Origin of the sequence: Actinoalloteichus caeruleus DSM 43889, from assembly GCF_000429185.2 — a bacterium.
Classification (GTDB): Bacteria; Actinomycetota; Actinomycetes; order Mycobacteriales; family Pseudonocardiaceae; genus Actinoalloteichus_B; species Actinoalloteichus_B caeruleus.
Genome location: NZ_AUBJ02000001.1, coordinates 3,856,773 through 4,087,458, shown reverse-complemented (window position 1 = coordinate 4,087,458; position 230,686 = coordinate 3,856,773). Strand labels below are relative to the sequence as shown.

The window sequence follows — 230,686 nt, the reverse complement described above, 5'->3', positions numbered from 1 at the left end:
TCCTCAGCTGCTTCTGTGCCTTCGCCCGCTGCTTCACCAGCTTCTTCTTCCTCCTGTCCAGGCCCTTCCGAGCGTTCTTCGCGTTCTCGTCGATCAGTTCGGCGAGTTGGCCGGGAGCCAGCCCCCGCCTGGCGAGCCCGTCCTCGGCCCGCCGGGCGGCGTCCCGGGAGGCTCGCGCCCCGAGCGACCCGCTCGCTGAGCGCCCTCCCGCACCGTCCTGATCCCGGTACCGACCGCCCGGCCCATTGACTCGCCGGCCGTCGCCATCGCCTTCACCTCGTCCAACGTTCCCTCCCCAACGTCCGTGACCGATGCCGTGGAATCCGGCTGGCCCCCGTCTGTGGAGATCAGCGCGGTACGGACAGCACTGTCGTCCGGGGGTTGCCCCGATCCTGCCGCTTCTATGCCTGGTTCGCTCGGATGGCACGATGGACCAGTGGTAGACAGCAAGGAATCACTCGTCGGGAAGGTGGTGACGGCCGTCCTGCACACCTCGCAGGGCGACATCCGTCTCGCCCTTTACCCGGACAAGGCCCCGAAAACCGTGCGGAACTTCGTGGGGCTCGCCACGGGTACGGCCGAGTACTCGGAGCCGAACGCGCGGGGAGAGCGGTCCGGCCCGTTCTACGACGGCGTCATCTTCCACCGGGTCATCAACGGATTCATGATCCAGACGGGTGACCCGACCGGGACCGGCCGCGGCGGCCCCGGATACCGGTTCCAGGACGAGTTCCACCCGGAGCTCCAGTTCAACCGGCCCTACCTGCTCGCGATGGCGAACTCCGGCCCCGGCACCAACGGCTCGCAGTTCTTCATCACCGTGGTGCCCACCACGCACCTGAACTTCAAGCACACCATCTTCGGCCAGGTCGCCGACCAGGAGTCGCGCAACGTCGTCGACGCCATCGCGGGTACCGCGACGGCGGCACACGACCGCCCGGTCACCGACGTGGTCATCGACCAGGTGACGGTCGAGGTCTCCGACCCCGAGTAGGGCGCCCTTCGCCGGGCGGCCCAGCGCCGCCGGTCGTGTCCGATCAGCCGAGCCGTCAGAAGCGGGGGCCACGCCATGACCGTGCCATCGGAACCGTCGCACGAGACCGGGGACACCACCCCACGCCCACCGGGCTGCTTCCGGCACCCGGACCGGGAGACGTGGCTGCGCTGCACCCGCTGCGAGCGCCCGGCCTGCCCGGACTGCCTGCGGGAGGCGGCCGTCGGCTCGCAGTGCGTGGAGTGCGTGAGCGCGGGGCAACGCGACGTGCGGCGCCCGGTGACGGTGGCCGGAGCCAGGGTGGCCACCAAACCAGTGGTCGTCCCGGTCCTGCTGGCCATCAACGTGCTCGTCTTCGTGGCGACCGCGATCCTGGCTCGGGACCCGATGAACAACGCCAACTCGGAGCTCTTCGCCCAGTGGTCGCTCTGGCCGCCCCAGGTGGCCGCCGGCGAGTGGTGGCGCCTGCTCACCGCGGGGTTCCTGCACATCGGTCCGTTCCACCTGCTCGTCAACATGTACGCGCTGTGGATCCTGGGGCGTGACCTGGAGTCGCTGCTCGGCCGTCTCCGGTTCGTCGCCGTCTACCTGGTCTCGCTGTTCGGCGGCAGCATCGCCGTGTTCCTGCTCGGCAGCATGCAGACCAGCGTCGCCGGCGCCTCCGGCGCGGTCTTCGGACTGATGGGCGGCGTCGCCGTCGCGGCGCTGCGGCTCAAGGTCAACCCCAGGCAGGCCCTGCTGCTCATCGGCATCAACCTCGTGATCAGCGTGCTGATCCCGGGTATCTCCCTGCTCGGGCACCTCGGCGGACTGCTCGTCGGCTCGCTGGCCACGGCGGGCATGGTCTTCGCTCCCCGGGAGAGGCGAACGGCCGTCCAGGTCGGCACCATCGTCGGGATCCTCGTGCTGCTCGCGGTGGCGTTCCTGTTGCGGGACGCCCAGCTCGGCCCCTGGGGATGCGCGGCCGACGGCACCTGGTGCGTGCCGTTGACGCTCTGAGCGGACCGTCCCTCCCGGCCGGTCGATGACCCGTCGTGACGTCGACCCGCGCCACCGGGGTGGCGCGGCCGATCGGATCGGGGAGCGACCGGTCGGGGCTGTGGACAACTGACCCGCTCCGACCGGCCGCTTGTGCCTCGGGGCGCAAAGTTATCCACAGGAGTTGTCCCCAGTGGGGATTACTTACATCCGTGTACTTCGGTGACCCGGGGTGAGTGATTCGGGGCCGAACAGCGAACGACCCGAACGCGATGACACGTCCGGGTCGGGGGAAGGAACTCGTTCAGGGGCGGTCAACGCCACCGCATCGTCATCAGCAGGCCGGTGATCATCAACGCGAAGCCGACGAGGAAGTTCCAGGAACCCAACTCCGCCATCAGCGGAATCCGGTCACCGGCGATGTAGTTCACGATCAGCCACAGCAGCCCGAGCACCATCACCCCGAGCATCACCGCGACGTACAGCGGGTGCGAGGGGCCGATCGCCTTCGCCTTCACTGGAGTACGTTTGTCCGGCGGCGGGGTGTAGACATCCTTCTTGCGGACCTTGGACTTCGGCATGGTGTCCTCGCCTGCGTTGGCCGGTGTTCGACGACGTCTGATCGTTGACGACGGGACGACCGCGTTTCGCGGGGTGGCCGACCCGACACAACGACCACGTTAACGTAGTGGAAGACCGCCGCGAAGGACAGGTGTGAGCCCCACAGCACGTCGCCCACGGCCGAAGGGAGCCAGGTGATCCCGCCCGCTCCCCGGCCGCCCTGGGCGCGGCGCGCCGGGCTCGTGCGGTCGTCCCGTGCCTCCTCACGGATCCGGGTGGCGCGCCCGCGCACCGGGTCGATCCCCACTCGGGCGCGCACCGGGGGCCGGGAAGTCACCGCGCCCGGTGAGGTGACCACTACCCTGTCAGAGCGCGCACGCCGCGGCCGCCCGTCCCCACCGACGTACCGACGCCGTGGCGCGCGCCGTCGGGGACGCACGAGCTGCGAGGTTCGTCCCGGAACGAGCCAGCCGCCCTCGGCGCCGTTCCGGCGTCAGAGGCATGCCCGCCGACCCCCGGGTCGGCGGACCCGAGCCAGGAGGTTGCGTGGTGAATGAGTTCCCGCCGACGGGGGACCAGTTCGGTGCTCGTCCCGGATCTCGTCATCAACCGCCGCCCCATCCCCGTCGGCACGCACGGTCGGAGGAACCCCGAGCGGAGGGGTTCCCCGAGGACGAGGAGCACTGGCCCGTCGCGGACCGGCAACCGGCCGAACCCCCCCACCCACCACGGCAGGCCCCGCACGAGGGACCGTCCCGTCCCGAGCGGCACCGCTACCGCGAACCGGACGAAGGGGCGGGCGGCCGAGCCGCCCCGCGCACCGGCCCCCTGACCCGCCGGCCTCCGGCAGGGCAGGAGGGCGCCCCGCAACGCACCCGCGCCCAACGGCGCCGGGACGGCGACCTCGATCCGCCCAGCTGGCCCGGCGCGGGCCAGAACCACCCGGTCGAGAACCCCCCACCGGGCTACCCCCCTCCGGGGCACACCGGCGAGGGCAGGCGCAGGCGACGGGCACCCGAACCCCCCGCCCCGACCGCGCACGAGACCCCACCGCCCGGTGAGGGCCGTCCCCCGCGTCGCCGCGCCGCCCCACCACCACCCCACCCCGCCGGAGCGGTGCCCGGTGGGACCCCGCGGCCGAGGGAACAGGACCCGCACCTCGCCTCCGAGACCTCGTGGCCCGGCGGCGAGACCCCGCCGACCGTGCGCGGTCGACTGCCAGGTGCCGAACCCACGACGGCCACCCCGTTCCCCGAAGGGGAGCCCCACCCGGTCCGTCCCCAGGCGGGGAGCCTGAACGCCCGACTCGACCCGGGACCCCACACCCCACCGCCCCCTGGCGCCCCGGCCGAACCCGGCGCCACCCAGCAGCTGCCCCCCGTCGGCGGTCGTCGTCGGCGGGTCGGCCCCCCGTCCCCCCGTCCCCCCAGCGGGGCGAGGCCCGCCCACGCCCCGGCAGCGGTGCCACCCGAGGAGCTCGACCAACCCACCGAGCTCATCCCCCCGGTCCCCGACCGCCCGGGCCGCCACGACACCGACGCCGAGCAGCGCGGGACGACGGTCGACGAGCACCCGGACCACGACGAGGAGCCGGACGACGAGCCGAACGCCGGGCGCGCCGAGGGGGCGGCGGACGTCGGGAAGCCACCGCGCCGGCGGGAGGGCGCCGGGCGGGTGGTCGCCCGATCCGTCGGTGAGCTGATGCTCACCGCCGGCATGGTCGTCCTGCTGTTCGTCGTCTACGAGGTCTTCGTCACCGACTGGTTCGCCGCGCGGAACCGCGCGCAGGCGGAGGTGGAGTTGCAGGAGCGTTGGGCCGCGGGGGAGAACGAACGCGGGGAGGCGGTGTCCGTCCTCGAGGGCGACACCTTCGCGCAACTGTTCATCCCGTCGTTCGGCCCCGACTACCACATGCCGATCGTCGAGGGCACCTCCGACAGCCACCTCCAGATCGGGGTCGGGCACTACGTCAACACCGCCATGCCCGGCGAGGTCGGGAACTTCTCGATCGCCGGTCACCGCGACGGCTGGGGTTCCCCCTTCAACAACCTCGACCGGCTGCGCAGCTGCGACTCCCTCGTCATCGAGGACCGGGACAACTGGTACGTCTACCGGGTGCTCCCGATGGAGGACGAACTCGCCGACTGGGAAGCCACCCGCGCCGAGCGCCCGGAGTGCGTCGACGTGCCCTCCCTCCTCCAACCGGACGTGGAGGGCGGTGGCATCTACGGCGGCGTGGTGGGGCGGCACATCGTCGACCCCAGCCAGGGGGAGGTCATCCTCCCGGTGCCCAGCAACCGGGAAGCGGACATCACCGTCCCCGAGGCACGGCCGCTCATCACCCTGACCACCTGTCACCCGAGGTACTCCGACCGCCAGCGGATGATCATCCACGGGCTGTTGACCGCGCAGTACCCCAAGGAAGGCGAGGGCGCCGGCCCTCCGCCCGAGCTGTCCCAGTCCTAGGAGGCATCGGTGTACGGCTGGATCTGGCGGCACCTGCCCGGGCCCTTCGCGGTCCGGTTGGTGTTGGCGCTCGTCCTCGTGGCTGGCGTCTCCGCGTTGCTGCTCTTCGTCGTGTTCCCGTGGGTGGAGCCCCAGCTCCCGTGGAACAACGTCGACGTCCCCTCGGACGGCAACACGGTGGGTTGAGCCGCGTGGGTGGACGACTGGGCTAGCCTGTCCACGTGCGCGTTCTCGTCGTCGACAACTACGACAGCTTCGTCTACAACCTGGTCCAGTACCTGGCGCAGCTCGACGTCGACTGCGTCGTGCGCCGGAACGACGAGGTCGAGTGGTCGGACCTCACCCGCGTGGACGGCGTGCTGCTCAGCCCGGGCCCCGGGACCCCGGAGCGGGCCGGGGTCAGCATGGAGGTCGTCCGCCGCGCGGCGGACGCCCGGCTCCCCCTGCTCGGCGTGTGCCTCGGCCACCAGGCGATCGGCGCGGTGTGGGGTGCCGTCATCGAACGCGCTCCGGAACTGCTGCACGGGAAGACGAGCGAGGTCCACCACGAGGGCCTCGGTGTGCTCGCCGGCCTCCCCCGGCCCTTCACCGCCACCCGCTACCACTCCCTGACGGTCCGTCCGAGCACGGTGCCAGCCGAGTTCGAGGTCACCGGACGCACCGGGAGCGGGGTCGTCATGGCCATGCGCCACCGCGAGCTGCCCGTGGAAGGTGTCCAGTTCCACCCCGAGTCGGTGCTCACCGACGGTGGCCACCGGATGCTCGCGAACTGGCTCCGCCACTGCGGCCACCAGGTGCCGGAGGGCACCGTGCTCGAACTCGAACGGGGCATGCGCGCGGTCGCTCTCGCGGCCAGGACGTGAGGCGCGCCGCGCACCCCTCCGCTTCCGGTGTGGCCGGTCCGCCTCGTCGAGTGGGAGCGACCAGCGTGGCACCGGTGCCACGCTGACGGCCGGGGCGGGCCTCGAACCGCGTACCAGTCGATCCCCGGCACGGGTCCCGCACGACGCCCGCTCAACCCGGAGGGGTGTCCGGGGCGGGAGCGCCCTCCGGGCGCGGCCGGGGGAACGCCGCCGCCCTACGCTGCCGGATGGTGGTGGCGATGGAGAACCTGATCGCGTCGGCCAGCTCGCGGGCCGCGTTCGGGGTCAGACCCACCCGGCTCCCCGCGGGCGAGGTGAGCCGCACCTGCACCGCGTCCGCCTCCACGGTGAACAACTCCTCCGCGCCCCAGGCATCCCAGCAGGTCACGTCGGCGTGAAAGCGACCGTCGTACTTGACCATCCCAGACACCTCCACCTCCTCGGCACCCACGGCACCTCGTGCCGGGGATCCAGCGTCACCGCCTACGCCGATGAACGCAACGTGGAGTCAGTCAGCCGAGGGGGACCCGCCCGGCCGGGGGAGGGAGCGGGCCGGGCAGCGACGCGATCGGGGCACCGATATCGCGGACGGTGACGAATCGTCAACGGACCGTCGAGCACGTCGGGGGGCCACCCCACCCGGCCCGGACCACCACCTCCGGAACCCCGGCCAGTGGCGACGCCACCGGGAGCACCCCGGCCCCGAGGCGGGGCCGAGCGGTCAGCGGCCGCCCACACCACCCGGTGACGTGCCGGCCGGCGCCCGAAGGGCAGTCGCCTCAGCGCGTCCCGCGCAGGCTCGCCCGCCAGGCGGCGCGCAGCGGGTGGGTGTCGTAGACGATCCGCAGCTCGGCGATCGACCAGTCCTCGGTGAACGTCAACACATCCACGCAGTCGAAGGAGGTCGGCTGGCCGTCCGGGAGCCGCCAGTCGTACCGGAACCGCACCGCCGCCCGCCGCGTGTCGGCGACCGAGACGAACACGTCCAAGGGAGTCACCGCCGACCGCTGCGTCGCGGCCGCGAGTTCGGGGTAGAACTCCCGGGCGGGGATGCGGCCGGTCATCGGGGAGCTGACCACGCCGTCGTCCGAGAACAGCGCAAGCACGCCGGTCACGTCTCCGGCCGCCAACCGGCTCAGGTAACGGTCCGTCGTGCCCCGCACGTGGTCCTGGGCGGAGCTGTCCATGACCATCAGCGTACGGGACCGACCGGCCCAGCACGGAGCCGCGAGGCCCGCCCAGCGACCTCAGCCGGAGGGGAGGACGCTGAACGAACCCACCTGGACCTGGACGCTCTGGTTGCGACCGAGCGTCGCCCCCGGCGAGGGGGACTGGCTGAGGATCTGCCCGTCCTGCTCCAGGTTGTCCACCGGGACCTCGGTCTCCTCGAGGGAACCCGTCCAGCCGTCCTGTCCCAGCGCGTCCCGGGCCTCATCCACCGTCATGCCCGCCAGGTCCGTCATCGTGAGCTGGTCACCCTCGGACACGTCGAGCGTGATCGTCGCTCCCGGGTCGACCTTGGACCCCGACTCGGGCGACTGGGCCACCACCTCACCGGCCGGTTGGCTACCGCTGACGTTCCGCCGCGACACCTCGAAGCCGAGACTGCTCAACAGGCTCTCCGCCGAGTCGAACTGCTGGCCCACGACCGAGGGCACGGTGGACTGCTCCCGCTCGCGGCCCAGCGTGATGGACACCGACGTCCCCACCGGGACGGGGCCGGAACCCGCGGCGGGCGTCTGCGCGACCACCCGGTCCACCAGGCTCGAGTCCGAGGTCTGCTCGTAGCTGTAGGCCGGGTCGAGGTCCAGACCGAGCTCCTCCAACCGCCGCTTCGCGTCGTCCGAGGTCATCCTGCTGAGGTCGGGTACCTCGACGCTGTCCGGGCCGGTGCTCACCCAGTAGGCGACCGTGTCCCCCTCCTGGACCTCCGAGCCGAGACCCGGTTCGGAGCGGATCACCATCCCCTCCTCGACCTCGTCGGACGCCTCCTCGTTCTCCTCGCCGACGAGCCCGAGCTCCTCCAGCTCCGCGGCGGCCTCCTCGGCGGGAAGACCCACCAGGTCGGGGACGTTCACGAGCACCGGTTCGTCGACACCGGGTCCTGGGTCGGGTTCCTGCTGGTTGCCGAGCAGACCACTGGCCCACCACGCGCCGAGGCCCAGCACCACCACGCACAGCACCGTGACGAGCGCGGCCGTCCAACCCTTGCGACGCCGGCGGCGGCGCTCCTCCTCCTCGGCGAGCTCGTCGTAGTCGTCGTCCTCGTCCGACCGGTGGCGCCCACCGTCCGCGCCCTCGTCGGCCCCCATCATCGAGGTCCGTTCCTCGTCCGTCATCACCATCGGAGCGGAGGGACGCTGGCCCGAGAGCACCCGGACCAGGTCGGTGCGCATCTCGGCTGCGGACTGGTAGCGGTTCGCCGGGTTCTTGCTCATCGCCTTGAGGACGATCGCGTCCAGGGCGGCGGACACCCGTGAGTTGACCTCGGAGGGACGCCTCGGGTCCTCCCGCACGTGCTGGTAGGCGACCGCGACCGGCGAGTCGCCGGTGAACGGGGGCTCCCCGGTGAGCAGCTCGAAGAGGACGCAGCCCGCCGCGTACACGTCACTGCGGGCGTCCACCGCCTCGCCCCGCGCCTGCTCCGGCGACAGGTACTGCGCGGTGCCGATCACCGCGGCCGTCTGCGTGACCGCGGCCTGACCGTCGTGCAGGGCCCTGGCGATCCCGAAGTCCATCACCTTGACCGCGCCGGACTTCGTGATCATGATGTTCGCCGGCTTGACGTCCCGGTGGATGATGCCGTGCCGGTGGCTGAAGTCGAGCGCGGCGCAGGCGTCGGCCATGACCTCCATGGCCCGGCGGTTGGACAGCGGCCCGTCGCCCTTGACCATGTCCCGCAGGGTTCGGCCGTCGACGTACTCCATGACGATGTAGGGGAGGGGACCGTACTCGGTCTCGGTCTCCCCGGTGTCGTACACGGCGACGATCGCCGGATGGTTGAGCGCGGCCGCGTTCTGCGCCTCCCGGCGGAAACGGAGCTGGAACGTCGGGTCCCTCGCCAGGTCGGCACGCAGCACCTTCACGGCCACGTCCCTGCTGAGGCGGACGTCCCGGCCCTGGTGGACCTCGGACATGCCTCCGTAACCGAGCGTTCCGCCCAGTTCGTAGCGGTTGGAGAGCAGGCGCTGCGTGCTCATTACTACGTCGTCCCGATCCTCGTCAACGGTCGTCTCATGATGCCTGCCCGACGGCCGGCACCAAACCCCCGCCACTCCTCGGGAGTGGCGGACCGGCTGGTGCGGCCGCGGCCGCGCCGGGCGTGCCCCGCCCCTACTCCTGCGTGCACCACACCTCGACCTCGGTTCCGACCGGCACCTCGCCCTGGGCCGGGACAACCAGGTCGACCCAACAGTGTGCCGGGTCCTTCGGCGTACCCTCGTCCTCCTCCGTGCGCAGGCGAGGTTCGAGCCCCTGCTCGCGGAGCGCGTCGGCCACCACGTCGGCTGACCTCCCGAGCAACTCGCGGGGGTCGACCATCACCCCCGGCGTCCGGTCCGGCGGACCACCGCCGGCGGGATCGTCGGTGGGGCGGGTGTCCCCCGGGTACCGCTGCTGACCGGGAACCTCACTGAACTCCTCTCCCGTGTCCGTCCTCTCCACCGGCGTGTCGTGGGATGTCGGTTCCTGATTGTGCCCGAGGATGCGGGTGACGCCCCACACCGATACGGCCACCGCCGCGACGAGCAGGAGCACCACCGTCACCCACAGCGCGGTTCGCCCCCCGTTCGGAGGGGGAGGGCCGTGACCCGGCCCCGGGTAGGGGGCCTGATGACCGGCGCCGACCGGGTGAGGCGGGCCCCCACCCACGACACCGGCTGGTTGCGGCGGCATCCCGGCCGGGACGCTCGGCACCGGGCCGGTCGTGGCCGCGAGCGGAACCCCGAGCTGAGGAGCCAGTCCGGACGGCGGCGGCAGCGGTCGGCCAGCCCGCACTGCGGCCACGGCCGCGGCGAACTCGCCTCCGCTACGGTAGCGACGACGCGGGTCCTTGACCAGGGTCGCGTCGATCAGCGCCCGCACCGCGGGTGGTACATCCACCGGAAGTGGCGGCGGCAACTCACGGATGTGCATCATCGCGACCGTGACCGCGTTGTCCGACACGAACGGGCGGTGCCCCATCAGGCACTCGTAACCCACCACCGCCAGCGAGTACACGTCACTCGTCGGTTCGGCCTCCCCGCCCAGCGCCTGTTCGGGGGCGATGTAGTGCGCCGTTCCCATCACCATTCCGGACCTGGTCACCGGGGCGGCGTCCGCCGCCTTGGCGATGCCGAAGTCCGTCAGCTTCACCCGACCGTCCGGGGACACCAGGATGTTGCCGGGTTTCACGTCCCGGTGCACCAGTCCGCGTTCGTGGGCGGCCTGCAACGCGTGGCCGGCCTGCTCCAGGACGTCCAGCGTCCGTTCCGCGGTCAGCCGGCCCTGCGTGGCGATGATCGCGGCGAGCGGGTCACCGACCACTCGCTCCATCACCAGGTAGGCGGTGTCCTCGGGGCCACCCGCGACCGCCGCCGTCTCGCCGTAGTCGTGCACCGAGGCGATGTTCTGGTGGTTCAGCGAGGCCGTCATCCTCGCCTCGGTCCGGAAGCGGTGCAGGAACTCGGCGTTGCCGCACAGCTCCGGTTTCAGCACCTTCACGGCGACCGTCCGGTCCAGGCGGGTGTCCGAGGCCTCCCACACCTCGCCCATGCCACCGACCGCGATCCGGTTACCCAGGCGGTAGCGGTCCGCGAGCAGCTGGCCGGAGGTCAGCACTGGTCAGCCACCTCCGAGGGCGGCCCGCATCACCTCACGCCCGAGGGGCGCGGCGACCTTGCCACCGGTGGCACCCAGACTGCGGTCCCCGCCGCTCTCCACCAGCACGGCCACCGCGACCTGCGGGTCCTCGGCGGGCGCGAAGGCCACGTACCAGGCGTGCGGCGGGTTCGCCCCCGGGTCGGTCCCCCACTGCGCGGTCCCCGTCTTCGACGCCACCGTGACGTTCGGCAGGACGTCACCTCCGCCACCGGTGTACTCCTCGGAGGCGATCATCATGTCGGTGAGCGTGGCCGCCGTCTCCGGGGAGATGGCCTGGTTCAGCTCGTCGGGCGATGTGCTGTCCAGCGTCGACAGGTCCGGGCCCAGGATGCTGTCCACCAGGTAGGGGGACATCCGCGTTCCACCGTTGGCGATGGTCGCCGCCATCATCGCGTTCTGCATCGGGGTCACCCGGACGTCCCGCTGCCCGATCCCCGCCTGGTACAGCTGCGCCACGTCGCCCAGCTCACCCATGCCCGAGGCCGCCACCCGGATCGGGATGAAGATCTCCTCGTCGAACCCGAACGACCGCGCCGTCTCCCGCATGGTGTCCGCGCCCAGCTCCCCGGAGATCTCCGCGAACGGCACGTTGCAGGACTCGGCCACGGCATCCTTCAGCGTCGCCGACTGCCCGTCGCCGCAGGGGTTGCGGTTGAAGTTCGGCAGGTCGGTGCTGGTGTTCGGCAGGGTGACCACCGGATCCGGGCTGACGCCGGTGTCCGACCGCCAGCCGTTCTCCAAGGCGGCGGCGGCGGTGATCAGCTTGAACGTCGACCCCGGGGGCTGGATCTCCTGGATGGCCCGGTTCCGCATCGGGCCGTCCTCCCGTTCCGTGTACTCCGCCCACGCCTCGGCCTGCACGTTGTTGTCGTGGTCGGCCAGCGGGCTCGGGTCGTAGGACGGCGTGTTCGCCATGGCGAGGATCGCCCCGGTCTTCGGGTCCAGCGCCACGATCGACCCGGTGAACCCCCGGTCCGCCAGCTGGTCGTAGGCGACCTGCTGCACGTGGGGGTCGACCGTCAGCCGGATCTTCCCGCCCTCCGGGTCCCGCCCGGTGATCAGGTCGGACAACCGCCGCACGAACAGCCGGTCGTCCGAACCGTTGAGGACGTCGTTCTCCACCGCCTCGATGCCCCGGCTGCCGTACCGGTCCGAGAAGAACCCGGTGATCGGCGCGTACACCGGACCGGCCGAGTACGTGCGCTGGAACCGAAGCCGCCCCCCGGTCTCCACGGCGCTCGCGATCACCTGGTCGCCGGCGAGGATGTCCCCCCGCTTCCGGGAGTACTCCTCCAGGGACTTCCGGACGCTGTTCCGGGGATCGGTGCGGTACTCGTCCGCCTTGATCACCTGGATGTAGGTGAGGTTGGCCATCAGCGCGACGACCAACAGCATCACGAACAGTGAGACTCGCCTCAGCGGTGTGTTCATGTCGGGCGCGCCACCATCTCCGTGTGTGCCTCCGCGATCGGCGCCTGCTTCGGCTTCGGCTTCGGCGGCGCCGCCGGGCGCCGCGCCGCGTCCGAGATCCGCAGCAGCAGCGCGATCAGGATGTAGTTGGCCAGCAGCGAGGACCCGCCGTAGGAGAGGAACGGCGCGGTGATGCCGGTGGAGGGGATGAGCTTGGTCACGCCGCCGACGACGATGAACACCTGGAGGCCGAGGGTGAACGCGAGACCGCCCGCCAGCAGCTTGCCGAAGCTGTCCCGCACCGCCAGCGCCGACCGCAGGCCGCGCATGACCAGCAGCAGGTAGAGGATGAGCACGGCGCTCAGGCCGACGAAGCCCATCTCCTCACCCATCCCGACGGTGATGAAGTCCGTGTGCGGCTCCGGCACGATGTCCGGCCGCCCCGACCCCAGGCCGCTGCCGAAGATCCCCCCGGAACCGAGGCTGAACAGCGACTGCACGATCTGGTAGCCGCCGCCGGCCTCGTCGTAGGTGGCGAAGGGGTCCATCCAGTTCGCGATCCGCTGCCGGACGTGCCCGAAGAGCTGGTACGCGACGAGGCACCCACCGACGAACAGCGTCAACCCCAGCACGACCCAGGCCGCGCGTTCGGTGGCGATGTAGAGCATCACCAGGACCATGCCGAAGAACAGCAGCGAGGTGCCGAGGTCCCGTTCGAAGACCAGGACCCCCACCGAGGCGCCCCAGGCGACGAAGAGCGGCGCCATGTCCCGGGCCCGGGGCCAGTTCATCCTCAGGAACGTGCGACCGGCGGCGGTGAACAGCTCCCGCTTCGAGACCAGGAAGGACGCGAAGAAGATCATCAACAGGATCTTCGCGAACTCACCCGGCTGGATGGAGAAGCCGCCAGGGAATCGCAACCAGATCTTCGCGCCGTTGACCGTCGGCGCGATCGAGGAGAACGGGATGATCCCGGGCAGAGCCAGCGCGACCAACCCGACCAGGCCGCAGGTGTAGCCGTACTTCGCCAGCGGGCGGTGGTCCTTGATCCGCCACAGCGTGAGGATGAAGAAGGCGACCCCGATGACCATCCACATGATCTGCCGGCCGACCAGCGGGCCGCCGTAGAACGCGGCCTGCGCGTCCTCGGGGTTGATCTCCAGCCGGGAGGCCATCGCGAGGTCGATCCGGTGGATCATCACCAGGCCCAGCCCGTTCAGCAGGGCCGCGAAGGGCAGGATCAGCGGGTCGGCGTAGGGCGCCCACTTGCGCACCGCGAAGTGCGCGGCGGCGAACAACGCGAGGAACGCGGCCCCGTTGTACAGGATCTGCGAGGTCAGCGCGGCTTCCTGGTTGGCGTCCACCAGGATGTTGGCGATGCTCAGCAGCGCGGCCGAGAAGGCGAGCAGCCACAGCTCAGTGGTCCGCCGCGTCGGCGGCGGCGGAGGCCCGGCCGGCGCCGTGGCGACGGTCGGTGACTCGTCGCCCGGCGGTGAGGGCTGGTTCATCGGCTGCGACATCACCCGACCACCCGGCAGTCCACCCCGGGCTGCTCGCTGGGCTCGGGCTGCTCCTCGACCGCCGTCTCGGCGGGCCGGGAGAGGGCGGACTTGTCCGCCGCCTCGTCGGTGTCCGCTTCCCCGACGTCGGAGATCGCGTTCGGCGAGACCGAGCCGGGGGCGTCGCCGCCGGCGTCCTCGTCCTGGGGCCTGGTCCCCTCGCCGTCACCCCTGGTGCCCTGGCCGACCTCGTCGTCCTCGGAGGAGCACGGCGGGAGCAGCTGCTCGGTGCGCAGCCGGGCGATGGTGTTCCTGGCTTCCTGGAGGCTCTCGTTGATGATCCCGCCGCGCACGGTGTCCTGCGCGGCCGGCTTCAGGTCGGTGACGCTGATCTCGGCGCAGTCGGTCGCGTCCGGTTCGCAGGAGCCCTCGACCTCCCGCTGGAAGGGAACGCCGAGTAACGAGCCCTGGACACCCTGGAAGATGGCGACCCGGTCGTCGGCGGCGGTGCCGACGAAGTACTGGCCCATCACCCAGCTGTAGCCGAAGAACCCGCCGACGCCGAGGAGCACGAGCACCAGGAGCATGACGAGCGCCAGTCGGAGCCGCCCCTTCCTGGGCTGCTCGGGTTCGGCGGCGCGGGTCGGTTCCGGTCGTGCCGGTCTTGGCAACGTCGTGGCCGAGGCGCGGGCGGCGGCCGAGTCGGGTGGCGGGGGATCCTCGCTGCCGTCACCAGCGGCACCACCGACGATGGGGGCGTTCTCCCCGAACTCCACGTCGACGACGTCCGCGACGATCACGGTGACGTTGTCCGGGCCGCCGCTCTTGAGCGCCAGCTCGATGAGGCGGTCGGCACAGGCCTGCGGATCGGTGATGCGCAGGGCCTCGTCCAGCGTCTCGTGGGTGACGACGCCGGAGAGCCCGTCCGAGCAGAGCAGGTAGCGGTCGCCCGCTCTCGCCTCCCGGACGGTGAGGGTCAGTTCGACGTCGTTGCCGGTCAACGCGCGCAACAACAGCGAACGCTGGGGATGGTTGGCGGCATCCTGTTCGGTGATGCGGCCCTCGTCGATCAGCGACTGCACGAAGGTGTCGTCGTGGGTGATCTGGCCGAGGGTGCTGTCCCGCAGCAGGTAGGCCCGGGAGTCGCCGACGTGGACCAGCCCGAGCCGGCTCCCGGCGAAGAGCACCGCGGTCAGCGTGGTGCCCATCCCCTCCAGTTCGGGATCACCGGCGACCAGCTCGTTGAGCATGCCGTTGCCGTTGCTGACGGCGTCCTCGAGCTGGCCGAGGAGGTCGTCGCCCGGCTCGTCGTCGTCGAGGGGCGCGAGGGCCGCGATGACGACCTTGCTCGCGACCTCGCCCGCGGCGTGGCCGCCCATGCCGTCGGCGAGGGCCAGGAGTCGGGGGCCGGCGTAGACGGAGTCCTGGTTGTTGGAACGAACCAGTCCACGGTCACTGCGGGCCGCGTAGCGGAGGACGAGGGTCATGAGTGCAGCTCGATCACCGTCTTGCCAATACGGATCGGGGCCCTGAGCGGGACTCGGGTCGGACCCGTGACCTTCGCCCGGTCGAGGTAGGTGCCGTTGGTGGAGCCGAGGTCCTCCACGTACCAGTCACTGCCGCGCAGCACCAGCCGCGCGTGCCGTGTCGAGGCGTAGTCGTCGTCGAGCACCAGCGTGGAATCGTCCGCCCTGCCGATCGAGATGGGCCGGCCGTCCAGGGCGATTCGCGTCCCCGCCAGCGCGCCCTGGGTGACCAGGAGCTGCCGGGGAGACTTCGCGCCCTTGGGCTGCCGAGGCTGCGCCCGCCGGGTGTTCGGCACCGACGCCCGCAACCCGGAGGCAGCGTAGAGATCGGAGCGAACCACCCGGAGCGCGGCCAGCACGAACAACCAGAGCAGAGCGAGGAATCCCGCTCTGGTCAGCTGAATCACCAGCTCTGGCACGTTTCACCCCCACCCGCGTGGGGATACCCGTCTTCCACTGTCTCCGACCGCTCCCGCCTGGAGGACACCCAAAAGGTACGGCCGGCTCAGCCCTGGCTCCGGAACACCAGGGACGAGTGGCCGATGCGGACGACGTCACCGTCGGCAAGCTGCCAAGTCTGCACCGAGTTGCCGTTGACCGTGGTCCCGTTGGTGGAACCGAGGTCGGCCAGCGTCGCACTCTGCCCATCCCAGGTGATCTCCAGGTGGCGCCGGGAGACACCGGTGTCGGGCAGCCGGAAGTGCGCGTCCTGGCCTCGCCCGACGACATTGCTGCCCTGGGTCAGCGTGTAGGTGCGGTTCGAGCCGTCGTCCAGCTGAAGGATAGCCGTCACCTGTCGGGGCCCGGTGCGCACGGCAGGCGGGGCGTATCCGGGCGCGCCCTGCTGGTCGTAGCCGGGCTGGCCGCCGTAGCCCTGTTGCGGCTGCTGGCCGTAGCCCTGGTCGTAGCCCTGGGGGGCGCCGCTGTAGCCCTGGTCGTACCCCTGCGGGGCGCCGCCGTAGCCCTGCTGCTGCTGCTGGCCGTAGCCGGGCTGGCCCTGGCCGTAGCCCTGGTCGTACCCCTGGGGGGCGCCGCCGTAGCCCTGGTCGTAGCCGGGCTGGCCCTGGCCGTAGCCCTGTTGCTGCTGGCCGTAGCCCTGGTCGTAGCCCTGGGGGGCGCCGCCGTAGCCCTGTTGCTGCTGCTGGCCGTAGCCCTGGTCGTAGCCGGGCTGGCCCTGGCCGTAGCCCTGGTCGTAACCGTACTGGCCCTGGCCGTAGCCCTGGTCATACCCGTACTGACCGGGCTGGCCGTACGGGTCGCTCTCGGGGTACTGCTGGCCGGGTGGCTGGCTCATGGGTCGTTCTCCTGTGTTGCGAGGTGGTGCCGGCCGCTGACCCGCATCCGGGTCGACGGACGAGCTGGTTCGGAACTGTCCCGTGTGCAGCGTTTCAGAGCGCTCCAGGGAGACTACGACGTCACCATATGTATCCCACCCTTGTTCGGCGAGGTGCTCCTTGACGCAGTCAGCGAGCAGCTGGGTGACCTGTTGCTCGTTGCCTGATAGTCGATCGTGGTCACCGGGACCCAGCGTTACCACGAAGTGGTTGGGGGCCAGGAGACGGCCGCCAGCCAGTTCCCGGACGTTGCCGTCAGCGTCGCGTTGCAGGCTCTGGGCGAGTTCCTGCGGGACGACGCTGCCGCCGAACACCCGGGCGAAGGTGTTACCAATGACGCCTTCGAGACGGCGCTCGAAGCGCTGCACGAGGCCCACCACATACCTCCACCTGATGCGACTACCTCCCCGATCGTATCCGTGCCGGAGGGGTGGGACATGCCCCCGTTCCAACTAGGTTCTGGGGCGTGCTAGGCTTTCGTCGTCGGTCAGCGAGACCAACTCCACTCGGGCGAGTGGCGGAATGGCAGACGCGCACGGTTCAGGTCCGTGTGTCCGTAAGGACGTGAGGGTTCAACTCCCTCCTCGCCCACCACCCTACGGGCGGCTCCGGTTCACGCACAGCGTGGCGGAGCCGCCCGTAGTCGTTCGTGGGGTGCTCCCCCTCCGCCCAGCCCGGCGCACCGTCACCCCCGGCGTCCCCTGCCCGCCGCGCGCGGGCGGTCCTGGTCCTCGCCCGGCGGCCGGGACATCTCGCCCCGGCGCGGTGCGGTGTTCCGGGGCCGGGGCCGGGGCCGCTCGGAGGGTGCCGTGGGGGGTTGTCGGGGTCGCGGGCCCGGTGATCACGCGAACGGTTGACCAGCCACCGGCCTGGCCTCCCGCCCTCCCCGGTTGGCGAATCGCGCTGACCCCGTTTCGGTCGTGGTGGAACCCGGATGTCCATTCGTCGGGTGTGGATGCGCATTCGGCGATCCGCGTGGTGGTTCTCGGATCGTGCGGATGGTGATGTTCGGTTCAGTGCTGACAAAAGTCACCCCAAAAGTGGCGGGCGGGTGACAGGAAGTGTCGAGGTGCTACGTGAAACGCCCTTGAACCACCACCTCGGGATGCCACTCGCCCACACTTCCCATGTCGGCCGGAAGAACTCCTCGAATAGCCCGTTCGGCCGCATGCTGTGGTGTGGCGGTTCCGGGGCCGATCGTCCCCTCCGCCACCGCTAAGGGTCTCAGGGGAGATCATTATTCGCAAGGGATAGTACTACTCGCTGGTTCTTTCGTCCGCTGGTTTTCGCTGGTCACTCGAACGGCGGCATCGCTCGGCCGAAACCCGGGAACCGGTCGTCGACCGGTCATCGACCGCTCAACGCCGTCGGTCGCAGTGGTCGCATCGCTCTGGAGGAGTTTCTCAACGGAGCTGGTAACTCTGCTTAACGAACATTCGTCGCGACGGAATAGCGTCGCTGTTCACCCCGAGGAGGCGATGCCGGTGAGCCGCACACCTGGGCACGCGACCGGACCCCATTCCGACGTGTTGCCCACCCGGCCGAGGCCGGAGGTCGACCTGGCGGATCCACCCGAGAGCCTGAGCGAGGCAGTGGTCTCCGTTCTCGGGTGGCGCGGCGTGGCGTTGCCCGCCATGACGTTGCTCGGGCGACGGGTCGTTCCCGTCGCCGAACTGGTTCCCGAGGCCCACGCCGAGAGGTTGTGCCTCGGGTTCGGACCCAACACCGACCGCACCTCGGTCGCCACCTGGACGTGGCCCGAGATGGCCGGTCGCGTGCCGCCACCCGCGGTGCGCCTGTCCGGGGTCATCTCCTTCGCCCGCCACTGGCGGACCGCGCTGGGGTCGGCCGCTCCCTTCGCCCGGCACTGCGGCGCGGCGATGGTGCTGCCCGCCGCCGTCCACGGCATCGACGACTACCTCGACAACGCGCCGGGCCGTGCCCGCCGGCACGGTGTCTCCGTCCTCACCGCCGACGAGCACACGCTGCGCATCGACCAGACGGCGTGGGCCGACACGGTGAGCCCCGGGGGGTCGGTGACCGGGAGGTGGTTGCGGGAGTTGGTCTACGAGCGGTTGATCGCGCACATGGTCCGGGACGTGGCCGACCGGAGGGGCTGCCTCGCCGACTGACCCGGCCGGCGGGTACGTCGTGGACGGCGTCGCGGGCGCCGAGCGGTTAACGTTCTCGGATGCATGTAGTCATCGCCGGAGGACACGGGAAGATCGCACTCATCCTGCAGCGGTCGCTGGCCGCGCGGGGCGACAGCGTCACCGGGCTGATCCGCGATCCCGGTCACCTCGACGACGTCGCGAGCACGGGAGCGAGCGGAGTCGTGCTCGACCTGGAGTCAGCGGACCGGGGTGAGGTCGTGCGGCAGCTGGAGGGAGCGGACGCCGTGGTCTTCGCCGCCGGTGCGGGGCCGGGCAGTGGCGTGGCGAGGAAGGACACCGTGGACCGTGCCGCGGCCGTGCTCCTCGCGGATGCGGCCGAGGCGGCGCGGGTGCCCCGGTTCGTCCAGATCAGCGCGATGGGTCTCGACCGGGCCGAGGACGAGGGGATGGACGAGGTCTTCGCGGCCTATCTCCGGGCGAAAGCGGCGGCCGAACGGGATTTGCGTTCGAGGAATCTGGACTGGACCATTCTGCGACCTGGGCGCCTGACCGACGACCCGGGCGCCGGCCGGGTCCACCTGGCCGAACGGGTGGAACCGGGTGAGGTTTCCCGAACGGACGTGGCCTCGGTACTTCTGGAGCTGTTGGGCAGCGGTGCCGGTACGAGGAAAACACTGGAACTCGTCGGTGGTGGCACTCCGGTCGACGAGGCGGTCGCCGGTATTTGACCCGGACTTCACCTTCGGTGGCCCGCTGCCGGTGGTATCGCGACGCCCAGGACGCGCGGAAGGGCCGCTCCCCGGAAACGGGGGCGGCCCTTCGTCGTGGGTGATGAACCCTGGCTATCACGCTCAGTAATATTTACCTTCCGCTAACTTGCTCCATTTCTTGTCTTTCGCCGCGCATTGGGTGATTCTCCGCTTACCCAGGTGATTCGACGGCGGCCGCTCGCCTTGCCACAATGCATAGTCGTGTGATCTGGAGTCCGCAGGTGGGGGATGTCGGTCTCCGACTTTCCGACCGGGCAATTCGGTGACAGCCAGCCGGGATGACGCGCGCCCGTCGGGTCGGGTCGACGACAGCGGGCGCCGTGCCCTGGCTGTGGTGAGGTGAGGGAGGCGCTGGCACAGTTGATGACTCAGGGCGGAACGCGGGTGGTGACGCCGGAACCCGCGACGCGGGCCCCCGAGACCGGGACCCCACCGACACCCGCCGACCCCGACCTCGCCTTCATCGAGGGGCTGCTGCGGGAGGGCGGGTACGGGCTCGCCGTCGAACGCAGGAACGGGAACGTGGTGCTCACCGGCGTCGGTACGGGGACCGGTGTCCGGCTGCCCGATCCGGCGGACCGGGCAGCCGTCCTCCGCCAGCTGACCAGGCTCCGCCGGACCCGCCGGCGGCGAACCAGGAACTGGGTCGAACGGGCGACGGTCGAGCTGGAGACGGGAGGACGCCCCGAGCTGTGGCACGTTCCCGACCTCCCCGGAGGTGGCGGGGGCGACGGCGCGCGCACCCTGCGCCTCGACGGCACCGGGTGGAGCCGGCTGGACCGGTTACCGGTCGACCACGACCTGCCCAGGAACCTCGCGGACCTCGCCGCCGAGAAGATCGACTTCTTCCGGGGGGACGACGGAGGTCTCGTCCTCCCCCCGCGCGGCCTCGTCGTTCCGCTGCCCACCCGACCCGGCACCGTCGTCGTCGCCCGACCTCCCGCCCCCGGTGCCCGCCGCGACGGGGACCGGGGCCCGAACTGGGAGGTCGAGCTCGAGGCCGACCCGGGTGCGCTCGTCTCCGACGGCGGCCCGGTTATCGCCCCACCTCGTACGCGACCGGACTCGGGCGCGGACGTCCCCGCTCCCCGCGCCGCCGGCTCCACGTCGGGTTTCGGGGGGCGGGCGGCGCTCGGCCGCCTCAACGGCTGGCGATCACTGAACGCCGTGGTGGAGTCGGACCCCTTCCTTCGGCTGCACTGCGCCACCCAGCCGGCGCTCGCCGCGCTGGCCGAGGGGGACACCGGTCGCGCGCTGCTGATCCGCTCCCCGGAACCCGTTCCCGCGCATCCCAGGTACCCCGTGGGCACCGTCGCGGTCACCCTCGACGCGCTCACGCGTCCGTCCCCGCCCTCGGGCCGCCCGCTCCTGCGCACGGTGATCGAGGCGAGGGAGGAACACTGGGAGGGGGAGCTGGACAACTTCACCGAGTACCTCGTCCGGCCGCTGACCTCGATCGTCACCGTCCTCCTCGACCACCACCGCCTCCTGGTGGCCGGCCCCCACGAACGCACCGTCGCCGCCGAGTTGTCCCCCGAACTGAGGCTGACCGGTCGGGTGGTGCTCCGCGACCCCGTCACCCCCCTCCCTGCCGGCGAGGGCCCGGTCCGGGTGGCGAGCGCCATGCGGGCCCTGCACCGGACACTCGGGCAGTTGGCCACCGCATTCCTGCGGGTCGGGGGCTGGCCGGAACGCGGGGTCGACGAGGTCAGGGAGGCGGTCGCCGAGACGGTGGCGGAGGAGTTCCGCCGGCTCGACCCGACCACCGCGGACCTGCTGAACTGCGAGCACCCGTTGCTCCGCTTCGTGCGGGTGGACCGTCGTACCGACGTCGACGGGCGGCGCGCCGCCCCCGAACGGGGGGGCACGCGCCCCGGCCGGCGGTCCCGGTGCTGTCGCACGCCCGGTCACTGGCCGGGCTGGACATCGGGTCGATGCGCGGAGGTCGGCTGCTCACCGACCACGCCGTCTCCCTGGACGAGGAGCAGAGCCGGGTCCTGGTCGACCAGCTCGTCGCGCACGCCGACTGGGCGGCCAAACGCGCGGTGGACAACGCCCACCAGCACCTCGGTCACCGGCTGCGCGGGGTCGGGGAGGAGGAGCGGACGGTGGCGTTGGTCCACCACCTCCTCACGAGGAAGCAGTTCCTGAAGGGCTCCCGCTCGCACTACCCGCTGGACACCGCCCGCCAGGACCTGGTGCCCTTCGTTCGGGCCGGCGCACCCGTGCGCCTCGTCCTCACCGGCTTCCCCGTGAAGCACAACCAGAACGGCCTGAAAGCGACCGGCCCGCTGCCCGACCTCGCCGAACTCGGTGCGCTGGTCCGCCTCCGGGAGGTCGCGCAGACGGTCGGGGCGGTGCACCAGCCCGGCGTCCGGATCACGGTGCTGACCGACCAGCACCACTTCCGGCGCCGACCGGCGCCGCTGGCGGCGGCCTACCAGGCGAAGATGGGTGACTACCTGCGGATGGTCGCCGGGACCGCCGACATCGAGCTCCGCGATGTCGACGACGTCGCCGAGGAGAAGCTCGGTCCCGGGCTGCGCGCGGACCGGGAACGGCGGATCGGGTGGTACGAGCGGGCGCTGCACGACCACTTCGCCGACTTCGACCCGGTGGAGGGGCCAGCCGCCCTCGACGAGCGGATCGCCACGACCCCCGCCGGACCACTGGCCGATCTGGTGGCCAAACTGCCGGACTTCTTCGGCTCGCTGCTGTTCTCCACGCCGTTGCCGACCCCGCCGGGAGTGCACCGGTTGCGGTGGGCCCGCCGGGTGTTCGCCGACATCCGGTCCGCGGGGCCGGCCGCCCCACCGGTGATCGCGGCGGCGCGCCGACGGGTGCTCCGCTCGGCGTGGGAGAGCGCCGTCCGCTATGTCGCCGTGCTCCGCGTCGACCGGGACCTCGGCTACGACCGGCTCTACCCGACCCGGGTGAGGTTGACCAACGTGCCCAAACCGGGGCACTGCGGGTTCTCCTGCCTCGGGGGGTCCGGTCTGCTGCCGTGGCACGGGACCGGGGCGGTCGACACGAGGGGGCACGTGTCCGCCGACTTCGCGGTATCACTCCAGAACCACTCGTTCGTGCCCGTCTACTCGCCGCTGTTGGGGCCCGGCCAGCCGTGGATGATGGTCCCGCCGACCGTGACGAGGGTGCTCTCCGGGAGAGCGGAACCGGTGATCGACGGCGAGTTCCTCGCGGGGATCCGGTTGCGTCGCAGGTGAGGGAGGGGCGGCCGTCGGGGGCCGGCCGGCTCCGGTCAGCCCCCAGCCGGGCTGGGGGCCGCGTCCCTGGCGTCGACCACGCCGAAGAAGGCTCCCTGCGGATCGCGGAGGGTGGCGACTCGACCGTAGGGGGTGTCGTTCGGACCGTCGGCGGTCGTCGCGCCGAGCCGCCGCGCGTGCGCGATGGTGTCCTCGGTGGACTCCACGCCGAAGTAGACGGCCCAGTGCGGGCCGAGCGCCGCCACCGGCTCCTCGACGGCGCTCATCGGCAGGACCCCGCCCACGGGCCGCTCGTCCAGTTCGAGCACCGAGTAGTCGGAGTCGGGAGAGGTCCGCGCTCCGTGGCCGAAGACGCGGTGGTAGAAGTCGAGGGCGCGGTCGGCATCCGTCACCACCAGTTCGTTCCACACGAGGGAGCCGGGCTCGTCGACCAGCTGGGCTCCCGGGAAGTCGCCGGCCTGCCACACCCCGAACACCGCGCCGGCGGAGTCCGAGGCGGTCAACAGGGTGGCGTGGCCGGCCAACTCCAACGGCTCGGTCGCCACCCCGCCCGCCGCCCTGATCCGGGTGGCGGCGCCGGCGGCGTCGTCGACGGCGAGGTAGGTCGTCCAGACCGCCTCGGTCGCCCCGTCCGCCGCCCGGCGCGCGATGCCGGCGACCGACTGCCCGTCGACCTGGCAGAACGTGTAGAGCCCCGCCGCCGGGTCACCCACGGCGAAGTCCCACCCGAAGAGCGTCCCGTAGAACTCCGCCGCCGCGTCCCGATCGTCGGTCAGCAGGTCGACCCAGCACGGCATGCCCTCGCGGTACCGCGGGCCCTGGCTCATGGGTGCGCTCCTCTGGCCGGTGGACGGTCGTCCGCCCCGACCATAGGGCCGGTCCGGCGGGCCGGCCACGTGGAGCCGCCGGGATCAGGTGTCCAGCCGCGTCGCCAGGTAACCGCGCACCATCGCCCTGGCCTCGGCGAGGATCTCCGGTTCACCGTCGGGATCCTCGCGGAACGCGAGGTTCAGCACGGCGTCGGCCGCCTCGATCGCCACGGCCAACGGGAGTTTCAGCCGGTCCGGGGGCAGGTCGAACCGGTTGGCGAAGAGCACCGTCAGGCGTTCGGCCAGGACCATGTTGTTGTCCTTGCGGCCGTCGAGCAGCCGCAGGTCGACGACATCGCCGAAGTGCAGCGACGAGAACCCCGGGACCGTGCGGTGCATCGAGATGTAGAGGTCGAACACCGCGTCCGCCGCCTGCGACCAGTGTTCCATCGCGGGATCGGCGAAGCGTTTCGAGAGTTCCGCGAGGAAGCTGTCGAGGTTCCGCAACGTCAGTTCCTGGACCACGGCGCGCTTGTCGGGGAAGAACTGGTAGAGCGATCCGACCGCGACTCCGGCGCGCTCGGCGATGAGCGTCGTGGTGACCCCGTCGTATCCCAGCTCCGACACGAGTTCGGCGCACGCGGTGAGCATCCGCTCCACCCGCTGTGCGCTGCGCTGCTGGACTGGCCGTCTGCGCAGCGAGGTGATGCCGGTCGTCAATTCCGCTCTCCCTCTCGGTACCCGCGGCCTGCGGGGGGAACGGCTCCTCCGTCCGGAGGACGAATCGTGTCCGGACGGGGAACGCTTCCTATTATGTGAATAGGATTCGTGTTTGTTGCCTGTCGGGGACTCGCCAAGAGCCTCCAACACTCGATCAACGAGCGGAACGGCCCGAGGCCACGCGAACTGACCAGATTGAGCGAAGGCGCGGCCGACTCCACGGCGCCGGGACGCCCGGTCCCGGCGCCGACAGCACGCCTTCGGCTTGACGAGGAGGTCGAGATGACTGGCGGTGCCTCACCCACTCCCTCCCCATCCGCGCGGCGGTGGGGCGAGCACGATCTCGGGCGCACCGAGATCCGGGACACCTACCGAGCGGACCTGCGACCCACCACCCGTGACGTCTTCGCCGCGTCCCGCCCCGTCGACTTCGCCACCCTCGACTGGCGGGACATCGGGCGCCCCCACCGCGTCGAGAACTGGGCGGCCGCCCGGCTGAGCTGGGAAGCCGGTAACGGTCGGACCCTGCCCGTGCCAGACGCGTGGAAGATGTTCAACCGCTCGTTCCAGCACCTCTTCGACACCGACCCGGTAGCGGCCAGGGCCGAGGCGTTCCGCGCGGCCGGGATCCGGCTGCGCCGCGCGGAGCTCGACGCCGCCCGCCGCGCGATCGGCGAGGTCGCCCGCTGGACGGTGTGGAACCAGGCCCACCGGGTAGGGGACACCGTGTGGGACCCCCGGGCCAAACGGTCCCTCTTCGACGGGCTCGACCTGCGGCGACCGCGTGTCCTCTTCCTCGGAGCGGCCGACGGCTACGAGGCGATGCTGCTCTCCGCCATGTACCCGGGAGGCGAATCGGTACTCGTCGACTACGACGACTACTGCCGCGACCACCGCTTCGGCTCGTTCCCCACGGACTACCCCTTCCTCGGCGTCGACCCCGCCACCGGTTCCCCCCGCGTCTGGCACCGCGACCAGATGGACCTCAGCTACCTCGTCTCCGACATCCGCGACCTCGACTTCGGACCGGAGTTCGACGTGGTCGTCTCCATCGGGCTCGTCGAACACTTCCCGGACGAGCACAAACCCGAGGCCTTCGACTGGCACCGCCGTTTCCTGCGCCCCGGGGGGTACGCGATCCTCACCACGCCCAGGGTGGCGCTGCGCACCCGCATGTTCTACCGGCTCTTCGGGGACCTGATGAACTTCTCCTACCGCGAGCTCCAGACCGTCGAACAGCTCGGCCTCTACGCGCACGAGAACGGGTTCGAGGTGCTCCGCCACGGTGAGATCAAGACGCACAACGGGGTCGTCTGCCGGCCTCGGTGACCCAGCGGTGGCACGCCCCACCGCCGCCGTCGCCGCGAGCCGCGAGCGGTGCCGACAGGGGAAACGGGCCCGGGTCCGCGTCGGTGTGGGCGGCGACGGAACCCGGGCCCGTTCCTGGTGGCCCTCCGGGGCCCGCGTCCGACGGGTGCGGGTCGGGCGGCCCAGGCGGGAGGGCGGGCGCTCCGCCGGGCACGTCCAGCGGGACGGCGTGGGCGGAGCTGGTTGGAATCCGCGGACCGGTGCCGTTCGGGGGAGGGGAGTGCCAGCACCGGCCCGCGGAGGTCTTCGTCGATCTTCTCTCGGGGAGTGACCGGTGGCCCGCGATGCGGTGTCGGGGGGCCTGCCGTGTGCGCGGGCCACCGGTCACGAGGCGGCTGTTCGCACTCGTTCCAGTCGGGGGGTGGTACGAGGGCGAGGCCGCCGGTTCGGGTCCGTCAGGAGACACCAGCCGGCACGGCCGGCCTCCTCCGGACGGAGGTGTGCGCCGGGCCGCGGCGGGCGGCCTCGACCGGGGCCGGCTGGAGGTGGCGCGAGGGGTGCGGCGCGAGGCCACCGGCGACCAGGTGCTCGTAGGCCGCCCGCCACACCTCGCACGGAGCCTTCCGCTGCCGCCACCTCGTCGAGCACTCCGGGCAGTTGCCCTTCTGGTCCGGCTGGTGGGCGTTGAGGAGGGAACGCCAGCCCTCCGTGAGACGAGGCAGCTCTGACCGAGCCACCGAGAGCAGGGAGGGCGTGTCGGCCCGGTTGGCCAACTCGGTCAGCATGTCCAGCCGCTCCCACACGGCGTTGCGCAGTACCCGACCCAGGATCTCGTCCACCGAAACGTCACCGTTGCCTTCCCGCCACCAGGGCGGTGTCGTGTCGCGCGGCGGCCGAGGCCGCCTCACGCAACGCGTTGCGGAGCGTCTCCACTTCCGAGGAGGAGAACACTGCTGTCTCTCCGGGTGGTCCCACGATCACCACTCGGTCTCCATCGACGAGCACCGTCACCACGCAGGGGCGGTTCGCGATGTCCCGGCACTCGACCAGCCACATCGGTCGGTCGTCCGCCAGACGGACGGACCCGTCACCGACCACCGGGAAATCCCCGGTCGGGGTGTCCTCACGCGTCGTCCAGTCCACGGTGTCCGGTCGCTCCCTGCTCGCTGCCCGTCGTTCCCTTGCCGTCACCAACAGTGCTGCACGTGGTTGGCTGGGGGGAGACGGGATGCGCCGATCGGCCGGGGTTCCACGACGAGCGGTACCACCCCTTCACAGGGGCCGATCACCTCCGCCGATCGGCGCTTCACCGCCGGGCCGGCATGGCCTTACTCTGCGGTTGGCGCCCGTTGCGGCGGGAGGGGGTTCAAATGAACACAATCGGTTCCCAGAGCTCGCCCGTTACACCAGAGGTCTGGGAGAAGCAGGAGATGCGCGACGCGCTCCTGCGACGTGACATCAGCACCGTGTACCGGATCCTCCGGCGGTTCGGCGTGTCCCAGCGACAGATCGCCGCGTCGACGGGCCAGTCCCAGTCCGAGGTGTCGGAGATCCTCAAGGGACGTCAGGTCATGGCCTACGACGTGCTGGCCAGGATCGCCACCGGACTCGGCGTACCCCGGGGCTACATGGGACTCGCCTACGACGAGGCCACGGCGGCACGTGTCGTCGGGGTCATCGACGACGCGCAGGCTGAAGAGGAGGAATCGGTGAAGCGTCGCAAGTTCCTGGCGCACGCCGCCGCCGTGACGGTCGGCGCGGCCGTGTTCGGCTCCGAGCCCGGCTGGGCCGCGACCGCCGCCCGTACCCCCGTGCCCAACCGCATCGGCCTCACCGACGTCCGCCAGATCGAGGCGGCCACCGGAGCGCTGCGGTCCCTGGACTCCCGGCATGGCGGCGGCTTCTGCCGCGACGCCGTGATCGCCCAGCTCAACTGGGCGCAGCAGCTCCTGGGCGCCCAGCGGACCGAGGAGGTGGAGCAGCGGCTGTTCGTCGCGATCGGCGACCTCTACGGCCTCGCGGGCTGGACCTCGTTCGACATCGGGTTGATCGACTCCGCGCGTAGCCACTTCGGGCGGGCCCTCGAATTCGCCAAGCGCGGCGGGAACGACACGCTGGTCGCGAACATCCTCTACCGCACCGGCCGCCTCTACCTGCACCACAAGGAGCCCAACGAGGCGCTGAAGATGTTCCAGCTCGGCCAGGTCGCCGCCCAGAACACCGGCTCCGCCCTCACCGGCGCGGTCCTCTGCGCCAACGAGGCCTGGGCCTACGCGGAGGCCGGGCTCGCCCGCCAGGCGATCCTGCAACTCGGCATGTCCAAGGACGCCTTCGCGCGGTCCAACCCCGACGAGGTGCCCCCCTGGGTCCGGTTCTTCGACGAGACCGACCTGCACTCCATGATCGGCGCCGTCTACACCACGCTCGCGGCGGCCGAGGGAGCCGACCCGAACCACTCCCGGATCGCCGTCAACGCCCTGGAACAGGCGAGCGCCAACCTCCGCGAGGACATGAACCGCAACCGGGGCTTCCAGCAGATCATGATGGCGTCCAACCACCTCCGCACCGGGGACATCGACCACGGCGTCCGCTGCGGCCACCTGGCCATCGAGGCCAGCGAGGACGTGCGGTCCAGCCGGATGCGCGACCGTCTGCGACCGCTGCTCGCCGAGACCCGCAAACGGTCCGCGAACCCGGCGGCCAAGGAGCTCAACGAACGACTCACGCTCCACCTGTCCGCGTGAACACGCTGGTCGCCGCCGCACCAGACGGCCGGTTCACCCAGGACAAGCTCATCGCGGTGTTGCGGGAGGTGTGCCGCACGCAGGGGCTCGACGCCACCGGTGCCACCCTGCTCCGCTGCACCAACAACGCCGTCTTCCGGCTGGCGGCGGACCGGGCGGTGGTGCGCATCGTCGTCTCCACCAAACTGCTGCACCGCGTGGAGAAGGTGGTGCGCACCGCCCGCTGGCTCGCCGAACACGACGTGCCCGCGGTCCGGCTGCTGCCCGGGGTCCGCCAGCCCGTCCGGGTCGGTGGCCACGTGGCCACCCTCTGGGAGGACGTGCCCGAGGCCGGGCCGCCGGCTTCGGTCAACGACCTCGCGGACGTCCTCCGGGCCTTGCACGCGCTCCCGATGCCCGACCACCCGCTGCCCTACTGGGCGCCCCTGGACGACGTGCGTCGGCGGCTGACCGACGCCGAGGAACTCGCCGACGACGACCGGGCCTTCCTGGAGGAACGCTGCTCCGAGCTGGAACGGCGGCTGCACGACCTGACGTTCCCGCTCCAGGAGGGCTTCGTGCACGGGGACGCGCACCTGGGAAACCTGATCTCCGGTCCCGCCGGTCCCGTCGTCTGCGACTTCGACTCGTCCTGCGTCGGCCCCCGCGAGTGGGATCTCACCCCGATGGCGGTGGGCGTCCTGCGGTTCGGGGCGTCCCGTCGGCGCTACCGGCAGCTCGCCGCGCGGTACGGGTTCGACCTCCTGCGCTGGAGCGGTTTCCCGGTGCTGCGCGACGTGCGGGAGCTCAAACTGACGACCAGCGTGCTGCCCATCCTGCGCAGCAAACCCGAGTTCCGGCCCCAGCTCGAGCTGCGGCTCCGGTCGCTGCGTGAGGGAGACGCGAGCGCGAGGTGGACCCGCTACCGGTGACCACCACGCGGAGACCGTCGCCCTCGGTGCCCGAACGGTAACGTCTCGCGACCGCCCGTCGATGTCACGGGCGTCACAGTCGACCAGAGTCCCCCTCCGCGTTCCGACGGCGCGCACCGCGGCGCCTCGGCGTTCCGGCGGACGAACTCTCGGCAGCGCGCGAGGTGATCAGCCCTGGTGATCGTGCCCGAAGCCGTCGTCAACGGACAGTCGCGGCTGCCCTGGAGCGCCTGGAACGTGTGGAGCGCCTGGCGGGCCAGGCGGACCGCCAGGGCACTGGACCGGATCGTCCGAGGTCAACTACCCCTGGTGCGGAGGCTGGACCAGCCCGGTGCCCACCGGACGGCCGACTACCTCGCGGAGATCGTGTTGCTCGCCCAGGCGTACCGGAACTTCGCCGACGGGTGGATCGACCGGACCGAACTCGACCGGCGAGGACGACGCTGCCTGGCCAGGATCGAGGCACTCCGGGAGGAGGTGGGGCCGCCCCCGCTCACCAGCTGGACACGTCTCGGCCCCCTGGTCTGACCCGCCCGCTCCCACACCACGGGATGCCCGGGGCCCCCGGTCGCCGCCTGGCGCCGCCCAGCGACCGTTCGACGCCCCTGCCCGCCCGGGCCGAGGCCGGGCCGTGTCCCGACGCTCAGCGTCGCCGGGACCGGTTCGTCGAGGGGCCGGCGACGCGGAACGCCACCAGCAGGCCGACCACCAACAGCGCTCCCGCCCCCGCCAACCACCACCACACGGCTGCGACGCCGGACGCGGCCGGTTCCTCCCCGTCCTCCGAGGCCCCCCGGTCCCGGTCCGCCGGTCCGCCCGGCGGTTGGGGCGGGACCGTCCCGGGGCCGTCGTCGGCCAGGATGAAGGTGAGGGTGTCCGACACCGGGTGCCCGTCGGCGGACAGGACCCGGTACGCGATGGTGTACTCGCCGGCCGGTCCCAGCGGGTGCAGGCGCTGGCGCACGGCGGTCCCCTCCACGGCGACCTCCTCGTCCAGTTCCCACCGGTTCCCGTCGGGGCCGGTGACGGTCACGGTGTTGACACCACCGAGGACCCGCTGGTCGAAGACCAGCTCCACCGCGTCGGGACCGGTGGGGAGCGTGGCCCCGTCCACGGGGTCGCTCCCCACCAACACGTTGTGCGCCGACGCGGGCCAGGCGAGGACGACGAGCAGCGAGACCACCGCACCGAACACGGCCGCCACGGTCACCCCACGGGGCATGACCGACGCCGCCGGCACCGACCGGCTCCCGTTCCCCCGCGACACCAGCACCGCCATCACCCCCGCCGCGTCCTGACCAGCACGCCCAACGCGAGCCCCAGGTCCAGTGCCCCGACCACGAGGCCCATCCCACCGAGGGCACGCGCGGTCCCGCCCTCGGCGCCGCCCACCGGTGAGGCGGCGTCCTCCGAGGGCTCCGCGTGGTCGTGGTGGCCGGCACCGCCCTCGACGAGCCTGAGCGTGGGAGCGGGCAGGTCGGCCCCGTCCCGCAGCGGGGGATCGGCCCACGACACCACCTCACCCGGGTCGTGGGTCCGCTCCGCCGGCATCACGACGACGTCGGCACCCTCCGGGAACCCGCCCAGGTCGACCTCGAACTCCTGGAACTCCCCGGCTCGACGCGCACCCCGTCCTCGGCGGTCCAGGTGACCGAGCTGACGGCCTCCGTGATCCCGACGCCGTGCGCCTCCACCGGTTCGTCCAACTCGACCGTCGCGACCTCCGAGGCCCGGCCCGGCGGGGGGCGGGCCGACACCGACGTCAACGGGTGCTCCTCGGGGAAGGTCACCGTGAGGGCCACCGTGCCCGCATGGGGCCGCTCGTCGGGGACGCGGAACGTGACCCTGCCCGACCCGCCGGCCGGCACCTCCTCGGGCCACGCCGGCACGTGCGCCGAGGCGGTACCCGCCCAGACCAGGCCGAGGACCACCACGACGGCCGTGCCCACCGCGACCTGGCTGGCCCGCCGGGCCGCCACGCCGTGTTCGAACGACACCATCCCCCCCCTGACCCCGCGGAGGACCGCGACCGGGACCCGCGCCGCGCCCGACCCCCTACCCGGGCGCCGGGCCGCCGACCGACACCCACCACGGTAACCAGCCGACCCGCCGCCCAGCGACGACGACGGCGGCGCAGCCGTCCAGGGCCGGCGCCGGCGGGGCCTCGTCCCGCGCGGACCGCCGGGTGGCGGGTGGACGCACCCGGCCCGCGGCCGCTCTCCCCCGGAGTGGCGCCTTGCCAAACGTCCCGACAGCGCAGATAACGAGGTTGTGGTTCCCGGGGCGAGGACCACCCGCCGGTCCCTCACCCCGCCGGGGAACCACGGCGGGAGCAAGCACCACCAGCGACGACGCCGGTCAGGAGGGGTGTGAGGTGAAGCACGCGCCGATGTGGTGCCGCTCCGGGAGGACGGCCCGGTCCGTGGCGGCCAGATCAACCGGGGATGTCGTTTCCACTACGTCCGCACCGCTCGATGTTGTCTTGGGAGGCGGACTGGGTAACGGTATGAGGGCTTCCGACGATGTAGCCCCATTTGGCCGTGTCGTCGGCGAGCCAGGTGGACCGCCCGTCCACCCGCATCCGGCGCAACGAGGGGAGGAGTCGCCCACGAGGGCGTACTCGACTGTGATGAGCGACAGGACCAGGACCAGTTCGCGCACGACCCAACGGGTTCCGGCCTCCAGGGACGATCCTCCGGTCCTCGCGGTGGGCCGTCGACCTCGCCCACCGGAGGTCCACTCGTGAACTGGCTCTCCGATTTCGGCTCCTTCGTCGCCGGGAGGTGGGAGCAGCTCCTCTTCGACTCCTACCTCCACGTCAGCGCCGTGGTCCAGTGCGTGGTCATCGCGACCGTGGTCGGCATGCTCCTCGGGGTCGCCGTCTACCGCAGCCCGTTCGGCTCGGCGGTGGCGACCGCCGTGACCAGCGCCATCCTCACCATCCCGTCGTTCGCGCTGTTCGGGTTGCTGATCCCCGTGCTCGGCCTCGGCGTACCCCCCACGGTGACCGTGCTGGTGCTCTACGCCCTGCTGCCCATCGTCCGCAACACCATCGTCGGTCTCGCCTCCGTCGACAGCTCGGTCACCGACGCGGCACGCGGCATCGGCATGAGCAGGTTCGGTGTCCTCACCAGGGTGGAACTCCGGCTCGCCTGGCCCGCGGTGCTCACCGGCATCAGGGTCAGCACGCAGATGCTGATGGGCATCCTGGCCATCGCCGCCTACGCGAAGGGGCCCGGCCTGGGGAACCAGATCATCACCGGGCTGTCCCGGGTCGGCAGCGCCAACGCGACCAACGCCGCCGTGGCGGGGACCGTCGCCATCGTCATCCTCGCCCTGGTCCTGGACGCCGTGTACGTCCTGATCGGCCGGCTCACTACGTCAAGGGGAATCCGTGTCTGAGACGAACACCGCGCCGAAGCCCGGCGGCGAGTCGGACCGCGCCACCAGCGGCGTGGAGATCCGGCTGGAGAACGTCACCAAGCAGTACGGAGGCCAGCGGCACCCGGCCGTCGACTCGGTCACGATGACGATCCCCGCCGGTGAGACCGTGGTCTTCGTCGGACCCTCCGGGTGCGGCAAGACGACCACCATGAAGATGATCAACCGGTTGATCGAGCCGACGTCCGGTCGGATCACCGTCGGCGGACAGGACGTGCTGCGGCTCAACCCCGACGAACTCCGCCGGGGGATCGGCTACGCGATCCAGCAGGTGGGGTTGCTCCCGCACCTCACCGTCAGCCAGAACGTCGGTCTGGTGCCCGGGCTCATCGGCTGGGACAAGAGCCGCATCGCCGAGCGCACCGAGGAGATGCTCGACCTGGTCGGCCTCGACCCGGCCGAGTACCGCGACCGCTTCCCCAAACAGCTCTCCGGAGGACAACAGCAGCGGGTCGGGGTCGCCAGGGCCCTCGCAGCCGACCCGCCCGTGCTGCTCATGGACGAGCCGTTCGGCGCGGTGGACCCGATCACCCGGGGCAACCTCCAGGACGAGCTGATGCGCCTCCAGGAGGAGATGGGCAAGACGATCGTCTTCGTCACCCACGACTTCGACGAGGCCGTCAAGCTCGGGGACCGCATCGCCGTTCTCGGGTACCAGTCCAAGATCCTCCAGTACGACACCCCGGAGGCGATCCTGGCGAACCCGGCGGACGAGACCGTCGCCGGGTTCGTCGGAGCCGGGGCGGCGCTGAAACAGCTCACCCTCCGCCGGGTCCGCGACATCGAACTGGAGCAACTCCCCACGGCCACCGCGGGCGAGGAACCAGCCGCCTTCGCCGCCCGCCTTGGCGGTCGGAGGGGAGCCGTCGGGCTCGTCCTCGACGAGCGAGGCCGGCCACTGCGCTGGGTCACCCGCCGGGACCTCGACCGGAGCGGCTCCCTGGCCACCGCGGGCCGGCCGGTGGAGGACTCCGTCGACCGGGCCTCCACCCTCCAGGACGCGCTCGAAGCCCTGCTCACCGCGGACGCCGGCTACGCCGTCGTCACCCGCTCCCGAGGCCAGTACGCCGGCGTCGTGGGCCTGGACAGCCTGATGGGGACGATCCGCGCGCTGCGGGAGCAGTACGAGGACGAGGACGGCACACCGGACGGGCGACCGGGCGACGGGCCCGGCGGGAGCGACGGTGGTTCGGGGGCGGCCCATGCCTGACACCACCACGGCGGAACGCGCCGGGTTCTCCGCGGACTCGGGGTCCCGGCGTTCCGAACGACTCCGGCTGTTCACCGAACCCGTCGTCGTCCTCGCCATCCTCGGTGCGGTCCTGGTGTGGGCGTTCACCGGGGACCTGGACGACATCGAGGCGCGGGAGATCAACGCCGCGAACATCCTCACCCTCACCTGGCAGCACGTCCAGATCACCCTGGCGGTCACCGCCATCGTGCTCCTGGTCGCCATCCCGCTCGGGATCCTGGTCACCAGGCCCTGGGCCAAGGGCGTGGCCCCGATCGTGCTGGGCATCGCCAACATGGGGCAGGCGGCCCCCGCACTGGGCCTGCTGGTGTTGTTCTTCCTGCTCACCCAGCAGACCGGGTTCTGGGTCGCGGTGATCCCCATCGCCTTCTACGCGCTGCTGCCCGTGCTGCGCAACACGATGGTCGGCCTCCAACAGGTCGACCAGTCGCTGTTGGAGGCCGGCCGGGGGATCGGGATGTCCCGGTTCACCGTGCTGCGCCGCATCGAGTTCCCGTTGGCGGTCCCGCTGATGCTCGCCGGGCTGCGCACCTCCCTGGTGCTGGCCGTCGGCTCCGCCACCCTCGCCTTCTTCATCGGCGGCGGCGGGCTCGGCGAACTGATCGACGTGGGGTACAAGCTGCGACGCACCTCGGTGCTGGTCGTCGGCGCGGTGCTCTCCGCCGCGCTCGCGCTGCTCGTCGACTGGCTGGGCGGCCTGGCCGAGCAGTTGCTGGGACCGAAGGGACTGCGATGAGTGGGAAACGAACCAGATGCGCCGTGCTGGCGGCGGTGGCCGCGACCGCGTTGTCGGGCTGCGGCCTCAGCTCCGGGTCGGCCCTGCCGCTCGACGTGGGACCCGGGACGATCCAACCCCTGCCCGGGCTGGAGGACGTCACCCTCACCGTGGGGTCCAAGGACTTCACCGAGAACTGGATCCTGGGCTACATCGCGGAGTTCGCCCTGGCCGCGGCCGGGGCGGAGATCCGGGACCTCACCAACATCCAGGGATCCAACAGCGCCAGGGAGGCGCTGGAGGCCGGTCAGATCGACCTCCAGTGGGAGTACACCGGGACGTCCTGGATCAGCTACAACGGGTTCACCGACCCGATCCCCGACGCGATGGAGCAGTTCGAGGCGGTGCGCGAGGTCGACAGGGAACGGCACGGCATCGAGTGGATCGCCATGTCGCCCGTGGACAACACCTACGCCTTCGCCCTCAACCAGGCGAACCACGCCCGGCTCGGGGTGGACACCCTCTCCGAGATGGCCGAGCTGGTCAACGCCGATCCCGCCGAGGGGACCTTCTGCGTGGAGACGGAGTTCGCCAGCCGCAACGACGGCATGCCCGGCGTGGAGGCCACCTACGGCTTCACCGCTGTGCCCGGCAACATCCACACGCTGGGCACCGGGCCCATCTACCAGGCGACGGCCGACGGCACGACCTGCAACTTCGGTGAGATCTTCTCCACGGACGGCCGGGTGAAGGGCCTCGACCTCGTCGTCCTCGAGGACGACCTGTCGTTCTTCCCCCGGTACAACGCGGCCGTGACGGTGCGCACGGACACGCTCGCCGATCACCCGGAGATCGAGGAGGTCCTCACCCCGGTGGCGGAGGCCCTCAACAACGAGATCATGGCGGACCTGAACGCCCGGGTGGACGTGGACGGAGCCGACCCCGACCAGGTGGCGTTGGACTGGCTGGTGTCCGAGGGTTTCGTCAGCCCTGGCTGACCCCGCCCGGGGCGGCGGCGGGTCAGACCGACCGCCGCCCCGGCGGGCCCGGACCTCAGGGGTGGACGTCGAGGCGGTGCAGCAACTCGGTCTCCACGACCGCCAACTCGCGGTCGATCGCCCGGTGCGCCGCCCGCCGGCGGGGCGCGGGCATCCGTTCCGCCGCCCGCACCGCCGCCAGGAGCTGACCGCAGCGGGTCCGGGCCTCCGCGACGAACCGGTCACCGTCGCTCGCCCCGGACCTCCTGCCCAACTCGTCCACCGAGTCGAGGGCGTTCGCCACCCGCGCGTGCAGCGCAGCGCCGTGCCCGGTGAACTCGGGGAGCCGGTCCACCGGCACCCCCATCCGGCGGGCCCTGGCCTGGTCGTACAACTCCCGCACCCTCGCGGCGGCTCCCGCCGCGATCGGCAGCACCACGGGAGCGGCCGCCGGTACCAGGACCTTCGCCACCCCCACCAGCCGCCTCGCCCTGCCCCCGGAACCGACGTCCCGTCTCCTGCCGGCCATCTCCGCCACCTCCACGTGCTCGGTCCGCCCGATCCGCGGCCGCGATCCGCCAACGGCTGCCACCATGCTGCCCCGACCGGTCACCACGGCGCAGCCCGGTCGATCTCGGGACCGCGAGCACCCGGTCCGCGACCCCGACCGGCTCCCCGTGACCCCGGGCACGTCACCGGCCCCGCCCGCGTACCGCCGCCGTCGCCCACCGGTGTGCGCCGATCCTGTCAGACCACCCACCCAGGCCGCGCGACGTGGCCGTGACCAGCGGCGACGTGGGGTGCCACCGACCAGGCACGACCGAGACATAGGCTGGGTGCCGTGACGGACACCGTGCTGCTGGACGCCGGGGTCGTGACGCGGTGCCGCCGCCGGGTGCATCTCGAACACGACCCGGGGATGACCGGCGTCGAACTCGCCCCACTGGACAGCGGCGCGGAGCAGCGGATCGCCGACGCGGCCACGCACCGACGACAGGTCGCGGACAGCCTTGCCGCACGTCTCGGCACCGGGTGGGTGGAGATCCCGCGCGGCAGGTCAACGGCGTACCGGGAACTCGAGACACTGCGGGCCATGCGGGCCGGGACCCCCTACATCTGGGCGGCCCAGCTCCCCACCGACGAACACGGCGGTCGGCGGGGCGGGATCGACCTGCTGGTCCGCTGCGGCGAAGGCTACGTGCCGGTGCTCGTCGTCCGCCACAAGGTCACCGACCCTGGCACCGGGGCCAGGACCAGCCCCCTCGACACCCCCCTGCCCGACTCGGCCCACCTCGACCCGCACCGCAAGGCCCGACCGCAGGCCCGCGACCAGCTGCGACTCGCGCACGCGTTCCGGCTCCTCCAGGCCGCGGGCCGGCAACGGCCGGGGCGGGCCACCGGCGGGGCCATCGGGATGGACGCCGACGTCGTCGTCTGGCACGACCTGGACGCGCCCACCTGGCCGGGCAACCGCACCGCCCTGGACGAGTACGACCACCGGTTCGCCGACCGTCTGGCGGTGGCGACCGCCGCCGCGTCCGGCGCCGACCCCCTGGCCACCCCGTCCCGGATCATGGAATGCCGCTCGTGCCCCTGGTGGCCGATCTGCGAGGACCGGCTGCGCTCGGCGAGGGACGTCAGCCTCGTGGTGCGGGGTGAGGACGCGGTGGCGCTGCGGGAGGCCGGCATCACCACCGTCGACGCGCTCGCCGCGCTCGACCCGGAGCAGGAGGACACCCACCCCCTCCCGGTGACCTCGCTGTCCGACGCGGTCGCGCTCGCCAGGGCGTGGCGGCGTGACCTGAGCCTGGTGCGCCGGTCAGCCGACGTGAGCGTTCCCCGGGCCGACGTCGAACTCGACGTCGACATGGAGAGCTTCGGCGACGCCGGCGCCTACCTGTGGGGCTGCTGGCTCTCCGGAGCCGACATCGGCCTGGAACCCGGCTACCGGGCCTTCGCCACCTGGGAGCCCGTCCCGACCGAGGACGAGGCCCGCTCCTTCGGCGAGTTCTGGACGTGGCTGCGGCTCGTCCGTTCCCGGGCCAGGGAACGCGGCCTGACCTTCCGCGCCTACTGCTACAACGAGCTCGCCGAGAACCGGTGGATGCTCTCCAGCGCGGAGCGGTTCCCCGGCCGGCCCGGCGTGCCCACCAGCAGGGAGGTCCGAGGCTTCATCAGGTCCGACCAGTGGGTGGACATCTTCGCCAGCGTCCGCCACCACTTCCTCTGCGCCAAGGGGAAGGGCCTGAAGACCATCGCACCCGAGGCCGGTTTCGGCTGGCGCGACCCCGAGGCCAGCGGGGAGAACTCGATGCGCTGGTACCGGGACGCCGTCGGGTACGAGGGCCAGGTGCCCGACCTCGACCAACGCGACCGGCTGCTCACCTACAACGAGGACGACGTCCGGGCGACCCTCGCCGTCCGCGACTGGATGTGCTCACCCGAGGTGAAAGGCGTCCCCTTCCTCGGGGACCTCTGACAGGCGCACGGCGTCCCCCGACCCCGACCCCGACGTGTCGGCGAACCGGCGCCCGTTCAGCCCTCGGAGTTCGGCCCGACCAGGGAGAACCGCCCACCCTGGGGGTCCTGGCAGGTCGCGAGCCGGCCGTACGGGCTGTCCTCCGCCGCCCGCACCACCACGCCACCCCGCCCGGTGACGACGTCCAGCGCGTCGTCGGTACCGGGGACCGCGAACACCGTCCCCCAGCCCAGCGCGGCGTCGGGTTCGTCCGATCCGGCACCCCACACGCCGGCCACGTCCCGCCCGTCCACGCGGATCGTCGTGTAGTCGAAGTCCGCCGCCATCGGAGGGCTGATGCCCACCCCGAACACCCGCGCGTAGAAGGCACGGGCCGTCTCGGCGTCCCGGGTGGCCAACTCGGTCCACGCGACCGCCCCCGGCTGGTCCACCAGCTGGAAACCCCGGTGCCGGCCAGCCTGCCACGCCCCGAACACCGCCCCGGTCGGGTCGGTCGCCAACAGCATCCGCCCCTCCTCCATGACGTCGGTGGGCCCCATCACGACGTGGCCACCGGCCTCGGTGACGGCCCGAGCCGTGGCGTCCACGTCGTCACTCGCCAGGTACACGCCCCAGGTGACGGGGGAGTCCGGCTCCGGCGGTTGGAACAGACCCGCCGCGACCTTCCCACCCACCGACGCGGTGGTGTAGTAACCGGTCTCCGGTGGGCCCTCGTCGAAGACCCACCCCAGAACGGCGCCGTAGAAGTCCATCGCCGCACGCCTGTCACGCGCCCAGTAGTCGGCCCAGCACGGCGTCCCCTGGCCGTAGCCTCGCGCGTCACCCATGATCCCGCTCCTCCATCGAAGCGGCGGGACGGCGTCTCGCCCCGCGCGGTCGCACCACTACCGGGTAGCCGTGCTCGACCGGCGCAAACCAGCCCGGTCGGCGCGGATGGCACCCCGGTCGGTCGTGGCCGCGCCCGCTGACCACCACCTGACGCGGAACTCGCCGTCCTGGCTGAGCCGTACCCCCGGCTCGGATCAACCGGTGGGGCGGTCACCCGGCGCCGTCACCCTCGCCCACCACCAGGCAAAGCGTCCGCGATCGTGACCACCAGTGATGGCGAGCCGGAACACATCCAAGCGATTCGACTGCCAGGACACCCCTCACCCGAGTGGGACGGCGACCGGGCATCGGCGGGTCTGGGGTCAGCCCGCAGTGGGTCGCGGCGGCAGCCCGCAGTCGGCGATCACCCGCGTCATCGCCCGGTCGAACGCCGTCGAGGAGAAGTGCTCCCGGCAGATCTCCACCAGCTCCGCCTGCACGTCGGCCCACAGGACGTCGTCGGCGAGCAGCCGGTCGCAGGCCTCGACCAGCTCAACCGGCGACGAACCCACGAGGTGGCGGGCCAACACGCCGAGATGGAGCCCCTCCGCCCCCACCGGCGTCGTCACGAAGGGAAGCCCAGCGGCCATCGAGTCCACGAACTTGATCTTCACACCCGCGCCGTAGCGCATGGGGACGACGTGCACCCGGGAGCTCGCCAACCAGGGACGGGGATCGGGGACCTTGCCGGTGACCTCGATGTCGTCCCCCCGCAACGCCAGGACCGCCGGTGAGGGATCGGCGCCGATCACCCGGAGCCGCAGGCCGGGGTGGCGATCCCGCAGAGCGGGCAGCACGTCGCCGACCAGCTCGAGCACCGCCCGCTCGTTGGGGGTGCCGGGGGTCCCGTCGAACCCGCCGAAGAAGGCCAGCCCGTCCCGCCCCTCCAGGCCGGGGACCTCGACCACCGGTGGCGTCGGATAACAGGCCACCCTGATCGGCCGGTCGGGAGCGACCGACGCCGCCCACTCGGCTTCCTCCTCGCTCACGCAGACCCCGACATCGGCCCACGTGAACGCGGCCGTCTCCTGGTCCCGCAGCCGGGTCGCCTCCACCGCGAACCGGCGCCGCTCGTCCGAGTCCGTGGCCGTCTCGAAGTGCTGCTGCGGTCGGCGGTGGAACAGCGCCTCCGCGTCGTACACGCGCACGGCCTGCGGCTGGCTGCGGGAGATCGGCTCGCCGTGGCTGACGAAGTTGTGCGGCCGGAACGCCACGACCACGTCGTAGAGCCCCGCGCGTTCCCGACCCCACTCCTCGGGGTCGTCGACGCCCCACACCACCTCGACCCCGCGTGCCCGCAGCGCCGGGGCGCACTCCAGCGCCCGGTCGGGGAACACCGCCAGGTACGTCACCCGGCCCGCGGGGTGCGCGTCGATCCAGGCGTCGAGCACGGCCTGCGTTCGCGGGTCGCCGCGCCCCCGGTCGGCCTGCGGGACCCGGTCGTCGATGAGCAGCACCCGGTGCGGGGCCGGTCGGTCGCGCAACTGGATCTGCCGGTGCGGCGCCTCCTCCATGCCGATGCGCGCGGGCCGGTCGCGCAGCACGGAGGCCTGGCGCCGGCGGAACACACCGTGGTTGTGGCGCATGAGCTCGGCGGCCCGCTCGGACCCCGAACTGCCGTGCCGGACGTGCGTGACACGGGACGCGGGCTCCACCCAGGTCAGCCAACCGCGACGGCGGAGTTCCAGCGCCAGGTCGACGTCCTCGAAGTACGCGATCTCGTAGTCGGGGGAGAACCCGCCGGCGGCGAAGAAGGCCCGGCGGCGCATGAGCAGGCACGCGGCCGAGGCGTAGTCCACGACCCGGGGGAACAGGTCGTCGAGCTGGGCCCGCTCCGCGTCCCACGCCTGGCACCAACCGTCGCCGCCGACGACGCTGCCCGCCTCCTGGAGCTCCCCGTCCTGGCCGAGCAGCACCGGGGCGACCGCCGCCACGTCCGGGCGGCGGTCCAACACCGCGAGCAGCGGTTCCAACCAGCCTTCGGAGAGTTCGACGTCGGCGTTGAGGAAGCACACGAGCTCGGTGTCGGCCTGCCGCACCCCGAGGTTGCACCCGGCGCCGAACCCGAGGTTCTCCCGGAGCCGCAGGAGGGTGACCTCCGCCCGGTCGGTGAGACGTTCCTCCAACCAGTCCGCCGTCCCGTCCGGCGAGGCGCTGTCGACCACGACGACCCGGTAGGGGACGGTGGTGTGCTTGCGCAGGCTGTCCAGGCAGTTCATGACGAGGTCGCCACCACCGTGGCTGACCATGACGAAGGTGACGGCCCTCGTCGCCGGCACGTCGACGGCGGGGCCGGTCACGAGTCCCGAACCTTCCCGTAGGCGTCCCGCAGCGGCCGGGTCCACCGCACGAGCTTGGTGTGCTGCCAGGCCTCCAGCTCACGCCGGAGCTCCGCTTCCCTGGCCGCGGCCGCGGCGTGCGCGGCGCGTTCCGCCGCCAGCTCGTCCCGGACCTGGTCGGTCTCGCCCCGGGCTTCGCGGGTCCGCCGCCAGGCGGCGGTGAGGGCCTCCACCAGTTCGCCGCGCTCCGCGAGCAACCGTTGCCGCAGCCGGGAGTTGGCCTCGCGCAGCGCGGTGTTCTCGGCGGCGAGCTCCACCGCCCGGCGGTCCAGGTGGCCGCCCCGTCGCGCCAGGGTCTCCTCGGCGATGAGGGCGACCGCGTCGAAGTGCTCGTCCAACCGTCGGCGGGCCACGGCGGCGGGGCTGGGCCCGTCGCCGGGAGCGAGAGCGGCGCGCACGGCCGAGGGAAGACCGCCCAGGGTCGGGGCGACCTGTTCGGGCCGCCCGAACTCGCGGATCACCGGGCTGTCCTCGCCCTCGGGATCGAACAACACCCAGGGCGTGTCCAGGCCCGCCGCGGCGGCCGCGGTGTGTTCGTCACCCGCGACGACCAGGGACGCCCCCGCGAGGACGGCGAGGCGGTCCTCGACGACCAGACCGGCGGGAAGCCGGTACGCCTCACCCGAGGGCGTGTCCACCAACCAGCCCGCCCCGTCGGCCACCTCGGGTCCGGTGGGGAGGACGACGACCGGGGGCACCGCTCCCGGCCGACCGGCCGAGGCCAACGCCCGCCGGAGCCGCCCGGTGAGCCGCTCGACCAGCTCCGGCCCAGCCGAGCCGGGGACCGCGCCCGGCAGCACCACGTAGCCGTCGTCCGCCGGCAGCCGCCCGAGCTGGCGGAGCTGGCGGCGCAGCGAGGTCATGGCCTCGTCGTCCAGCCACCGGCCGGCGAGGACCCCGGGGTGGGGGAGGACGACGGGGTCGAGTTCCACGGCCGGGTCGAGGCGCCTCGCCGCGGTGAGGAGGCGCGTCCTGGACCGCCGGTCGCGGACGGCGCAACGAGGTTGCCGGGCGGCCGCCCGCACGACCTCCTCGGACGGGAACGAGGAGACGCGCACCCCGGACCACACCACGGGATGGTCGGTCTCGAGGTCGGCGCCAAGGCCTCGGTCCAGCAAGGCGGCGGCGCCCTCGGCGCGGTCGTCCCCGTACCGCGCCGCGAGGGTGCCCGGCCGACCGGCCAACGGGAACGACGGCGCGACGAGCGTGAGCGTGGTCGCCTCGGCCAGTCGGCGGCGACGGCCGTCGTCCGACGGCCCGAGCGGTTCCGCGGTTTCGGTGACGGCGGTGCTGGGGGAGGCGTTCCAGCCCAGTGGCGCGAGCGTGGTGATCCGCCAGCCCGACAGGCGGGCTCCGATCTCCGCACGCACCAGCCAGGGCAGCAGCTGGTCACCGAGACCGGCCGTGTCCGAACTGGACCAGAGGGCGGCCGCTCCTACCACTGGTGGACTCGAAGGATCTGGCACGCCCGCACTGTATCCAAGCCGCCGCGACCGGCGTCCCCGAACCGGGTAATGCCCGTCCAGGAGTGACCAGCCCGCGATCGCGGCATCCCGCCGACGGCGGCGTGACCGGAAATCCATCGGGTACGCACCATTCCTGATCGTTCCGGGGGGCCGGACCAGCCGGCGACACCGGAGGCGCGAGGGAGGACGAGGTCCGCGGGTACGCATCCCCCACCCGCCCAGGGGGACGGCCCCGAGGCCAGTCTATCGGGGGAGGGCGGCCCGCCGGGCGGTTCGGAGCGGAACCTGTGGATGGCGGGCCTCCCGCGCACGAACCCGAACCGGGTCCGTCCGGACGCCACCGGACCGTGCCCGGGACGGGTCCCGGCGCACGCGGACCCGGAGAGCGCGGCCCGTACCTCGGGTGTCGTCCCCGCGCATCCCGCTGGCCGTGTCCGTCGGCCGGTGGCCGCCGCGCGCCGGAGCGGAGTGGCGAACCGCCCCACACCGCCCGTCGGCCGCTGGCATACCGACATTCGGGTGGTGCCCGACGGACAGGGGTTGGCAACGAGTTGTCCCGGGGGCAATCTGTAGTACCTCCCGATGCACATCCTCCCGATGTTGTGAGGTCCTGCGATGCGGGTCAGCTCCACGCTGAAGGAAACACCCCCTCCCCGGTCCGCGCACGACACCCGGGGTCGCCCCGGTCCCGAGGGGCCCGTCCCGCCGCGCCGGGTGGACGAGCGACGTCGACGACCCTGGCCCGACGCCGGCACCGACGAACAACCGGCCTCGCGCCCCAGTCCACGCGTCATCCCAGCAAGGTGCCGCGTGCTCTGACCTTCTGTTGCGAAGCGGGCGGCCTCTGACGGGCGGCGTCGGGGGCCGCTCGCGCCTGTGCTGGCCCGGCTGCCCCGGGCGGCTCGAACCCGGCCCCGCCCCGGGCGTCACCACCCACCCAGATCCCACCGGCCTCAAGGGGACCCCGCGCAGTTACCGTCCACGGGGTCCAGCCTGCCCTCGGCGTCCGGCCTGTCCACCTGCGGCGGTGGCGCCGGGAACGCCGAGTGGTCGGGCGCGGCGGGCGGCGTCGCCTCGCCCGGGGAGGCAGCGAAACCCTGTTCGGGACCGATCCCGGGAATCGGGCAGGGGGGAGCCGTTCCGTGGTGATCGGAGGACGGCGGCTCGGTGGGTGGTGGCGGGGCCACCCCGGAGGGGGTGAACCCTCCTCCCGGTACGCCCCCTGGAACAGGACCCAGTTCCGTGACCAGAGTGAAGGCACCGACGAGGACGAGGGCGCTACCGGCCGCGCTCCCCGCGATCCTCCACGCCCTCCGACGCCGCAACACCCGGTGGCCACGGAGGACGACATCCTTCGCCTCCGTTCGCAGCGGGGGTCCCTCGTCATCGGTCCAGTCGGAGAACAGCGACCGGGCGTGATGGGCCGCGGCGTCCTCACCTCTCATGGTCGCCTCCGGTCGCTGATCGCGGCGAGTTCGGGGAAGTGGCCTGAAAGCTGCGAGCGAAGTCTCGCCAGCGCGCGACCGACATGGCTCTTCACCGCTCCCTGGGAGCAGCCGAGGACCCTCGCTGTCTCGGCGACGCTCAGGTCGTTCCAGTACCGGAGAACCAGCACGGCGCGTTGTCGCGCCGGGAGGGTGGCCAGCACCGACCTCAGGATCATTCGATGCTCCGCCTCATCGCCGGGGTGGACGGTGTTGTCGGGGACCTCGGTGGTGGATCGTTCCCGCCGGCGCCACAGCCGTCGGTTCTCGTCCAGGAACGTGCGTACCAGCACTCGTCGCGTGTAGCCGTCGAGCAGGTCGCGGTTCGCCAGCCTTGGCCAGGCGAGGTACACCTTCAGCATCGCCGTCTGGAGCAGGTCCTCCGCGCGCTGCCAGTCGCCGCAGAGCAGGTAGGCGGTTGCCCGCACTCCCCGCGACGCCTCCGTGAAGTAGCGGCTGAACTCGCTGTCCCGGGTCGCGCGGTTGTTCTCTCCTACCATCGCTACTCCGGTCGGGAGCAGGGCCGGGACCAGCCCGCCCCGGAGCGGAGCGGGCCGGTCGTCGGCCTGGGCGGTGCCTCCGGTCATCAGGAGGCGGGACGCCCGTGGTCTGGAGCCTGCGAGGGCGACACCGCCGCCTCGCTGACCGAGGACGAGTGCCTGGGTGCGGGGGGTGCGGGGAATGCGGGTTCGGGAGTGGGTGCGGGGGGTGCGGGGAATGCGGGTTCGGGAGTGGGTGCGGGGAATGCGGGTTCGGGAGTGGGTGCGGGGGGTGCGGGTTGGGCCACCGGCGGCGTCGAGCTGGTCGCCTGAGGTGAGTCGGCCAGGGCGAGACCCCCGCCCCCACCGAGAACCAGCACGGCGATCCCGGTTCCCAGAAGCAGGCGAACACGGCCCGCGCTCGTCAACCGAGCACGCATGGCATCTCCTTCGGGTTGCGCTCCACCCATTGGCGGAGTCTTCGCCGAGTGGCAGGGGTCAGCCGCCGCGAACGGTTTACCCCTCGAAGGAAATGTGACTTGTATAACTAATTGCTGAGTGCTCATCCGGCCGCCCAGGAGACGTCCTCAGTGCACCAACCGGACCGCCGCTGACTGCTCGGACGGCGTGACCGTGACCAGGTAGCGGTCGGGACCGGGCCTGCCGAGAGCCACCCACTCCCGGTAGGCCGCCTCGACCTCGTTCCACAGGTCACGCGGTCCGTCCTGCCTGACCTCACTCGTGCCCGGTCGGCCGTCGTAACGAACCCGGGCCCAGGACCGCGTGACCGCGTCCACCAGCAGGAGGGTGTGGGGAGCACCCCGGTCACGCGGAGGGGCGTGCCGCCAGCCGCAACCGGGCACCCGAACCCCGACCGCCCACCGCGCTTCCCAGGTCCCCGCGACCCGCCACGGTTCCAGCCCGGTACGGCTGAACCGCCCACCGGTCAGGCCGGTGAGCACCGACGGGGACACCACCGCGGGCCGGTGCTGGCGGAGCGGGAGCGCGTCCACCACGCCGAGCACCCGTCCGACCGCTCGGTCGTCCCCTGTCACGTCGAACCTCACCAGGGCGGCCGCCCCGGCGAACTCGCTCCGCACCGGGGCCACCACGGTTCCCCCGGTCCGGGTCTGCGCCACCCACGTCCACGGGAAGCCCCCGAGTCGCACGGCGGCCGTGGACACCACCCGGTCGAAGGGTGCGCCGCCCGGGTCGCCGGCCGCTCCGTCCCCGCACACGACCCGGACCGAGAAGCCGTGCTCGGCCAGTGAGACCCTGGCGACCCCCGCCAGCACCCTGTCGACCTCCACCGACACCACGTTCTCCGAACCGAGCCGGGCTGCCAGCAGCGCCGTGCCGTACCCGGTGCCGGTGCCGATCTCCAGCACCCGGTTGCCCTCCTGGACGTCGAGGGCTTCCAGGACGCGGAGCAACAGGTCGGGGCGGGATGTCGAACTCGTGCAGTGCCGGCCGGTGCTGTCGGGCCACACGGTGTTCCCGTCGTCGAACTGCGTCAGCACGGGCGAGTTCGTGTAGACGGCGTCGTACCAGGCCGCCGGGTCGGCCTCCCGGTCAACCGGGCGTCTGCGCCCCGCCCCGTCGTCAATCCAGATCCGAGGGGGGACGAACCACTCCCGGCGGACCGAGGTGAACGCCGACCGCCAGGCCGAGCAGAGAAGACCGTGTTCCGCCAGTTCCGCGGCAAGCCGCTCTGTCCTCGTCATCGCCCGCCGATGTCCCGTCGTTCGCTGGAAGCGCCGTGGACGTCCGTCGTTCGCCGCCGCCCGGGACGTGAGGCTCCAGGGGCGCCCGCTGCGCGGGAGGTGACGAACCACCCTGCGAGTATCGGTCCGGTCGCTGGAGATCCGCTGAACCGCGACTGGATGCCGCTTCCAGCGGGTCGCCGCCGCGCCCAACCGGGAAGGTGATCCAGGCGTGGCAGGCAACTGGGCGCGTGCGGTGCGCGTCTTGTGGTTGTCGACGGTTCTCCAGTGCGAGGCGGGTGACTGCCTCGTGGAAGGACGGGAATGGCAAACCGACTGCTCTACCTGGTACGGCATGGCGAGTCACGTGACGACGAACTCACCCCGGTTGGCTGGCAACAGGCCGAGTTGCTCGGCGCCCGGTTGCGGGACGTGCCCTTCCACGCGATCCACCACAGCACCGCGACCCGGGCGGTCCAGACCCTGGACGCGCTCACCAAGTACCTGCCGGACGCGCCCGTCTACCCCTCCGACCTCCTGCGTGAGTTCATCCCGTCGATCCCGGATCCGGAGGAGCTGACACCGGCCCAGGCGGAGTTCTTCGAGAGCTTCCCCCAGGAGGTCCTGGACCGGGAGGGGCCGGCGCAGGCGACGGCCGCCCTGGCCCGCTACGGCGGCATCCCCCGAAGGGCGAAGGACGACATCCGGGAGTTGGTCGTCAGCCACGGCAACGTGATCAGGTGGTTCACGAGTGAGGCCCTGGGCGCGGCCGAGTCGACCTGGCTGAACATGATCGACTACAACTGCTCGCTCACCGTGCTGCTCTACCGGTCGGGGCGGGCCCCGGCCGTGGTCACCTACAACGACGTCGGACACCTGCCTCCCCAGTTGCGCGGCACCGAGTACCCGCAGGAGTGGCGGATCTGACGGCCGCACGAGGCGTGCCCGTCCTCCCGTGGACTCGCCGACGCCGACCCCGACCCCGTCGGTCGGGCTGGGCCGGCCACCCGGGCCCTCACCCCAGCTGGTCGGTGACCCGAGGGGTGGGAGGCGCCGTCCGCAGGTCTGTTTCACGTGAAACCGGCGATCCCCCGGCGGCCCGGGTCCCGTTCGATCGCCCGATTGGTCGGCGGGGCCCTTCGGCCCCTGCGTGCGGCGGCCCGCTCCGCGAGCGCGCTCGGGGGCGAGTGGCGACCAGGTACGGCCGGGTCGGGGGAACGGGTGCTCGCCGTCGGATTGGCGCGACCGCCCCATGCCGGGCAGGCGGACCCGCCCCGGACCGGTACCTCCGGAGTTCCGGTTTTCCCCGACGTCCTGCGCCATCACCGCGTGACGGTACGGCCACCGAGCCCTCCTGGTGTCGGGGAGCGGGGTTGGGCGTGTGGGGTGGTGCCCGGGCCGGGAAGCGTGGGGTGCTCCCGCGTCGACCATCCGGTGTGGAGATCGTTCCTCTCCAGCGGGACGCGATTTCGACTCGGCTCGCGCCGAACCGATCCAGAATTCTGGACGCCCCTCGAAGTGTCACTCTCCGTCGACCAATTCCACCTGTATGGGTGGACTCTCTGGAGTGACGGGGGTAGAGGTGACACAGAACCACGGCGAGCATTTAAGGTCTGTGCCCGTGGAACAGCGACGGCTTGGTGAGTCCGGTTTGACCGTGAGTGCCGTCGGCCTCGGCTGCAACAACCTCGGACGGCCCGGAACCGTGACGGAGAGCCTGGCCGGCGCCCGGTCCGTGGTGGACACGGCATTGGAGATGGGCATCACCTTCTTCGACGTCGCGGACGTCTACGGAGCCCCGAGGGGGCGGAGCGAGGAACTGCTCGGGCAGGCCCTGTCCGGACGTCGCGAGTACGCCGTGGTCGCGACGAAGTTCGGGATGGACATGCAGGGGTTGAACGGCCCCGACTTCGGGTCCCGGGGCTCTCGCCGCTATGTGCGCCGGGCCGTGGAGTCGTCCCTGCGCAGGCTGAACACTGAGTGGATTGATCTCTACCAGTTACACAGACCGGATCCGGCTACCCCTGTCGAGGAAACCCTTTCGGTGCTGGACGACCTCGTCCGCGAGGGGAAGATCCGGTACGTCGGTCACTGCAACCTCGCCGGCTGGCAACTCGCCGACGCCGCGTGGATCGCCAACACCGCCAAGTTGACCGCGCCCGTCGCCGCGCAGAACCACTACTCCCTGCTGGAGCGCGAGGCCGAGCGTGAGGTCGTGCCGGTGTGCGAACGGTTCGGGGTCGGCCTGGTTCCGTACTTCCCGCTGGCCAACGGACTGCTCACGGGCAAGTACGACCGCGACACCCCACCGCCACCCGGGAGCAGGCTCGCGGGGCGGCGGAGGTTGTTGGCGGAGGCCCCCTGGGATCGCATCGACCGCCTGCGGGACTTCGCCGCCCAGCGCAACCTCAGCCTGACCGATGTCGCGATCGGTTGGCTGGCCGCCCAGCCGACCGTCTCCACCGTGATCGCGGGGGCCACCAGTCCCGAGCAGGTCAAGGCGAACGCCGTCGCCGGCACGTGGCAACCCACGCTGGAGGACCTCGTCGAGATCGACGCGATCTGCCCGCCGGGATCACGGTGACGCCAAGTCCCGCCCGACGGTGCCCTCCAGGGGCTACTCGGTAGTAAGTTCCTGCTGGGACTGTTCGGACGGGTCAACGGAGACCCGATGACGGCGAGGGAGTACGGATGCAGATCACGGGCAGTGCGGCCATCGTGACCGGGGGAGCCTCCGGCCTGGGCGGGGCTACCGCGCGGGCACTGGCCGAGGCGGGCGCCAAGGTCTTCGTGCTGGACCTGCCGGCCGCCCTGGAACGTGCCGAGGACGTCGACGGGGTCGAGCGGATCGCGGCCGACGTCACCAGCGCCGAGCAGGTGTCGGCGGCGATCGGCAGGGCGGTCGACTCGGGAGCGCCCCTGCGGTTCGCCGTCAACTGCGCCGGCATCGGCAACGCGGGGCGCATCCTGAGCAGGAAGGGCGTGCACGACCTGGAGCTCTTCCGGCGCGTCGTCGAGGTCAACCTGATCGGAACGTTCAACGTCACCAGGCTCGCCGCCGAGCAGATCGCCAGGACGGAGCCGGTGGACGAGGCCGGACAGCGTGGCGTCGTGATCAACACGGCGTCCGTCGCCGCCTTCGACGGTCAGGTCGGGCAGGCGGCGTACTCGGCGTCGAAGGGTGGAGTGGCCGGCCTGACGCTGCCGGCGGCCAGGGACCTCGCGTCCTCGGGCATCCGGGTCATGACGATCGCCCCCGGAATCCTGGACACCCCGATGATGGCCGGCGTGACCGAGGAGTTCCGGAAGAACCTGGCGGCGAACGTACCCTTCCCGCAACGCTTCGGCCGGCCCGAGGAGTACGCCAGGTTGGCACTGTCCATCATCGACCAGGACTACCTCAACGGCGAGGTGATCCGCCTCGACGGTTCGCTGCGGATGCCGCCGCGCTGAGCAGCGGGCACGCCGGGCGCCTCGTTCGCCGGGCGCCCGGTGCCCGCCCCGGCCCCACCACCGCCGCCGCTCCACACAGGGGAGGGCCAGCGCCGCCGCCCGCGCCGCCCGCGCCGGCCACGGCGCCACGCCGGCCCGGCCCTCGAGCCGGCACGAGGGTGTGGCCCACCCGCTCGAGATCCAGGGATGCGCACGACGCCTTCCCCAGCCATCGCCCCGCCTCGTGCGTGCTCCCGCCGGGGCCGGCCAGCCGTGGCTCCTCCTCCCCAGCGGACTCCGGACCGGGCGGAACGTCGACCGCGCCGCACCACACGCGGCGAACCGGTGCCCCTCGCCACGGGACCCAGGCCCGCCGGAGCGAGGAGCGGCAGCTCACCTCGCTCGCCAGCACGACACCCCGATGCGGCCATTCGGGTGGTGTCGGCGAATTCGGGTTTCGCCGCTCCCGCACGGGGAATTCCGCTACCAACGGAGACAGACCACCGTGGACGGCAGGATCGGCGAGGCCGTCATCAGGGACACGCGGGGGTGGTACGGCGTGTGGGGAACGGGCGCCACGCATACCCCCACCCTCCCTGGGGGGCAGCCCCGTGGCCAGTCTAGGAGAGCGGGGGCGCGCGGTACCACCACCGCCAGGTCCCCTGTGGACATGAGTGGCGCTGTGGACGACTCGCCGGCCTCGGGAGCCGTCGACTCGACGCCCCCGTCCCGCGCTGGTACTCCGGAAGCGGACCACGGACCCAACCCGCGTTCCCGAGTTCACCGCCGGCCACCACGAACCAGCCTCGCGACCGAGGAGCACTCCGAGGTCGGCTGAGGCACGGGCCGGCCGCCGTACCCCCCTGTCCACGGCGGCCGGGTCGCCCGTCCCGCTCCGCCAGCCTCCCCCCGGCGGAGCGGGACGTTCCACGTCGGTCCCCGGTTCACCCGTCGCGCGTCAGCGCGGGACGAACCGCCGGCTGGCACCGAGCGGGGGGCGCCGGGTCCCCGCGCTGCGCGGACCGGTGCCAGCCGGCGGAGACGCTCAGTCCAACGGTTCCGGAGGGCGAGGGGCCGCCCGCCGTGCCGATCGCGTCACCGCCCGCCGGCGCAGGGCGGAACCGAGCAGCAACCGGTCCACCCCGGCCACCTGACCCGGCTGCTTCCTGCTCCGCTGCAACAAGGACAGCACGCCACCCGCGCCCCGGTCGGCACCCGCCAACCGCACCAGTTGGGCGCGTGTCCGTTCGTCCAGCTCGTTGCGGAACCTGACCAGGAGCGTGCCGGCGAACTGGGCCAGCGCCGGGAGGTGGTTGGCGGCGCCCACGTCGAGCAGTTCGCGTTGGGCGTCGGTGAGCCGCCCGAAGACGCCCAACGAGGACAGCACCAGCCTGAGGTCGCTGGCGGGCAGCACGGCGTCGAGGTCCTCCTCCCGCCGGCCGGACACGTTCGCGTCGTGCTGCCGGTACGACTGCAGCGGCCGGTCCACGAAGGCGATCCGCCCGGTGGCCAGCGCGCACAACGCGGTCCAGTGATCGTGGAACGCGACGGTGTGGCGGGGCGGGAACGGCAGCACACCGTCCCGGACCAGCTCCGCCCTGACCAGTGATGCGCCACCGGTCACCGTGTTCAACAGCAGCAGCGAGGCCAGGTCCTCCCACTGGTTGCGGCGCCTGTTCCAGAAGGAGTCCGCGAAGACCGTCCCAGCCTGGTCCACCAGGCGCATGTCCGCGTAGGCCAGGGCCACGCCCGGGTCCTCCAGCTCCGCGAGCAGCACCTGGAGCTTGTCGCTGTCCCACACGTCGTCCTGGTCGCACATGGCGACGGCGTCGGCGTCGGCGGGGACCAGGCTCAGGGCCCGCTCGAAGTTCCGGTAGAAGCCGACGTTCTCGTCGTGTTCCACCAGCACGAACCGCTCGTCCCCTCCGATCAGCTCCCGGATGGACGCCCGGGCCGCCGGGGAGGAGGCGTCGTCGGCGATCACGCACACCCAGTTCTGGTGGGTCTGGGCGCGGAGGGAGTCGAACTGTTCGGCGAGGAAACCGGGTTCGGGTTCGTAGGTGGCCATCGCCACGACCACTCGCGACCCGGCGGGGACCGGCCACTCGACCCGCACCGGTCGGATCCCGGTGCCGGGGGCCACCCGCAGCTCCGGCAGGTCCCGGTACAGCCGACTACCGTCGGCCAGTTCGACCCGCAGGCACAACTGGTAGGACGCCGGCGCGGTGATCGGGGCCAGCGGGACGGACACCAGCAGCCCGGTGTTCTCGGAGACGGGGACACCGGCCGCGCCCAGCGCGCTGTGCACGTCGGGGCGGGAGTAACCGTAGTTGACCGGGTGTTCCCGGCCGTCCACCAGCAGTGAGACCCGGCGGATCGGGAGGTCGGCGTGGGCCACCCAGCCCGACAACTCCACCACCTGACCCCGGCCCACCCGCACCGGTTCGTCCGGTACCCGGACGTCCCAGTGCAGGGCGGCGTCCCGTGCCGCCCTCGTCTGCTTGCGGATGCGGGTCGCGGCGAGCTGCGCCGCCGGCGGTAAGTAGCCGTGCAACCGGCGTAACACGCCGTCCGGCTCCTCCCCGCCACGACCGAGGACCAGGTCGCGCGTCCCTCGCACCGCCCGCAGCGCCGGCCACACGTAGCGGTGACCGAGGCTGACCAGACCGGCCGACTCCAGCTTGTCCAGCCGGGACCTGGTGCGCGCCAGCCGCTGCCTCGCCTCGGTCTCGGCCGCCAACAGCCGCTCGTTCTCCGCGTAGGCGGCACTCGCCTCGCGAACCGTGTCGGACAGTTCGGCCAGCGCGGTGGCGAACCGCTGGTCGAGCTGCGCGGCCCGCTCCTGGACCTGGTCGAGCTGCTGGGTGGCCTCGGCCAGCCGGTGCAGCAGGGCCTCCCGGTCCTCCTCGACGCGTTCGAGGTGGTTCTCCAGCTCGCCGAGCTCACGGCGGAACTCGTCCCGCAACTGCGCCAGCTCGGTACGCGTGCGGTCCAGGTCACCGTCGCTGGCGGCCAGCCGCCGGTGCGCCTCCTCGAAGTCGGCCAGCAGCTTGCGGTGGGCGTCGAGCGTCGCGCGCACACCCGGCAGCCCACCCGCGACGGACCAGACCGGAACCGGTGCCGTCGCCGAGGTCTCCTGTTCGAGCGGGGCGGAAGCCGGGGGACGCGGCCCGCTCACGACCTCCTGGAAGCCCTCCTCCGCGGCGAGCAGCTCGAACCACCGCTCGTCGAGCACGGACGTCAGGTCGACCAGGCCGCACAGCTCCGCCAGCACGTCCCGGATGCTCGCGCCATGCCCCCAGGGGTGGGCGGAGCCGGTGGCGGTGATCTCCCTGGCGAACTCCAACAAGGCGCGCAACAACGCCAGTTCGGCATCGACACCGGTGCCCGCCACCCACTCGCGGTCGATGCGGTGCGCGCCCCCGTCGTCGGCGATGATGAAGTTGCCCGGGTGGACGTCGAGGAAGTCGGCGGGGAGCACCGGCTTCCCCGGGTGGCCGGGCAGGTACGGGTGGCGGGGGTCGGAGTCGGCCAGTTCCCGGGCGTTGTGCAGGATGGCGTCGCGCCACCCCCGCAACAGGATCGTCGTCTGCTTCAGGTTCCCCGAGTTCAGGCTGTCCAGGATGTGCCGGTCCAGCGGTGCGCCCGTCAGCCACGGTTCCTCGCCGCTCTCCCGCTGCCGCAGCCACCGGGGTGCCTGGCCGCCGTCCGCGGTCCGGTCCGCGTGCGGGCGCAGGCCGGCGGCGTCCGGCACCGGGCGGAGCACCAGGTCGGTGTCCAGGCGGCGCACCCGCCGCCACTCCGGCAGGCGGCCCATCGTCACGATCCAGCCGAGGGCCGGGTCGACCAGCCTGGCCAGCGCCTCCTCCGACCTGGCGGCCAACACCAGGAAACTGGGGGCCGTGGCCGCGCCGAAACCCTCGGCGGCCGCCATGCGGTGCAGCGAGCGGGCCGGGGCGGCCACCTCGCCACCCCCGAAGGCACCCAACAGCGGGTGGCGCACGAGCTTGTCCGCCAGGTCCGAGGCTCCCCGCCCCGCGTAGGCGCGTTCGTCCAGGATCACCCGGGGGAGTTTGTAGTCCGGGAACGGCAGCAGCCAGCGCTGGGCGGACAGCCCGGCCGAGCGCAACATGTCGCCGAGGACCCTGCGAGTCCAGGTTCGCGGTCCTCGCCCCTCCCCGGGGAAACCCGCGGCCGGGTAGTCGGCGAGGCCCAGGTAGGAACGGTCGTGGTGCGGTTCTGGTTGACCCAGGAGGTAGCCGAGACCGAGCTGGTTCTCGATCGCGAGGGCCAGCACGCCGTCCTCGGCGAGCGCGGCCGCCGTCGCCCGGAGCAGGTCGGGCGGCGGGGTGCCCTGGTGGACCGCGTGTTCCACCAGGCCGCACAGGACGGCGAGGTCGGCGGTGCCCTCCTGGCCCTCGGCCGCGAGAGCGGACACCACGTCGCCCTGGACCACCCGCGCGCCGTCGAGGTCGCGGCAGCGTTCCTCGGCCGCCTCGGCCCGGGGGGCCTCGCCCTCGATCCCGAGCACGTCCAACCCGGCCTCGGCCAGGGCCCTGGTCAGCACACCCGATCCGCACCCGAGGTCGAGGGCGCGCATCCCCGGGCGGAGACGCAGCGGTGCCAGCAGCCCGACCCGTTGCGGGTGCAGGTGGTACGCCGTCTCCCAGCTCGTGACACCGGCCGCCAGTTCCGGTGAGCCGGCGCTCACGTCCCGGGCGTTCCGGAGGATCGTCAGCACCTCGTCCTCGGCGCCGTCCGCGTACTCGATGCCGTCTCGCACGTGTCCCTCAGCCTCTGCTCGCCGTTCCGTCGGTCACGCGGTGCGTCCCGCCACGTGTGGCGCCTCGCCCCACTCGCCGGGCGACCACCCGGCGAGTCGATCTTGACTGTGCTGGGTGGTCGGCCGACGGGCAGGGGTGGTCACTCCGGAGCGTGTTCGGTCGTCTGCTCCCGCAACAGGGCGAGGAACGCCTCCCGGGCCGCCTCCTCGTCGGGACCGAACGCCTCGACGCGGATCACGGCGCCGCCGGCGACGTAGTGGGCCCGGAAGGTGTGGATCGGGTTCTCCGCGTCCTCGGGGGGCGACAGGTAGCGGCCACGCACGCCGTTGGGCAGGTCGCCGAACTCGTTGTGCCCGGCCTGGCCGTAGAACTGGTCGACGGCGTCGAGGAGTTCCCCGGCGTTGCCGTCGGCCTGGAAGGCCCAGATGCCCCGGATCAACTCGGTCTCGTTGTGCTTGCGGACCAGCCCGAGCACCGAGGTGCCGCCGTTGTCGGCGAGCAGCTGAGCCTCGGCACCGTCCGGGAGGTTGCGGTCGATCGCCTCCTGGATGGGCAGCTCGGCCTTGGCGATGACCTCCTCACCGGGGAGTTCCACGTAGTCGGCCAGCGGACCCTCCGGGGCGACCCTCGGTGGGGGCGGAGGGGAGGACGGGGTGGGGGGCGGCTCGCTGCTGGCGACCACCGGCGGGTTCGGCTGCTCGTTCTCGCTCGGTCCCGCCTGTTGCTGGGAGCCGAAGCCGAGGAAGTAGATCAGCGCGCCCACCGCGGCGGCGAGGACGACGACCGCCGCGACGATGCCGATGATCCGTCCCTTGCCGGACTCCTTCGGTTCGGCGGAGAAGTCGGGCTCGACACCGCCCTGGGTCCACACCGAGGGGGAGCCGAACTCGGGTGGCAGGTCGCCGCTGGCCCACGGTGGCGTCGCCTGCTGTCCCGCCCACTGGGGTGGCGGCATTCCCGGCGGGCCCTGGTGGCCCCGGACGATCTGGGTCTGGTCCGGGTTGTGGGCACCCGCCGGGTTGCGCACCACCTGGGTGCTGTCCGGTGAACCGCCGGGCTTGGCTCCGCCGGGCACGACCTGGGTGCTGTCCGGGTCCGAGGGCGGCGCCAGCTGCCCCGGCCGGAACACCTGGGTGCTCTCGCTGCCGTTGTCGCCGCCAGCCGCGCCACCGTTCTGGCCGCCCGGCACTGGCTGTTGCCCGGACCGCACCACCTGGGTGTGCTCGCCGCCGGTGTTGTTGTCCCCCCACCGGAACGGCGGTGGGAACGGGTTGCCGTCGCCGCCCTGGGCCGCCGCCGGCTGGCCCTGACCCGGGGTGTTCGGCGCGGACCCACCGTGCTGCGCCTGGCCGCCGGCGCCCTTCAACAGGTTGTCGCGGCGGGCCCGGTACTCGTCAGCGGAGATGTGGCCAGCGGCGAGTGCCGTGTCCAGTTGTTGCAGATCCTCTTGCAAGGACATCCGCCGTGCCTCCCCTGTGCCTGCTTTCCGTCCGCCTGACCGCCGGGACCGGAGGCACCTCGGGGCGCGTCCGGGTATCCCGCGAATCAGGTACAGCACGCGGTGGGCGGGGACCGGCCCGTGCCCGCCAACAGCGTGAACGTCGTCGTGATCGAACCCAGATCGAGAACCATTGCAGAGTAGTGCACGGGGAACCCGCGCCGACCACTCTTCACCAGCTTGGCATGTGTCCGCGCTCCCCTAGCCCCCGGGCGTCCCGCCGGCCCCGTCGACGTCCGCCTCGTCGTCGGTGCCCGCCACCACCTCGTACAGGGAGCCGCCGCGGGCGACGAGCACCCTCCCCTCCAGCAGGCCGGCGGCGGCCACCGCCTGGAACCCGGCGCCGGGCTCCGAGGTGGGCAGGTTGTCCACCAGGTCCGGGCGGTTGAGACCCGTCATGCCGCCGCCGATGACGGTGCCCGAGGTGTCCACGACGAGGACGCAGTCGGCGCGGACGCCGTCCACCAGCGCCCACCCGGAGATCTCCGCGTCCCCCTCGACGGGGCCGGTCTCCAGGTAGCCGGCGGTCTCGGTGTCGTGGTCGGGGTGGGCCAGTTCCCGGACCGAAGCCAGGTCGACGCGGTCCCCCAGCTCCGGGCCCCCGCAGCCCAGGGTGAACCCGTCGTGGAACGGGTAGGCCCCGGTCGCCGCGAACGCGGGAACGTCGTCGGGGTTCATCTTGAGCCCGACCAGCGTCTCGTGCGCGCCCACCTGCGCCGCCACGGCGAGCAGCGGAACCGCGCGCAGCTCGTTGCGGACCTTCTGGCCCTGGGTGCTGCCCGCGACGAAGGCGACGACCCCGAGCGCGGTGGCGAGCGCGACGGCCCTGGCGACGGGGACGCGCGGGCGGAGGAGGACGAACAGGGTGACGAGGGCGATCCAGGTCAGGGCCGGGATGATCGCGTAGCGGGCCGACTGGCCGATGTCGACACCCAGGCTGACCCGGCTGCTGCCGACCATCGCGGCGACCAGCGCGGCGTGCAGGGCCAGGCCCACCCAACCGGCGGACTCGGCCGCCCGCCGACCCGGCGTCCCGGTGGTGACCTCACCGCTGGCCGTGGGGGGCGCGGCGGCCAACCGGGCCCGGACCACCACGGTGACCGAGACGGCGACCCCGACCAGCCCGGCGAGGCCGGCGAGCGTGGCCAGGTCCACGGACTGGATCGCGAAGATCTGCCCCATCGTCGCGCTGATCAACATCAGGTACACGTCGATGGCGGGGGCGTCGGCCGGGGGCACCGAGGATCCACCGGGCATGGTGAGGAACGCCACGACCACCGCGCCCAGCGCCACCAGCGGGGTCCAGATCCGCCAGGCCGCGTCCCGCCGCAGCCACGCCACCAGTGCGATGGCCAGCCACACGGGGAACGCCGCGCCGTGCCCGAGGGAGCCGAGCAACGCCAACAGGACCGCGGCGACGGTACGGCCCCGGTGCGCCGCGGCCAGCGCCAGGACGGCCGGCGCGAAACCCGACAGCCAGTGGGCCCCGCTCATGGACATCGCGTAGAACTCGAGGATCGCGGGGGAGAAGAGCAGCAGCGAGAACGTCGCCAACAACCCGGCGCGCAGCGTCGCGGGGAGGCGCCGGGGCAACATCGTCCACAGGGCACCCAACATCGCCACCGACGCGACGACGTTCAGCACGCCCACCAGCTGGTTGGAACCACCGAACAGGACGGCGTCCACGTAGAACAGCAGGCCGGTCACCACGATCGGGTGCTGGTTGTACAGCTCGAACAGGCCGGCTGGGGCCAGGGCCCCCGTGCCGTCGATGACCTTCGACAGGATCGTCCAGTAGTCCCCGTAGTGCATGGGCGGGGCGCGGAACACCTCGACGAGGATGAACAGGACGGGCAGGGCGGCCAGGACAAGCAACGCGATCACGGCGGCGCGTGGTCCTCCGCCCGGTTGCCGCGCCACCGGTCGCGTCTGGTCCTCGGACGCGGTCCCGTGCGTGGCGGTGTCGCTGGTGGGGCTGGCGGAACGTGCGGGCATCGTCGCCTTTCCGGGGGGCGGCTCGCGGCCTCAGCGCGGGCAGCCGGGAAGCGGAGCGGGCGGGCCGGCGGTCGACGACGCGACCGCCGGCCCGTGCCGTCAGTCGACGGGCAGTGCGTCCAGCACCGAGTTCAGGGTGTTCTGGAACTCGGTCACCAGGACCAGTTCGTCCTCCTCGCCCTGCCGGGCGCCTCCGACGCGGATGGTCAGGTCACCGGAGGTGTAGACAGCGCGGTACACGTCGAGGCCGTCGGTGTTGGAACGCATGATCGTGACCGACTCGGGGATGCCGTCGAGGGTGACGACCTCCATCTCCTGGATGGCCTGGACGTCGACGAGGGCGTCGGCGACCGCGGTGGCCCCGTCCGGCCCGGCGGTCTCGAAGGCCAGCACGGTGTGGGAGGTGCCCGCGTCGTTGCTGCCCGAGTACACCAGCTGCTCGGTGCCGTTCTCGGTGAGCGAACCCAGCGTCGTCTCCCCGTACAGGCCCAGGTCCACGCCCTGCTGCGGGGTGAGCAGCCCGCTGTTCCCGTCGGGACCGCCCGGGAGGGTGGGCAGGATGTCGGGGCCGAACTCGGGGGGCGTCGCCGGCGGCGCGTCCTGCTGGTCACCGCCCGGGTTCTCCGACTCGCTGGCGGTCGCGCCGGTGTCGCGGAGGACGAACCACCACACGCCGGCCCCGACGGCGGCCAGTCCGATGACGGCGGCGGCGATGATCGCGACCAGCTTGCCCTTCCCGCCGCCCGAGGACGACTTGGCCCCGTCGAAGGACTCCGGGCCCGAGTACCAGCCCTGACCGGGAGGCGGTGGGAAGTTCTGGTCGCCGCCCCACGGGGGAGCGCCGTTCGCCCCCTGCGGGGGAGGTCCGCCGGCGGTGACCGCCGGCACCACCTGGGTGCGTTCGGTGTCGTTGGCCAGGGCCTGCGCGGAGTTCTGCTGGGGGAAGTTCCGCCCCGAGGGGAAGGCCTGTTCGATCGGCGAGTGGGGGCTGTTGGCGGAGAACGCCCCGGGGGTCCACCCGCCGGCCTGCGGGCTGGACGCCGACGCCAGGATCTCGTCCCGTTGCCTGCGGTGCTCCTCGGCGCTGATCTGCCCGCCGGCCAACGCCGCGTCGAGCTGCTGTAACTGTTCTTGCCAGGTCATCCCAGCGTCTCCTCGCTCCGGGGCCGGAGGTCACCGGCTGCCGCGGTTTCGGTTGTGCGCCCTGGGCGCCGCGCTGCCCCGCCAGCGTCGCAAAGGGTACCCGCCCGGGCCAGGCGTCTCGTGTTGTCAGGTTCCGGTTCGCTCCGGCACCGCGGCTCGCGCCCGTCCGAAGCGTTCGCGCCGCCGGTACCAGCGGTACACGGGAACCTCGACCAGGCGGTAGACCAGTTCGGACACGACGACGACCGCCGCCACGGTCACCGCCAGGGCCACGAACAGGCTGGTTCTCGGTGTGAGCAGGCCGAGGAGCGTGTAGGCCACCGGAATGTGGGTCAAGAATACTGAATAGGTCCGCTTGGCGGCAGTGGCTATCCAGGACGACCGGACGAGTCGTCCCCTGGCCCCCATCATCAGCACTGTGATGACCACCACGAGCACCAGGGTTCGGGCGTGGGCCTCACCTGCGGGAATTCCCTCGTTGGTCAAACCGGCGCGAACAAACAGCAGGAATTGCAGAATCCCGAAAACCGTGCCGAGCACAACGGGGAGCAGGCCGCTTCTGACGAGTGACACCAACTGGCCGAGGAAAACGACCGGCAGAAACGTGATGACCGTGCGCAGCTGGGCGGTGGCCAGGTTGTCCGTCGTGTTCACCAGGGACAGCAGCACCGACACCGCGGTGACCGCGAGGGCCGGCGGTAACCACGGGTGCCGTCGGCCGAGGGGGATGGTGGCGGCGACGAAGAGGTAGAAGGTGAACTGGACGAGGAGGGTCCAGGCCACGGCGACCAGGGTGAACCACTGGCCGTCGAAGAAGTTGACGAGGAACAGGTTCGCCCACAGGTCGCCCAGGGACAGTTCGGGCCGGTGCAGGACCCAGCTGGTCTGGTACAGCAGCCAGGCGAGGGTGACGGTCAGCCACAGGGCGGGCAGGAGCCGGAAGGCCCGGCGCAGCAGGAACTGCCCCGGGGTTTCCTTCGTCGCCACGTAGGTGATGACGAACCCGCTGATCACCAGGAACGTGCCGACGCCGGTGAAACCCATCAGGTTGTTCAGCCGGAGCGGTTCGACGACGGTGGTGTCGAGGAAACCCCGCACGTTCCAGTCGTGGTCGTAGGCGGCGAGCCAACCGGCGATGTGCCCGTACGCGACCAGGACGGCGGCCACCACCCGCATCAGGTCGAAACCGTGCAGGTAGTCCAGCCTGCCCGGAACCCTGATCGGCAGGGTGGGGGCGTCGAGCGCGTTCACCCTGCGCGCCGGGCTCTGGTCACCAGGTGGCACAGCTCGGCGGCTCCGCACAGCAGGGCCACGGCCAACGGCAACGCCACGGCCGGGGGCAGGGCCGCGGTGAGGAGGTCGGTGGCGGCGAACCCGACGACGCCGAGCAACACCAACAACCACTCGCTGCGGGAGGACAGCCAGCGGGCGGGGGCGGATCTCGCCACGGCCTGGGAGACCGGGCCGGCGCACTGCACGGCGACCAGGAAGAACAGCACGGCGAACACCGTGGTCAGCGGGTACCACCAGTTGTCGAGTTCCGGGTAGGCCGGTTCGGCCAGGGCCACCACCGCCCAGCAACCCGTGCCGAGCAGGACCCCCACCCAGGTCGGCATGCCGTTGTCGCGGCAGCTCCAGACGATCTGGCCGAGGATGACCAGGGGGAGGAAGCTGGCCACCACGCCGAGCCTCGCCAGCTCGGGCACCGCGAGACCCAGCCAGACCAGCAGACCGGTGGCGGCGAGCTGACAGCCCAGCGGCACCCAGTGCGCCCCGGCCCGCAGCGGCGCCGACGCGGCGGCCATGGCGAGGGCCAGGATGGCCAGCAGCGGCACCCAGGCGAGCGGGACCAGCCGGATCGCGTCCCCGACCAGGTGGGGGGCCCACACCAGGTTGCCGAGGTAGTCGGCGACGCTGACCTCCCCGGCATCCGGTGCCACCCACACCGTCGCGCCGACCAGCAGCGCCGCGGCCGCCAACACCACCGCGACCGCCACCGGCAGGTAGAGGCGGAGCGCGGCCAGCCCGAGCCGCCCCGGGGACCGCTCCGCGGCGGACATCCCGGCCGCCTGGTAGCCGAAGGCGAGCAGGAGCAGCATGACGCCGAGGACCCCGAAGTCCTCCCCGATGCCCAGCGGCCGGTTCAGCCACTCGCGGACGGTGTCGACCAGCCAGAGGGACTCACCGCTGCGGGACGTCCACAACCCCACGAGGAACCCGTACACGACGAGGACCGTGGCGGCCGCGCGCACCACCACGATCGGCGAGGTGACGCCGGCACCGGCTGGCGGTGGTGCCACCGGGGTGGGCGGCGTCGGGGTGTTGGTCTGGTTCATCGCCATCAGCCAGCCTGGGGGTCGTCGGCGGGGAAGTCCTGGCACTGTCGGTCCAACAACGTCGTGAACCGGTCCGCGACGGCGGTCCGGTCCGTGCCGTAGGCCTCGACCCGGACGACGCGGTGGCCGACCAGGTAGTGGGCCCGGTAGGTGACCTGCTCGGTGATCGCCGGATCGTCGAGCACCTGGAGTCGCACATTGTCGTGCTCGGCGGGGGTCGACCGGTAGCCGGCTCCCCGGTAGAGGCCGGTGATCTCCGCGAGCAGGTCCGCCGGGTCGTGCTCGGTGCTCACGGTGAACAGGGACAACCCGGTGGTGGTGTCGGTCTCCGGGTCCCGCGTGATGTGGAAGTCCGCCTGGACCAGGCCACCCTCCACGAGGAGGTCGAACTCCTCGGGCGGCAGCACGGTGTTGTCGTCCAGCTCGGCCTCCGTCAGCCGCTGCTCCACGAGGACCTCACCCTCGGGCTCGGTCATCGGGGTGGGTTCCAGGAGAGCTTCGGGACGGCGCGGGTCGAGGTCGACGGGCTGGGGGATGCGTTCCTTCGCCTCCTCCACCGCGGGGTCGGCTCCCCACCCCCACACCAGGATCGCGGCGGCGGCCACCACGGCCAGTGCCGTGAGGGTGACGGCCTGCCCGATCCACCCCGGCCGGCGGCGCGGCGGGTCCGGCGGCGTCGGCGCGGGCAGCCGAGGTGGCCGGCCCCGCGGCGGCTCGACGGGACTGCCGGGTGGCGGCGGCGGTGTTCGGGGACCGGCGCCTGGCGCTGGTGGCATCATCACCCCTGATACTGCAAGATGGCCGGTCCTCCGCGCAGCCGGTCCCTGGTTCCGGTGCGACACCGTCCGTACAGTGGGCGCCATGACGTGGTTCGGTCAGCGTGTGAGCACCCCGGTCGACGCCGCGTCCGCCCTGCCCGGGCGGGCGGAGGCGATGGCGGTGCACGAGTGGCACGCGGTGTGGCCGGAACGGCGCATCACCCCGCCGTTCCCGGCGGGGATGGCGACGGCCGTGTTCGGCATGGGCTGCTTCTGGGGAGCGGAGCGCACCTTCTGGCGCACCCCCGGGGTGTGGTCGACGGCGGTCGGCTACGCGGGCGGCAGCACCCCCAACCCCACCTACGAGGAGGTGTGCTCCGGGCTCACCGGGCACACCGAGGCGGTGCTGGTGGTGTTCGACCCGGCCGAGGTGTCCTACGCCGAGCTGCTGCGGGTCTTCTGGGAGGGGCACGACCCGACGCAGGGAATGCGGCAGGGCAACGACGTGGGCACCCAGTACCGGTCGGCCGTGTACACCACCGGCGACGCGCAGCGGGCCGAGGCGCTGGCCAGCAGGGACGAGTACCAGCGCGCGCTCTCCCAGGCGGGCCACGGCACCATCACCACGGAGATCGAACCGCTGCGGGACTTCTACTACGCGGAGACCTACCACCAGCAGTACCTGTCCGAGGGGAAGAACCCGAACGGCTACTGCGGTATCGGCGGCACCGGGGTGAGCTGCCCGGTCGGCCTGGCCACCGGCGACGCCTGAGACGAGCGCCCTACCAGGCGACGGCTCTCCCGACGCGGTGGAGCCGGGTCGCGCCGGTCAGGCCGTGACCGACCTCCGAGGAGCGGGGGCGGGATGGTGGACCACCCGGGGCGCTGACGGGCGGTCGGTCGGTGGGCTGGCCGCGGGTTCGGGTGGAGGCAGCGCGGCCGGCGGGACGCCGACGTCCTGATCCGCCGCCCGCCGCAGCCCTCCACGGGGGTGAGTGCCAAGCCCCACCCCCGTGCTCACCGCCCCGGGGCCTGGCCGCCGCCCGGGGCGAAGCCCTCATCTCGCGGCGTCACCACGCCTGCTCGGACGGAGCACCGGCTCCTCCGTCACGCAGGCGTCGGGTCGGTGAGCGCCGACGAGAGGTACCGGAGGAGGGCGGCGGCGAGTTCGCTCGGGTCGACCTGGTGGGTCTGGCCGGGCAGCAGCTCCACCGTGGCGTTGGGGAGCCGTTCCGCCAACTCCTCCACGGCCTTCGCCATCCAGGTGTCGCTGGCTCCGCCGCGGAGGACGAGGGTGGGGGTTTCGACGTCGCGGAAGACGTCGAGCGCCTCCGGCCGTCCCCGCATTGTGTCGCCCATGATGCGGCCGTCGTAGGCGACCGTGTGACCGATTCCTTCCAGCGCTGGCCAGAACGGCTGCTCGACCATGCTGTCCACGACCGACGCCGGTGTCAGGGCCGCCTCGGTCATGAGCAGCCGGACCGCGTCACCCGGGCGGCCGTCGGCCACCGCGCGGTCCAGGCGTTCGACGTAGTCGGGTGCGACCGGCTCGCGGTCGGAGGAGACGACGAAGGGTGGCTCGTAGCAGGCGAGGGCGTCGACCGGGAGACCCGCCTTGACGGCTCGGAGGGCCAGCACCGCGCCGGAGGAGACCCCGAACAGGGAAGCGCGTCCTCCGAGGTGGTCGATCAGGGCGGCGATGTCCTCGATCTCCCGCTCGACCGCGTAGGGAGGGGTGTCCCCGCTCTCGCCTCGTCCCCGCCTGTCGTAGGTGACGAAGCGGAAGGCGTGGCCCAGCTGCCGGCCGACCTCGCCGCCGCTGAAGTCCATCGCCCGGAACATCGTCGCCCCGTCCACGCTGATGACGACGGGCGCGTCGGCGGGTCCGGTCGCGCTGAAGGCGATGCGGGTTCCATCGGCGCTCGTCACGGTGTGAGTGGTCACTATGCTCCTCATCGACGTGAGTACCGATCGGTACTCTGGCGTCAGTACAGTACTGTTCAGTACTCTGGAGGTCAACATGGCTGAGTCGGTGTCCGCCGAGGGGTCGAGGAGCGAGGCCAAGCGCGAACTCATGCTCGAGCGCGCGCTCGAGGCCTTCGTCGCCAACGGCTACGTGGGAACCTCGACGGACCAGCTCGCCGCCGCCGCGTCGGTCTCGAAACAGACGCTGTACAAGGCCTTCGGGGACAAGGAGGGTGTGTTCACCGCGCTGATCCGCGCCGAGTGCGACCGGGTCCACAACCCGTTCCTGCCGCTCGTGGAGCGCATGGCCGAGGTGGGCACCGCCGAGGAGGCGGTGCGGGCGCTGGCTGAGCGGTTCGCCCGTTCGATCATGAACCCCCGTGTCCAACAGCTCCGGCGCCTGGTCATCGCCGAGGCGACCCGGTTCCCCCAGCTCGGGCTCCTCTACTGGGAACGGGGTTTCCTCCCGATGCTCGACGCCGTGGGTCGTTGCCTCTCCGTGCTCGACGTCCGTGGTCTGCTGGATGTGCCGGAGCCGGTGCTGGCGGCGAACCACTTCGCGGGGATGCTGCTCTGGATCCCCAGCAACCAGACGATGTTCGCCGCCGCGACCAGGCCGGTCTCCGAAGCGGAGCTGGCGCCGGCCCTCGACGCCGGTGTCGAGGCCTTCCTGCGCGCCTACCGACGTGACGCGGTGGTCGGCTGAGCCGTCGACGAGGAGGTTGGGGAGGCTCCGGGGAGGGGGCGGCCCACTCCGCGCCGGCGGGACCGGTTCGTGGAGGAGCGCCCGCCCGCTGGGCCCGGCTCGGCCGGTCTCGGCCGAGCCGGTGTCCGCGCTGGTCGGGGCTCCCCGCCCCAGTCGTCGTGCGTGGTGGAGTCCCCCTGGCCGCGGTGTCCGAGTGGTGGCGGAGTGGGCGCGACGCTCAGGAGGGTCGGGTCTCCCTGCCGTCCAGCCAGAGGATCTCCGACTCGTCCCGGTGCGACCCCGTGGTTCCGACGTGCTTCGCGTCGATCCGGGGTCCCTTCCTGATGACGTGCACCAGCGCCATGCCGTGGCCGCGTCCCAGGCCGTAGTCGGTGCGGAGCCAGTCGAGGATCACGCCCGCCTTCACCGAGGGGTCGTCGTAGCCCTTGGATCGCGCGATGTCGAGTAGTTGCCGTGGCGTGAGCCCCGTCTTGCGCTCGATGGTGTCGAGGTAGGCCTGAAAGGACATGTGTTCCTCCTGGTCCGGGTGTCGTCGACCGGACCGGTGCTCGTGGTCGCGGTAACGAAAGTACGGTACTGTTCGGTACCGACAATGTCGAGTGCGCGACCTGGCGGTCGTGTCCGCTGGCGATCGCCGCGCCGTGACCGAGCGAGTTGGGACCGCGCCATCACCGCCCTGAGGGGCTCCGCCGCCCCGGGCTCAGAGCAGTGGGGTCAGAGCCGCGTACCAGGTGTCGGCCATCCGCCGGTCCCCGTCCGCGTTGGGGTGCACACCGTCGTAGGTGTGGAGGTCCGTGTCGAAACCGGTCCAGTGGTCGGCGACCAGCACCGGCGAGTCCGCTGTGCTCCGGTCGGCAGCCCACGCCGGGACGGAGGCGTTCAGGTCCACCACCCGCTGGGCGCACTCGGGGCAGTTCGGCGCGTCCATCGGCAGGATCTGGGCGACGACCAGCCGGATCTCCGGGTTCGCCGTCCGCATCTGGCCGAGGAGGACGTCGTAGGCGCCGAGGATCTCCTCGGTGGAGCGGGAGCTCCACACGTCGTTGGTGCCGAAGTGCATGAGGACGACATCGGGGCCGGTGGCGGCCAGCCAACCGGGGAGCGCGTTCTGCCTGGCGACCTCGGTGACGAGAGCGCCACCGTGACCCTCGTGCTCGCCGTCGTACGGGAACCCGCAGCCCTGCGGGGCACGCGTGCCCACGAAGTCCACGTCCTGGTGACCGGATTCCTGGAGGTCACGCCACAACAGGGCCCGCCAGCAGCCCGGGGAGCCCGTGATCGAGTCGCCGAGCGCCATGACCCGGGTCGGCTCGGCGTGGAGGACCGGTGGGGCGGCACCGGCCGCCGGCGAGCCGACCAGCACCGTGAGCACCAGGGCCAGCACGGCGGTGAGGGGGGAACGTGTCCTCGTCGACATGGTCACCACTTCCGCTGCTCCGAGGCCGGGGACGACGTCGACGGGTGGCGGCGGAGCCGCGCGGCCCGTCACCCGGCGGGTGGGCCAGCGGTGGGGAGGACAACGTCGTCATGTCCGCATCCGAGTCAAACAACGCGCCGCTGTCGAAGGCAAGGGCGTCCTCGCTCGACACGGCGTTCGACCCGGGGTTCGAGGGCGGCACCGGCCACCGACCGCGCCCGGACGCTTCGTCGGAGCCGGAGCGCCGCGCCGTTCACCTGGCCACCGTTCGCGGGCGGAACGTGGGTGCCAGCGCTTCGGCGAGGCGGCGCAGCCACAGGTCGGCGTCTCCGACGATGGTGGGGTACTCGGCCACGAACTCCGCCCAGTCCACCTCCAACGCCAGGATCGCGGAGGCGTCGAAGTCGTCGGCGCCCCGCTCCAGCTCCGGGCGGAGGACCCGGCGGAGCAGGTCCAGCCGCAGCGGGTACGTCTCGGCGAGCAGGACGGCGTCGTAGAGGTCCTTGCCCTGCGGGTAGGAGTCGCTCGCGAGCCAGAGGATCTTCCAGGCGAGCGAGAGCCCGGGGCTGGCCGTGGCCAGTGGGATGGGTGCGTCACCGTCGAAGGGGGCGAGGCGCGTGATCACCGGGCGGTCGCGGAGCTCCTCGTTGAACACGAAGTCGAGCTGCACGCTGCCCGAGGGCAGCCCCGGCGCACGCCACGGGATGACGAGCCGGCGGCCCTCAGCGCGTTCGTAGGTCCAGATGGGATCCACGGCGACGTCGTCGGTGTCGAGGCGGATCGTCCGGTCCAGGATGGGTGCCGCGGCGACGGCGGTGACGAACTGGTCGAAGAAGCTCTCGGCCCACGGGCTGGTCGGGTTGATCTTGTGGGGGAACACGACGAAGTCGAGGTCGCCGGGTTCCCTCGCCTCCGGCAGCCAGGCCTTGAGCAGCCTGCTCCCCCGGAGCAGGAGGTGTTCGGCCCAGCTGGACCGGCTGACGACCCGCAACAGGTGGTCCATGACCAGTCGCCGGGTGTGGAACCAGCGTTGTCCCGTCAGCGCGTCGGTGAAGGCGGGCTCACCGGCGCGGAAGGCCCGGTCGTACTGCTTGAGCGCGGGGTCGAAGATGGGGGCCTGGGTGGCGCCGGTTCCGTGGGTCACGGGCAGGTAGGTGGCGGGGAACCGGGCGGTGCCCCTGGCCGGGGTCGGGGGCACGCCGTCGGTGAACTCGTCCCTGGCGAGCGGGACGCCCTGGAAGAGCCGCCAGGAGGACGCCATCTGGTGGTAGCTCCGCTCGAACCACCCGTCGTCGACGGCGGGGTTGTCGTCGACGACGACGAACTCCTCCTCGACGTCGAGCACCGGGCAGCCGGTGGCGCCGAGGCCGTCCAGGAGCATGTCCAGGCGCGCCCTGGCGGTCTGGCGGCCGACCTTGTAGCAGCGTTGGGTGACGAACCGTTCGTGGCCGCCCCCGGTGGCTGGGCGGCGGGCGTTCCTGGACACCCGGGCCCGGTGCTCGGCGGCCACCTTCGTGACCAGTCGGACGGTCTCCTCGTCCGGCAGGAGCAGCTTCACGTGGTGTTCGAAGTGGCAGTGGGTGGGCAGGGTGGCGGCGTCCTCCTCGGTGAGGGGTACGTCGGCGTTCCACGGGGCGGCCTCGATCTTGACCCGCACCACCTCGTACCCGTCCCGGGCCAGCCGGTCCGTCCAGGTCCGCGCCGAGGCGCGTTGTTCGGTGAGTGATCCGCAGCCGGGGTAGGTGAGCATCGGCTGGGACGCCGTCCTCCCCTGGGACAGCAGGATGTGGGTGAACTTCAGGTCGTGCGCCCGTGCCCAGGCCGCCAGCCGCCCGGGGTCCGAGTCCGCCCGCAGGGTCAGGTGAGTCTCGAAGTCACCGCGGAAGTCCGGCACCAACGCTCCCCGCATCCGTGGAGGCCGGGTTGGCCTCCGCTCGCGCCCTGAATCATGCCCGCCCGGTGCGACCCTCCCGGCGGGTGCCGGCCGGTTGTGAGTTCGTCTCGCGTTCGGTGGAGCGGGAGACGCCGAACGGAGTAGGAGGTGGCCTGCCTCGGCCGTCCGACTGGCCGTGTGGCCCGCCGTACCTACCCTGGGGTCGTGGCGGACACCGGACGCCTCGCGCGGGCGTGGGAGGAACAGGCGCGGAACTGGATCGCCTGGGCGCGCAGACCTGGCTTCGATTCCTGGTGGCACCTGCGGGAGCGCTTCATGGCGCTGGTTCCCGCGCCAGGAGTGGCCACGCTGGACCTGGGCTGCGGTGAGGGGCGGATCAGCCGTGACCTGCGGGCACGCGGCCATCGGGTGCACGGCGTCGACACGTCACCCACGCTGGTGGGCGCCGCGCGGGAGGCCGATCCCGGCGGTGCGTACGTGGTGGCCGAGGGCGCCGCGTTGCCCTTCGCCGACCGGACCTTCGACGTGGTCGTCGCCCACAACGTGCTGATGGACGTCGAGGACTTGGCGGGCACCGTGGTGGAGGTCGCGCGAGTGCTCCGCCCGGCGGGGCGTCTCTGCGTGTCCATCACGCACCCGGTCGTCAACGTGACCCGGCCAGCCTCCGGTGACCCGCGCGCACCCCGGGTCATGGCCCGCTCGTACTTCACGCGGGAGCGGTTCGAGGTGGAGCAGGTGCTCGACGGCAGCCGCATGGTCTGGAACGGCTGGTACCGGCCGTTGGAGGACTACACGCGGGCGCTGGAGGACGCGGGCCTGCTCCTCGAGGCGCTGCGCGAGCCCGATCCGGACTGGGTGACCAACGACCGGGACCGCCAGGTCCCCTGGCACCTGTGGCTCCGCGCGCGCTCGGTGTGAGGGACGCCGCGGCCGGCGCGGACGGCTGGCGGGTGCCGGCCGGGCCTGGCCGGGCACGAGGTGGACGGGCGCGGGGGCCGCCCGCTCACCTGCCTTCGGTGAGCAGGTCGAACAGCTCGTCCTCGGCGTCCGGGTCGGTGGGATCGCCGGCCCCGGGTCGCACCCGCAGCTCGGCGTGGGGGAGCAGCGCCCAACTCGCGGTCGCCGAGGGGAAGGGCACCTCGTCGTCCTCCCGCCAGTGCCAGAGGCACACCGGGTGGCGCACCTGGTCGGCGGAGAAGCCCCAGTTCCCGCCGACGAGCCGGCGGTCCTGGTCCACGCCGAGCGGTTCCCCGGAGGGCGGGCTGACGCCGTCCGAGGTCGTGGGCTGGTGGGAGGGGTCGGCCGCCTCGTCCGGACCGCGCTGGCCACCGTCCCCGGGGGTGGGAGGGAACGGGATTCCGGCCAGCACGGCGAGCCGGCGGGTCCTCCTCGCCAGGCCCACCGAGGTCGCGTAGGCGTACGGGGCGCCGACCGCGACGCCGACCACGTCGAAGCGCCCGAGGTCCAGGCGTTCGGCGAGGACGTCGAGCGGCGCGCACACGTCCAGCGGCGAGCGCCACCGTGCCGGCGAGGACAGTCCGTGGCCCGGGCGGTCCGGTACGACGAGGTCGAGGCCGTGCCGTTCCGCGCGGGCGAGCCAGGACTCCACGGTCCGGTCATGACGTGGCAGGCCGTGGTGCACCACGACGGCCGGTCCGCCGGGAACGCCGCCCCGTCGGTAGCCGAGCGTGGTCCCGTCGCCCAGGTCGATGCTCTGGCGCACCGCGTCCGCTCCCTCCCAGCGCCGTCGGGCGCACGCCGCCGGGCTCCGATCCTGATCAGTGCCGTGGTGGTTCCGGACAACCTGGGGACCGGGTTGACGAGAGGCAGCGCACGCCGCGGCCACGGCGGGTCACCGACGAGGACCGTCGGGACCCAGTGCGACTGTAGGTGCGCTACGCGTGCGAACGGCGGGACAGTGGTTGGTGACACAGGCGGTGGGACGGCGTCGTCCCCGGCCAGCCGGGGAGCCGGGCGGCTCGCCCGCTACCTCGGGGGACGCGCCTCGCGGTGGGCGGCGGGTCGGAGGCGGGTGGGTCCGGGTGGAGGTCTCAACGGGGGAAACACCGGGAGCACAACGCGTATCCGGCTGGCTGACCTCCCACCGACGGGAGGGCGAGCGCCCCGCAGGCGGACAGGACGAGGTAGGCGTCGCCCATGCGCACCCGGTTCTGCGGTCCGTCGACCCGGTGCAGCTGCCGGCGGAAGACGCCGGGCCACACCGACTCCCCCTCAGTCAGGCGGCCGGCCCGCTCGTATTCCAGGTCGGCGGCGCGACGGGGGACGGGAGCTGGACCGTCCGGTGCGGCCGCCGGGGGCGGACCGGTGAGGCGACGTGGCACCAGGACGTGTTCCGGCGCCTGGTAGTGGATCATTCGCGGACCCCGCTTCCCCGAAGTAGCGGCTGGGAGTGGACCTTCCGCGGGGGGCCCCGACGGGAGGTTGTCGGTCATTGGACGGCCGGCGTGCGCCGGGGCCGACCACTCTTGGAAGCAGCCAACGCGTCCGAGGTTCCGTGCTCTTCACCATCCGATGCCGACCGGGTGGTCGGGGATGCTGAAATTTTCATGCGAAAAATTCTGGCGCTCTCGGAGCCCGTGTTGGCCTCACTTGTGGCTACTTCACCTCAAAGTGTTAAACTTGAGAGAGTTTCAACTATCGATTCCCATGTCTGGGAAGGTCCAGCAAAGCGCCACCACGCGCTCCGGGCAACGACAGAATTGCCTAAACCGGCCCCCTCTTTTTCAAAGTATTTCCGAGTTTCTACCCCATTTGAGTGATCGAGGTGTCACTGGGGTGGACGTCCCCCGCTCGCTCAGTCCGCGACCGGGTCGTCCCGCCGGGTATCGGCCCGTACGTCAGTCCTCCCACCCGGCGCCGGGCCCTCGGTGACGACGTCCCGAACCACTCGAGCGTCCTCGGCGGACGGCCGCTCCCCGTGGTCCGAGCCCGGAGCCACCGACGGGGTGGGGGCACGTCGTGCTCGTTCGCGGCGCCGGTACCAACGGTGCACCGGCATCTCGACGAACCGGTACAGCGCCTCGGCCGCCACCGCCGTGGCCAACACGGCGCACAGGACTCCCAGCAGGGCGTTCGTCTCGGCCGTCACCCAGCGCAGGATGGGAAAACCCGCCGGGATGTGGGCGAGGTAGACGGCGTAGGTGCGTTTCGCGAGCACCGAGACCGGGCGGGCCCTGGCCAGGCCCCCGCGAGCCCGGAGCAGGAGGACCGTGACCAGAACCATGATCAACAAGGTGCGCTCGCTGGACGGCCCGTCCGGCAGCGTGTCATGCCCCAGACCGGCACCCACGAACAGCAGGTAGTGCGCCGTCCCGAGCGCGGTGCCGACGACAGGACCGAGGCGGCCGGAACGCACCAGTGAGATGAGTTGCCCGATGAACAGCACGGGCAGGTAGGTGAGCACCGTCCGAACCTGGCTGAGGGTGTCCGTCTCCACCACGGGGGTGAGGAGCAGCCCCACCCCCACGAGAACGGCCGCGACCGCCGGCGGCAACCAGGGCCTCGTCCGTGCGAGCGGGATGGTCGCGGCGATGAACAGGTAGAAACCGAACTGGATCGTCAACGTCCACGTGACGCTGAGCACGATTTTCTGCTCGGTCAGGAAGAAGTTGGCCAGCGTCAGCGAACCGAGCAGTGAATTGAGGTCCGCCGGGGTGTCCGCCCGCGCTCCCTGCGACACCCCCAACCCCACGAGGCACCACATCACGAGCACGGCGACCCAGAACGCGGGCAACAACCGGAAGGACCGGCGCAGCAGGAACTGCCCGGGACGTTCCGAGCCGGTCACGTAGGTGATGACCAGCCCGCTGATGAGGAAGAGGGACAACAGCCCGACCATGCCCAGATGCGGGTTCAGCCGGAGCGGCGCCACGACCAGGTCGTTCACCGCGTCGCGGAAACCCAGCGGGTGCCCCTCGAAACCGGTCCACTGCACGAAGTGGCGGTAGACGATGAAGAGCGCCGCGATGACCCGGAGAACGTCGAGCCCGTAGAGGTACTGCCTCGCGGGCGCGCCACCAGGCGACGACGGCCGTCCTGCGTCCGGGGCGCCCACTCCGCTGCCTCCTGTCTCCGCCACCGTCAGGGACTCCTCGACGAACGCCACGTCCGGAAGGAGGCGTGCGCCCGTCGCCGTGCCACCGTATCCGTCACCGTGCGGTCACCGCCCCTCTCCGGAGGCGTTCGGAGCCCCCGACGGCGGGGACGTCGCGTCGAGGGGATCCAGGGCACCGGCGACCGCCGCGCCGGCGGGTGGGGGCTGGTGTTCGGCCGGGGCCGGGTCGTCGCTCCCGCTCCCCCCGGAACCGCTCTCGGGGGCGGGACGGCTGGCATCGCCGTCCTCACCAGCGGGGACGTCGGTCCCATCGCACGGGGGCACCGCCGCGTCAGCGCGTCCACCCCCGTCGTCCGGGGAGCCGGCCGTGCCGGCCTCCCGGTCGGCCTCCCGGTCGGACGCCCGGTCGGACGCCCGGTCCTCGGTCTCGGTCGAGCCGGGCGCCGGGCTGGTGACGTCCACGGTCCGGTCCGGGGTGGTGTCGGTCGGCTCGCCGGGGTCATCGCCGGCCGCGCCCCCGTCCCGGGGGTGCTGGTCGTCCTCGCCGGGGCCGGCGGCCGCCCCCGGTTCATCCTGGCGCGGGGCCCCGGCGGGTGGGATGTCGTTCGCGGTGCCCACGACGGCGCTCGGCGCGTCGACCGTGCCACCGGGCGGCGGGGGGACGCCACCCGCGCCGCGACGTCGTTCCCACGCCCGGTACCAGCGGTGGCAGGGCATCTCCACGCACCGGTGCAGCAGCTCCGCCGCCGCGCCCATCGCGACCAGGGCGGCCGGCAGCGCCACCGCCAGGTGCGCCCGCGGGGCGAGGAGACCGAGGACGGCGAAGCCGATGGGTACGTGGATCAGGTAGAGGGCGTAGGTGCGTCGGGCCACGGCACCGACCAACCGGGAGCGGACCAGTCTGCCGTCGGCGGACAGCAGGAGCACCACGACCAGGGTGGTGATGACCAGGGTGCGGACGTGCCCCTCGCCCTCCGGGATGAGTTCGCTGGTGAGGCCCGCGCGCACGAAGAGCAGGAAGTGCGCCGCGCCCAGGGCCACACCCACCCCTGCCCCGAGCCGCCCCGACCGCACCAGCGACACCAGCTGCCCGACGAACAGCACCGGCAGGTAGGTGAGGATGGTCCGCAGGTGGTAGGCGGGGATGCCGTCGATGGTGTTGACCACGGAGAGGGCCACCGACAGCGCCGTCGCGGCCACCGCGGGAGGCAGCCACGGCCAGCGCCGCCCCCACGGCAGGGTCAGACCCACGTAGACGAAGAAGGTGAGCTGCACCGTCAGCGTCCACGTCACCCCCAGCACGATCCGCTGCTCGGACAGGAAGAAGTTGGCCAGCGTCAGGGAACCGAGCAGCGAGTTCAGGTCCGCTTCGGCGTCGCCCAACGCCGCGACCAGCCCGAACGCCACGAGGACCCAGGCGACGCAGACCGCCACCCAGAACGCCGGCAGCAGTCTCGCCGCCCGCCGCAGCAGGAACTGGACCGGTCGCTCCCTGTCCGTCACGTACGTGACGACCAGCCCGCTGATCAGGAACAACGTGCTCAGGCCCACGAACCCGAAGAACGTGTTCAGCCGGAGCGGCTCCCGGAAGGCGTCCCCCAGCCACGCGTCCACCGGCCATCGGAGGTCGTTGGCCCAGAGCCACTCGCCGACGTGCCGGTAGATGATGAACAGGGCCGCGAGGATGCGGAGCGCGTCCAGGCCGTACAGGTAGCGGCGCTCGGGCCGGGGCGAGGTCGTCTCGGGGACCGCGACGGCGGGAGCGGCCATGTTGTCCCCTTCCTGCCCCGTGCGGGCGAGCCACCGGTGCGCCCCGGTGGATGGCCGGCGGGCCGTCGTCCGCGATGGACCGACGATCGACCGGGGCGCCGGACGGGACTTCCCGTCGTGCGTCGCGGCGCGATGTTACCGAAGTGGTGCGGAGCGGACGATAACGTTGGCGGTACTCGCGACGATGTACTTCGAACACCGCGACCGCCCCTCCCGGGTGGCGGTCGCGCCGCGTCGGTGAGCGCCGCGCGCCGTGATCTCGCCGGGGGTCGTCCGGGCTCCGGCGGTGGGCCCGGGGCGTCTCCAGGGCGGGCCGTAGGGTGCCGTCATGTCCTCCCGCTCCTCCCACCGGCTGGGTACCGCCAGCACGCACCGCGCGGCCGGGTTCTGGGTGCTCGCCGTGGGCGGCGGGACGGCGTTGGCCGCGTTGGTGGCCGCCGCTCCCTTCCTCTTCCTGCTCGGCGCGCCGGGCGGCGTGGGGCCGCTGCTCGCCGAGCGCGCGGTCCAGTTCGGGAGCGCGGTGTTGATGGCGCTGCTCGTCGGTCAGGTCGTGGTGGCCTGCCTGTGGCTGTTCCCGGGGACGCCCCGGCCGGGCCGGTACGGGGGACTGGCGGCCGCCACCGGGCTCGTCGTGGCCGCCGGGTGGCTCGTCCTCGACGGGGGCTGATCCCTCGGGCCGAGCCGGGAACGCGGACGAGCCCCCGGCCGTGGACCGGGGGCTCGTGCGGGGAGCGGACGACGGGACTCGAACCCGCGACCCTCACCTTGGCAAGGTGATGCGCTACCAACTGCGCTACGTCCGCATCGCGGGTCCCGGGGGAACCCGCGAGGTTCGCCGGCCGACCGGATCGGCCCGCGCGTCGCCAACTGTAGACCATGCCGAGGACGGACCGGACGGCGGCCCGGGGAACACGGGGGCAGGCCGCCCGGCCCTGGCCCGGGCGGTCAGCCGCTGCGGTCGGGGCCGGCCTGGTCCGGGGTGACCCGCAGGATGACCCGCTGTTCCTTCTCCATCGCCCGGCGGTACTCGTCCCAGTCCGGGTGCTCCCCGGCGACGGACCGGTAGTACGACTCCAACAGGTCCATCGCCGCGGGCAGGGTGATGACCTCGCAGCGGCCGCGCAGCTGGAGCCAGTCCCCGAAGAACTCGTCCGGCAGCACGCACAACCAGACCGTCGGATCCCGCTCGATGTTGCGCACCTTGAACGCGGTCGCCCTGGTGCTGACGAGGACGCGCCCCCGGTCGTCGACCGAGGTCATCACGGGTGACATCTGGGGTGAGCCGTCCGAACGGCGGGTGGCCAGCACTGCCCGGTGCTGCCGGCGGACGGTCTCCATCGCGGTGGCGAGCTCCATGGTCGGTGATCCTGGCAGCCGCACCCGGCGCACGCGCGGCATGCCACACCGGGGAGAGGGAATCCGCCCGCCCGAAGCCCCCGAACGGTGGGCGCGGCGCGGTACCGTGGACGCACGCTCGGTAGTCGAGCCCGGGACGGCCGGGGCGTGGGAGACCTGGAGGTCGGATGGAGCGCGAGGTACGTGGTGCCGACGGTCGGAAGTGGAAGGTCTCCGGCCAGATGGAGTGGCGTCATCCACTCCAGCTCGACGAGTTCGAGCACGACGTCAGCGGGGGGAACACCCCGGGTGTCGTCATCTCCTCGTTCCTCGTGCTCTTCGTGGTGATGCTCTTCCTGTGGCGCCCCGAGGCCGTGGTGACCCCGGCGTGGCTGTTGCTGGGCCTGGTGCTCGTGCTGGTGTTCTTCCCCGCCCGGTGGCTGCTGCGCCGGCCCTGGACGTTGATGGCGGAGACCGACGGCGACGACGAGGAGCACCCGCCGGAGCGTTGGGTGGGCGTCGTCCGGGGTGTCGTCCAGGTCCGCCAGGACGCGGCGACGACCGCGCGCAACATCGAGGTCTACTCGCAGCCAAGCGGGGACGGACCCCTCCAACCGGTCGACTAGGACGGCGACGGGGGCGGCCCCCGTCGCCCCCGTCGGTCGGACGTTCGACAGGACGCCCTCGGCGGAACGCCGCACACTGGGGTGCGTGCCCGAGCTACCCGAGGTCGAGGCGATCGCCCACCACCTCCGCCAGCACGCGGTCGGCCGCACCGTGCGGCGGGTCGACGTCGCCTCCCCCACGGTCCTCAAGACCGTCGAACCGACCTGGTCCGCGCTCGTCGGACGTGAGGTCAGCGGGGTGGACCGGCACGGGAAGTTCCTCGACGTGCGCTGCTCGGGGCTGAGCCTGGTCGCGCACCTGGCCAGGGCGGGCTGGCTGCGGTGGCAGGACGTGCTGCCGGCGGCGCCGCCCCGGCCCGGTCGCGGTCCGCTGGCCCTCCGGGCGCACCTCGGGAACCCGGGGGAGGGGCCGGGTTTCGACCTCACCGAGGCGGGCACCAGGAAGGGCCTCGCGGTGTGGATCGTGACCGATCCGCTCGAGGTGCCGGGGATCGCCACGCTGGGACCGGATGCCCTGGACCTCGGAGAGGAGGAGCTCACCGAACTCCTGGCCGGTCGCACCGAACGCGTCAAGACCGTGCTGACCAGGCAGTCGCTGCTGGCCGGGATCGGCAACGCCTACTCGGACGAGATCCTGCACCGCGCGCGGCTGTCCCCGTTCGCCGTGGCGGGCCGGCTGTCCGGCGACGAGGTGGCCCGGCTGAGCCGGTCGATGCGGGAGGTGCTGGCCGACGCGGTGCGGCGCACCGAGGGGCAGGAGGTGGCCCGGCTCAAGGGCGAGAAGCGCGCCGGCATGCGGGTGCACGGACGGACGGGCCTGCCCTGCCCGGTGTGCGGCGACCAGATCCGCGAGGTCTCCTACAGCGACCGTTCGTTGCAGTACTGCCCGACCTGCCAGACCGGGGGCCGGCCGCTGGCGGACCGCCGGCTGTCCCGCCTGCTGCGTTGAGTGACGCCCGACCCCCGGGGTGCCCGGGTGGTGGGATTCCCGTTCAGCGGGCGCTGTCGGCGGGACGGGCCCGCCTCGCCGGTCCGGTCCCGGCGGCGCCCCGGACGAAGACCATCCGGGTCCCGACGGCGCCGTCCGCCGGGCTCAGCTGCGCCGAGAGCGTGCGGATCACGAGGATCGTCATGACGGCCACGACGCACGCCGAGAGGTTGAGCACGGCGTGCAGCACCACGCCGTCCGCCGCGGCCTGGAGCCCCTCCCGGAAGCCCCACAGCACGGCGAGCAGGGCCAGCAGCAGGTTCACCACCCAGGCCGACCACCAGGCGCGCACGAGCCCCGAGGGGCGCGGCCGACGGTCCGGGGGGCGCTCGGCCGCCGTGTGTTCCAGCTCCGCGAGCAACATGCCGGGGAGCACGAGGTTCACCCCGGGCACGAGCACACCCGCGAACACGTGCCAGGCGGGGCGGGACGACCGGACCCCGGCGTTCTCCTCCGCCGCCGCCCTGGCCCGCGACAGCCAGAGCAGGCAGCTGGTGGCGGAGAGCGCGGCCGCGACCAGCAGCAGCGCCGAGGCCGTGTACACGAGGGCGTCGGAGAGGCGGACCGAGTCCGCGGCCACGCCCGCGTCCCGGCTGCTCACCAGGAGCGCGTACCGCCAGCCCTCGGCGCCGGCGGCCAGCAGGGCCAGCAGGGCGGTCAGGGAGAGGCAGCGCATCGAGAATCCGGCGAGCCAGTGCTGCCGGCTCGCCGGATCCACCGGTGGGGGAGGGGTGAAGGGCAGGGCGCTCGGCGTGCGCCACGCCACGAGGGGGAAACCCCACCGTGGAGTCGCCGGGTAGGAAGGGGGCCCGGTGTACCGGGGCGCGGCCCGGCCCGGTCGCGCCACGTGCGGGAGGGTGGGCGAGTCGAGCCCGTCGAACCGCGTGTCACCAGCCATCGCTCGATCCTCCCGCTCGTGGTGTTCCGCGCCCTGGTGCGTTCAGAGCACGGACGGTTCGGTGCCGGCCCGCTCGGACACCATCGGGTTGCCGGTGGCGGCCCAGCCCTTCATGCCGGTGTCCACGTTGAACGCGTCCCATCCGTTGCCGTTCAGGAACGAGGTGGCCCTGGCGGAACGGCCACCGCTGCGGCAGACCACGAGGATCTCGTCGTTCTCGGGGAGTTCGTCGAGGCGGCCGGCGAGCTCCCCGAGCGGGATGTGGAGGGCGTCGGGCGCGTGACCCGCCTCCCACTCGTCCCGTTCGCGGACGTCGAGGAGGGTCACGCCGTCGGTCAGCCGTTCCCGGACCTCGGTCACGGCGATGCTGGGTACCTGGTGTGGGTGCACCCCTCGATGCTGCCACGCCGGTGCTGCCCCCGGTGTGTGGGCGGGTGCGGCACCGGCGCGGCCCGGGGGTCATCACCCGTTCTCGGCCAGGTACGTGTCCAACCGGGCGATCTCGCGGGTGGTCACCGGGAGCTCCCGGTGGGCTGGGTGCCCACCAGGCCGCGCGCGTGGAGCTGGTGCGGCGTCCACTCGGTCGGCCCCGCGCCCTGGGTGGGCCCGGTCAGCGGTTGATCAGCGCGCGGACGGTGGTGACGAGGTCCGGGTCCGCCGTCTCCGGTGAGCCGGCGTCCCCTGGCGTCTCGGGCGCGTACTCGATGGCCAGCTGGATGGTGTCGGCCATCCGACCGCCCCACAGCTCCCTCGCGAGCAGGAGCCCCATGTCGATGCCGGCCGAGACCCCGGCGGCCGTGATGGTGTTCCCGTCGACGACGACCCGGTCGGTGACGACCTCGGCGCCCAGCTCGGCCAGGGTGCCGCGGACCGCCCAGTGGGTGGTGGCGGGACGGCCGGTGAGCAGCCCGGCGGCGGCGAGGAGGGTGGAGCCGGTGCACACCGAGGTCGTCCACCGCGCCGTGGGGTGCGCGGCGGCGAGCCAGGCGATGAGGGCGTCGTTCTCCAGGGCGGGTCGCCAGTGGCCGCTGCCGGGCACGACGATCACGTCCGGATCGGGCAGCTCGGCCAGGGTGGTGTCCGCGTGCAGGACCGCCCCCGAGTCGCAGGCGACGGGGCCGGTCCGCTCGGCGACGAAGTGCGTGGTCAGTTCGGGGTGGCCGGCCAGCACCTCGTACGGGCCGATCAGGTCCAGTGCGGTCATGTTCTCGTACAGCACGAAGGCCGCGCGCATGGTGTCTCCTCTCGTTGTCGCCCCCGGACGGAGGCGGGCGGGGTCGTGGTGTCCGGCCGGTCCGAGCGCGCCGGGACGTTCCTGGCGGGTATTGGTGGTCGCGTGTGCGGGCCGGTTGTGCGGGGCGAGGTGACGCGGCATCGCCAGGACGCCACCGGATCGGGGTCGGCCCCGGGCCGAGGGCAGCCCCGGTCGGAGCCGGGAGCGAGGTCGGCCCGCCGGCCCGGCCCACGTGTGGTCAGCGCTGGTCCTGGTCAGACCCCTCGGGTGCTGTGGAACCTGGCCCGGTAGGCCCCGGGGGGCACCCCGAGTTCACGGAGGAAGGCGCGCCGCATGGTCTCGGTGGTGGCGAAACCGGTCTGGTTGGCGATGCGGTCCAGCCCGTCCGAGCCGGCCTCCAACAGGGCCCGGGCGGCGGCGACTCGACTCGCCTCCACGTACCGGCCCGGGCTGGACCCGGTTTCGCGGAGGAACAGCCGGCTGAGGTGGCGCGGGCTGACGGACACCAGGGCGGCGAGCGCCGGCACGGACAGGTCGGCCGCCGGCTGGGTGGTGATGTGGTCCGTCACCCGCCGCAGCCCGGGGTCGGCGACCGGCCGGGACCGCGACCAGGCGCTGAACTGGGACTGGCCGCCGGGTCGTTGGAGGAAGACCACCATCCACCGGGCGATCATGCGGGCGACCTGGGGACCCTGGTCGTCCTCCACGAGCGCGAGTGCCAGGTCGATGCCGGCGGTGACGCCGGCCGAGGTGGTCAGGTTCCCGTCCTTGACGAAGATGGCGTCCGGTACGACGCGCACCGTCGGGTGGCTCTCGGCGAGTTCCTCGCAGTGCGCCCAGTGGGTGCCGGCGCGACGGCCGTCCAGCAGCCCGGCGGCGGCGAGGACGAAGGCGCCGGTGCACACGGAGGCCACCCGACGCGCCCCGGCCGCGAGCCGGCCGATCTCCGCGACCAGAGCGGTGTCCCGGGCCGCCTCCCGGTACCTCGGGCTGCCCACCACCAGCAGGGTGTCCGGTGGAGTGCGGATGTCCGCGAGTGCGGCGTCGGTGGCCAGCCGCACCCCCGACGACGTCCGCACCATGCCGCCGGCCGGGGAGGCGGTGCTGACCCGGTACGAGTTCGGCCGGACCTGGCTCGCCGCGTCGAAGACCTCCAGCGGGCCCGCCGTGTCGAGCAGCACGCTGCCCTCGTACAGCACGAGGAGGATGGTCCGCTGCCGGGTGTCGCTGTCCACGCCGTCCACGATGCGGGCCCCCGGCGTGGTCCGCAATGACCAGTACCCCTCGGATCAGGACATGCCGGCTGGTGCCGCCTCGGGGTGACGCGGGGGACCCCGCCAGGTCGGACCCCGAGGCGAGCGCACGGGCCGGTTCACCCCCGTGGGGTCAGTGCTCGGTGGCCTTCTCCGCTCCGGCACCGGACAGGGCCCGGACCTCCATCTCCCGGAACTTGGCCTCGTCGGGGCGGTCCTTGCTGAGCACGGTGCCCAGGTAGCCGAGCAGGAAGGACAGCGGGATGGAGACGATGCCCGGGTTGGACAACGGGAACCAGGCGAAGTCCGCGCCGGGGAACATCGCGGTCTCCGACCCCGACACGGCTGGGGAGAAGATGATCAGGGTCACGGTGATGCCCAGCCCGCCGTACATGCTCCACAGCGCGCCGGTCGTGCTGAACCGCTTCCAGAACAGCGAGTACAGGATGGTCGGCAGGTTCGCCGAGGCGGCCACCGCGAAGGCGAGCGCGACCAGGAAGGCGACGTTCTGCCCGTTGGCCGCGATCCCGCCGAGGATGGAGACCAGGCCGACGACGACCGCCGTGATCCGGGCGACCCGGACCTCCTGCTGCTTGTCGTCGAGCTTCCCCCGCTTGATGACGTTGGCGTAGATGTCGTGCGCGAAGGAGGCGGAGGCCGTGATCGTGAGCCCCGCGACCACCGCGAGGATGGTGGCGAACGCGACGGCGGCGATGAACCCGAGCAGCAGCGGCCCGCCCAGCTCCGCCGCCAGCAGCGGTGCCGCCGAATTGACCCCGCCCGGGGCGTCGAGGATGGTGTCCCGCCCGACGATGGCGGCAGCCCCGTAGCCCAGCACCAGGGTGAACAGGTAGAACAGCCCGATCAGCCAGATGGCCCACTGCACGGACCGCCTGGCCTCCTTCGAGTTGGGCACCGTGTAGAACCGCATCAGGATGTGGGGCAGCCCGGCCGTCCCCAGGACCAGCGCGATCGCGAGGGACAGGAAGTCCAGCCTGGTCAGTTCGGAGATGCCGTACTGGAGGCCGGGGTTCAGGATCTCCTCGGTGCCGCTGGCGTCGACGGCGGCGCCCAGCAGCGACGACAGGTTCATGCCGTACATGGCCAGCACCCACAGGGTCATGACCCCGGCTCCGGCGATGAGCAGCACCGCCTTGATGATCTGCACCCAGGTGGTGCCGCGCATCCCGCCGATGAGGACGTAGAGGATCATCAGCGCGCCGACCACGGCGATGACGATCGACTGGCCGACCCGGTCCTGGATGCCGAGCAGCAGCGCGATCAGCCCGCCGGCGCCCGCCATCTGGGCGAGCAGGTAGAAGAAGGAGACGGAGAGGGTGGAGATGGACGCGGCGACCCGCACGGGACGCTGCCGCATCCGGAAGGACAGCACGTCGGCCATGGTGTAGCGGCCGGTGTTGCGCAGCAGCTCCGCCACCAGCAGCAGCGCGACCAGCCACGCGACGAGGAACCCGATGGAGTAGAGGAACCCGTCGTACCCGTGGACGGCGATCGCCCCGGCGATGCCGAGGAAGGACGCCGCGGAGAGGTAGTCACCGGAGATGGCGACGCCGTTCTGGGACCCGCTGAACGCGCGGCCGGCCGCGTAGTAGTCGGCGGCTGTCCGGGTGTTCCGGCTCGCGCGGAAGACCGCGATCATCGTGATCAGCACGAAGATCCCGAAGATCCCCATGTTCAGGTAGGGCGATCCGCCCGCCGTCTGCGCGAGCAGCGGCCCGGTGGTGGTGGTGGGGTGCGTCATCCGCGTCCTCCCTCGACGCGTTCCCGGACCGCCTCGGCCAGCGGGTCGAGGCGGCGGTTGGCGAACCGGATGTACAGCACGGTGATCAGGAAGGTCGTCACGAACTGGAGGAGGCCGAGCAGCAACCCGAGGTTGACGTTCCCCAGGACCCTGATGCTCATCAGCCCGTGCGCGTAGTCCGCGAGGATCACGTACAACAGGTACCAGGTGAGGAAGAGGCCGGTGGTGGGGAAGACGAAGGTCCGCAACCGGCGCCGCAGTTCGACGAAGTCCGGGCTCTCGTGGGCCTCGTGCCACGTCGTCGGCGACGGGCCGCCGTCGTCCGGTGGTGTCGTGCTCACCGCTACCTCCCAGCGTCGCGAGTGCCCCCATGCTGGTATTGGCTACGTCACATTCGTAAGCCTCCAAACGGGGGCTTAGGGCAGCCGGGTAGCCGAACGATCGCTGTCCTTTTTGGCCGGTTCTCCTCGACGGAGAGTGAGGGGCTGACGCGGGGATGACCCACCTGGCCGCTTGCCTGGCTACCCCGGCGTGCGGTACCGCGATGGCGTCTCCCGGGTGACCGAGCGCAGTGGTCACCGGGGGAGGTCGCTGCCCCGCCCTCCCCCGGACGGGACGTCGTCGGCTACCCGGTGTTCGACGGCCGCGTGCGCGGGCCCCCGGGGTCGGCGTGTCGCCGTCCCTCCCTGGCGGCACCGGCCACGGCCCCGGTGCCTAGTCGGGTTCGGGGGCGCGGTGCCGCCCCGGCCGCCGCTGGCCCCCCTGCCCCCCGAAGCGTTCGACATCCCGGTCCCGGATGAAGCCGAGCCGGTCCGGGGCGTGCATCCGGAGCATGATCCGAGCGACGTCGAGCGGCACCCGGTCCTTGGTCAGCCGGCTGACGGTGATCATCGTCGCGAAGGCCAACGGCACCGTCACCAGTGCCGGTTGGACGAGCAGCACGCCCAGCCAGCCGTCCATGGGCGGCCCCCACTCCGTGAGCACCGCCGCGAGCACCGACAGCCCGCCGCCCAGGACGATGCCGCAACCCGCTCCCCACGCGGTCAGACCGCGCCACCAGATACCCAGCAGCAGCAGCGGGCAGAACGTCGACGCCGCGACGGCGAAGACCAGGCCGACCGTCTGGGAGAGGCTCAACGAGGAGAACCCCATCGCCACCGCCAGGGGGATCGCGGTCGCCACCAGCGTCCACAGCCGGAAGTCCCGCACCTGGCCGCCGGAGGGCAGGTCCGTCGACAACACCCCGGCGACGCACACGACCAGACCGGCCGAGGTGGACAGGAACGCCGCGAACGCCCCGGCGGCGGTGATCGCCCCGAGCAGCTTGCCCAACCAGTTGTCCAGCATCGCCGTGGGCAGCAACAGCACCGCCGCGTCGGTGTCGCCGGTGACCAGCAGCTCGGGCACGTAGAGCCGGGACAGGGCTCCGAAGACGGTCGGGAACAGGTAGAAGAGGCCCAGCATCGCCAGGACGAACAGGGTCGTCCTGCGGGCCGCGTGGCCCGTCGGGTTGGTGTAGAAGCGCATCAGCACGTGCGGGAGCCCCATCGTGCCCAGGAACGTGGCGAAGATCAGCGAGTAGGTGTGGAACAGGCCCTGCGGCCCCCTGTCCTGGGGCTGCGCCCAGGACGAGTTGTCGGCCACCGCTCCCTCGACGACGGGGACGTCGGAACCGGCCGTGAACCGGAGTTCGGTCCCCGCTGCGACGGTGTGCCGGTCCCCCGCCCAGTAGACCGCACCGGAGACGGGGGCCCCGTTCACCGTGCCCTCCGCGCGGAGCAGCACCGGCCGGGCGACCGTGAGCACCACGTCGGTCTCCACCGTCACGGTGGTGTCGCGTTCGAAGCGGGGCGGCATGTCCGCCACCAGTTCGCCCCGATCCGCCGATGGGGTGCTGAGGAACGCGGTGAACAGCAGGAACGCCGGAAGCGAGATCGCGAACAGTTTCACCCAGTACTGCATCGCCTGCACCAGGGTGACGGCCCGCAGGCCGCCACCGAAGACGTTGACCAGCACCACGAGCGCGACCAGCGCCACGCCGACCTCGTTCGGCAGGCCGGTGACGGTGGACAGGGTCAGCCCCGCTCCCTGGAACTGCGGCACCACGTACAGGGAACCGATGACCAGCACGACCAGTGCCGTCAACTTCCGCAGGCCGACCGAGCCGAGTCGTGCCTCGGAGAAGTCGGGCAGCGTGTACGCCCCGGACCGCCGCAGTGGGGCGGCGACGAACATCAACAGCAGCAGGTAGCCGCCGGCGAACCCGATCGGGTACCAGAGGCCGTCCACCCCGTCCCGCAGGACCAGGCCGGCGACCCCGAGGAACGACGCGGCCGACAGGTACTCCCCGGAGATCGCGGCCGCGTTGCGCTCCGCGTTCACCAGCCGCCTCGCGACCAGGAAGTCCGAGGTGGTGTGCGCGGACCGCGATCCGTACACGCCGACCGCGAAGGTGACGACGGCCATCACGACGATCCCCGACAGCGCCCAGGGGTTCAGCTGCATGCGATGCCTACTCGATGTCGTCGAACCGAACGCGGCAACGCTAACCAATCACTCCGGACACGGACCGTCGCGGTGGGGGGAGCGGGTCCCCCGGCTCGGTGGAAGGCACAGGGGACCCCCTTCTAGTTCTCGACCATGTCGATGAAGTCGCGTTCGTGGCGCTCGGCCCGCCACTGGTAGACCAGGCCGACCACGAGCATCGCCGGGAACGGGGCCGCCCCGAGCAGGATCCAGGAGATCTTGACGTCCCCGACGGTCCACGCGCCCAGCTCGGGAAGCCAGAAGAACAGCAGGGGCAGGATCCCGATGGTGCCGAGGGTGGTCAGCGTCAGCAGCAGGGCGGTCCGCAGCTGGGCGCGGACGAGACTGCGCACCAGCGCCTCACCGACGCTGGTCTGTTCCTCCAGTTCGACGATGGTCCGCACCGCGCGCCGTTTGCCTCGGCGGTCGGCCAGGACCACCCGGACCCGGCGGGGTGGCGTCGTCCGGTCCCGACGGGTTCGCCGGGAGGCGCGGGAAGGCCCACCCGCCGGAACCCGGCCCGCCGGGCCGGCGCTCGGGAGGTCCTCCCCGGTCGCGCTCACCGAGTCGGCCCCCAGCCGTTCTTCGGGGCCCGCACCAGCCTGTCCTTCAACGCGCGGGTGTGACGGCGGCTGACCGGGAGTTCGATGGCCTGGTCGCCGGCCCCGAGCCTGACCGAGTACCCGGACGAGGACATCCGCAGTTCGCTGACCAGCGGCAGCGACACCAGGTAGGAGCGGTGGATGCGGGCGAAACCCACCTCGCTCCACCGCTCCTCCAGCTGCGACAGGGGGATCCGGACGAGGTGACTGCCGTCGGTGGTGTGCAGGCGCGCGTAGTCGCCCTGCGCCTCCACGTACCGGATGGTGGAGCGTGGGACGAGCTTGGTGGTGCCACCGAGCTCGACCGGGATGACCTCGTCCTCGGCCGGTGTCGCGGCTGCCTGGTCCTCCTTGGACCGCCGCATCCGGTCGATGGTGCGCAGTGCCCGGTCGACCCGCTCGGACTTGATCGGCTTCACCAGGTAGTCGATGGCCCCGACCTCGAAGGCGTCCAGCGCCCGGTTCTCGTCCCCCGTGACGTACACGACGGCCGGGGGCTCCCGGAACGCCGCGAGCACCTTGCCCAGCTCGACGCCGTCGAGGCCAGGCATGAAGATGTCGGCGAACACCACGTCCACCGGGCAGAGCCCCGCCTGCGCCCGTGCCCGCAGCTCCGGATCGTCGCTGCGGATGATGCGCAGCGCCTCGGCGGCGTCGAACGCGGTCAGCACCCGCGCCACCCTCGAACTCCGGTTGAGCTGGTAGGTGATTTCCTCCAGCCCGCGGTCCTCGTCGTCGACCGCGAGCGCGATCAGACCCGAGTTGTTGGCTTGAGCAGTCACCGTAGATTCATATCCTGCCGATCAAGGTTCTCGGGAGCCAAGGTGCTTCGTCCACCCGAGTGTGTGAACATTTCATCGCTGGTTGTGATGGTGCCTGCTCCATCAGAGACCAAGGCGGCTCCAGACGGCCCTGTTGTTCAGGCCCTCCACTGCGGCAAGTAGTGAGTCGCCGGCGCGGCTGCCGCTGCCCGAGGCACCACCGAGCCCGAGCCGGGCGAGGAGGGGGCGCTTCGGCTCCGAGACGGCGATCTCGGCGTCGGGGAACCGGGTGGAGACGATCTTCCGCAACGTGCCGAGACCGTCCACGAGCCCCAGTTCCCGCGCCCTCGCCCCGGTCCACACCTCGCCGCTGAACAGCGTCTCGTCCTCGCCGGCCAGCCGGTCGCCCCGGCGGGCGCGCACCCAGTCGACGAACTGACCGTGCAGGTCCCGTTGCACCTCCAACAGCCAGGCCACGTCGTCCTCCCGTTCCGGGAGGAAGGGGTCCAGCCGCGTCTTGTGCTCGCCGGTCGCGTGCAGCCTGCGTTCCACACCCAACCGCTCCAGCAGGCCGGTGAACCCGAAGCCGCTGCTGACCACCCCGATCGAACCCACCAGCGAACTCGGGTGCGCGTAGATCTCGTCCGCCGCGCAGGCGAGCCAGTAGCCGCCGGAGGCCGCCGCGTCCTCGCAGAACGCGAGCACCGGAACGGGGCCACGGGTGCGGGCCCGCCGGTCGGCCAGTTCGCGGACCCGGTCGGCGACCAGCGCCGACTGGGTGGGAGAGCCACCGGGCGAGTTCACCAGCAGCACCACCGCGGCCAGCCGCTCGTGGCCGAAGGCACGCGTGAGCGGCGCCTCCACGGAGGCCAGGTTGATGGTCCCCCGGTTCACCGGGGACGGGTTCGAGCTGATCACGCCGTGCAGGCGGACCACGGCGACGATCGGCGACCGGTCGACCCGCTCCCCGAGCCGGCCCGGGAGCTTCGACGTCAGCTTGTCGGTCATGCTCATGCCTGCACAGCCTACGGGGACTCGGCGTCGGGAGGTGGTGCGTGATCAGCGGATGTCGTCGCCCCGCGGAACCGCGACGCGGCCGCCCGTTCCCGTGCCCGCTCACCTCGGACGGCGGGATCCCCGGAAACCTGGTCCTCCGCGGGTTGCCGCCGTCGCGGCAGGTCGTGCCCCGCCCCCTCCCGCCTCGGTGGCAACGACACCTCGACCCGCTCGGCGAGCCCGCCGGTCCACTCCGGACGCGGCGCCGACACCGGGGCCCGTCCCTCCGCCTCACCGCCCAGCTCGGGATCGGGGCCGAGATCGTCCAGCGGTTCGGGCTCGCTCAGCGGCGGGGTTTCCGGTCGCACTCCCGGGGCGAACTTCGGCACCCGCAACATGACCCGCATGCCCGCCCCGACGTTGGTCTCCACCACCAGGCCGTACTGGTCGCCGAAGACGGACTGCATGCGGTCGTGGATGTTGCCGAGCCCGACGTGGGCACCGGTGAGGTGGGCGGTCGCCAGCTCGCGGTTCAGCCGTGCGGGGTCCATTCCGATGCCGTCGTCCTCGACGCTGATCAGGGCTTCGGAACCCACGTCGGTGGCCGCCACCGTGACCGTCCCGCCGCCCTTCTTCCCGGCGAGGCCGTGTCGGACGGCGTTCTCCACGAGTGGTTGCAGCACGAGGAAGGGCACCACCACGGGCAGCACCTCCGGAGCGATCCGCAACTGCACCCGCAGCCGGTCCTCCCCGTACCGCGCCCGTTCCAGCGTCAGGTAGCGGTCGACGTTGCGCAGTTCCTCCGCCAGGGTGGTGAACATGCCCGTCGCCCGGAACGCGTACCCGGTGAACTCCGCGAAGTCCTGGAGCAGGTCCCTCGCCTCGTCCGGATCGGTGCGGACCAGTGAGGAGATGGTGTTGAGCGCGTTGTAGACGAAGTGCGGCGAGATCTGGGCGCGCAGGGCCTGCACCTCGGCCCTGGCCAGCCGTTCCCGGGACTCCTGGAGCTCGGCCAGCTCCAGCTGACCGGACACGTAGTGCGCCAGCTCGGTGGAAGCCCTGATCAACCGCTTGCCGCCGTTGGCGGCGATGACGACCAGGGCGCCCAGCACCTCGCCCTCCACGGTCAACGGCACGACGAGGGCGTGCCGCATCGGGCACGACCGGCGGTCGCAGTCGAGGTCTCCGTGGTTGACGTGTTCCCGTTTGCCGGTGCTGACGACGACGTCGATCGCGGTCGAGAGGTCCTGGTAGTGGTGGTTGGCCTCCCCGTCCCAGCTCAACAGCCCGCTCTCGTCCGCCAGGCCGATCGCCACGCAGTTGAGCAGCTGCCTGAGGTGCGGCGTCGCCCGGTCGGTGGCCTCGAGGGTGAGCCCGGAACGCAGGGCCGGACCGGCCGCGGACACGCGGTGCAGTGCGGCCAGGGTGGCGTCCTCGACGGAGGTGCTGACCCGGCGGGCTCGGCAGAGCATCACGAACATGCCGAGCACTCCGATGACGGCCAAAGTGGTGAGGACCGTGCGTTCGGTCATCAGCTCACTCACCCGTACATGCTCTGACGAATGTTGCCCGCTAGGCAATGCGCGGGCCAGTTGTCGCCCGAATGGACCATCGGAAACGGTGTTCGCATCGCCGTGGGTGAGACACGGCTCAGGCCGTAGGGCAGCACACCCGCCCCACCGGGGGACGCGTTGGCGACCGACCGCTCGCGATGCGGCCGCCCTCCGGCCACGCCCGACTCAGTCCGCCGTCACCCGCAGGGTGCGAAACCCCCGGATCACGAACTCCGGTCGCCGCTCCGCCGTGCCCGCGAGGCGGAGGGCGGGCAGCCGGCGGAGCAGCGACTCCAGGACGGACACCACCTCGATGCGCGCCAGCGGAGCGCCGAGGCAGTAGTGGATACCCGCACCGAACCCCAGGTGTGGATTGGTGGACCGGCCCACGTCGAGGCGGTCGGGCTCCGCGAAGACCAGGGGGTCCCGGGCCGCTGCTCCCAGCAGCGCCGCGATCTTCTCCCCGGGCCGGACGACGTGGCCGCCGATCTCCACCTCCTCCAGCGCCGTGCGTTCGAACAGCTGGAGCGGTGAGTCGTAGCGGATCAACTCCTCCACGGCGACCGGGAGCAGCTCCGGGTCGGCGCGCAGCCGCTCCCATTCCGAGCGGTGGGTCAACAGCGCCACCATCCCGTTGCCCACCACGTTCACCGAGGCTTCGTGCCCGGCCATCAGCAGCAGTACGGCGGTGGCCACCAGCTCGTCCTCCGACAGCCGCCCCCCGTCCTCGTCCGTCACCGCGACGAGGTCGCTGACCAGGTCGTCCCCCGGCCGGCGCCGGCGCAGCTCCGCCAGGTCCCGCAGGTAGGCCACGAACTCGCCGGAAGCCCGCTCCGCGTCGCGCCGGAGGTGGTCGTCCAGGCCGTACTCGTACATCTTCACGATCGCGTTCGACCAGGGCTGGAGGAGATCCCGGTCGGATTCCGGCACCCCGAGCAGCTCGGCGATCACCCACACCGGCAGTGGCCCGGCGACCCGGTCCAGGAGGTCGGCCGAGCCCTCGTCCGCGATCCGCTCCGCCAGCTCCGCCACCAGCCGGTCCGCCAGGTCCCGGACCCAGGGCCGCAGCCGTTCGACGTGACCGCGCCCGAACGCCTTCGCCACCAGCCTCCGCAGCCGGGTGTGCGTCGGAGGCTCGTTCTCCAGCAGGGAGTTGCGGTGCAGGAGGTTGAAGTCGACGAAAGCCTCCAGGGGCCGGGCGTCGGTCCACACCCGGCCGAGCGAACGGTGCCGCAGCAGCGCGGAGCAGGCCGTGTGCGAGACGGCTACCGCCAGCCCGAGGCCCTCGTGCCAGTGCACCTCGCCGGCCTCCCGGAGCCGGGCGAAGGTGGGGTACGGATCGGCGAGGAAGCCGGGGTCCGCCGGATCGAAGAGGGCGGAGGAACCAGAACGGGAGACAGCGCGCACCCGCGCACCGTAGTGCTCCGCCCGGCCTGGCGTCCACATGCGGTCTCGGAGGGAGGGGCGGTCGTTACCGCTGGTCACCGGGCTTGTTCCCCGTGTGCGGGTGTCCGGGTGCGCCGCCGTCCGCCGTGCCCGCCCCCGGACACCCGCCACCCGTCGCGAGCCCCGTCACAGCTGGCCAGCTCACCCGGCCGAGGTGTCGACGGGCCATCGGCCCGGCGCCCCTCGCCGGTCACCTCCCGTTAACCCCGTGTGGGCATGCTGTCGGGCATGCCACCAGCAGTGGTCGCGCACCGGGGAGCGTCCGCCTACCTCCCCGAACACACCCGGGCGGCCTACGCCCTCGCGATCGAGCAGGGCGCCGACGGGCTCGAATGCGATGTCCGGCTGTCCAGGGACGGTCACCTCGTCTGCCTGCACGACCGGCGCATCGACCGCACGTCCACCGGACGGGGAGTGGTCAGCGCCCTCCCCCTCGACCGGCTCGCCGCCCACCGCTACGACCGGGACGGCAAGGCCGGGCGGGGACCGGACCACCAGTCGGTCCGAGGGTTCTCCGCCCTCCCCGAGGGTGGTTCCCCGCCGCCACTCGCCGCGCCCGACCTGCCCGACCTGCCCGACCTCGGTCTGCTGCGGTTCACCGACCTGCTCGGCATGGTCCGCGACACCGAACGACCGGTCCGGCTCTTCGTCGAGACCAAACATCCAGTCCGCTACCGCCACCTCGTGGAACGCAGGCTGGTCGCCGACCTGTCCGACCACGGCCTCCTCGCACCGGGGGCGGACGGCACCGCGCCGGTCACCGTCATGTCCTTCTCCCCGAGCGCCGTCCGCCGTGTCCGTCAGTACGCGCCGACGCTGCCCACGGTGCTCCTGATGCGGTCCCTGGCCGGCCGCCGGCGGGACGGCTCCCTGCCACCGTGGGCCGACCACGCCGGACCCGGTATCGACCTGGTGCGCTCCGATCCCGACTACGTGCGCCGCGCCGCCTCCCACGGCAACGACGTCTACTGCTGGACGGTGAACGAGCCGTCGGACATCCGGCTCTGCGCGGACCTCGGCGTCCACCACATCGCCACGGACGCGCCAGCCGCGACCCTGCGGACCCTCGCGAACCACTCGTCGGCTACCGTCGCTGACGCGGTGTGACCCCGAGCGGGGGACACCGTCACGGCGTCTCGTCGCCGTACCGGCATATCGACATGTGGCGCCCGTTCGGCGTTGGCCAGCGACACCCGGCCGGGAACGGTGCGGCCGGATCGGTGGGCCGCCGGCCGGCGCCGGGACTCACCAGGAGGTCCGGGTGGCCAAGCGCACCGCTACCAGGGGGAAGAAGCGCGCCGAGTCGGGCGTCAACCCACGCCAGCCTTGCCCGTGCGGATCCGGCAAGCGGTACAAGGCCTGTCACGGCGCCGAGGGCGGCGCGACGAACGTCATCGTGACCAGGCCCTTCGACGGGCTGTCCGTGGAACCCGAGCTGATCGCCCTCCGCGAGTTCGTTCCCTCGGCCACCGTCGAACTGACGCTCGTGGACCCGCCGACAGACCGGACGGTGGTGCTCGCGAGCGTGTTGCCGATGGCGGCCGCCGCCCTGGTGCGGGCAGACGGGAAGGCGTTCGTCGGGCTGCAGGTGCAGACCAGGTCCGGTGACGTGAGCCGGGACATCGCCCGGGCGGTCGAGTGGGCCAGGACCGCCAAAGCGGGTGAAAGCCTGCCCACCGTCGGCCCGGACACCGCCGAGGGAGGCCCCCGCCTCCAGGACCTGCTCGTCGCCGACGCGCCGTTCGACGTCCGGATCCACCCGGACTTCTCCTGGTGGATCCCCGAGGACACCGAGCCCTCCGCCGAGGTGAAGCTGTCCCTGGAACGCGCCAACACGGCCATCATGCCGACGGAACGGCTGGCCGCCGAGGGCGTGACCGCCGCCTACTGGGTGGACGCCGGTGAGAAGGCGCACCTGCGGTGGGTGCGGCGGGAACCGGAGGAGCGGTTGTTGGACGCGCTGGCCCGCCTGTCGGCTCGGGGCGAGTTGGCGTTGGGTGAGGGCAGCCGGTACGCCGGGTCGTTCCGGGCGCACGGGCTGCTGGTGCCGGTGTGGGACCTCGACCCCGAGTCGCACGCCAAGGAGTGGGAGCAGCCCGCCGCCGAACTCGGCCGCCGGCTGGAGGAGGCGCTGGCCTCACTGGACGAGCAGCCGCTGGACGCCTCGGAGCGCCGGGCCCGCAACGGGCTCACCGGCCGCCAGATCACCATCCGCTGACGCCGGTCCCCGAGGTCGCCGCGCGGAGGGCCCGCCGGGACAGCTGGTCGGCCAGCCGGGTGGTCTCGGGGAGCCGGAAGCGGGGCGAGCACCGCAGCACCCATTCCGCCGCCGGGGCCAGACCGATCGCGTGTCCCACCGAGACGTGGACCGGCCGGATCCCGTCCTGGGTGCGCAGCACGCGTCCCAGCGTCGTGCCGTCCGCGTCGAGCAGGTCAGCGTGGTCGCCACGGCGCGGACCGGGCGCCTCGTGGTCCCCGACCAGCCGGTTCTTGGCGACGCCCACGGATGGCAGCCCGGTGCGCGCGCCCAGGTGGCAGGCCAGGCCGAACCGCCTGGGGTGGGCGATGCCGTGCCCGTCGCACAGCAGCAGGTCGGGCGTGGTCGTCAGGCGCTCGAGGGCGTCGAGCAGTGGCGGTAGCTCCCGGAACGCGAACAGCCCGGGTACGTAGGGGAAGGCGGCGGTCCCCACCACCGCCGCCTCGTCCACCGGGCGCAGCGTGGTGGCGTCGAGGACGACCACCGCGCCGGCCACGCGCTCGGAGCCGGTGGCGTATGCGACGTCCAGCCCGGCCACCGTCCGCACCCGGGCGGGACTCCTGCCGCTCAGGTCCACCAGGGGGCGCAGCGCCCTTTCCGCCGCCTCGGCCTGGTCGACCGTCGTCGGCCAGGCCTCCCGGTCCCCGCGCATGTCGTCCTCCCCGTCCTTTCGTGTGACAGCCAACCACGAACGCTCAGGTTCCCCCGTCAGCCCCTCGGGCCGTCCGGGAGTGGCAGCCCCTGGTCCGCGGCGAGGGTGCGCAGCGCCGAGGTGGCCATGAGCGCGGCGGCCTCGCAGGGCGGTACGAGCAGCGAGTCCTCGTCGAGGTACACCTCGTGTTCGACGACGAGCGCCTGCCCGTCGTCGACCTCCACGGCGAGCACGCACCCCTGGGTGGTGTCGCCGGCGACCCACACCGCCGGGTAACCGCTCAGGCTCAGCCGTTGGACGTCCTCCGGGTCGGCGTGCTCCGCCAGGGCAGCGGCGTTCCGCCGGACGGCGAGCAGTGTGTAGTGGACCTCCAGGTTCGACCAGGAGCCCGGCTGGTCGCACCGGCTGCCCGCGCGCACCACCGCGTGGTGGGCGTTGGTGATGCGCAGCGACTCCCGCGTCCCCTCGTCGACGAGGGCGCAGCTGTCCACGTCGGTGAGGTCGAGGTCGGCCGGGCGGTCTCCGAGGGAGACGGTCAGATCACCGGGTCGCTCGCCGCGCAGCTCGTCCTGGCGCGCGGGGTCCAGCAGGGCGTGGACGGCCCGTTCCGCCGCTCCGTGCGCCTCATCGCAGGTCCGTTCCGCCGTCAGCAGCGGACCGGTCGCGAATCGTGCCACCGCGATCGCCTGGTTGCGCCCCACACTCACCCCGATGGCGCACACCTCGGGCGAGTCCTCCCCCGCGTGGTAACCCGTGGCCGGGTAGCCGGCGACCACCAGGCCGTACCGTTGCTCCGGCCCCAGCTCGTCGCCGAAGGAGGCGCCGTTGCGGGACGGCCACACGGCGATGGAGTAGAAGCCGAGGGAGTCCCCGTCAGCCGAGACGAACCGGCATTCCATCCCGGCGGGGTCCCCCACGAGCGGCTTGGGTCGCGGCTGGTCCGCCAACCCCAGGTAGCGCCGCTCGGTCTCGGTCAGCAGGGCGCACGCGTTCACGTCCGCGACGTCGAGGTGTTCCCGGTCGACGTCGACCCCACCCGTGGGCGGGGACGGGACCGCCGTCCGCGTGGGGGCGGACGGCGATCCAGTGGGGTGGGCCGCGGCGTCCTCGCCTCCCGCGCAGCCGGTGAGCAGGGCGGCCGCGACGAGGAGCACGACGCTGGGCCGAACAGTGGGCACGAAATACTCCGCAGGGTGAGTGGAAGGGGGAAAGCGCGAACGGAACCGGTTTCTCCACGCGGTCCGGTTCGGTTCGGTTCGGTGAGGATGAACGACGGGCACGCGATCGTGCCGCACGGCGCGGGAACGCGTGTCGCGATCCGGCGCTCACGTCAGTGGTGGATTCCCGCCAGGAAGAACCCGTTGGGTAATTCCTCACCGACCCTCGTCCGAATTCGTCGTGGAATTCCCGGTGGAACGGCGGTGGCCCGCCCTCCTGGGCGGGACCGAGGATGGCGGACGGGGTGGCGCCAGCCCGAGGGGCGGGCGGATCGGCCCGGTCGTGACGGGCACGGGAGCGGCGCGGCATGCCGTCCGACTGTCCCGGATCCGCCCGTCCATCCGTCCGTCAGAGGTCGAGCAGGGCCTCGACGGCGTACTCGGCCGCCGTGCTGGCTTCCTCGCAGGTCCGCGCGGCCGTCGTCTCCACGCCGTCCACCATCCGGGCGGCCAGGAGCAACTGGTCCGGTGCCAGGTCGACCGCGAACGCGCACACCTCGGGACTGCCCTCGGCGGCTGGGTAGGTCGTGGCGGGGAGACCACCGATCTCGGTACCGTCGCCCGAGTCCAGGCCCAGTGCGTCGACCAGGGCGTCAGCGTCCTCGGCCGGGACCAGGGCTAGGGAGTAGAGGCCGAAGGAGTCCTCGTGGAGCGTGGGGAGGCGGCACTCCCGCACGGAGGGGTGGTCGGGATCGGCCGGCGGGGACATCGGCTCGTCGTTCACTCCCAACTCCGCCAGCTGTTCCTCGGTCAGCAACGCGCACAGGTCAACCTCGGCTAGGCCGAGGTCCTCCCCGCCCGCGCCTGGCTCGGCGGGGGCGGACGACGACGGCGGCGCGGACGGGGTGGCGGAGGGCTGAGCCGCCGGCTCCTCGCCTCCCGCGCAGCCGGTGAGCAGGGCGGCCGCGACGAGGAGCACGACGCTGGGCCGAACAGAGGACACGAATTACTCCCACAGGGTGAGTGAAACAGCGGAATGCGCGGGCGGGACCTTTTCTTTGTCCGGTTGCGCCCGCGCCGCGCGGAAAGAGCGGCGAGCACGGTACCGCGTTCCTTCTTTGCCTGTCATCTCCATTGCGACCTGGCGCACACGAATTCGCGTCGCGGGTTGGAATGGGATCCTGTTGGCGATTCTCCCACCGGAGTGGCAGGCGGAGACCGTCGTGCGCCTCCACGCGGAAACGCCATCCGCCAACCTCGGTGGGGACGCGGGTTCGGAGTCCAGTGCCGACGGGGCGCCGGCAGGCGAGCGACCGGATGCGGGCGTGCCCGGAGTTCCTCCTGACACGCCGGCGGTTGTCTCCTCGGGCTGCCGGTGCCGCGCGACTCGCTGGTGCGCTCCTGGATGGGGCGAGGTCATCCCGTACGCGACGGGGGTGCGGCCAGGGCGGGGACGTCCTGTCCGGACTCGTCGGCGGAGCCGCGCTCACCGCCGCGCGTATTCGTGTGGACGAGCTCCCGGTGCGCGACCGGAAGCGCGCGAGCCGATCACACATTTTCCCCGGAAGGGGGTTGTGTATCGCCGTTATGGTCTGGACAATATTCCACGGCGAGATTGGGTGTGTCTCGTGAGACGGTAGCCGTGGTGTGACCGCACCGGTGAGAGCACGTTGTCGACGCATGGTCCGGGGGTGTGCGCTGGCGGCGGCCGGCGGCTATTCCTGGTGGTGAGGGGGCTGGCGCCCCTGGTGATGTGGGTCCGGTTCACGCGAAAGGAATTTCGAATACGGCCGGACCGCACTTGTCCCGGGTGTCGGTCGCGGAATCGCGCGGCGTTGGTCGGGTGGTCAGTCGGGGGGTAACGTGAGTCAGGATTCATACTATCTCGATCCGGAATCGGTTCCACAGACAATCGCGAATCTGAATTACGTCCAGGATGACCTGCTGAGGGAGATTCGGCGGTTGGCGGAGCGGTTCGAGCTGCTGTCCTTCCGGGGCGACGACAGGGTGAGCACCAACGCCACCAGGGAGTTCAGGAGGCTGGCGCTCGACCCGGACGACCAGTCGCTGACCGCGGCGATCGACGTCCTGGAGCTCGCCATCAAGCACCAGGTGGGAGCGCTGTCGGCGGCGCTGCACCAGTACGAGTCCATGGAGGAGACGAACGCCGTTCAACCGGTCGAGTTCCAGTGGCCGAACGGGCGGGTCGACCACGCGGGAGACGGGCATGGCAGGTAGTGGGAAGTGGTGGGCCGGGGGCGCCGTGGTGCTGGTCGCCGGGGTGGTGGTGGCCTACCTGGCGGTGGCGCTGCCCTCCGGTGAGGCCGGGCAGGCGCATCCCGGTGGCGCGGGTGCGGGCGCGCCCTCGGTGTCCGAGGAGCCGCCGGCCGACCCCCGGTACCCGCCGGTGGAGAACCCGATCGACATGCGGGCGCTCGAGCCCTGCGACCTGCTGCCGCCGGACGCCGCCGAGGAACTCGGGCTGGCCCCGGAGGGGGAGCTGGAACGGCCGACCGGGCCGTTCGAACCGTGCCTGTGGCGCAACCGGGTCACCGCCACCGACGCGGCGGTGTATCGGGACATCGGGCGCACCGGGTTGGGCGAGGTGTACGACCGGCGCGACGCCTACGCCGTGTTCACCCCGATCACGATCGAGGGCTACCCGGCCGTCGCCGCGCAGCACGTCGAGCAGACGAGGAACTGCCAGGTTTTCGTGGGGACCGCCCACGACCAGCAGTTCGTCGTGCAGTCCGACAACGCGCGCTACGCGGAGGACGGCGTGACCGAGATCGAAAGGAGGGACCCGTGCGGACGGGCCGCCGACGTCGCCCGCGCCGTCCTGGTGCGGCTGCCCACGGGGGACTGACGGAGGAACCCAGAACGACGGGGGAGTGATGGGGATCAACCTGAACCGCGCCAACTACTCCTGGGAGCACACCAACGCCCAGGCGATCTCGGCCGCGCTGCGCACGGACCGGGAGGGGGCCGACCCGCAGGAGATGGTGGTCACCTGGATGGAGATCGCCCAGTCGTTCCGGGCGCTCGCCGAGTACCTCGCGGCGACGGTGCGCGCCTCGGTCGACTCCCACGAGGGGGAGGCCGCGGAGGCCTTCCGATCCTCCACGCTGCCCCTGGCGGGCTTCGCCGAGGAGTGCGGGGCCCAGGCCGTGGAGGCGGCCCACGCGGTCCACCTCCAGGCCGAGTACCTGGAGAGCGCCCGGTCACTGGTGCCCATCGGCCAACCCAGGCCGGAGAAGGGTTTCCTGGACGCGATCCTGCCAGGCCTGACCGGTTACGCCGACGCGATGGATTCCTGGGACCAGGACAACCAGCGCGCCCGGGACGTGATGGTGGAGTACCAGGGCAACTCCAACGGCGTGCTGGGCTCCACCCTCGGTTTCGACCCCCAGGCCCGGGTCGGTGAGCTCCGGGTCGCCGCGCCTCCTCCGGTCACGCCCGTGTCCGAGGTGCACCCGCCGGACTCCGTGGTGGAGCCGTCCTCGGCCCCGGTGATGTCGCCGCGCGACGAGCGCACTGAGTGGCAGGGGGGAGCCGACCCGGTGGACGGTGGTGGGCCCCGCGTTCCGAGGAGCGGAGGCGGACCATCCCCGGACCTGGACCCGGACGTCGAGGCGGCCCCACCCGGCGGGCAGCCGGCCGGCGCCATCCCGCAACCCTCCGCCGCCGGTCAGGCGCCGGCGGTGGAAACGCGGTGGGCGACGCGGGAAACGGGCGGACCGTCCTGGACGACGACCTCACCCGGGGTGTCCTCCGGTGCGGGCCCGACGGCCGGTGGTCGGGGACCGGGACCTTTCGGGATGGCGGCGCGCCACCCCGGTTCCGGAGCGGGAGCACCGCCTGGACGCGGTCCCGGCCCAGGTGGATCCGGTACCGCCCCGCTGGGTCCGGGCCCTGGCGTGGCGGGGGGCGGTACCACCTCCCCGAGCAGGCCCGGCCCGGCGGCCGGCGGCCCCGGAACCGGCCTCGGTGGCGTACCCGGCGGGTCAACCGCCGGGAGGTCGTCGGAGACGGACGACACCCCCTCCCACCGGCGCGCCGACTACCTCGTCGAGATGGAGTCCCTTTTCGATGACGACCGTCGGGTGGCTCCACCGGTGCTGGACGGGATGAACCGTCCCCACGAGGAGCGGTGAGGCGCCATGCCGGCCCAGGACCAGGTGCGCCTCTCCGTGGCGCAGGTGGACTCCATCCGCGTTCGGCTCGGCCTGGCGCTGCCGCCGACGCTGCTGGCGGGCGGTCGCGGAACCACTCAGGACGAGCGCCGGGTCCTGCTGCGGCGGGCCTGGCGGGAGCTGGAGGCGGAGCGGTGGGTGGACGGAGGGGAACCGCACCCGTTCCTGCACCGCGCGTTCCAGACGCTCGCCCGACCGGCGGTCGCGGTGTCCGTGGCGGTCGAGGAGGTGGGGGGCCAGGGCTGGAACGCCGTCGCGGCCCGCGAGGGGACCTTCGGGGTGGTGGCGATCCTTCGGGACCAGCCGGACGAGGACGAGTGGGCACGGACGGTCGTCCTCGAACCGATCCCGCCCACCTCGGTGGCCTACCGCGCCGCCTCGGTGCTGCCTCCCGTGCCCGGCGGTGGCGGGCCCTCGATCAGCCATCCCTCCGACCCGATCACCCTGGCGGCGGACCAGGCGGGACGGGACGTGGGGCGGCTCAGGAGCGCCCTGCGCCGCGCGGGACTCCGAACTGGTGAGGCCGGCCACCTCGCGGAGGCGTTGACGGCGAACCGGCTGCGGGCCGGGGAGTTCAGCGTGCGCGGCTTCGACCCGCTCGCCGGCCGCCGACGGGCCGACCACACCGTGGAGTTCGTCGACACCGCGCGTGGCAGGCACCTGGCCCAGCACCGGCCCGGACCGGACGGGCGCCGCTGGTTCACGTTCGTCTCGGGCGATGCCCGTCGCCTGGTGGGCCGGCTCGAGGAGCTGGTGGTCCAGGTCAACGCGCCCTGACTCAAGCCGACCGCGCCGGTGCCGGCGCCCACGCCGGACGGTCCCGGGGTCTCGCCGGGGCGAGCGGGGAGTTCGACGCCGCCGGTCCTGGGAAGGGCCAGTTCGACGCCCGGCTGGTCCGTGGCCGGGCCTGACGTGGTCCACCCGCCGGCGACGGCACCTTCGACGGCTGGTCCGCGAGTGCGCGGGGCCGCCGAGGCGGGCCTGGCCGGCGGACGTCGCCGGGGGGCCGCGCGATGTCGACGGTCGTGCCAGTCTCTCGATCAGGGGGTCCTCGGGTGGCGCGGCGGGCGGCACCGGGCAGGATCGCCGGGGGCTCGCGGGTGGGAGGAGGCGTGGCGGATGGGCACCGTCGTCGTCGCGAAGGAGTTCAGGGTCGGGCTGCGGGCGGTGGGGGAGCGGCTCGACCGGGTGCCTCCCGTCGAGGCCCGTCGTCGTGGCGCCTGGCGGGGGCCGCAACGGTTGCGACGTGCCGTCCGCGACCTCGTCCACCGGCTTGGGACAGCTGAGGACACCCCCGAGGGGGAGGCGGTGGTCGTGCGCGCGGGTTCGGTGTCCTGGGTCGCGGCCCTGCCGGAGGAGCACCGGGCGGTCGTGGTCTCCCTCGGGGACGCGGAGCGCCGACTCCACGTGTTGGTCGCGCTCCGGTCGAGGGAGGCGGCCCTGCGGTGCGCCACCGGTGTTCGGGCCCGCCCCAACCCCGTCAACGGGGTGTTCGAGGTGCTGCGGGACGCCTTCGTGGCGGAGGGCGACGACGGCCGGCCGGACTCGTCCGGGGGCGACGGGGAGGGTGCCGGGGGGCCGCTGTCGCGTCGGCCGCTCAGCGAGCTCACGGACCTGGGGCTGCCGCGGTGGTTGGCGGCCAGCGCGGTGCGCGCGGGTGGTCCAGGTCAGCTCGTCGAGCTGCTGACCGACGCCCCGGAGTGGCAGCGGTACGTCGTCCTGGACCTGGCGGCCGGCGACAGCGCGGCGACCGTGCGTCGGACCTACGGGCTCGACCCGGTGTCCGAGGGAGCCGAGCGGGTCGACCTGGTCGCCGCCGTCGAACACCCGGCGGCCGCGATGGAGTTCGCCGTCGTCGACTCGCCGACGACGGTGGACGGGCTGCTGGAGGCCACGTCGACCGACTGGTGGTTCTACCCGCACCCGGTGCAGCGCTGGATCGCGTTCCGGGAGTGGGGCCCGGGCCCGGTACGGGTCCTGGGTGGGCCGGGAACGGGGAAGACGACGGTCGCCTCGCACCGCGCGGTCGTCCTGGCTCGCCGGCGACCGGATGCCAGGGTGCTGTTGGTCGTGCCCGACGAGCGACGGTCCGAGGCGATGCGTGCCAGGCTGGCGGGTCTGGTCGAGGCGTCCGTGTCGCGTCGCGTCGAGGTGCGCGACGTCGGGGAGCTGGCGAGACGGGTGCGGGCCGAAGCCTCGGACGGCGGTCCGTCCGGGGTGGGACGGGCGGAGGCGGAGGAGTGGCGGGCCGTCCTCCAACGGTCGGCGGAGCTGTCCGCGCGGGAGCGGGCCGTGCTCACCCCCGCCTTCCTCACGGCCGAGTACCGGGAGGTGCTCGGCGGGCGTGGGCTGGCCGGTCTCGACGGCTACCTCGCGGCGGACCGGGGCGACCGGGCCGTCGAGTTGGATCCGGCCGAGCGGGCGACGGTCTGGCGGCTCGCCCGTCGCTTCGAGGACCACCTCCGGGACCGGGGAGCGATGACCAGCTCGGTCCTCGCCCGTACGGCCGCCGACCTGGCCGAGCGGGCGGCGCGGGAGACCGGAGCACCGAGGGTCACCCGCTACCACCACTTGGTGGTGGATGACGCCCAGGACCTCGACCCGACCCACTGGCGGTTGTTGCGCGCCCTCGTTCCCGTCGGGCCGGACGACGTCCTGCTCTGCGTGGACGCCTCGCAGCGGACGACCACCACCGAGCAGGAACTCGGTGGTCCCGAGGTGGGGGAGTCGGTTGAGCTGGTCCACGAGCGACGAGCCACCCTCGAACTGGTCCGGACCCGCTCCGATCTCTTCGGCGACCTCGTCGACGTGGGCGGTGGGAGCGGGCTCCGATCGGGCCGCGCTGGTCCGGCCGCGTCCTTCCTCGCCTTCGACACGGCCGAGAAGGAGCGGCGGGGAGTCGTCGAACTCGTCCGGGCCTGGCGGGTCCGGCACGGTGCGGACGGGGGCACCGCCGTGCTCGCCACCACCGCCCACGAGGCGGATGTGCTCGCCCGGCGGTTGGCCTCGGCGGGCCTCGGTGGCGTACGGCTCGGCGAGGTCGTCGCGGAGGGGGCGGTGTCGGTGTGGGTGGGCACGCTGGTCGATGCGGTCGGCTGCGCGTTCCGACGGGTCGTCGTGGTGGGAGCGGACGCGGAACGGCTACCGGCACGGAACCTCTCGGAGGCGGGGGCGGCCGGGTTCGCCAGGCTGCTGGAGCGGCGCGAACGACGTCTCCTCCACCTCGCCTGCGCCCGCGCGTCGGACCAGCTCGTGATCACCTGGACGGGCGAGCCGTCCCGGTTCCTGGCCCGGCCACAGGTGGCGGGCTGAGGAACGCCCGCGCGGTGCGGACCCCGAGCCCGGTCAGAGCGCGCCGCCGGCGGCCTCGGGCGCGGTCGGGTCGGAACCACCGTCCCCGACGGTCTCCCTGGCGAGGAAGTTCTCCACCTCGAACAGGTTGCCCTGAGCGCGGCGCACCACGTTGAGCAACGTGGACATCTGCGCCACCTCCTCGACCTGCTCCTTGAGGAACCACTGCATGAACTGCTCGCCGAGGTAGTCGTCCTCCGCCCTGGCGGCCTTCGCCAGCGCGATGATCTCCTCGGTCACCTCCCGTTCCTGTTCGAGGGCCAGGGCGATGAGTTCCTCCACCTCACCGAATTCGTTGCGCACCTCGTCGACACCGGGAATGGCGGGGTCGAGGTCGTTGTCGAGGAGGTAGCGGACGATCATCATCGCGTGATTCCGCTCTTCCAGGGCCTGCTGGTAGAAGTGCTTGGCCAGCTGGGGAAGGTCGTGGGAGTCGAACCAGACCGCCACTGCCACGTACTGCTGCGAGGCGGTGAACTCGTTGCGAACCTGGGCTCGCAACAGGGAGTGGAAGGTCGACTCGACATGCTGGATCTTCTTCGCGGAGACGGACATGAATTCATCGTAGTGGGTCGTTGAGAGTGTGACGACTTGTGGCGACGTGTCTCACGAATTCTTTCGCGCCCACAGGTGAGGCTTCCTTTCCTTTGTGTTGCCTCATATTTCTGAGGTTCGCTTAACCAAACCACGTATTCCTGACCTGTCCCGGTGCGGCCCGCTCGTCTGGGTGAGAAGTTGGTGACCTCCGGTAATCCTCGCAGTTCAGGGGTGGTTCTCCCCTGTGGATGAGCGTTCGTGCCCGAGGCGGTGCCGCTGCCATGATCGCGGCGTCGTCAGGCCGGCCTCGGTCGCGGTCGAGCCCGAGCGCCGCATCCACCCAACACCGGGACAAGGAGTCGGAAGATGGAACGAACTCGCCCATTGGCGGTGGTATCCCTCGGGATGCTGCTCGTGTCCGCGCTGTTCGCGGTCTCCGCGAACGCGTCCTCGGCGCCCGGTTTCGGGGACTGGGTCGCGGCCGAGCCCGGGGTGAACGGTCCTGTCGCGTTCACCGGGGTGGCGGGTATCGGTCACGGGCGGACGGTCGCGGTCGGGGTCGACGACCAGGGGCCGGTCGCGCTGCACGAACGGGACGGCGTGTGGACCGCGCTGCGCCTGCCCGGGCTCGCCGAACCAGCCGCGGTCGCCGGCCCGGCACCCGACCAGGTCTGGGCGGTGGGCGGCGGGCTGGTGTGGCGGTTCGACGGCGTTCGGTGGACCACCGAGGCCGTTCCGGCGTCGGGTGACGCCGGGCGGGCGGAGCTGGTCGACGTCGCCGTGGCGTCCTCGGGTGAGGTGTGGGTGGTGGGGACGACCCGGCCGCCGGGTGGGGGCGAACGGCCCCTGCTGCTACACCGGACGGCCACGGAGGGCCGGTGGCACGTCCAGGAGCCCCCCGTGGCCGGGCGGGCCCGGCTCACCGCCGCGCACGCGAGGAACGCATCGGACGTGTGGGTGGTCGGGGAACGCCCCGACCTGGACGCTCCGTTGATCCTGCGGTGGGACGGCCGCTCCTGGGCGGAACACGCGGGGCCGGCGGGTGAGGACGGATCGGTCGTGCTCCTCGACGTCGTCGGGGTCAGCGACCGCGAGGCGTGGGCGGTGGGCCGTGCCCTGGCGCACGACGGCGACGCCGAACCCCGCCCGTTCCTGGCCGAATGGGACGGGCGGCACTGGTCGATCCCGGACACGCCCATCGCCGACGCCGATCTGCGAGCCGTGACCGTCTACCGGAGCGAGCCGGTGGCGGTGGGCCGCACCGCGGAGGGTGGTCCCTACCTGCTCCGGCGCAGCGACCGCCACTGGCAGCCGTGGCGGGTGACGGGTCTGGACGGCCTGGCCCTGGTCGACGTCGACGCCGCGCACGGATCGGTCCTGTGGACGGTGGGGACACCCACGGGCCAGGGCCTCGGGTCCGGGCTGGGCGGCTACCTCGGTTCCACGAGCCGGTAGGCCGGGCGCGGCAGGTGGTCGGGACGGCACCGGCCTCCCACCCGGGCGGGGTAGCGGGCGGGAAGGGGCGTCCGTGGGCGCGGTCGCGCCGCCTCCCGTCCCGCTCACCCGGTCGCGGGGCGAACGGCCCACCGCGGACCCCCACCCGGCACCGGGGCATGCCTTTTCGGCCGGTGCCGGTGCGGTCGATGTCTCAGACCTGGTCGCGGACGAGCGGGCAGGACATGCAGCGCGGGCCGCCTCGGCCAGACCCGAGTTCGGAGCCGGAGATCCGCAGCACCTCGATGCCCTGGGCCTCCAGCCTGGCGTTGGTCTCCACGTTGCGCTCGTAGGCCACCACCACGCCCGGTGCCAGCGCGAGCGTGTTGTTCCCGTCGTCCCACTGCTCCCGCTCCGCCGTCACCGGGTCGAGGCCGGTCTCGATGACGCGGAGGCGTTCGATCCCCATCGACTCGGCGGCGGCGGTCAGGAAGGGGGTCGGCCCGCCGATCCGGAGCGTCCCGTCCGGGCGCGCGGTGATGGGGAAGGCGGTGAGGCTGTCCTGGACCGCCGGGTAGAGCACGACGGCGTCGGTGTCGACCATCGTGCACAGCGTGTCCAGGTGCATCCAGGCTCGACGTTGCTCGATCGGTACCGCGAGGACGGTGTGCGCGAGGCCGTCCGCCAGCACCGACCGAGCCAGGGACTCCGCGCCGGCCGGAGTGGTGCGTTCGCCGACGCCGATGGCCAACACCCCGGGGGCGAGCAGCAGCACGTCCCCGCCCTCCACCGGCGCCGAGTGCGCCCCGTAGGCGCGCCTGGCGCGGGTGAAGCGGGGGTGGAACGCGTAGATGAGGTCGGTCAGGGACGTCTCCCGGCGGCGGGCCGGCATGGTGAGCGAGGTGATGCCGACCCGGTCCCCGATCCACACCGAGGAGTCCCTGGTGAACAGCAGGTTCGGCAGCGGGTCCACCGCGAAGTCGTGGGGGTGGCGCATCTTCCTGACCAGGGAGCCGCCCTCCGCCGCCGGCAGTTCCTCGAAGGTCATCCCCGCCGTGAGCACGGAGGCCAACGTCGTGACGTCCGCCTCGCTGAGGTACGAGCGCAGCACGTCGGCCAGGTCCAGGCCCAGGCGGTGCTCGTCGACGGCGGCCACCACACCGGCCGCCCGAGCCCTGGGGTCGGCCAGGGCCTGGGACAGCAGGTCGGTGAGCAGGAGCACCTCGGAGCCCCGAGCCCGCAGGGTCTCGGCGAAGGCGTCGTGTTCCTCCTGCGCCCGGTCGACCCAGGGGATGCCGTCGAAGAGCAGCCGGTCGTTGTTGCGGGGGGTGAGGCGTTTCAGTTCTTCACCCGGCCGGTGGAGGAGAACCGAACGTAGCCTTCCCACCTCGGTGTGCACCGATCCGGCCGGCTCTGGTGCCTGTTGGTCGAGGGTCGCGGTCGCCGTCGCTTCCGATTCCACGCGTTCCAGCCTAGTGAAGGAGCGGAAGGAAAGCCGGCTCTGACGGGGATCTGTGGGTAATTACGATCGTAATCATCGGTTCCTCTGGTTGTTCGTTAAACCTGACGCCTAACCAAGGGTGTCATCGTTGCGCGTATGGGTTACCCCACTACTGGTCGCACCGGGCAGCGGAGGGTAGCGGGGGCCACCGTCCCCCGGGTGCCCAGCGGAGTGAGGACTACGCCGAACCACCCCGCGAGGTCCGTCCGGTAAGTCCTACGCTCTCCGATGTGAAAATCCATGAGCGGACCATCCTGAACGGCAGGGTGGTGATCGTGACCGGTGCTGGCAGGGGCATCGGCCGCGCCGAAGCACTGGAGTGCGGGAGACAGGGCGCCGCCGTCGTCGTCTCCGACCTGGACGAGGCGGTGGCCACCGAGGTCGTCGACCAGATCAGGTCCGAGGGCGGGCGCGCGGTCGCCAGCGTCGGGGACGTCTCGGACACGATGGTCGCCGACGCCCTCGTCACTCGCGCCGTCGCCGAGTTCGGCCAGCTGGACGCGCTGGTCAACAACGCCGGTTTCGTCTCGGACCGCACCGTCGCGAAGATGTCGGACGACGAGTGGGACTCGGTGCTGCGCGTGCACCTGCGCGGCCACTTCACCTGCACGCGGGCCGCCTGCCGCTACTGGAAGGAGTCCGAGCGGACGGGGCGCCTGGTGCACACCACCTCCGCCTCCGGCATCCTCGGGAACTTCGGCCAGAGCAACTACGGCACCGCGAAGGCGGGCATCGCGGCGTTCTCCACCATCGTCGCGATGGAGATGGCCCGCTACCAGGTGACGTCCAACGCCATCGCCCCCTCCGCGATCACCCGGCTCACCGAGGACCTGCTGCCCGACGAGGAGATGCGGGAACACGAGCGCGCGGCGGAGGAGCACGGCTTCGACTTCTTCGCGCCGGAGAACATCGCGCCCCTGGTCGCGTACCTGTGCTCGGCGGACTCCGGTCACATCAGCGGCAAGGTGTTCGGGGTGCAGGGTGACAGCATCGAGCTGTACCAGCCGTTCACCTCCGTCGCGGAGATCACTGCCGGCAACAGGCGGTGGCGCCCGTCGGAGCTGGACGGACGCATCGACGACCTCTTCAGCGACGCCTGCGTGCAGGCCGGTCCGGAGAACATGATGGCCAGGATGCGGTACGGCATCCTCAGCACCTGACGCCGGCGGCTTCCCCGGAGGATGGCTCGGCCCCGAACGAGCCGTCCGTCCGGTCTGGCGGGGACCGGCGCCCCGCACCTCCTCGTCCCGCCCCCCACGACCCGCTGGTCGAACGGCGGACGCCCGCCCCGCGACCCTCGCGCGGGTGGGGAGTGCTCCGACCGCCCGGCCCGGGTTCGAGGAACGGGGACGCTGGCCCCGGACCCGATCGCCCATCGATGGCCCCGACCCCGAGCCGCGTGGCGGTGGTCCTCCCGGTGTGCCATGCCGGGGCCGCCGTGTTCCGCGCGGAGCTGTCCCCGCCCGTTCTCGGCGGTCTGCCGCCGCTGGTGGGGCTCGCCGAGGTCATCCGGGCGTGGACGGCGCGGCACCGCCCGGACCCCCCGGACCGTCCCGGCCGAGGTGGTCGAACGGGTGCCGCCAGCGCGCGCCGATCCCCTCCCCCGGGTCAGTCGCGGGGATGGTCCTCCCCGCGTTGGCGGAGGCGGCCGGTCCGGCCTGGTTCGGGCCCCTCCGGTCCGGGCGGACCCCGACGACGTGCGAGATGGGCGGCTGGGGGCGCGCCGACGGAGCGTGAACGCGCCCACCTGGCGGCCGCGCGGGCCGGACAAGGAGGTGAGAGGTCGCGCTGGCCTGGTCCGCCGGTACGTCGACGTGGCAGGACGCCGCTGGTGTCGCTCGTGGCGGTCGACGAGGGGCAGGTCGACGGGCGGCAAGCCGCTGCTCTGGGCTACCACCGGACGTCGCACACGGCTTTGGTCAGAAGTGAGCGCCCCGGCCGGGCCGACGCCTCACAGCGGAGGCATCGCCGGGCATCCGAGCAGTCGTCCCTCGACGAGGTGGCATCGGGGCGGTGGGGCCACCTCCGGAGCGCGGGGGCGCCCGGGGGACCTCCGCGTCGCCCGGGTCCCGACGACGCGCGGCGCGGGTCAGGGCAGCCAGGACAGGTGTGGTCCGAGCAGCGCGTACCCCACGAAGGCGACGACGTCGATGAGCGCGTGCCCCACCACCAGGGCCCACAACCGGTTGGTGCGCTGCCAGTACCTGGCGTAGACGAGCCCCATCACGATGTTGCCGAGGAAACCGCCGAACCCCTGGTACAGGTGGTAGGTGCCTCGGAGGACGGCGGAGAACCAGAGTGACGCGTTCTCCGACCAGCCGAGCTGCCGCAGCCTGGTGATCAGGTACCCGACGACCAGGATCTCCTCGGCCCAGGAGTTGCCGACGGCGGAGAGCACCAGGGTCACCGAGCGCCACCACGCCTCGTCCAGCGTGCTGGGCAGCACGGTCAGGTTGATGCCGATCGCCCTGGTGACGAGGTAGAAGGCGAGACCCGGAACGCCGATGATGGCGGCGAGCCCGGCTCCCCTGGCGAAGTCACGCCCGACCTGGGCCCGGTCCAGGCCGATCCGGCGCAGCGCGACACCCGCGCGCCACAGCAGGTAGACGCCGAGCGCGCCCCACGACAGCAGTTGAAGCACGCTCGTGAGCTGCCGGGCCAGGTCGAGCAACCCGATGGTGGCCTGCGGGACGTTGATGGCGACGGACTGCTCCGAGAGCGGTGCGGGCCGCAGCAGGGAGTCCAGCAGGGACAGCAGGCTGCGCAGCCCGGACAGTCCGAGTGTCGCGGTGAAGACGATGAGGAGTTCGATGACGACCGCTCGTCGCTGACCCGGATCGGAGATCACCTCGGGGTCTGCTGGGCGGGCCGGGCGGAACCAAGACCGCGGCGTGGAGGGCACGTCCGCACCGTACAGCGGCCGAGGAGCGGCGGAAGGCGCCTCCGGGCACTCGGGACCCGGGCCGCGACCGGCCGACGGGCCGAGTGCGCGCACCTCCTCGTCGCGGAGGGCGCCGACCGGGTGGTGGCGGGCACGGACGTGCCGAACCGGCCGATGGCGGCGGCTTTCGACCGGGCTGGTTACCCGGTCGGGCAGCACTGCCTCGACCTGGCCCGAGGTGGGGTCGTGGCTGTCCGCGTGGGCGGGCGGACAGGACGGGTGCCCACCGGAACCGATGCCGGCGTGGCCGGCTGGCTCACGGCCCGGTGGTCACCGCTCGCACGAACGGGCAGCCCACGAGCCGGCGCAGCTCCAGCGAGAGCTCGCGCACCTCGGTGACCGGGCGGGAGAAGGCCAACCGGACGTCGTGGTCCCCGGTCACGGACTCCACCCTCAGCCGCAGACCGAACCGGTCGATGCCCAACGGCCGCACCCGACCGCCCCGCAGGTGGTCGGGAACGTGGCGGCCCAGCATGCCGACCACGTCCCGGTGCGCGTTCTCCAGGTGACGCAGCCAGTGCGGCTCCTGCCGGCAGAACGGGTCCGGAGTGGCGCCCGCGAACTCCTCCGGGCCCACGGGGCAGGTGCCCTCCGCGTCGGCGAGGACCATCGACGCGGGTGTGAGCCGGAGGAGGGACATGCCATGGCCGATGTCCAACAGCCGGGCGTCCGGGCGGCGCTCGGCGATCCACAGACCCGTGTCACGGGCCTCGCCCGGATCCAGCGCCGTGAGCAGGCCGGTGAACCACAACAGCCCCCGCACCGGCTCCCTGAGCGGTACCGGAGCCGGGTCGGCCAGTTCCAGCACCGCGGCCGAGACCCCCTCGTCCCCGCCGCGCAGCCCGGTCACCACCGGGTGCTCGTCCGGCAGCATGAGGGTGACCACCCCGTCCGGTGCGGTGTGGTGCAGGATCGGCTCGACCCGGGCCGCGCTGGTCTCGTCCGGCATCAGGGCCGCCCGGCCTCCGCGCTCGGCGATGCTCCTCGCGCGTTCGGCCGAGCCGGGGCCGGTCACGCGATGGTCGGGCGTCGTCACCACCAACTCACCTCCAAGAGTTAGGTGAGCCTAACCTGTTTTCCGCGTTCGGGGTAGTCGTGCCCGGCGGCCGACGGGTCGGCGTTCCGCTCACCCCGTCGCGCGGGACTCCGGGCCCCGGCGGGCCCAGGACCAGGCGTAGCGGTCGTCCTCGCAGGCGAGGGCCGCCTCCCCCAGCTCCAGCGGTCGGAAGGTGTCCACCATGACGGCGGTCTCGTCGAACCGTTCGGCGCCCAGGGAGGCCTCCACGGCGCCGGGCTGAGGGCCGTGCGTGCACCCGGCCGGGTGCAGGGACAGCGAACCCAGCCCGATCCCCGAGCCCTTCCTGGCCTCGTAGTCGCCCCCCACGTAGAACATCAGCTCGTCCGAGTCGACATTGGCGTGGTTGTAGGGCACGGGCACCGCGAGCGGGTGGTAGTCGACCTTGCGGGGCACGAACGAGCACACCACGAAGTTCGGGCCCTCGAAGGTCTGGTGCACCGGCGGCGGCTGGTGGACACGGCCGGTGATCGGCTCGAAGTCGGCGATGTTCAGCGCCCACGGGTACAGGCAGCCGTCCCACCCCACCACGTCGAACGGGTGGTGGGCGTAGGTGAGGACGGAGAGGCCGGCGCGGTGCCGGACCAGGACGTCGACGTCCTCGCCCTCGACCAGCAACGGCGCGGTGGGGGCGCGCAGGTCCCGTTCGCAGTAGGGGGAGTGTTCGAGGAACTGGCCCCGCGCCGACAGGTACCGGCGCGGCGGTCCGATGTGGCCGGTCGCCTCCAGGACGAGGAGCCGCAACACACCCCTGGGGAGGACGCGGTAGGTGCAGGAGGTCGGCAGCACGACGTAGTCGCCCGGGCCGACCTCCAGCGCCCCGTACACGGTCTCCACCGTCGCGGAGCCCGACCGCACGTACAGCAGCTCGTCGCCGACGGCGTTGCGGTACAGCCCGCTGTCGGCGTCCGCCTCCACGTACGAGATGGACACGTCGGGGTTCGCGAACAGCTGCCGCCGGCCCGTGACGGCGTCCACGGGGCCCGCCGGCCAGCTCAGCGCCGGGGTGCGGAAATGCCGGGGTTTCAGGGGGAGGTTGGGGGTGGTGGACCGGTCGTGGGCCTCGGCGGAGGAGGCGCGGCCGGCCCAGTCCGGCTCCCGCGAGTCGATGATCGCCGTGGGGAGTTCCCGGTGGTAGAGCAGGGCGGAGTCCGAGGAGAACCCCTCCACCCCCATCAGCTCCTCCGCGTACAGGCTCCCGTCCGGTGAGCGGAACTGGGTGTGCCGTTTGGGGGGTAACTCACCAACACTGCGGTAGTGGGGCATGCTGGCTCCCGGTGTTCGTTATGCGGACACCTTTGTTCATTGTTCGTTCCGGCACTAGCGTGTCAGCCGTGTCAAGCGCCGTTGAACTTCATGCTCCCGGTCCGCGGGGGATCCCTCCCCTGCTCGCGCGGTTGGTCGACGACGCCGCGCTCTTCCCGCCCGCCAACACCGGAATGGCCGAGGCGGTTCGCGGCCATCTGGAGGGACGGGCTGGTAACGCGGCCGGCGTCATGGGGCTGTTCCTCTGCCCCTCGTCGCGGCTGCCGGAACTCATCACCGAACTGATCAAGGCGAAGCCGCTGCGCCCGGTGGCGTTGTCGCTGGTCATCGACACCGGATTGGGGGGAGTGCCCAAGGCCGTATCCATCGTGGAGTCCCGCACCGAACTGCTGTCGCTGAACATGGTGGAGATGCCCGCGCCGTCCGAGGTGGACGACGTGTGGCTCGAACGCGTGTCCGAGTTCGTGCCGGAGGACGTCATCCGCGTCATCGAACCGCGCCGCGGCGGCGCCGGCTGGCTGGACAGCGTGCGGCGGGTCGCCGAGCACGGCTCGTGGGCCAAGCTGCGGTGCGGCGGCCTCACCCCCGAGGCGTTCCCCTCCGTCGACCAGGTGGCCGACTTCCTGTCGGTGGCCAGCAGCACCGGCATCCCCTTCAAGGCGACGGCGGGGATGCACCACGCGGTGCGCTACATGGACGAGGAGACCAACTTCCCCCACCACGGGTTCCTGAACCTGCTGGTCGCCTGCGCCAGGGCGCTGTCAGGTCGGGATGTCCGGGAGGCGTTGGCGAGCGACGACGCCACCGCGCTCGCCGAGGAGGCCAAGGAGCTCTCCGACGAGGCGGCCCGCGCCGTGCGGGGCGTGTTCGCCTCCTACGGCTCCTGCTCGTTGAGCGAGCCGCTCGACGATCTCCGTGAACTCGGCCTGCTGTGACCAGGTGACGCCGCACCGACGCGCGGGGGTCGCGTCGGTGTGCCCGCCATGCCGGACGCCGGCCGCGCCCGGTCAATTCGGTGGTGTACGACCACCTCCCTGCGGAAGGGTGATCGTGTGAGCTGGATCGACGACCCCGCGTTCAGCGCGGCCGACCCGTTCGGACCGCAGACCCTGCCCTACGGGGTGGGGCGGGTGCGCGCGGAGACCGCGACGGGTGCGCTCGTGCGGGTGGGCGACCACGCGCTGCCGTTGCGCCCACTGGCGACCCACCTCGGACCACGGCTGTCCGGACCACTGGCCGCCGACTCGCTGGACCCGCTGTTGGCGGCCGGGCGCCCGGCGTGGGCGGAACTGCGGGAGAGGCTGCGCGAGGTCGTCGACCGCGGATCAGCGCCGCCCGGCGCCGACCTCGTGCCGTTGGCGGAGGTCCGGCCGGTGCTGCCGTTCGCGGTCGCCGACTACGTCGACTTCTACTCCTCGCGGCACCACGCGGAGAACGTCGGTCGGATCTTCCGCCCGGACTCCGACCCGCTGCTCCCGAACTGGACGCACCTGCCGGTCGGGTACCACGGGCGGGCCGGCACGGTCATCGCCAGCGGAACCCCCGTGCGCCGGCCGAGAGGGCAACGGAGACCGCAGGGCTCCACGGGCCCGGTGTTCGGACCGAGCGAGCGGCTGGACATCGAGGCCGAGGTGGGTTTCGTCTGCGGCGGACCGGTCCGGGGCGAGGTGGGCACCGCCGAGCTGGCCGACCACGTCCTGGGGGTCGCGCTGGTCAACGACTGGTCGGCCCGGGACATCCAGGCGTGGGAGTACCAGCCGTTGGGCCCCTTCCTGGGCAAGTCGTTCGCCACCTCCCTCGCCCACTGGATCACCCCGCTGGCCGCGTTGGAGGCGGCGCGGGTGCCCACACCCCCGGCGCCGAACCCCCTGCTGGACTACCTGTCGGAGGACGAGCCCTGGGGCTTGGACCTGAGGCTCGAGGTCCGCTGGAACGGCACCGTGGTGAGCCGACCACCGTTCGCCGAGATGGCCTGGTCGCCGGCGCAGCAGCTGGCGCACCTCACGGTGAACGGGGCGACGGTCCGTCCCGGCGACCTCTTCGCCTCCGGGACGGTGTCCGGCCCGGACCGGGCGGAACGCGGTTCCTTCCTCGAACTGAGCTGGGGAGGCCGGGAACCGGTGACCCTCGACGACGGCACCACCCGTGCCTTCCTGCTCGACGGGGACACCGTCGAGATCACGGCCACCGCACCGGGACCGGACGGCTCGGTCGTCGGGCTGGCCGAGGTCACGGGCCGGGTACTGCCCGCCGACGTCGAGCCGACCGCCGTACGCGGTCCCGGACGCTGACATGTCCGTCCCCACCACCCGACAACCGGCGACCGCCACGAGCCCGGTGACGACGCGCGGCCCGGTAGCCGAGGAACCGGTCGCCGAGGTCGAGCTCCCCGGGCTCCCGCGCGAACGCTCCCTCACCCTCGAACGGGGGTTGGCGTTGTTGCAGGCGGTCGCCGAGGCGCAGTCCGACGCCCCGACCATCAGCGAACTCGCGGCCGCCATCCGGGTCAGTCGAGCCGCCGTGTACCGGCTGCTGGGGCCGCTCCAGGCGCGGGGCCTGGTCCGTCGGGAGGGGTCAAGGGTTCGGCTCGGTCTCGGCCTGCTCACCCTGGCGGGCAACGTGCTGCCCCAGGTGCGGCTGGCCGCGCTGCCCGCGCTGCGGGAACTGGCCGAACGGACCGGAGCGACCGCGCACATCACGGTGGCCGACGGCGAGGAGGCCCAGGTCGTGGCGGTCGTCGAACCCACCTGGACCGTCTTCCACGTCTCCTACCGGGTGGGCTACCGGCACCCGGCACGGCAGGGCGCGGCCGGGCGGGCCATCGACCTGTCCGCCGACCGGCACTGGGTGTTCTCCAGCGGGGAGATCCAGGAGGGCGCCTACGGCGTCGCCGCCCCGGTGCGCGGGGTGACCGGACTCCGGGCGAGCGTCGGGGTGGTGGCGCTGCGCCCGGTGGACGAGGCCACGGTGGGCCCGCTCACCGTCACCGCCGCCGAGGCGGTCTCGGCCGCGTTGACCTGAGCGAGGCGGTACCCGGCCGGCGGAACGGGAACCGGTGGCCGTGCGCGCTGCCCGAACCGGCACGGGTAACGGATGCCCGAGCGTCGGGATCAGGGCCCGGCCTGGCCGCGGCAGGGGCCCAGCCAACCGACCCGGGCGTTCGGCACGCCCGCCTGGCGCCGGCCAGGGCAACGGAAATGTCTCTGTGTGATCGTACTGTCACTCCAGGTGTTCAAGCTCGTGCTCGCAGCTGCCTGGGAGGCCGAACAGTGTCCGATCCCTTCGTCCACCTCCACGTGCACACCGAATACTCCATGTTGGACGGCGCGGCCAAGGTGGGGCCGCTGTTCGCCGAGGCGAGCCGACTCGGCATGCCCGCCGTCGCCATGACCGACCACGGGAACATGTTCGGCGCCGCCGAGTTCTGGGAACAGGCCAGCGGATACCCCGACGTGAAGCCGATCCTCGGGATCGAGGCCTATGTCGCTCCGGGGAGCCGGTTCCACCGGAAGCCGGTGTTCTGGGGCGGAGCTGGCAGCGGGGACGAGGGCGGTGACGTGTCGGGCCGCGGCGCCTTCACCCACATGACGTTGCTCGCCGCCGACGCGACCGGGCTCCGCAATCTCTTCCGGTTGTCGTCCCTCGCCTCGATCGAAGGGCAGTACAAGAAGCCGAGGATGGACCGGGAGCTCCTCTCCAGGTTCGCGAGCGGACTCATCGCCACCACCGGGTGCCCCGGGGGCGAGGTGCCGACCCGGCTGCGCCTCGGTCAGTACCGGGAGGCGTTGCGGGCTGCCAGCGAGTACCGCGACATCCTCGGCAAGGAGAACTACCTCGTCGAGCTGATGGACCACGGCGTGCGGGTGGAACGCGACGTGCGGGAGGGTCTGCTCACGATCTCCCGGGATCTCGGTCTCGCGGTCGTGGCCACGAACGACAGCCACTACGTCACCCCGGACCAGGCCCAGGCCCATTCCGCCCTGCTCTGCGTGCAGACCGGCAGTACCTTGTCGGACCCCAGGAGGTTCCGGTTCGAGGGGGCCGGTTACCACCTGAAGTCGGCGGCCGAGATGCGGGAGTACTGGGACCGGGAGGTTCCCGGAGCCGCCGACACGACCTTGGACGTCGCGGAACGCGTCGGTTCCTACGCCGAGGTGTTCGGATTCGTGGACCGCTCACCACTGTTCCCCATCCCCGTCTCCGAGTTCTCCGGCCGGGCCGGGCAGGTCCTGGGCGCGCGGCGGGTTCGGGTCCACGAGGTGGCCGGCGCGTGTCCCCTGGTGCTCCGGATCGACGGGTTCGACTCGCTCGCCGCGGTGGGGGAGGCGCTGGACGGGCACGAGGGAATGACACCGGTCGTGCTCGTGGGAGGAGACGGCGGTACCGCCGACACCCTGGTGTTGTCAGAGGGGGTGCGGGTGTCGGCGGACCTGTTGCGGGTGTTGGACCAGGTGACGGGGGTGACGGTCGCCTGACCGCCGGTGCCCCTGCCGCCGGGTCGCGCCGGCTCCTCGTCACGCCGGAGCCGTGAACCGCCAGTGATGCCCGTCGGGGTCCGCGACGTGCGCGACGTGGCCATCCCCGTCGACCTGGGTCGCCGGGGTGACGATCCGCGCTCCGGCGGTTCGCGCCACCCCGAGGAGGGCGTCGAGCTCGACACGGGACGCGGCGGTGTGGGTGAGGACGGTGGCGGAGAACCCGTCGCCCCGCCCGTCCACGCCGACATCCCCCGCGAGCGCCCCGCGCGGGAGCAGGCCGAGCCGGAATGCGCCGGCGGTCACGGTGAAGTCGACGAACTTGTCACCGTAGTCCCGGTCCACCCGCATCCCCAGCGCCGCGTAGAACGTCGCGGACGCCTTCGGGCTGCCAACGCCGAGGTAGACGGCGGTCTCCACGAGGCTGGCCGGGGCGACGGCGGGAGCGGTGTTCCTCTTGTTGACCGCCGCCAGTTTCCAGACCGCGCCATCGGGCGCCCGGTAGGCGGCGGCGAACTCGCCGAACAGCCGCTTCCTCGGTGGCCTGACCACGGTCGCACCTCGGGAGGTGGCGTTGTCGAGGAGGGCCTCGACCTCACTGGGCTGGTTGACGATGGCCGAGAGGACGAGACCCCGGAAACCCGAGCTCGCCGGATTCGCGTCGACCTCCGCGGCGAGCTCCTCGACCCCCCGGAGGTCGATCCGCCCGGAGCCGGCCAGGTGGAGCGACGTGGAGGGCTCCCCGCCGGTGGTCGCGAGCGGGTACGCCGAGGCGTAGAAGTCGGTCGCCTCGGCGACCCGGGGGACGCCGAGGGTGATGCGGTCAAGGGTGAGCCGCACGGGGGTGGTCCTTCGTCCGGGTGCGGTGGTCGGGACGGGGCGGGCGGCGCTCAGGCCGTCTGGTTGACGCGGACGAGGTTCCCAGCCGGGTCACGGAAGGCGCAGTCGCGGACCCCGTAGTCCTGGTCCGCCGGTTCCTGCACGATGTCCGCGCCCGCGGCTTCGAGGCGTTCGAAGAGACCGTCCAGGTCGTCGGTGGCCAGCGTGATGGCCGCGAAACTTCCCTTCGCCATCAGTTCGGCGATGGTGCGGCGCTCGTCCTCGGAGATGCCCGGGTCGGCGGTCGGCGGGTGCAACACGATCGACGTCCCGGGCCGCCCGCGCGGGCCGACGGTGATCCAGCGCATCTCCTCGTACCCGACGTCGTCGAGGACCTCGAAGCCCAGCGCGTCCCGGTAGAACCGCAGCGCGGCCTCGGGGTCGGTGTGCGGGAGGAAGGCGTGGTGGACGGTGACGTTCATGCCCGGAACGCTAGGAGTGCCTACCGGGGTCGTGCTTCTTGATTCCTGACCGGTCTGGTCACCTGTTTCGCGAGGCAGGGTGGAATCCCGGCCGCGGCCTGGGAATGATCCCGCCGATAGGTGCTCGGTGGTACTCCGACCAGTTCCGCGAACCTCGTGCTGAACGTTCCCAGCGACGAGAAACCGACCTCGAAACACACCTCGGTGACACTGAGGTCCCCTCGGCGCAACAGGGTCATCGCCCGCTCGATGCGCCTCGTCATCAGGTACGAATAGGGCGACTCCCCGTACACGCGTCGGAACTCCCTGCTCAGGTGCCCGGCGGAGACATGAACTCCCCTGGCCAGTTCCTCGACGTTCAACGGCTTGGCGTACTCGCGGTCCATCCGGTCGCGGACCCGGCGGAGCGCCACGAGGTCCCGCAACCGTTGAGCCTCCGTGCGCCCAGCAGTCATGGGGGCATCGTGCCACGTCACGGCGCTGGCGTTCCCAACAGCCGCCCCACGTCGTGGCGCGAGCGGGTGTCCTGGCGGTCACCATCCCCGGCCCCACCGGGGAGCGCCGCCTCCCTTGGTGCCGGGTCGTGCGCCCGGCGGCCGCCGATCCGGTCAGGATTCGAGAAGCCGGCGGAATCGGGGGCGGCTACCGTCGCGTCCAGCTCTGATGAACCCCCGCCAGGAAAGGACCAGCGATGAGTTCCACGTCGCACGGGGAGGCCGGGTCGAACTCCGGCGGTTTCTCCGAACAGGAACGCGCCGCCATGAGGGAACGCGCCCAGGAACTGCGGAAGGAGGCGGGGCGCGGCCGAGGAGGAAAGGCGGCCGCGGACGAGGCCGACGTGCTGGCGAAGATCGGGGAGATGCCCGAACCGGACCGTTCGTCGGCGGAGCGCGTGCACGCGATCGTCACCAGCCACGCCCCCGATCTGGCCCCGAAACTGTGGTACGGGCAGCCCGCCTACGCGAGGAAGGGGAAGGTGGTCTGCTTCTTCCGCAGCGGCGCCGCCGACAAGGAGCGCTACTCGACGTTCGGGTTCACCCCCGAGGCACGCCTCGACGACGACGGCGGCCTGTGGCCGACCTCGTACGCGGTGTCCGAGCTGGGTGACCGGGCGGCGGAGACCATCGCCGCGCTGGTCGCGAGGGCCGTGGGCTGATCGAGGACGGTGGAGGGCTCGGCCCGCGACGGCTGCCGACGGCGATGTCTCCGGCGGCCCGGCCGCCTCCCGCCAGCCGAGAGGAACCGCCCCGGCGGGGCAGGGGACCGGGCTGGTAACCCCGAGCGCCCCGCCGACGACCCACGGTCGTGGGAACGAGAGCGGGAGCGGTCCTCGCCGTCGCCCTGGCCGCCGTGGGGTGCGGCGGGGTGGTCGAGCGGGAACCGGACCGGACGACAGGTTTCCGGCAGGTCTCGCGGGAGGCGTTCGACGCCGACGGGCTGACGTGGCCGCTGACGGTCGACACCGCCGAGGTGGGCTGCGAGGGCGGCGGCGCGGTCGTGGTGGTCGAGGGAACCGCCTACGGCATCACCGGAGCCGCCCAGGCCGCCGGAGTCCCCGCCCTGCCCGAGGACCTGTGGGCGGACGACTCGGGGATCGGCCACGGGGTGAAGGTCACGGTGTCGGACCTGATCTCCGTCGCGGGCTGCTGACCCCGGGCCTCGCGACCGGGTCCCCCGGTCAGGTCCCGGCGGCACGACGGGGGCGGAGGGGGCGATGTTCCGTCCGCTGCCACGGGGTGCCGGTGGTGTGGTCCGCCCGGCTCCCGCTGGCCGGGCGGATTGGGAACAGCCCCGGCTCCGCCTGGGGTCGGGTGGCTGGTGGGGCTCTCGCGCGGGCGGTCGGCCTTGACGGCGTCGGCCAGGGCCACGAAGGCGGCCGGTGAGGTTCGACGATCTCGCGTGTCCGTGCCCGAGTCGACGTCCCTCGTCGGCTCGGGCTGGCGGGCGCGCATCCCGCGTCCCGGTGGCCGTCGGCACGCCCCGCCGCGTCGGCTCGCCGCACCGACCAGGGCCCGGCTGGCCACCGCGACGAGCCCGGCGGGCGTGGCTGGTGGTTGCTCCCCCACGCGGCAGCGCCGGGTGGGGTGGCGGTTCTGGGCCCTGCTGCCGGCAGGTGGAGTGACGGGGGTCATGACCGCAGGTCAGCGGGCCCGAATTCAGGACCAACGTCCCGGGAGAACGGGACCCTGACCGTCCGCTTCCCGGCCTCCGCCGCCCCTAGCGTCCTCGCTTGAGGGCGAGAGGAGCGGGTCGTGGAGATCCTCGACGTGGCGCGGTGGCAGTTCGGCATCACCACCGTCTACCACTTCCTGATGGTGCCGCTGACCATCGGTTTGTCGGTCCTGGTCGCGGTGATGCAGACCGCCTGGCACCGCACGGGCAAGCCCGAGTACCTGGCGATGACCAAGTTCTGGGGCAAGTTGATGCTCATCAACTTCGCGATGGGCGTGGTGACCGGCATCGTGCAGGAATTCCAGTTCGGCATGAACTGGAGCGAGTACTCCCGGTTCGTCGGGGACGTGTTCGGCGCGCCGCTGGCGATGGAGGGCCTGGTCGCCTTCTTCGTCGAGTCGACCTTCCTCGGGTTGTGGATCTTCGGGTGGGGCCGGCTGCCGAAGCGGGTGCACCTGGCCTGCATCTGGGCCGCGTCCCTGGCGACCGTGCTCTCCGCCTACTTCATCCTCTCGGCGAACTCGTGGATGCAGCACCCCGTCGGTGTCGCCCTCGACGAGGACGGTCGGCCTCGTCTCACCTCGGTGTGGGAGCTGCTGACCAACTCCACCGTGTTGGCCGCCTTCCCACACACCATCGCCGGGTCGTTCGCCGTCGCCGGGTCCTTCCTGGTCGGTATCGCCGCCTGGCACCTGGCCCGGCGGCACCGCGACACCCCCAAGGACGACCCCGACCGCCGGGTCTGGCACCGCTCGCTCCGGTTGGGCGGCTGGGTCGGGGTGGTGTCCTTCGCCGCCGTCGCGATCACCGGTGACCTCCAGGCGAAGCTGATGTTCGAGCAGCAGCCCATGAAGATGGCGGCGGCGGAGGCGCTCTGCCACACCGAGGCCCCGGCCGGTTTCTCGGTGTTCGCGGTCGGGGACGTGAGCCGGCCGGACTGCGAGAGCGTCAAGAGCATCACCGTCCCCGGGCTGCTCTCGATGTTGGCGCACAGCGACTTCTCCACCGAGGTCCGGGGCGTCGAGCAACTCGTCGACGAGTACACCGAGCGGTACGGGACGAACTACCCCGACGACCCGAGGCTGGGCGAGATGGCCGGCCAACCCATCGACTACGTGCCCTCCCTGCCCATCACCTACTGGGGTTTCCGGCTCATGATCGGCTTCGGGGTGGTCGCCGCCGGGGCCTGCGCGTTCGCGTTGTGGGTGACGAGGAAGGGCCGGGTGCCCCGGTCGCGGTGGTTCGCCCCGTTGGCGCTCGCCGGCATCGCGGCCCCGTTCCTGGCCAACACCTTCGGCTGGATCTTCACCGAGATGGGCCGCCAACCCTTCGTGGTGGTGCCCAACCCGACCGGCGTGGACGGGGTGTGGATGTACACGGCGCAGGCGGTGTCCCCAGGGGTGTCGCTGGGCTCGGCCGTGTTCTCGCTGGTCGCGCTCACCGCCGTCTACGCGGTGCTCGCCGTGGTCGAGGTGTTCCTCCTCGCCCGTTACGCCCGCGCGGGCGTGTCCGGGGTGATGCGACCGCCCTGGGAGGAGCCCGACGAGGAGGGGAAGTCGGGTGACGGCCCGGGTGGGAGTGACGGACGCGGGGGAGGCGGCGGTGACGTGCTCGCCTTCGCCTACTGAGCCCCGGGCGGGCCGTCCGCCCGCTGACCCGCCCGGCGCCCGGACCGGCCGCCCCCAGCCTGCCACCGGTTGAGAAGGAGACCGTCGTGGACCTGCCCACCTTCTGGTTCTGCGTGATCGCCGTGCTGTGGCTCGGCTACTTCTTCCTGGAGGGCTTCGACTTCGGCGTCGGCATGCTGCTCGGCCCCATGACCAGGGACGACACCGAGCGCCGGGTGATGGTGAACACCATCGGCCCGGTGTGGGACGGCAACGAGGTCTGGGTGATCGTCGCGGTCGGCGCGACCTTCGCGGCCTTCCCCGAGTGGTACGCGGCGCTGCTGTCCGGGGCCTACCTGCCGATCCTGTTCATCCTGCTGGCGTTGATCGGGCGGGGGGTGGCCTTCGAGTACCGGGGCAAGGTCGACAGCCACCGCTGGCGGCGGAACTGGGACCGGGTCATCCAGATCGGGTCGTGGATCCCGCCGCTGGGGTGGGGCCTGGTGATCACCGGCACCGCGACCGGGCTGCCGATCGATTCCAACGGTGACCTGCGCGGTGGGGTGATGGACCTGCTGCGGTTGGACACCATCCTCGGCGCGGTGGCGTTGACCGCGTTCAGCCTGCTGCACGGCGCGGTGTTCGTCGCGCTCAAGACCGACGGGACCGTCCGGCACCGGGCGCACGGGGTGGTGCGGCGGTTCGGTCCGCTGCTGCTCGCCCCGGTCCTCGCGCTGCTCGTGCTCGTCCAACTCCGCCAGGGCACCCTGTGGACCGCGGTCGTGGCGGGCCTGGCGGCGGCGGCCGGGGTTCTCGCCCTGGTGTGGATGCGGCTCAACCGGGAGGGGCGGGCCTTCGCCTCGCTGGCGGTGCTGATCACCGGGGTCGTGGTGGTGCTCTTCGGTTCGCTCTACCCCAACGTGCTGCCCTCCACGGTGGACGAGGCGTTCTCCCTGACGGTGGCCGGCGCGGCATCCAGCCCCTACACGCTGACCGTCATCACCTGGGTCGCCGCTTTCGGCACCCCAGCGGTGCTGGTCTACCAGGGCTGGACGTACTGGGTGTTCCGGCGGCGGATCAGCACGGCGAACATCCCACCGGTGCGGGTCCCGTGAGGCTCCACGACCCGGTGCGGGGAGGGCGACGGTGCGGGGCGGGCCGGTGGCTCGGCGGTACGTCCGCATGGCGGACGCGGAGGAGGTGACGGACGGGATGGCTCTGGACACCGACCGGACCCGCCCGGAGAGTGCAGGGGTGGGAATCTCCGCTCGACGGTTCCGAGGCCCGCTCGGACCGCTGCCGGCCCTGTCGACCTCGGCCCGCCGATCGCTGGTCGTCATCGGCCTGCTCGCGGTCGCCGACGCCGTGCTGCTCGTCGCGCAGGCGGTCGGTCTTGCCACCGCGCTCACCGGGGTCGTGGTGGACCGGGTACCCGCCGGGGACGTCCTCGCGCCCCTGGGGTGGGCGGCGGCGGCGGTCCTGGGCCGGTCAGTGGTCGCGTGGGCGCTGGAGTCGACCTCGGCCCGCGCGGCCGGAGGGGTCAAACGGGAGCTGCGGTCCGCGCTGCTCGACTCGGCCCTCGGCCGTGGCCCGGAGTGGATCCACCGGGGCGGTGGGGACGACGCCGTCGCGGGCGGGGTGGGCCGGCTCAGCAGTCTGGCGACGACCGGGCTGGACGCTCTCGACCCGTACTTCCGCGCCTACCTGCCCGCACTGGTGACGGCGGCGGCGGTGCCGCCGCTCGTCGGCGGGTGGATCCTGCTCACCGACCCGCCGTCGGCCGCGCTGGTGTTGGTGACCGTGCCGCTGATCCCGCTGTTCGCGGCGCTCATCGGGCGCTACACCGAGCACCGCTCCCGCCGGGCGGCCGACGCCACCGCCCGGTTGTCCGGGCACCTGCTCGAACTCGTCCGGTCCCTCGGGGTGCTCACCGCGTTCCGGCGGGCCGGTCAACAGGCCGAGGCGGTGCGACGGGTCAACGAGAGCCATCGGAAGGCGAGCATGGGCACGCTGCGGGTGGCGTTCCTGTCGGCGCTGGCCCTGGAGCTGCTGGCCAGCCTGTCGGTGGCGCTGGTCGCGGTCAACATCGGCCTCCGGCTGGTCTCCGGGTCGGTGGAGCTGGTCACGGCGCTGGTCGTGCTCCTGCTCGTGCCCGAGTGCTACCGGCCGCTGCGGGCGGCGGGAGCCGCCTACCACGCCAGCGAGGACGGGGTGGAGGCCGTGCGGCGGGTGCACGAGGTGCTCGTCGGCGGTACGGCCGCGGCGGTATCGGACGGTTCCTCCGAGGCGCCGCCACCTCGGGTGGCGGAACTGCGGGTGTCCGGGCTGCGGGTCGCCCGCCGGGACCGGTTCGCGCCGGACGGCCTGTCCTTCACCGTCTCCGCCGGTCAGATCCTCCGGCTCGACGCGCCACCAGGACCGAGCTCGGACCGGGGGCGGGTGGTCGGGGTCCGGGGCGCGGTGGCGGCGAACGACCCCCACCAGCGGCTCACCCCCGGACGGGTCCTGGCGCCGGACCGCGCCGGCGACCGGGGAATCGGTCCCAGCGGCAGCGGGAAGAGCACCACCTTCTCGGTCCTGATGGGTTTCGTCCGGCCGGACGAGGGCCAGGTCCTCGCCGACGGTCGGGACGTCACGCGGTGGGAGCCGGACCGGTGGCGGTCGGCGCTGGCCTGGGTCCCCCAGCACCCCCGGTTCACCGCGGAGACGGTCAGCGAGGAGTTGCGGTTGGCGCTGAGCGACCGGCCCGGGGCGACGGCCACCGACGCCGAGCTGGGGGAGGTAGCGGCCTCCGTCGGCGCCGCCCGGCTGCTCGGCCGGTCGGTCCGCACCCTGTCGGTCGGCGAGCGCCAACGGGTCGCGGTCGCCCGGGCACTGCTGCGGGTGCGGCACGGGGCCAGCGTGCTGCTGCTCGACGAACCGACCGCGAACCTGGACCGCGTCACCGCCGCGCGGGTGATGGCCGCCGTGGAGGACGCGGCCGATCGGGGGGCGGTCGTGGTGCTGGCGACGCACCGCCCCACCGCCGCCGAGGCGTCGCCCCCGCCCTCGTCCGGCGAGGCGACGACCGCGCCAGGAGGGGGCGGGGAGCCGGTGGCTGGTCCCGCCGCCAGCCGGCTTCGCGACCTGGTGGACCGGCGGACGGCCCTCGGCGTCGTCCTCGGGGCGTTCGCCCTGGCCGCGGGGGTGGCGCTCACCGGCACCGCGGCCTGGCTGATCGCCACCGCCGCCGGGCAACCACCGGTGCTCACCCTCACCGTCGCGGCGGTGTCGGTGCGCACCTTCGCGCTGTCCAAGGCGTTGCTGCGCTACCTGGAGCGGCTCGTCTCCCACGACGCGGCGTTCCGGCTGTCCGGCCGGCTGCGGGTCCGGCTGTGGAACGCCCTGGTCCGGCTCGGTCCGGCCCGGGTCCCGCGCCGTCGCGACTCCGACACGGCGGCCCGGTTGGTCGGTGACGTCGACCAGGTCCGGGACCTGGTCCCCAGGGTCCTGCTGCCGCCGGCGGCGGCACTGCTGGTCGGGGCGATGGTGGTGCTGGCCCACTCCCTGATCCTGCCGTCCGCCGGCGCGGTGACGGCGGTGGCGCTGGTGCTCGCGCTCGGCGGGGGGTCCCTGGCCGCCCTGGCCGTGCAGCGCCGGGCCGAGCGGCGGGTCGCGGCTGGTCGGCGTCGCGTCGCGGTCGGCGTCCTCGACCTGCTGGACTCCGCCGCGGACCTGGTCGCCGTTGGCGCGGCCGGGCGACGTCGCGCCGCGTTGGCCGAGGATGACCGCGAGCTCGGCCGGCAGGCCGCTCGGGCCGCGCTCGGCGCCGGTGCCGGGTCCGCCGTCCTCACCGCCGTCGTCGGCGCCGCCGCGCTGGCGAACCTGTGGCTGGGTGCGTCGGCCGTGGCCGCCGGGGCGTTGAACCCGGTGCTGGTCGCCGTGTTGGTGCTGTCCACCCTGGCGGTCGCCGAGGTCGTGGCCACCGTCCCACCCGCGGTGACCCAGGCGGGCGCGCTGCGCGACGCCCAGCGTCGCCTCGACGAGGTGTGGGGTGAGGCCGAGGACGACGGTGCCGTCGAACCCGGGGGAGCGACGACCCTGCCGTCCCCGGACGGCGAGGTGGTGCTGCGTGACGTGGACGCGGGGTGGCCCGGACACCGCCAGCCGGTGCTGCGGGAGGTGACGTTGCGGGTGCCCGCCGGAGCGCACGTGGCCGTGCTCGGACCGTCCGGGGCGGGGAAGTCCACCCTGCTGGCGCTCCTGCTGGGATTCGTGCCGCCGCGCACCGGCGTCGCCAGGCTGCCCGACCGGGTGGCGTGGTGCCCGCAGGACCCCGCCCTGGTTTCCACCTCCGTGCGGGAGAACCTCCGCGTCGCGCGGCCCGGGGCCGGGGACGCCGAGCTGCGGCGCGCGCTGGCGGTCGCCGGTCTCCCCGACTGGGGTGACCGGTTGGACGCGGTGCTCGGCAGCGGCGGACTCAGCGTGTCCGGGGGTGAGGCCGCCCGGTTGGGGATCGCCAGGGCGGTCCTCGCCGCCCCCGACTCGGGGCTGGTGCTGTTGGACGAGCCGACCGCCCACCTCGACGCCACCACCTCCCGCGAGGTGCTGGCCAGGCTGCGCGCCGAGTTCGCCGGGCGGACCGTGGTGCACGTCACGCACCGACCGGAGGAGGTGCTGGACGCCGACCTCGTCGTGGAGGTGCGCTCAGGCGCGGTTCGCGAGTACCAGGACCTCGACCTCCTGGTGCTGGCCGGTTCGGATCGGGCGCGCACCGAGGGGGCGGCCAGCGGTGACCGCGTCAGCATTCCCCGGCAGAACACGGGGGGCGAGTAGCGTGGCCGCTGCCATGATGGACTCCACTCTCGCCAGGGACACCCTGGCCGCGGCGACTGAGATCACCACGGCCGCCATGTCCCACGACGAGCCCGAAGCGGTGTTGCCGCTGGTCGCGCGGAGGGCCGCCGCCCTCACCGAGGCCGACCTGTGCCTGGTGATGGTGCGCGCCGAGGACGGGAGCCTGACGGTCGAGGCCGCGCACGCCGACCGGAACTCCGCCGGGCGGGTGCGGGACCCGATGGGCGCGGTGCTCTCCCCCCGCTCGGTGGCCTCCCGGGTCGCCCGTCGAGGGGTGCCGATGGTCGTCGACGACGTGACCGCCGATCCGAGCACCTCCCCGTTCGTGCCGCCGCAGCTGCGCGGGTACGGCCCGTTCGCCGTCGCGCCCTTCGGGACCCGGGAGCGCCGGTTGGGGGCGTTGGCGGTCTACCGGTGGCGGGGGGCGAGGTCGTTCGCGCCGACGACGGTCGAGGTGCTGGCGGCCTTCGCGGCCCAGGCGGGGTTGGCCATCGTGCTCGCCGAGGGTTCCACCGCCCGGCAACGGGTGGCGGTCTACCAGGAGCGGGAGCGGATCGCCCGCGACCTGCACGACGTCGTCGTGCAACGGCTGTACGCCGCCGGGGTGCGGCTCGACCTGCTCGGCCGTCGGCTCGCCGGCCGGCTGGAACCGGCGGACGAGGCCCGGTTGGCCGACATTGTCGAGCAGTTGGACGGCACGATCGGCGAGATCAGGGACACCGTCCGCGAGCTGCGGTCCACCGACCCGGCCGACCAGGGGGCCGCCGTCGACCTGCCCGATTCGGTGCGGGCCGAGGTGGCCACGGCGGCCGGCCTGCTCGACCTCACCCCGACCCTGGACCTGGTCGGTGGGTGTGACGACGTGCCCGTGGTGGTCGCCGACCACGCGCGGGCCGCGCTGCGGGAGGCGCTGTCCAACGTGGTGCGCCACTCGGGAGCCCGGTCGTTGGCCGTCGAGCTGCACCGCTACCCGGGGGGCCTGCGGCTGCGGGTCGCCGACGACGGCTGCGGTATCCCCCGGGGTGTCACCCGGCGGGGGCTCCTCCACCTGGAGGAGCGGGCGGCGGCGGCCGGTGGCCAGTGCCGGGTGGAGTCCTCCCCGGACACCGGGACGACGGTGACCTGGGAGGTACCGCTGTACTGAACCGGGGTGAGGTCGACTCGCGGTGGGGGCCGGCTGCCACGACGATCGCCTCATGACCCATGTCGTCCCGAAGCAGGGCAGGACCACCATCCCCGGGAACACGCTCATCGTCCCGACACCCGAGCACGGCCGTGAGCTGGCGCTCCAACTGGCCAGGCACTCCGTCCAGCACATCCAACCCGACCACGAGATCCTCCGCGGCGGCCGGCCCCACTACGCCACCGACCCCGACAGCCTCATCGAGGCGGCGCAGGTCGTGGCGACGGAGTTCGCGACCATCGCCGCCGCCAACGACTACTGGCGTTGATCCTCCCCGGTGCCGGGCCCGTCGGGGTGCTCGCCCGGCGGTCCCGGCCCGTGGTGTGAGGCGACGGGAACCGGGCCTCAGGCCAGGACGCCCCCGTCGATGGGCAGCACCGCCCCGTTGACGAAGGAGGCGCGGGGGCTGGCGAGGAAGACGACGCCGGCGGCGATCTCCTCCGGCCTGCCGTACCGCCCCATCGGGTTCATCGCCAGTTGGGCGGGTGCGGACGGTCCGCCGGCCGGGTTCATGTCGGTGTCGACCGAGCCGGGCTCGACCACGTTGACCGTGATCCCGCGCGGGGCGAGGTCGCGGGCGGCGCCCCTGCTGTAGCCGACGACGGCCGCCTTGGTCGCCGAGTAGTCGGCCCCTCCGGAGAGGGAGGCGCGGCTCCCGAGCGTGGATCCGATGGTGATGATCCGGCCACCTTCGCCGAGGATCGGGGCCGCCGCGCGGATGGCCGCGACCACACCGCCGACGTTGATCCCGAACTGGCGGTCGAAGGCGGCGGCGGATCCCGTGTCGTCCAGGGGACCCCGCACCGACACTCCGGCGTTGTTGACGAGCACGTCCAGCCGTCCGAAGTCCCGGGCCACCGCGCGGACCAGTTCGCCGACCTGATCCGGGTCGGCCTGGTCGGCCCGGTACGCGGCGGCCCGTACTCCCCGGTTCCGCAGCTCGCGCACGACCTCGTCCGCCAGCGCTTCCGACGTGCCGTAGCTGATGGCCACGTCCGCGCCCTCGGCGGCCAGCGCCGCCGCGACGGCGGCCCCGATCCCCCGCGAACCGCCCGTCACCAGCGCGACCCGTCCAGCCAGTTCTTCCGACATGTGCCCTCCGTCCCCAGGGGTGTGGGCGGGCGCCCACACTTCTGTACTGATAGGTACAGAACGGGGACTGTACCCTAACGATCGGTACAGAAGTAGGGGGTGCGCATGGCGGTGGGGCGACCGCGCGGGTTCGACGTCGACGAACGCCTGGACCGCGCGCTGGAGGTCTTCTGGCGGCAGGGTTATGAGGGCACCGCGCTGTCCGACCTCACCGAGGCGATGGGGATCAACCGGCCCAGCCTCTACTCGGCCTACGGGAACAAGGAGGAGCTGTTCCGGGCCGTGGTGCTCCGCTACGCCGAGGGGCCTGGTGGTCACCTGCGGGCGGCACTGCTGGCACCCACGGCGCGAGCCGTGGTCGAACGACTGCTCAGGGGCACCGTCGAGGTCGTGACAGCCAGGGACCACGGCGGATGCCTGTTCGTCCAGGCGGCACTCGCCACGGGAGAACAGGGAGGGCGTCCGCGCGACGAACTCGCCTCCTGGCGCCGCTCCGGAGAACTGGAGTTGCGGCGACGGCTCCAGCGGGCGCGGGACGAGGGGGACCTCCCCGGGGACCTGGACGCGGCCGACCTCGCCCGGCACGTCATGACCACGTCCCACGGGCTCGCCGTGCAGGCCACGCACGGAGCCACCCGCGCGGAGCTCGACCGGGTCGTCGAGCTGTTCCTGTCCGGCCCGCCCTGGGCGGAGTCGCCCGCCTGAGCGGGGCGGGCCGCCGCCCCTCCGGGCGACCCGCCCGAGGATGACCGCGCCGCCAAGGGCGGGCGAGTGTCCGCTGACGGCGTTCCGCCCCGGCGGCACCAGGCCCAACCCGGGGAGTCCAGCCCGACCGGAGGCGCTCCCCTCAGGGGCGCCGGCCGCGACGGGCGATCCAGGCGGCGGCCTGCGTCCTCCGCTGCATCCCCAACTTCGCCAACACCGAGGTCACGTAGTTCTTCACCGTCTTCTCGGCCAGGAAGAGGCGCTGGGCGATCTGCCGGTTGGTCAGGCCCTCCCCGATCAGGTCGAGCACCCGGCGTTCCTGTTCGGTCAGCGCGGCCAGTTCCTCCGGGGTCTGCTCGCGGCGGATGCGTTCCAGCACCCGCTCGGTGGTGACGGAGTCCAGCAGGGACCGGCCCGACGCCACCTCCCGCACGGCGGTGACCAGATCCTGGCCTCGTACCTGTTTCAGCAGGTAGCCGGAGGCACCGGCGATGATCGCGCCCACCATCGCCTGTTCGTCGTCGAAGGCGGTGAGCACCAGGCAGCGAGGTGGGCGGTCGAGCTGACGGAGTTCGCGGCACAGTGACACGCCGTCGCCGTCGGGGAGGCGCACGTCGACGACGGCGACCTGGGGGGCCACCAGGCGGGCCCTGGCCAGGGCCTCGCCCGCGCTGCCGGCCTCGGCCACGACCTCGATGTCGTCCTCGGAGTCCAACAGGTCCCGCAGGCCTCGGCGGACGACCTCGTGGTCGTCGACGAGGAGCACACGAATGGGCACGGCACCACGCTACGACCCGAGCGGCCAGCCCTTTCGAGGGCTGCCCCCCCGAGGTGACGGCGGCTACGTCCGGGCGGGTGCCTGCTGGCACTCGCCTATGTCGAGTGCCAGTTTTTTGGCGAGTTCGGGAACAACGCCAGCGCCGGCACCGTTGGCACTCATGACAGGTGAGTGCCAAATCGGGTCGGTGGGAGTGGGGCGGGGAACCCCGTCAGCCGAGCCGGTGGGCACGCACGGGACCGAGTGCCGATTCGGAGCGGAGAGGGAGTTCGAGATGACCACGAGTGCTCGTCGACCGGTGTGGGATCCGTTCAGCGCGCTGGTGCGCGGTGTCGACAGGGATATCGACCGCAGGTTCGACGCGATGGTCGACCGGGCCTTCGGGGCCCGGCGCGCGGCCGGGTTCGTCCCGGCGGCGGACGTGGTGCGCAGCGGTGAGGACGTGCTGATCACGCTGGAGCTGCCCGGGGTGGACATCACCAACGACGTCGCCGTCGAGGTGTCCCAGGGCCGGCTGGTGATCAGCGGCCAGCGGCGTGAGGAGGAACGGGCCGACAGCGACGCGGTCCTCGCCAGGGAGATCAGGGGCGGCGGTTTCCGCCGCGAGTTCGCCCTGCCCCGGCACGTGACCGCCGAGCAGGTGAGCGCCGACTACGACCAGGGGCTGCTGCGGGTCCTCGTGCGGCAGGTCACGCCCCGCGAGGCGGTGGCCACCCGGGTGCCCGTCCGGCAGGCGGCGGTGGGGACGACCGTCGAGCCCGCCGAGCCCGAGGGCGAGCGGCCCACCTCGGAGTGAGCGATCAGGTGACCCCGGCCCTGCGCGCGGGCCGGGGTCACTGGTCGGGGTCAACGGATGTCGGCCAACACCTCGTCCCATGCCGCCGCGATCTGCCGAGCGCAGGTCTCGGGAGCGACGCCACCCACCCCCGTGCCCAGACCGGGCATCGCGACGCTGCGCACGGCGTGCCGGACCGGCATGCCGCTCTCCAGCAGTCCCTCCGCCCAGAGCCGGAGCACGGCTCGCGCGGCGAGGTAGGGGTGCACGGTGTCCTGGGGAAGGAGCTCCCCGGGTTCCCGCATGGTCGGCGCGCTGATCAGCCAGCCGGGCCGGGCCGCCCCGGTGGGCACCGCGAGCGATTCACCCACCGGCAGCTCCCCACCGTGGTAGGCGAGTACGGCACTGCGGACGTGCTCCTCGACCTGGGGGAAAGCCCGGGCGTAGAGCGCGTCGATGCCGCCGCGCATCCAGCCGTACGAGTTGGCCGGGCTGACCACCGCGTCGACGGGAAGTTCCAGGATGGAGCCCTGGTGCACGCTCATTCCCGGTCTTGCCTCGGAGATCTCGTGCCACGCCTTCGCCATGCGGTCGTCCAGCGCGCAGAGCACCAGCTGGAGCTGTTGGCCTCCTCGGAGTGTGGAACGCACCGAAACGTCGGTCACGCCCCAAGCATTTCAGGAGCCCGACCGCCGACGTAACCAGGGCGTCCGTTGCCAACCAGTGATCTTCATCCACCAGGGTGGAAGGGCTGTCCTCCAGGCGGGAGATCGTCGCCGTCCGTTCGTCCCCACCCCTCGACGGCCACCCCCGGCAGGCCCGTAGGGTGGCGAACATGCCGCGTGTCGTCTATCTCGGTCCCGAGGGAACGTTCAGCGAGCAGGCGGCACGGGCGCTGGGGCGCGCCGAGGTGCTTCCCGGGGGCAGCGCGCTCGCGCCCTCGGCCACCATCGACGAGGCGGTGCGGGCGGTCTCCGGGACCTCGGACGCCGAGCCCACCGCCGAGCTGGCCGTCGTGCCCGTCGAGAACAGCGTCGAGGGCTCCGTCGTCGCGACCCTGGACGCGCTCAGTTCCGGTGCGCCCACCGTGGCCGTGGCCGAGACCGTGCTCCCGGTCCGCTTCAGCGTGCTGACCCGCCCCGGAACCACCCTGGACCGGGTGCGCACCGTCGCGACGCACCCCCACGCCGCCGCCCAGGTGCGGAACTGGTTGGCCGAGAACGTCCCCCGGGCGGCCGTGCTGCCCAGCACCTCGACCGCTGCCGCCGCCAGGTCGGTCCGGGACGGGGAGGTGGACGCGTCGGTCAGCACACCGGTGGCCGCCGAGCACTACGGCCTCGCGGCCGTGGCCGAGGACGTCGCCGACGTCCGGCACGCGGAGACTCGCTTCCTGCTGCTCAGCCGGCCCGTCGCGCCGCCGCCGCCCACCGGGTGGGACCGCACCTCCATCGCGGTCGTCCTGCCCAACCACCCCGGGTCCCTCGCGGGTGCCCTCCACGAGCTGGCCCTCCGCGACATCAGCCTGAGTCGGATCGAGTCGCGGCCGACCAGGAACCGCCTCGGCGAGTACCGCTTCTTCCTGGACCTCGACGGTCACGTCGGCGAGTCGAGGATGGCGGACGGTCTCGCCGCCCTCCGGCGCCGCTGCGTCACCGTCCGGTTCCTCGGTTCGTTCGCGAAGGCGGACGCGATACCGAGGGTCCACGGCCCCGACGAGGGCCGGCACACGTCCGACGAAGTGTTCGCAGAGGCCAGCGCGTGGGTGCGCGCGGTCAGGGAGGGGAGAGAGGTATGAGCGCGTTCCGGCTGGTCCTGGCGAGGCACGGCGAGACCGAGTCCAACGTGGGCGGCGTGCTCGACAGCCGACCGCCGGGCCCGCCCCTCACCGACCTGGGCCGCCTCCAGGCGGAGGCGCTGGCCGAGGAGCTGGCCGAGGAACCGGTCGTCGCCGTCTACGCCAGCGTGGCGACCCGGGCGCGGCAGACGGCCGCGCCCCTGGCCGCCCGGCACGGCCACACCGTCGAGGTCCTGGAGGGCGTCCACGAGGTGCAGTGCGGCGAGTTGGAGGGCCGCTCCGACGTCGACGCGCTCAGGACGTTCCACGAGATCTTCGGCTCCTGGCACACGGGACTGGTGAGCAGTCGCCTCCCCGGCGGGGAGTCCGGCCAGGACGTGCTCGACCGCTTCCTCCCGGTGCTCGAGGAGCTGCGCGACCGGCACCCCGAGGGCACGGTGGTCCTCGTCAGCCACGGAGCCGCGCTGCGCCTGGTGGGGGGCTGGATCGCCGAGAACGTGACGGGCCGGGCGGCCGACGAGGTCCTGCTGCCCAACACCGGCCGCGTCGTGCTGGAGGCGGACACCTCGCTCGCCTCCGGGTGGCGCTGCGTGTTCTGGACCGGGCACGACGACATCGGCGACGACCAACCGGCCGGCGCGGGCGCGGCCGGCGACTGACCAGCGGGCCCGGGGCTCCGGCTCAGGCCCAGCCGAGCTCGTGCAGGGTCTCGTCGTCGATGCCGAAGTGGTGGGCGATCTCGTGGACGACCGTGATGGCCACCTCGTCCACCACCTCCTCCTCGCTCCCGCACATCTCCAACAGTGGGCTCCGGTAGACGAAGATGCGGTCCGGCAGCATCCCCGTGTAGGTGGAGTCGCGTTCGGTGAGCGCGACCCCCTCGTACAGCCCGAGCAGCCCGGGGTCCTCCTCGTTGTGGTCCTCCACCAGGACGACCACGTTGTTCATGGCGGCGGCGAACCGCTCGGGCACGAGGTCGAGCGCCTCGGAGACCAGCTCGTCGAAGCGGGCCCGGGACATCTCTACCGGCATCAGTTTCCTTCGCTGTCCGGTTCACCCGACCGATCGGGGGCGTCGGACGGGGGAACCGCGTCCGACGGCTCGCCCGAGGGCTCGGCCGGCGTGGACGGTTCCTCGGTCGGCACCGGCACGCCCGGCCGCACCGTCTCCGACGGAGGCGGTGCCGGCTGGTCGCCCACGGTGATGTCGCCGGTCACGCTACCCGTGATCGGGGCGTAGCCGCTGCCGTCCGGGAGCAGCTGCGCGACGAAGCATTTGACCTTCCTGGTGCCCGCTTCCCAGCTCTCGGGCGCCAGCGTGCTCCACGAGGGGACCACCCCCTTGTCGACGACCGGCATCCCCGCGTACTCCGTCGAGGCCTCCCGGCATGCCGGCGCGAGGTACTCGTCCTGCGCGTCGGTCCCCGGGTAGGCGTCCGGGAACTGGTCGGAGAGGTCGATGACGGAGACGATCTCCTGGGCGTGGGGCTCCGCGCAGTCGACCGGATCGGCCAGGTTCGCGCCGTTGATCCCCAGGCAGACGCCGGGCTCGTGGACGTCGGCCTGCTCCAGCTCGGCCACCCGTCCCGTGATCGGGTAGAGCCCGCCGGAGATCGTGGTCAGCTGGAGCGCGCAGTGCATGGTCCGGTCCCCGTCGTCCCAGGTGTCCCGGTCCGGGGTGAAGGCGTTGACGCTGAACCGGCCGTACGGGTCGAGCTGGCCGCTGAGGTAGTCCCTGGACAGCGGGACGCACTGCTGGTCCTTGAGCTCCAGCCACTGCTCGGGCGTGGGGAAGGGGGCGTCCTCGTCGGCGTAGGGGAAGTTCGGCTCCGGCGGTCCCGGCGGCTCGACGCCGTCGGAGGGTTCGGTGCCCGCACCCGGTGCCGCCGCCGGACCAGCGGGGGGAGCGTCCTCCCCGCCCTCCGGGACGACCTCGCCGTTGTCGTCGACCTGGATCTGCGCGAGGTCGACCTTCCCCGTGACCTCGAAGAGGTGGGGTTCGCCGCAGGTCACGGTCCGGATGTCCGAGGCGTCGTCCTCGGTCCAGAACAGGCACTCACCCGGGTTGGCCTCGAAGACCAGCTGGTACGGCTGTGGTTCCTGCTCGGTCTCCTCGCCACCGCGTTCGGCGCCGGGACTGGGGCGGTCACCACCGGGCCCACCGACGGGCAGGATCGCCAGCGCGGTCGCGATGAGCACCGCGGTCGCGCCGAGCACCGCGCCGATCATGATCACGCGCGTGTTGCGGCGGCGGGGGTTCTGCCGTTGCTCGCTCTGCTCGCTCATCTCGGGCATCTCATCCATCATGCCTGCTCAGGAGGTGCACACTGATCGTGCTCCACCTCAACCTACCTGGCCAAATTCGTCCATTCGGGTGAAAATAAGGTCCAACGGTGGGAATTTTGCGTCCCAGTTACCAAGGAAGCACGGTGCCGTGGGGGTAGCCAATGACGAATCACGACCGAGACCACGACCCGAAGCAGCCTCCCGAGAGTAATGAGGGCGGGTCCGACCGGCATGTCGAAGGCGGCGGAACCACTCCACCGCCTGGCCAGCGGGGCAGCGGGCCGATGTCGTCCCGTCCCACGCCACCACGGCGGGGCCAGATCCGGCAGCAGGAGTTCGGGGTGACCAAGCCCCGCGAACCCACCCTCGCCGAGAAGCGGGCCCGGATGGCAGCGGAGCGGCGTCGCCGCGAGGAGGAGGAGCGCGCCGCGGCCGCCGCCGAGGCCAGGGCGAGGACCCGCAAGCGCGTCCTCATCGGCGGCGGCGTCACCGTCGGCGTCGTGGCGCTGGTCGCCGTGATGTACGCGGCCGCCCAGCCCAACGAGGAGGTCACCGCCTACTGCGTCGACTCCGAGGACAACGTCGTCGAGGACGAGAGCTACTGCGACCCGCAGCAGGCGACCTCCAACGGTGGCTACGTCGGGACGGGCGGTCTGATCTGGATCGCGGGGAACAGCTACCACTACAACTACGGAGGGACCCCCAACCCGGGGGGCACGGTGTCCGGGGGGACTACTGTGCGTCCCAACAACGCGGAGATCAGGACCCAGTCCGGGACGACCATCCAACGGGGCGGTTTCGGCACCGGACGGGGCAGCGGGGGGAGCTGACCAGGTGCACCGGGAGATGTCGGAGCCAAGGCCGGACTGGCGGCAGCGGGTCGAGTCGCAGGGGCTGGTCTTCGGAACCCCCTCGCGCGGCCGGGACGGGGAACCACGTCCCTACTGGGACGAGTCGGTGCACTACGTGTTCCAGCTCGACGAGGTGCTGTCGGTGGAGGCTGACGTCGAGCTGCTCCACTCGATGTGCCTCGAAGCGGTCGAGAACGCCGTCGCGGCCGACCGCTTCCGGGACTTCGGCATCTCCGAGCAGGTCTGGCCCTACGTGGTCGAGTCGTGGAAACGGCACGATCCGTACCTCTACGGGCGCTTCGACCTGCGTTACGACGGGACCGGGCCGGCCAAGCTGCTCGAGTACAACGCGGACACCCCGACCTCGCTGCTGGAGGCCGCGGTCGTGCAGTGGCACTGGCTCACCGACACCCACGAGGGGTCGGACCAGTGGAACTCGATCCACGAGAAGCTGGTGGCCCGGTGGGAGCACATCGCCGGTTCGCTGCCCTCCGACGAGATCCACTTCACCTGGTCCGGGGGCGACAGCACCGGTGAGGACCACATCACCGCCGCCTACCTCCAGGAGACCGCCGCCGAGGCCGGCCTGAACACCGTCGGCCTCCCCATCGAGGAGATCGGCTGGGACCCCCTGCTGGAGCGGTTCGTCGACCTGGAGGAAGCCCCCATGTCGACGGTCTGCAAGCTGTACCCGTGGGAATGGGTGGTCGACGACGTCTTCGGCGAGCACGTCCTGCCGTCGCAGCCCCAGACCCTCTGGGTCGAACCGCTGTGGAAGATGCTGCTGTCGAACAAGGCGCTGCTCGCCGTCCTCTGGGAGATGTACCCCGGCCACCCCAACCTGCTGCCGGCCTACCTGGACGACCCGGGCATGCTCACGGAGTACGTCCGCAAGCCCCGCCTGGGACGGGAGGGCGCCAACATCAAGATCGTCGCTCCCGGGATGGAGCAGGAGACGGGCGGCGTGTACGGGGACGAGGGCTTCGTCTACCAGATGCTCGACCCGCTTCCCGAGTTCGACGGCATGCGCCCGGTGCTGGGCGCCTGGGTGGTCGGTGACGAGTCGGCGGGGCTGGGGATCCGGGAGTCCGCCGGGCTGGTCACCGACGACGGAGCCGCCTTCGTGCCACACCGGATTCCCGGCTGAGACGCGAACGAGTTCCCAAAGCGTTGCATAACGGTCAAAGATCTGGACCCGCCGGTCGCCTGGTGGTCCATCTCGGGTAAGACTTGGTCCGCCGACAGGCCGCAGTGGCCAGTCAGACCGGAGGAGGTTCCACGCCGTGGCCAGCCCACTCGCCACCCAGACCCAGCTCGCCCTGAACGCGGACTACTTCTCGATGCTCGGCCAGGGTGTGGGCGCGATCGCCCTCTACGCGGTCGTGGGGCTGTTGCTGATGCTGGTCGCCTTCTTCGCGATCGACCTCACCACACCCGGCCGGCTGAACGAGTTGGTGCGGGCCGGCAAGCCCAACGCCGTGGTCATCACGTCGTCCGGGTTGTTCAGCATGGCCCTGATCGTGGTCGTCGCGATCTACAACGCCTCCGGTGTCCTGGTGGAGGGCCTGATCGCCGCCGTGGTCTTCGGTCTCGTCGGCATCATCGCCCAGGTCGTCGCCGTGCGGGTGCTCGAGTGGGTGGCGCGGGTCCAGATCGGTCAGCTCATCCACGACGACGAGCTGACCGCCGGGAGCTTCGTGGTGGCCGCCGCGCACCTCGCGCTCGGCCTCGTCGTCGCCGTCTCCATCATCTGACGTCTCCGCCGCCGACCAGCGAGGGAAACCGTCCGATCGGCTGTCGGCGCCCACCGGCCGGCCGCCGGTCCCGCACCCCGGCCGGCCGTTCCCCGCTGTCACGCCGTCACGTCCTCCGCGACCTCGCGGTCGAGGGTGACCCGAACCAGGGCGGCGGCCAGCCGGGCGTAGTCCTCGGGGTCGTCCACCTGTGACGCGAGCCGCTCGGGGTCGGTGGGCAGGCCCACGCGCCTGGCACCGTCGAGTGCCTTCCGGTCGAAGTAGGGGCGCAGCCCCGGCCACACCAGCTGCGCTTCCCGGCAGAAGATGTCCGCCCCGGTCGGCCCGATCCTGCGGAACTCGGTGAGCAGCTCCCGCAGCCGGTCGCGGTCCAGGACCCTCGTGCCGTTCTCGGTGCGGGTCGCCTCGTCCCGCATCCGGCGCAGATCGCCGCCGTACCGGTCGCGCACCAGCTCCGCGCCCTCCCGCAGCGAGGTCGCGGTGCTCTCGTCGTACCGGCGGTAGTGGGCCCTCCCCAGCGCGTCCACCAGCTCCTGCCAGTCCGCCGCCGCCACCTTCGCCGGAGTTCCGTAACCGCTCCTGACGAGTTCGCGGGACGTCGCCATCGCCAGGTGCGACTGGACCGGCGCCGAGGCCAGCATGGACAGCACCAGCAGCCGGTACAGCGGCGCCGGCTTGTCCGCGAGCGAGACACCTCCCTCGTCCGAGTAAGTCCGCCCCGCGCGGTCCAGCAGGACACGAACCTTCCCCTTGGCCATCTCCGACCGCCCTCCCCTCCGGCTCCCCGCCCAGTCGGCCCGGGCGCCACGGCCGCGCCGGCGGCCACCACGAGCACAGCGGAACGCTGCCCATCGGGGTACCCGCGCCTCCCGGGCCCGACACCGCGCGCTGACCTGGCCCCCGTCGGCACCCCGACCTCCGGTCGCGCCCGGTTTCGGCCGGCGGGCCGCGTCGGGTCCGCTGACGTAACCTGCGGGGTATGGCGGTTGATGTCTCGGACCAGGCGCTCGCCGGGCTCGGCCGGCGGGTGCGGAGGCTCCGCACCCGCCGAGGACTGAGCCAGCAGCAGCTGGCGACGGTCAGCGGCCTGAGCGAGCCGCACCTGTCCCGGTTGGAGAGCGGGGACCGGCTGCCCTCCCTGAACGTGCTGGTGCGGCTGGCGGCGGGGCTGGACGTGTCGGTGGCGGAGTTGTTCACCGACCAGCCGCCGGGGCCCGCCGCGGTGGTGTTGCGCGGTGAGGACGTGCCCAGCGTCAACAGCGGGGGCCTGTCCGCCCAGGTGTTGACCCCTCGGGCGGTGGTGCCCGGTCTGTACGCGGCCCGGTACCGGCTCGAACCCGTGCGGCGTGACACCGACCTGGCCACCCATGATGGCCACGACTGGGTGTACGTGCTGGAGGGTCGGTTGCGGATCGAGTTCGGTACCGAGACGGTGCTGCTGGGTTCGGGTGACAGTGCGAGTTTCAGTTCGCGGGTTCCGCACCGGTTGGGGGCGGAGGGTGGGGTGCCGGTCGACTTCCTGGCGATCGGCTGCACCCGGTGACGCTGGTTCCCGGGATCCGGGCGCTGGTGCGCGGTCTCGGTGTGGTCAGGGGGGTCCGAGGACGTCGGTGACGGCGCAGGCCGTGTTGTCGGGTGCGCCGGCCTGCCGGACCAGTTCACCGAGGCGGTTCACGGTCTGGGTTGGGGTGCCGGCGGCCAGGAGCGCTCCGCGGAGCCGGGGTTCCGGGATGACGGCGTGCAGGCCGTCGGTGCACAGCAGGTACCGGTCGCCGGGTCGTGCCTCCCTGAGGTGGAAGTCCGGGTCGCCCGTTCCTGGGAGGGTCAGGGCCCGGAGCAGCGCCGCCCGGCGCGGGTGGGCGGCCGCCTCCTCAGCGGTCAGCCGACCCTCGTCCACCAGGGACTGGACGAAGGTGTGGTCGTGGGTCAGCTGCGAGAACTCACCATCCCGAAGCAGGTAGGCGCGGGAGTCGCCGATGTGGGCCAGGGCGAACCTGGAACCGGACCACAGCATGGCGGTCACCGTGGTACCCGCCTCCGCCAGCTCGGGCGCGGAGGAACCGAACTCCCGAACCGCCTCGGCGGCGTTGGACACCGCGTCCCCCAACACGACGGCGACGTCCCCGTGCCCCTCGGCCCGGTCCAACACCCGCAGCGCCTCGACGGCCGCCGCGCTCGCGGTCCGATCCGACCCCGGCGCGCCGAACCCGTCCGCGACCACCTGGAGCCGACGCCCCGCGAACACCACGTCCTGGTTGTTGGGCCGCACCGGTCCGCCGTCCACATGAGTGGCCGAGTCGAGCAGCCAACCCCGTGCCTCCGTGGGCATTCCGTTGTCCTTCCTCGTCAGACGACGGACGAGGTGGGTGGCCAGCTGACGCCGGGCCGCGGTGTCCGCCTCCACCTGGCGCCAGTAGGAGGCCACCTCCGTGGCGGCGGCGGCGGGCGGCAGGTCCGCCACGACCCGGATCCGGGCCAGTGGCATGCCCAACCCCCGCAGCGACGCGACGAGCCTGGCGCGGTCCAACTGGTCCCGGTCGTAGGACCGGTACCCCGACCACGAGGCGACCCGGGCGGGCCGCAGCAGACCCAGCTCGTCGTACAACCGCAGCGCCTTCGGCGTCAGACCGGAGGCTCGCGCGAACTCCCCGATGCTCAGGCCGGCCATGTCCCCTCCTCGTCCCGGGCTCCTCGCCCGTGTCCACGACACTGGGCTCTGACCCAGGGGGAGGGTCAAGCGGCGCGGGTGCGCCCGGCCGGGGCCAACCCACCGCACCGCCACCAGCCGACCGGTTCGCACGAGTTCGACCTGTCGTGCGGTCCGTCGTCTGGCGGTGCCGTCGCCGGTCCGTCCGGAGGTGGAGCGCCCTGGCGTCCCGATCGGCCGCCGAAGGGGTTCCCGCCCGTGGGCCGCCGGGGGGCGCGGTACCGGTCGCCACCCGTGGGGCCGGGCGCCCGGCCGGCGGGTGATCTCAGGGGCGCAGGGCGGGCAACACCTCGGCGGCGACCGCCTCCAACACGCTCTCGTGCCCCGCGTACGGCCCGTCGGACCTCGGCCAGTGCACGACCACGTCGGTGAATCCCAGCTCCCGGGCCCTACCCAGGGCATCCCGGAAGTACTCCACGCTCGTCAGCCCGTACTCGCCGCCGGAGTCCAGGCTCAGGTACCGGTCCACGCTCGCGCTGCCCCTGTTCTCCGAGGCGAGCACCTCGTCCATGACCGAGGACAGCTCCACCACCGAGCTCCACCACTCCCGTTCGTCCTCGGTCTGCCGACCGGTGGTCACCCAGCCGTCGCCGTGGCGAGCGACCAGCCGCATGGACCGCCTGCCGTTCGCGGCCAGGACGAAGGGAGCCCGGGGGCGCTGCACGCAGCCGGGGGCGCTCCTGGCGTCGACGGCCTCGTAGTAGTCGCCCCGCCAGGTGGTGCGGTCGTTGGTCAGGACGGTGTCGAGGAGCTCGACGAACTCGCCGTACCGGTCCACCCGTGCCCGAGGTGGTAGTTCCCGCCCCCCGAGCACCTCCACGTCGTAGCCGGCACCTCCGGCGCCGATCCCGACCAGCAGCCGGCCGTCGGAGACGTCGTCCAGCGCGGCGACGTCCCTCGCGAACGGGATCGGGTGCCGGAAGTTGGGGGAGGCGACGTAGGTGCCCAACCGGATTCGGCTCGTCACGAGAGCGGCGGCGGTCAGGGTGGGCACGGCGGAGAACCAGGGCCCGTCGACCAGGGACCGCCAGCCGAGGTGGTCGTAGGTCCAGGCGTGGTCGAAGCCGTACTCCTCGGCCGCTCGCCACTTGGGTTCGGCGGCCCACCAACGGTGTTCGGGGAGGATCACGATGCCAACTCGCACGCGGGTTGACCTTACGTGTCCGGGTCCCGGACGGGAAACCACCTCACGATTCTCGTGGAGCCCCGCCACGGGTGGTTTCGGCCGGTTCGGGCGCTTTCAACTGTCGATGTTCGGGCATCTGGGGCAGGTTCGCAGCAGGGAGCCAACAGGAAGGGGTGACCGCATGAACCGTCGTCTCCGAGGCCCGCTCGCCGCCGCCCTGCTCGGCTCGGTGCTCGCCGTCGTCGTCGACGCCGGGCTCCCGACGAGCCCGCGGAGCGCCGCGGCGGCGGTGACCGTGGCGGCCGACCAGGCGGAACCGCCGGCGGACCGACACGACTGGAGGTCGAGGTCGGGTCTCGGGGGTTCCTCCCCGGCGGCCGGTGGGGACGATGGCGGGAACCGACCCCACGAGGGAACCGGGGACCTGGCGGACGCGCGGGGGGTGCGGTTCGACCCCGACCTCGCCGGCCCCGGCGCGGAACCGGAGGCGGACACCACCCCCTACTCAGTGATCGGCGAGGACGACCGGCGGCGGGTGACCAGGACCACCGCGTACCCGGCGCGCGCGGTCGTCTACCTCACCCACAGCACCAGCTGGTGCACCGGCTACCTCTACGCCGCGGACATGGTCGCTACCGCCGGGCACTGCGTGCACGGTGGGCCGGGCGCCGACTGGAAGACGAACTTCCGCGTCTACCCGGGGCGGAACGGGACGCACGCCCCCTACGGCTACTGCGAGGTCCTCGACGCGTTCGCGACGGTGGGCTGGACCAGGGACGGCAGCATCGACCACGACTACGCGGCCCTCCAGCTGGACTGCACCGTCGGTGCCACCACCGGGTGGTTCGGTCACCAGGCGCCCGGCCCCGTCGCGGTGGGCGCCACCACGGTCACCCAGGGGTACCCACAGGACCGGGAGCCCTCGGCCTCCCAGTGGCAGAGCGTCGACGAGGTGCGCCGGGTGACCGACCACCGCGTCTACCACCACAACGACACCTTCGGCGGTCAGAGCGGTGCCCCGATCTACCTGCCAGCGAGTTCCTGCCACCCGTGCGTGGTGGCCGTGCACGCCTATGGCTGGGGCGTGGAGAACAGCGGCACCAGGATCACCGACGAGGTGTTGGGCAACCTGACCCGGTGGCGGCGGACGTGACGGCGGCCACCGCCACCGCCGTGCGTGACAGGACGAGGTGCCGGGTAGGCCATCCGGATGGTCAGCTCCGCTCGCCGCTTACCAGCGGTGATGGTGGCGCCGGAATAATTCCACGGACTGCTCTGTTCCAGTGGTGAACGGTTGCACCGGCTAACAAACAGGATGGGGAGAACGATCAGACCAACGGAGATGCGACCGACGACCACCGAGGAAGGGACAGGCGTATGGCCCGACGACTGACCACGACGCTCGCTGCTTTCGGTTTGGCCATCATGGCCGCGTTCGGATTCCTGGCGATCAACCACTCGAACCCGGCCCCGACCATAGATATTCACCTCGTCGTCGCGGCCGACTAATGTTACCGCCACCTGAGGCGAGCCGACCGCGGGGGTGGACCGACGGTACGCGAGTCATTCCCGTCCACGCCGACCAGCGTGAACAGGGGACACCCGCCCCCGGCCGATCCCCGCGTCGGCATACCGGGCACGGGCCGGGCGCTCGTGCCCCCGAGTGAGGACGGCCACGTGGAGAAGCCCGGCCTGGTCGCTTCCGACGTGGACGGCACCCTGCTGGACCCGCTCGAACAACTCCGCCCACGCACCGCCTCGGCGGTCTCCAGGGTGCTCGACGCCGCCATCCCGATGGTCCTCGCCACCGGCCGCTCACCTCGCTGGGTGTACCCGGTGGCGCGGGCGCTGCGCGTCGGCGGGCTCGCCGTCTGCGTGAACGGCGCGGTGATCCTGGACGTCGAGCGTCGGGCCGTGCTGAGCACCCACGCGATCGACCCAGTGCTGCTGCGCGACGTCGCCGACGTCGTGCTCGACGCCCTGCCCGGTTGCGCCCTGGCCGTCGAGCAGTGCGTGGACGCCGACCCGCCCACCCAGCCGCCCGAGGACGACACCCGCGGCGCCCCGGTGGCGTTGGTCGGGCCCGGCTACCTGAGTCCCTGGGGCGTCCACCAACGAAGCCCGGTCCCCCTCGCCGAACTGCTCGGGCGCCCCGCCGTCCGGCTGATCGTCCGCCACCGGGGGGTGTCCAGCCGCGAGATGGCGAGAACGGTCGGGCCGCTCGTCTCGGACGCCGTCGAGATCACCTACTCCACGGACGACGGCCTCATCGACGTGATGCGCGCGGGGGTGAACAAGGCGTCGGGGCTGTCCGAGGTGGCCGACCTGCACGGCGTCGACCGGGCTGACGTGGTCGCCTTCGGCGACATGCCGAACGACATCCCGATGCTGCGCTGGGCTGGGCACGGTGTCGCGATGGAGAACGCGCACCCGGAGGTGCTGGCCGTCGCGGACGAGACCACGACCTCCAACGCCGAGGACGGCGTGGCGCGAATCCTGGAGCGCTGGTTCTGACCGAACTCCGTCCCGCCCCTCGGGCACCGCGCTGACGGGTGGGCGCCGCCAGCCGTCCCGAACACCCGCGGCGGCCGTTCCTCCCGGTGTGCCGCCGCCACCCGGTCCGGAGCCGCACGGGCGCGCACCAGTCCTCCGCTGGCGCGCCCAACGGGTCATCCGGCCGGTGGGAGGAGCCCGGGGCGGGAGGCGCCGGCGCGCGGACGGCCGCGACACCGGTTCCCGTGCCGCCGACCTCGCCACCGCGCGTCGGCCCGTAGCCCACACGCGGCATTCCCCGTCGCGCCCGGCCAGCCAGGGGTGCGTCTGACCTGCGACGACGTCGACGACCTGTGATGTCCTCCCGCAGGCGCTCCGCGGTCAGCCGGGCAATCATGTGGTTCGACCGACGCAGGGAGGACCCGTGTGCCGACGACACCGACCACGCCGGGACGTCCGGTGAGCCCGCCGTCATGGACGTGACGGAGGCCGCCGCCCGGCGGGACCGCACGCCGGAGGAACCAGCCCCCGCCGCCCAGGCGGGTCCGACGGTGCCGAGGTGGCCGAGCGAACGGGTGCTGGCCCCGGCGGTGATGCTGGTGCTGACCGGGATCGCCGCGGGACTGCCCCTGGTCGGGAACCGCATCTTCTACTACTGGGACGACACCGCGGCGGCGGCCGTGGGGATCTGGCACCGGGTGGCCGAGGCGGTCCTCGCCGGCAGGTTACCGCTACTGGAGCTCGACATGTGGCGTGGCGGGAACCTGGTGGGCGAGGCGGCCACCGGCATGTGGAACCCCCTGGTGCTGGCCGCGAACCTCGCCACCCACCAACTCACCAACCTGGCGTTGGCGATCTCGCTGGTCAAGGCCGGGTTCATGGTGCTCATGGCCTTCGGGACGTACCTGGTGGCCCGGGACCACGGGGCCAGGCCGTGGGCCGCGGCGCTGGTGGGCCTCGCCTTCCCCCTCGCCGGCTACAACCTGTTCATGGACGGCACCGCGTGGATCAACGCGCAGATGACCACCGCGCTCGTCCCCTACGTGTGGTGGACGGCGCGGCGGGCCGTCCACCGGGGCGGTTCCCTGTTCTGGGTCGTGCTCGCCGGCTACCTGTGCTCCTCCATCGGTAGCCCGTACGGCCTGCTGGCCACCGCCCTGGTGGTCCTCGCCGTGATGGTCGAGGGGTGGTGCTCCGGGCAGCGGTGGCGGGTGGCCGGTGTGGCGGCGGCGGGCGTGGCGACGGCGCTGGTGACGGCCTTCGTGTTCATCCCGCTGGTGGGCACCTCGGTGGTCGGGTACCGCCAGGACAGCCCCACCTTCAACGACGGCTTCCTGGTGCCCACGCTCACCGACCTGTTCGGCCTGAGCAACCCCGCGTTCCAACCCTTCGTGACGACCTTCGGCCTGCCGGTGATGGAGTTTCCCGGCCTCTACCTCGGGTGGTTCCTGCTGCCCACCCTGCCGTGGCTGCGGTGGGGGGTGCTCCGGGACCGCTGGCGGCCCCTGGTGGGACTGGCCGTCTTCGGGGGCGCGTCGCTGGTGCTGATGCTCGGTCCGTCCAACCTCTGGATGTTCCGCTGGCCGGCCAGGCTGATCCCCTTCTTCCTGCTCGCGGTCGCGCTGACCTGGGCCGTCGTCGCCAGTGGCGGTTTCCACCGCACCCGACCGGTGGCACGGTCCGCCCTCTCGGTCTCGCTGGTCGCGTTCGCCGGCTACCTCGGCTGGGCGTCGGTCCCGGACACGCTGCCCCGGCAGCTCCTCGGCGCGGCGGCGGTCCTCCTCCTGCTGGTCCCCCTGCTGGCCGGGTGGGCCAGCAGGGCCGGCGGGTTCGTCCTCCTGGCGACCGGCACCGTGGGCGTGCTCGCCCTCCAGTTGACCTGGTTCCCGTCCAACGCCAACACCGCCGGTTACCAGTTCCCCCTGCACGCCGACGAGCTGCGCGACCGGTTCGCGGACCGCTACCAGGGCATGACCGTCCAGTTCGCCGACCTCGCCAGGGCGGACCCGGCCACGGTCGAACCGCACGGCATCTACCGGGACGTCCTCTTCGGGTCGCTGTACACCATCCCGGAGGTGGAGACGCTCACCGCCTACAGCGGGATCGGGTTCTCCGCGCTGGACGGGGCGCAGTGCCTGAACTTCTACGGCAGCGTCACCTGCCCGGAGGCGTGGGAACGTTTCTGGCGGCGGCCCCTGGGAGGACCGGCTCCGCTGGTGGACCTGCTCCGCGCGGAGACGGTCGTCGCCCAACACGCCCTCGTCGACGTGCGGGAGGAGCCGGCCCCGCCAGGCTGGGAACGCCAGGAGGTCACCGACTTCGTCACCGTGTGGCGGCGGACGGAGCCGCTGCCCCACCCTGACGGGCGGGTGTCGCACGTGCCGGCCGGTGTCGAGGTGACACGGGACGAGGTGGTCGGCCGGAGCGGGGAACTCGTCGACTTCACCCGCGACGACCCCAGCGCCCCCACCCGCCTCACCTTCGCCAGGCTGGCGTGGCCCGGGTACTCGGCCAGCGTCGACGGCGCCCCCGTTCCCACGAGGACCGGGCCGGACGGCCTCCTCCAGGTCGAGCTGCCGGCCGGGATGGACGGCGGATCCCTGGAGCTGCGCTGGAACGCCCCCGGGCTCGGGCTCGGCATGGGCCTGCTGGCCGCCGGCCTGGTGTTGACCGCCGGCCTCGTGCTGGTGACGACGACGCACCGCCGACGGCGGCGCCGGTCGGGCGACTCCGAGGTGTCCCCCGTGGAGCCGACGAGGACGACCGAGCCGACCTCAGCGGCCCCGGAACACGAACGGAAGGAGGACCACCACGACAGCGGACACCCGTGACCGAGCGGAGGGACGGTGGATCCGATGCGAGAACGGTTCCCCACGGGGGAGACGGCGCGCGTGACCGGCCGGCGACTGGTCTCGCTGGTGGTGCCGGCCTGCGACGAGGCGGCCAACGCGCCAGGGCTCGTCGCGTTCTACCGCCAGGTCAGGAACTCCTTCCCCGACCTGGACTTCGAACTGGTGGTCGTCGACGACGGCTCAGAGGACGGCACCGCCCAGGCGGTGGTCGACCAGCTCGGGCCGGGTGACATCGCCAGGGTCGCGGTCCTGTCCCGCAACTTCGGTTCCCACGCCGCCGTGACCGCTGGCTTCCAGCTGTGCCGGGGCGACGCGGCGATCACGCTCAGCGCGGACCTCCAGGAACCTCTCAGCGCCGTCGCCGACTTCCTGGCGGGGTGGAGGTCGGGCCACGACATCGTGTGGGGCGTGCGGCGGGTCCGTTCGGTCCGGCGTGGACCGTCGAACCTGTCCGCCCTGGTGTTCTCCTGGCTGCTCCGCCGACTGGGGCAGATCCCCAACATCCCCGAGGAGGGGCCTTCCCAGGTCCTGGTGTCCCGCGCCGTGTTGGACGTGCTGGCGCGCATGCCCGAGCGCAACCGCAACATCATGGGCCTGGTCGCCTGGGTGGGTTTCGCGCAGGCCACCATCACCTTCGACCAGCGTCCTCGGCCCGCGGGCACCAGCAAGTGGACCACCAGCCGGAAGATCAAACTCGCCCTGGACTCCTTCGTCGCCTTCTCCTACGCGCCCATGCGGGCGGCGATGGTGGTGGGAGCGGTGCTGGGAGCGGTGGGCGTACTGCTCGGGGCGTCCGTCGTCCTCACCGCGCCACTCACCGAGCTCCCCGTGGGGTGGCCACTGGTGATCGCGGTGATGTGCGTGATCGGTGGCGGGCAGCTCGCGTTCCTCGGTCTGCTCGGCGAGTACCTGTGGCGTGCCGGCGACGACGGTCGCGGTCGTCCGGTGTTCGTGGTCGACGAGGTGCGGGACGTGGGAGAGCCACCGGGCCAACCGCCCACCGCGTCCCTGAAGGACTCCCACCCGCTCCCGGGCGAACCGGCAGCCGGGCCCGGTGCCGACGTGGAGGAGGACCCGGCGGGACGGCCTCGACGGAACTCGCGCCGTGCCCGCCCGCGTCCCGACCCCGATCCTCCGGAGCCAGCGGGTAGCTGGTGAACGCTCCTCCACGCCCACGAGGCCCTGGAGAGCGACCGGGCGCGGCGACGAGCTCGGAGCGGCACCTCGGGACGGGGGACCGGAGCCGACCCGGGGACCGGGGTGATCGATCGCGCCGCGCCGCGCGCCGCTCGGCGGCACCGGCCCCGACTGAGGACGCCGCCCTCCCCGACCCGCATGCCATCCCCAACCCGCACGCCATCCCCGAACCGCGCTCCCCGACCCGGCGGGTCACCCCGCCGTCCACTCGTGCACGCCCGCCGCGCGGGAGCATCTCCCCCGCGCGTCCCACCAGGAGCCGGCGGCCACCGGAGGCAGGCCGGCGCGGGGAGTTCCAGGAGCCGAGCCGATGTGGTGGACGCCGGCCGCGCGGCAGGGGAGCGCGGGCGCGGGCCCGGCACCGTGGCGACCTGGTCCGCCACGATCCGGCCAGCCCACCACGAGGGCAGCCGAACCGGGGTCAGCCGTCCCCGGCGCGCCGCAGCGCGAGGCGCGCGGTCAGCGCCGCGCCGCCAGCCGTGAGCACGTCCGCGAGGACGAACATCAGCCGTGACGCGAGGGTGAACGCGATGGCCTGGGCTTCGGTCAGACCCGCGGCCAACAACGCGGCGAGCAGGATCGCGTCCCTGACGACCGCGCCGGAGGGCAGGAAGAAGACCAGGATGCCCGCGTTCATGCCGATGGCCATCGCACCGACGCAGACCAGGACATCCCAGCCAGTGACGGCTCCGCTCGCCGATGCCAACAGCCAGAGGTGCACCCCGAACAACCCGTACGCCGTCAGGGACAGCCCGAGGACGCGGCCCACCGTGCCCCACCGCAACCGCTCCGCCGGTGGGGGACGGCGGAGGACCCGGAACACCAGGGCCGCCGCCCTCGTCAGCACCGCCGGGTGCAACGCCACCAGGCCAACGGGCAGGAGCAGGTAGAGCCAGGCCGCGCTGGGGGTGTCCGCGAGCAGTACCGGGGCGGCCAGCACGCCCAACAGCAACGACGCGACCATCGAGACACCGAGGTGGATGAGGGAGCCGCTGAAGATCCGTGCCCGGGGCAGGCCGGCCCTCCTGCCGAGTTCCATCTGGAGCAGGTACGCCCAGACCGTCCCGGGCACGTACTTGCCGAGCTGGCCGACGAGGTTGATCTGCGCCCCGCGAACCAGACCCACCGGCGGACCGAGGTCGTCCACCACCGCCTGCCACGCCAGGGTGCCGACCAGGATGCCGACCACCGTCGCCGCCGAACTCAGCGCCGTCACGTACCAGGGGATCTCGACCAACGCCGCCGACACCTCGGACCACCGGCCCACCACCGCCCAGGCCGTCGCGGCGAGCACCAGGACGAGCAGGCCCCGCTGCGCCCAGGCGAGCAGCCGGGCCCGCCGCGACCGACCGGGCACGTCACGGCTCTCCTCGCCCCCGCCCGCGGGGCTCTCACTCGGGTCTCGCTGGCCCGTGACCTCGACCGGCCGTCGGGCGCCGGCCGGTTCGGCGCCCGCCACGACCCCGGGTTCGGCCGGCCCGCCGGCTCCCCCCGCACCACCGACCGGCCCGGCGGGCCTGTCCCTCGCGCGGAACCACATCGGCGGCGCCTACCCGGTCACCGTCGTCAGCCGGGTGAACTCGCGGAGCAGGTCGTGGCCGTCCCACACCGGGGCGAAGCTCAACGCCGACCCGACCGGGACGATCCGGTCGATCCCCCGCCCGCCGAGGCGTTCGGCCAGGGCGAGGAGTTCGCCCCGGTCGAACCCGAAGTGGGTCAGGGTCTGGTCCTCGCGCCGCACCAGCCCTGCCAGCTCCTGGAGGGAACCCACGGCGCGGTGGGGGAAGGTCGCGACGCCAAGCCAGTCGCGGGGGATCTCCGCCTCGGGGGCGAGCTCCAGCGTCGCGACGGCGTCCCCCTCGAAGCTGACGGACCTCGCCGCCCCGGTCGCGGCGAGACCGTAGGCGCCGACCCGTTGCCGCACCGCCATCGCCGGCTCGGGGCGGAACCCCTTCTCCCCGACGACGTCGAGCAGCAACCGGGTGAAGTCGCGGGCCGCCTCGCGCCCCTCCGCCTCCGAGCCCACCCAGAACACGGCCCTCGGCGAGGAACAAGCCGCCTGGTCGAACCAGAAGGCGTCGTTGTAGAAGCCGCCGAGCACGGAGCGCCGGGTGGTCTCGTCGGTGCGCCGCCACGACGCCGAGGAGATCACGGCGAAGGACGACCGGTTGGGGAAGGTGAGGTCCCGGGCAGCCGGGGCCAGCGGGAAGGCGCGCAGGGCCGTGACGGACGCGTCGCCGCCCCAGACCACCCTGAGGTCGCACTCCGAGGAGAGGGTCGCCGTGACCGAGTCGTCCCGTCCGTAGCCGATGAGGCGTTGGGTCGCGGCCACCGCCGTGGCCACCTCGGGTGGAGCGTCGCGCAGGGCCTCGTGCATGGCGGTGAGGACGGCGGAGGCGGCCGCGCCCGAACGTTCCGACAACCTGACCACGTTGGTGTTGCCCGCCAGGGCGGACAGCGCCCAGGAGTAGACGAAGATGGTGTCGACGTTGGCCGGTGGTACGTGCAGGACCAGGCCCCGGGGGAACCGGAGCGCGCTCTCGGCGCCGCCGGGCCCGGCGGGTGCGGTGCCGGTCGAGGGCGAGTCGCCGAGCGCGTCCAGGGTCCTGGTGAGCTCCCCCCGGCGGAGGAAGAACCCGAGCGCGGCGAGTTCCGGGTGGCGGCGGGCCTGGGCCGGTGCGAGGAGCCTGGCGGCGAGGTCGGTCAGGAACCGCACCATCCGCTCGTCCCCGACGCGGAGATCACAGCGGACGGCACCGACCGCCAGTTCGCGGAGCAGGTCGGGGGCCGGGAGGGACGGCCCGGCGGGGAACCGCGAGGTGACCTTCATGGGCGGCCTCCCGAGGGTCCGGTGTTCCTCGGCCCGGAGAACGTGTCACCGCAGCCCCTCGCCTCCGCCCTGGGCAGGCGGCCCGTCACGGAGAAGCGCTTGCCGGGCCAGTCGCCGTCGTCGACTCCGTGGACGACGCCGACGTCCTCGGTGAGCAGGACGTGGCCGGGGTAGGACCGGGGGAGCGTGCTGACGACCTCGATGACCCCGGGTTCCCCTACCGGCTGTTCCCGCCAGGTCCCGGGTTCCCTGACGATCACGTCGGCGAAGTCGGGGCAGTACAGCGACCCCCCGGACGGTCCCTCGAGGAAGACCGTGCCGATCTGCTCGACCATGCCGTAGTAGTTGTGGATGCGCCGCAGCCCGGTGTCGGCGGCGAAGCGTCGGCGGAACTCGGCGTTGTCGACCGCCCGGTCCGCCAACCTCTTCCAGCCGCCCGAGTGCACCAGCACGCCGTTGGACAGGTCGAACCGGTGGTCCCTGGCGATCTCGTAGAGGTAGCGCCAGACCATGAACGTGAAGCCGAACACCAGGAACGGGGAGTCGCCGTGCCGGCGGAGGAACTCGGCGACCGCGCCGGGGTCGGGCCGGTCGTCCTCGTCCAACACGTACACGTGGTCCCGCCCGAAGTTCGCCATGCCCAGGACCCCGGCTCCCCGGGCGGAGAAGGAGGTTCCGCCGCGCGCCGTCGACGCGCTGTCCACCATCAGCATCGGCAACCGGCGGGGGCCGAGCACCGCGCGCAGGGTCCGCGACAGCTGCCTGGTCTGCGCCGCCGCGCTCTCCCGGTCGAGGTGGATGCGGGACACCGAGGCACCGGTGGTCCCCGAGGAGGTCAGCACCCGGAAGACCGCCTCTGCCGGCACGCTGCGCAGATCGTGTTCCTTGAACAGCCGGACCGGGAGCCACGGCAGGTCGGAGGTGGTCGAGGCGGCGGCGGGACGGGGAACGCCGAGCGCGGTGAGGATCCGGTCGTACTCCGGGCAGCCGTCGCGGTGCCGTTCGGTGAGGTCGACCAGTTCGGGCAGGAGAGCGGCCTCCCGCCCCGGCTGGTCGAGCCCGAAGACGTCGGCGTCCTCCCCGCGGGACGAGGGGGTGGGGGCGGAGCCGTTCCCCGGGTGCCCCGACCCGGGCCCGGCGTCCGGTCGCTCAGCGGCGGTGGTCACGTGCCGGCCTCCAGGGTGCGGTAGTCGGTCTTGCCGCTCGGCAGCAGGGGGAGACGGTCCACTGGTCGAACGTCGAACCCGGACGCGTGCAGGCGCAGTTCCGCCGCCAGCGTCCTGGCCACGGCTCGGCAGGCCTCGACGGTCCCCCCTTCGAGGAAGACGACGACCCGATCACCGTCCGCGACGGCGGCTCCCGGACCGACGTGCCCCGTCCTGCCCCGGAGGAGCCGCTCGACGTCGTCCAGGTTGACCCGGTTGCCGAAGACCTTGCCGATCCGGGAGAGGCGTCCGGTGAGGAACAGGAAGCCCTCCTCGTCGAGGTAGCCGAGATCACCGGTCGCGAGGACCCCGCCGAGTTCGTCGCCCGACGACAGTTCGGCGGCTGACTCCGCGTAGCCCATCATCACGTTGGGACCCTGGTAGACGACCTCGCCCTCAGCCCCCGGGCTGGTACTGGTCGCGCTCCTGCCCCGGCGTGGCGCCGGTGCGCCTCCGGCGGTGTCCTGGTCGGAGAGGGAGCGGATGGTGAAGGTCCCACCAGGAACCGGCCGGCCCACCGACCCGACCCGCCCTGGCAGTTCCTCGGCGGGCAGGCAGGCCATCCTCGGCGCGGCCTCCGTCTGGCCGTACATGACGAACATGCGCCCTCCCACCGCGGCCATCGTGCGGTGGAAGTAGGTGACGAGTTCGTCGCGCAGCCGCCCCCCGGCCTGGGTCACGGTGCGCAGGCTGGGGTGCGCCGCGGGGTCGAACCGCAGTCGTCGCAGCATCTCGTAGTGGTAGGGGACACCAGCGAGCGAGGTGATCCCGTACCGGTCGACGGCGGTCCAGAACGGCCGTTCGAGGACGCCGTGCCCGGTGACGACCACCGTCGCGCCGGCGGCGAGGTGGCTGTGGAGCACGGACAGCCCGTAGCTGTAGTGCAGCGGGAGGCAGGTGGGGGCGATCTCGGCGGTGGTGATGCCCAACGAGGCGATCACGGACCGGGCGTTGGCGAGGACGGCCCGACCGGAGAGCCGGACGAACTTGGGGCTGCCGGTGGAGCCGCTGGTGCCCAGCAGCAGCGTGAGGTCGGGGTGCGGCGGTGGGGCCTCCCCGCTGGCGAGCCGCCGCCACCCGTCGGCCGTCGGGAGGTACCCCTCCGGTGCCCGTTCCCCGTCGGGGGTGCCGAGCACGGCCGCCGGTTGGAACCTGCCGATGAGGTCGGCGAGGACGGCGTGCGGGGTGGCCGGATCGAGCAGTGCCACCGGCCGGCGCGCGGCGAGGCCACCCAGGTAGCGCTCGACCGTGCCGGTGTCCACGCCGGCGAGCAGGAAGAGGGGGCCGGGCCCCAGGTTGACGAGTCCCTCGGCGAAGCGTTCCGCCCTGGCCAGCAGGTCCGAACCCGACCACGTGGTGCCCGTCGCGGCGTCGACGAGCGCGCTGCCAGGGTGGACCAGGTCGGCGAGCACGGTGTCGGTCCGGAGCGCGGTCACAGCACCAGACCCCCGTCGACCCCGATGACCTGTCCGGTGACGAAGCTGGCGTCGTCGCCGGCTAGGAAGCGGATCACGGTGGCGACCTCCTCCGGGCGGCCCAGCCGACCGAACGGGCTCGATTCCCGGGCGTGGCGCAGCGTCTCCTCGGACTGGGAGCGGACGAGGTCGGTGTCCACGACCCCGGGGGCGACCGCGTTGACCCGGATGCCGTGGCGCCCGAGTTCCTTGGCGGCCGAACGGGTGAGGCCTCCGATCGCGGCCTTCGACGCCGCGTAGGCGCTCTGCCCCACGCTGCCCCGCTCGCCCACGATCGAACCGAGCAGCACGATCGACCCGCCGTGGGCCCGGGTCATCACCCGGGCGGCGGCCTGCACGGTGTTCAGCGCGCCGACCACGTTGGTGTCGAGCAGCGAGCGGACGTGGTCCTCGCTGATCATGCCCAGCACGGCGTCGGCCAGGACACCCGCGTTCGCGACCACGATGTCGAGCCGGCCGAGTTCCCGTGCCGCGCCCCGGATCGCGGTGGCCGTCGCGCGCCCGTCCGTGACGTCCAGCCCCATGCCGATGACCCGGGAGTCGGTGGCGGCGGCCACCTCCGCCGCCCTCTCCTTGGCCGTGGTCTCCGAACGTCCGGTGAGCACCACAGCCGCCCCCGCCTCGGCCAGCGCGGTCGCGGTGGCCAGGCCGATGCCGCGGGTGCCGCCGGTGATGACGGCGACCCTGTCCCTGAGTTCGGTCACGGCTAAGTACCGCCCCTCTGCCCCGGAACGCCGGTCCTACCGGCGTTCTCCGATTCCGTCAGGACCGCACTGCTCTGACGTCAGACTACGAGCGTCGCGGGATTCCGCTCGTCGAATTCGCGCCGCCGTCGATTCCACCGCCGGCGCGACGACGTGCGGTACCGGTTCCGCGTCGGAAGGCACGATCCGGAAAAGCTGATCTCCCTCCGTCGGAGGGTTCCCGATTCGCTGTTCGGTGATTCGTCGGTGCGCGATCAGCCTTCGGGGACGCCCAGGTTCTTGAGCATGTCGGCGGCGACCTTGAAACTGCTCATGTCGATCACCTGGTCGGTGTCCAGTTGGACGTCGAACTCGTCCTCGACCGCCGCGACGAGCGTCATGTGACCCACGGAGTCCCACGCGTCGACCCCCCGGTACTCCAACTTCTCGACCTCGACGTCCTGGCCCAGGTCCAGTGCCTGGACGAACACCCCGCGAAGCCGTTCGACAAGCGTCATGTCCTGCGCCCCCTCGTCGGTTGCCGCGTCGCGCTACTCCCGGTCCACCCAGCTCCTGAGCAGGTCGGCGAGCCGGGTGGGCAGTCCGTCGGCAGGGAGTGGTCCGGTTCCCCTGAGGAGGGGGGCCAGTGCCTCGACGGCGGTGTCGCCGCAGCCCTGCCTGCGCAGTCCGATCTCGTTGATCCCGGTCGTCCTGGCCGGATCGCCCACTGCGATGGTGAAGGCCCCGACCGTCCGCCGCACGACGGCGCCCATCCCCACCATCGCCCCCGGCCCGACCTCGGACCGCTGGTGCAGCAGCGCGCCCATGCCCAGGTTGGCCTCGTCCCAGACCACGCAGTGCCCGGCGACCTGGACCGTGGAGGCGAGGGTCACCCGGTTCCCGACGGTGCTGTCGTGCCCGAGGTGGACGCCGCTCATGAGATAGCACTCGTCGCCCACCCGGGTTGGTGTGGCGGTGCCCTGGTTGATCGTGGTGAACTCCCGCACGACGTTCCGGTCGCCGATCACCAGCCCGCCACCAGCCATCTCGCCTTCCCAGCCGATCGGGTGTGGCCCGGACCGGTATTCGGCGGGAGTTCCGATGACGGAGTGTGGTCCGATCCAGTTCCCATCGCCTATACGAGTGGGTCCGGTTATCACGCAAAAGGGGCCTATGACGTTGTCCTCGCCGAGCTCGACCTCGGGGGACACGGCGGAGCTCGGATGAATCCTGTTTGCCACGAACACCCTTTCCGTCGCGGTGTTACCGGGTAGTCGTCCCGCTGTTTGGCGGGCGACCGGGACACGGTGGCGAGTACGGTGATCCTGCGCACCGGGAATTGGTCGGAAGATCACCCTACCGCAATGCGGGAAATGATCTGTGGAACCGAAAGGCGGCCGCATGATCCCCATTACCGCCATCGACGTCCAGGACGCCGAGCCTCTGGTCAGCTCCGTTCTCCGCTCCGGGCTGATCGCGCAGGGGCCGATGGTCGAGCGTTTCGAGGAGTCCTTCGCCCACGCCGCCGGCGTGCCGCACGCGATCGCGGTCAACAGCGGGACGACCGCGTTGGTCGCCTCGCTGGAGGTGCTCGGTCTGCGGCCCGGCGACGAGGTCGTCACCTCCCCCTTCACCTTCGTCGCGACCCTCAACGCGATCCTGGAGGCGGGCGCGACCGCCCGGTTCGCCGACATCGGCGACGCCGACTACTGCCTCTGCCCGGAGGCGGCGGCCGCCGCCGTCGGCCCCCGCACCACCGCGCTGATGCCCGTGCACCTCTACGGCCAACCGGCTGACGTCCACCGGCTCGGCGCGCTCGCCACGTCGAGGGGGCTGGCCCTGGTCGAGGACGCGGCACAGGCCCTCGGGGCCACGGTCGACGGCCGACCGGTGGGTTCCTTCGGGCTCGGCTGCTTCTCGCTGTACGCGACGAAGAACGTGACGACCGCCGAGGGCGGTGTCATCACCACCGAGGACGACCAGCTCGCCGAACGGCTCCGGGTGTTGCGCAACCAGGGGATGCGGCAGCGCTACCAGTACGAGGTCGCCGGGCACAACTACCGGATGACCGACGTGCACGCGGCCGTGGGCCTGCCCCAGCTCGGCCGGCTCGCCCAGCTCATCGACAGCCGGCAACGCAACGCGGAGACCCTCTCCAAGGGCCTCACCGGGATTCCCGGGCTGCGCCTGCCCGCCGTCGTGGACGGTCGCACCCACGTCTGGCACCAGTACACCGTCCTGCTCGACGACGACGCCGCGGTCGACCGCGACGAACTCGCCGCCAGGCTCGGGGAGGCCGGCGTCGGCACCGGCATCTACTACCCCCGGCTGGTGTTCGACTACGACTGCTACCGCGACCACCCCGGGGTGCCTCGGGTCAGCCCCGAGGACTTCCCCGTCGCCCGCTCGGTGGCGAGGCGGGCGCTGTCCCTCCCGGTCCACCCCAAACTCACCGCCGACGACCTCGACGAGATCGTCGCGGCGGTCCGGGGGGTGCTCGGAGGATGACGCCGGAGCCGAGAGCACGGATCGCCCTGGTCGGCGCCGGTGCGATGGGAACCCTGCACGCCCGCGTGCTCAGCCAGTCCGAACGCTGTGACCTGGTGGTGGTCGTCGACCCGAGGGAGGCGGTCGGCACTCCCCTCGCGGACCAGTGCGGCGCCAGGTGGCTGCCCGAGCTCGGTGAGCTGGGCGACGTCGACGGGGTCGTCATCGCCTCCGCGACCGAGACCCACCACAAGCTCGCCAGGCAGGTCCTGGAACAGGATGTCCCGCTGCTGGTCGAGAAGCCGGTGTGCGACAACCTCGCAGGCAGCGAGGAGGTCGTCGCACTCGCCGCCCAACGCGACGTCCCCCTGATGTGCGGGCTGCTGGAGCGGTACAACCCGACAGCCATGACCGCGCTCTCGCTGGTCGACGACCCGGTCCACGTCAGCGCCACCCGGCACTCGCCCTACGCGCCGAGGATCAGGACCGGGGTCGGCTGGGACCTCCTGGTCCACGACGTGGACCTGGTCATCCGAGCCTTCGGCGGCACGGCCCCCCACACGGTGCTCGGCCGTGCGGGACGCTTCCACGACAGCTCCGAACCGGGAGCGGAGGACGTCGTCGAGGCGTTGCTCGGGTTCGCCGACGGCGCGCTGTCCGCCGTCTCCGCCAGCAGGATCGGCCAGCGCAAGGTGCGCACGCTGGTGATCCGCGAGCTGAACCGGTTGATCGAGGCCGACCTGCTCCGGCGGGACGTCACCATCTACCGGCACGTGTCGCTGGACGCCGCGACCCCCGACGGGCGCGGTTACCGGCAGCAGAGCGTGATCGAGGTGCCCGAGCTGGTCAGCGGGCGCGAACCCCTCGCCGCGCAGCTCGACCGGTTCCTCGACCTCATGGCGGGGCGGGTGGACGCCGCCGACGAACGCGCCGCCATCCTGCCGGCGCACCGCGTGGTCGCCGAGGTGCTGCGGGGAGCCTCCGTGCGCTGACCCGGAGCCCGGCCGCGCGGCCCGCGTTCGGCCGGCGCCGCCGGGGACGGCCGGGTCATCGGCGACGCCACAGCTCGGGACGCCACGCGGAGGCGGCGTCGACCTCCGAGGTCATCGCCGGCACCTCCGGGTCCCACCCACCCGCCGTCCCAGCCGGGAGGAAGCCCGCGACCCGGAGTTCCTGGTCCAGCACCTCCGGGTCCAACGGCCAGGTCGGGAACGTCTCCGTCTCCTCCCGGAGCGTCCCGCGCTCCCCGAGCACCTGGTACCGGAACGTCCAGCGGTCCGGCCCCGCCCGGTCGCCCGGCGCGCACCGCACGGTTCCCGTGTAGACGTCCGGACCCAGCCGTGTCGAGGGCAGGGGCCACTCCTCGGCGGCTGGAGAACCACGCCGAGGGCTGTCCACCACCAGCAGCCCGCCCGGGACGAGGGCCCGTGCCACCGCCGGCCAGAGCGCGTCCTCCCGCTCCGCGGGCGGCAGCCCCGCGGCCAGGTTCACGCACACCGCCAGGTCGGCGACGCCGGCCAGGCCGGCCGCCCCCAGCGGGTGGGGGTGCACCCGAACGCGGCTCCGCACCCGGTCCGAGGCGGTGGCGAGGCGCCCCATCAGCACGGCCCTCATCGCCCGTGACGGCTCCACCGCGTGCACGGGGACCTCCGACTCCTCGGCCAGCACCCAGGTCATCGCCCCGGTCCCCGAGCCCACCTCCAGCACGCCGAGCCGCGCGCGCCGCGCGGACGTGGCGAGCCACGTCCGCGCCCACTCCCGGTAGCCGTCGAGGTGGAGCAGGTCGTAGAACTCGGCCGTCACCGAGTACGGGTCCCCCGGCGGTTCCGCCGGTTCTCGGTCTCTCGACATATCTCGGCTGGATAGCAGGCGAGGCCAACTCCGGCCACCTCACGGCCACCCGCCCGGGCCCGCCCCGGCGATACCCGCAGGTGTGGGCTCGGAGAACTCACCCGATCCGGTGAGGACGGTCTTGCGCCCGGCCGGTGAGGTGAGGCACGTTGCCTCCCGGTCACCCTCGCGGTCGGGTACCCATAGCCCCGACGGCACCACACGAAGACCGGAGGCCGAACAGCCCATGAGCAAGGTTCCCAACCTCACCCTGAACAACGGCGTGGAGATCCCCCAGCTCGGCTTCGGGGTGTTCCAGGTTCCGCCGGAGGAGGCCAGGCAGACGGTCGCGACGGCGCTCCGCACCGGGTACCGGAGCATCGACACCGCCAAGGCCTACAGCAACGAGAGCGGAGTCGGGCAGGCGGTCGCCGAGTCCGGGCTGCCCAGGGAGGACGTCTTCGTCACCACGAAGCTCCTCAACGCCGAACAGGGCTACGACTCGACCCTGCGCGCCTTCGACGCCAGCATGACCGAGCTCGGCCTCGACTACCTGGACCTGTACCTCATCCACTGGCCGTTGCCCGGCCGGGACCTGTACGTCGAGACCTGGAAGGCGTTCGAACGCCTCTACGGGGAGGGCCGCGTCCGCGCGATCGGCGTCTCCAACTTCACCATCGACCACCTGAAGCGCCTGTTCGACGAGACGGAACTCGTCCCCTCGATCAACCAGGTCGAGCTGCACCCCAAGCTGCAACAACCGGAACTGCGGGCTTTCCACGCGGAACACGGCATCCTCACCGAGGCCTGGAGCCCGCTGGCCCAGGGCGAGGTCCTCGCCGACCCGGTGGTCACCCGACTCGCCGAGAAGCACGGGCGGACCCCGGCGCAGGTCATCCTGCGCTGGCACCTCGACATCGGCAACGTCGTCATCCCCAAGTCGGTCACCCCGTCCCGGATCGAGGAGAACTTCGACCTGTTCGACTTCCACCTCGACCCGGAGGACGTCGAGTCCCTCGCGCCGCTGGACTCGGGGACCAGGGTCCTGGGCCTCGACCCGGCGACCTTCAACGGCTGAGCCAGCCACCGAACCGGTGACAAGGCCGCCCGGTCCGGAGCCGCCCATGACGAGGACTCCGGACCGGTGCCCCCACTAGGGTGGCTCGGTGGAGCTTCCCTGGTTCGTCTTGGTGGCCGGAGTGGCCTTCCTCGGCTCGCTGGCTCCGATCTTCAGCGTGGAGCTCTACCTGGTCGGGATGGCGGTCACCCGCCCCGAGCTCCCCTGGTGGGGGCTGGCCCTCTCGATCGCGTCCGGACAGCTCGCCGGCAAGCTGGTGCACTACGCGGCGGCGCGCGGCGCCGTCGCGCTGCCCTGGCTCCGCGATCCCCGCTCCGCCCTGGGTACCAGGCTCACCGGCCTGGTCCGGAGGCTGGAGATCCTCTCCGCCCAGCGGCCGTGGACCTGCGCCGCCGTCGTCCTCGGCAGTTCCACGGTCGGCCTGCCGCCCTTCACCTTGCTGGTCCCGGCGGCCGGCGCCATCCGGCTCCCGTTGCGGGTGCTCCTCCCGCCCGCAGTGCTGGGCCGGGTACTCCGCTTCGGCGTCATCGCCGCGACCCCCGGGGTCTTCCACGACCTCTACCTGGGAGTCGTCCCGTGAGCCGCTGGCATCGGCTGCTAGTGAGCCGGCCTCGACCTGCGCGCGTCGGCCAGCGCCGTCCTCACGGCTCCCGCCGGTCCGCCCCGCCCCCACCTCGGACCCGTTCGGCCTCGGCCCGGACGTGCTCCTCGTCGTAGCGCTGGAACACCCTGGCGGGGTTCCCGGCGGCGAGACTCCGGTCCGGTAGGTCCCTGGCCACCACGGACAGCGGCTGCACCGTCACGAAGTCCCCGATCACCACGCCGGGCATCACGAAGCAGAGCCCCCCGATGAAGCAACCCCGGCCGATCCGCACCGGCTTGCGTTCGATCAGGTCGGAACCGCTGTGGTTCTCCAGCATCATGTTCGCCAACCAGCTGGAGTGGGTGAAGATCAACGTGTTCAGCCCGATGCTGGTGTGCTCGCCGATCTCCAGCCCACCGCTCGCGTCCAGGACGGCACCCTCACCGATCCAGCAGTGGTCGCCCAGGACGAGCCGCTCGGGGCTGACGACCTTGGCCCGCTCCCTGATCCGCGTGCTGGGGGGGAGTCCGAGCAGCCGGGCCCGTTCGCTGTCGTTCATGTACTGGCCCACGAGGTCCGTGAGGATCCCGGGCCGCAGGCGCCTGCTGCGCTCGTCGTCGAGGAACATCAGCGGCCCAACCTGGCGTCGACCAGCGCGGTCATCCCCTCCCGCACGGAGACGGCCGGCTCCCAGCCCAGGACCTCCCTGGCCCGCCGGATGTCGGCCGCCCGGCGCGACACCAGGACGTCCCGGGGGTTGAACCTCGGCTCGACCTCAGCGCCGACCGCGTCGATCAGGATCTTCGCCAGCTGCGCGATCGTGGTGTCGATGCCCGTCCCGATGTTGATCGGCAGGCCGGCGCGTTCGCTCTCCAGCGCGGCGACCACCGCGCGGGCCAGGTCCGTGACGTGGACGAAGTCCATCGACTGCTCGCCCCGCCCGTCGATGACGGGCGGCAGCCCGTTCGTCAGCCGGTCCAGGAAGTGGTTGATCACCGAGGTGTAGTAGGCCTCGATGCGCTGGCCAGGGCCGTACACGTTGAAGAAGCGCAGCGCGTTCCAGGACAGGCCCTGCCGGCGTTCGTAGAAGCGGAGCAGGTCCTCCCCGGCGCGTTTGCTGATGCAGTAGGGCGTCAGCGGGTCCAGGGGGTCGTCCTCGTGCATCGGGAGGCGGCTCGGGTCCCCGTACACCGAGGCGGTGGAGGCGAACACGAGCCGGCGCACCCCCTCGTCGGCGGCCGCCGCGAAGACGTTGTTGTTGCCGACCATGTTGATGTCGATGCTCTCGTGCGGGTCGGCCGTCGACTTGTTGATCGACACCGTCGCGAAGTGGATGACGTGCGAACACCCCCGGACGGCCTCGCGAACCGCCCCGCCGTACCGGACGTCCTTCTCGACCAGTTCCACCTGTCCGGTGGCGGTCAGCTCCTCCACCCGGGCGCGGTCCCCTCGGCTCATGTTGTCGAAGAGCCGAACCCGGTAGCCCCGGTCGAGCAGGAGGGGCAGCACGTGCATGCCGATGAAGCCCGCGCCACCCGTGAAGAACACCGTGCCAGCCGTCATCCTCGCCTCCCTGTCCTCCCACGGGCCTGGTCGACCCGCGGCCCCGCCGTTGACCCGCCACCTCTCACCCGAGCCCGGCGATCCCCTCCCGCACCGCCGAGGCGACCCGGTCCACCTGCTCGTCGGTCAGGTTCGCGTGCATCGGGAGCGCGAGCTGGCGCCGGAAGAGGTCCGCGGACACCGGGCACTCCCGGTCGGACCCGTAGACGGGCTGGAGATGGCAGGCGTAGGTGCCGATCGTCGTCTGGACGCCCGCCGACCGCAGGGCGAACGCCAGCCGGTCGCGGGAGACCGACGGATCCACGGTGACCAGGTACGCCTGCCACGGGTGTTCCCGGTCGGCACCGGTCACCGGCAAGGTGATCTCGTCGAGGTCCTTGAGCAGCTCCTGGTAGCGCTCGGCGACGCGCCGGCGCGCGTCCAGCAGGGCGGGGAGCCGGTCCAGCTGGACCCCCATGATCGCCGCCTGGACGTCGGACAGCCGGTAGTTGTGCCCCAGTTCGGTGAAGGAGGGGATGGGCAGGTCCACAGCCCCCTCCCGGGTCAGGGCCGGCGCCACCCCGTAGGTGTGCAGCGTCCTCGCCCGGTCGACGAGGTCGCCTCGATCACTGGTCAGCGCGCCCCCCTCGCCCGAGGTGATGCCCTTGCGGCCGTGGAAGCTGAAGGTGGCCAGATCAGCCAGTGAGCCGGCCGGCCGACCCCGGTAGCGGGCGCCGGCCGCGCACGCCGCGTCCTCGACGAGGAAGAGACCGTGCCGGTCCGCGACCGCCCGGAGCGCGTCGTAGTCGGCGGGCTGCCCGGCGACGTCCACCGCGACGATGCCTACCGTCCTCGGGCCGACGGCGGCCAGGGCGGCGGCCGCGTCGAGGGTGAGGGTGTCGGGCCGGACATCGGCGAACACCGGGGTGGCCCCGGCCTGGGCGACCGCGTGCGCGGTGGCCGGGAACGTGTAGTCCGCCACCACCACCTCGTCGCCGGGCCGCACGTCGAGCACCAGCATCGCCAGGTTGAGGGCGGCACCGCAGTTCGAGGTGGCCAGTGCGTGCGTGGTCCCGGCCACCGCCGCGAAGCGTTCCTCGAAACGCGCGCACGCCGGTCCCGCCCCGGCCAACCAGCCGGACCGGAAGACCTCGGCGATGGCCGCGAGCTCCGGTTCGCCCACGGTCGGCTGACCGAGGGCGATGTCGTCGATGTTGTCGGGCATGGCACCCCGCTTTCCTCGACCGAAGCGAGTATAAGTCGGGTGCGGCCGGTCGGCCCGGGGAGCGGAAGCCCGTGACCAGCACGGTTGTCGCGGGGTGACGTGACGGGGACCCGTGGCCGGCCGGGGTGCGCAGCCGGGTGGAGGGGATGAGCGATGGCCCACGTGACCGTGATCGGCGGCGGGGTGGTCGGCCTCGCGGTGGCCAGGGAACTCCGGGTAGTCCGGGGCCACCACGTGACCGTCCTGGAGAAGGAGAACGGCTGGGCCCGCCACCAGACCGGCCACAACAGCGGGGTGCTGCACGCCGGCCTCTACTACCGACCGGGCAGCGAGAAGGCCAGGATGTGCGTGGCCGGTAACGCCTCGATGGCCGCCTACGCCCGGGAGCACGGCGTCCCGGTGTCGGTGTGCGGGAAGCTCGTCGTCGCCACCGACGAGGCGGAGACCGGCCGATTGCGGGACCTGGCGGCCCGGGCCGAGGCCAACGGGGTGCCGGCGCGGGCGATCGGACCGGACGAGGCGAGGGAGCACGAGCCGGCCGTGCGGTGCGTCGCCGCCCTCCGGGTGGAGTCGACCGGCGTCGTCGACTTCACGGGCGTCTGCGCGGCGATGGTCGAGGAACTCACCCGGCACGAGGCCGACCTGCGGCTGGGGACGGAGGCGTTGGCCGTGCGCCGCGCGCCGGGACGGGTGGAGGTGGCCACCGGGACCGGCGTGGTGCGGGCCGACGCGCTCGTGAACTGCGCCGGCCTGCACAGCGACCGGATCGCCGATCTCGCCGGGGTGCGGCCCAGGGCCCGCATCCTGCCCTTCCGGGGGGAGTACTACGAGTTGCGGCCCGACCGGCGCCACCTCGTCACGGGGCTGGTGTACCCGGTCCCGAACCCGGAGCTGCCCTTCCTCGGTGTGCACCTGACCCGGATGCTGGACGGTTCCGTCCACGCCGGCCCGAACGCGGTGCTGGCCCTGCGCAGGGAGGGTTACCGGTGGCGTGACGCCTCCGCCCGCGACCTGGTCGAGGTGATCCGGTTCCCGGGAACCTGGGGCCTGGCCCGCCGGCACGTCCGGACCGGGATCACCGAGACCCTGCGGTCGCTCTCCCGGGCGCGGTTCGCGGCGGACCTGGCCCGCCTGGTCCCCGACATCGGCCCGGCGGACATCGTCCGCGCTCCGGCCGGGGTGCGGGCCCAGGCCGTGCTGGCGGACGGACGGCTGGTCGACGACTTCCTCATCGAGCTCGTGCCCCGGCAGGTGCACGTGCTGAACGCCCCCTCGCCGGCGGCCACGAGCGCCCTCGAGATCGCCACCCGCGTCGCCGACCGTGTGAGCTCCGTGTTGAATTGACCGCGAACCTCCACCCGCCGCATTGTTGCGCCTCGTGACAGGTACCCTCGTTTTCCGTGGACTTCGAGGGTTATGACCTGATCGTTGTTGGCTCCGGTTTCTTCGGGCTCACGGTGGCCGAGCGGACCGCCAGCCAGCTGGGCCGCCGAGTGCTGGTGCTGGACCGGCGCCCGCATATCGGCGGAAACGCCTATTCGGAGGCCGAACCGGAAACCGGTATCGAGGTGCACCGCTACGGAGCGCATCTGTTCCACACCTCCAACAAGCGGGTCTGGGAGTACGTCAACCAGTTCACCGACTTCACCGACTACCAGCACCGGGTCTTCACGATCTACCAGGACCGCGTTTACCCGATGCCGGTCAACCTGGCGACGATCTGTGAGTACTTCGGCAAGTACATGACGCCGGACGAGGCCAGGGCGCTGGTGGCCGAGCAGGCCGGTGAGATCGACTCCGCGGCCGCCCGGAACTTCGAGGAGAAGGCGATCTCCCTCGTCGGCCGGCCCCTGTACGAAGCGTTCTTCCGCGGTTACACAGCGAAACAGTGGCAGACCGACCCCAAGGAGCTCCCGGGGGCAACCGTCACCCGGCTGCCCGTCCGTTACAACTTCAACAACCGCTACTTCAACGACACCTACGAGGGGCTGCCGGTCGACGGCTACACCGCGTGGTTGGAGAAGATGGCGGAGCACGAGAACATCGACGTCAGGCTGAACGTCGACTTCTTCGACGTTCGCGACCAGCTTCCGGAAGGCGTTCCGGTCGTCTACACGGGAGCCCTGGACCGGTACTTCGGTTACGCGGAGGGGCACCTCAGCTGGCGGACCCTCGACTTCACCCAGGAAGTACTCCCGGTCGGTGACTTCCAGGGCACCTCGGTGATGAACTACGCCGAGGAGGAGGTGCCCTACACCAGGATCCACGAATTCCGGCACTTCCACCCGGAGCGGGACTACCCAACCGACAAAACGGTCGTGGTGAAGGAGTACTCCCGATTCGCCGAGGACGACGACGAGCCGTACTACCCGATTAACACCGCCGAGGACCGCGCCAAGCTGGAGAAGTACCGGGAATTGGCCAAGCGGGAGGCCAAGGAGCGCAAGGTGCTGTTCGGCGGCCGGCTCGGCACCTACAAATACCTCGACATGCACATGGCGATCGGTTCCGCGCTGAGCATGTACGACAACAAGATCGCCCCGTTCTTCGCCGACGGTCGTTCTCTGGACGGCTCGATGGAGGACTGACGGGAAACGTCCGGGCCGCCCTGGAATGGGTGCGACCCGAGTCGCCGCCGGGTACCGTCGCGACACGCTGCCACCCAGTCGGGTGTGCCCACAGCGAGCGCGGTACCCGGCGGTAGCTATATTGAGAGCCATGAATTGACGGTGCCGGACAGTGGAAACCCGGTTTCGGGTGAGATTTCTGTCAAGCGCCAGGTGTCAGTCGGGCCGAGGGACTGTGTCGGGTGAGGAGTCCGTCGCCCGGAGTGACCGGCGGGGGTGGCAGCCCGTCGGAGCGTTCGGGTGGGCGCGTTGCCGACCGGGCAGCGCGACCGGAGTGTGACGACGAACACCGCCGCCGGTCGATCAGCCGGAGGCGGGCCACGGCCCGGGTGGTCACGGCAGTCCCTCCCCACCGCCGGACGCGAACCTGAAGACACGACCAACGGCCACTCGACGGAGGACCGACTCTCCAATGCCCCCCAAGACAGCAGCCAAGAAAGCCGTGGAACCCACCCAACAGGCGGCGGTGGGCACCCTGGAGCAGCCAGCGCCCCAGAGCGGCGCCCTGCTCCAGCGCATCCTGTTCCCGCGCCTCGGTGATCCGCTGGACGTGCGGACCCTCTACATGGACGAGGACGAGACGAACCAGCACCGCACCCGGTCGCTGTCCAGGACGTCGGGCACCATCCCGGCCCAGTCCGAGGTCTCCTTCGCCACGTACTTCAACGCCTTCCCGGCCAGCTACTGGCGGCGGTGGACCACGCTGGAGACCGTCGAGCTCCGGCTGCGCGTCGAAGGCGGTTGCCGCATCGACGTCTACCGCTCCCGCGCCAACGGCACCCGCATCCACGTGTGGGGTGACGTCGTCCGGGACGGCGGCGAGGTCAACCAGTCCTTCGACCTCGGCCCGTTCGAGGACGGCGGCTGGTACTGGTTCGACATCACCACCGACCAGAACGAGGTCGTGCTGAGCCAGGGCGGCTGGTTCTCGCCCACGCCGGCACCCAGCCGCGCCTCGGTGTCGATCGGGATCACCACGATGCGCCGCGACGACTGCGTCGCCACGCTGCGCACGATCGCCGAGGACCCGCTGCTGATGGACGCGGTGACCGCCATCGTCGTCGCCGACCAGGGCAAGGACAAGGTCCGCGAGGCGGAGGCCTTCCCCGAGGCGGAGCGCGCGCTCGGCGACAAGCTGCGCCTGTACGAGCAGGGCAACCTCGGCGGTAGCGGCGGTTTCGCGCGGGGCATGTACGAGGCCCTGACCGCCACCGACTGCGAGCAGATCCTGTTCATGGACGACGACATCGTGCTGGAGACCGACTCGGTGCTCCGGGCGATCGCGTTCTCCCGCTTCACCGAGCACCCGACGCTGGTCGGCGGGCAGATGCTCAACCTCCAGGCGCGGTCCCGGCTGCACTCGATGGGCGAGGTCATGGACCGCGCCAAGTTCATGTGGCGGCCCGCGCCGGGCTCCGTCGAGGACCACGACTTCGCCGAGGAGTCCCTCCGGGAGAGCCCGGTCTTCCACCGCCGGACCGACGTCGACTACAACGCGTGGTGGATGTGCATGATCCCCCGTTCGGTCGCGGAGGAGATCGGCCTGCCCCTGCCCATCTTCATCAAGTGGGACGACACCGAGTACGGGCTGCGCGCCAGCCACGCCGGGTACCCGACGGCGACGGTGCCCGGGATCGCCGTCTGGCACATGTCCTGGGGCGAGAAGGACGACCTCACCGACTGGCAGGCCTACTTCCACACCCGCAACCGCCTGATCACCGCCGCCCTGTACCACCCGGAACGGCGGGCGACGACCATGATCAAGGACATGCAGAAGCGCTCCCTGCGCTACCTGCTGCGGATGGAGTACTCGGCCGTCGCCCTCCAGCAGATGGCCATCGAGGACTTCCTGCGCGGACCCGACGAGCTGTTCGACACCCTGCCCACCGCGCTGGGCAAGGTGCGGGAGCGTCGGGCGCAGTTCGACGACGGCCGGGTGCTGCCCACCGCGCGGACCCTGCCGCTGCCGTCGATGTCCCAGGTCCGCGCGGAACGCTTCATGCGGCCCCCGACCAACCCGCTGAGCATCGGCAAGGCGCTGGTCGAGGTGCTGTTGCGGAACCTGTTGCCGGTCAAGCCGCAGCACCGGGACCGCCCGGAACTCAACCTGGCCGGTCGGGACGCCCAGTGGTTCCTGCTCGCGAGGCTGGACAGCGCGACGGTGGCGACCGCGGACGGCCGAGGCGTGACGTTCCGCCGCCGGGACCGCGAGTACTTCTGGCGGACGCTGCGGACCTCGGTGCGGAACAACATCACCCTGCTGCGGCAGTTCCCGAAGCTCCGCAAGCAGTACCGGAAGGCGATGCCGACCCTGACCAGCAAGGACGCCTGGAAGAAGGTCTTCTACGGCGGCTGAATCCCCCCGGAGGATCCCCGCCAACGGTGACCGAACGCCCCCGCCGGACCAACGCGATCCGGCGGGGGCGTTCGTCGTGTGCTCACCTCCAGGATGACCGCCGGGCTCCCGCACCGGGTCTCCCGCCGGCCGGACCACCGCGGCGCGCACCGGTAGTCCTGCGCCGGAACGCGGGCGGAGGTCCGCTCAGCGCCTGGCTCGTTGCCCGTAGGCGGCCACGCTGTGGCGCAGTTCGCTCAGGTGCGCGGTGGCCACCGTCGAGAAGTCGACGACCATCCTCCCGCCGTCGGCGAGGTCGATGCTCGTGGTGTCACCGTCCCGGACCAGGCTCTCCAGGTCACCGGACAGGCTCTCCGAGGTCGAGTGGTCGACGGCGAGGACGATCGGGCTGCCACCCGCGACCAGGTGCAGGGTGAGGGCGTGTTGTTCGGTGCTCATGGGCACCATCCAAGCCCGTCGCCACACCGCTCGCGAGACGGTTCACCGACGGCGTACCGGTGTTCACCCACCGCCGAACCGGGGCCCTACCCGGCCCCGGCGCGCCCAGCCCACGGTGAGGTTGAGCCCGTCCTCGGGGAACCCGGGGCGGACCCACCCGACACGGTCGTCCGCGCGGCCCTCAGGCGCGGAAGAAGCGCTCCTGCTGACCCTGGCGCACCAGCCTCAGCCACTTCACGAAGGCCTTCGGGTCCCGCCGGACACCGAGGAAGTACAGGCCGAACCGGAACACCTCCAGGAGGCCGAGTTTGCGCATCCCCGGCTTGGAGAGCAGGTAACCGCGGTTCCGGTAGGTGTAGTACCGCTTGATCGGGTCCTCGGGATCCTGGGCGTGCAGCCGCCCACCCAACATCGGCTTGAACTCGGCCGATCCGTCCGGGTGGACGAAGGTGGTGCGGAGCGACGTTCCGAAACGCAGCCCCGACCGTGCCACCCGGCGGTGGATCTCCACCTCGTCGCCCCGGAAGAACATCCGGTAGTCCGGTACCCCGACGACGTCCAGGGTGCTGGCGCGGAACAAGGCGCCGTTGAAGAACGAGGCGATCCCCGGGAGGAAGTCCTCACCCAGTTCGTCGCGCTCCCGCTTCCAGGTCAGCCCCCGCCGCATCGGGAAGGCGAGCAGCTCGGGGCGGTCGATGTTCACCACCACCGGCGAGACCACGGCCAGACGTCGCCGCTCCGCCTCGTCGAGGAGGATCTCCAGGGCGTTCTCGTCGGCCGGGCGGCCGTCGTCGTCACCCAGCCAGATCCACTCCGCCCCGAGGGACAACGCGTGCAACATGCCCAGGGCGAAACCGCCGGCCCCGCCGAGATTGCGCTGGGACAGCAGGTACGTCGTGGGGATCGGACAACCCGCGACCACGTCGGCCGCCGACTGGTCCGGCCCGTTGTCCACCACGATGAGGTGGTCGACCTGCCTCGTCTGCGCGGCGATGACCTTCAGCGAGTCGGTCAGGAGTTCCCGGCGGTGTCGGGTGACGATCACGGCCACCACGGCGCCCTCGGGCAGGGTCACGTCCTCGCCTCCCCGGCGTCCGGATGCGGTGCTCACGCGCCCTCACCCGCGGGAGCGGAGGCGGGCGAGCCGTGGCCGAGCCTCTCCATGGCTTCCTGGCTCATGTGCTCGTACGGGTCCCGCCCCTTGTACGCGGTGAGGACATCCCTGATCGGGCCCTGCATCCGGACCTGGCCCTTGTCCATCCAGATCGCCTTCGTGCACAGCTCCATCAGCATCTCGTCCGCGTGCGAGGCGAACACCAGCAGGCCGGAGCGTTTGACCAGGTCGTTGAGCCGGTCTCTCGCCTTCGCCAGGAAGGACGCGTCGACGGCGCCGATGCCCTCGTCCAGGAGCAGGATCTCCGGGTCGATCGAGGTGACCACACCCAACGCCAGCCGAACCCGCATACCCGTCGAGTAGGTCCGCAACGGCATCGACAGGTAGTCGCCCAGTTCGGTGAACTCGGCGATCTCGTCGACCCGTGACTCCATCTGCTTCCTGGTCATCCCCAGGAACAGACCCCGGATCATGATGTTCTCGATGCCGTTCATCTCCGGGTCGAGACCGACACCGAGGTCGAAGACCGGGGCCACCTTGCCGACGATCCTGGAGTGGCCCCTGGTCGGCTCGTAGATCCCGGAGAGCAACCGCAGCAGCGTCGACTTGCCGGCGCCGTTGTGGCCGACCAACCCGACCCGGTCGCCGTGCGCGACCGAGATGTTGATGTCCCGCAACGCCTCGATGACCGGCACCTTGCTGTCGGTGCCGATCTTGCCGCCCGCCTTGTTGAGCACGGCCTTCTTCAGCGATCGGGACTTCGCGTCGAAGATCGGGAAGTCGACCGATGCGTTCCAAACGTCAATGCTGACCACGTGTCAAGGCCTCACTCGGGGCGGGGGTGGAATCGTTGGCGGTGTCCGGGGCACGGGGAGCTGGCTCCAGTGTGCGCCTAGACCCAGTAGGACACCCTGGCTCGGTAGTTGCGGAGCATGAGCAGCGCGACGGCCCAGCCCACGACCGTGATGGCGCCCACCACGAGCCAGTTGGTCAGGTTCGTCTCCAGACCGAGCATCGGGCGCCGGACCATCTCGATGAAGTGCATGAACGGGTTGAGCTGGGCCAGCACCGCGCGCTCGCGGACCACGGCGCTCTCGCTGTTGATGAGCGTCTCGTAGCTCCAGACGATCGGCGTCAGGTAGAAGAGCAGCTGGACGATGTTGCCCGTGATCGGTGGGATGTCCCGGAACCGCGTGCTGATGATGCCCACCAGCAGTGAGGCCCACCCCGCGTTGACGACGAGCAGCGCCAGCGCCGGGACCACCAGCAGCAGCGACAGGTCCACCGGCTGCGGGAAGATCGCGAAGATGATGACGTAGATCAGCAGGTTGTGGGCGAAGAACAGGGTCTGCCGCCACACCAGCCGGAACACGTGCGTCGTCACCGGCGCGGGGAGGTGCTTGATGAGGCCCTCGTTCGCGATGAAGACCTGCGCGCCCTCGTTGATGCAGTTCGAGATGAAGGTCCAGCAGATCAGTCCGACGGCCACGTAGGGCAGGAACTCGTGGAGCGGGTTGCCGAACAGACCACCGAACAGGATGCCCAGCGCGAGCGTCATCACGCCCGTGCTGATCGTGATCCACAGCGGGCCGATCACCGAACGGCGATAGCCCTGCTTGATGTCCTGCCAACCCAGGTAACCCCACAGGTTGCGCTGCCTGGCTGCCTGGGCGATGTCCTGGAACGCGCGGCTCCACGTACGGGAGGAGTTCGCGGTTGTGGGATTCGCCTCATCGAGGGTGCTGCTTACCTGCACGAAGTGCAGCGTACCGGCGGCACCTGAACGGCTTACTCGCTGGTTCGCGGTCTGGCCCTCACCGTAAGCGGTGAAGCCTTCCGCCCCAGGTGGGGGAGGGTGTCACGTGGCGTGACCGCCCCCACGACGTGGTGTTCCTCGCGGTGCCGCCCGGTGCGGCACCGCGAGGCGGACACGACGCTCAGAGGTACTGGCCGGTCCCCCGCAGCGGACTCTGTTCACCCGGATCGGTGACCTTGGTCCCCGGGGGCAACGCGCCGCGACGCATCTGCTGGAGCTGTGCCTGCACGGCCATGTGCTGGGCGAACAACGCCGTCTGGATGCCGTGGAAGAGCCCTTCCAACCATCCGACCAACTGGGCCTGCGCGATCCGCAGCTCCGCGTCCGTCGGTGTCCTCCCCTCGGTGAAGGGCAGGGACAGCCGCTCCAGCTCCTCCACCAGTTCCGGCGCGAGGCCCTGCTCCAACTCCTTGATCGAGGAGGTGTGGATCTCCCGAAGCCTGTTCCGGCTGGCCTCGTCGAGCGGAGCGGCCCGGACCTCCTCCAACAGCTGCTTGATCATCGTGCCGATGCGCATCACCTTGGCGGGCTGTTCGACCAGGTCGTTGACGTCCTCGCCGCCCCCGGCGTCCTCGGCTCCCTCCGGCACCTGCGCGGTGCCGATGGGGACACCGTCCTCGCCGAAGATCACCACCTGCCGACCAGGGGCCGCCCGCTGGTCGCGGGACTCGTCCTGGTACTCGCCGGAGTTCTCGTCGGTCTCGTGACTCATGGATCCATCCTCGCGCTGTCGACTGGCCCGGGACGAGCCGGGCCCACCCGCCATCCTCCGGGTCGGGTACCCGGACCGGGACCGGACGACGACCCCGGGACCCCGGGCCCTCCACCGTACGTACGGCGTTGGCGCGGCCTCCGACGTCGCTCGGCTCCGCGAACCGTCTCCCGCTCGCGCTGGCTGGTACTCGTGACGCCCCAGCGGGCGGATGAGTTCCCGCGCGGATACCTCCGCCGTCCCCGCCCCGCGCTCCGGTGGCCCGCCCCGTCGCGGACCTGGTCAGAGCCGGAACGACCCGGTCCTCGCGAGGGTGCTCGAGGTTCCAACAGCTCGTGTGGGACGTCGCGGAGCCCAGGACAACCTCGCCGCCGCCCACCGGATGGGTCAGGGGCCCGTGTTCCGCTGACTGCGTGTCGTCCTCCGCCTCCGACCGGTCAGCCGGGTGATGAGACCGGGGCCCCGCCGGAACCACTTCGCTACCCTGTGCTCACGGATGGTGATGGGGTCGCGGGCGGGTGCGACGGCGGTGGCGACCCCACCAGCGCGCGGGAGGGCCGGGCGAGGTGGAGGAGAGCGAACGGTCCCACGCCGAGCTCGGCGCCTGGCTGCGGCTCACGCCGCTGCTGACCGAGTACCTGCCCTTCCCCGCCGGTTCGTTGCGTGCCGCCGCGCTCGTCCGGGTGCTGGACGAGGTGGTGCTGGGCGACCGCAGCGTCCTCCTGGAGTGCGGCTGCGGGTGGGCGTCGGTGGTGATCGCCCGCTTCCTCGCCCGGAGGGGCTTCGGACGGTTGCTCTCCCTGGAGGACGACGGCGAACGCGCCGCCTTCGTCACCACCCAGCTGCGGCGCGAGGGGCTCACCGAGGTGGCGAGGGTGGTGCACGCCCCGCTGGCCGCGCATCCCGGCTCGGTCGACGATCTGCCCTGGTACGAACCGGGGCAGGTCTTCGAGATGGTGACGCGGTACGTGGACCGCAACGGCCTGATCGACCTGGTGCTGGTCGACGGTCCCCACGGCGGGGGACCGGACTCCGGGCTGATCCGGTACCCGGTGCTGCCCGTCGTGCGAAACGCGCTGGCCCCGGGAGCGGTGGTGCTCCTGGACGACGCCGACCGCGCCGGGGAACAGGCGGTGATCCGGCACTGGACGACCGAGTTCGGGTTGCGGTTCACCCGCGACGGGATGAGCGGGCTCGCCGCCGCGACACTCACCGTGTGAGCCGCGGCGGCGGGCCCTGACGGTCTGAACCGGGCGCGGCGCCGGTTCAGACCGTCAGCAGGACCTTCCCGACCACGGTCCCGCCGTCGAGCAGTTCGTGGGCGCGTCCGGCCTCGGCCATCGGGATCCGGTCGTGCACCACGGGGCGGATCGTGCCATCCGCCAGGAGCGGCCAGACCCTGGCGACGACGTCGGCGACGATGCCGGCCTTGCCTCCCGGGCCGGTCACCGGGCGCCCCCGCAACGCCGTCGCCGACACGCTCGCACGCTTCGCCAGCAGCGCGGACAGGTCCACCTCGGCTCGGCGCCCGCCCTGCATGCCGATCACCACCAGGCGGCCGCCCACCGCCAGGACCTCGATGTTGCGCCCCAGGTACTTGGCCCCGATGTTGTCCAGCACGACATCCGCGCCCCGGCCGCCCGTCGCCCGGGCCACCTCCTCGACGAAGTCCTGTTCGCGGTGGTTGACCAGGATCTCGGCCCCGAGCTCACGGCAGCGGGCCAACCGTTCCTCCGAGCCCGCCGTCGTCGCGACCGTCGCGCCGAGCGCCCGGCCGAGCTGGATCGCGAAGGTCCCGACCCCGCCCGCCCCGCCGTGCACCAGCAGCACCTCGCCCTTGGCGAGCCGGGCCACGTCCACGAGGTTGGACCACACGGTGCACGCCACCTCCGGCAGCCCCGCCGCCGTCACCAGGTCGACTCCCCCCGGCACCGGCATCAGCTGCTCGGCCGGCACCGCCACCTTCTCGGCGTAACCGCCACCTGCCAGCAGCGCGCACACCTCGTCCCCGACCCGCCAGCCGGTCACGCCCCTGCCGAGCGCCGCGACGGTGCCCGAGCACTCCAGACCCAGGATGTTGGACGCGCCTCGGGGCGGGCGGTACCTCCCCTGCCGTTGCAGAAGGTCCGCCCGGTTCACCGCGCTCGCCGTCACGTTGACGACGACTTCGCCCTCCGCCGGCCTGGGATCGGGCAGCGGTGCCCACCGCAGCACCTCCGGGCCGCCGGGCTCGCGCACTGTGATCGCTCGCATGACAGAACCGTACGGCCACCGAGGGTCCGCGTCAGCGCTGACGGCGGCGCGTCGTCCAGCATCACGAGCTGAGCGGCGAAGGAGTTCCGGGCGGTCGCGGGCTCGGGAAGGATGGTGCGATGTCGACAGAGAACCCCTGGCCCTTGGGCGACCTCGCCCTCACCTCTCCCCGGCTCGAACTCCGGCCGGACGACGACGAGGGACTGCGGGAACTGGTGGAACTCGCGCGGCAGGGCATCCACCCACCCGAGCGAATGCCCTTCACCACGCCCTGGACCGATGTGCCCGCGCACGAACTGGGCGTCAACACGGTCCGGTTCCACTGGCGGCAACGCGCCGAGGTCACCCCCACCACCTGGGCCATCAACTTCCTCGTCCGCCTGAACGGAACGGTGGTCGGAGTGCAGCAGCTGGCGGCGGCGAACTTCCCCGTGGTGCGGACCGTGGTCAGCGGGTCCTGGCTGGGGATCCGCCACCAGGGCCGTGGACTGGGCACCGAGGCACGGGCCGCCGTGCTGTCCTTCGCCTTCGACCACCTCGGCGCCCGGTTGGCCAGGACCGGGGCCTTCGAGGACAACCCCGTCTCGGCGGCGGTCAGCCGTCGCCTCGGGTACCGGGAGGACGGGACCCAGGAGGTCGAGCGACGGGGTGAGCTCGCCACGATCCGCCGGTTCGTCGTGAGCGCGGAGGGCTTCGACGCGCACCGCCCCGAGTGGCGCGTCCAGGTCGCCGGCCTGGACCGCTGCCGCGACTTCTTCACCGGCTGGGAGCACTCAGGGTGACGATTCGAATCCCCTGGGTGCGCGAGGGGAGGTACCTTCGTCGGCACGGGTTCCCCGCACATGTGGCCAGCGGCCGGGCGGCGGCACACCCGCCACCAGCCCTCGGCGGGGCCGGCTGACCGGAGCCGCCCGTGCCCGTTCCCTGGGAGGCACCATGACCACGTCCTCGTCCCGGCGGCGGATCACCACGACTGGCGTCGGGCTCGCCGCGGCCGCGAGCCTGGCCGTCGTGGGCCTGCCCGCGGTGGCCGACACCGAGCCGGTCACCGGCGGGGCGACCGGCGCACCGAGGGCTGCTCTCCCCGAGCGGGTCGCCTCGGCGATCGAGCTCACCGGGCTCAACCGGCACCTCGTCGCCTTCCAGCGCATCTCCGACCGGCACGGCGGGACCCGCGCCGCCGGTGAGCCCGGCTACGACGCGAGCGTCGACTACGTCGTCGCCCGGTTGGAGGAGGCTGGGTTCGACGTCACCACTCCGGAGTTCGAGTACGAACGGTTCACGATCGACGCCGAACGGCTGCTCGTCTCCGGGGCCGAGCTGGACGTCCAGATGTTCACCTACTCGCCGTCGACGCCGGCGGGCGGGCTCGACGGCCCCCTCGTACCGCTACCACCCGAGGGTGAACTCGGATGCGATGCGGCCGACTTCGTCGGGGTGGACGTCACCGGAGCGATCGCCGTGGCCCGACGCGGCGAGTGCGCCTTCGCCGAGAAGGGACGGCTGGCCGCCGATGCCGGCGCGGCCGCGTTGCTCGTGGTCAACAACACCGAGGGCCCGGTGCACGGCACCCTGGGAGACGCCGACGCAGGCGTCATCCCGGTGGCCGGCCTCGACCCTGCCGACGGGGACGCCCTGTTCGACGCCGCCGGGACGCCGGCCACGCTGGAACTCCTCGGGGAGGCGACCGTCGACACCAGCCGGAACGTCCTCGCCCAGACCAGCACCGGGCGCACCGACAACGTGGTCGTCGTCGGTGCCCACCTCGACGCCGTGTACGCCGGCATCAGCGACAACGGCACCGGAAGCGCGGCGCTGCTGGAGACGGCGCTGCGGCTGGGCGCCGCCCCCGAAGTGAACAACGCGATCCGGTTCGCCTGGTGGGGAGCGGAGGAGCTGGGGCTGCACGGTTCCACCCAGTACGTCCGGTCGCTGGACGCCGAGCAGCAGCTCGACATCGCCCTCTACCTGAACCTCGACATGATCGGCTCACCCAACCCCGGCTACTTCGTGTACGACGGGGACGGTTCCGACGGCTCCTCCGAGCCAGGACCCCACGGATCAGCCCAGATCGAGCGGGCACTCGTCGACCACCTCGCCGCACAGGGGATCGAGGCCGAGGGCACCGCGTTCGACGGCCGGTCCGACTACCGGGAGTTCGTGGCGGTGGGCATCCCGGCCGGTGGGCTGTTCACCGGGGCCGAGGGTGAGATGACGGAGGAGCAGGCCGCGAAGTGGGGCGGAACGGCGGGGGACGCCTACGACCCCCACTACCACCAGCCCGAGGACGACCTCGACAACGTCGACCGCCGAGCCCTGCTGGTCAACGCCCGCACGGCGGCCCACGTCGCCACCGCCTACGGGCTCAGCACCCGGGAGGTGAACGGGGAGCCCGGCTCGCGGCGTCAGGCCGCCGAGCCGGGTCAGCTGGCGGACGGCGCTCCGATGCTGCCGAGGACGGGACGGCTGGCGTCGCGGTGACCTCCCCCTCCGGAGGAGGAGACGGCTCACCATCCGGTGGAGTGACACTGGCACAACACTGTTACGACCACCGGGTGTATTCGGCGCGAGCCTGAACGGAACCGGCGGTTCGCCCTGTCGAAGCCAATAACCTAGGTGGGTGGACGCAGGAACGCGGGTCGAGCCCAGGTGGTTGAGCAGCGAGCAGGAACGGGCGTGGCGGGCCTACTTCGTCGGCAGCTCCCTGTTGGCCTACCAGCTGAACCGGGAACTCCAGGAAGCGCGGGACATCACGCTTCCCGACTACGAGATCCTGGTCAGGCTCTCGCAGAGCCCGGACCGCCGCATGCGGATGAGCCAGCTCGCCGGGGAGGTCGCCTCGTCGAAGAGCCGGGTGTCGCACCAGATCAACCGGATGGAGAACGCCGGGCTCGTCCGCCGCATGGAGTGCCCAAGCGACGGTCGAGGCGTCTTCGCGGTGCTCACCGACCAGGGCATGGACCTGCTGCGCAGTGCCGCGCCGACACACGTCGCGGGCGTGCGGGCCCACCTGATCGACCTCCTCGACGAGGAGGAGCAGGCCGTCCTGGGCAAGGTGTTCACCCGGATCACCGACCATTTCGGTGGGGAGCTCTGATCTGGCGCGAGGCGCCGTCTAGGCTGGGGCACGAGGAAGCGTGGCAGAGCGGCCGAATGCACCCGCCTTGAAAGCGGGAGACCTGTCACAGGGTCCGGGGGTTCAAATCCCTCCGCTTCCGCCGCGGTGGTGGGGTGGTCTTCCCCGAGCCGGGAGGACCACCACCCGGATGAGTCGGCCCCTGGCCGCCTCCCACGTCCTCGCCGCGTGAGCCACCGCTCCCTCCCCAGTGGGCCCGGGAAAACCATTCCCGCCCAGCCGGGGCGTGCGCCTAAGGTCCTCCCGTGGCCCTTCTCCGCGACATCGTGTTCGACTGCCGCCACCCCGCCTCCCTCGCCCGGTTCTGGGCCGCGGCGCTGACCGGGTACGAGGTCGCTCCCTACGACGAGGCCGAGCTGACCCGGTTGCGGGCGGAGGGGATCGAGGACCCGGAGGACGACCCGCTGGTCCTCGTGGAACCGGCGGAACCGGGCGCCCCCCGCGTCTTCTGCCAACGAGTACCCGAACCCAAGGTCGTCAAGAACCGCGTCCACCTCGACCTCTGGGCGGAGGACCTCGCTTCCGAACGCGACCGCCTGCTGGGACTCGGCGCGGTCCTCGTCCGGGAGGCCGACGACCTCCTGGTGTTCGCGGACCCGGAGGGCAACGAGTTCTGCCTGCTCGCGGACTGAGGACGTCGGGTGGGCCAGCCGCCGCGGGGCCACGACGGACTCGCCGGTACCCCGTTGGTGCGGTGCCGGCGGCCGGTCCGCCCCGGCGGTCAGTGCTCCAGGTAGCTCGTCGCCGCGACCAGGAAGAGGTCGTTCTCCTCCCGGTCGCCGATGGTCACCCTGACTCCCTCGCCCGGGAACCCCCGAACGATGATCTTGTGGTCCAGGCAGTGCTCGGTGAAGGCCGCGGTGTCCTCGCCGAGCGGGAGCCAGACGAAGTTGGCCTGGCTGGGCGGGATCTCGTAGCCCAGGTCCAGCAGCCCGTCGCGGACCCGTTCGCGCTCCCTGGAGATCTCGGCGCACCGCACGAGCAGCTCGTCCCGTGCCTCCAGGGAGGCGACCGCGGCGGCCTGGGCGACGGCGTTCACGCTGAACGGGAGGTAGACCTTCCGTAAGGCCTGCGCCACCGACGGGGTCGCGTAGCAGTAGCCGACCCGGAGACCTGCGAGCCCGTAGGCCTTGGAGAAGGTCCGGAGCACGGCCACGTTGTCGCGCCCGGCCTCGAAGCGTCGCCTCGCCACCTCGATGCCGTCCGGTATTCCGGGATCGGTGACGAACTCCCGGTAGGCCTCGTCGAGCACGACGAGGACGTGTTCGGGGACCCGGTCCAGGAAGTCCTCGATCTCCTCACGGCCGAGGGGGGTGCCGGTCGGGTTGTTGGGGTTGCAGAGGAACACCAACCGGGTGGCTGGCGTGATCGCCTGGGCGAGGGCGGCGAGATTGAGTCGGTGACTCTCCGTAAGTGGCACTCGTACCTGTCTCGCGCCCACGACCTGGACGATGATCGGGTAGGCCTCGAAGGACCGCCAGGGGAAGACGACCTCGTCGCCGTCCTGGCAGGTCGCCTGGACCAGCTGCTGGCACAGCGACACGGACCCGCAGCCGATCGCGAGGTGGTCCGCCTCGACGTCCAGGTGGCGGGACAACGTGTCGACCAGCAGCGAAGCTCCGCTGTCCGGGTACCTGTTGACCTGTGTCGACGCGGAGGCGATCGCCTCGATCACGCTGGGGAGGGGCCCGCCGGGGACCTCGTTGCTCGCCAACTTGACGGCCCCCGGCACCGAGCGCCCCGGAACGTAGTTCGGGAGGTCGGCCAGGTCAGCCCTCGTCCGTACGGTCATCCGCGAATCCTCCGCAGCTAGCCCAACCGTGTCACGCTATTACTCGAACGGGTGCCCTGGCCAGTGCCCGGTTCCCGTACCCGTCGATGTCGTCCCTGGATCATGCCCAGGAGACGAGACGGTTGTCACTGCACCAGCCGCGTAAACCTGTTCTGTCGCTCTCCGCACCCTGGTGTTGACGAGGGTTCACTCCGCCGTGGTTGGCTGGAAGCCATGACGCAGACCCGCACCGAGACAGTTCCGCTCACGGACGGCAGGGAGTTGACGGTGACCGTCGCGGAACCCGAGAACACCGTGCGCGGGGGCCTGGTGCTCCTGCACGGCAGACGCGGGGTCGTCGACCAGCTCCGCGAGCTCGCCGTCGGTCTGGCCGCGGAGGGGTGGCTGGTGGCGGCTCCGCACCTGGGGGAAGACCGGAGCGGTCACGACGGCGGCACGGGTGACCAGCTGCTCGCCGACACCGACGCCGCCTGCGTCTGGCTGGTCGACCGGGGGGTGCGCGACGACCAACTCGGGTTGCTGGGTTTCGGCGCCGGGGGTACGGCCGCGCTGCGGGTGGCGACGCAGCGGAGCCTGGGAGCGGTCGTGAGCGTCGCGCCGGACGCCGTCACCCTTCCCGACGAGGACGACGGCCGCTCCCTCGTCGAGCTCGTCTCGGAGCTGAGCTGCCCCTGGCTCGCGCTCTACGGGAGTGACGACGAGTCGGACCAGGGCCTGGTGCGGCTCCGCGACGCGGTGGACAGCGCCTCCGCCGTGGCGAACGTGGTCACCTACCCGGAGTCCGAACACCGGTTCGACCAGGACGGGGTCGCGGCGTCCGAGGCGTGGCAGCGCACCTTGACCTGGTTCGACGCGCACCTGCGCTGACCTCCCCCTCCAAGCCCCGGCGCGGTACCCATCCCGTCACTCCCCGGTGCCCCTACCCCCGAGCGGCCCCTTGGCGAACGCCTCGGATTGGGCTAGGAAGCGAGGTATGGCAGGCAACGAGGCGGCCACTCCCGAGGTGCTGTGGACACCCGCTCTGGCGGGGAGCAGCGCGCTGGAGCGGTTCGAGACCTGGGTGCGCGAACGCCGTCCCGAGGCGTTGGGCGGCTCCGCTCCGCCCAGTGGGCCGTCCGGCTACGAGGCGCTCTGGCGGTGGTCGGTGGCGGACCTCGATGGTTTCTGGTCGGCGGTGGTCGACTTCCTCGGAGTCCGGTTCCACCGGCGTCCCGCGTCCGCCTTCGCCGGTGGGGGCATGTCGGAACCGAGGTGGTTTCCCGGGGCGACGCTGAACTACGCCGAGCAGGCGCTGGCGGGGCGGCCGGGCTCGGACCTCGCCGTCGTGTTCCGACGGGAGGACGGGGCCGGGGAGGAGTGGTCCTTCGACGAGCTCCGCGCCCGGGTGGCGGCCCTGCGGGCGTTCCTCGTGGCGGCGGGGGTCGGCCGGGGTGACCGGGTGGTCGCCCTGCTGCCGAACGCGCCGCACGCCCTCGTGGCCCTGCTGGCCACCGCGAGCATCGGCGCCGTGTGGTCCTCCTGCTCCCCGGACTTCGGCACGACGGCGGCGGTGGACCGGTTCCGGCAGATCGAGCCGGTCGTCCTCCTCGCGGTCGACGGCTACCGGTACGGCGGTCGTTCGTTCGACATCCGGGGGAAGGTCGAGGAGCTCGCGAGCCAGCTCCCCACCCTGCGGACCGTCGTCCTGGTCGACTACCTCGGTGAGGCCACCGCCAGCCCCGGGGGCATCGGTTCGGCCGACACGATCGGCGGCGTGCGGGCGGTGCCCTGGGACCAGGCGCTCCGAGCGCACCCGAACGCGCGGCTGGCCTTCGAGCCGGTCCCCTTCGACCACCCGCTGTGGGTCCTGTACTCCTCGGGGACGACCGGGCTGCCCAAGGGGATCGTGCACGGGCACGGCGGCATCGTCGTGGAGCACCTGAAGGTGTTGGCGCTGCACGCCGACCTCGGGCCGGGTGACCGGTTCCTGTGGTTCACCACCACCGGCTGGATGATGTGGAACTACCTGGTGTCCGGCCTGCTGGTGGGGGCCACGGTGGTGCTCTACGACGGTAGCCCGGCACATCCGGAGCCCGACGCGTTGTGGCGGTTGGCCGCCTCGACCCGCGTCACCTACCTGGGGATCTCCGCGCCGTTCGTCCACTCCTGCCAGAAGGGGGGAGTCACCCTCTCCGGGCTCGACCTGTCGCGGGTGCGGGCGGTCGGTTCGACCGGTGCTCCGCTCAGCGAGGAGGGTTTCCGTTGGCTGGCGGAGCAGCTCGGGGCCGACGTCCAGATCGCGAGCGTGTCCGGTGGCACCGACGTCTGCACCGCCTTCCTGACGAGCGCTCCCACCGTCCCGGTCTGGGTGGGGGAGTTGTCCTGCCGGGCGCTGGGAGCCGCGGTGGAGGCCTACGACGAGAGCGGCCGCCCGGTGGTCGGCGAGGTGGGCGAGTTGGTGGTCACGCGGCCCATGCCCTCGATGCCGGTCTTCTTCTGGGGTGACTCCGACGGCGCTCGGATGCGGGAGGCCTACTACGAGGCCTTCCCCGGTGTGTGGCGGCACGGCGACTGGGTCCGCCTCAGCCCACGGGGGTCCGCCGTGATCCACGGCCGCAGCGACTCGACGCTCAACCGGGGCGGGGTCCGGATGGGGACCTCGGAGTTCTACCGCGTCGTGGAGAGCCTTCCCGAGGTACTGGACTCACTGGTCATCGACAACGCCGGTCCGGCGAGGCCGGACGGGGAGCTGGTGTGCTTCCTGGTGCTGGCGGCGGGGGCGGAGGAGGAGGCCGTGGTGGCCCGTGCGCGGGCACTGCTCCGGTCGACGCTGTCGCCCCGCCACGTCCCGGACAGGTTCCTCCGGGTGGGGGAGGTGCCGAGGACGTTGAACGGCAAGAAGTGCGAGGTTCCCGTCAAGCGCGTCCTGGCCGGGGTGCCGGTGGGCGAGGCGGTCAGCCGGGAGGCGCTGGCGAACCCGGGCGCCCTCGACGGCGTGGTGCGTGCTTTCTTCGTCGACGAGGGTCCTGAGCTGGGGAAACAGGTTTAGGGGGACCCGGTTTTGCCCCCGGTCCACCCGGTTGTGTAATGTATGCCGCGAGCGACCGAACGAGGTCCCGGGAGGCTTCGCCTAGTCTGGTCTATGGCGCCGCACTGCTAATGCGGTTGGGGGTTTAAGCCCCCTCCCGGGTTCAAATCCCGGAGCCTCCGCAGCACCGGCCGGAAACGGCTGGTCACAACTGAACAAGCGCCCGTAGCTCAACGGATAGAGCATCTGACTACGGATCAGAAGGTTAGGGGTTCGAATCCCTTCGGGCGCGCATCGGACGACCCCCCTGGCGACAGGGGGGTCGTTTCGTCTGTCGGCCGGCCCCTGTCCGCTGGCCGCGCTCCCCGGTCGCGGTGGCCGGTGTGATGATCCCCACGTCCGGCCAGCCCGGGTGTGCCCCCGCGGCTCCCGGGCGACGGGCTGTGGCGGGTTCCTCGGGTCGGCGCGGGGGTGAGGGCCGCGGGTGGGGCCGGCGCTCCCCGGCCGTCCGGTCGCGGCTCTTCTGGCGGTGGGCCGCGTGGCCCACGGTGGCGCTCCTGGCCCAGGGGCTGGCGGGGGCGTGACCGGTCTTCCGGAATGGCGGCTCTTCGTGCCCGACCGCTGTTGTTCACCAAAAAGTGATCAACAGTCTGCGTAACGGTTACGGCTTGTGCGTAACGCTCGCCGGTTCGGCCAATTCTGTCCGCTTGCTGGTCCGCATTCGCCCTCCGACCGGACTAGCAGCTATTGGGCGAGTTATCCGGTGTCGAGGAAGCGCCGGGTAATTTCGCTCACCCCGAAAGGTGACTTCAGTCCCAGGTGCGCGGGGTATGTGTCGGCAGGTTCTTCACTTTCCGTTGCCGCGCTGCTGGGAAAACCACATTTCATGGTCCGGATGCTTCCAGTTCGGTATCGGCACGCAACCTTCGGTCGGCTCGCGCATCCTAGGGCGGCGACGCGCTCCGAGCCGGTACGACACGGGTGACGTCCAGTGTGTCCGCTGACGAGGCAACCCGCTCAGAGAACGGGCAGGTTGGGCGAGCGAGTTCCCGACATCCCGGCGTGTCCCGTGGCGGGCCGAGCTCAGCGGGGAGGAAGCTCGGCGGGGTCGAAGCCGGCGCTTCCCGCAATGCCTCACCCAGGGGGACGAATAACCGGGCGGTTCCGGAAACCGGGCGGGGTCTTGCCGCACGGGAATTGACGCGTCGGCTAAAGTCGTGCCGTCCGCCGAACCGGAAAAACGGGTCGGCCCGTCAACGGGCCGCCGGAACCGGAGCGCCCCAACACTCACGCCGATGGGGGCACCGGGGTCGCGGCGGCGGGAAATCGTGGTCTACCCCTGATCCAGTCCGCCGGTCGGCGGTTTCCCGGACCTCTGGTCCGGAAGAGAGGAGAGACATGAGACTCGGGTTGCGCCTGGCGCGAGCCGGCGCGGCACTGCTCGGCGCGGCTGCCCTGCTCGTCGGCACCGCACTGCCGGCCGCCGCGTCCACCAAGGGCCACTACGACAACACGAACGAGGTCAAGGGCGAGAGGATCCACCTGACGGACCGCTCCTCGGTCCCGACGGTGCTGCTGCCCCTCGTCCTCGAGGACGGCACCGAGCTGCTCACCTACTGCGTCGAGCTGACGGTCACCGCCGCCAACAAGGCTCCTTACCACGAGGTGCCGTGGGACCAGTACCCCACGGACCAGAACGCCTCGTTCCCCACCGCGCCCGGCAAGGTGCTGTGGATCCTGCAGAACTCCTACCCCCAGGTGTCGGTTGACGAGCTGAACGCGCAGCTCGGCACGAACCTGAACGTGGAGCGCGCCGTCGCCGGCACGCAGGCCGCCATCTGGCACTTCAGCAACGGCTCGAAGCTGGCGGGCAACAACGGCCGCGACATCCAGGCCCTGTACCGGCACCTGACCGGTGAGGCCAACGTCGGTGTCGACCAGCAGCCGACCCCCACGCTGGCGCTGAGCCCGGAGAGCCACTCCGGTGCCGCCGGTGAGCTGATCGGCCCGTTCACGGTCGAGTCGAGCGCCGGGACCGTCGGCCTGGCCCTCCAGGGGCCGGAGGGCGTCACCCTGGTCAACAAGAACGGCGAGGAGGTCAACCCGATCTCCGGTGACGTGCCGACCGACAGCATCTCCGAGCTGTACGTGAGCGTCCCCGAGGGCGCCGAGGCCGGCGAGGCCACCATCACCGCGAACGCCTCCGCCACCGTCAACACCGGCCGCCTCTTCGTGGGTGACCCGTCGGGTGACTGGAGCGGGGCCAGCCGCAACGCCCGGGACAGCAAGCGCACCCAGTCGCTGATCGTCGCGGAGGGCAAGCCCACCAACCTGGACACCTCGGTCCGCGTCGACTGGGTAGGCGGGCCGGTCGCTCCGCCCACCTCCGAGACCCCGGAGCCGAGCGTGCCGGAGACCCCGCAGCCGAGCGAGCCGGCCCCGAGCACCACCCCGAGCGTGCCCGAGGCCCCGGAGACCACCACTCCGGCCCCGCCGGCTCCCGAGCGCCCGGACAACGAGGACGACCTGGCCAACACCGGTGCGTCCATCTGGCTGCCGCTCGGCCTTGGCGCGGTGCTCCTCGGTGGCGGTGCCACCGCACTGTTCCTGATGCGGCGCAAGAAGCAGGCCGAGGTCTGATCCTGACCGCGTCCTGAGCAGGGCGGGCCGCCGGTCCCCGACAGGGGCCGCCTCTTCCCGCTCCCACACCACGGGGCCACCTCCCAGCCGGGAGGTGGCCCCGTCGGCGTTCCCGGCCCTGGTGCGTCGGACCCTCCCCGGAACCTTTTCCCGGGGCACGGCGTCGGAAGAGGTGAGTGGCGACCCGCTCGTCGACCAAGGGGTCACGCACGCGACGGTCCACCAGCCGGCCGCCACCACGGGAGGGACGGGCCACACTTCACGTGAGCACCGGAGACCAGGGGGTGGCCGTGTTGACGGGTTCGGTGGTGGCCGCGCTGGTGGGCGGCCTGGTGGCGGTGTCCCCGTTCCCCGCGCTCGGTCCGGCGGAGGTGGAGGAACCGGAGACCGGGCCGATCGCCGTCGGTGCCGCCAACCCCGTCGACGCCCCGTTGCTGGGGCCGGGCGACGGCGAACACGCGGACACCATCCGCCCCGGCGAGTCCCGCTTCTACGCGCTGCCCGCCGCGCCGGGCTCCTGGCCAGCCGTCACCGTCGCGTTGCGTCCGACGGCGGACGGCGCCGGTCCGCCGCCGGGCGCCTGCTCGTCCCGGCTCCGGGTCGCGCTGCTGACCCCGACCGGCACCGAGCCCGACTACGGACCCGAGCCCCGGAACGCCGCCTTCGGCAACTCCTCGGAGGCGAGGGTCGAGGTGACCAGCGCGTCGCCTGTCGAGGCTGGCGACCCGTTCGGAGAAGCGGCCAACGGGTCCGGCTACTGGTACGCCGTCGTGAACCTCGAGGCCGACGACTGCTGGAACCGGTACCCGGCCGTCTCCTTCCCCCTGGGCCTCGGCGTCGACGCCGAGCAGGACGCGCCGTTACCGCCCTACCCCGAGATCGGCGTGCCAGGGGCACCGACACCGTCGGGTGCCACGACGTTGCCCGCCGACGGCACGGCCACGGTCGCCACGCTCCACCCCGGGGAGAGCCGGTGGTTCGCCGTTCCCGTGGAGCCGGGGAGCAGGATCGGTGCCACCGCGCTGTTCAGCGGTGACCCGCAGGCCACGTCCCCGGAGTGCCCGGCGCGGGTCAGCCTTGCCCTGCACTCCCCGGGGAACACCGTCCTCGGCCGCGACGTCGACTCCTTCACCGGGACCAGCGTGGTCGGCGCGTCCATCTCCGTCGCCGAGGGTGCGCCGGGTGCGGCCGGCCGACAGGTCGGGTTGGCCGGGCTCCACCTGTTGCGGATCGAACTCGCCACCGGCCTGTGCGGCGCGACGGCGTCCATCTCCGATCTCGGGTACCGGGTGCGCCTGACCGCGGTGGCCGGGCCGGTGGACGAGGTCGGCTGGCCCGTTCCCGGGTCCGAGGAGGGGGAGACGGCCGGTGACGGTGGTCAGCGGGACGGCGGTGCCACCCCGGGTGCCGGCACGGGCCGGCCCGCTGACGGCCACGCCGCCGAGAGGGCGCTGGTGGACCTCACCGGGTGGCCGAGCTGGCTGTTCCTCGGGGCCACCGCCGTCATCGTGGTCGCCGTCGTGCTGGCGGCCAGGGGCGGCCACCGGCCCCCGGGCCGTGGTGTCCCGCAGGGGAGGGAGCCGGTGGTTCCCGTGAATCCCGACGCCGTCGCCGCCCGGTACGACGAGGGCGGCTGGCGGCGGTACTCGGCGCTGTCGGCTCCGGAGGACGCGGTCGTGACCAGGCCGTTCCGATCGCCCGAGCCACCCGGTCCCGAGCGGTCCGACCGGGACGGCTGACCGGCCGCGGTCGACCCCGCCGACCCGCCGACCCGCCGGTCGCGGGTCCGGGAGTTCTGGTCCGGCCCGGTGTCAGACCCGCACGGCGAGCGCCAGGCCCTGGCCGACGCCCACACAGGCGGCGGCGACGCCGATGCCCCCACCACGTGCGCCGAGGTGCCGGCACAGGTCGGTGACCACGCGTGCCATCGACGCACCGAGCGGGTGCCCGTAGGCGAGCGCGCCCCCGTGCACGTTGACCCGCTGGGTGTCGATGGTCGGCAGTTCGTGGAGCACGGACAGCACGACGGCGGAGAAGGCCTCGTTGATCTCCCACAACGACACGTCGGACGCGCGGACGTCCAACCGGTTCAGGAGGCGCTGGATCGCGGGTACGGGGCCGAGCGGGAACCGAGCCGGGTCGACCGCGGCGACCTCACTGCCCACCACCTCACCCAGCGGAGTGACACCCAGCTCGCCGGCCGCCACCTCGGTGCCGATCAGCATCGCCACCGCCCCGTCGTTCAGGGGAGAGGAGTTGCCGGCCGTGACGGTCCCGTCCGGGGAGAAGGCGGGTGGCAGGGCGGCGAGCTTCTCCGCGCTGGTCTCCGGGCGCACCGACTCGTCCCGTCGGACAGTCTGCCCACCCGGCGTCCGCACGGCGAAGGCGAAACCCTCGTGAACTCCCGCGTCCCAGGCCGCCGCCGCCCTGCGGTGGGACCGGAGGGCGAACTCGTCCAACCGCGTCCGGTCGATGCCGAGTTCCCACGCCACCCGCTCGGCGGCCGCGCCCAGCGCCAACGTCCACTGCTCCGGCATCCTCGGGTTCACCAGCCGCCATCCCAACGCGGTCGAGACGACCTCCATGCGGTCGGGTAGTTCGCGGTCGGGCCGGGCCATCACGAACGGCGCGCGGCTCATCCCCTCGACCCCGCCGGCGATGACGAGGTCCGCGTCACCCGCGCGGACGGAGCGGGCGGCCTGGACCACGGCCTCACCGCCCGAGGCGCAGAGCCGGTTGACCGTGACACCCGGAACCGTCACCGGCAGGCCGGCCAGGAGGGCGGCCATCCTGGCCACGTCCCGGTTCTCCTCCCCGGCCCCGTTGGTGTTGCCGTAGACGACGTCGTCGATCGTCGCGGGGTCCAGGGCCGCCGACCCGTCCGGTCCGTGCCTGCGCAGGAGCTCCAGGATGGGCAGGGCTGCGAGGTCGTCCACCCTGACCTGGGACAGTCCGCCCCGGTAGCGGCCGAAGGGAGTGCGGGCGGCGTCCAGGATGAGTGCGCGGCGCATGCGCCTATCGTGCCGTACGACCGGCGGTGGGGATGCGGACCGATCGCAGGCGCTCGGTACCCCCGAACGCGCGGGGTCCGGCGCACGGCCTCAACCAGCCGGGTCCGGGCGCCGGCCGCTGACGAGGCCGCCGGCCAGGCCGGTGACGCGTGCTCCACCCCTGCCGAGCTCCGCGAGTTCGTCGAGCGCACCGGGCCGATGCAGGGGGAGCTCGAACGCGATGGTCGGGGTTTCCCCGGCCCGCTGCCGTCGGACGTGGGCTCGGTGGCCGTCCTCGACCGCCGCCCGGAGGGAACCCGTGGTCGCCAGCGCGCCCCGCGCGACACCGAGCCGGCCGAGCGCGTCGTCCAGCGCCGTCAGCAACGCGTCCCGGTTCCCCTCGCACATCGCGCGGACCAGGCCGGGCCTGGTCCCGGCCACCCGGGTGCCGTCGGCGAAGGAACTGGCGGCCAGCGTCGCCGCCAGCGGACCACCGTCCTCAGCCACTGCCGAGAGCACCTCGGCCAGCAGGTGGGGCAGGTGGGAGACCCGAGCCACCGCCGCGTCGTGTTCCCGGGCCGGCGCGGGAACGACCTCGGCGCCGCAGTCGAGCGCCAGGCTCGCCACCTCCGCCCAGACGGCCGGGTCCGCCTCGTCGGTGGTGACCACCCAGGCCGCCTGGGTGAACAGGCCGGCGTCCCCCGCATGCCAGCCCGAGGAGGCGGTGCCCGCCATCGGGTGCCCGCCGACGTACCTCACCCCCGGCGCGTGCGACTCGACAGCCCGCAGCACCGGCTCCTTGACGCTGACCACGTCGGTGAGTCGGCAGCCGCCAGCGTGCTGGTCGACGAGCCGGAGGACCTCGGGGACCGAGGTGAGCGGGACGGCGACGACCACGAGGGCGTCCTCCTCGGCTGCCCGGCGCAGCGCGGTCGCGGGTGGGAGGACGTCGACTCCCTCGGCGGTCGCCGCCTCGGCGTCCACCGGGGACGCGGTGGCCGCCCAGCAGCTTCGTCCGGCGGCGGTGGCGGCGCGCAGCACCGAGCCGCCGATCAGTCCCAGGCCGAGTACGCAGATCGGAGTCACCCGATCATTGTCGGTCACCTGCCCGGCGTCGTGTTCAGGTGAACGGTGCGACGGCGACGGGCCGAAGGGAATACCGTGGGGACATGGAGGTCGAGGAGCCGCTCTCGGGTGTGGCGTTGGCCGTGCTCAGGGAGGACGGCCAGTGGCGGTGTCGGCGGATGTCCGACGGGGCGCTGTCGGATCTGGACAGGGCCATCACCGAGCTGCGTGCCACGCGGTCGACGGGGGCGGTCTTCGGGCTGCTCAACGTCGACGACGAATTCTTCCTGATCGTTCGACCCGGCCCGGGCGGAGTGGACCTCCTGCTCTCCGACTCGGCCGCCGCTCTCTACTACGACGTCGCGGCGGACGTGCTGGACCTGTTGCGCATCGACCCGCCCGACGAGGACGACGACGAGATGTGGCCCGAGGGCGACCTCGGCCTCCTCGCCGATCTCGGGATGCCCTCCGGTGAGATGGTGGTGGTGGTCGAGGAGGACCGCTACCCCGAGGAGCAGTTGCGGATCATCGCCCAACGGTGCGGTTTCGCCGACCAGTACGACGCGGTGATGGCCGACCTCGACCGTGTTCCCTAGACCCTTCACCCGCCCTGCCGACGAGGAGCTGGTCAGGGCGGCGATGGCCGAGGCCCTCCGCGCGGAGGCCGCCGGCGACGTGCCCATCGGCGCCGTCGTCCTCGATCCCACTGGGCGGGTGCTGGCCACCGCGCACAACGCGAGGGAGGAACTCGGCGATCCCACCGCGCACGCCGAGGTCCTCGCGTTGCGGCGGGCGGCGGCCGTGCACGGCGACGGGTGGCGGCTGACGGGGTGCACGCTCGGGGTCACCGTCGAACCGTGCGCGATGTGCGCCGGGGCCGCGGTGCTGGCCAGGGTCTCGCGGGTGGTGTTCGGGGCGTGGGAACCGAAGACCGGCGCGGTGGGGTCGCTGTGGGACGTGGTGCGGGACCCGCGGGTGCCGCACCGGACGGAGGTCGTCGGCGGGGTGCTGGCGGCGGAGTGCGCGCGGTTGTTGGACGACTTCTTCCGCGAGCACCGTGGCGATGATGTGTGACCTGGGCCACAGCTAGGTGTGGCGGGTGGGGCGGTGGGCATCCTCAGGTCAGAGAGCGACGCCACGAACGGGGAAGCCAACGGTGTGCCCCGTGGTAAGGGGGAGCCGCCTCACTTCGACGCGACGACGTGCGGGAGGGGCCGCGACTCCAGGAGGGAGAGTTCCATGAGCGTCTTCGACAAGGCCAAGCACGGAGCCCAGGAGCTGGCGGGCAAGGCGAAGGAGGCCCTCGGTCGGGCGACCGACAACGAGGAAGTGGAAAACTCCGGCAAGAAGGACAAACTGTCCGGTCAGGTGAAGAAGACCGGGGAGGACGCCAAGGACCGCGCCGCTGGTGCGGTGGACGACGCCAAGAAGAAGTTCGGCGGGAACGACTGAGGTTCGTCTCGACGGATGAACGGGAACGGGTCGACGACCGACCGCTTGTCGTGCGGCCCCGGCCGATGGCCGACGGAGCCGCCCGCCCGCCCCGCTCGAACGGCGAACCAGCGCGAACGCTGCCACGATGGGCCCGTCCCCCAGGGGCGGGCCCATCGCTCGTGTGTGGGCCCGGCGGGGTGGGCGGCGAACGAGCAGGGCCCGGCTGGGCGCCATCGTCTGCGGGGGTGTGGATGACCGAGGCGTGGAACGACTGTGCCGACGAGGTCGAGGACGCCGCCCTGGCGCTCCGCATCGCGGGTCGGGACGCCGACGCCTTCGAGATCCTGGTGCGACGCTACTCGGGCCGCGTGTCGAGGATGGCCCTCCGGATGTTGGGTGATCGCGGCGAGGCGGAGGACGTCACGCAGGACGTCTTCGCGACGGTCTGGTGCCGGGTCGGTGAGCTGGCCGACCCGGGTGCGGTGCGCACGTGGCTGTTCCGCATCGCTCACCGGCAGTGCCTGGCGATCCTGCGCAAGCGGCGTGACCGGCGCACCGACCCGCTGGCCACGATCCCGGAGTCCGGGACCACGGCCATCGCCACCGCCCAGGTGGATGGTCGGTTCCACCCGGAGCGGGCCGCGACCGCTTCGGCGGGGGTCGACGCCCTCTACCGGGCGGTGGAGACGCTGCCCTCGCCGCAACGGGCGGTCTGGCTGATGGCCGAGGTGGGCGGGGTGTCGCACGCCGAGATCGCCGCCGTGGTCGGCGCGTCCGAGCAGGCCGTCCGGGGACGCCTCGCCCGGGCCAGGACGCGACTGGCCGTCGTGATGCGAGCCTGGCGCTGATCCCTCCCGGCCCGAGTGGTCCCGTGGACCACTCGCGAGGCGTGGTGGGACCGCCCCACCGCCGCCAGGGGAGGGGGGCGTTCGGGTGGGAACGGCAATCGGATATCCTTCGTCACGGTAGCGTGTCCGAGCGGCCTAAGGAGCACGCCTCGAAAGCGTGTGTGGGTGCAAGCCCACCGTGGGTTCGAATCCCACCGCTACCGCCAGCAACCAGCGAGAACGCCGGTCCACCACGTTCGAAGTGGACCGGCGTTTCGCGTGTCCGGAGGTGCTGCCCCTCCGTTCCCCGTCCTCGGCGCCGTCCTCGGCCCCGGCCCGGCCAACGGCCTGATGGCGCCACGACCGCGAGGTCCCTGCGAGGTGGGAGGGGGCTGAACGGTCCGGCCACGCCCTCCGAACCCGCGTCCCGAGCCGGCGCCCGGCAGGACGACCGGAGGATCACCTGGTGGAGGGCCGGCGGCCACCTGTTGGGCGGTATGCCCCCGCCGCGGCGACGTGGGAGTCTGCACGGGGGAGCGATCGACACGGGCCCCGCACGGAAGGACACGGCGGCGGCCCGGCACCAGGGAGGCCGTTCCTCCACGGGTCACCTGGGAGTTCCGAAGGCGAACGGCCGCGTGGACGCGGACCGGTACCGGTGCCGGCGGCGAACCCCGGCCGGTCCACACCGGACACCCAACACCGCGTGCGCGCCGGCGGTGTCCGCACCGAAGTGAGGTGGGCGTTGATGTCCGTCACCCGCGGTCTGTCCGTGCTCGTCCTGTCCGCCCTGCTGATCGTCTCCTGTGGGACGGAGGAGGACGTCGTCCCGTCCGAGGGCCCGGCGCCCACGGCGGGAACGACGACGCCGGACGAGGTCGAACCCACCCCGCACCCCACCATGACGACCGAGCCGCCGGGGACATCCGCCCCGACGGGGAACGGCTCGGTGGACCCCGTGCCACCCGGTGCCGGAGCACCCACCGCCGGCTGCGACACCCACCCGGTGCCCCGGGTGGAGGTACCGCGCACCCACGAGTTCCAGGTCGTCAGCGAGAACGGCTGCGACCAGGTGGTGCTCGCGTTCCGGACGGCGGTGCCCGAGGTCATCGGACACCAGCTCGACGCGGAACCGCCGCTCTGGGGCGGCTCAGCGGAGCCGGTCCCGGGCATGGCGGCCGACGGGCGGACCCAGTTCCTGCACGTCTACGTCGCCGCTCCGGTGACCGGCACCCTCGGCCCGAGGGGGTACGAGTTGCCGTGGGTGCGGGGTGTCGTGGTCAACGACGCGTCCCACGGGACGGTGGAGCTCACGATCGCCCTGCCGGCGGGGCCGGGAACCGACCCGGTCGACTACGAGGTCCTCGTCGAGGACAACCAGGTCGTGGCCCGCTTCTGACGCCCTGACCCGCGCCGACCCCGGCCGCCCGCCGCTCGGCCCCGCCGGCCACTGCGGCTTCGCGGAACGGGCGGGGGAGCGCGCCCGCTACCCGCGCCGTCCGTCCCCTCAGGAGCGCCCGGAACGGCCGTCGGCTCCGTCCAGGACGGTCGTCCCCCGGACCCGAGGGCCTCGACCCGCCAACGACCTTTCCATGCCGTCTTCCCGCAGTTAACTCGTCCGGGTGAGGATGCACGAACGCATCCGATGTTGGAGGACGAGTGACTTTCCCATCCTTACCGGCGCCGAGACGCGCGGTCGCCGCGCTCACGGCGCTCGTCGCCGGGGCGGGGCTGGCCACGTTGCCGACCGAACCCCTCGCGCGCGCGGCCGAGGAACCGGCCCCCGCCGGCGCGCTGATCTCCGAGGTGTACGGCGGTGGCGGCAACTCCGGCGCGACACTCACCACCGACTTCGTCGAACTCGGCAACCCGGGGGACCACCCGGTCACGGTGGACGGCTGGTCCGTCCAGTACCTCCCCGGCACTCCGCGTCCCACCAGCCAGTGGCAGCACACCCCGCTCGTCGGGGAGATCCCCGCCGGCGGCCACTTCCTCGTGAGCCAGGCCAGGGGCAACTCCGGCTCCGTCGAGCTGCCCACCCCCGACGCGCGCGGCGACATCGCGATGTCCGCCACCGCCGGCACCATCGCCCTCGTGAACGGCACGGAGAGACTGGACTGCCTCACCCCGGCGGACTGCGCGGCCGACGCCCGCATCGTGGATCTCGTCGGTTACGGCGACGCGGTCGTCCGCAACGGCGAGCCGGCGCGCGGGGCGAGCAACACGAGGTCGGTGGCCAGGGACGGTGACCTCACCGACACCCGGGACAACGCGGCCGACTTCACCGCCGGCGAGCCGAACCCGGTCAACGCCTCAGGGGAGACCCCCGGGCCGCCAGGGGAACCGGGGAACCCGCCGGGTGAGCCCGGTGAGCCCGGTGAGCTCCGCATCCACGACATCCAGGGCACCACGCGGGTCTCCCCGCACACCGGCAGTCAGGTCAGCGGTGTTCCCGGCATCGTCACGGCGGTGAACGCCTTCGGCTCCGCCCGGGGGTTCTGGTTCCAGGACCCCGAGCCCGACGGCGACCCCAGGACGAGCGAGGCGCTCTTCGTCTTCACCTCCGACCGCACCCCGGATCTGGCGGTCGGGGACGAGGTCCTGGTGAGCGGAACCGTCGTGCAGTACCGGCAGGGCGGCGCGTCCAGCGCCAACCAGTCGCTCACCCAACTGGAACGTGCCTCCTGGGAGGTCGTCTCCAGCGGCAACGGTCTGCCGGAGGCCGAGCTGGTCACGCCGAGCACCGTGCCGACCACGCTCGCCCCCGACGCCTCCGGGGGCAGCATCGAGGACCTGGAGCTGGACCCCGAGCGCTACGCCCTCGACTACTACGCCTCCCGTGAGGGCATGCTGCTGCGCGTCGACGACGCGCCGGTGGTCGGCCCAACCGACGCCTACAACGCGCTGTGGGTGACGACCAAGCCGGCCCAGAACCGCAGTGCCAGGGGCGGGACGGTGTACCAGGGGTACGGCGACTCCAACACCGGTCGGCTCAAGATCGAGTCGCTCATCCCCTTCTCGGAACGGCCGTTCCCCATCGCCAACGTCGGGGACGAACTGCGTGGGACGACCCAGGGGCCGCTCTGGTACTCCCAGTACGGCGGCTACCTGATCAGGGCCACCACCCTGGGCCAGCACGTCGACAACGGGCTCACCCGGGACGCGGTGCGCCCGGCTCGGGACTGGGAGCTCACGGTCGCGACCTACAACGTGGAGAACCTGTCCCCCTCGGACGACCAGACGAAGTTCGACCGACTCGCCACGGGAGTCGCCGAGTACCTGGACGGGCCTGACATCGTCGCCTTGGAGGAGATCCAGGACAACACCGGACCGACGGACGACGGCGTGGTGGACGCCGACCGGACCCTCGACCAGTTCGTCGAGGCCATCCGCGCCGCCGGCGGCCCGGGATACGAGTGGCGGCAGATCAACCCCGAGGACAAGGAGGACGGCGGCCAACCCGGTGGGAACATCCGCAACGCCTTCCTGTTCAACCCGGAGCGCGTGTCCTTCGTGGACACCCCCGGCGGGGACGCCACGACGGCTGTCCGAATAGAGTCCGACGCCGACGGCGCCGCACGGCTCTCCGTCTCACCGGGCCGGATCGCTCCGGACAGCCCGGCCTGGGACAGCAGCCGCAAGCCCCTGGTCGGTCAGTTCCGTTTCGAGGACCGGGACGTGTTCGTGGTCGCCAACCACTTCAACTCCAAGGGCGGGGACCAGTCGCTGCACGGCCGTTACCAGCCCCCGAACCGGACCTCCGAGATCCAGCGGTTGGAACAGGCGGCGTTGGTGCGCCAGTTCGGCGACGCGCTCCACGCGAAGGACCCCTCCGCGAACCTGTTGGTGGTGGGGGATCTCAACGACTTCCAGTTCTCCCCCGTCCTGACCACCCTCACGCAGGGCGGGCGCCTGCACAACCCCCTGGTGGACCTCCCGCCCACCGAACGCTACGGGTACGTGTTCGATGGGAACTCGCAGTCCCTGGACCACATCCTGGTGGCCGGGGCGTTGGCGCACCGTGCCGACTACCAGCCCGTCCGGGTCAACGCCGAGTTCGCCGACCAGGCCAGCGACCACGATCCCCAGGTCGTGGCGTTCCGACCGCTGTCCGGCGACCCGGCGGTGGACGAGGCCGAGGACGCGCGGTACTACGGCGGCGGACGGCCGCCGGGCGAGGGCGGTGACACCAGGTCGCCGGAGCGGCCCGACCAACCCGGTGGCGGGGCCGGCGACCACCGGGACGGGCCTCCCCCCGCCGCGGGTGGCGACGACCTCGCGCGCACGGGCCTCAGCGGGGTGCTCCCCCTGATCACCGGCGCGGTCATCCTGCTCGCCGTGGGCGGGGCCGCCGCGTACTTCGCCCGACGCCAGCGCGGCGAGGCGAACTCCCCGGACTCCGAAGGGACCGGGACGACGAGCTGACCACGACCAGGCCCGGAACCGGCGGATCGCCCGGTTCCGGGCCGGACGGGCGACGCCGACGCCTCGTCCCGGTAGCGGTGTGGATCGTGCGACGACCAGGGCCGGGTGCGCGCGGGGCACCCACGCGGACGCGACCGGGCGACCCGTCGCCGTTCGCCGGGCACGCGTGGGGGCGACGGATGCGCCCGCCGGCGAACGGCGGGGCTCCGCGCGGGCGGACGTGACGGGAGCGGCCCCACCGTCCCGGAGGCCGGGCGGTGAGCCACCCGAGCCGGCCCCGTGACGGCGAGCCGGCCGGGCGAGCGGGCTGCGGTGGGAGGCGGTGCACCGCGAAGCGGGCCACGAGGCCCCCCGAACACGAAGAAACCCCCGGGTGACCGGGGGTTTCTTCCTGGAGCGGAGGATACGGGATTTGAACCCGTGAGGGGTTTGAGCCCCAACACGATTTCCAATCGTGCGCCCTAGGCCGCTAGGCGAATCCTCCGCCGCAGAGCTTACACGAAGGGGTTCCCGTCCTCGGGACAGGGCGGTGCGCGGAGCCCGGGCGGGGATGGGGAGCGGCTCGCGCGCGGCGGGGAGCGGGCACACCGTCCCGTCCGCCGGGCGCCGCGCGGGTCCGGCTCCGCCTGCCGGCGGCCCCTCCCCGTGCGAGGAGACGCCGACGCTCGGTGACCTCGGTGGTCCCGGTCCACCGGCCCCGCACGCCGGGCCGGGGCGGGGTGGACCCGGTGCCACGGAACGAGTGCCCCGAAGGGAGGACATCGGTGGCGGTGGGTCGCTCACGACCTGGCCCCCCTTTCGTGTTCGTGCGTAACCTCGTCCTACGGGGGTCACCCCGGCTTCGCCCCCTCCCATCCGCATCTCGGGTGCGTCATGTCGGCTCCGCGCTCCGCCGGGACCCCGGCCCGCCGGTCGGCACCGGATCCGAATCGCGGTTCCGGCGCCTCGGAGGAGACCGTGGACATACCGTTCGCCGAATCGGACTTCCCGGCCCGCCCGTACCCGGGTGCTCGTCCCCCCTGCTCCTTCGTCTCAGCCGACGGGGTCTGCTACCCGTTGTCCAGCGACCCGGGCGCCGCGGCGGGATGGCGGGTGCGCCCGGCGTGGACCGACCTCGACGACTGGCTGGCCTCCCGGGGCGTGGAGCCAACGTCCGCCCGGTTCCCGGTGCTCACCTACGGCTCCAACGCGTGCCCCGGCAAGATCGGCTGGCTGCGGACCTCCCTCGGCCTGGCCGGGCCGGTGGTGGCCCTGCGCGCGAGGTGCAGCGGGCTGGCGGCGGTGTGGGCCTCCGGGTTCCGGGTGGTCGACGAACAGCGACCAGCCACCCTCGCGGCGGCCCCCGGAACCAGTGAGCGGCACTTCGTCTGGCTCGCCACCAGGGAGCAGATTCGCGTGCTCGACCGCTGCGAGGGCCGGGGTGAGCGGTACCGGCTCGTGTGGTTGCGCACCGGCCTGGTGACCGTGGACGGCGAGGGGGAGGGGCTGTCCGTCCTGGCGTACACGGCGGCGACCCCTGTCCGGATGCCGCTGCTCCGGGATGGGCGACCGGTGCGGTGCTGCGAGGTACCGCAGGGGGAGGCGGCCCGGGTGCGAGGGGAGACCGCGACCTCCGACGGACTGGTGGTCCTGGAGGTCCACGGCGAGCCCTCCTGGCAGGACGCCCGCGGTCGCGGGGCGGGGCGGGCCCCGGTTCGCGCCTCACGGCCCCCCGCCGGAGACGTGGCCGGCCGTCCACTACACTGACCGTGGACCCCGTGCGGCGTCCATCCTGTGAACTCCCCCAGGGCCGGAAGGCAGCAAGGGTAAGCGGGCTCTGGCGGGTGCACGGGGTCCCCTTGTGCCCGGGGCTGCCCCGACCCGGCCCCTGAGCTGGCCGTCAGTGCGGTTGCGTAGCCTCTTGGTGTGGCACTGGCTCTCTACCGCAGGTACCGCCCGGCGACCTTCGCCGAGGTGGTCGGCCAGGAACACGTCACCGACCCGCTCCGCACCGCGCTCAACGCCGGGCGGATCAGCCACGCCTACCTCTTCTCGGGGCCGAGGGGCTGCGGCAAGACCTCCAGCGCCCGCATCCTGGCGCGGTCGCTGAACTGCGTTCGGGGACCGACCGCCGACCCGTGCGGAACCTGCTCCTCCTGCGTGGCCCTGGCTCCGGAGGGGCCGGGGAACGTGGACGTGGTCGAGCTGGACGCCGCCAGCCACGGTGGTGTGGACGACGCGAGGGAACTGCGCGACCGTGCGTTCTACGCACCGGCCGAGTCCCGCTACCGCGTCTTCATCATCGACGAGGCGCACATGGTCACCACCCAGGGCTTCAACGCCCTGTTGAAGATCGTGGAGGAGCCTCCGGACCACCTGGTCTTCGTGTTCGCGACCACCGAACCGGACAAGGTCCTGCCGACCATCCGCTCCCGGACCCACCACTACCCGTTCCGGCTGATGCCGCCGGCGGTGGTCCGCGACCTGCTGGAGTCGATCTGCTCGGCCGAGGGCGTGGCGGTCGAACCGCCGGTGTTCCCGCTGGTCGTCCGGGCCGGCGGTGGTTCGGGTCGGGACACGCTCAGCGTGATGGACCAGTTGCTGGCCGGCGCGGGGGCGGAGGGTGTGACCTACGAGCGGGCGATCGCCCTGCTGGGCGTCACCGACGTCGCGCTGATCGACTCGATGGTGGAGGCGCTGGCCGCCGAGGACGCCCCCGGTGTCTACGCCGCCGTCGACCAGGTCATCGAGGCGGGGCACGATCCCCGGCGGTTCGCCACCGACCTGCTCGAGAGGTTCCGGGACCTCCTGCTGCTCCGGGCCGTCCCCGACGCCACCGACCGGGGCCTGGTGTCCGCGCCCGAGGACGGGCTGGCCACCATGACCGGGCAGGCCGAACGGTTGGGACCGGCCGCCCTGACGCGGTTCGCCGAGATCGTGCACTCGGGGCTGGGGGAGATGCGCGGGTCCACCTCGCCCCGGCTCCTCCTGGAACTCCTGTGCGCCCGGATGCTGCTGCCGGCGGCGGAGTCCTCGGGGCGGGCACTGCTCCAGCGGGTCGAGGCCGTCGAGCAACGCCTGGCGGCGGGCGGCGGAGCCGTGGCGGCCCCGGTTCCCGGGAGCGCGCCGACCCCGTCCCTCCCCGCCGCCCACGAGGAGGGGGCGCCGCCCCGGAGAGCGTTCCAACGGCCCAGCCAGGCGCCCGCGCAGCCGCCGTCGACGGCGGAGCGCCACGAGGAGGCCCAGCGGCCGGAGCCCCCGCGCACCCCGGAGGCGGCCGCCCCGGCCCCACCGGAGGAGACCCGCCCCGCCGCCCCGCCGCCCGCCCCGGTGGCTCCGGCCCCGGCACGGGACACCGTCGACGTCGCCACGGTCCGGAAGATGTGGCCCACCCTGCTCTCCAAGGTCCGGGACCACAGCCGCAGCCTCGGCGCCATGCTGACCGACGCGGTGGCGCACTCGGTCGCCGACGGCGAGGTGGTGTTCACCCACCCGGCGTCGGCGCTGGTCCGCCGACTCTCCGACACCAGGAACAGCGAGATCATCGCCACCGCCCTGCGAGAGGTGCTCGGGGGGGACTGGCGGGTCCGCTGCGTGTCGGCGGAGGAGGCGGCCCGGCTCGGCCAGGGTGGTGGAGCTTCGCCCGCCACCGGTCACCAGCCGGCCCCGGCGCCCGCCCGGCGCCCCGAACCGCCGCGTCGGGCTCCCGAGCCGACTCCACCGAGGCGGACCGAGACCGCGCGTCCGGCGCCCCGGGCGGTGACCGCCGAGGACGACATCCCCCTGCCACCGGAACCCGACGAACCGGAACCGCCGGACCCGGACCCGCCCGCCGGGGCGGCGAGCCCAGCTCGAGGGGCTGCGCCGAGGTCCAACGGCCACACGCCAGCCACCGACGTCGCGGTGCCCCCGGGGGGCACGGCCGTCCCGGGCGGCCCCGGCGCGGAGGGCCCGGAGGGACCGGACGACCCCCGGGACGTGCGACCGCCTCGGGACCCGCAGGAGACGGCGATCCAGCTGCTGTCCGAACAGCTGGGCGGGCGCCTGGTGACCTGAGTTCCTCGGCGAGCCCCCGGGGCGGCGCGGCTCGTCCGAGCACCCGGCGGGACGGCTAGGCTTGCGGCGACGCGAGACCGACGACCTCCGTCGAGAGGAGCCATGGTGCAGCCCGGTGGCCAGCCGAACATGCAACAGATCATCCAGCAGGCGCAGAAGCTTCAGCAGCAGGTGATGGAGGCCCAGCAGGAGCTGGCCGAAGCCGAGGTGACCGGCACCGCCGGTGGTGGCCTGGTGCGGGCCACGGTGAACGGTTCCGGAGAGCTCCAGAACCTGGTCATCGACCCCAAGGCCGTCGACCCGGAGGACACCGAGACCCTCGCCGACCTGGTGGTCGCGGCCGTCCGCGACGCCAACCGGGAGGCGCAGGAGCTGGCGCAGCGCAAGCTGGGCCCGGTGGCCGGCGGCCTCGGGGACATGGGAGGGCTCGGGCTGGGCGGCCCCGGCGGTCCCGCGCTGCCCGGTTTCCCCGGGCTGTGACGACGGCCGGAGCGGCGAGGCAAGGAACGGTGGAGTGTACGAGGGCCCAGTCCAGGACCTGATCGACGAACTCGGGCGGTTGCCCGGAATCGGTCCCAAGAGCGCGCAGCGCATCGCCTTCCACCTGCTCGGCGCCGAGCCCGCCGACGTCACCCGGCTCCAGGAGGTCCTCCAAAGGGTGAAGGAGGGCGTCACCTTCTGCGACATCTGCGGCAACGTGTCGGAGCAGGCGACGTGCCGGATCTGCCGGGACGCCCGCCGGGACGCGGCGCTGGTGTGCGTGGTCGAGGAGCCCAAGGACGTGCTCGCGGTGGAGCGCACCCGGGAGTACCGGGGGCGCTACCACGTCCTGGGTGGGGCGTTGGACCCGTTGTCCGGGGTGGGGCCCGACCAGCTGCGCATCCGGGAGCTGCTGGGCCGGATCGGTGGGCAGTACGGCGGTGCGGAGGTGACCGAGGTCATCATCGCCACGGACCCGAACACCGAGGGGGAGGCGACCGCCACCTACCTGGTGCGGATGTTGCGGGACTTCCCCGGGCTGACGGTCACCCGGCTGGCCTCCGGGCTGCCGATGGGTGGGGACCTGGAGTTCGCCGACGAACTGACTCTCGGCCGCGCGCTGTCCGGGCGCCGGTCGGTGTGATCCTGGCCGTCGGCGGCGCGGAGGACCGGGTGCGAGCCGCACCGGACGGTGCCTCGGTGCGCCGGCGCTCCCGTCCGCCGGCTGGCGGCTCCTGCCGCCCTGCCTGGAGCGAAGTCCTGCCGATCCCCTCCGGCGTGCCCGGTCGACGGGTCGTGGCCAGGTCGGTTCCGCGCGTCGTTCACCGGGGGCGGGGGGTGCGGTGACGGGGTCGGCGAACGCTCGTGCGGTGCTGGACAGGGTGCTGTCCCGTCCTCCACGACTCGGCCGCACCAGGTTGGTGTCCGTGGACGGTCCCTCGGGGAGCGGCAAGACGACGCTGGCCGAGGACCTGGTCCGGCTCGGCCGGGAGCGGGGGGTGCGGATCGACGTCGTGCCCACGGACCACTTCGCCACCTGGTCGGAACCGGTGGGCTGGTGGCCTCGGCTGGAGCGGGCGGTGCTCGCCCCGCTGGAGCGGGGCGAGGTCGCCCGCTACCAGCGGGTGGAGTGGCGCGGCGGTGAGCCCGTTCCCGGGGCGTGGCTGGAGGTGCCGCCACCGGACGTGCTGGTGCTGGAGGGTGTCTCCTCGGCTCGGGTCGAGGTGGCGGATCGGGCGAGCCTCCTGGTCTGGGTGGAGCATCCCGACCCCGCCGTTCGGTTGGAGCGGGCGGTCGCCCGGGACGGTGCGGGAACACGCCCTCACCTGGTGGAATGGCAGCGGGTGGAAACCGAGTGGTTCCGCCGGGATTCGACCCGTGAACGGGCTCACGTCCAGATGACGAACCCGTGACGTCGTTTTGCGATTTCGTGACCCCCCGTGCTGGTTGCGCGATCGTGATCCGTGACACGTCCGATTCTTGTCCATAACCCGTTAGGGTCTGCCATCAATCCGTCAGTAACCGTCAACGACTGAGGTGCACGATGGCCGTATCCAAAAGGGCCCTGAACCCCAGGCTCCGGCGACTCACGACCGTGGGTGTCGCGGGCGCTGTGGCCTTGTCCCTGTCCGCCTGCGCCGAGTCCCAGCGGGGCGACGGTGGCGGCGACGACGGAGGTTCGGGCTCCGGAGGTGGCACCTTCACCTTCGGTGCGGCCGGCGCCCCGGCGCTGTTCGACCCTTTCTACGCCTCGGACGGTGAGACGTTCCGCGTCGCGCGCCAGATCTTCCAGGGCCTGGTCACCTTCGCGCCGGGCGATGTCGACGTCGTTCCCGAGCTGGCCACGGGTTGGGAGTCCAGTGACGACGGCCTGGAGTGGACCTTCACCCTCCAGGAGGGGGTGTCCTTCCACGACGGAACCCCCTTCGACGCGGACGCGGTCTGCTACAACTTCGAGCGCTGGTACACCCAGGAGGGCGCCGGCCAGAGCGAGGCCCTGTCCTACTACTGGAAGCAGAACTTCGGCGGCTTCTCCGACGGCGCCACGCCCTCGCTGTACGAGTCGTGCGAGGTCGACGACGAGCACACGGCGACAGTCACCCTGACCAGGGCCACGGGCAAGTTCCCGTCGCTGCTCGGGCTGCCCGCCTTCTCCATGCAGTCGCCCACGGCGTTGGAGGAGCACTCGGCCAACGACGTGCGGGCCGAGGGTGACAGCTTCGTGTTCTCCGAGTACGCCAGGGAGCACCCGACCGGGACCGGCCCCTTCGTCTTCTCCTCCTACGACGAGGGCAACGGCACGATCGAGCTGACCCGGAACGAGGAGTACTGGGACGAGGACGGCAAGGCGAACATCGAACGGCTGATCTTCCGGATCATCCCGGACGAGACCGCCCGCAAGCAGGAGCTCCAGTCCGGCGGCATCGACGGGTACGACCTGCCCAACCCCGCTGACTACCAGCAGCTGCGGGACGAGGGCTTCCAGGTCGAGGTCCGGGACCCGTTCAACATCCTGTACCTGGGCATCTCGCAGAAGGACAACCCGGCGCTGCGCGACCTGCGGGTCCGGCAGGCCCTCGCCCACGCCATCAACCGGGAGGGCCTGGTCAGCTCGACCCTTCCCGACGGCGCCGAGGTGGCGACCCAGCTCTACCCGGACAGCGTCGAGGGCTGGTCCGCCGACGTGCGGACCTACGACTACGACCCGGAGCTCGCCGAGGAGCTGCTGGCCGAGGCCGGTCACGAGGACCTGACGGTCGACTTCTGGTGGCCCACCGAGGTCACCCGCCCCTACCTGCCGGACCCCCAGGGCATCTTCAACGCCATCTCCCAGGACCTGGAGGCCGTCGGCATCACGGTGAACGCCGTCAGCCGTCCGTGGGCCGGCGGGTACATCGAGGAGTCCAACCAGGGCAACGCCCCGCTGTTCCTGCTCGGCTGGACCGGTGACTACAACACCGCCGACAACTTCCTCGGCTCCTTCTTCAGCTCGACCGAGGGGCAGTTCTACACCGGGGAGTCCGACTGGGGGCAGCAGCTGGCGGACGACCTCGCGGCGGCCGACTCCGAGCCGGACGAGGAGATCCGCACCGGGCTGTACGAGGAGATCAACGAGAACCTGATGAGCGAGTGGCTGCCCGCGATCCCGATCTCCCACTCCCCGCCGGCGATCGTGGTGGCCGAGCACGTCGAGGGCCTGGTGACGAGTCCGCTGACCGCGGAGGAGTTCAACACGATCACCGTGGAGTGAGCCACCGACACCGGATCTGATCGCTCCCACCACAAGGAACCCTCGTGCTGCGCTACACCGTACGGCGGCTCGGACAGCTGATGCTGGTCGTTCTCGCCCTGTCGGTGCTGCTGTTCGCCTGGCTCAGGGCGCTCCCGGGAGGGCCGGTCTCGGCCCTCCTGGGAGACCGGGCCACGCCGGAGTCCGAGGCGGCGCTGCGCGCCGACCTCGGGCTCGACCAGCCCATCGTCCTCCAGTACTGGAGGTTCGTGGCCCGGGCGCTGAGCGGCGACTTCGGCACCTCGACCGGCGTCCAGCGGGGGACACCCGCGCTGGACGTCTTCCTGCAACGTTTCCCGGCCACGCTGGAACTCGCGGTGTTGGCCATCCTGATCGCCATCGCGGTGGGGATCCCGCTCGGCTACCTGGCCGCCCGGCGACGCGGCCGGATCCTGGACAACCTGAGCATCACCTGGTCCCTGGTCGGGATCGCGGTGCCGGTCTTCTTCCTCGCCTTCCTGCTGAAGTGGATCTTCGCCGTCCAGCTCGGTTGGCTCCCGGCGTCCGGGCGCCAGACCGGGGGTATCGACGCCACCAGGGTCACCGGCTTCTACGTCCTCGACGGCATCCTGACGCAGGAGTGGGACGCGGCCCTCGACGCGTTCGTCCACCTCCTGTTGCCGGCGATCGCCCTCTCCACCATCCCGTTCGCGGTGATCTTCCGGATCACCAGGGCCGCCGTGCTGGACGTCCTCGACGAGGACTACGTGCGCACCGCCAGGTCGAAGGGGCTCGCCGGGGCGGTGATCCGACGCCGGCACGTGCTGCGCAACGCCATGCTGCCGGTGGTCACGACGATCGGCCTCCAGACCGGGGCGTTGCTCTCCGGTGCGGTGCTCACCGAACGGGTCTTCAACATCCCCGGGCTCGGCCAAGCGCTGGCACTGGGCTTCGAACGCAAGGACTTCCCGGTGCTCCAAGTGGTGATCCTGGCGTCCGCGATGACGTACGTGCTGGTGAACCTGCTCGTGGACCTGTCCTACGCCGCTATCGACCCACGGATCAGGACACGCTGATGGCCATCGGTACCAGTCGCAAGGAGCGGATCGACTCGCTCGCGGAGTCCAGCGCCACCGAGACCGGGGTGAGCCTCGCGGCCTCCGCCTGGCGTCGGCTGCGCCGCAACCCCGTCTTCCTGGTGGGCGCGTCCATCATCGGGCTGTTCGTGCTGCTCGCCCTGATCGCCCCGCTGATCGCCCCGCACGACCCGGGTGTGCGGATGCTCGCCGACCAGGTGTCGCGCGCCACGAACAGCATCCCGCCGGCGCAGGAGGGGCATCCCTTCGGCGGTGACCAGCACGGCAGGGACCTCTTCTCCCGAGTCCTGCTGGGTTCCCAGCAGACCCTGCTGGTGGCGGTGCTGGCGACCGTGATCGGTCTGGGCGGGGGCCTGACCCTGGGTACCCTGGCCGGGGCCTTCGGCGGGTGGGTGGACTCCCTCGTCATGCGGATCGTGGACGTGATGCTCTCGGTCCCGTCGCTGCTGCTGGCGGTGTCCATCGGGGCGTTGTTCTCCGCGCAGACCCAGTTCACCGTGATCCTGGCGGTCGCGATCGTGCAGATCCCGGTCTTCGCCCGGCTGTTGCGGGGCACGATGCTCGCGCAGCGGGAGAGCGACCACGTGCTCGCGGCCCGGTCGCTGGGCGTCAGGCAGCGGTCGATCGTGTTCCGCCACATGTTGCCCAACGCCCTGGGCCCGGTGATCGTGCAGTCGACGTTGGTGCTGGCGGTGGCCATCATCGACGCGGCGGCGCTGTCCTTCCTGGGGCTCGGGGCGGCCGACGACTCGGTCCCCGAGTGGGGGCAGATGCTCGGCAACGCCCAGAACGTGATCGATTCCCATCCGCACCTGGCTTTCTGGCCAGCGGCCTGCATCATCGTGGTGGCCCTCGGCTTCACGCTGGTCGGCGAGTCGCTGCGGGACGCTCTCGACCCGAAGAGGCGGCGGTAGACATGGCGCTGCTCGAAGTGCGCGATCTCTCGGTCGTGTTCCAGCGCAAGGGTGAGGATCCCTTCGCCGCGGTGGACGGCATCAGCTTCGACGTGAGCCCTGGGCAGATGGTGGGGTTGGTCGGCGAGTCCGGCTGTGGGAAGTCCGTGACCTCGTTGGCGATCATGGGCTTGCTCCCCCAGCGCGGGGTGCGCGTCGGCGGCACGGTCGAGTTCGAGGGGAAGGACCTGCTCCGGCTCTCCGACCGCGAGCTCGCCGACCGCCGCGGTCGCGATCTGGGCATGGTCTTCCAGGACCCGCTGTCCTCGGTGAACCCCGTCATCCCGATCGGGGTCCAGGTCAGCGAGGTGCTGGAGCGGCACGAGGGCCTGCGGCGCCGGGAGGCCGCGCTCCGCTCGGCCGAGTTGCTGGAACGCGTCGGCATCCCCGACCCCGGCCGCAGGTTGAAGGAGTACCCGCACCAGCTGTCCGGTGGGATGCGCCAACGGGCGCTGATCGCGATGGCGCTGGCCTGCAAACCCCGGTTGCTGATCGCCGACGAACCCACGACCGCTCTCGACGTGACCATCCAGGCGCAGATCCTCAGCCTGCTCTCCGAGCTGGTCCGGGACACGGGAACGGCCCTCATCATGATCACCCACGACCTCGGTGTCGTGGCCGGCATGTGCGACGAGGTCAACGTGCTCTACGGCGGTCGGATCGTCGAACGGGCCGGGCGACACGAGCTGTTCGCCGAGCCCCGCCACCCCTACACGGCGGGTCTGCTGGCCTCGATCCCCCGGCTCGACGCGCCCAGGGGGGAGCGGCTGACCCCGATCCGGGGTTCGGTCGCGGACAACATCCCGTGGGCGGGTGGGTGCGCGTTCGCCCCCCGGTGCCCGAACGCGGTCGACGCCTGCGTCGAGCGCGGTCCGGAGATGACCCGGGAGGGCGAACGGCTGTTGCGATGCCACAACCCGGTCGGGCGACCGGCACCCAGTGAGGAGGTGCCGGCCCGGTGAGCGCGGCACACGACGAGTCGGCGAACGCCAGCACGGTGGCCTCGAAGGAGGACCGGGTGCTGGTGGAGGTCGAGGACCTCAAGGTCCACTTCCCGATCAAGCGCGGCGTCTTCCTCGACCGCACCGTCGGCCACGTCTACGCGGTGGACGGCGTCGACCTCCGCATCCGGCGGGGCGAGACCTACGGGCTCGTCGGCGAGTCGGGGTGTGGGAAGTCGACCCTGGGCAGGGCGTTGCTGCGCCTGGTCGACCAGACCGGGGGGCGTGTCGTCTTCGACGGAGTGGACCTCTCCACCCTCAAGGGGGAGCCGCTGCGGCGGATGCGCCGTCGGATGCAGATGGTGTTCCAGGACCCGATGTCCTCGCTGGACCCGCGCCAGTCGGTGGCGTCGATCCTCGTGGAGGGGCTGCGGGCCCACGGCCTGGACACCGACCGGGTCGCCACCGACCGGCGGCTGCGGGAGCTCCTGACAGCGGTCGGCCTCCCCGAGACGGCGTTGCGCAAGTACCCGCACGAGTTCTCCGGTGGTCAACGGCAGCGGATCGGGATCGCCAGGGCGCTGACGGTCAACCCCGACCTGGTCGTGGCGGACGAGCCGGTGTCGGCACTGGACGTGTCCGTCCAGGCGCAGGTCATCAACCTCCTCGGGGACCTCCAGGAGGAGTTCGGCCTGACCTACCTGGTCATCGCGCACGACCTCGCCGTGGTGCGGCACATCTCGGACCGGATCGGTGTGATGTACCTGGGTGGGCTGGTGGAGGAGGCATCCTCCGACGCCCTGTACCAGGAACCGCTCCACCCCTACACCCGAGCACTGCTGTCGGCGGTCCCGGTGCCGGACCCGGAGCTGGAGGACCGCCGCGAGCACATCCTCCTGTCCGGTGATCTCCCGTCGCCCGCCGCGCCGCCGCCCGGCTGCCGGTTCCACACCCGATGCCCCTGGCGGCAGGCCGACCGGTGCGACACCGAGCGCCCCGCGCTGCGCGAGGTCGCACCAGGGCACCGGGTGGCCTGCCATTTCGCCGAGGACATCCGGGACGGGCGAATCGCCCGGCACGCGGTGGCCGCGGAGGCGGTGGACGCCACGACCGGCCTGCCGGGGGTGACGTCGTCCTCCGCGGCGGGACCGGCCTCCGTCACGGAGGTGTTGGGACCCTGATCGGGGACCGAGGGCCGGGCGCGCGGCCCTCGGGTCCGCCCCGGCCGACACCCGTCGCCGGGGCTCCGGCGGACGTGGCGACGTGCCGGTGGATCCACGACGCGATCCGCCCGGCGTTCCGGCTCACGACGTTCAGGTGCGTTCCCGGTAGTCGCGAGCTGGTCGCGTTCGGGAGGCGGGCCGCGAGCGCGACGGCGACGGCGCGCATCCAGGTCGGGCTCGAGGTGGAGAAGGGCAGGTGCACCGGCATCGTCAGCCGGTCGAGCTCCGGTTCCAGCGGGTCCCGGCGCCATGAGGTCCAGCCGACCCGCGCCTCCGTCACCAGACGTCCGAGCTCGGGGGGTGGGACCGCCGGCGCGGATGCGGGCCGGGGGCCGGGTGGGGAGAACGCGGCCGCGAAGGCCGGGCCCACCCGGGCCGGGGGGAGAGCGGCGATCCGGTCCATCTCGGCGGTGAACTCCGCCTGACCCGGCCACCGGGGACGGTTGCCCAGCCACGCGATGTCCACCAACGTCAGACTGGTCACCCGATGTGGGCGGGCGAGGGCGAAGAGGATCGCCGCGAGGCAGCCGCAGGAGTGGCCCACGACCGACACGGGCCCGTCGAAGTGGTCCAGGTGGTCCTCCACGAGACGGGCCTCGTCCGCCACCCCGTACGCCGCGAGGGTGTCGGCCGAGCGCCACGCCGGGCCCCACGGGATGGCCGTGGGTTCCAGGTGGCGCTCGGCCAGCTCGGCGGCCAGGGTGGCGTAGGTCCGATCAGGGCGGGTCAAGGCGCCGGAGACCAGCACCACGCGCGCGGTCATCGGTCCCGGTCCCGACGCCGTCGGGACGGTGGTGACCAGGGTCGTCGGTGGGTGGCAGGTCCACAGTGCACACGGCCGTGATACCCGTGGTCGAGCACCGAGTCGAGGACTATCACCTGACCGAGTGAGAGGATGTCCTCGCCGGGCAGGTCGCCTCAGGACCGCGCGGCGGCCGCCCGGTACCAGGCGTCGAGCGCGGCGTGGTCGGTGCTGGCGGTTCCCCCGTCGAGGTGCGCGCGGAGGCCGTCGAGGATGCCGTGCCAGCCGACGGCGAAGTCGGCGGCCGGCCCCTGGTCCACCGCCCGGTGGCGGAGTACGAGCTCCGTTCCCCCGTCGGCGGCGGTCGCGAGTTCCCATCGCACCGTCGAGGGCGGTTCGTCGGACCAGCACCAGCTGTGCTCGAGCAGCGTTGGAGCCTCGACCACTGCGACGGTGCCCTCCGCGCTGCCCTCGTCACCGAAGTCGAAGAGCACGGACCCGCCCGGCCGGACCTCGATCCGCACGCCGGGAAGCCACTCCCGCTGGTGCTCGGGTTGGCTCAGGGCGGACCACACCCGGTCGATCGGGTGGGCGAGGTGCCGCCGGAACAGGATCTGCCAGGCCCCGTCATCCCCCAGGCCGAGCGTTCCCGCTTCCGGGGGAGGCGCGAGGTCCCGGGGGTCCGTCGTCCGTCGTTGGTGCTCCACGTCCTACTCCTCAGTCCGCTGTCGGCGTGCTGCCGTGGGTCGACTCGGCCGCGAGCCGGTCGAGATGGTGTTCCAACTGGTCCAGTCGGCGCGACCACCGGTCGCGCACCCGGTCGACCCAGTCCCCGGCCTCGGCCAACGAGGCCGGGACGAGGTGGTACACGCGTTGTTGGGCCTCGGACCGCCAGCCCACCAGGCCCGCCTCCCGCAGTACCCGCAGGTGGCGGGAGACGGTGGGCCGTGCCGTGCTGAACTCGCCCGCGAGTTCCCCCGCGGTGCGGTCACCGTCGGCCAGCAGCTCCAGCAGCCGACGGCGGGTGGGATCGGCGAGAGCCTCGAACACCGCGTGCGTCATGACCGATTAGTAGCACGACAGCTACGTAGCTGTCCAGCTACACAAGCGTCGCGGGCTGAGTCTGGGCGCGCGAGGTGGGTCGCGGAGGCGGCGCGGTGGCCGGCCCCGGGTCAGTCGCCCTCGGTCGGCCCCGGGCGAGGGGTGGGCAGCGACCCGGTCGCGTTCCGCTCACCGCTCGCCGCCTTGTCGAGGGCCAACGCCAGCTGGGCCGCGTCGGATGCGCTCAACACCGCCGTCTCCCCGGGAGGGGTGACGACGGCCACCCGGTCTCCCATGACGAGGACGCTGATCCGACGCGTGCGTCCGGAGAAGTCCACGCAGTTGACCCACCAGCGCAGCTCGTCGTCCGATCCGGTGTCCATCATCGTCTCCTCGTTGGAGCGGCGGGCCGGGTGCGCCAACCGTACGTCCGGGGAGGGTGGGCGGCGACCGAAGGCTCGTTCGGCTGGGTGGCGATGGTACGCCAGGAGCGGTAGCGGTCCGATCACCACGAGTCGCCGGAGCGCACCACCCCGGCTCGGAAGAACGGCGGGAACCGGTCACGCACCGCGTTCCCTCCTTCACCCGCTGGGCGACGCGGGTTTTCTTGCCAACAAATTCATCCATTCGGGGGGTGTGTGAGGGGTGTGAACGGCATACTCACTCGTGCCCTGGGGTCCACTTTCGCATCGTCGTACCGACCGGGGAGTCCTCGCGACTCCCCGGTGCGGTGCGCGCGGTTCACACAGGAGACACCCTTGCGAATCCGTTCATGGTCCCCCCTCGTCGCGGTCGCCGCCTCCGCGGTGGTGCTGGCCGGTTGTTCCTCCACGGAGGAGGGCAACGCCGAGGCGGGTTCCTCGACCCCGACTGAGGCCACCTCCGAGATCGCCCCCGAGAGCGAGGTGGCGGAGGACGAGGAGGTCGACGCCTCGGACGTCCCGGTCGAGCCGGCCGGTGAGTTCTCCGGGGAGTTCACCCCGCAGGGCACCGAGCTCGCGCTGGGTGAGCCCGCCTACATCCCCTTCAAGTACGCCGACTCGACCGGCGTCATCAGCATCACCCTGGACGCGATCGAGCAGGGCTCGCCCTCCGACCTCGACCCCCTCGACATGGGTGACCAGGTCGCCGGCCTGGTGCCCTACTACCTCAAGTACACCGTCACCAACGAGAGCGGCGACGACCTCGCCTACGCCTCGGTCGGCGGGACCAGGGGAATCCTGCCCGACGGTTCCCGCGCCCAGGACCTGACCATCATCTTCGGCGGTCTCGACCAGTGCGACAGCGGGTCCGCGGGCGGCGACTTCACCGAGGTCGGCGCCAGCTACCAGGCCTGTGACATCTCGCTGGCCCCGGAGGCCACCGAGGTCGCGGGCTTCGAGATCTGGCGCAACGACCGGTCGGACGAGGTGCCCGGCACCGACTACTCCGCCGAGCCGGTCCGTTGGTGGAAGTGATCCGCAGGCCGTAGGCGCGGGGGTGGTCGGCCGGTTCGCGGCCGACCACCCCGCGTCGTCAGCGGTTGGCCCTGTTGACGGCGGAGACGACCGCTCGCAGCGCCGACGCCACGGTGGAGGTGTCCACCCCGACGCCCCAGAGGACCCGGTCGTTCACCGCGCACTCCACGTAGGAGGCGGCCTTCGCGTCGTCGCCGGCGGACAACGAGTGTTCGACGTACTCCAGGACCCTGACGTCGTACCCGACCGTGGCCAGCGCGTCCACGAAGGCGGAGATCGGCCCGTTGCCGGCACCGGTGATCTGCTGTTCCTCGCCCTCGACCACCACGTCCGCGACGATCTTGCTCGTCCCGCCGCCCTGGACCTGGTACCCCCCGAGCCGGAGCGGCGTCACCGCGTCCAGGTACTCGGTCGCGAAGACGTCCCACATGGCCTTCGGGTCGACCTCGCCGCCCTCGGAGTCGGTGACCCGCTGGACGAGCTTGGAGAACTCCATCTGCAACCGCCGGGGCAGGTCGAGCTGGTGCTCGGTCTTCATCACGTAGGCGACCCCGCCCTTGCCGGACTGGGAGTTGACCCGGATGACCGCCTCGTAGCTCCTGCCGACGTCCTTAGGGTCGATGGGCAGGTAGGGGACCGCCCACCGGTACTGGTCCACCTCGGAACCGGCCGCGGCGGCCTCCGCGCGCAGTGCGTCGAAGCCCTTGTTGATGGCGTCCTGGTGGCTGCCGGAGAACGCCGTGTACACCAGGTCACCGCCGTAGGGGTGGCGCTCGGGCACCGCGAGCTGGTTGCAGTACTCCACCGTCCGCCGGACCTCGTCGATGTCCGAGAGGTCGAGCTGGGGGTCGACACCCTGGCTGAACAGGTTCATGGCCAGCGTGACCAGGCAGACGTTCCCGGTGCGCTCACCGTTGCCGAACAGGCAACCCTCGATCCGGTCCGCGCCCGCCTGGTAACCCAGTTCGGCGGCCGCGACCCCGGTTCCCCGGTCGTTGTGCGGGTGCAGCGAGAGCACGATGGAGTCCCGGCGGGCCAGGTTCCGGTGCATCCACTCGATCGAGTCCGCGTAGACGTTCGGGGTGGCCATCTCCACCGTGGCCGGCAGGTTGATGATCACCGGGTTCTCCGGGGTGGCGTTCCAGATCTCGGTGACCGCGTCGCAGACCTCCACGGCGTAGGAGAGCTCCGTGCCGGTGTAGGACTCCGGTGAGTACTGGAAGCGGAACCGGGTGTCCGGGTACTTCCTGGAGACGGCCAGCACGGTCTCCGCCCCGTCCGTCGCGATCTTCTTGATCCCGGCGCGGTCCTTCCGGAACACCACCTCGCGTTGCAGGATGGACGTCGAGTTGTAGAGGTGCACGATCGCCCTCGGCGCACCGGCCACGGCCTCGAAGGTGCGTTCGATGAGCTCGGGACGGGCCTGGGTCAGTACCTGGATGCTGACGTCCTCGGGAACGGCCTCGTCCTCGATGATCTCCCGGACGAAGTCGAAGTCCGTCTGGCTGGCGGCCGGGAACCCGACCTCGATCTCCTTGAACCCCATGCGCACCAGGAGGTCGAACATCCGCCGCTTCCTGGCGGGGGACATCGGGTCGACCAGCGCCTGGTTGCCGTCCCTCAGGTCGACGGCGCACCACAGCGGTGCCTCGGTGATCGTCCGGTCCGGCCAGGTCCTGTCGGGCAGGGAGATCGGCTCGACCTGCTCGGCGAAGGGCCGGTACCGGTGGAAGGGCATGGCGCTTCCGAGCTGGCGGTTCCAGTGCGGCTGTCCGACGGGGGCCGGGCGGGACGGGGTCCGGAGCCTGCTGGCGGCGGCCGTCAACGCGTCGGAACTGGGGATGCTCACGTGGTCTCCTCTGTCTGCCTGTGCTGTGTGCGACGACCGGCGTCGGCAAACCTCCGCGCCGGGGAGCCGGTCTGGTCAGACCCCGTCGCGGCGGAGAAGCAGCAGGCCACGAGCCACGGCCCGAGCCTAACCCCGACCGGGACCCGATCGGAAGCCGGCTGTCCACGATCTGGGCGTTCACCTCGTTGACCTGGGGGGACGGTCGTCCAGGCTGTCCGCCACGTCGTCCACCAGCCTTCAGGGTGCCGGCGGAACCCCTCGCCCGGGCGGGAGGGTGGCGGAGAGCACACCAGCCGATGTCCCCACCGGTGCGGTGCTGGACCTCCCGTCCTCGGCGTCCGACACGGGAGCTCGCGCCTCCCCTCGAAGTGGGTGGCGGGTCGGTCCGGCGAGCCCATCGCCACCCGGTGACGTCCTCGGCCCTGGCGCCACCCGGCCAGCCCCTCCTCGGTCCGTCCCGGCCACCCCGACGGGTCGGACCCGTCGGCCCGCTCGCCGGGGGACGGCCCCCTCGCTCGTCCGGCACCGGACAGGGCGCTGCCGGCGGGAGGCGGATCTTCCCTCGCAGCCCGTCACCCGGCACACTCGTGGGCATGGCGGCACGGAGACAGCGCGGTCCCTCGACCGTGGCGACACTGATCAACCTCGTCGGCTTCGCGCTGGCCGCCATCCTGGTAGGGCACATCGTCTTCACCCTGTTCGGCTGGGGGGAGAACCAGGAGTTGGTCTCGACGGTCGCCGACGCGGCCGACTTCCTCTCGTTGTTCTTCCCCGGCCTCCTCGACGCGGGGAACCCCACTCTCCAACTGCTGGCCGACTACGGGCTCGCCGCCGCGTTCTGGGTGTTGGTGATGGGCGTCGCCGCGAAGATCTTCGGCTGAGCCACCCGGTCCCGAGGCGGTCGCGGGACTGGCGATCAGTCGGCGCCCGGGTACGCCGGGTGCGCCCAGTCGCCGTGGAAGACGAGTTCGGACAGGTCGCGGCGGACCCGGGGACGCGCGTCCCGCTCCCTCGTCACCGGGTCACCGGTTCCCGGGGCCGCCAGGTGGCCCACGGCGATGACCACCCGGGCCTCGTGACTGTCGGGGATGTCGAACAGCTCGGCGACGGCGTCGCTGTCGAAACCCGCCATCTGGTGGGCGACCAAGCCCTCGGCGACCGCCTGGAGGACCAGGTTCTGGGTAGCCAACCCGAGGCCGTACTCGGCGTAGGGCAGGGGTTGACCGGTGCCGTCCAACACGGTCGCGACGCCGACGACGAGCGCTCCGGCCGACTGGGCCCATCCCCGGTTCCCCCGGTTCAGGGTCTGGAGGATCCGGTCGAACGTGTCGTCCCCCCGCCGGCCGAGCAGGTAGCGAGCTGGTTGGGTGTTCCCCCACGACGGCGCCCACCTGGCGGCCTCGAAGAGGGCGCGAAGCGCCTCCTCGCTCACGGTCGCCGTCGGGTCCAGCGACCGCGGGCTCCAGCGGCCCGCGATCAGCGGGTGCACGGGAGCACTGGTCTCGGCCCACCCGCCCCGCCGCTCGTCCGGTGCTTCGGTCTCCGTCACACGGCACCTCCCGGCCCTCCGGCTTCGGCGCCACCCTACCGAGGGGGCGGGTACCGGGGCAGTCCCCGTGCCGGGTACTTCCGCCCCCGCTCCGGATCAGATCGCGTAGGGCCAGGCGGTCAGCGCGTACGCCCCGAACCACGATCCCGTGACGACGACACCGCCCAGCACGGCGGCCACCGTGCCGGGACGACGGCGGGACAGCGCGACGGCGGCGGGCAGCAGGAGGGTGAACGCGGGCAACAGCAGACGTGCCTTGGAGTTCATCAGCCCGTTGGACCCGACGTCCATCATCAGCACACCGGCCGCGTACACCATGAGCGGCCAGGAGACGCCCATGCGGATCCCCACGAGCAGCAACACCACCGCTCCCACCAGGATCGCCACGGTGGCGACCTCCAGCACCGAGGGAGCCGAGGCCAGCACGTCGAGGGTGAAGCGGAGCGTCGCCGCCCCGCCGTCGAAGCGGGAGTCCCACCCCCGCTCCTGGAGGTCGAACCAGCCCGTCAAGGAACCCGTGCTCGTGGCGACCCAACCCAGGTAGGCGAGCAGCCCCAGCGGGGCGAGCAGACCAGCCACCCAGGGCCGCCACCCGTCGCGGCGGGAGAGGACCGCGACCAGCGCCGCCAGCCCGACGGCCATCACCAGAGCCCCGGCGGTGGGGCGCACCAGACCGGCCGCGGCGGCGCACAGGCCGGCGACCAGCCACCGCCGTTCGACGACGCCGACCAGCGCCCAGGCGGCCAACGCGCAGAACAGGGCCTCGGAGTAGGCCATGGACAGCACCACCGCCATCGGCGAGGCGGCGAACAGCGCCACCGTCAGCAGTCCCGCCCGGCGGGAACCCCCGACGTGCTCCCCCAGCCGCGCCAGGGCGTAGGCGCACGCGACCCCGGAAACGGTGCTCACCGCGAAGGCGGCACCGACCAGGCCCGCCCCCGGCAGCTCCGACACCCACCGCACGAGCAACGGGTAGCCGGGGAAGAAGGCCAGCGGGGTCTCGGCGGAGCGGTTCCCGAAGGCGTCGACCAGGGTCGGCGGTACCCCCGCGTAGCCGTACTCGGCGATGCCGAGGAACCACTGGCCGTCCCACACCGTGCGCGCGTCCGTGGTCGACACGTCGTTGGCATCGGCCATCCACCCCAGCACGAGGAGCCCGATTCGCACGAGTGCGAGGTAGACCACACCGGGAGCCAACAGGTGGACGGCGGGGTGTCGGGTCCAGCCCGCCGGGAGCCGCCACCGACGGTCCGTCGAACCGGCATCCCCACCCAGGTCAGGGTCGTCTTTCCGGGGTGTGTTCGCGTGGGCCGACTGGGCCTCCGCATCTACGCGCAACGCGCTCCTCCGCACCACTCGTCAACTCGGTCGCCCAGGCTACTTCGGGCCATTGGTACTCGGGTCCGGCGTTAGTTCTCTGTACGCTGACTTGGCGGCGGGGCTGTCCAACTGCTGCCGAGCTGCTTCGGGTCGGGCCGTCCCGCACTGCCAGACGGACTGACCTGAGGAGGTTTGGACACGTGGCGCTCGTCGTCCAGAAGTACGGCGGTTCCTCCGTGCAGAGCGCGGACCGCATCAAACGGGTCGCCGAGCGCATCGTCGAGACCCGCAAAGCGGGGAACGACGTGGTCGTCGTCTGCTCCGCGATGGGTGACACGACCGACGAGCTGCTCGAGCTCGCCAAGCAGGTCTCGCCCTCGCCGCCCGAACGCGAACTCGACATGCTGTTGACCGCCGGCGAGCGGATGTCCAACGCCCTGGTCGCGATGGCGATCCACTCGCTGGGCGCCGAGGCGCTCTCGTTCTCCGGATCCCAGGCCGGCGTGATCACCACCGGCGCCCACCAGAAGGCGCGGATCATCGACGTCACCCCCGGCCGGGTGCGCCAGGCGCTCGACGAGGGCTACATCGTCCTGGTCGCCGGTTTCCAGGGGGTGGCCCAGGACACCAGGGACATCACGACCCTCGGCCGTGGCGGTTCGGACACCACCGCGGTGGCCCTCGCCGCGGCGCTGAAGGCCGACGTCTGCGAGATCTACACCGACGTGGACGGCGTGTACAGCGCGGATCCCCGGATCGTCCCCGACGCCCGTCACCTGAGCATGGTCCCGTACGAGGAGATGCTCGAGCTGGCCGCGTCCGGGGCGAAGGTGCTCATGCTGCGGTGCGTCGAGTACGCCCGCCGGTACGGGGTGCCGGTCCACGTCCGCTCGTCGTACAGCAAGAAGCCGGGAACCATCGTCACCGGGTCAGTGGAGGACCTTTCCGTGGAACAAGCCATGATCACCGGAGTCGCGCACGACCGTTCCGAGGCGAAGGTGACGGTGACCGGCGTGCCGGACAACCCCGGCGTCGCCGGGCGGATCTTCCGGGTCGTCGCCGACGCCGAGATCGACATCGACATGGTGCTGCAGAACGTGTCCGGCACGGTGTCCGGCCGTACCGACATCACCTTCACCCTGTCCAAGACCAACGGCCCGACCGCGGTGGCGGAACTGGAGCGGATCAAGGACGAGGTGGGCTTCGACCAGGTCCTCTACGACGACCACGTCGGCAAGGTCTCGCTGGTGGGAGCGGGGATGCGCTCACACCCCGGTGTCACGGCCTCCTTCTGCGAGGCGTTGGCCACGGCCGGGGTGAACATCGAGATCATCAACACCTCCGAGATCCGGATCTCGGTGCTGATCCGGGACGACGACCTCGACGTGGCGGTCCGCGCGATCCACGACGCCTTCGGGCTCGGCGGCGACGAGGAAGCCGTGGTGTACGCGGGGACCGGGCGCTGACGGCGGCCGACCAGTAGTCGAGAGGAAGAACCAGAACATGAACGACACCACCGGCCGGACCCGCCCGACGATCGCCGTCGTCGGTGCCACCGGGGCCGTGGGCACCGTGATGATCGACATCCTCAACTCCAGGGAGACCGTGCCCTGGGGTGAGATCCGCCTGATCGCCTCCGCCCGGTCGGCCGGGAAGCGGATGACCGTGCGCGGCACCGAGCTGACGGTGGTCGAACTGACCCCGGAGGCGTTCGACGGCGTCGACGTCGCCTGCTTCGACGTCCCCGACGAGGTCTCCGCCGAGTGGGCCCCGGTCGCGGCCGCCAGGGGCGCCGTCGTGGTGGACAACTCCGGTGCCTTCCGGCTCGACCCGGAGGTCCCCCTGGTGGTGCCGGAGGTCAACGCGGAGCAGGTGCACCGCCGGCCCAAGGGGATCATCGCCAACCCCAACTGCACGACGCTGTCGATGATGGCGGCCCTCGGGGCGTTGCACCACGAGTTCGGCCTGACCGAGCTCGTCGTGGCGTCCTACCAGGCGGCGTCCGGCGCCGGCCAGGCCGGCGTCGACCGGCTCCACGCCGAGGTGGCTGCGGTCGCGGGCAAGGACGTCGGCAGTCGGGCTGGTGACGTCGCCGAGGCGCTCGCGGCGGCCGGGTTGCCCGCCGAGTCCCCGTTCCCAGCCCCGCTGGCGCTGAACGTCGTGCCGTGGGCCGGCTCCCTCAAGGAGGACGGGTGGGCCTCCGAGGAGTTGAAGGTGCGCAACGAGTCCCGCAAGATCCTCGGGATCCCGGGGCTGAAGGTGTCCGCGACCTGCGTGCGCGTCCCGGTCGTCACCACGCACTCGCTCGCCGTGCACGCCACGTTCGGCCGGCAGGTGACGGTGGCGGCCGCTCGTGAGGTCTTCGCCCGCCAGGAGTCCGTCGTACTCCGGGACGACCCGGAGCGGGGCGTCTTCCCGACGCCGGCCGAGGTCGTGGGTGGTGACCCGACCTACGTGGGCCGCATCCGCCAGGCGTTGGACTTCCCGAACACGCTGGACTTCTTCGTGTGCGGGGACAACCTGCGCAAGGGAGCGGCCCTGAACACCTACGAGATCGCGGAGAAGGTCGCCACGTCCTGATCCCGCGCCTCACCCGATCGAACGAGCGGCTCGTCGACACCGGCGGGCCGCTCGTCGCTTGTCACCGTTCACTCGACGCATATCACCCGGTCGCGCGGAGAATCGCCGAAAAGTTGGGTTGACGAAGCGCCGTTGTGGTTAGCACATCGCGCGGGGCGAGAGACGGGAGAGCACTGTGGTCGGGGAGACCAACTTCGGACGGGAAGGACGCGGGGACGGCGGAGCGGCGGTCCCGGGTGGCGGCGGGAACCCGACGGGCACCGGCCCGCTGGCGGGCGTCCGGGTCGTGGAGCTGGCGGGGATCGGGCCCGCGCCGTTCTGCGGGATGCTGCTCGCCGACCTGGGCGCGGAGGTCGTCCGGGTGGACCGGCCCGATGGCGCGCACCTCATCGACGACGGCCGGCACGACCTGTTGGGGCGCGGCAAGCGTTCGGTGGCGATCGACCTGAAGGACCCCAGGGGCGCCGCGGCGGCCCGTGACCTCGCGGCCACCGCCGACGTGCTGATCGAGGGGTTCCGGCCCGGGGTCGCCGAGCGGCTGGGTGTCGGCCCCGCCGACTGCGCGGCCAGGAACCCGGCCCTGGTGTACGGGCGGATGACCGGCTGGGGCCAGGACGGGCCACTCGCGCACACCGCGGGGCACGACATCGGCTACATCGCCGTCACCGGGGTGTTGCACTCCATCGGCCGGGCGGGGTCCCCACCGAGCATCCCGCTGAACCTGCTCGGCGACTTCGGGGGCGGCGGGATGTACCTGGCCGTCGGCGTGCTCGCCGCGTTGCTGCGGGTCGCCCGAGGGGGCGCGGGGCAGGTGGTCGACGCCGCCATCGTCGACGGGACCACGCATCTCGCCACCTTCGTCCACGCGATGCTCGCGGCCGGGCGGTGGCGCGACGAGCGGGGTGCCAACCTGCTCGACTCCGGCGCGCCCTACTACGAGGTCTACGAGGCGTCGGACGGCGGCTACCTGGCGGTGGGTGCGTTGGAGCCGAAGTTCTACGCGGAGTTCCTCCGGCTGCTGGGGGTGCCCCCCGAGGTGGGTGCGCGTGAGCCGGACCGGTGGCCCGAGCTGCGGGAGACGTTGGCGGCCGCCTTCAGGACCAGGACGAGGGACGCGTGGGCGACCGTCTTCGCGGACAGCGATGCCTGCGTGGCCCCGGTGCTGTCGTTGCGGGAAGCGGCCGCTCACCAGCAGCTGGCCGCGCGGCGCACCTTCGTCACGGTGGACGGGGTGCAGCAGCCCGCCCCGGCGCCCCGCTTCGCGGGGACCCCCGCCGCCATGCCCGGGCGTCCCGCGCTGCGCGGTGAGCACACCGAGGAGGTGCTCCTGGAGTGGGGAGTGGCGAACACCGCGGACCTGCTCGCCTCCCGCGTCGTCGTGCAACGGCAGGAGCACGTCGGCGAGCAGGTGGCGGTGGACACCGCGTCGCGCTGAGGCCGCCGTCCCCTCCGAGGAGCGCGAACGTGGTCGGGCGGTGCGGCTCCCACCCTCCCCCCGCTCGCCGTCCGGACCAGCGAGCGGGGGAGAGCACCGCTCGCGGGCCCACGCGCGCCTCCTCGGTCACCGGACCCGGCTCTGGACCGGGTTGGGGCGCGCCGGCGGGACGAGTAGCCGTGGCGTCGGGCACCGAGCGCTACCGGGGCGGTGCTGGTCGGGGGACAGTGGGCGTTCCGTCTCCTCGACGGGCGGTCAATGTTGACCACATCGGTTACTTGACTGATTCCAGATTAAGTGCTGAACTGGGGACACCATGAACGACGCCAACGCCCTGTCACCGGCCCCGCCGGCCGTCCCGGACACCCGGGCCGCCCTGCGGGCCGCTGGGCTGCGAGTGACCGCCCCACGTCTGGCGGCGCTCGAATGGCTCGCCGAGAACCCGCACCAGACGGCGGACCAGGTGGCGGTCGCGGTGCGCGCGCGCTTGGGGACGGTCTCCACGCAGGCCGTCTACGACGTGCTGCACGCCTGCACCTCCGCCGGGTTGCTTCGCCGGATCGAGCCGGCCGGGCATCCGGCGCGGTTCGAGACACGGACCGGGGACAACCACCACCATCTGGTCTGTCGGCGGTGCGGACGTACCACCGATGTCGACTGCGTTCGCGGCGCGGCGCCCTGCCTGCACCCGTCGGACGTCGCCGGTTTCACGGTGGACGAGGCGGAGGTCGTGTTCTGGGGCCTGTGCGCCGAGTGCGCGGGTTGAGAACGGGCAGTTCCTACCACGGATGGAACGACGAGGAGGACGCGTGGCCGAGGCGCGCTACACCACGAACAACGTCGGGATCCCGGTCGCGAGTGACGACCACTCGCTGACCGCGGGCCCGAACGGGCCGATCCTGTTGCAGGATCACTACCTGATCGAGAAGAACGCTCAGTTCAACCGCGAGCGGGTGCCCGAGCGCGTGGTGCACGCCAAGGGCGGGGGCGCCTTCGGGTTCTTCGAGGTCACCGAGGACGTCAGCCAGTACACGAAGGCCGCCGTCTTCCAGCCGGGGACTCGGACCGAGAGCCTGGTCCGGTTCTCCACGGTCGCCGGTGAGCTCGGCTCGCCGGACACCTGGCGCGACCCGCGCGGGTTCGCGATCAAGTTCTACACGTCCGAGGGCAACTACGACATCGTCGGGAACAACACGCCCATCTTCTTCATCAGGGACCCCATCAAGTTCCCCGACTTCATCCGCTCGCAGAAGCGCCGTGCGGACAACCACCTGCGCGACCACGACATGCAGTGGGACTTCTGGACCCTCCAGCCCGAGTCGGCCCACCAGGTCACCTGGCTGATGGGCGACCGGGGTCTGCCCCGGACGTGGCGGCACCAGAACGGCTACGGCTCGCACACCTTCCTGTGGGAGAACGCTGGCGGCGAGAAGTTCTGGGTCAAGTACCACTTCAAGACCGACCAGGGCATCGAGTACCTGACGCAGAGCGAGGCCGACCAGCTCGCGGGGCAGGACGCGGACTACCACATCCGCGATCTGTTCAACAGCATCAAGGCGGGCGAGCACCCGTCCTGGACGCTGTACGTGCAGGTCATGCCCTACGAGGACGCGGCGGACTACCGGTTCAACCCGTTCGACCTGACCAAGGTGTGGCCGCACGGCGACTACCCCCTGATCAAGGTCGGCCGGATGGTCCTCGACCGGAACCCGGACAACTACTTCGCGCAGATCGAGCAGTCGGCCTTCGAGCCGACGAACCTGGTGCCCGGCATCGGGCCGTCCCCGGACAAGATGCTGCTCGGCCGCATGTTCTCCTACCCGGACGCCCACCGGTACCGGATCGGCGCGAACTACGCGCAGCTGCCGGTGAACCAGCCGAAGGCCCCCGTCAACAGCTACTCCAAGGACGGGGCCATGCGCTACTCGAACCCGGGTGACCCGGTGTACGCGCCCAACTCCTTCGGTGGCGCGCACGCCAGCGCCGCGGTGGCGGGTGAGACGGCGGCAGGTTTCGGGGTGCGGGACGAGATCGTTCGGTCCGCCTACCAGCTGCACTCCGAGGACGACGACTTCGGCCAGCCCGGCACCCTCGTTCGGGAGGTCCTCAACGACGACCAGCGCGCTCGGCTGGTCGGCAACATCGTGGGGCACCTGAGCAACGGGGTGTCGAAGCCAATCCTGGAGCGCGCGCTCCAGTACTGGCGCAACGTCGACAAGGGACTGGGCGACAAGGTGGCCGAGTCCTTCGAGAGCTGACGCGTCCACGGGGGCGGGCCCACCCTCCACCCTCCCCGTGGCGTTCGCGCTGCCCGGCCAGCACGTGGAGCTGGCCGGGCAGCGCCGTGTCCCGGGCGCCGAAGTCTCCTCCTCCGTGACCAACCTGCCCCGCCCGATCACTCGCTCGCGTCACTTCGTCCCCCTTCTTGGCGGTACCCGTGTGGGCCAATTGGCGGGACGATCTTCTGGTGTGAAATTCACCACCAAGGGAATTGGTGGGTTGTTCGGTGACATGAAGGGGGCGAGCAACGATGGCGCACGCGACCTGGCTGGCCGACGTCCTGCGGGAACGAGGGCTGCGGGTCCACGAGGAGGCCGGTTGGAAGGAACGCGGGCACGGCGGCCTCGGCGAGATCCGCGGCGTGATGCTGCACCACACGGCCGGGCCGGCGGAGGGCAACTACCCCTCGCTCGCCGTGGTCCGGGACGGCACCTCTGCTCTCACCGGACCGTTGGCCCAGCTCGGCCTGGCGCGCGACGGCACGTGGATCGTGATCGCCGCCGGGCTCGCCTACCACGCGGGGCGGGGAGGGCCCTGGCGCGATGTCCCCGTCGACACCGGGAACGAGCACCTGCTCGGAGTCGAGGCCGAGTCGGTGGGCACCAGGCGTGACTGGACCGAGGCCCAGCTGGACTCCTACCCGCGCGGTGTGGCGGCCCTGCTCACCCACGTCGGCCTCGGGGTGGAACGCACCATCGCGCACAAGGAGTGGGCCCCGGGGCGGAAGAACGACCCCGCGCACTGGCCAGGCGACATGCGTGCCTTCCGGGACACCGTGGCCGGCCACCTGGGAGCGTGACCGATGACCGCCGTACCCCCACCCACCGCCGAGGAGATCGCCAGCGCGGTGTGGAACGCCTTCATCAACTTCCACGGCACCGGTCGCGGCGCACCGGCCTGGCAGATGCTCTCCGAGGCGAGCAAGTACGCGGGTCTCGCGGCCGCCAACACGGCCGCGGTCCCGGTCGGGGCCACCACGGCCGAGGAGGCGCCCGCCGTCCTGCCGGTGAACATGATGACGGCGAGCCTGTACGCGCTGTTCCGCCAGTCCAGCCACGTCGACGAGCCCCCGCCACCTCCGGCCCACGCGGGCGCCCCGGGGCCCGGGATCACGGCGAGCCCGCGGCGGTCCTTCCTCGACCTGCTCCGGGAGGACGTCCTCGCCGTCCTCGGGCCGGACCGCGCGTCCGAGGCCGAACGGATCGTCCGCCGGGTTTCCGCTCGGATGACCAGCTGACCAGCGCCAGATCGCCTCCTCCTGGCTCACCCCACCCAGGCGGGCGCGGTGACTTGACCTCGAGTTGGCTTGAGGTCCTAGGCTCGGCCACCCGCCGGGTCGCACGGTGTGGGAACAGCCGTTTCGGCGGGTCACAGGAGCCGATGCGAATGGCAGGATGGGGAATCATGACGATCACGGTGGTGGGCCTGGGCGGTTCGATACGCGACGATTCCCAGTCCGAGCGGGTGCTGAGGACGGTGCTGGCCGGCGTGGCCGAACGCGGCGCGAAGACCTCCATCCTGACCGGCTCGGATCTCCTCCTCCCCTTCTACGACCCGGCGATCAGCGAGCGCACCGCCCGCGCGGAGCGCCTGGTGGCCGAGCTGCGGGACGCCGACGGAGTGGTGCTGGTGTCCCCGGGCTACCACGGCACGGTCTCCGGTCTGGTGAAGAACGCGCTCGACTACGTCGAGGACCTGCGCACGGACGACCGGCCCTACCTGCACGGCCGGGCCGTCGGCTGTGTCGCGACCGCCAGCGGGTGGCAGGCCGGGGTCAGCACCCTGAACGCCCTCCGGTCCATCGTGCACGCCCTCCGGGGCTGGCCGACCCCGCTCGGAGCCTCGTTGCACTCAGGACAGGTCCGGTTCGACGACATCGGTGGCTGTTCCGACGACGGTGTCGCCGACACCCTGCGCACGATCGGGGAGCAGGTCGTGGACTTCGCCGAGCAGTACCGGCGCTGACGCGCGTCGACGACCTCCGCCCAGGCCCGGCCAACTCCGTTCGAACCGGCGGTGCCCGGTCCGAGCCGGGCCGGGGCACCGGTCCCGAGGACGAGCGCGGGCCGCCTGAGCTCCAAGGCCACCGAGCATAATCACCGCACTCCCGGGTACCCGGCAAGAGTGGCGGACAGCCGCCACGTCGGTCGGCCGGCCGGCCCCGGCCGGGGCCGGACCAGCACCACACGGGAGGCGGAGGGTATGAGCGCGCGGTACACGGCGGCGGCGGTGTCCGTCGGCGACGGACGGGACGGAGAGGTCCGCAGCGACGACGGGGTGATCGACGAGAAACTCGCCGTCCCCGCCGAACTCGGCGGCCGGGGCGGCCCCGCCACCAACCCCGAGCAGCTGTTCGCGGCGGGTTACTCGGCGTGCTTCCACAGCGCGGTGCTCCAGGCCGCGAGGCTCTCCGGCATCAAGGTCGCCGACAGCCAGGTCGCGACCCAGGTCGCCATCGAGGTCGACGAGGCCGACACCGGCTACCGCCTCGCCGTCAGCCTCCGCGCCCACCTGCCCGGCCTGAACCAACCGCAGGCCGACGAGCTCGTGGAGGCGGCGCACCATATGTGCCCCTACTCCAAGGCGACCCGGGGGAACGTCCCCGTGAGGGTCAGCGCGACCGTCTGAGCGCCAGCCGCCCACCGAGGGTGGGCGCGGCCCACCGACCGGACTCGTCATCCACGGAAGAGGTGTGACAGCCATGAGCAGCAACAGCCCCATCACCAGCACCCTCGGCGACTCCGAACGGGACGTCACCGGGCGGGCGCTGCGAGCCACGCTTCTGGAGCTGGTGGACCTGTCCCTGATCGGCAAGCAGGCGCACTGGAACGTCGTGGGCCCGTTCTTCCGCAGCGTGCACCTGCAGCTCGACGACCTCGTGTCGATGGCGCGGAAGTACTCCGACAAGGTCGCGGAGCGGGCCGCAGCACTCGGTGTCTCGCCGGACGGCAGGGCCAAGTCCGTGGCCGAGGGCTCGGGCCTGCCGAACTACCCGGACGGTTGGCGCCAGGACGGCGACGTCGTGCGGGACGTGGTCGGCATCCTGGACGACCTGGTGCACCGTGTGCGCGCGAGGATCGACGAGACGGACAAGACCGACCAGGTGACGCAGGACCTGCTGATCGCGTTGACCGACAAGCTGGAGGAGGCCCGCTGGATGTGGCAGGCCCAGCTGGCCGGTCGGTGACGGTCGCCCTCCGGGGCTCCCACCGCGGTGGGAGCCCCGGAGCGCGGTCAGCGGCACGGACCGTCGGACGCGGCGGGCGCGGCGAGCCTCAGCCGGCCGCGAGAGCGCGCCGGGCGAAGTGCACCTCGGCGGCCCGCTGGCGCAGCGACTCGGCGACCACCAGCGACCCGTGCCCCGCGTCGTAGCGGTACACCTCGTAGGTCGCGCCCAGCGCCGCCAACCGGTCGAGGTAGTTGTCGATCTGCCGGATCGGGCAACGCGGGTCGTTCTCCCCCGCCAGCACCAGGACCGGCGCCCGCACCTTGTCCACGTAGGTCAGCGGGGAACAGTCCCGGTACCGCTCGGGGACCTCGTCCGGTGACCCACCGAACAACGCGCGGTCGAAGGCCCGGAGCGGTTCCATCTCGTCCTCGTAGGCGGCCAGGTAGTCCGCGACCGGGACACCCGCGATGCCGGCCGCCCACCTGTCCGGCTGGGTGCCCAGCGCCATGAGCGTCAGGTAACCGCCCCAGGACGCCCCCTCCACGACGCTGCGGTCCGGGTCGGTGAGGCCGCTGGCCACCGCCCAGTCGTGAACGGCGGCGACATCCTCCAACTCGGTGAGCCCCGGCCGCCCCTCGATGGCGTCCCGCCACCGCGAGCCGTACCCGGTGGAGCCCCGGTAGTTCACGTGCACCACGGCGAACCCGGCGTCGAGCCACAACGCGCGGTAGGCGGAGAACCGGTCCTCGTCGGCCGCGTGCGGTCCGCCGTGGAGGCTGAACACGGTGGGCAGCGGTCCGTCCGGTGCGTGCTCCGGACGGGCGTACAGCGCGTGGACCCGCCCGCCGGGGCCCTCCACGAACGCGTCCCGCAGCGGTTGGGACGGCGGCGCCGGCGTGCCGCCCGGCTGGAGGATCACCGCGTCGGATCCGTCGGTGTAGAGGGCCCGGACGGCGGCGGGGCGCTCGGCGGAGGACAACGAGTACTCCACCGTGCCGTCCGGCCGGACGTCCGCTCCCGTGACCGTCCCGGTCGCGGTGGGCAACCTGGTCAGGGCGCCGGAGGCGAGATCGTAGTGGTACAGGACGCAGCGGGCCTCGTGCTCGTGGGTGACCAGCAGGGCCGTGCCGTTCGGGTACCAGCTCGCCGACAACTCCCCGGGCAGGTCGATCAGGAGTTCGGTCTCCGTGTCGTTCTCCACGTCCCAGATCAGCAGCTCGGACCGGCCTCGGCGTTCGTGGCTGACCAACAGCCTCGGGTCACCCGCGATGAGCGGGAACCCGAGCGCGGACAGCGACTTGCCCGTCCCGTCCCACTTCTCCGCTACCGGCGCGTCGTCGACCTCGTCACCGCGCACCCGCAGCACGCGGAGCGCCGGGTGGCGGGAGTCACCGTGTTCGGAGTGGGCCAGCACCAGCAGCGACTCGTCGTGGGAAAGGGCCGCGACATCCGCGTCCTGTTCGTGCTGGTAGATCACCCGAGCGGGGTGGTAGCCGCCGTCCTCGGCGGCCCTGCTCGCCCAGATCGTGGTGCCCTCGTCGGTGGAGGCCCCGCAGACGACGACCTCCGCGCCCAGGGCGAGACCAGCCGGGTACCCCTCGTGCACCCCGGGTGGTGCCGCCGCGACGCTGGCGTCCACCGGCAGGCCGGCGAACGGCTCGGTCACCCAACGCCCGAACTCGTTGCCGTCCGTGTCCGAGAACCACCAGATCGTCTCGCCGTCGGGGCTGATGGTGGCGTAGGTGGTCCCGTTCGGCCGGTCCGTGACCTGACGGTGCGTCTCGGTCGCCCGGTCCCAGGCGTAGACCTCCCAGACACCGCTGGAGTTGGACACGTACAGGTTGCGGTCGGGGGCGTCCAGCGCCCAGTCGGGGAGTGAGTTCCGAGGCGCGCTGAACCGGGCGCGCCACCGCTCCTCCTCGGCCGGGTCGTCGAACAGGGTCTCCGGGATTTCGGCGCTGGGATGCTTGCTCACCCCCTCGATCCTGCCCGATACCCGCAGCGGGCGAAACGTTCGCACGCGACCACCACGGACGGTCCGACCCGGCAGGGTGCCGGCGGGGGAGTGCCGCGTCCTGCCTCGGCTGGCTCCACGGGCGCGCCGCGACCCCCGTGGGTAGCCCAACCGGCCGGGCAGGTGTCCCGCCGGAGGCAGGTCAGGGGAGGGCGATGGGGTGGCGGTCGTACCCGCCGCCCGCGCACTCGGGGCCGTGGGGGTGGAACGTCAGCGTTCCCCCAGCCTCGACGCAGCCACGTACCGGTACCGAGGGGAGCAGGTTGGGCTGGGAGTCGGTCGGAGGCCACGGCGGCGCACCGCCCATGAGGGCGAGCGCGAACACGACGGCACCGAGGGCAGGACGGGAGTCCATGAGGCTGGAGGCACCTTCCCGGAGACGAGCTGGCGACCCCACTCTCGCAGCATGGATCGGACAGGTGAACGGCGACCGCACCATGATCACCCGATCGAGGAGGTCCCGCCGGCCGCGCTCGGCTGGGCCGGGCCGCCTCCACACATGACGAAGGCCCAGGTCGGGGAACACACGACGTTTCCCTGACCTGGGCCTCCGGTCTGTCGGGGTGGCGGGATTTGAACCCACGACCTCTTCGACCCGAACGAAGCGCGCTCCCAAGCTGCGCCACACCCCGATCGTCTTGCGACCAGCCCCGCAGGGGCCTCACCGCCTGACGGAACAGAGTCTAGCCCATGCCCCCACCCGCCCGGAAACCGGCCGTCGGTTTCGCCGGCACCGGCCCGGAACCAGCCTCGCGAGGTCGTGGCACCAGGGTCAACAGGCTGGCCTCCGGCGGGCAGGCGAAGCGGACCGGCGCGTAGGGCGACGTCCCGAGGCCCGCGGAGACGTGGAGCCAGGTGTGCGCTCCCCACCGCGAGGCCCCGCGTGCCCGCGAACGGTCCAGTTCGCAGTTGGTCACCAGGGCACCGTAGAAGGGGACCCGCAACTGGCCACCGTGGGTGTGGCCGGCGAGCACCAGGTCGTAACCGTCGTCGGCGAAGCGGTCCAGGACCCGCGGTTCCGGGGAGTGCGTCACACCCAGGGACAACCTGGCCCGGGGGTCCGGGCGGCCCTCGATGTCGTCGTAGCGGTCCCGGCGGAGGTGGGGGTCGTCGACGCCGGCGGCCACGACCAGCTGGCCCCCCACCCGGAAGCTCCGCCGCTGGTGGGTCAGGTCGAGCCAACCTCGCTCGGTCAACGCCGCCCGCAGATCCCGCCAGGGCAGCGGCACGCCGTGGATGCGCTTGGTCCGGCGGACCGGCAGCAGGTACCGCGCCGGGTTCTTGGGTTTGGGCGCGTAGTAGTCGTTGCTGCCGAAGACGAAGACCCCGGGTCGATCGAGCAGGGGGCCCAGTGCCCGCAGTGCGGCGGGAACAGCCTGGTGGTGCGCGAGGTTGTCCCCGGTGTTCACCACCAGGTCCGGTTCGAGCGCGTCCAACGCGGCCACCCATTCCTGCTTGGAGCGCTGGTTCGGCGTCATGTGCAGGTCGGAGACGTGGAGGACACGGATCGGCCGGCTTCCGGGCGCGAGCACGGGCAGCGTGACGTTCCGAAGCGTCCAGTGCCGTCGTTCGATCCCGGCGGCATAGCCGACGGCCGCGACCCCGAGGGCGGCGGTTCCGATCAAGGTGCGCCCGAGAGTGTTCACCCGATTCAGCTTACGGCCTCGGGTCTGATCCGCCCGACCGGCGATGGGTGCGGGACGGACCGGGCCGCTCCGACCACCGCGATCACCCGAGCCAGCCGGCCACGGCGTACGTTCCGAGCGTGAGCGATCTCGAGGAACGGCTGCGCGCCGATCTGGTGGCGGCGATGAAGAGCAGGGACACCCGCGTGGTCGGAACCCTCCGCACGGTGCTGGGTGCCATCGGCAACGCCGAAGGGCGGACGGGCCGCCCGCTGACCGAGGCGGAGGTGACCCAGACCGTCGCCAAGGAGGCCAGGAAGCGGGACGAGGCGGCCGAGGCCTTCGGGTCGGCCGGTCGGGCGGACACGGCCGAGGCGGAGCGGGCCGAGGCGGACATCCTCCGCGCCTACCTCCCCCGTCAGTTGGGGGAGGACGAGCTCACCGAGCTCGTCGGCGCCGCCATCGAGGAGGTCGGAGCGCGGTTGGGCCGGCGACCGGGCCCGGCCGACCTGGGACAGGTGATGAAGGCGGCCACCGCCAGGGTGGCCGGCCGCGCCGACGGGAGCCGGGTGGTGGAACTCGTGCGGGCCGGCCTCCAGGCTTGAGCAGGAGGCCGGCCCGCGGGTAACGGAGTCAGTTGCCCTCGCCCACCGGTGGATCGGTGGGCGGTTGGTCACCGCCGTCGTCCGGGGGTTCCGGTAGCTCGGGCTGGGTTGGCTCGGGTGCGGGCGGAGGGACCGGCGGCACGCTGGGCCCACCCTCCTCGGGCGGGGGAGCCGGGGTGCCGCCCTCGCCGGGCGGCTGATCCGTCGGACCGGGTTGCTCGGTCTCCGCCGGCGGCACGTACCCGGTGCTGACCGAGATCGTGATCGTGTCCCCGGGGAGGGCGAAGCCCCGGGGGGACTGGGTCACCACGGTGCCGCGCGGCTCGCTGCTGTTGGTCTGCGCCTCGGACACCTGGTAACCGGCCTCCTGGAGGACCGTGCGGGCCTGGGCGGCGCCCATCCCGACCACGTTGGGAACCTGGTGGTCCTCACCGCCGAACTCGAACTTGGGGTCCAGCGCGGGCAGCGGAGCCACCGGCAGGCCCTCGTGCACCCCGGTCATCGTCGCGAACCACGTTCGGGCGGGGATGCGCCCTCCGTAGATGTTGCCGTTGTCCCCGCACAGCATCGGCGGGTCGCCGTCGCAGATCCCCTGCACCGAGGTCCCGTCGCTGAAGGTGAGCACCGCGCCGGCCATCTGCGGGGTCGCGCCGATGAACCCGGCGGACATGTGGTTCTGGGTGGTGCCGGTCTTGCCGAGCATCGGCCTGTCCCAGCTCACCTGCTGGGCTGCGGCCCGCGCGGTGCCCTCCGTGTCGTCCTTGCTCATCCCCACGAAGAGCGCGTCCGCGACCTCCTTCTCGACCGCCTGCTCGCAGTCGGCCTCGGTGATCGCCACCGGGTTGCCGTGCCGGTCGAGGACCTCCTCGATCGGGGAGGGCGGGCACCACACCCCGTTGCTGGCGATCGTCGCGGCGACGTTGGACAGCTCCAGCACGCTCGTCGGGGTGAAGCCGAGGGTGAAGGCACCGATGCCCCGTTCCTTGAGGAACTCCGCCTGCGGGAGTCGCTGCTCCTCGCGCTCGGCGGTGGGGTCGATCTGGCCGCCCTGGTGGTTGATGCCGGTCATGCCCTGCCGGAGGCCGAGGCGCTCCGCCATGTCCACCACCGCGTCGAGCCCAACCCGCTCCTGCAACGCCACGAAGGAGGTGTTGGGGGACTTCGCCAGGGCGTCCTGGAGGGTCATCCGGGCCGGGTACCCGTCGTTGTCGTTGCTGACCTGGTAGGGCGCCCCGTTGTTGAAGTACACCGAGGACACGTGGGTGGTGGGCACGTCGACCTCGTTCTGGATGCCCATGCCCGCCTCGAGGGCGGCCGCCGCCGTGAAGGTCTTGTAGATCGACCCCGCACCGAACATCGTCATGCCGCTGGGCAGCGGGTACATCGTCTGACCGGCCTCGGGGTCCAGCCCGTAGTCCCGGTTGGCCACCAGCGCACGGACCTTGTGGCCGTCGTGCCCAGGCTCCACGACCGCCATCGCGTTCGCGATGCCCTCGGTCGTCTTGGGCACCTGGTCCTCGGCCGCGCGCTTCGCCATCTCGGTGATCGAGTGGTCCAGCGTGGTCCGGATCGTGTAGCCGCCGCGCTTGAGCTGGTCCTTGGAGAAGCCGGCGCTCGCGAGGTAGTCGATGACGTACTCGCAGAAGAAGCCGTCGCTCGGCCCGGCGCCCACGCAGTCGTTCGGGGGGCGCCCCAACGGCTGCGCGAGCCCGAGGGGTTCCCGTTTCGCCTCCTCGGCGGCCTCCTCGGAGATGTGCCCCTGCTCCGCCATCAACCCGATGACGATGTTGCGCCGCCGCTTCGCCTCCTCCGGGTTGCGTTCGGGGTTCAACGAGCCGGGGCTGTTGACGATCCCCGCGAGCAGGGCGGCCTGCGGAACGGTCAACTGGTCCGCCGTCGTGTTGAAGTAGGTGCGCGCGGCGGCGCCGACGCCGTAGGTCTGGTTGCCGAAGGGCACGATGTTCAGGTAGCCGGCGAGGATCTCCTCCTTGTCGAGGTTCTGCTCCAGTTGGAGGGCGATCCGGATCTCGCGCAGCTTCCTGGCGGGGGTCTGCTCGATCGCCTTGGCCTGTTCCGCGGGGCTGTCGGCGGCGACCACGTGCACCAGGTAGTTCTTGACGTACTGCTGGGTGAGGGTGGAACCGCCCTGCGCGATGCTGCCGGACATCTGGTTCGTCACCGCCGCGCGGAACGTGCCCCGCCAGTCGACGCCCTCGTGCTGGTAGAAGCGCTGGTCCTCCACCGCGATGATGGCCGCCTTCATGCTGTCGGCGATCTCGTGCGGCTCCACCAGCACCCGGTACTGGTCGAACAGGTAGGCGATGGGGTCGCCCTCGGAGTCGGTGATCGTGCTGACCAGGGGAGGGTCCGTGGTCACGAGGTCGGCCGAGAGGCTGTCCACAGTGTCACTCGCCTGGTTGGACGCCACGCCGAGACCGCCGACGGCGGGGAACAACACCCCGGCGGCCAGTACCCCCGCGAGCACGCAGAGTCCGAAGAGCTTGAGTACGCCAGCCCGAAACCGCACCCGCTCAGCGTACGTCCGGGGTGGCGCCCGTATAACGACGAAGTGAGGTAGCACCACTCGAAATGATGACTAAGGGTTGCGAAACGGGTGACAGACCGTAATGTTTGTCATACCCGGTGAAATTGATGGAACCAATCTGCTCTACAGTCCGTCAAGGTCTCACGACAAGGTAAGACAGGGCGTTCCATCGGAACGGAATGTCACTGACCGCGGGTGCCGGGGGGGCACCTGGTGAGTCGGAAGACACAAGGAGCTGGGGGACATGATGTTCATCCAGGGGGATTGGCGGGTTCGAGCGGCCTGCCGTGACGAGGACCCTGAGCAGTTGTTCGTCCGAGGAGCGGAACAGCGCAAGGCCAAGGTGGTCTGCATTGGCTGTCCGGTTCGTACCGAGTGTCTGGCCGAGGCGCTGGACAACCGCATCGAGTTCGGTGTCTGGGGCGGGATGACCGAGCGGGAGCGGCGCGCGCTGCTCCGTCGCAGGCCGGACGTCGAGTCCTGGCGCGAGCTGTTGGAGGCCGCGCGCCGCCGCCACACCGACATCGAGTACCAGGTGTCCTGACGGGACACG

The 230,686-nt window shown here is 72.2% G+C and carries 204 protein-coding genes, 8 tRNA genes, 1 other RNA gene and 2 pseudogenes (1 of these 215 running past the window's edge); 111 read left to right on the top strand and 104 right to left on the bottom strand.

From position 1 onward, the window contains the following. On the bottom strand, positions 1–37 hold the 5' end (the start) of the coding sequence (locus G443_RS16165) for a hypothetical protein (protein WP_253860227.1). It extends 296 nt beyond the left edge of the window; only the first 37 of its 333 coding nucleotides appear in the window; the start codon lies at positions 35–37; the stop codon falls past the left edge of the window. A gap of 399 nt (positions 38–436) precedes the next feature. On the opposite strand from G443_RS16165, the gene G443_RS16160 reads away from it, so the two are divergent. Both G443_RS16160 and G443_RS16155 read left to right on the top strand, forming a co-directional pair. Next, positions 437–994 carry a peptidylprolyl isomerase gene (locus tag G443_RS16160; RefSeq protein WP_026417843.1) on the top strand — a complete coding sequence of 186 codons (558 nt, stop codon included), beginning with the start codon at positions 437–439 and terminating at the stop codon, positions 992–994. Between the two features lie 75 nt (positions 995–1,069). Then, complete coding sequence (locus G443_RS16155; RefSeq protein ID WP_026417842.1) at positions 1,070–1,993, top strand: rhomboid family intramembrane serine protease; 924 nt, start codon at positions 1,070–1,072, stop codon at positions 1,991–1,993. A 293-nt stretch (positions 1,994–2,286) separates the two neighbouring features. On the opposite strand, the gene crgA is transcribed toward G443_RS16155, so the two are convergent. Beyond that, positions 2,287–2,553, bottom strand: coding sequence for a cell division protein CrgA (crgA, locus tag G443_RS16150; RefSeq protein ID WP_026417841.1), 267 nt, complete (start codon positions 2,551–2,553; stop codon positions 2,287–2,289). A 1,441-nt stretch (positions 2,554–3,994) separates the two neighbouring features. Here crgA and G443_RS25530 point away from each other — a divergent pair. The 3 genes from G443_RS25530 to G443_RS16135 are packed head-to-tail and all read left to right on the top strand — an operon-like array spanning position 3,995 to position 5,862. Then, positions 3,995–4,999 (top strand): class E sortase, encoded by a 1,005-nt coding sequence (locus G443_RS25530; RefSeq protein WP_245588706.1) that lies wholly within the window; start codon positions 3,995–3,997, stop codon positions 4,997–4,999. Between the two features lie 9 nt (positions 5,000–5,008). Continuing rightward, positions 5,009–5,185 carry a hypothetical protein gene (locus G443_RS16140; protein ID WP_169731678.1) on the top strand — a complete coding sequence of 59 codons (177 nt, stop codon included), beginning with the start codon at positions 5,009–5,011 and terminating at the stop codon, positions 5,183–5,185. 35 nt (positions 5,186–5,220) lie between these two features. Beyond that, positions 5,221–5,862, top strand: a complete 642-nt coding sequence (locus tag G443_RS16135) for an aminodeoxychorismate/anthranilate synthase component II (RefSeq protein ID WP_026417839.1) — start codon at positions 5,221–5,223, stop codon at positions 5,860–5,862. Positions 5,863–6,013: 151 nt separating this feature from the next. On the opposite strand, the gene G443_RS16130 is transcribed toward G443_RS16135, so the two are convergent. The 9 genes from G443_RS16130 to G443_RS16090 all read right to left on the bottom strand — a co-directional run bounded on the left by G443_RS16130 (position 6,014) and on the right by G443_RS16090 (position 16,868). Then, complete coding sequence (locus tag G443_RS16130) at positions 6,014–6,292, bottom strand: hypothetical protein (RefSeq protein ID WP_155886047.1); 279 nt, start codon at positions 6,290–6,292, stop codon at positions 6,014–6,016. 349 nt (positions 6,293–6,641) lie between these two features. Further along, positions 6,642–7,049 (bottom strand): nuclear transport factor 2 family protein, encoded by a 408-nt coding sequence (locus G443_RS16125; protein WP_051313633.1) that lies wholly within the window; start codon positions 7,047–7,049, stop codon positions 6,642–6,644. 60 nt (positions 7,050–7,109) lie between these two features. Further along, positions 7,110–9,062, bottom strand: coding sequence for a Stk1 family PASTA domain-containing Ser/Thr kinase (gene pknB / locus G443_RS16120; RefSeq protein ID WP_026417836.1), 1,953 nt, complete (start codon positions 9,060–9,062; stop codon positions 7,110–7,112). A 133-nt stretch (positions 9,063–9,195) separates the two neighbouring features. Then, positions 9,196–10,680, bottom strand: a complete 1,485-nt coding sequence (locus tag G443_RS16115) for a serine/threonine-protein kinase (protein WP_026417835.1) — start codon at positions 10,678–10,680, stop codon at positions 9,196–9,198. A gap of 3 nt (positions 10,681–10,683) precedes the next feature. Next, complete coding sequence (locus tag G443_RS16110; RefSeq protein WP_026417834.1) at positions 10,684–12,153, bottom strand: peptidoglycan D,D-transpeptidase FtsI family protein; 1,470 nt, start codon at positions 12,151–12,153, stop codon at positions 10,684–10,686. Then, positions 12,150–13,652: an FtsW/RodA/SpoVE family cell cycle protein gene (locus G443_RS16105; RefSeq protein WP_026417833.1), complete on the bottom strand. Its 1,503-nt coding sequence runs from the start codon at positions 13,650–13,652 to the stop codon at positions 12,150–12,152. The genes G443_RS16110 and G443_RS16105 overlap by 4 nt, the downstream gene beginning before the upstream one ends. Then, positions 13,652–15,118: a PP2C family protein-serine/threonine phosphatase gene (locus tag G443_RS16100; protein WP_026417832.1), complete on the bottom strand. Its 1,467-nt coding sequence runs from the start codon at positions 15,116–15,118 to the stop codon at positions 13,652–13,654. Before G443_RS16100 ends, G443_RS16105 begins: the two co-directional genes overlap by 1 nt. Further along, positions 15,115–15,576: an FHA domain-containing protein FhaB/FipA gene (locus G443_RS16095; protein WP_016700086.1), complete on the bottom strand. Its 462-nt coding sequence runs from the start codon at positions 15,574–15,576 to the stop codon at positions 15,115–15,117. The genes G443_RS16100 and G443_RS16095 overlap by 4 nt, the downstream gene beginning before the upstream one ends. 86 nt (positions 15,577–15,662) lie before the next feature. Further along, positions 15,663–16,868 carry an FHA domain-containing protein gene (locus G443_RS16090; RefSeq protein ID WP_253860305.1) on the bottom strand — a complete coding sequence of 402 codons (1,206 nt, stop codon included), beginning with the start codon at positions 16,866–16,868 and terminating at the stop codon, positions 15,663–15,665. Between the two features lie 131 nt (positions 16,869–16,999). Between G443_RS16090 and G443_RS16085 the strand changes: the two genes are divergently transcribed. The 5 genes from G443_RS16085 to G443_RS16065 all read left to right on the top strand — a co-directional run bounded on the left by G443_RS16085 (position 17,000) and on the right by G443_RS16065 (position 22,599). Further along, positions 17,000–17,085: transfer RNA gene (locus G443_RS16085), tRNA-Leu, on the top strand. A gap of 884 nt (positions 17,086–17,969) precedes the next feature. Continuing rightward, the gene (locus G443_RS16080; RefSeq protein WP_026417830.1) at positions 17,970–18,623 is read left to right on the top strand and encodes a hypothetical protein; all 654 of its coding nucleotides are present in this window, start codon (positions 17,970–17,972) and stop codon (positions 18,621–18,623) included. 59 nt (positions 18,624–18,682) lie between these two features. Beyond that, a complete protein-coding gene (locus G443_RS16075; RefSeq protein ID WP_026417829.1) occupies positions 18,683–19,333 on the top strand; it encodes an NAD(P)H-binding protein in 651 nt (216 codons plus the stop codon). Positions 19,334–19,762: 429 nt separating this feature from the next. After that, on the top strand, positions 19,763–21,526 hold the full coding sequence (locus tag G443_RS16070; RefSeq protein ID WP_253860226.1) for a hypothetical protein: 1,764 nt from the start codon (positions 19,763–19,765) through the stop codon (positions 21,524–21,526). Next, positions 21,484–22,599: an L-tyrosine/L-tryptophan isonitrile synthase family protein gene (locus tag G443_RS16065; protein WP_253860225.1), complete on the top strand. Its 1,116-nt coding sequence runs from the start codon at positions 21,484–21,486 to the stop codon at positions 22,597–22,599. Before G443_RS16070 ends, G443_RS16065 begins: the two co-directional genes overlap by 43 nt. A 35-nt stretch (positions 22,600–22,634) precedes the next feature. On the opposite strand, the gene G443_RS16060 is transcribed toward G443_RS16065, so the two are convergent. Together G443_RS16060 and G443_RS16055 are read right to left on the bottom strand one after the other, a co-directional pair. Beyond that, a complete protein-coding gene (locus G443_RS16060) occupies positions 22,635–23,426 on the bottom strand; it encodes a VOC family protein (protein ID WP_026417827.1) in 792 nt (263 codons plus the stop codon). Between the two features lie 84 nt (positions 23,427–23,510). Then, positions 23,511–24,068 carry a TetR/AcrR family transcriptional regulator gene (locus G443_RS16055; RefSeq protein ID WP_051313631.1) on the bottom strand — a complete coding sequence of 186 codons (558 nt, stop codon included), beginning with the start codon at positions 24,066–24,068 and terminating at the stop codon, positions 23,511–23,513. Positions 24,069–24,410: 342 nt separating this feature from the next. Between G443_RS16055 and G443_RS16050 the strand changes: the two genes are divergently transcribed. Beyond that, on the top strand, positions 24,411–25,457 hold the full coding sequence (locus G443_RS16050; protein WP_026417825.1) for a class I SAM-dependent methyltransferase: 1,047 nt from the start codon (positions 24,411–24,413) through the stop codon (positions 25,455–25,457). 434 nt (positions 25,458–25,891) lie between these two features. On the opposite strand, the gene G443_RS16045 is transcribed toward G443_RS16050, so the two are convergent. Both G443_RS16045 and G443_RS16040 read right to left on the bottom strand, forming a co-directional pair. After that, complete coding sequence (locus G443_RS16045) at positions 25,892–26,275, bottom strand: hypothetical protein (protein ID WP_030226021.1); 384 nt, start codon at positions 26,273–26,275, stop codon at positions 25,892–25,894. A 7-nt stretch (positions 26,276–26,282) separates the two neighbouring features. Further along, positions 26,283–26,579: a hypothetical protein gene (locus tag G443_RS16040; protein ID WP_245588705.1), complete on the bottom strand. Its 297-nt coding sequence runs from the start codon at positions 26,577–26,579 to the stop codon at positions 26,283–26,285. 227 nt (positions 26,580–26,806) lie between these two features. On the opposite strand from G443_RS16040, the gene G443_RS16035 reads away from it, so the two are divergent. From G443_RS16035 to G443_RS16025, 3 genes are all read left to right on the top strand, one after another. Next, entirely contained in the window at positions 26,807–28,180 is a 1,374-nt protein-coding gene (locus G443_RS16035) for a helix-turn-helix domain-containing protein (protein ID WP_026417823.1), read from the top strand. Next, complete coding sequence (locus tag G443_RS16030) at positions 28,177–29,091, top strand: aminoglycoside phosphotransferase family protein (protein ID WP_026417822.1); 915 nt, start codon at positions 28,177–28,179, stop codon at positions 29,089–29,091. Before G443_RS16035 ends, G443_RS16030 begins: the two co-directional genes overlap by 4 nt. Before the next feature lie 177 nt (positions 29,092–29,268). Then, positions 29,269–29,619, top strand: a complete 351-nt coding sequence (locus tag G443_RS16025; protein WP_245588704.1) for a hypothetical protein — start codon at positions 29,269–29,271, stop codon at positions 29,617–29,619. Positions 29,620–29,734: 115 nt separating this feature from the next. Here the strand turns inward: G443_RS16025 and G443_RS16020 are convergent, their stop codons facing one another. Beyond that, positions 29,735–30,370, bottom strand: coding sequence for a copper resistance CopC family protein (locus G443_RS16020; protein WP_051313543.1), 636 nt, complete (start codon positions 30,368–30,370; stop codon positions 29,735–29,737). Then, positions 30,370–31,091 (bottom strand): annotated as a pseudogene (locus G443_RS16015) (YcnI family copper-binding membrane protein). Before G443_RS16015 ends, G443_RS16020 begins: the two are co-directional and overlap by 1 nt. 742 nt (positions 31,092–31,833) lie before the next feature. On the opposite strand from G443_RS16015, the gene G443_RS16010 reads away from it, so the two are divergent. Genes G443_RS16010 through G443_RS15995 form a run of 4 tightly spaced genes read left to right on the top strand, consistent with a single transcriptional unit; the run spans position 31,834 to position 35,497 of the window. Continuing rightward, positions 31,834–32,493 (top strand): ABC transporter permease, encoded by a 660-nt coding sequence (locus G443_RS16010; protein ID WP_026417820.1) that lies wholly within the window; start codon positions 31,834–31,836, stop codon positions 32,491–32,493. Next, on the top strand, positions 32,486–33,742 hold the full coding sequence (locus tag G443_RS16005) for an ABC transporter ATP-binding protein (protein ID WP_026417819.1): 1,257 nt from the start codon (positions 32,486–32,488) through the stop codon (positions 33,740–33,742). The genes G443_RS16010 and G443_RS16005 overlap by 8 nt, the downstream gene beginning before the upstream one ends. Next, entirely contained in the window at positions 33,735–34,520 is a 786-nt protein-coding gene (locus G443_RS16000; RefSeq protein WP_026417818.1) for an ABC transporter permease, read from the top strand. Before G443_RS16005 ends, G443_RS16000 begins: the two co-directional genes overlap by 8 nt. Continuing rightward, positions 34,517–35,497 (top strand): glycine betaine ABC transporter substrate-binding protein, encoded by a 981-nt coding sequence (locus tag G443_RS15995; protein ID WP_051313537.1) that lies wholly within the window; start codon positions 34,517–34,519, stop codon positions 35,495–35,497. Before G443_RS16000 ends, G443_RS15995 begins: the two co-directional genes overlap by 4 nt. Positions 35,498–35,552: 55 nt before the next feature. Here G443_RS15995 and G443_RS15990 read toward each other — a convergent pair whose 3' ends face one another. Further along, complete coding sequence (locus G443_RS15990) at positions 35,553–36,005, bottom strand: DUF6474 family protein (RefSeq protein ID WP_026417816.1); 453 nt, start codon at positions 36,003–36,005, stop codon at positions 35,553–35,555. Positions 36,006–36,317: 312 nt separating this feature from the next. Between G443_RS15990 and G443_RS15985 the strand changes: the two genes are divergently transcribed. Continuing rightward, complete coding sequence (locus tag G443_RS15985; RefSeq protein WP_026417815.1) at positions 36,318–37,955, top strand: TM0106 family RecB-like putative nuclease; 1,638 nt, start codon at positions 36,318–36,320, stop codon at positions 37,953–37,955. A 56-nt stretch (positions 37,956–38,011) separates the two neighbouring features. Here the strand turns inward: G443_RS15985 and G443_RS15980 are convergent, their stop codons facing one another. The 5 genes from G443_RS15980 to G443_RS15960 all read right to left on the bottom strand — a co-directional run bounded on the left by G443_RS15980 (position 38,012) and on the right by G443_RS15960 (position 46,314). Continuing rightward, entirely contained in the window at positions 38,012–38,782 is a 771-nt protein-coding gene (locus G443_RS15980; protein WP_026417814.1) for a VOC family protein, read from the bottom strand. 363 nt (positions 38,783–39,145) lie between these two features. Next, on the bottom strand, positions 39,146–41,122 hold the full coding sequence (locus G443_RS15975; RefSeq protein ID WP_026417813.1) for a glycosyltransferase: 1,977 nt from the start codon (positions 41,120–41,122) through the stop codon (positions 39,146–39,148). Next, positions 41,119–42,627 (bottom strand): amino acid adenylation domain-containing protein, encoded by a 1,509-nt coding sequence (locus G443_RS15970; RefSeq protein ID WP_155886045.1) that lies wholly within the window; start codon positions 42,625–42,627, stop codon positions 41,119–41,121. Before G443_RS15970 ends, G443_RS15975 begins: the two co-directional genes overlap by 4 nt. A 1,441-nt stretch (positions 42,628–44,068) precedes the next feature. Then, positions 44,069–44,698 carry a SigE family RNA polymerase sigma factor gene (locus G443_RS15965; RefSeq protein WP_081715266.1) on the bottom strand — a complete coding sequence of 210 codons (630 nt, stop codon included), beginning with the start codon at positions 44,696–44,698 and terminating at the stop codon, positions 44,069–44,071. A gap of 479 nt (positions 44,699–45,177) precedes the next feature. Then, positions 45,178–46,314, bottom strand: coding sequence for a methyltransferase domain-containing protein (locus tag G443_RS15960; protein WP_051313535.1), 1,137 nt, complete (start codon positions 46,312–46,314; stop codon positions 45,178–45,180). A 303-nt stretch (positions 46,315–46,617) separates the two neighbouring features. On the opposite strand from G443_RS15960, the gene G443_RS15955 reads away from it, so the two are divergent. From G443_RS15955 to G443_RS15945, 3 genes are all read left to right on the top strand, one after another. Then, on the top strand, positions 46,618–47,220 hold the full coding sequence (locus G443_RS15955) for a histidine phosphatase family protein (RefSeq protein WP_026417808.1): 603 nt from the start codon (positions 46,618–46,620) through the stop codon (positions 47,218–47,220). Between the two features lie 694 nt (positions 47,221–47,914). Next, entirely contained in the window at positions 47,915–48,877 is a 963-nt protein-coding gene (locus tag G443_RS15950; RefSeq protein WP_026417807.1) for an aldo/keto reductase, read from the top strand. 107 nt (positions 48,878–48,984) lie between these two features. After that, positions 48,985–49,746, top strand: a complete 762-nt coding sequence (locus tag G443_RS15945) for an SDR family NAD(P)-dependent oxidoreductase (protein WP_026417806.1) — start codon at positions 48,985–48,987, stop codon at positions 49,744–49,746. Positions 49,747–50,770: 1,024 nt separating this feature from the next. On the opposite strand, the gene G443_RS15940 is transcribed toward G443_RS15945, so the two are convergent. The 7 genes from G443_RS15940 to G443_RS15910 form a co-directional block, all read right to left on the bottom strand. Further along, positions 50,771–54,508, bottom strand: a complete 3,738-nt coding sequence (locus tag G443_RS15940) for a glycosyltransferase (RefSeq protein ID WP_026417805.1) — start codon at positions 54,506–54,508, stop codon at positions 50,771–50,773. 140 nt (positions 54,509–54,648) lie between these two features. Next, positions 54,649–55,968, bottom strand: coding sequence for an HPr family phosphocarrier protein (locus G443_RS15935; RefSeq protein WP_026417804.1), 1,320 nt, complete (start codon positions 55,966–55,968; stop codon positions 54,649–54,651). A gap of 240 nt (positions 55,969–56,208) precedes the next feature. Continuing rightward, positions 56,209–58,002 carry a hypothetical protein gene (locus G443_RS15930; protein ID WP_026417803.1) on the bottom strand — a complete coding sequence of 598 codons (1,794 nt, stop codon included), beginning with the start codon at positions 58,000–58,002 and terminating at the stop codon, positions 56,209–56,211. Between the two features lie 99 nt (positions 58,003–58,101). After that, complete coding sequence (locus G443_RS15925) at positions 58,102–59,145, bottom strand: hypothetical protein (RefSeq protein WP_026417802.1); 1,044 nt, start codon at positions 59,143–59,145, stop codon at positions 58,102–58,104. A 126-nt stretch (positions 59,146–59,271) separates the two neighbouring features. Further along, positions 59,272–60,429 (bottom strand): acyltransferase family protein, encoded by a 1,158-nt coding sequence (locus G443_RS15920; RefSeq protein WP_030104739.1) that lies wholly within the window; start codon positions 60,427–60,429, stop codon positions 59,272–59,274. Next, on the bottom strand, positions 60,393–61,481 hold the full coding sequence (locus G443_RS15915; RefSeq protein WP_155886044.1) for a hypothetical protein: 1,089 nt from the start codon (positions 61,479–61,481) through the stop codon (positions 60,393–60,395). Before G443_RS15915 ends, G443_RS15920 begins: the two co-directional genes overlap by 37 nt. Before the next feature lie 5 nt (positions 61,482–61,486). Next, positions 61,487–62,257: a hypothetical protein gene (locus tag G443_RS15910; RefSeq protein ID WP_155886043.1), complete on the bottom strand. Its 771-nt coding sequence runs from the start codon at positions 62,255–62,257 to the stop codon at positions 61,487–61,489. A gap of 85 nt (positions 62,258–62,342) precedes the next feature. Between G443_RS15910 and msrA the strand changes: the two genes are divergently transcribed. After that, a complete protein-coding gene (msrA, locus tag G443_RS15905) occupies positions 62,343–63,011 on the top strand; it encodes a peptide-methionine (S)-S-oxide reductase MsrA (RefSeq protein WP_026417798.1) in 669 nt (222 codons plus the stop codon). A gap of 335 nt (positions 63,012–63,346) precedes the next feature. On the opposite strand, the gene G443_RS15900 is transcribed toward msrA, so the two are convergent. Continuing rightward, a complete protein-coding gene (locus G443_RS15900; RefSeq protein ID WP_051313533.1) occupies positions 63,347–64,183 on the bottom strand; it encodes an alpha/beta fold hydrolase in 837 nt (278 codons plus the stop codon). Positions 64,184–64,259: 76 nt separating this feature from the next. Here G443_RS15900 and G443_RS15895 point away from each other — a divergent pair, with 76 nt between their 5' ends. Beyond that, on the top strand, positions 64,260–64,910 hold the full coding sequence (locus G443_RS15895) for a TetR/AcrR family transcriptional regulator (RefSeq protein WP_026417797.1): 651 nt from the start codon (positions 64,260–64,262) through the stop codon (positions 64,908–64,910). 217 nt (positions 64,911–65,127) lie between these two features. Here the strand turns inward: G443_RS15895 and G443_RS15890 are convergent, their stop codons facing one another. The 3 genes from G443_RS15890 to G443_RS25525 form a co-directional block, all read right to left on the bottom strand. Then, a complete protein-coding gene (locus tag G443_RS15890) occupies positions 65,128–65,418 on the bottom strand; it encodes a DUF4287 domain-containing protein (RefSeq protein ID WP_026417796.1) in 291 nt (96 codons plus the stop codon). Between the two features lie 192 nt (positions 65,419–65,610). Continuing rightward, entirely contained in the window at positions 65,611–66,327 is a 717-nt protein-coding gene (locus G443_RS15885) for an SGNH/GDSL hydrolase family protein (RefSeq protein ID WP_030104733.1), read from the bottom strand. Positions 66,328–66,580: 253 nt separating this feature from the next. Beyond that, positions 66,581–68,221: a nucleotidyl transferase AbiEii/AbiGii toxin family protein gene (locus G443_RS25525; protein WP_155886042.1), complete on the bottom strand. Its 1,641-nt coding sequence runs from the start codon at positions 68,219–68,221 to the stop codon at positions 66,581–66,583. 204 nt (positions 68,222–68,425) lie between these two features. On the opposite strand from G443_RS25525, the gene G443_RS15875 reads away from it, so the two are divergent. Next, the gene (locus G443_RS15875; RefSeq protein ID WP_026417794.1) at positions 68,426–69,139 is read left to right on the top strand and encodes a class I SAM-dependent methyltransferase; all 714 of its coding nucleotides are present in this window, start codon (positions 68,426–68,428) and stop codon (positions 69,137–69,139) included. Positions 69,140–69,224: 85 nt separating this feature from the next. Here the strand turns inward: G443_RS15875 and G443_RS15870 are convergent, their stop codons facing one another. From G443_RS15870 to G443_RS15855, 4 genes are all read right to left on the bottom strand, one after another. Beyond that, positions 69,225–69,944, bottom strand: a complete 720-nt coding sequence (locus G443_RS15870) for an alpha/beta fold hydrolase (RefSeq protein WP_026417793.1) — start codon at positions 69,942–69,944, stop codon at positions 69,225–69,227. Between the two features lie 328 nt (positions 69,945–70,272). Then, complete coding sequence (locus G443_RS15865; RefSeq protein WP_026417792.1) at positions 70,273–70,596, bottom strand: hypothetical protein; 324 nt, start codon at positions 70,594–70,596, stop codon at positions 70,273–70,275. A 440-nt stretch (positions 70,597–71,036) separates the two neighbouring features. Continuing rightward, the gene (locus G443_RS15860; RefSeq protein WP_026417791.1) at positions 71,037–72,347 is read right to left on the bottom strand and encodes an acyltransferase family protein; all 1,311 of its coding nucleotides are present in this window, start codon (positions 72,345–72,347) and stop codon (positions 71,037–71,039) included. A 54-nt stretch (positions 72,348–72,401) separates the two neighbouring features. Beyond that, complete coding sequence (locus tag G443_RS15855) at positions 72,402–74,066, bottom strand: acyltransferase family protein (protein WP_026417790.1); 1,665 nt, start codon at positions 74,064–74,066, stop codon at positions 72,402–72,404. A gap of 328 nt (positions 74,067–74,394) precedes the next feature. On the opposite strand from G443_RS15855, the gene G443_RS15850 reads away from it, so the two are divergent. Beyond that, positions 74,395–74,733 carry a hypothetical protein gene (locus G443_RS15850; RefSeq protein ID WP_026417789.1) on the top strand — a complete coding sequence of 113 codons (339 nt, stop codon included), beginning with the start codon at positions 74,395–74,397 and terminating at the stop codon, positions 74,731–74,733. A gap of 63 nt (positions 74,734–74,796) precedes the next feature. Here the strand turns inward: G443_RS15850 and G443_RS15845 are convergent. Continuing rightward, positions 74,797–74,869 (bottom strand) — tRNA-Gly (locus G443_RS15845). Between the two features lie 142 nt (positions 74,870–75,011). Next, complete coding sequence (locus G443_RS15840) at positions 75,012–75,422, bottom strand: PPOX class F420-dependent oxidoreductase (protein WP_026417788.1); 411 nt, start codon at positions 75,420–75,422, stop codon at positions 75,012–75,014. A 167-nt stretch (positions 75,423–75,589) separates the two neighbouring features. Here G443_RS15840 and G443_RS15835 point away from each other — a divergent pair, with 167 nt between their 5' ends. Both G443_RS15835 and G443_RS15830 read left to right on the top strand, forming a co-directional pair. Next, positions 75,590–76,027 (top strand): hypothetical protein, encoded by a 438-nt coding sequence (locus G443_RS15835; protein ID WP_026417787.1) that lies wholly within the window; start codon positions 75,590–75,592, stop codon positions 76,025–76,027. 85 nt (positions 76,028–76,112) lie between these two features. Then, positions 76,113–76,976 (top strand): DNA-formamidopyrimidine glycosylase family protein, encoded by an 864-nt coding sequence (locus tag G443_RS15830; RefSeq protein WP_026417786.1) that lies wholly within the window; start codon positions 76,113–76,115, stop codon positions 76,974–76,976. Positions 76,977–77,019: 43 nt separating this feature from the next. Here G443_RS15830 and G443_RS15825 read toward each other — a convergent pair whose 3' ends face one another. From G443_RS15825 to G443_RS15770, 12 genes are all read right to left on the bottom strand, one after another. Continuing rightward, positions 77,020–77,913: a DUF4328 domain-containing protein gene (locus G443_RS15825; RefSeq protein ID WP_051313531.1), complete on the bottom strand. Its 894-nt coding sequence runs from the start codon at positions 77,911–77,913 to the stop codon at positions 77,020–77,022. A gap of 42 nt (positions 77,914–77,955) precedes the next feature. Next, the gene (locus tag G443_RS15820) at positions 77,956–78,303 is read right to left on the bottom strand and encodes a rhodanese-like domain-containing protein (RefSeq protein WP_030104729.1); all 348 of its coding nucleotides are present in this window, start codon (positions 78,301–78,303) and stop codon (positions 77,956–77,958) included. 220 nt (positions 78,304–78,523) lie between these two features. Continuing rightward, positions 78,524–79,147, bottom strand: a complete 624-nt coding sequence (locus tag G443_RS15815) for a DJ-1/PfpI family protein (protein WP_026417783.1) — start codon at positions 79,145–79,147, stop codon at positions 78,524–78,526. A 254-nt stretch (positions 79,148–79,401) separates the two neighbouring features. Next, positions 79,402–80,382 (bottom strand): GlxA family transcriptional regulator, encoded by a 981-nt coding sequence (locus tag G443_RS15810; protein ID WP_026417782.1) that lies wholly within the window; start codon positions 80,380–80,382, stop codon positions 79,402–79,404. A gap of 151 nt (positions 80,383–80,533) precedes the next feature. Further along, positions 80,534–82,162 carry a monocarboxylic acid transporter gene (locus G443_RS15805; RefSeq protein WP_035291475.1) on the bottom strand — a complete coding sequence of 543 codons (1,629 nt, stop codon included), beginning with the start codon at positions 82,160–82,162 and terminating at the stop codon, positions 80,534–80,536. Continuing rightward, a complete protein-coding gene (locus tag G443_RS15800; RefSeq protein ID WP_026417780.1) occupies positions 82,159–82,503 on the bottom strand; it encodes a DUF485 domain-containing protein in 345 nt (114 codons plus the stop codon). The genes G443_RS15805 and G443_RS15800 overlap by 4 nt, the downstream gene beginning before the upstream one ends. Before the next feature lie 373 nt (positions 82,504–82,876). Then, complete coding sequence (locus tag G443_RS15795; RefSeq protein ID WP_026417779.1) at positions 82,877–84,667, bottom strand: sodium/solute symporter; 1,791 nt, start codon at positions 84,665–84,667, stop codon at positions 82,877–82,879. 122 nt (positions 84,668–84,789) lie between these two features. After that, positions 84,790–85,092, bottom strand: a complete 303-nt coding sequence (locus tag G443_RS15790; protein WP_245588703.1) for a hypothetical protein — start codon at positions 85,090–85,092, stop codon at positions 84,790–84,792. 155 nt (positions 85,093–85,247) lie between these two features. Then, positions 85,248–86,072 carry a LytR/AlgR family response regulator transcription factor gene (locus G443_RS15785; RefSeq protein WP_026417777.1) on the bottom strand — a complete coding sequence of 275 codons (825 nt, stop codon included), beginning with the start codon at positions 86,070–86,072 and terminating at the stop codon, positions 85,248–85,250. Between the two features lie 102 nt (positions 86,073–86,174). Next, positions 86,175–87,065: a S49 family peptidase gene (locus G443_RS15780; protein WP_026417776.1), complete on the bottom strand. Its 891-nt coding sequence runs from the start codon at positions 87,063–87,065 to the stop codon at positions 86,175–86,177. An 11-nt stretch (positions 87,066–87,076) separates the two neighbouring features. Beyond that, positions 87,077–88,591 (bottom strand): histidine kinase, encoded by a 1,515-nt coding sequence (locus G443_RS15775; RefSeq protein WP_372492982.1) that lies wholly within the window; start codon positions 88,589–88,591, stop codon positions 87,077–87,079. Positions 88,592–88,786: 195 nt separating this feature from the next. After that, on the bottom strand, positions 88,787–90,007 hold the full coding sequence (locus tag G443_RS15770) for a cytochrome P450 (RefSeq protein WP_026417775.1): 1,221 nt from the start codon (positions 90,005–90,007) through the stop codon (positions 88,787–88,789). Between the two features lie 267 nt (positions 90,008–90,274). Here G443_RS15770 and G443_RS15765 point away from each other — a divergent pair, with 267 nt between their 5' ends. Continuing rightward, complete coding sequence (locus tag G443_RS15765; RefSeq protein WP_035291540.1) at positions 90,275–91,153, top strand: glycerophosphodiester phosphodiesterase; 879 nt, start codon at positions 90,275–90,277, stop codon at positions 91,151–91,153. 154 nt (positions 91,154–91,307) lie between these two features. Next, complete coding sequence (locus G443_RS15760; RefSeq protein WP_026417773.1) at positions 91,308–92,264, top strand: DUF5926 family protein; 957 nt, start codon at positions 91,308–91,310, stop codon at positions 92,262–92,264. Here G443_RS15760 and G443_RS15755 read toward each other — a convergent pair. The 3 genes from G443_RS15755 to G443_RS15745 all read right to left on the bottom strand — a co-directional run bounded on the left by G443_RS15755 (position 92,251) and on the right by G443_RS15745 (position 95,115). Beyond that, positions 92,251–92,988 carry an endonuclease V gene (locus G443_RS15755; RefSeq protein ID WP_245588702.1) on the bottom strand — a complete coding sequence of 246 codons (738 nt, stop codon included), beginning with the start codon at positions 92,986–92,988 and terminating at the stop codon, positions 92,251–92,253. The genes G443_RS15760 and G443_RS15755 overlap by 14 nt on opposite strands. A gap of 23 nt (positions 92,989–93,011) precedes the next feature. Continuing rightward, entirely contained in the window at positions 93,012–94,133 is a 1,122-nt protein-coding gene (locus tag G443_RS15750; RefSeq protein ID WP_162147275.1) for a DUF3558 domain-containing protein, read from the bottom strand. 388 nt (positions 94,134–94,521) lie between these two features. Beyond that, the gene (locus G443_RS15745) at positions 94,522–95,115 is read right to left on the bottom strand and encodes a DUF3558 family protein (protein ID WP_081715264.1); all 594 of its coding nucleotides are present in this window, start codon (positions 95,113–95,115) and stop codon (positions 94,522–94,524) included. Between the two features lie 959 nt (positions 95,116–96,074). Here G443_RS15745 and G443_RS15740 point away from each other — a divergent pair. The 5 genes from G443_RS15740 (at position 96,075) to G443_RS15720 (ending at position 101,617) form a co-directional block, all read left to right on the top strand. Beyond that, positions 96,075–96,350 carry a hypothetical protein gene (locus G443_RS15740; protein WP_026417769.1) on the top strand — a complete coding sequence of 92 codons (276 nt, stop codon included), beginning with the start codon at positions 96,075–96,077 and terminating at the stop codon, positions 96,348–96,350. Then, positions 96,340–96,978: a DUF3558 domain-containing protein gene (locus G443_RS15735; protein ID WP_081715263.1), complete on the top strand. Its 639-nt coding sequence runs from the start codon at positions 96,340–96,342 to the stop codon at positions 96,976–96,978. The genes G443_RS15740 and G443_RS15735 overlap by 11 nt, the downstream gene beginning before the upstream one ends. A 28-nt stretch (positions 96,979–97,006) precedes the next feature. Further along, positions 97,007–98,266: a hypothetical protein gene (locus G443_RS25105; protein ID WP_026417767.1), complete on the top strand. Its 1,260-nt coding sequence runs from the start codon at positions 97,007–97,009 to the stop codon at positions 98,264–98,266. Between the two features lie 6 nt (positions 98,267–98,272). Continuing rightward, on the top strand, positions 98,273–99,082 hold the full coding sequence (locus G443_RS15725; protein ID WP_026417766.1) for an ESX secretion-associated protein EspG: 810 nt from the start codon (positions 98,273–98,275) through the stop codon (positions 99,080–99,082). Between the two features lie 342 nt (positions 99,083–99,424). After that, positions 99,425–101,617 (top strand): AAA family ATPase, encoded by a 2,193-nt coding sequence (locus tag G443_RS15720; protein ID WP_026417765.1) that lies wholly within the window; start codon positions 99,425–99,427, stop codon positions 101,615–101,617. A 33-nt stretch (positions 101,618–101,650) separates the two neighbouring features. Here G443_RS15720 and G443_RS15715 read toward each other — a convergent pair whose 3' ends face one another. Continuing rightward, positions 101,651–102,211, bottom strand: a complete 561-nt coding sequence (locus tag G443_RS15715; RefSeq protein WP_026417764.1) for a ferritin — start codon at positions 102,209–102,211, stop codon at positions 101,651–101,653. A 348-nt stretch (positions 102,212–102,559) separates the two neighbouring features. On the opposite strand from G443_RS15715, the gene G443_RS15710 reads away from it, so the two are divergent. Beyond that, positions 102,560–103,648 carry a hypothetical protein gene (locus G443_RS15710; protein ID WP_155886040.1) on the top strand — a complete coding sequence of 363 codons (1,089 nt, stop codon included), beginning with the start codon at positions 102,560–102,562 and terminating at the stop codon, positions 103,646–103,648. Between the two features lie 193 nt (positions 103,649–103,841). Here the strand turns inward: G443_RS15710 and G443_RS15705 are convergent, their stop codons facing one another. Further along, positions 103,842–105,026: an arginine deiminase gene (locus G443_RS15705; protein ID WP_026417762.1), complete on the bottom strand. Its 1,185-nt coding sequence runs from the start codon at positions 105,024–105,026 to the stop codon at positions 103,842–103,844. A gap of 332 nt (positions 105,027–105,358) precedes the next feature. Between G443_RS15705 and G443_RS15700 the strand changes: the two genes are divergently transcribed. Next, complete coding sequence (locus G443_RS15700) at positions 105,359–106,288, top strand: SDR family NAD(P)-dependent oxidoreductase (RefSeq protein ID WP_026417761.1); 930 nt, start codon at positions 105,359–105,361, stop codon at positions 106,286–106,288. A gap of 929 nt (positions 106,289–107,217) precedes the next feature. On the opposite strand, the gene G443_RS15695 is transcribed toward G443_RS15700, so the two are convergent. The 3 genes from G443_RS15695 to G443_RS15685 form a co-directional block, all read right to left on the bottom strand. Beyond that, the gene (locus G443_RS15695) at positions 107,218–108,030 is read right to left on the bottom strand and encodes a CPBP family intramembrane glutamic endopeptidase (RefSeq protein ID WP_169731677.1); all 813 of its coding nucleotides are present in this window, start codon (positions 108,028–108,030) and stop codon (positions 107,218–107,220) included. 295 nt (positions 108,031–108,325) lie between these two features. Continuing rightward, positions 108,326–109,108 carry a DUF2470 domain-containing protein gene (locus G443_RS15690; protein WP_051313527.1) on the bottom strand — a complete coding sequence of 261 codons (783 nt, stop codon included), beginning with the start codon at positions 109,106–109,108 and terminating at the stop codon, positions 108,326–108,328. Between the two features lie 87 nt (positions 109,109–109,195). Beyond that, complete coding sequence (locus G443_RS15685; RefSeq protein ID WP_026417758.1) at positions 109,196–110,410, bottom strand: homogentisate 1,2-dioxygenase; 1,215 nt, start codon at positions 110,408–110,410, stop codon at positions 109,196–109,198. Positions 110,411–110,478: 68 nt separating this feature from the next. On the opposite strand from G443_RS15685, the gene G443_RS15680 reads away from it, so the two are divergent. The 4 genes and pseudogenes from G443_RS15680 to G443_RS15665 form a co-directional block, all read left to right on the top strand. Beyond that, positions 110,479–111,345 (top strand): hypothetical protein, encoded by an 867-nt coding sequence (locus G443_RS15680; RefSeq protein ID WP_026417757.1) that lies wholly within the window; start codon positions 110,479–110,481, stop codon positions 111,343–111,345. Between the two features lie 117 nt (positions 111,346–111,462). Next, complete coding sequence (locus G443_RS15675; protein WP_026417756.1) at positions 111,463–112,701, top strand: fumarylacetoacetate hydrolase family protein; 1,239 nt, start codon at positions 111,463–111,465, stop codon at positions 112,699–112,701. Between the two features lies 1 nt (position 112,702). Further along, entirely contained in the window at positions 112,703–113,431 is a 729-nt protein-coding gene (locus G443_RS15670) for a helix-turn-helix domain-containing protein (protein ID WP_035291472.1), read from the top strand. Between the two features lie 248 nt (positions 113,432–113,679). Next, positions 113,680–114,591 (top strand): annotated as a pseudogene (locus G443_RS15665) (PHP domain-containing protein); the annotation flags it as partial. 333 nt (positions 114,592–114,924) lie between these two features. Here the strand turns inward: G443_RS15665 and G443_RS15660 are convergent. From G443_RS15660 to G443_RS15650, 3 genes are read right to left on the bottom strand one after another with little or no spacing between them, the layout of a single operon-like run. After that, positions 114,925–115,725, bottom strand: a complete 801-nt coding sequence (locus tag G443_RS15660) for a VOC family protein (RefSeq protein ID WP_051313522.1) — start codon at positions 115,723–115,725, stop codon at positions 114,925–114,927. Between the two features lie 50 nt (positions 115,726–115,775). Continuing rightward, entirely contained in the window at positions 115,776–116,186 is a 411-nt protein-coding gene (locus G443_RS15655) for a VOC family protein (RefSeq protein ID WP_026417753.1), read from the bottom strand. A 20-nt stretch (positions 116,187–116,206) separates the two neighbouring features. After that, positions 116,207–116,641: a helix-turn-helix transcriptional regulator gene (locus G443_RS15650; RefSeq protein WP_026417752.1), complete on the bottom strand. Its 435-nt coding sequence runs from the start codon at positions 116,639–116,641 to the stop codon at positions 116,207–116,209. 236 nt (positions 116,642–116,877) lie between these two features. On the opposite strand from G443_RS15650, the gene G443_RS15645 reads away from it, so the two are divergent. The 7 genes from G443_RS15645 (at position 116,878) to G443_RS15615 (ending at position 126,252) form a co-directional block, all read left to right on the top strand. Then, positions 116,878–117,342 (top strand): DUF1801 domain-containing protein, encoded by a 465-nt coding sequence (locus G443_RS15645; RefSeq protein ID WP_026417751.1) that lies wholly within the window; start codon positions 116,878–116,880, stop codon positions 117,340–117,342. A gap of 149 nt (positions 117,343–117,491) precedes the next feature. Next, a complete protein-coding gene (locus tag G443_RS15640) occupies positions 117,492–117,836 on the top strand; it encodes a hypothetical protein (protein WP_026417750.1) in 345 nt (114 codons plus the stop codon). A gap of 602 nt (positions 117,837–118,438) precedes the next feature. After that, complete coding sequence (locus tag G443_RS15635) at positions 118,439–119,986, top strand: cytochrome ubiquinol oxidase subunit I (protein WP_026417749.1); 1,548 nt, start codon at positions 118,439–118,441, stop codon at positions 119,984–119,986. Between the two features lie 86 nt (positions 119,987–120,072). Further along, positions 120,073–121,080, top strand: a complete 1,008-nt coding sequence (gene cydB, locus G443_RS15630) for a cytochrome d ubiquinol oxidase subunit II (protein ID WP_026417748.1) — start codon at positions 120,073–120,075, stop codon at positions 121,078–121,080. Between the two features lie 139 nt (positions 121,081–121,219). Continuing rightward, positions 121,220–124,780, top strand: a complete 3,561-nt coding sequence (gene cydC, locus G443_RS15625; protein ID WP_162147274.1) for a thiol reductant ABC exporter subunit CydC — start codon at positions 121,220–121,222, stop codon at positions 124,778–124,780. 16 nt (positions 124,781–124,796) lie between these two features. Next, the gene (locus tag G443_RS15620; RefSeq protein WP_026417747.1) at positions 124,797–125,945 is read left to right on the top strand and encodes a GAF domain-containing sensor histidine kinase; all 1,149 of its coding nucleotides are present in this window, start codon (positions 124,797–124,799) and stop codon (positions 125,943–125,945) included. A 52-nt stretch (positions 125,946–125,997) separates the two neighbouring features. Next, positions 125,998–126,252, top strand: coding sequence for a hexameric tyrosine-coordinated heme protein (locus G443_RS15615; protein WP_026417746.1), 255 nt, complete (start codon positions 125,998–126,000; stop codon positions 126,250–126,252). Between the two features lie 77 nt (positions 126,253–126,329). Here G443_RS15615 and G443_RS15610 read toward each other — a convergent pair whose 3' ends face one another. After that, positions 126,330–127,076, bottom strand: a complete 747-nt coding sequence (locus G443_RS15610; RefSeq protein ID WP_026417745.1) for an SDR family NAD(P)-dependent oxidoreductase — start codon at positions 127,074–127,076, stop codon at positions 126,330–126,332. 105 nt (positions 127,077–127,181) lie between these two features. Here G443_RS15610 and G443_RS15605 point away from each other — a divergent pair, with 105 nt between their 5' ends. Further along, positions 127,182–127,781 (top strand): TetR/AcrR family transcriptional regulator, encoded by a 600-nt coding sequence (locus G443_RS15605; RefSeq protein ID WP_026417744.1) that lies wholly within the window; start codon positions 127,182–127,184, stop codon positions 127,779–127,781. Positions 127,782–127,923: 142 nt separating this feature from the next. On the opposite strand, the gene G443_RS15600 is transcribed toward G443_RS15605, so the two are convergent. Further along, on the bottom strand, positions 127,924–128,559 hold the full coding sequence (locus G443_RS15600) for a response regulator (protein WP_026417743.1): 636 nt from the start codon (positions 128,557–128,559) through the stop codon (positions 127,924–127,926). A gap of 274 nt (positions 128,560–128,833) precedes the next feature. On the opposite strand from G443_RS15600, the gene G443_RS15595 reads away from it, so the two are divergent. Next, entirely contained in the window at positions 128,834–129,355 is a 522-nt protein-coding gene (locus G443_RS15595; RefSeq protein WP_035273913.1) for an Hsp20 family protein, read from the top strand. A gap of 50 nt (positions 129,356–129,405) precedes the next feature. On the opposite strand, the gene G443_RS15590 is transcribed toward G443_RS15595, so the two are convergent. Further along, positions 129,406–129,999, bottom strand: a complete 594-nt coding sequence (locus tag G443_RS15590; RefSeq protein WP_245588701.1) for a macro domain-containing protein — start codon at positions 129,997–129,999, stop codon at positions 129,406–129,408. 170 nt (positions 130,000–130,169) lie between these two features. Between G443_RS15590 and pheA the strand changes: the two genes are divergently transcribed. Next, a complete protein-coding gene (pheA, locus tag G443_RS15585; RefSeq protein WP_026417741.1) occupies positions 130,170–131,129 on the top strand; it encodes a prephenate dehydratase in 960 nt (319 codons plus the stop codon). Further along, positions 131,126–131,788 (top strand): histidine phosphatase family protein, encoded by a 663-nt coding sequence (locus tag G443_RS15580; protein WP_026417740.1) that lies wholly within the window; start codon positions 131,126–131,128, stop codon positions 131,786–131,788. Before pheA ends, G443_RS15580 begins: the two co-directional genes overlap by 4 nt. A gap of 22 nt (positions 131,789–131,810) precedes the next feature. On the opposite strand, the gene G443_RS15575 is transcribed toward G443_RS15580, so the two are convergent. Together G443_RS15575 and G443_RS15570 are read right to left on the bottom strand one after the other, a co-directional pair. Next, on the bottom strand, positions 131,811–132,161 hold the full coding sequence (locus tag G443_RS15575) for a metallopeptidase family protein (RefSeq protein WP_026065694.1): 351 nt from the start codon (positions 132,159–132,161) through the stop codon (positions 131,811–131,813). Next, entirely contained in the window at positions 132,161–133,432 is a 1,272-nt protein-coding gene (locus tag G443_RS15570) for a septum formation family protein (protein WP_162147273.1), read from the bottom strand. Before G443_RS15570 ends, G443_RS15575 begins: the two co-directional genes overlap by 1 nt. A 323-nt stretch (positions 133,433–133,755) precedes the next feature. On the opposite strand from G443_RS15570, the gene G443_RS15565 reads away from it, so the two are divergent. From G443_RS15565 to G443_RS15555, 3 genes are all read left to right on the top strand, one after another. Beyond that, positions 133,756–134,244 carry a hypothetical protein gene (locus G443_RS15565; protein ID WP_081715259.1) on the top strand — a complete coding sequence of 163 codons (489 nt, stop codon included), beginning with the start codon at positions 133,756–133,758 and terminating at the stop codon, positions 134,242–134,244. A gap of 16 nt (positions 134,245–134,260) precedes the next feature. Then, positions 134,261–135,412 (top strand): glutathionylspermidine synthase family protein, encoded by a 1,152-nt coding sequence (locus G443_RS15560; RefSeq protein WP_272500042.1) that lies wholly within the window; start codon positions 134,261–134,263, stop codon positions 135,410–135,412. A 193-nt stretch (positions 135,413–135,605) separates the two neighbouring features. Beyond that, entirely contained in the window at positions 135,606–136,019 is a 414-nt protein-coding gene (locus G443_RS15555; RefSeq protein WP_035273910.1) for a DUF350 domain-containing protein, read from the top strand. Positions 136,020–136,117: 98 nt separating this feature from the next. Here the strand turns inward: G443_RS15555 and G443_RS15550 are convergent, their stop codons facing one another. Then, positions 136,118–136,777 (bottom strand): HhH-GDP family DNA glycosylase, encoded by a 660-nt coding sequence (locus tag G443_RS15550; RefSeq protein ID WP_026417736.1) that lies wholly within the window; start codon positions 136,775–136,777, stop codon positions 136,118–136,120. Positions 136,778–136,998: 221 nt separating this feature from the next. Between G443_RS15550 and G443_RS15545 the strand changes: the two genes are divergently transcribed. Next, positions 136,999–137,562 carry a helix-turn-helix domain-containing protein gene (locus G443_RS15545; protein WP_026417735.1) on the top strand — a complete coding sequence of 188 codons (564 nt, stop codon included), beginning with the start codon at positions 136,999–137,001 and terminating at the stop codon, positions 137,560–137,562. Positions 137,563–137,607: 45 nt separating this feature from the next. Here G443_RS15545 and G443_RS15540 read toward each other — a convergent pair whose 3' ends face one another. Continuing rightward, a complete protein-coding gene (locus G443_RS15540) occupies positions 137,608–138,687 on the bottom strand; it encodes a MerR family transcriptional regulator (protein ID WP_026417734.1) in 1,080 nt (359 codons plus the stop codon). Between the two features lie 304 nt (positions 138,688–138,991). Next, the gene (locus G443_RS15535; RefSeq protein ID WP_026417733.1) at positions 138,992–139,870 is read right to left on the bottom strand and encodes an LLM class flavin-dependent oxidoreductase; all 879 of its coding nucleotides are present in this window, start codon (positions 139,868–139,870) and stop codon (positions 138,992–138,994) included. A 163-nt stretch (positions 139,871–140,033) separates the two neighbouring features. Between G443_RS15535 and G443_RS15530 the strand changes: the two genes are divergently transcribed. From G443_RS15530 to G443_RS15515, 4 genes are all read left to right on the top strand, one after another. Next, entirely contained in the window at positions 140,034–141,005 is a 972-nt protein-coding gene (locus tag G443_RS15530; protein WP_051313519.1) for a trypsin-like serine peptidase, read from the top strand. A 524-nt stretch (positions 141,006–141,529) separates the two neighbouring features. Then, positions 141,530–142,366, top strand: a complete 837-nt coding sequence (locus G443_RS15525) for an HAD family hydrolase (protein ID WP_026417732.1) — start codon at positions 141,530–141,532, stop codon at positions 142,364–142,366. Between the two features lie 374 nt (positions 142,367–142,740). Further along, positions 142,741–145,176, top strand: a complete 2,436-nt coding sequence (locus G443_RS15520; protein WP_155886038.1) for a putative glycosyltransferase family protein — start codon at positions 142,741–142,743, stop codon at positions 145,174–145,176. Positions 145,177–145,200: 24 nt separating this feature from the next. Beyond that, positions 145,201–146,355, top strand: coding sequence for a glycosyltransferase family 2 protein (locus G443_RS15515; RefSeq protein ID WP_026417731.1), 1,155 nt, complete (start codon positions 145,201–145,203; stop codon positions 146,353–146,355). A gap of 460 nt (positions 146,356–146,815) precedes the next feature. On the opposite strand, the gene G443_RS15510 is transcribed toward G443_RS15515, so the two are convergent. The 7 genes from G443_RS15510 to G443_RS15480 form a co-directional block, all read right to left on the bottom strand. Further along, on the bottom strand, positions 146,816–147,751 hold the full coding sequence (locus tag G443_RS15510) for a lysylphosphatidylglycerol synthase domain-containing protein (RefSeq protein WP_051313627.1): 936 nt from the start codon (positions 147,749–147,751) through the stop codon (positions 146,816–146,818). 192 nt (positions 147,752–147,943) lie between these two features. Next, positions 147,944–149,224 (bottom strand): acyl-CoA reductase, encoded by a 1,281-nt coding sequence (locus G443_RS15505; RefSeq protein WP_026417729.1) that lies wholly within the window; start codon positions 149,222–149,224, stop codon positions 147,944–147,946. Continuing rightward, on the bottom strand, positions 149,221–150,252 hold the full coding sequence (locus tag G443_RS15500) for a LuxE/PaaK family acyltransferase (RefSeq protein WP_051313625.1): 1,032 nt from the start codon (positions 150,250–150,252) through the stop codon (positions 149,221–149,223). The genes G443_RS15505 and G443_RS15500 overlap by 4 nt, the downstream gene beginning before the upstream one ends. 134 nt (positions 150,253–150,386) lie before the next feature. Next, positions 150,387–151,865, bottom strand: a complete 1,479-nt coding sequence (locus tag G443_RS15495) for an AMP-binding protein (RefSeq protein ID WP_081715258.1) — start codon at positions 151,863–151,865, stop codon at positions 150,387–150,389. Next, positions 151,862–152,608: an SDR family NAD(P)-dependent oxidoreductase gene (locus G443_RS15490; RefSeq protein WP_026417726.1), complete on the bottom strand. Its 747-nt coding sequence runs from the start codon at positions 152,606–152,608 to the stop codon at positions 151,862–151,864. The genes G443_RS15495 and G443_RS15490 overlap by 4 nt, the downstream gene beginning before the upstream one ends. Positions 152,609–152,862: 254 nt before the next feature. Continuing rightward, positions 152,863–153,105, bottom strand: a complete 243-nt coding sequence (locus G443_RS15485; RefSeq protein ID WP_026417725.1) for an acyl carrier protein — start codon at positions 153,103–153,105, stop codon at positions 152,863–152,865. A gap of 33 nt (positions 153,106–153,138) precedes the next feature. Continuing rightward, the gene (locus tag G443_RS15480) at positions 153,139–153,633 is read right to left on the bottom strand and encodes a UDP-N-acetylglucosamine acyltransferase (protein WP_308208858.1); all 495 of its coding nucleotides are present in this window, start codon (positions 153,631–153,633) and stop codon (positions 153,139–153,141) included. Positions 153,634–153,988: 355 nt separating this feature from the next. Here G443_RS15480 and G443_RS15475 point away from each other — a divergent pair, with 355 nt between their 5' ends. Then, entirely contained in the window at positions 153,989–155,095 is a 1,107-nt protein-coding gene (locus G443_RS15475; protein WP_026417723.1) for a DegT/DnrJ/EryC1/StrS family aminotransferase, read from the top strand. Next, the gene (locus tag G443_RS15470) at positions 155,092–156,066 is read left to right on the top strand and encodes a Gfo/Idh/MocA family protein (RefSeq protein ID WP_026417722.1); all 975 of its coding nucleotides are present in this window, start codon (positions 155,092–155,094) and stop codon (positions 156,064–156,066) included. Before G443_RS15475 ends, G443_RS15470 begins: the two co-directional genes overlap by 4 nt. Positions 156,067–156,121: 55 nt before the next feature. On the opposite strand, the gene G443_RS15465 is transcribed toward G443_RS15470, so the two are convergent. After that, positions 156,122–156,925 (bottom strand): SAM-dependent methyltransferase, encoded by an 804-nt coding sequence (locus tag G443_RS15465; protein ID WP_051313515.1) that lies wholly within the window; start codon positions 156,923–156,925, stop codon positions 156,122–156,124. Between the two features lie 226 nt (positions 156,926–157,151). Between G443_RS15465 and G443_RS15460 the strand changes: the two genes are divergently transcribed. Both G443_RS15460 and G443_RS15455 read left to right on the top strand, forming a co-directional pair. Then, complete coding sequence (locus G443_RS15460) at positions 157,152–157,982, top strand: aldo/keto reductase (protein ID WP_026417721.1); 831 nt, start codon at positions 157,152–157,154, stop codon at positions 157,980–157,982. An 88-nt stretch (positions 157,983–158,070) separates the two neighbouring features. Beyond that, a complete protein-coding gene (locus G443_RS15455; protein WP_026417720.1) occupies positions 158,071–158,562 on the top strand; it encodes a hypothetical protein in 492 nt (163 codons plus the stop codon). Positions 158,563–158,623: 61 nt separating this feature from the next. Here the strand turns inward: G443_RS15455 and G443_RS15450 are convergent, their stop codons facing one another. The 3 genes from G443_RS15450 to G443_RS15440 form a co-directional block, all read right to left on the bottom strand. After that, positions 158,624–159,193, bottom strand: a complete 570-nt coding sequence (locus G443_RS15450) for an acyltransferase (protein WP_026417719.1) — start codon at positions 159,191–159,193, stop codon at positions 158,624–158,626. Next, positions 159,193–160,128, bottom strand: a complete 936-nt coding sequence (locus tag G443_RS15445) for an NAD-dependent epimerase/dehydratase family protein (RefSeq protein ID WP_026417718.1) — start codon at positions 160,126–160,128, stop codon at positions 159,193–159,195. The genes G443_RS15450 and G443_RS15445 overlap by 1 nt, the downstream gene beginning before the upstream one ends. A 64-nt stretch (positions 160,129–160,192) precedes the next feature. Further along, positions 160,193–161,332: a DegT/DnrJ/EryC1/StrS family aminotransferase gene (locus G443_RS15440; RefSeq protein ID WP_051313513.1), complete on the bottom strand. Its 1,140-nt coding sequence runs from the start codon at positions 161,330–161,332 to the stop codon at positions 160,193–160,195. Between the two features lie 153 nt (positions 161,333–161,485). On the opposite strand from G443_RS15440, the gene lhgD reads away from it, so the two are divergent. From lhgD to G443_RS15425, 3 genes are all read left to right on the top strand, one after another. Continuing rightward, positions 161,486–162,676, top strand: coding sequence for an L-2-hydroxyglutarate dehydrogenase (gene lhgD, locus G443_RS15435; protein ID WP_026417716.1), 1,191 nt, complete (start codon positions 161,486–161,488; stop codon positions 162,674–162,676). A gap of 56 nt (positions 162,677–162,732) precedes the next feature. After that, on the top strand, positions 162,733–163,920 hold the full coding sequence (gene glf / locus G443_RS15430; RefSeq protein ID WP_026417715.1) for a UDP-galactopyranose mutase: 1,188 nt from the start codon (positions 162,733–162,735) through the stop codon (positions 163,918–163,920). A 451-nt stretch (positions 163,921–164,371) separates the two neighbouring features. Continuing rightward, positions 164,372–166,315 (top strand): glycosyltransferase, encoded by a 1,944-nt coding sequence (locus tag G443_RS15425; RefSeq protein WP_245588700.1) that lies wholly within the window; start codon positions 164,372–164,374, stop codon positions 166,313–166,315. A 186-nt stretch (positions 166,316–166,501) separates the two neighbouring features. On the opposite strand, the gene G443_RS15420 is transcribed toward G443_RS15425, so the two are convergent. From G443_RS15420 to G443_RS15400, 5 genes are all read right to left on the bottom strand, one after another. Beyond that, a complete protein-coding gene (locus tag G443_RS15420; RefSeq protein WP_026417713.1) occupies positions 166,502–166,753 on the bottom strand; it encodes a hypothetical protein in 252 nt (83 codons plus the stop codon). A 181-nt stretch (positions 166,754–166,934) separates the two neighbouring features. After that, on the bottom strand, positions 166,935–167,864 hold the full coding sequence (gene glfT1 / locus G443_RS15415) for a galactofuranosyltransferase GlfT1 (protein WP_051313511.1): 930 nt from the start codon (positions 167,862–167,864) through the stop codon (positions 166,935–166,937). Further along, a complete protein-coding gene (wzt, locus tag G443_RS15410) occupies positions 167,861–168,682 on the bottom strand; it encodes a galactan export ABC transporter ATP-binding subunit Wzt/RfbE (protein WP_026417711.1) in 822 nt (273 codons plus the stop codon). The genes glfT1 and wzt overlap by 4 nt, the downstream gene beginning before the upstream one ends. A 77-nt stretch (positions 168,683–168,759) precedes the next feature. Then, the gene (gene wzm, locus G443_RS15405) at positions 168,760–169,623 is read right to left on the bottom strand and encodes a galactan export ABC transporter permease subunit Wzm/RfbD (RefSeq protein ID WP_155886037.1); all 864 of its coding nucleotides are present in this window, start codon (positions 169,621–169,623) and stop codon (positions 168,760–168,762) included. Positions 169,624–169,804: 181 nt separating this feature from the next. Continuing rightward, positions 169,805–170,395, bottom strand: coding sequence for a bacterial proteasome activator family protein (locus G443_RS15400; protein ID WP_026417709.1), 591 nt, complete (start codon positions 170,393–170,395; stop codon positions 169,805–169,807). A 566-nt stretch (positions 170,396–170,961) separates the two neighbouring features. Here G443_RS15400 and G443_RS15395 point away from each other — a divergent pair. Then, on the top strand, positions 170,962–171,615 hold the full coding sequence (locus tag G443_RS15395; protein ID WP_026417708.1) for a class I SAM-dependent methyltransferase: 654 nt from the start codon (positions 170,962–170,964) through the stop codon (positions 171,613–171,615). Positions 171,616–171,661: 46 nt separating this feature from the next. Here the strand turns inward: G443_RS15395 and G443_RS15390 are convergent, their stop codons facing one another. Continuing rightward, positions 171,662–172,648, bottom strand: a complete 987-nt coding sequence (locus G443_RS15390; protein ID WP_026417707.1) for an NAD(P)H-quinone oxidoreductase — start codon at positions 172,646–172,648, stop codon at positions 171,662–171,664. A gap of 119 nt (positions 172,649–172,767) precedes the next feature. Here G443_RS15390 and G443_RS15385 point away from each other — a divergent pair, with 119 nt between their 5' ends. The 5 genes from G443_RS15385 to G443_RS15365 all read left to right on the top strand — a co-directional run bounded on the left by G443_RS15385 (position 172,768) and on the right by G443_RS15365 (position 176,416). Next, on the top strand, positions 172,768–173,430 hold the full coding sequence (locus G443_RS15385) for a GNAT family N-acetyltransferase (protein WP_026417706.1): 663 nt from the start codon (positions 172,768–172,770) through the stop codon (positions 173,428–173,430). Between the two features lie 154 nt (positions 173,431–173,584). Then, entirely contained in the window at positions 173,585–175,129 is a 1,545-nt protein-coding gene (locus G443_RS15380) for a M28 family peptidase (RefSeq protein WP_026417705.1), read from the top strand. Between the two features lie 139 nt (positions 175,130–175,268). After that, a complete protein-coding gene (locus G443_RS15375) occupies positions 175,269–175,745 on the top strand; it encodes a MarR family winged helix-turn-helix transcriptional regulator (protein WP_051313509.1) in 477 nt (158 codons plus the stop codon). A 34-nt stretch (positions 175,746–175,779) separates the two neighbouring features. Then, positions 175,780–175,866, top strand: a tRNA-Ser gene (locus G443_RS15370). 163 nt (positions 175,867–176,029) lie between these two features. Next, entirely contained in the window at positions 176,030–176,416 is a 387-nt protein-coding gene (locus tag G443_RS15365; protein ID WP_026417703.1) for a VOC family protein, read from the top strand. An 89-nt stretch (positions 176,417–176,505) separates the two neighbouring features. Here the strand turns inward: G443_RS15365 and hisC are convergent, their stop codons facing one another. Continuing rightward, complete coding sequence (hisC, locus tag G443_RS15360) at positions 176,506–177,576, bottom strand: histidinol-phosphate transaminase (protein WP_026417702.1); 1,071 nt, start codon at positions 177,574–177,576, stop codon at positions 176,506–176,508. A 213-nt stretch (positions 177,577–177,789) separates the two neighbouring features. Between hisC and G443_RS15355 the strand changes: the two genes are divergently transcribed. From G443_RS15355 to G443_RS15330, 6 genes are all read left to right on the top strand, one after another. After that, positions 177,790–178,443 (top strand): dienelactone hydrolase family protein, encoded by a 654-nt coding sequence (locus G443_RS15355; protein ID WP_026417701.1) that lies wholly within the window; start codon positions 177,790–177,792, stop codon positions 178,441–178,443. A gap of 106 nt (positions 178,444–178,549) precedes the next feature. After that, complete coding sequence (locus G443_RS15350; RefSeq protein WP_026417700.1) at positions 178,550–180,604, top strand: acetoacetate--CoA ligase; 2,055 nt, start codon at positions 178,550–178,552, stop codon at positions 180,602–180,604. Positions 180,605–180,674: 70 nt separating this feature from the next. Further along, positions 180,675–180,765: transfer RNA gene (locus tag G443_RS15345), tRNA-Ser, on the top strand. Between the two features lie 37 nt (positions 180,766–180,802). Then, positions 180,803–180,875: transfer RNA gene (locus G443_RS15340), tRNA-Arg, on the top strand. A gap of 1,106 nt (positions 180,876–181,981) precedes the next feature. Beyond that, complete coding sequence (locus tag G443_RS15335; protein WP_026417699.1) at positions 181,982–183,223, top strand: Cys-Gln thioester bond-forming surface protein; 1,242 nt, start codon at positions 181,982–181,984, stop codon at positions 183,221–183,223. A gap of 263 nt (positions 183,224–183,486) precedes the next feature. Beyond that, entirely contained in the window at positions 183,487–184,962 is a 1,476-nt protein-coding gene (locus G443_RS15330; protein WP_035291469.1) for a hypothetical protein, read from the top strand. A gap of 72 nt (positions 184,963–185,034) precedes the next feature. Here G443_RS15330 and G443_RS15325 read toward each other — a convergent pair whose 3' ends face one another. After that, positions 185,035–186,234, bottom strand: coding sequence for a thiolase family protein (locus G443_RS15325; protein ID WP_026417697.1), 1,200 nt, complete (start codon positions 186,232–186,234; stop codon positions 185,035–185,037). A gap of 90 nt (positions 186,235–186,324) precedes the next feature. After that, positions 186,325–187,317, bottom strand: coding sequence for a prephenate dehydrogenase (locus tag G443_RS15320; protein ID WP_081715255.1), 993 nt, complete (start codon positions 187,315–187,317; stop codon positions 186,325–186,327). A gap of 65 nt (positions 187,318–187,382) precedes the next feature. Between G443_RS15320 and G443_RS15315 the strand changes: the two genes are divergently transcribed. The 7 genes from G443_RS15315 to G443_RS15285 all read left to right on the top strand — a co-directional run bounded on the left by G443_RS15315 (position 187,383) and on the right by G443_RS15285 (position 193,964). Then, a complete protein-coding gene (locus tag G443_RS15315; RefSeq protein ID WP_026417696.1) occupies positions 187,383–187,874 on the top strand; it encodes a tRNA adenosine deaminase-associated protein in 492 nt (163 codons plus the stop codon). Between the two features lie 43 nt (positions 187,875–187,917). Next, on the top strand, positions 187,918–188,352 hold the full coding sequence (locus G443_RS15310) for a nucleoside deaminase (RefSeq protein WP_026417695.1): 435 nt from the start codon (positions 187,918–187,920) through the stop codon (positions 188,350–188,352). Between the two features lie 165 nt (positions 188,353–188,517). Further along, on the top strand, positions 188,518–188,730 hold the full coding sequence (locus G443_RS15305) for a CsbD family protein (protein WP_026417694.1): 213 nt from the start codon (positions 188,518–188,520) through the stop codon (positions 188,728–188,730). Between the two features lie 233 nt (positions 188,731–188,963). Continuing rightward, the gene (locus G443_RS15300) at positions 188,964–189,560 is read left to right on the top strand and encodes an RNA polymerase sigma factor (RefSeq protein ID WP_026417693.1); all 597 of its coding nucleotides are present in this window, start codon (positions 188,964–188,966) and stop codon (positions 189,558–189,560) included. Positions 189,561–189,676: 116 nt separating this feature from the next. Next, positions 189,677–189,766: transfer RNA gene (locus G443_RS15295), tRNA-Ser, on the top strand. A gap of 521 nt (positions 189,767–190,287) precedes the next feature. Continuing rightward, positions 190,288–190,938 (top strand): hypothetical protein, encoded by a 651-nt coding sequence (locus G443_RS15290; RefSeq protein ID WP_051712871.1) that lies wholly within the window; start codon positions 190,288–190,290, stop codon positions 190,936–190,938. 260 nt (positions 190,939–191,198) lie between these two features. Continuing rightward, positions 191,199–193,964, top strand: a complete 2,766-nt coding sequence (locus G443_RS15285; protein WP_026417692.1) for a DUF8508 domain-containing protein — start codon at positions 191,199–191,201, stop codon at positions 193,962–193,964. A 397-nt stretch (positions 193,965–194,361) separates the two neighbouring features. Here the strand turns inward: G443_RS15285 and G443_RS15280 are convergent. Further along, positions 194,362–194,448, bottom strand: a tRNA-Ser gene (locus G443_RS15280). 473 nt (positions 194,449–194,921) lie between these two features. Here G443_RS15280 and G443_RS15275 point away from each other — a divergent pair. From G443_RS15275 to G443_RS15225, 11 genes are all read left to right on the top strand, one after another. Continuing rightward, complete coding sequence (locus tag G443_RS15275; protein ID WP_026417691.1) at positions 194,922–195,710, top strand: hypothetical protein; 789 nt, start codon at positions 194,922–194,924, stop codon at positions 195,708–195,710. Between the two features lies 1 nt (position 195,711). Next, an RNA gene (gene ffs / locus G443_RS15270) (signal recognition particle sRNA small type) lies at positions 195,712–195,806 on the top strand. 63 nt (positions 195,807–195,869) lie between these two features. After that, positions 195,870–197,999 (top strand): DNA polymerase III subunit gamma and tau, encoded by a 2,130-nt coding sequence (locus G443_RS15265; protein WP_026417690.1) that lies wholly within the window; start codon positions 195,870–195,872, stop codon positions 197,997–197,999. Between the two features lie 102 nt (positions 198,000–198,101). Then, positions 198,102–198,479 carry a YbaB/EbfC family nucleoid-associated protein gene (locus G443_RS15260; protein ID WP_016697684.1) on the top strand — a complete coding sequence of 126 codons (378 nt, stop codon included), beginning with the start codon at positions 198,102–198,104 and terminating at the stop codon, positions 198,477–198,479. Between the two features lie 34 nt (positions 198,480–198,513). Then, positions 198,514–199,122, top strand: a complete 609-nt coding sequence (recR, locus tag G443_RS15255) for a recombination mediator RecR (protein ID WP_016697683.1) — start codon at positions 198,514–198,516, stop codon at positions 199,120–199,122. 226 nt (positions 199,123–199,348) lie between these two features. Next, positions 199,349–199,891 carry a uridine kinase family protein gene (locus G443_RS15250; protein WP_026417689.1) on the top strand — a complete coding sequence of 181 codons (543 nt, stop codon included), beginning with the start codon at positions 199,349–199,351 and terminating at the stop codon, positions 199,889–199,891. Positions 199,892–200,022: 131 nt separating this feature from the next. Further along, complete coding sequence (locus G443_RS15245; protein ID WP_026417688.1) at positions 200,023–201,729, top strand: ABC transporter substrate-binding protein; 1,707 nt, start codon at positions 200,023–200,025, stop codon at positions 201,727–201,729. Positions 201,730–201,773: 44 nt separating this feature from the next. Further along, the gene (locus G443_RS15240; RefSeq protein ID WP_026417687.1) at positions 201,774–202,784 is read left to right on the top strand and encodes an ABC transporter permease; all 1,011 of its coding nucleotides are present in this window, start codon (positions 201,774–201,776) and stop codon (positions 202,782–202,784) included. Continuing rightward, on the top strand, positions 202,784–203,719 hold the full coding sequence (locus tag G443_RS15235) for an ABC transporter permease (RefSeq protein WP_026417686.1): 936 nt from the start codon (positions 202,784–202,786) through the stop codon (positions 203,717–203,719). Before G443_RS15240 ends, G443_RS15235 begins: the two co-directional genes overlap by 1 nt. A 2-nt stretch (positions 203,720–203,721) precedes the next feature. Next, entirely contained in the window at positions 203,722–204,720 is a 999-nt protein-coding gene (locus G443_RS15230; RefSeq protein WP_026417685.1) for an ABC transporter ATP-binding protein, read from the top strand. Positions 204,721–204,755: 35 nt separating this feature from the next. Then, the gene (locus tag G443_RS15225) at positions 204,756–205,880 is read left to right on the top strand and encodes an ABC transporter ATP-binding protein (protein WP_035291521.1); all 1,125 of its coding nucleotides are present in this window, start codon (positions 204,756–204,758) and stop codon (positions 205,878–205,880) included. Here G443_RS15225 and G443_RS15220 read toward each other — a convergent pair. From G443_RS15220 to G443_RS15205, 4 genes are all read right to left on the bottom strand, one after another. Next, positions 205,858–206,685 (bottom strand): alpha/beta fold hydrolase, encoded by an 828-nt coding sequence (locus G443_RS15220; RefSeq protein WP_026417683.1) that lies wholly within the window; start codon positions 206,683–206,685, stop codon positions 205,858–205,860. The genes G443_RS15225 and G443_RS15220 overlap by 23 nt on opposite strands. A gap of 155 nt (positions 206,686–206,840) precedes the next feature. Then, the gene (locus G443_RS15215) at positions 206,841–207,371 is read right to left on the bottom strand and encodes an SRPBCC family protein (protein ID WP_051313504.1); all 531 of its coding nucleotides are present in this window, start codon (positions 207,369–207,371) and stop codon (positions 206,841–206,843) included. A 10-nt stretch (positions 207,372–207,381) separates the two neighbouring features. Next, positions 207,382–207,726, bottom strand: coding sequence for a metalloregulator ArsR/SmtB family transcription factor (locus tag G443_RS15210; RefSeq protein WP_026417682.1), 345 nt, complete (start codon positions 207,724–207,726; stop codon positions 207,382–207,384). 110 nt (positions 207,727–207,836) lie between these two features. Beyond that, entirely contained in the window at positions 207,837–208,088 is a 252-nt protein-coding gene (locus tag G443_RS15205) for a hypothetical protein (protein WP_030226129.1), read from the bottom strand. Positions 208,089–208,463: 375 nt separating this feature from the next. Here G443_RS15205 and G443_RS15200 point away from each other — a divergent pair, with 375 nt between their 5' ends. Next, complete coding sequence (locus G443_RS15200) at positions 208,464–209,162, top strand: hypothetical protein (RefSeq protein ID WP_051313500.1); 699 nt, start codon at positions 208,464–208,466, stop codon at positions 209,160–209,162. A 58-nt stretch (positions 209,163–209,220) separates the two neighbouring features. On the opposite strand, the gene leuA is transcribed toward G443_RS15200, so the two are convergent. Beyond that, positions 209,221–211,011 carry a 2-isopropylmalate synthase gene (leuA, locus tag G443_RS15195; protein ID WP_211237463.1) on the bottom strand — a complete coding sequence of 597 codons (1,791 nt, stop codon included), beginning with the start codon at positions 211,009–211,011 and terminating at the stop codon, positions 209,221–209,223. Between the two features lie 593 nt (positions 211,012–211,604). On the opposite strand from leuA, the gene G443_RS15190 reads away from it, so the two are divergent. Next, positions 211,605–211,892, top strand: a complete 288-nt coding sequence (locus G443_RS15190) for a hypothetical protein (protein ID WP_026417679.1) — start codon at positions 211,605–211,607, stop codon at positions 211,890–211,892. Between the two features lie 35 nt (positions 211,893–211,927). Here the strand turns inward: G443_RS15190 and G443_RS15185 are convergent, their stop codons facing one another. Both G443_RS15185 and G443_RS15180 read right to left on the bottom strand, forming a co-directional pair. Further along, on the bottom strand, positions 211,928–212,560 hold the full coding sequence (locus G443_RS15185) for a nitroreductase family protein (protein WP_026417678.1): 633 nt from the start codon (positions 212,558–212,560) through the stop codon (positions 211,928–211,930). Between the two features lie 96 nt (positions 212,561–212,656). Further along, positions 212,657–213,745, bottom strand: a complete 1,089-nt coding sequence (locus G443_RS15180; protein WP_026417677.1) for a putative hexosyltransferase — start codon at positions 213,743–213,745, stop codon at positions 212,657–212,659. Positions 213,746–214,080: 335 nt separating this feature from the next. Between G443_RS15180 and G443_RS15175 the strand changes: the two genes are divergently transcribed. The 10 genes from G443_RS15175 to G443_RS15130 all read left to right on the top strand — a co-directional run bounded on the left by G443_RS15175 (position 214,081) and on the right by G443_RS15130 (position 223,362). Continuing rightward, entirely contained in the window at positions 214,081–215,346 is a 1,266-nt protein-coding gene (locus tag G443_RS15175) for an aspartate kinase (protein ID WP_026417676.1), read from the top strand. A 37-nt stretch (positions 215,347–215,383) separates the two neighbouring features. Further along, the gene (locus tag G443_RS15170) at positions 215,384–216,460 is read left to right on the top strand and encodes an aspartate-semialdehyde dehydrogenase (RefSeq protein ID WP_026417675.1); all 1,077 of its coding nucleotides are present in this window, start codon (positions 215,384–215,386) and stop codon (positions 216,458–216,460) included. 175 nt (positions 216,461–216,635) lie between these two features. Then, complete coding sequence (locus G443_RS15165) at positions 216,636–217,895, top strand: CaiB/BaiF CoA transferase family protein (protein ID WP_026417674.1); 1,260 nt, start codon at positions 216,636–216,638, stop codon at positions 217,893–217,895. Between the two features lie 316 nt (positions 217,896–218,211). Continuing rightward, on the top strand, positions 218,212–218,661 hold the full coding sequence (locus G443_RS15160; protein WP_030104656.1) for a Fur family transcriptional regulator: 450 nt from the start codon (positions 218,212–218,214) through the stop codon (positions 218,659–218,661). Positions 218,662–218,683: 22 nt separating this feature from the next. Then, the gene (locus G443_RS15155; RefSeq protein ID WP_035291463.1) at positions 218,684–220,153 is read left to right on the top strand and encodes a catalase; all 1,470 of its coding nucleotides are present in this window, start codon (positions 218,684–218,686) and stop codon (positions 220,151–220,153) included. A 272-nt stretch (positions 220,154–220,425) separates the two neighbouring features. Beyond that, entirely contained in the window at positions 220,426–220,974 is a 549-nt protein-coding gene (locus G443_RS15150; protein ID WP_030104654.1) for a peptidoglycan recognition protein family protein, read from the top strand. A 3-nt stretch (positions 220,975–220,977) separates the two neighbouring features. Further along, positions 220,978–221,412, top strand: coding sequence for a hypothetical protein (locus G443_RS15145; protein ID WP_026417671.1), 435 nt, complete (start codon positions 220,978–220,980; stop codon positions 221,410–221,412). Between the two features lie 167 nt (positions 221,413–221,579). Continuing rightward, positions 221,580–222,140, top strand: coding sequence for an NADPH-dependent FMN reductase (locus G443_RS15140; protein WP_026417670.1), 561 nt, complete (start codon positions 221,580–221,582; stop codon positions 222,138–222,140). A gap of 237 nt (positions 222,141–222,377) precedes the next feature. After that, positions 222,378–222,803 carry an organic hydroperoxide resistance protein gene (locus tag G443_RS15135; RefSeq protein ID WP_026417669.1) on the top strand — a complete coding sequence of 142 codons (426 nt, stop codon included), beginning with the start codon at positions 222,378–222,380 and terminating at the stop codon, positions 222,801–222,803. Between the two features lie 73 nt (positions 222,804–222,876). Then, a complete protein-coding gene (locus tag G443_RS15130; RefSeq protein WP_026417668.1) occupies positions 222,877–223,362 on the top strand; it encodes a ferritin-like domain-containing protein in 486 nt (161 codons plus the stop codon). Between the two features lie 88 nt (positions 223,363–223,450). Here the strand turns inward: G443_RS15130 and G443_RS15125 are convergent, their stop codons facing one another. The 4 genes from G443_RS15125 to G443_RS15110 all read right to left on the bottom strand — a co-directional run bounded on the left by G443_RS15125 (position 223,451) and on the right by G443_RS15110 (position 227,004). Next, positions 223,451–225,319 carry a S9 family peptidase gene (locus G443_RS15125; RefSeq protein WP_026417667.1) on the bottom strand — a complete coding sequence of 623 codons (1,869 nt, stop codon included), beginning with the start codon at positions 225,317–225,319 and terminating at the stop codon, positions 223,451–223,453. 181 nt (positions 225,320–225,500) lie between these two features. Next, the gene (locus G443_RS15120; protein WP_026417666.1) at positions 225,501–225,713 is read right to left on the bottom strand and encodes a hypothetical protein; all 213 of its coding nucleotides are present in this window, start codon (positions 225,711–225,713) and stop codon (positions 225,501–225,503) included. A gap of 203 nt (positions 225,714–225,916) precedes the next feature. Then, positions 225,917–225,990, bottom strand: a tRNA-Pro gene (locus G443_RS15115). Positions 225,991–226,041: 51 nt separating this feature from the next. After that, positions 226,042–227,004 (bottom strand): metallophosphoesterase, encoded by a 963-nt coding sequence (locus tag G443_RS15110; RefSeq protein ID WP_030226139.1) that lies wholly within the window; start codon positions 227,002–227,004, stop codon positions 226,042–226,044. Positions 227,005–227,123: 119 nt separating this feature from the next. Between G443_RS15110 and G443_RS15105 the strand changes: the two genes are divergently transcribed. After that, on the top strand, positions 227,124–227,588 hold the full coding sequence (locus G443_RS15105; RefSeq protein ID WP_026417665.1) for a GatB/YqeY domain-containing protein: 465 nt from the start codon (positions 227,124–227,126) through the stop codon (positions 227,586–227,588). 28 nt (positions 227,589–227,616) lie between these two features. Here the strand turns inward: G443_RS15105 and G443_RS15100 are convergent, their stop codons facing one another. After that, on the bottom strand, positions 227,617–230,115 hold the full coding sequence (locus tag G443_RS15100; RefSeq protein ID WP_030226142.1) for a penicillin-binding protein: 2,499 nt from the start codon (positions 230,113–230,115) through the stop codon (positions 227,617–227,619). Positions 230,116–230,377: 262 nt separating this feature from the next. Here G443_RS15100 and G443_RS15095 point away from each other — a divergent pair, with 262 nt between their 5' ends. Beyond that, positions 230,378–230,677 carry a WhiB family transcriptional regulator gene (locus G443_RS15095; RefSeq protein WP_016701412.1) on the top strand — a complete coding sequence of 100 codons (300 nt, stop codon included), beginning with the start codon at positions 230,378–230,380 and terminating at the stop codon, positions 230,675–230,677. The last annotated feature ends 9 nt before the right edge of the window (positions 230,678–230,686 follow it).

Excerpts from the sequence above, each read along its gene's own strand:
- G443_RS16155 (WP_026417842.1), top strand. The coding sequence starts at position 1,070 with ATGACCGTGCCATCGGAACCGTCGCACGAGACCGGGGACACCACCCCA.
- crgA (WP_026417841.1), bottom strand. The coding sequence starts at position 2,553 with ATGCCGAAGTCCAAGGTCCGCAAGAAGGATGTCTACACCCCGCCGCCG.
- G443_RS16125 (WP_051313633.1), bottom strand. The coding sequence starts at position 7,049 with ATGGACAGCTCCGCCCAGGACCACGTGCGGGGCACGACGGACCGTTAC.
- pknB (WP_026417836.1), bottom strand. The coding sequence starts at position 9,062 with ATGAGCACGCAGCGCCTGCTCTCCAACCGCTACGAACTGGGCGGAACG.
- G443_RS16110 (WP_026417834.1), bottom strand. The coding sequence starts at position 12,153 with ATGAACACACCGCTGAGGCGAGTCTCACTGTTCGTGATGCTGTTGGTC.
- G443_RS16105 (WP_026417833.1), bottom strand. The coding sequence starts at position 13,652 with ATGTCGCAGCCGATGAACCAGCCCTCACCGCCGGGCGACGAGTCACCG.
- G443_RS16100 (WP_026417832.1), bottom strand. The coding sequence starts at position 15,118 with ATGACCCTCGTCCTCCGCTACGCGGCCCGCAGTGACCGTGGACTGGTT.
- G443_RS16080 (WP_026417830.1), top strand. The coding sequence starts at position 17,970 with ATGCCGGTGAGCCGCACACCTGGGCACGCGACCGGACCCCATTCCGAC.
- G443_RS16075 (WP_026417829.1), top strand. The coding sequence starts at position 18,683 with ATGCATGTAGTCATCGCCGGAGGACACGGGAAGATCGCACTCATCCTG.
- G443_RS16060 (WP_026417827.1), bottom strand. The coding sequence starts at position 23,426 with ATGAGCCAGGGCCCGCGGTACCGCGAGGGCATGCCGTGCTGGGTCGAC.
- G443_RS16050 (WP_026417825.1), top strand. The coding sequence starts at position 24,411 with ATGACTGGCGGTGCCTCACCCACTCCCTCCCCATCCGCGCGGCGGTGG.
- G443_RS16035 (WP_026417823.1), top strand. The coding sequence starts at position 26,807 with ATGAACACAATCGGTTCCCAGAGCTCGCCCGTTACACCAGAGGTCTGG.
- G443_RS16020 (WP_051313543.1), bottom strand. The coding sequence starts at position 30,370 with ATGGCGGTGCTGGTGTCGCGGGGGAACGGGAGCCGGTCGGTGCCGGCG.
- G443_RS16000 (WP_026417818.1), top strand. The coding sequence starts at position 33,735 with ATGCCTGACACCACCACGGCGGAACGCGCCGGGTTCTCCGCGGACTCG.
- G443_RS15995 (WP_051313537.1), top strand. The coding sequence starts at position 34,517 with ATGAGTGGGAAACGAACCAGATGCGCCGTGCTGGCGGCGGTGGCCGCG.
- G443_RS15990 (WP_026417816.1), bottom strand. The coding sequence starts at position 36,005 with ATGGCCGGCAGGAGACGGGACGTCGGTTCCGGGGGCAGGGCGAGGCGG.
- G443_RS15980 (WP_026417814.1), bottom strand. The coding sequence starts at position 38,782 with ATGGGTGACGCGCGAGGCTACGGCCAGGGGACGCCGTGCTGGGCCGAC.
- G443_RS15965 (WP_081715266.1), bottom strand. The coding sequence starts at position 44,698 with ATGACCGGAGGCACCGCCCAGGCCGACGACCGGCCCGCTCCGCTCCGG.
- G443_RS15960 (WP_051313535.1), bottom strand. The coding sequence starts at position 46,314 with ATGACGAGGACAGAGCGGCTTGCCGCGGAACTGGCGGAACACGGTCTT.
- G443_RS15955 (WP_026417808.1), top strand. The coding sequence starts at position 46,618 with ATGGCAAACCGACTGCTCTACCTGGTACGGCATGGCGAGTCACGTGAC.
- G443_RS15945 (WP_026417806.1), top strand. The coding sequence starts at position 48,985 with ATGCAGATCACGGGCAGTGCGGCCATCGTGACCGGGGGAGCCTCCGGC.
- G443_RS15935 (WP_026417804.1), bottom strand. The coding sequence starts at position 55,968 with ATGTCCTTGCAAGAGGATCTGCAACAACTGGACACGGCACTCGCCGCT.
- G443_RS15930 (WP_026417803.1), bottom strand. The coding sequence starts at position 58,002 with ATGCCCGCACGTTCCGCCAGCCCCACCAGCGACACCGCCACGCACGGG.
- G443_RS15925 (WP_026417802.1), bottom strand. The coding sequence starts at position 59,145 with ATGACCTGGCAAGAACAGTTACAGCAGCTCGACGCGGCGTTGGCCGGC.
- G443_RS15915 (WP_155886044.1), bottom strand. The coding sequence starts at position 61,481 with ATGAACCAGACCAACACCCCGACGCCGCCCACCCCGGTGGCACCACCG.
- G443_RS15910 (WP_155886043.1), bottom strand. The coding sequence starts at position 62,257 with ATGCCACCAGCGCCAGGCGCCGGTCCCCGAACACCGCCGCCGCCACCC.
- msrA (WP_026417798.1), top strand. The coding sequence starts at position 62,343 with ATGACGTGGTTCGGTCAGCGTGTGAGCACCCCGGTCGACGCCGCGTCC.
- G443_RS15895 (WP_026417797.1), top strand. The coding sequence starts at position 64,260 with ATGGCTGAGTCGGTGTCCGCCGAGGGGTCGAGGAGCGAGGCCAAGCGC.
- G443_RS15890 (WP_026417796.1), bottom strand. The coding sequence starts at position 65,418 with ATGTCCTTTCAGGCCTACCTCGACACCATCGAGCGCAAGACGGGGCTC.
- G443_RS15885 (WP_030104733.1), bottom strand. The coding sequence starts at position 66,327 with ATGTCGACGAGGACACGTTCCCCCCTCACCGCCGTGCTGGCCCTGGTG.
- G443_RS15865 (WP_026417792.1), bottom strand. The coding sequence starts at position 70,596 with ATGATCCACTACCAGGCGCCGGAACACGTCCTGGTGCCACGTCGCCTC.
- G443_RS15855 (WP_026417790.1), bottom strand. The coding sequence starts at position 74,066 with ATGGCCGCTCCCGCCGTCGCGGTCCCCGAGACGACCTCGCCCCGGCCC.
- G443_RS15850 (WP_026417789.1), top strand. The coding sequence starts at position 74,395 with ATGTCCTCCCGCTCCTCCCACCGGCTGGGTACCGCCAGCACGCACCGC.
- G443_RS15840 (WP_026417788.1), bottom strand. The coding sequence starts at position 75,422 with ATGGAGCTCGCCACCGCGATGGAGACCGTCCGCCGGCAGCACCGGGCA.
- G443_RS15835 (WP_026417787.1), top strand. The coding sequence starts at position 75,590 with ATGGAGCGCGAGGTACGTGGTGCCGACGGTCGGAAGTGGAAGGTCTCC.
- G443_RS15825 (WP_051313531.1), bottom strand. The coding sequence starts at position 77,913 with ATGGCTGGTGACACGCGGTTCGACGGGCTCGACTCGCCCACCCTCCCG.
- G443_RS15815 (WP_026417783.1), bottom strand. The coding sequence starts at position 79,147 with ATGCGCGCGGCCTTCGTGCTGTACGAGAACATGACCGCACTGGACCTG.
- G443_RS15805 (WP_035291475.1), bottom strand. The coding sequence starts at position 82,162 with ATGACGCACCCCACCACCACCACCGGGCCGCTGCTCGCGCAGACGGCG.
- G443_RS15795 (WP_026417779.1), bottom strand. The coding sequence starts at position 84,667 with ATGCAGCTGAACCCCTGGGCGCTGTCGGGGATCGTCGTGATGGCCGTC.
- G443_RS15780 (WP_026417776.1), bottom strand. The coding sequence starts at position 87,065 with ATGAGCATGACCGACAAGCTGACGTCGAAGCTCCCGGGCCGGCTCGGG.
- G443_RS15765 (WP_035291540.1), top strand. The coding sequence starts at position 90,275 with ATGCCACCAGCAGTGGTCGCGCACCGGGGAGCGTCCGCCTACCTCCCC.
- G443_RS15735 (WP_081715263.1), top strand. The coding sequence starts at position 96,340 with ATGGCAGGTAGTGGGAAGTGGTGGGCCGGGGGCGCCGTGGTGCTGGTC.
- G443_RS25105 (WP_026417767.1), top strand. The coding sequence starts at position 97,007 with ATGGGGATCAACCTGAACCGCGCCAACTACTCCTGGGAGCACACCAAC.
- G443_RS15725 (WP_026417766.1), top strand. The coding sequence starts at position 98,273 with ATGCCGGCCCAGGACCAGGTGCGCCTCTCCGTGGCGCAGGTGGACTCC.
- G443_RS15720 (WP_026417765.1), top strand. The coding sequence starts at position 99,425 with ATGGGCACCGTCGTCGTCGCGAAGGAGTTCAGGGTCGGGCTGCGGGCG.
- G443_RS15715 (WP_026417764.1), bottom strand. The coding sequence starts at position 102,211 with ATGTCCGTCTCCGCGAAGAAGATCCAGCATGTCGAGTCGACCTTCCAC.
- G443_RS15710 (WP_155886040.1), top strand. The coding sequence starts at position 102,560 with ATGGAACGAACTCGCCCATTGGCGGTGGTATCCCTCGGGATGCTGCTC.
- G443_RS15685 (WP_026417758.1), bottom strand. The coding sequence starts at position 110,410 with ATGCCCCACTACCGCAGTGTTGGTGAGTTACCCCCCAAACGGCACACC.
- G443_RS15670 (WP_035291472.1), top strand. The coding sequence starts at position 112,703 with ATGTCCGTCCCCACCACCCGACAACCGGCGACCGCCACGAGCCCGGTG.
- G443_RS15655 (WP_026417753.1), bottom strand. The coding sequence starts at position 116,186 with ATGAACGTCACCGTCCACCACGCCTTCCTCCCGCACACCGACCCCGAG.
- G443_RS15650 (WP_026417752.1), bottom strand. The coding sequence starts at position 116,641 with ATGACTGCTGGGCGCACGGAGGCTCAACGGTTGCGGGACCTCGTGGCG.
- G443_RS15645 (WP_026417751.1), top strand. The coding sequence starts at position 116,878 with ATGAGTTCCACGTCGCACGGGGAGGCCGGGTCGAACTCCGGCGGTTTC.
- G443_RS15620 (WP_026417747.1), top strand. The coding sequence starts at position 124,797 with ATGGACTCCACTCTCGCCAGGGACACCCTGGCCGCGGCGACTGAGATC.
- G443_RS15615 (WP_026417746.1), top strand. The coding sequence starts at position 125,998 with ATGACCCATGTCGTCCCGAAGCAGGGCAGGACCACCATCCCCGGGAAC.
- G443_RS15610 (WP_026417745.1), bottom strand. The coding sequence starts at position 127,076 with ATGTCGGAAGAACTGGCTGGACGGGTCGCGCTGGTGACGGGCGGTTCG.
- G443_RS15605 (WP_026417744.1), top strand. The coding sequence starts at position 127,182 with ATGGCGGTGGGGCGACCGCGCGGGTTCGACGTCGACGAACGCCTGGAC.
- G443_RS15595 (WP_035273913.1), top strand. The coding sequence starts at position 128,834 with ATGACCACGAGTGCTCGTCGACCGGTGTGGGATCCGTTCAGCGCGCTG.
- pheA (WP_026417741.1), top strand. The coding sequence starts at position 130,170 with ATGCCGCGTGTCGTCTATCTCGGTCCCGAGGGAACGTTCAGCGAGCAG.
- G443_RS15580 (WP_026417740.1), top strand. The coding sequence starts at position 131,126 with ATGAGCGCGTTCCGGCTGGTCCTGGCGAGGCACGGCGAGACCGAGTCC.
- G443_RS15575 (WP_026065694.1), bottom strand. The coding sequence starts at position 132,161 with ATGCCGGTAGAGATGTCCCGGGCCCGCTTCGACGAGCTGGTCTCCGAG.
- G443_RS15570 (WP_162147273.1), bottom strand. The coding sequence starts at position 133,432 with ATGGATGAGATGCCCGAGATGAGCGAGCAGAGCGAGCAACGGCAGAAC.
- G443_RS15560 (WP_272500042.1), top strand. The coding sequence starts at position 134,261 with ATGTCGGAGCCAAGGCCGGACTGGCGGCAGCGGGTCGAGTCGCAGGGG.
- G443_RS15555 (WP_035273910.1), top strand. The coding sequence starts at position 135,606 with ATGCTCGGCCAGGGTGTGGGCGCGATCGCCCTCTACGCGGTCGTGGGG.
- G443_RS15550 (WP_026417736.1), bottom strand. The coding sequence starts at position 136,777 with ATGGCCAAGGGGAAGGTTCGTGTCCTGCTGGACCGCGCGGGGCGGACT.
- G443_RS15545 (WP_026417735.1), top strand. The coding sequence starts at position 136,999 with ATGGCGGTTGATGTCTCGGACCAGGCGCTCGCCGGGCTCGGCCGGCGG.
- G443_RS15540 (WP_026417734.1), bottom strand. The coding sequence starts at position 138,687 with ATGGCCGGCCTGAGCATCGGGGAGTTCGCGCGAGCCTCCGGTCTGACG.
- G443_RS15530 (WP_051313519.1), top strand. The coding sequence starts at position 140,034 with ATGAACCGTCGTCTCCGAGGCCCGCTCGCCGCCGCCCTGCTCGGCTCG.
- G443_RS15520 (WP_155886038.1), top strand. The coding sequence starts at position 142,741 with ATGTGGTTCGACCGACGCAGGGAGGACCCGTGTGCCGACGACACCGAC.
- G443_RS15515 (WP_026417731.1), top strand. The coding sequence starts at position 145,201 with ATGCGAGAACGGTTCCCCACGGGGGAGACGGCGCGCGTGACCGGCCGG.
- G443_RS15505 (WP_026417729.1), bottom strand. The coding sequence starts at position 149,224 with ATGAAGGTCACCTCGCGGTTCCCCGCCGGGCCGTCCCTCCCGGCCCCC.
- G443_RS15485 (WP_026417725.1), bottom strand. The coding sequence starts at position 153,105 with ATGACGCTTGTCGAACGGCTTCGCGGGGTGTTCGTCCAGGCACTGGAC.
- G443_RS15480 (WP_308208858.1), bottom strand. The coding sequence starts at position 153,633 with ATGGCTGGTGGCGGGCTGGTGATCGGCGACCGGAACGTCGTGCGGGAG.
- G443_RS15475 (WP_026417723.1), top strand. The coding sequence starts at position 153,989 with ATGATCCCCATTACCGCCATCGACGTCCAGGACGCCGAGCCTCTGGTC.
- G443_RS15470 (WP_026417722.1), top strand. The coding sequence starts at position 155,092 with ATGACGCCGGAGCCGAGAGCACGGATCGCCCTGGTCGGCGCCGGTGCG.
- G443_RS15465 (WP_051313515.1), bottom strand. The coding sequence starts at position 156,925 with ATGTCGAGAGACCGAGAACCGGCGGAACCGCCGGGGGACCCGTACTCG.
- G443_RS15460 (WP_026417721.1), top strand. The coding sequence starts at position 157,152 with ATGAGCAAGGTTCCCAACCTCACCCTGAACAACGGCGTGGAGATCCCC.
- G443_RS15450 (WP_026417719.1), bottom strand. The coding sequence starts at position 159,193 with ATGTTCCTCGACGACGAGCGCAGCAGGCGCCTGCGGCCCGGGATCCTC.
- G443_RS15445 (WP_026417718.1), bottom strand. The coding sequence starts at position 160,128 with ATGACGGCTGGCACGGTGTTCTTCACGGGTGGCGCGGGCTTCATCGGC.
- G443_RS15440 (WP_051313513.1), bottom strand. The coding sequence starts at position 161,332 with ATGCCCGACAACATCGACGACATCGCCCTCGGTCAGCCGACCGTGGGC.
- lhgD (WP_026417716.1), top strand. The coding sequence starts at position 161,486 with ATGGCCCACGTGACCGTGATCGGCGGCGGGGTGGTCGGCCTCGCGGTG.
- G443_RS15425 (WP_245588700.1), top strand. The coding sequence starts at position 164,372 with ATGCCCCCCAAGACAGCAGCCAAGAAAGCCGTGGAACCCACCCAACAG.
- G443_RS15420 (WP_026417713.1), bottom strand. The coding sequence starts at position 166,753 with ATGAGCACCGAACAACACGCCCTCACCCTGCACCTGGTCGCGGGTGGC.
- G443_RS15400 (WP_026417709.1), bottom strand. The coding sequence starts at position 170,395 with ATGAGTCACGAGACCGACGAGAACTCCGGCGAGTACCAGGACGAGTCC.
- G443_RS15390 (WP_026417707.1), bottom strand. The coding sequence starts at position 172,648 with ATGCGAGCGATCACAGTGCGCGAGCCCGGCGGCCCGGAGGTGCTGCGG.
- G443_RS15385 (WP_026417706.1), top strand. The coding sequence starts at position 172,768 with ATGTCGACAGAGAACCCCTGGCCCTTGGGCGACCTCGCCCTCACCTCT.
- G443_RS15380 (WP_026417705.1), top strand. The coding sequence starts at position 173,585 with ATGACCACGTCCTCGTCCCGGCGGCGGATCACCACGACTGGCGTCGGG.
- hisC (WP_026417702.1), bottom strand. The coding sequence starts at position 177,576 with ATGACCGTACGGACGAGGGCTGACCTGGCCGACCTCCCGAACTACGTT.
- G443_RS15355 (WP_026417701.1), top strand. The coding sequence starts at position 177,790 with ATGACGCAGACCCGCACCGAGACAGTTCCGCTCACGGACGGCAGGGAG.
- G443_RS15350 (WP_026417700.1), top strand. The coding sequence starts at position 178,550 with ATGGCAGGCAACGAGGCGGCCACTCCCGAGGTGCTGTGGACACCCGCT.
- G443_RS15335 (WP_026417699.1), top strand. The coding sequence starts at position 181,982 with ATGAGACTCGGGTTGCGCCTGGCGCGAGCCGGCGCGGCACTGCTCGGC.
- G443_RS15325 (WP_026417697.1), bottom strand. The coding sequence starts at position 186,234 with ATGCGCCGCGCACTCATCCTGGACGCCGCCCGCACTCCCTTCGGCCGC.
- G443_RS15315 (WP_026417696.1), top strand. The coding sequence starts at position 187,383 with ATGGAGGTCGAGGAGCCGCTCTCGGGTGTGGCGTTGGCCGTGCTCAGG.
- G443_RS15310 (WP_026417695.1), top strand. The coding sequence starts at position 187,918 with ATGGCCGAGGCCCTCCGCGCGGAGGCCGCCGGCGACGTGCCCATCGGC.
- G443_RS15305 (WP_026417694.1), top strand. The coding sequence starts at position 188,518 with ATGAGCGTCTTCGACAAGGCCAAGCACGGAGCCCAGGAGCTGGCGGGC.
- G443_RS15300 (WP_026417693.1), top strand. The coding sequence starts at position 188,964 with ATGACCGAGGCGTGGAACGACTGTGCCGACGAGGTCGAGGACGCCGCC.
- G443_RS15290 (WP_051712871.1), top strand. The coding sequence starts at position 190,288 with ATGTCCGTCACCCGCGGTCTGTCCGTGCTCGTCCTGTCCGCCCTGCTG.
- G443_RS15260 (WP_016697684.1), top strand. The coding sequence starts at position 198,102 with ATGGTGCAGCCCGGTGGCCAGCCGAACATGCAACAGATCATCCAGCAG.
- G443_RS15245 (WP_026417688.1), top strand. The coding sequence starts at position 200,023 with ATGGCCGTATCCAAAAGGGCCCTGAACCCCAGGCTCCGGCGACTCACG.
- G443_RS15235 (WP_026417686.1), top strand. The coding sequence starts at position 202,784 with ATGGCCATCGGTACCAGTCGCAAGGAGCGGATCGACTCGCTCGCGGAG.
- G443_RS15230 (WP_026417685.1), top strand. The coding sequence starts at position 203,722 with ATGGCGCTGCTCGAAGTGCGCGATCTCTCGGTCGTGTTCCAGCGCAAG.
- G443_RS15220 (WP_026417683.1), bottom strand. The coding sequence starts at position 206,685 with ATGACCGCGCGCGTGGTGCTGGTCTCCGGCGCCTTGACCCGCCCTGAT.
- G443_RS15210 (WP_026417682.1), bottom strand. The coding sequence starts at position 207,726 with ATGACGCACGCGGTGTTCGAGGCTCTCGCCGATCCCACCCGCCGTCGG.
- G443_RS15205 (WP_030226129.1), bottom strand. The coding sequence starts at position 208,088 with ATGGACACCGGATCGGACGACGAGCTGCGCTGGTGGGTCAACTGCGTG.
- G443_RS15190 (WP_026417679.1), top strand. The coding sequence starts at position 211,605 with ATGGCGGCACGGAGACAGCGCGGTCCCTCGACCGTGGCGACACTGATC.
- G443_RS15170 (WP_026417675.1), top strand. The coding sequence starts at position 215,384 with ATGAACGACACCACCGGCCGGACCCGCCCGACGATCGCCGTCGTCGGT.
- G443_RS15160 (WP_030104656.1), top strand. The coding sequence starts at position 218,212 with ATGAACGACGCCAACGCCCTGTCACCGGCCCCGCCGGCCGTCCCGGAC.
- G443_RS15155 (WP_035291463.1), top strand. The coding sequence starts at position 218,684 with ATGGAACGACGAGGAGGACGCGTGGCCGAGGCGCGCTACACCACGAAC.
- G443_RS15150 (WP_030104654.1), top strand. The coding sequence starts at position 220,426 with ATGGCGCACGCGACCTGGCTGGCCGACGTCCTGCGGGAACGAGGGCTG.
- G443_RS15145 (WP_026417671.1), top strand. The coding sequence starts at position 220,978 with ATGACCGCCGTACCCCCACCCACCGCCGAGGAGATCGCCAGCGCGGTG.
- G443_RS15140 (WP_026417670.1), top strand. The coding sequence starts at position 221,580 with ATGACGATCACGGTGGTGGGCCTGGGCGGTTCGATACGCGACGATTCC.
- G443_RS15135 (WP_026417669.1), top strand. The coding sequence starts at position 222,378 with ATGAGCGCGCGGTACACGGCGGCGGCGGTGTCCGTCGGCGACGGACGG.
- G443_RS15130 (WP_026417668.1), top strand. The coding sequence starts at position 222,877 with ATGAGCAGCAACAGCCCCATCACCAGCACCCTCGGCGACTCCGAACGG.
- G443_RS15120 (WP_026417666.1), bottom strand. The coding sequence starts at position 225,713 with ATGGACTCCCGTCCTGCCCTCGGTGCCGTCGTGTTCGCGCTCGCCCTC.
- G443_RS15095 (WP_016701412.1), top strand. The coding sequence starts at position 230,378 with ATGATGTTCATCCAGGGGGATTGGCGGGTTCGAGCGGCCTGCCGTGAC.